At 55.0% G+C, this 230,686-nt stretch carries 206 protein-coding genes, 2 tRNA genes, 1 other RNA gene, 7 pseudogenes, 1 riboswitch and 1 other annotated feature (2 of these 218 running past the window's edge); of the genes and pseudogenes, 92 read left to right on the forward strand and 124 right to left on the reverse strand.

Annotated elements, in window-relative coordinates:
* A protein-coding gene (locus tag AAIE02_RS07835) for a YdbH family protein (RefSeq protein WP_498532322.1) crosses the window boundary here: on the reverse strand, nt 1-1,681 show its 5' portion. 965 nt of this gene lie to the left of the window's left edge; only the first 1,681 of its 2,646 coding nucleotides appear in the window; it begins with the start codon at nt 1,679-1,681; the stop codon falls past the left edge of the window.
* 212 nt (nt 1,682-1,893) lie between these two features.
* Here AAIE02_RS07835 and AAIE02_RS07840 point away from each other — a divergent pair, with 212 nt between their 5' ends.
* Nucleotides 1,894-2,883 (forward strand): 2-hydroxyacid dehydrogenase, encoded by a 990-nt coding sequence (locus AAIE02_RS07840; protein WP_008461388.1) that lies wholly within the window; start codon nt 1,894-1,896, stop codon nt 2,881-2,883.
* Nucleotides 2,884-3,003: 120 nt separating this feature from the next.
* Complete coding sequence (hslJ, locus tag AAIE02_RS07845) at nt 3,004-3,441, forward strand: heat shock protein HslJ (RefSeq protein ID WP_498532323.1); 438 nt, start codon at nt 3,004-3,006, stop codon at nt 3,439-3,441.
* Here hslJ and AAIE02_RS07850 read toward each other — a convergent pair whose 3' ends face one another.
* Entirely contained in the window at nt 3,442-3,708 is a 267-nt protein-coding gene (locus AAIE02_RS07850) for a putative hemolysin (protein WP_008461385.1), read from the reverse strand.
* 335 nt (nt 3,709-4,043) lie between these two features.
* Between AAIE02_RS07850 and nifJ the strand changes: the two genes are divergently transcribed.
* On the forward strand, nt 4,044-7,571 hold the full coding sequence (gene nifJ, locus AAIE02_RS07855; protein WP_498532324.1) for a pyruvate:ferredoxin (flavodoxin) oxidoreductase: 3,528 nt from the start codon (nt 4,044-4,046) through the stop codon (nt 7,569-7,571).
* Between the two features lie 235 nt (nt 7,572-7,806).
* Here the strand turns inward: nifJ and dbpA are convergent, their stop codons facing one another.
* Nucleotides 7,807-9,180: an ATP-dependent RNA helicase DbpA gene (gene dbpA / locus AAIE02_RS07860; protein ID WP_008461381.1), complete on the reverse strand. Its 1,374-nt coding sequence runs from the start codon at nt 9,178-9,180 to the stop codon at nt 7,807-7,809.
* A gap of 152 nt (nt 9,181-9,332) precedes the next feature.
* Nucleotides 9,333-9,836: a DUF1543 domain-containing protein gene (locus tag AAIE02_RS07865; RefSeq protein WP_008461379.1), complete on the reverse strand. Its 504-nt coding sequence runs from the start codon at nt 9,834-9,836 to the stop codon at nt 9,333-9,335.
* A 184-nt stretch (nt 9,837-10,020) separates the two neighbouring features.
* On the opposite strand from AAIE02_RS07865, the gene AAIE02_RS07870 reads away from it, so the two are divergent.
* Nucleotides 10,021-10,440 (forward strand): DUF2000 family protein, encoded by a 420-nt coding sequence (locus AAIE02_RS07870; RefSeq protein WP_008461378.1) that lies wholly within the window; start codon nt 10,021-10,023, stop codon nt 10,438-10,440.
* 39 nt (nt 10,441-10,479) lie between these two features.
* On the opposite strand, the gene AAIE02_RS07875 is transcribed toward AAIE02_RS07870, so the two are convergent.
* Nucleotides 10,480-10,623 carry a hypothetical protein gene (locus AAIE02_RS07875; protein ID WP_156107034.1) on the reverse strand — a complete coding sequence of 48 codons (144 nt, stop codon included), beginning with the start codon at nt 10,621-10,623 and terminating at the stop codon, nt 10,480-10,482.
* Between the two features lie 167 nt (nt 10,624-10,790).
* On the opposite strand from AAIE02_RS07875, the gene AAIE02_RS07880 reads away from it, so the two are divergent.
* Complete coding sequence (locus AAIE02_RS07880; protein ID WP_008461375.1) at nt 10,791-11,321, forward strand: RES family NAD+ phosphorylase; 531 nt, start codon at nt 10,791-10,793, stop codon at nt 11,319-11,321.
* Nucleotides 11,322-11,332: 11 nt separating this feature from the next.
* Here AAIE02_RS07880 and umuC read toward each other — a convergent pair whose 3' ends face one another.
* On the reverse strand, nt 11,333-12,604 hold the full coding sequence (gene umuC, locus AAIE02_RS07885; RefSeq protein ID WP_498532325.1) for a translesion error-prone DNA polymerase V subunit UmuC: 1,272 nt from the start codon (nt 12,602-12,604) through the stop codon (nt 11,333-11,335).
* 2 nt (nt 12,605-12,606) lie between these two features.
* Nucleotides 12,607-13,026 (reverse strand): translesion error-prone DNA polymerase V autoproteolytic subunit, encoded by a 420-nt coding sequence (gene umuD, locus AAIE02_RS07890; protein WP_039293957.1) that lies wholly within the window; start codon nt 13,024-13,026, stop codon nt 12,607-12,609.
* A 211-nt stretch (nt 13,027-13,237) separates the two neighbouring features.
* Here umuD and AAIE02_RS07895 point away from each other — a divergent pair, with 211 nt between their 5' ends.
* Together AAIE02_RS07895 and AAIE02_RS07900 are read left to right on the forward strand one after the other, a co-directional pair.
* Entirely contained in the window at nt 13,238-15,274 is a 2,037-nt protein-coding gene (locus AAIE02_RS07895) for a prolyl oligopeptidase family serine peptidase (RefSeq protein WP_498532326.1), read from the forward strand.
* 131 nt (nt 15,275-15,405) lie between these two features.
* On the forward strand, nt 15,406-15,804 hold the full coding sequence (locus AAIE02_RS07900; RefSeq protein WP_336982299.1) for an ACT domain-containing protein: 399 nt from the start codon (nt 15,406-15,408) through the stop codon (nt 15,802-15,804).
* A gap of 51 nt (nt 15,805-15,855) precedes the next feature.
* Here the strand turns inward: AAIE02_RS07900 and AAIE02_RS07905 are convergent, their stop codons facing one another.
* Nucleotides 15,856-16,692: an alpha/beta fold hydrolase gene (locus tag AAIE02_RS07905; protein WP_008461370.1), complete on the reverse strand. Its 837-nt coding sequence runs from the start codon at nt 16,690-16,692 to the stop codon at nt 15,856-15,858.
* Between the two features lie 281 nt (nt 16,693-16,973).
* Between AAIE02_RS07905 and AAIE02_RS07910 the strand changes: the two are divergent.
* A pseudogene (locus AAIE02_RS07910) lies at nt 16,974-17,237 on the forward strand (tyrosine-type recombinase/integrase); the annotation flags it as partial.
* 48 nt (nt 17,238-17,285) lie between these two features.
* Nucleotides 17,286-18,221: a tRNA 2-thiocytidine(32) synthetase TtcA gene (gene ttcA / locus AAIE02_RS07915; protein WP_008461368.1), complete on the forward strand. Its 936-nt coding sequence runs from the start codon at nt 17,286-17,288 to the stop codon at nt 18,219-18,221.
* A gap of 34 nt (nt 18,222-18,255) precedes the next feature.
* Here ttcA and ynaL read toward each other — a convergent pair whose 3' ends face one another.
* From ynaL to AAIE02_RS07935, 4 genes are all read right to left on the reverse strand, one after another.
* A complete protein-coding gene (gene ynaL, locus AAIE02_RS07920) occupies nt 18,256-18,414 on the reverse strand; it encodes a proline-rich small protein YnaL (RefSeq protein ID WP_269320697.1) in 159 nt (52 codons plus the stop codon).
* Nucleotides 18,415-18,681: 267 nt separating this feature from the next.
* Complete coding sequence (gene zntB, locus AAIE02_RS07925; RefSeq protein WP_008461367.1) at nt 18,682-19,665, reverse strand: zinc transporter ZntB; 984 nt, start codon at nt 19,663-19,665, stop codon at nt 18,682-18,684.
* A gap of 159 nt (nt 19,666-19,824) precedes the next feature.
* On the reverse strand, nt 19,825-20,091 hold the full coding sequence (locus AAIE02_RS07930) for a DksA/TraR family C4-type zinc finger protein (RefSeq protein WP_166873458.1): 267 nt from the start codon (nt 20,089-20,091) through the stop codon (nt 19,825-19,827).
* Between the two features lie 72 nt (nt 20,092-20,163).
* Entirely contained in the window at nt 20,164-21,783 is a 1,620-nt protein-coding gene (locus tag AAIE02_RS07935; RefSeq protein ID WP_166992131.1) for an ABC transporter substrate-binding protein, read from the reverse strand.
* A gap of 168 nt (nt 21,784-21,951) precedes the next feature.
* On the opposite strand from AAIE02_RS07935, the gene mpaA reads away from it, so the two are divergent.
* A complete protein-coding gene (gene mpaA, locus AAIE02_RS07940; RefSeq protein WP_008461364.1) occupies nt 21,952-22,659 on the forward strand; it encodes a murein tripeptide amidase MpaA in 708 nt (235 codons plus the stop codon).
* Nucleotides 22,660-22,662: 3 nt separating this feature from the next.
* Here mpaA and ycjG read toward each other — a convergent pair whose 3' ends face one another.
* Entirely contained in the window at nt 22,663-23,628 is a 966-nt protein-coding gene (gene ycjG, locus AAIE02_RS07945; protein WP_166992956.1) for an L-Ala-D/L-Glu epimerase, read from the reverse strand.
* Nucleotides 23,629-23,766: 138 nt separating this feature from the next.
* Between ycjG and tpx the strand changes: the two genes are divergently transcribed.
* Nucleotides 23,767-24,273: a thiol peroxidase gene (gene tpx, locus AAIE02_RS07950; protein ID WP_008461361.1), complete on the forward strand. Its 507-nt coding sequence runs from the start codon at nt 23,767-23,769 to the stop codon at nt 24,271-24,273.
* Nucleotides 24,274-24,324: 51 nt separating this feature from the next.
* On the opposite strand, the gene tyrR is transcribed toward tpx, so the two are convergent.
* The 7 genes from tyrR to pspA form a co-directional block, all read right to left on the reverse strand.
* Nucleotides 24,325-25,887: a transcriptional regulator TyrR gene (tyrR, locus tag AAIE02_RS07955; protein WP_008461360.1), complete on the reverse strand. Its 1,563-nt coding sequence runs from the start codon at nt 25,885-25,887 to the stop codon at nt 24,325-24,327.
* A gap of 226 nt (nt 25,888-26,113) precedes the next feature.
* A complete protein-coding gene (locus tag AAIE02_RS07960; protein WP_498532327.1) occupies nt 26,114-27,181 on the reverse strand; it encodes a TIGR01620 family protein in 1,068 nt (355 codons plus the stop codon).
* Nucleotides 27,178-28,575 (reverse strand): YcjX family GTP-binding protein, encoded by a 1,398-nt coding sequence (locus AAIE02_RS07965; RefSeq protein WP_008461358.1) that lies wholly within the window; start codon nt 28,573-28,575, stop codon nt 27,178-27,180. The genes AAIE02_RS07960 and AAIE02_RS07965 overlap by 4 nt, the downstream gene beginning before the upstream one ends.
* A gap of 112 nt (nt 28,576-28,687) precedes the next feature.
* The gene (pspD, locus tag AAIE02_RS07970; RefSeq protein WP_008461357.1) at nt 28,688-28,918 is read right to left on the reverse strand and encodes a phage shock protein PspD; all 231 of its coding nucleotides are present in this window, start codon (nt 28,916-28,918) and stop codon (nt 28,688-28,690) included.
* A gap of 127 nt (nt 28,919-29,045) precedes the next feature.
* Nucleotides 29,046-29,405, reverse strand: coding sequence for an envelope stress response membrane protein PspC (pspC, locus tag AAIE02_RS07975; protein WP_039303566.1), 360 nt, complete (start codon nt 29,403-29,405; stop codon nt 29,046-29,048).
* Complete coding sequence (gene pspB, locus AAIE02_RS07980; RefSeq protein WP_008461355.1) at nt 29,405-29,629, reverse strand: envelope stress response membrane protein PspB; 225 nt, start codon at nt 29,627-29,629, stop codon at nt 29,405-29,407. The genes pspC and pspB overlap by 1 nt, the downstream gene beginning before the upstream one ends.
* 61 nt (nt 29,630-29,690) lie before the next feature.
* Nucleotides 29,691-30,359 (reverse strand): phage shock protein PspA, encoded by a 669-nt coding sequence (pspA, locus tag AAIE02_RS07985; RefSeq protein WP_498532328.1) that lies wholly within the window; start codon nt 30,357-30,359, stop codon nt 29,691-29,693.
* A gap of 172 nt (nt 30,360-30,531) precedes the next feature.
* Between pspA and pspF the strand changes: the two genes are divergently transcribed.
* From pspF to pdeR, 10 genes are all read left to right on the forward strand, one after another.
* Nucleotides 30,532-31,530: a phage shock protein operon transcriptional activator gene (gene pspF, locus AAIE02_RS07990; protein ID WP_336707278.1), complete on the forward strand. Its 999-nt coding sequence runs from the start codon at nt 30,532-30,534 to the stop codon at nt 31,528-31,530.
* A gap of 114 nt (nt 31,531-31,644) precedes the next feature.
* The gene (sapA, locus tag AAIE02_RS07995) at nt 31,645-33,282 is read left to right on the forward strand and encodes an ABC transporter substrate-binding protein SapA (protein WP_498532329.1); all 1,638 of its coding nucleotides are present in this window, start codon (nt 31,645-31,647) and stop codon (nt 33,280-33,282) included.
* Nucleotides 33,282-34,247, forward strand: a complete 966-nt coding sequence (gene sapB, locus AAIE02_RS08000) for a putrescine export ABC transporter permease SapB (RefSeq protein WP_166992116.1) — start codon at nt 33,282-33,284, stop codon at nt 34,245-34,247. The genes sapA and sapB overlap by 1 nt, the downstream gene beginning before the upstream one ends.
* The gene (gene sapC / locus AAIE02_RS08005) at nt 34,234-35,124 is read left to right on the forward strand and encodes a putrescine export ABC transporter permease SapC (RefSeq protein ID WP_008461347.1); all 891 of its coding nucleotides are present in this window, start codon (nt 34,234-34,236) and stop codon (nt 35,122-35,124) included. The genes sapB and sapC overlap by 14 nt, the downstream gene beginning before the upstream one ends.
* On the forward strand, nt 35,124-36,116 hold the full coding sequence (sapD, locus tag AAIE02_RS08010; protein WP_008461346.1) for a putrescine export ABC transporter ATP-binding protein SapD: 993 nt from the start codon (nt 35,124-35,126) through the stop codon (nt 36,114-36,116). Before sapC ends, sapD begins: the two co-directional genes overlap by 1 nt.
* Entirely contained in the window at nt 36,116-36,922 is an 807-nt protein-coding gene (sapF, locus tag AAIE02_RS08015; RefSeq protein ID WP_008461344.1) for a putrescine export ABC transporter ATP-binding protein SapF, read from the forward strand. The genes sapD and sapF overlap by 1 nt, the downstream gene beginning before the upstream one ends.
* Before the next feature lie 276 nt (nt 36,923-37,198).
* Complete coding sequence (fabI, locus tag AAIE02_RS08020; protein WP_039294025.1) at nt 37,199-37,990, forward strand: enoyl-ACP reductase FabI; 792 nt, start codon at nt 37,199-37,201, stop codon at nt 37,988-37,990.
* A 210-nt stretch (nt 37,991-38,200) separates the two neighbouring features.
* Nucleotides 38,201-39,376: a CMD domain-containing protein gene (locus AAIE02_RS08025; RefSeq protein WP_498532330.1), complete on the forward strand. Its 1,176-nt coding sequence runs from the start codon at nt 38,201-38,203 to the stop codon at nt 39,374-39,376.
* Nucleotides 39,377-39,461: 85 nt separating this feature from the next.
* Nucleotides 39,462-41,396 carry an exoribonuclease II gene (locus tag AAIE02_RS08030; RefSeq protein ID WP_498532331.1) on the forward strand — a complete coding sequence of 645 codons (1,935 nt, stop codon included), beginning with the start codon at nt 39,462-39,464 and terminating at the stop codon, nt 41,394-41,396.
* 195 nt (nt 41,397-41,591) lie between these two features.
* Entirely contained in the window at nt 41,592-43,583 is a 1,992-nt protein-coding gene (gene pdeR / locus AAIE02_RS08035; RefSeq protein WP_166873431.1) for a cyclic di-GMP phosphodiesterase, read from the forward strand.
* Here pdeR and AAIE02_RS08040 read toward each other — a convergent pair.
* The gene (locus AAIE02_RS08040; RefSeq protein ID WP_008461339.1) at nt 43,580-44,449 is read right to left on the reverse strand and encodes a crotonase/enoyl-CoA hydratase family protein; all 870 of its coding nucleotides are present in this window, start codon (nt 44,447-44,449) and stop codon (nt 43,580-43,582) included. The two genes, pdeR and AAIE02_RS08040, sit on opposite strands and share 4 nt — an antisense overlap.
* Before the next feature lie 222 nt (nt 44,450-44,671).
* Between AAIE02_RS08040 and yciZ the strand changes: the two genes are divergently transcribed.
* Complete coding sequence (yciZ, locus tag AAIE02_RS08045; RefSeq protein WP_008461338.1) at nt 44,672-44,854, forward strand: protein YciZ/DeoL; 183 nt, start codon at nt 44,672-44,674, stop codon at nt 44,852-44,854.
* A gap of 44 nt (nt 44,855-44,898) precedes the next feature.
* Here the strand turns inward: yciZ and fsa are convergent, their stop codons facing one another.
* Entirely contained in the window at nt 44,899-45,561 is a 663-nt protein-coding gene (gene fsa / locus AAIE02_RS08050; RefSeq protein WP_498532332.1) for a fructose-6-phosphate aldolase, read from the reverse strand.
* Between the two features lie 136 nt (nt 45,562-45,697).
* Between fsa and AAIE02_RS08055 the strand changes: the two genes are divergently transcribed.
* The 4 genes from AAIE02_RS08055 to osmB all read left to right on the forward strand — a co-directional run bounded on the left by AAIE02_RS08055 (nt 45,698) and on the right by osmB (nt 50,314).
* Entirely contained in the window at nt 45,698-46,597 is a 900-nt protein-coding gene (locus AAIE02_RS08055) for a glycyl-radical enzyme activating protein (RefSeq protein WP_498532333.1), read from the forward strand.
* A gap of 5 nt (nt 46,598-46,602) precedes the next feature.
* Nucleotides 46,603-49,035: a formate C-acetyltransferase/glycerol dehydratase family glycyl radical enzyme gene (locus tag AAIE02_RS08060; protein WP_498532334.1), complete on the forward strand. Its 2,433-nt coding sequence runs from the start codon at nt 46,603-46,605 to the stop codon at nt 49,033-49,035.
* A gap of 42 nt (nt 49,036-49,077) precedes the next feature.
* A complete protein-coding gene (gene yciT / locus AAIE02_RS08065) occupies nt 49,078-49,836 on the forward strand; it encodes a DNA-binding transcriptional regulator YciT (RefSeq protein WP_166992097.1) in 759 nt (252 codons plus the stop codon).
* A 259-nt stretch (nt 49,837-50,095) separates the two neighbouring features.
* Nucleotides 50,096-50,314, forward strand: a complete 219-nt coding sequence (gene osmB, locus AAIE02_RS08070) for an osmotically-inducible lipoprotein OsmB (RefSeq protein WP_008461331.1) — start codon at nt 50,096-50,098, stop codon at nt 50,312-50,314.
* Between the two features lie 130 nt (nt 50,315-50,444).
* Here osmB and yciH read toward each other — a convergent pair whose 3' ends face one another.
* The 5 genes from yciH to pgpB form a co-directional block, all read right to left on the reverse strand.
* Nucleotides 50,445-50,771 carry a stress response translation initiation inhibitor YciH gene (gene yciH / locus AAIE02_RS08075; protein ID WP_166873417.1) on the reverse strand — a complete coding sequence of 109 codons (327 nt, stop codon included), beginning with the start codon at nt 50,769-50,771 and terminating at the stop codon, nt 50,445-50,447.
* Entirely contained in the window at nt 50,771-51,508 is a 738-nt protein-coding gene (gene pyrF / locus AAIE02_RS08080) for an orotidine-5'-phosphate decarboxylase (protein ID WP_498532335.1), read from the reverse strand. Before pyrF ends, yciH begins: the two co-directional genes overlap by 1 nt.
* Nucleotides 51,509-51,701: 193 nt before the next feature.
* Nucleotides 51,702-52,871 carry a lipopolysaccharide assembly protein LapB gene (gene lapB, locus AAIE02_RS08085; protein WP_008461326.1) on the reverse strand — a complete coding sequence of 390 codons (1,170 nt, stop codon included), beginning with the start codon at nt 52,869-52,871 and terminating at the stop codon, nt 51,702-51,704.
* Nucleotides 52,872-52,877: 6 nt separating this feature from the next.
* Nucleotides 52,878-53,183 carry a LapA family protein gene (locus tag AAIE02_RS08090; RefSeq protein ID WP_008461324.1) on the reverse strand — a complete coding sequence of 102 codons (306 nt, stop codon included), beginning with the start codon at nt 53,181-53,183 and terminating at the stop codon, nt 52,878-52,880.
* 140 nt (nt 53,184-53,323) lie between these two features.
* A complete protein-coding gene (gene pgpB, locus AAIE02_RS08095; protein ID WP_008461323.1) occupies nt 53,324-54,088 on the reverse strand; it encodes a phosphatidylglycerophosphatase B in 765 nt (254 codons plus the stop codon).
* A 206-nt stretch (nt 54,089-54,294) separates the two neighbouring features.
* Here pgpB and ribA point away from each other — a divergent pair, with 206 nt between their 5' ends.
* A complete protein-coding gene (gene ribA / locus AAIE02_RS08100; protein WP_008461322.1) occupies nt 54,295-54,885 on the forward strand; it encodes a GTP cyclohydrolase II in 591 nt (196 codons plus the stop codon).
* 48 nt (nt 54,886-54,933) lie between these two features.
* Here ribA and acnA read toward each other — a convergent pair whose 3' ends face one another.
* The 6 genes from acnA to topA form a co-directional block, all read right to left on the reverse strand.
* Complete coding sequence (acnA, locus tag AAIE02_RS08105; protein WP_498532336.1) at nt 54,934-57,609, reverse strand: aconitate hydratase AcnA; 2,676 nt, start codon at nt 57,607-57,609, stop codon at nt 54,934-54,936.
* 228 nt (nt 57,610-57,837) lie between these two features.
* Nucleotides 57,838-57,936 carry a small membrane protein YmiC gene (gene ymiC, locus AAIE02_RS08110; protein WP_273969969.1) on the reverse strand — a complete coding sequence of 33 codons (99 nt, stop codon included), beginning with the start codon at nt 57,934-57,936 and terminating at the stop codon, nt 57,838-57,840.
* Nucleotides 57,937-58,094: 158 nt separating this feature from the next.
* Entirely contained in the window at nt 58,095-58,265 is a 171-nt protein-coding gene (locus AAIE02_RS08115) for a YciX family protein (RefSeq protein WP_157141453.1), read from the reverse strand.
* A gap of 2 nt (nt 58,266-58,267) precedes the next feature.
* Complete coding sequence (locus AAIE02_RS08120; RefSeq protein WP_498532337.1) at nt 58,268-58,408, reverse strand: YmiA family putative membrane protein; 141 nt, start codon at nt 58,406-58,408, stop codon at nt 58,268-58,270.
* A gap of 332 nt (nt 58,409-58,740) precedes the next feature.
* Nucleotides 58,741-59,715: an HTH-type transcriptional regulator CysB gene (cysB, locus tag AAIE02_RS08125; RefSeq protein ID WP_008461319.1), complete on the reverse strand. Its 975-nt coding sequence runs from the start codon at nt 59,713-59,715 to the stop codon at nt 58,741-58,743.
* Between the two features lie 198 nt (nt 59,716-59,913).
* Complete coding sequence (gene topA, locus AAIE02_RS08130) at nt 59,914-62,511, reverse strand: type I DNA topoisomerase (protein WP_498532338.1); 2,598 nt, start codon at nt 62,509-62,511, stop codon at nt 59,914-59,916.
* A gap of 400 nt (nt 62,512-62,911) precedes the next feature.
* Here topA and AAIE02_RS08135 point away from each other — a divergent pair, with 400 nt between their 5' ends.
* Nucleotides 62,912-63,163 (forward strand): YciN family protein, encoded by a 252-nt coding sequence (locus AAIE02_RS08135; protein WP_008461316.1) that lies wholly within the window; start codon nt 62,912-62,914, stop codon nt 63,161-63,163.
* A 36-nt stretch (nt 63,164-63,199) separates the two neighbouring features.
* Here the strand turns inward: AAIE02_RS08135 and sohB are convergent, their stop codons facing one another.
* A complete protein-coding gene (gene sohB, locus AAIE02_RS08140; RefSeq protein WP_008461314.1) occupies nt 63,200-64,249 on the reverse strand; it encodes a protease SohB in 1,050 nt (349 codons plus the stop codon).
* A 256-nt stretch (nt 64,250-64,505) separates the two neighbouring features.
* On the opposite strand from sohB, the gene AAIE02_RS08145 reads away from it, so the two are divergent.
* Both AAIE02_RS08145 and cobO read left to right on the forward strand, forming a co-directional pair.
* Nucleotides 64,506-65,267: a YciK family oxidoreductase gene (locus AAIE02_RS08145; RefSeq protein WP_498532339.1), complete on the forward strand. Its 762-nt coding sequence runs from the start codon at nt 64,506-64,508 to the stop codon at nt 65,265-65,267.
* Nucleotides 65,264-65,854, forward strand: a complete 591-nt coding sequence (cobO, locus tag AAIE02_RS08150; RefSeq protein WP_498532340.1) for a cob(I)yrinic acid a,c-diamide adenosyltransferase — start codon at nt 65,264-65,266, stop codon at nt 65,852-65,854. The genes AAIE02_RS08145 and cobO overlap by 4 nt, the downstream gene beginning before the upstream one ends.
* Nucleotides 65,855-65,885: 31 nt before the next feature.
* Here the strand turns inward: cobO and rluB are convergent, their stop codons facing one another.
* From rluB to rnm, 4 genes are all read right to left on the reverse strand, one after another.
* On the reverse strand, nt 65,886-66,773 hold the full coding sequence (gene rluB, locus AAIE02_RS08155; protein WP_008461308.1) for a 23S rRNA pseudouridine(2605) synthase RluB: 888 nt from the start codon (nt 66,771-66,773) through the stop codon (nt 65,886-65,888).
* Between the two features lie 190 nt (nt 66,774-66,963).
* Entirely contained in the window at nt 66,964-67,785 is an 822-nt protein-coding gene (locus AAIE02_RS08160) for a MerR family transcriptional regulator (RefSeq protein ID WP_008461307.1), read from the reverse strand.
* A 10-nt stretch (nt 67,786-67,795) separates the two neighbouring features.
* Nucleotides 67,796-68,416, reverse strand: a complete 621-nt coding sequence (locus AAIE02_RS08165; protein WP_008461305.1) for an L-threonylcarbamoyladenylate synthase — start codon at nt 68,414-68,416, stop codon at nt 67,796-67,798.
* Complete coding sequence (gene rnm, locus AAIE02_RS08170) at nt 68,413-69,312, reverse strand: RNase RNM (protein ID WP_442892758.1); 900 nt, start codon at nt 69,310-69,312, stop codon at nt 68,413-68,415. The genes AAIE02_RS08165 and rnm overlap by 4 nt, the downstream gene beginning before the upstream one ends.
* 138 nt (nt 69,313-69,450) lie before the next feature.
* Nucleotides 69,451-69,548, forward strand: a sequence feature (Trp leader region).
* A 21-nt stretch (nt 69,549-69,569) separates the two neighbouring features.
* On the opposite strand from rnm, the gene AAIE02_RS08175 reads away from it, so the two are divergent.
* From AAIE02_RS08175 to AAIE02_RS08200, 6 genes are all read left to right on the forward strand, one after another.
* Nucleotides 69,570-71,132 carry an anthranilate synthase component 1 gene (locus AAIE02_RS08175; protein WP_498532341.1) on the forward strand — a complete coding sequence of 521 codons (1,563 nt, stop codon included), beginning with the start codon at nt 69,570-69,572 and terminating at the stop codon, nt 71,130-71,132.
* Nucleotides 71,132-72,727 carry a bifunctional anthranilate synthase glutamate amidotransferase component TrpG/anthranilate phosphoribosyltransferase TrpD gene (gene trpD, locus AAIE02_RS08180; protein WP_166992071.1) on the forward strand — a complete coding sequence of 532 codons (1,596 nt, stop codon included), beginning with the start codon at nt 71,132-71,134 and terminating at the stop codon, nt 72,725-72,727. The genes AAIE02_RS08175 and trpD overlap by 1 nt, the downstream gene beginning before the upstream one ends.
* A gap of 4 nt (nt 72,728-72,731) precedes the next feature.
* Complete coding sequence (gene trpCF / locus AAIE02_RS08185) at nt 72,732-74,093, forward strand: bifunctional indole-3-glycerol-phosphate synthase TrpC/phosphoribosylanthranilate isomerase TrpF (RefSeq protein ID WP_336707317.1); 1,362 nt, start codon at nt 72,732-72,734, stop codon at nt 74,091-74,093.
* 12 nt (nt 74,094-74,105) lie between these two features.
* Complete coding sequence (gene trpB, locus AAIE02_RS08190) at nt 74,106-75,296, forward strand: tryptophan synthase subunit beta (protein WP_008454293.1); 1,191 nt, start codon at nt 74,106-74,108, stop codon at nt 75,294-75,296.
* Complete coding sequence (gene trpA, locus AAIE02_RS08195) at nt 75,296-76,102, forward strand: tryptophan synthase subunit alpha (protein ID WP_039294104.1); 807 nt, start codon at nt 75,296-75,298, stop codon at nt 76,100-76,102. Before trpB ends, trpA begins: the two co-directional genes overlap by 1 nt.
* Before the next feature lie 368 nt (nt 76,103-76,470).
* Entirely contained in the window at nt 76,471-77,532 is a 1,062-nt protein-coding gene (locus AAIE02_RS08200; protein ID WP_498532342.1) for a hypothetical protein, read from the forward strand.
* A 73-nt stretch (nt 77,533-77,605) separates the two neighbouring features.
* On the opposite strand, the gene ompW is transcribed toward AAIE02_RS08200, so the two are convergent.
* The gene (gene ompW / locus AAIE02_RS08205) at nt 77,606-78,238 is read right to left on the reverse strand and encodes an outer membrane protein OmpW (protein WP_008454288.1); all 633 of its coding nucleotides are present in this window, start codon (nt 78,236-78,238) and stop codon (nt 77,606-77,608) included.
* 285 nt (nt 78,239-78,523) lie between these two features.
* Here ompW and AAIE02_RS08210 point away from each other — a divergent pair, with 285 nt between their 5' ends.
* The 4 genes from AAIE02_RS08210 to yciA are packed head-to-tail and all read left to right on the forward strand — an operon-like array spanning nt 78,524 to nt 80,697.
* Entirely contained in the window at nt 78,524-78,934 is a 411-nt protein-coding gene (locus AAIE02_RS08210) for a YkgJ family cysteine cluster protein (RefSeq protein WP_336707320.1), read from the forward strand.
* A 28-nt stretch (nt 78,935-78,962) separates the two neighbouring features.
* A complete protein-coding gene (locus AAIE02_RS08215) occupies nt 78,963-79,706 on the forward strand; it encodes a YciC family protein (RefSeq protein ID WP_166992054.1) in 744 nt (247 codons plus the stop codon).
* Between the two features lie 59 nt (nt 79,707-79,765).
* On the forward strand, nt 79,766-80,302 hold the full coding sequence (locus AAIE02_RS08220; RefSeq protein ID WP_166873360.1) for a septation protein A: 537 nt from the start codon (nt 79,766-79,768) through the stop codon (nt 80,300-80,302).
* On the forward strand, nt 80,302-80,697 hold the full coding sequence (yciA, locus tag AAIE02_RS08225; protein WP_008454281.1) for an acyl-CoA thioester hydrolase YciA: 396 nt from the start codon (nt 80,302-80,304) through the stop codon (nt 80,695-80,697). Before AAIE02_RS08220 ends, yciA begins: the two co-directional genes overlap by 1 nt.
* Before the next feature lie 38 nt (nt 80,698-80,735).
* Here the strand turns inward: yciA and AAIE02_RS08230 are convergent, their stop codons facing one another.
* On the reverse strand, nt 80,736-81,662 hold the full coding sequence (locus tag AAIE02_RS08230) for a LysR family transcriptional regulator (protein WP_498532343.1): 927 nt from the start codon (nt 81,660-81,662) through the stop codon (nt 80,736-80,738).
* Between the two features lie 75 nt (nt 81,663-81,737).
* Between AAIE02_RS08230 and AAIE02_RS08235 the strand changes: the two genes are divergently transcribed.
* Entirely contained in the window at nt 81,738-82,394 is a 657-nt protein-coding gene (locus tag AAIE02_RS08235) for an SDR family oxidoreductase (protein ID WP_498532344.1), read from the forward strand.
* A gap of 773 nt (nt 82,395-83,167) precedes the next feature.
* On the opposite strand, the gene AAIE02_RS08240 is transcribed toward AAIE02_RS08235, so the two are convergent.
* Nucleotides 83,168-83,410, reverse strand: a complete 243-nt coding sequence (locus AAIE02_RS08240; RefSeq protein WP_336982321.1) for a hypothetical protein — start codon at nt 83,408-83,410, stop codon at nt 83,168-83,170.
* Nucleotides 83,397-84,938 (reverse strand): annotated as a pseudogene (locus tag AAIE02_RS08245) (VENN motif pre-toxin domain-containing protein); the annotation flags it as partial. The pseudogene AAIE02_RS08245 and the gene AAIE02_RS08240, both read right to left, overlap by 14 nt.
* 49 nt (nt 84,939-84,987) lie before the next feature.
* Here AAIE02_RS08245 and AAIE02_RS08250 point away from each other — a divergent pair.
* A pseudogene (locus tag AAIE02_RS08250) lies at nt 84,988-85,104 on the forward strand (acyl-CoA thioester hydrolase YciA); the annotation flags it as partial.
* A gap of 147 nt (nt 85,105-85,251) precedes the next feature.
* Nucleotides 85,252-85,803 carry an RNA 2'-phosphotransferase gene (locus tag AAIE02_RS08255; RefSeq protein ID WP_498532679.1) on the forward strand — a complete coding sequence of 184 codons (552 nt, stop codon included), beginning with the start codon at nt 85,252-85,254 and terminating at the stop codon, nt 85,801-85,803.
* On the opposite strand, the gene AAIE02_RS08260 is transcribed toward AAIE02_RS08255, so the two are convergent.
* Complete coding sequence (locus AAIE02_RS08260; RefSeq protein WP_498532345.1) at nt 85,800-86,192, reverse strand: SMI1/KNR4 family protein; 393 nt, start codon at nt 86,190-86,192, stop codon at nt 85,800-85,802. The two genes, AAIE02_RS08255 and AAIE02_RS08260, sit on opposite strands and share 4 nt — an antisense overlap.
* Complete coding sequence (locus AAIE02_RS08265; RefSeq protein ID WP_498532346.1) at nt 86,189-86,977, reverse strand: hypothetical protein; 789 nt, start codon at nt 86,975-86,977, stop codon at nt 86,189-86,191. Before AAIE02_RS08265 ends, AAIE02_RS08260 begins: the two co-directional genes overlap by 4 nt.
* Before the next feature lie 9 nt (nt 86,978-86,986).
* Here AAIE02_RS08265 and AAIE02_RS08270 point away from each other — a divergent pair, with 9 nt between their 5' ends.
* Entirely contained in the window at nt 86,987-87,178 is a 192-nt protein-coding gene (locus tag AAIE02_RS08270; RefSeq protein WP_498532347.1) for a SymE family type I addiction module toxin, read from the forward strand.
* Between the two features lie 57 nt (nt 87,179-87,235).
* On the opposite strand, the gene AAIE02_RS08275 is transcribed toward AAIE02_RS08270, so the two are convergent.
* Together AAIE02_RS08275 and AAIE02_RS08280 are read right to left on the reverse strand one after the other, a co-directional pair.
* A complete protein-coding gene (locus AAIE02_RS08275; RefSeq protein WP_498532348.1) occupies nt 87,236-87,562 on the reverse strand; it encodes a hypothetical protein in 327 nt (108 codons plus the stop codon).
* Complete coding sequence (locus AAIE02_RS08280; RefSeq protein WP_498532349.1) at nt 87,562-88,914, reverse strand: VENN motif pre-toxin domain-containing protein; 1,353 nt, start codon at nt 88,912-88,914, stop codon at nt 87,562-87,564. The genes AAIE02_RS08275 and AAIE02_RS08280 overlap by 1 nt, the downstream gene beginning before the upstream one ends.
* Before the next feature lie 46 nt (nt 88,915-88,960).
* Between AAIE02_RS08280 and AAIE02_RS08285 the strand changes: the two are divergent.
* Together AAIE02_RS08285 and AAIE02_RS08290 are read left to right on the forward strand one after the other, a co-directional pair.
* Nucleotides 88,961-89,077: pseudogene (locus AAIE02_RS08285) on the forward strand (acyl-CoA thioester hydrolase YciA); the annotation flags it as partial.
* A gap of 147 nt (nt 89,078-89,224) precedes the next feature.
* Nucleotides 89,225-89,776, forward strand: a complete 552-nt coding sequence (locus AAIE02_RS08290) for an RNA 2'-phosphotransferase (protein ID WP_498532679.1) — start codon at nt 89,225-89,227, stop codon at nt 89,774-89,776.
* Here AAIE02_RS08290 and AAIE02_RS08295 read toward each other — a convergent pair.
* Both AAIE02_RS08295 and AAIE02_RS08300 read right to left on the reverse strand, forming a co-directional pair.
* Entirely contained in the window at nt 89,773-90,165 is a 393-nt protein-coding gene (locus AAIE02_RS08295) for an SMI1/KNR4 family protein (RefSeq protein WP_498532345.1), read from the reverse strand. The two genes, AAIE02_RS08290 and AAIE02_RS08295, sit on opposite strands and share 4 nt — an antisense overlap.
* Entirely contained in the window at nt 90,162-90,950 is a 789-nt protein-coding gene (locus tag AAIE02_RS08300) for a hypothetical protein (RefSeq protein WP_498532346.1), read from the reverse strand. The genes AAIE02_RS08295 and AAIE02_RS08300 overlap by 4 nt, the downstream gene beginning before the upstream one ends.
* Nucleotides 90,951-90,959: 9 nt before the next feature.
* On the opposite strand from AAIE02_RS08300, the gene AAIE02_RS08305 reads away from it, so the two are divergent.
* Nucleotides 90,960-91,151, forward strand: coding sequence for a SymE family type I addiction module toxin (locus tag AAIE02_RS08305; RefSeq protein WP_498532347.1), 192 nt, complete (start codon nt 90,960-90,962; stop codon nt 91,149-91,151).
* 57 nt (nt 91,152-91,208) lie between these two features.
* On the opposite strand, the gene AAIE02_RS08310 is transcribed toward AAIE02_RS08305, so the two are convergent.
* The 4 genes from AAIE02_RS08310 to tonB form a co-directional block, all read right to left on the reverse strand.
* On the reverse strand, nt 91,209-91,535 hold the full coding sequence (locus AAIE02_RS08310) for a hypothetical protein (RefSeq protein WP_498532348.1): 327 nt from the start codon (nt 91,533-91,535) through the stop codon (nt 91,209-91,211).
* Entirely contained in the window at nt 91,535-105,532 is a 13,998-nt protein-coding gene (locus tag AAIE02_RS08315; RefSeq protein ID WP_498532350.1) for a hemagglutinin repeat-containing protein, read from the reverse strand. The genes AAIE02_RS08310 and AAIE02_RS08315 overlap by 1 nt, the downstream gene beginning before the upstream one ends.
* Nucleotides 105,533-105,541: 9 nt before the next feature.
* Nucleotides 105,542-107,203 carry a ShlB/FhaC/HecB family hemolysin secretion/activation protein gene (locus AAIE02_RS08320; RefSeq protein WP_498532680.1) on the reverse strand — a complete coding sequence of 554 codons (1,662 nt, stop codon included), beginning with the start codon at nt 107,201-107,203 and terminating at the stop codon, nt 105,542-105,544.
* Between the two features lie 285 nt (nt 107,204-107,488).
* Entirely contained in the window at nt 107,489-108,223 is a 735-nt protein-coding gene (gene tonB, locus AAIE02_RS08325) for a TonB system transport protein TonB (RefSeq protein WP_498532351.1), read from the reverse strand.
* A 215-nt stretch (nt 108,224-108,438) separates the two neighbouring features.
* Between tonB and AAIE02_RS08330 the strand changes: the two genes are divergently transcribed.
* Nucleotides 108,439-108,735, forward strand: coding sequence for a YciI family protein (locus AAIE02_RS08330; protein WP_008454262.1), 297 nt, complete (start codon nt 108,439-108,441; stop codon nt 108,733-108,735).
* A 43-nt stretch (nt 108,736-108,778) separates the two neighbouring features.
* Here AAIE02_RS08330 and AAIE02_RS08335 read toward each other — a convergent pair whose 3' ends face one another.
* The 3 genes from AAIE02_RS08335 to AAIE02_RS08345 all read right to left on the reverse strand — a co-directional run bounded on the left by AAIE02_RS08335 (nt 108,779) and on the right by AAIE02_RS08345 (nt 111,455).
* Nucleotides 108,779-109,540 (reverse strand): EAL domain-containing protein, encoded by a 762-nt coding sequence (locus AAIE02_RS08335; RefSeq protein WP_498532352.1) that lies wholly within the window; start codon nt 109,538-109,540, stop codon nt 108,779-108,781.
* A gap of 26 nt (nt 109,541-109,566) precedes the next feature.
* Nucleotides 109,567-111,096 carry a sensor domain-containing diguanylate cyclase gene (locus AAIE02_RS08340; RefSeq protein ID WP_336709738.1) on the reverse strand — a complete coding sequence of 510 codons (1,530 nt, stop codon included), beginning with the start codon at nt 111,094-111,096 and terminating at the stop codon, nt 109,567-109,569.
* A 179-nt stretch (nt 111,097-111,275) separates the two neighbouring features.
* A complete protein-coding gene (locus AAIE02_RS08345; RefSeq protein ID WP_008454259.1) occupies nt 111,276-111,455 on the reverse strand; it encodes a YciY family protein in 180 nt (59 codons plus the stop codon).
* A 146-nt stretch (nt 111,456-111,601) separates the two neighbouring features.
* Here AAIE02_RS08345 and cls point away from each other — a divergent pair, with 146 nt between their 5' ends.
* Nucleotides 111,602-113,062 carry a cardiolipin synthase gene (gene cls, locus AAIE02_RS08350; RefSeq protein WP_008454258.1) on the forward strand — a complete coding sequence of 487 codons (1,461 nt, stop codon included), beginning with the start codon at nt 111,602-111,604 and terminating at the stop codon, nt 113,060-113,062.
* Between the two features lie 37 nt (nt 113,063-113,099).
* A complete protein-coding gene (locus AAIE02_RS08355) occupies nt 113,100-113,429 on the forward strand; it encodes an HI1450 family dsDNA-mimic protein (RefSeq protein ID WP_008454257.1) in 330 nt (109 codons plus the stop codon).
* 33 nt (nt 113,430-113,462) lie between these two features.
* On the opposite strand, the gene AAIE02_RS08360 is transcribed toward AAIE02_RS08355, so the two are convergent.
* The 7 genes from AAIE02_RS08360 to AAIE02_RS08390 all read right to left on the reverse strand — a co-directional run bounded on the left by AAIE02_RS08360 (nt 113,463) and on the right by AAIE02_RS08390 (nt 121,418).
* Nucleotides 113,463-114,308, reverse strand: a complete 846-nt coding sequence (locus AAIE02_RS08360; RefSeq protein WP_008454256.1) for an ion transporter — start codon at nt 114,306-114,308, stop codon at nt 113,463-113,465.
* 51 nt (nt 114,309-114,359) lie between these two features.
* Nucleotides 114,360-115,364: a murein tripeptide/oligopeptide ABC transporter ATP binding protein OppF gene (oppF, locus tag AAIE02_RS08365; protein ID WP_166992036.1), complete on the reverse strand. Its 1,005-nt coding sequence runs from the start codon at nt 115,362-115,364 to the stop codon at nt 114,360-114,362.
* Nucleotides 115,361-116,374 (reverse strand): ABC transporter ATP-binding protein, encoded by a 1,014-nt coding sequence (locus AAIE02_RS08370; protein WP_039303721.1) that lies wholly within the window; start codon nt 116,372-116,374, stop codon nt 115,361-115,363. The genes oppF and AAIE02_RS08370 overlap by 4 nt, the downstream gene beginning before the upstream one ends.
* 11 nt (nt 116,375-116,385) lie before the next feature.
* Nucleotides 116,386-117,294, reverse strand: coding sequence for an oligopeptide ABC transporter permease OppC (gene oppC, locus AAIE02_RS08375; protein ID WP_034807489.1), 909 nt, complete (start codon nt 117,292-117,294; stop codon nt 116,386-116,388).
* Nucleotides 117,295-117,306: 12 nt separating this feature from the next.
* A complete protein-coding gene (oppB, locus tag AAIE02_RS08380; RefSeq protein WP_008454251.1) occupies nt 117,307-118,227 on the reverse strand; it encodes an oligopeptide ABC transporter permease OppB in 921 nt (306 codons plus the stop codon).
* A 108-nt stretch (nt 118,228-118,335) separates the two neighbouring features.
* Entirely contained in the window at nt 118,336-119,967 is a 1,632-nt protein-coding gene (gene oppA, locus AAIE02_RS08385; RefSeq protein WP_498532353.1) for an oligopeptide ABC transporter substrate-binding protein OppA, read from the reverse strand.
* Between the two features lie 803 nt (nt 119,968-120,770).
* Complete coding sequence (locus AAIE02_RS08390; RefSeq protein ID WP_008454247.1) at nt 120,771-121,418, reverse strand: YchE family NAAT transporter; 648 nt, start codon at nt 121,416-121,418, stop codon at nt 120,771-120,773.
* A gap of 476 nt (nt 121,419-121,894) precedes the next feature.
* Between AAIE02_RS08390 and adhE the strand changes: the two genes are divergently transcribed.
* A complete protein-coding gene (gene adhE, locus AAIE02_RS08395) occupies nt 121,895-124,567 on the forward strand; it encodes a bifunctional acetaldehyde-CoA/alcohol dehydrogenase (protein WP_166992030.1) in 2,673 nt (890 codons plus the stop codon).
* Nucleotides 124,568-124,687: 120 nt separating this feature from the next.
* Here the strand turns inward: adhE and tdk are convergent, their stop codons facing one another.
* Nucleotides 124,688-125,293 carry a thymidine kinase gene (gene tdk / locus AAIE02_RS08400; RefSeq protein WP_039303730.1) on the reverse strand — a complete coding sequence of 202 codons (606 nt, stop codon included), beginning with the start codon at nt 125,291-125,293 and terminating at the stop codon, nt 124,688-124,690.
* A 554-nt stretch (nt 125,294-125,847) separates the two neighbouring features.
* Between tdk and hns the strand changes: the two genes are divergently transcribed.
* Nucleotides 125,848-126,255 carry a histone-like nucleoid-structuring protein H-NS gene (hns, locus tag AAIE02_RS08405; protein WP_008454242.1) on the forward strand — a complete coding sequence of 136 codons (408 nt, stop codon included), beginning with the start codon at nt 125,848-125,850 and terminating at the stop codon, nt 126,253-126,255.
* A 756-nt stretch (nt 126,256-127,011) separates the two neighbouring features.
* Here the strand turns inward: hns and AAIE02_RS08410 are convergent.
* From AAIE02_RS08410 to rssA, 4 genes are all read right to left on the reverse strand, one after another.
* Nucleotides 127,012-128,352 (reverse strand): UDP-glucose dehydrogenase family protein, encoded by a 1,341-nt coding sequence (locus tag AAIE02_RS08410; RefSeq protein ID WP_166873320.1) that lies wholly within the window; start codon nt 128,350-128,352, stop codon nt 127,012-127,014.
* Between the two features lie 24 nt (nt 128,353-128,376).
* Complete coding sequence (gene galU / locus AAIE02_RS08415; protein ID WP_336982325.1) at nt 128,377-129,285, reverse strand: UTP--glucose-1-phosphate uridylyltransferase GalU; 909 nt, start codon at nt 129,283-129,285, stop codon at nt 128,377-128,379.
* 202 nt (nt 129,286-129,487) lie between these two features.
* Nucleotides 129,488-130,501, reverse strand: a complete 1,014-nt coding sequence (gene rssB / locus AAIE02_RS08420) for a two-component system response regulator RssB (RefSeq protein ID WP_008454235.1) — start codon at nt 130,499-130,501, stop codon at nt 129,488-129,490.
* 81 nt (nt 130,502-130,582) lie between these two features.
* On the reverse strand, nt 130,583-131,491 hold the full coding sequence (gene rssA / locus AAIE02_RS08425) for a patatin-like phospholipase RssA (protein ID WP_498532354.1): 909 nt from the start codon (nt 131,489-131,491) through the stop codon (nt 130,583-130,585).
* A gap of 114 nt (nt 131,492-131,605) precedes the next feature.
* Between rssA and AAIE02_RS08430 the strand changes: the two genes are divergently transcribed.
* From AAIE02_RS08430 to AAIE02_RS08450, 5 genes are all read left to right on the forward strand, one after another.
* A complete protein-coding gene (locus tag AAIE02_RS08430; RefSeq protein ID WP_166992025.1) occupies nt 131,606-132,061 on the forward strand; it encodes a YchJ family metal-binding protein in 456 nt (151 codons plus the stop codon).
* Between the two features lie 63 nt (nt 132,062-132,124).
* Complete coding sequence (gene purU, locus AAIE02_RS08435) at nt 132,125-132,967, forward strand: formyltetrahydrofolate deformylase (protein WP_008454230.1); 843 nt, start codon at nt 132,125-132,127, stop codon at nt 132,965-132,967.
* A gap of 157 nt (nt 132,968-133,124) precedes the next feature.
* Nucleotides 133,125-133,209 (forward strand) — tRNA-Tyr (locus AAIE02_RS08440).
* Nucleotides 133,210-133,252: 43 nt separating this feature from the next.
* Nucleotides 133,253-133,383: non-coding RNA, RtT sRNA (locus AAIE02_RS08445), on the forward strand.
* Nucleotides 133,384-133,409: 26 nt separating this feature from the next.
* Nucleotides 133,410-133,494, forward strand: a tRNA-Tyr gene (locus tag AAIE02_RS08450).
* A 649-nt stretch (nt 133,495-134,143) separates the two neighbouring features.
* Here AAIE02_RS08450 and crcB read toward each other — a convergent pair.
* From crcB to AAIE02_RS08505, 11 genes and pseudogenes are all read right to left on the reverse strand, one after another.
* Entirely contained in the window at nt 134,144-134,521 is a 378-nt protein-coding gene (gene crcB / locus AAIE02_RS08455; protein WP_008454228.1) for a fluoride efflux transporter CrcB, read from the reverse strand.
* A gap of 54 nt (nt 134,522-134,575) precedes the next feature.
* The gene (eno, locus tag AAIE02_RS08460) at nt 134,576-135,865 is read right to left on the reverse strand and encodes a phosphopyruvate hydratase (protein ID WP_498532355.1); all 1,290 of its coding nucleotides are present in this window, start codon (nt 135,863-135,865) and stop codon (nt 134,576-134,578) included.
* Nucleotides 135,866-135,875: 10 nt separating this feature from the next.
* Entirely contained in the window at nt 135,876-136,307 is a 432-nt protein-coding gene (locus tag AAIE02_RS08465; protein WP_498532356.1) for a universal stress protein, read from the reverse strand.
* A complete protein-coding gene (locus tag AAIE02_RS08470; protein ID WP_498532357.1) occupies nt 136,304-137,215 on the reverse strand; it encodes a DHH family phosphoesterase in 912 nt (303 codons plus the stop codon). The genes AAIE02_RS08465 and AAIE02_RS08470 overlap by 4 nt, the downstream gene beginning before the upstream one ends.
* Before the next feature lie 80 nt (nt 137,216-137,295).
* A riboswitch (Fluoride riboswitch) is annotated at nt 137,296-137,366 on the reverse strand.
* Between the two features lie 36 nt (nt 137,367-137,402).
* Nucleotides 137,403-137,681 (reverse strand): annotated as a pseudogene (locus tag AAIE02_RS08475) (ArsC/Spx/MgsR family protein); the annotation flags it as partial.
* Between the two features lie 96 nt (nt 137,682-137,777).
* Complete coding sequence (locus AAIE02_RS08480; RefSeq protein ID WP_166992013.1) at nt 137,778-138,119, reverse strand: metalloregulator ArsR/SmtB family transcription factor; 342 nt, start codon at nt 138,117-138,119, stop codon at nt 137,778-137,780.
* 133 nt (nt 138,120-138,252) lie between these two features.
* Nucleotides 138,253-138,930, reverse strand: coding sequence for a respiratory nitrate reductase subunit gamma (narI, locus tag AAIE02_RS08485; RefSeq protein WP_008454218.1), 678 nt, complete (start codon nt 138,928-138,930; stop codon nt 138,253-138,255).
* Nucleotides 138,930-139,634: a nitrate reductase molybdenum cofactor assembly chaperone gene (gene narJ, locus AAIE02_RS08490; protein WP_008454216.1), complete on the reverse strand. Its 705-nt coding sequence runs from the start codon at nt 139,632-139,634 to the stop codon at nt 138,930-138,932. The genes narI and narJ overlap by 1 nt, the downstream gene beginning before the upstream one ends.
* Nucleotides 139,631-141,169: a nitrate reductase subunit beta gene (narH, locus tag AAIE02_RS08495; protein WP_008454215.1), complete on the reverse strand. Its 1,539-nt coding sequence runs from the start codon at nt 141,167-141,169 to the stop codon at nt 139,631-139,633. The genes narJ and narH overlap by 4 nt, the downstream gene beginning before the upstream one ends.
* Nucleotides 141,166-144,912, reverse strand: coding sequence for a nitrate reductase subunit alpha (locus AAIE02_RS08500; RefSeq protein ID WP_498532358.1), 3,747 nt, complete (start codon nt 144,910-144,912; stop codon nt 141,166-141,168). The genes narH and AAIE02_RS08500 overlap by 4 nt, the downstream gene beginning before the upstream one ends.
* A gap of 347 nt (nt 144,913-145,259) precedes the next feature.
* Nucleotides 145,260-146,651, reverse strand: a complete 1,392-nt coding sequence (locus tag AAIE02_RS08505; RefSeq protein ID WP_166992007.1) for a NarK family nitrate/nitrite MFS transporter — start codon at nt 146,649-146,651, stop codon at nt 145,260-145,262.
* 307 nt (nt 146,652-146,958) lie between these two features.
* On the opposite strand from AAIE02_RS08505, the gene narX reads away from it, so the two are divergent.
* Nucleotides 146,959-148,752: a nitrate/nitrite two-component system sensor histidine kinase NarX gene (gene narX / locus AAIE02_RS08510; protein WP_498532359.1), complete on the forward strand. Its 1,794-nt coding sequence runs from the start codon at nt 146,959-146,961 to the stop codon at nt 148,750-148,752.
* Nucleotides 148,749-149,399 carry a two-component system response regulator NarL gene (narL, locus tag AAIE02_RS08515; protein ID WP_008454210.1) on the forward strand — a complete coding sequence of 217 codons (651 nt, stop codon included), beginning with the start codon at nt 148,749-148,751 and terminating at the stop codon, nt 149,397-149,399. Before narX ends, narL begins: the two co-directional genes overlap by 4 nt.
* A gap of 6 nt (nt 149,400-149,405) precedes the next feature.
* Here the strand turns inward: narL and AAIE02_RS08520 are convergent, their stop codons facing one another.
* On the reverse strand, nt 149,406-150,806 hold the full coding sequence (locus tag AAIE02_RS08520; protein ID WP_498532360.1) for a YchO/YchP family invasin: 1,401 nt from the start codon (nt 150,804-150,806) through the stop codon (nt 149,406-149,408).
* Nucleotides 150,807-150,967: 161 nt separating this feature from the next.
* Between AAIE02_RS08520 and AAIE02_RS08525 the strand changes: the two genes are divergently transcribed.
* The 3 genes from AAIE02_RS08525 (at nt 150,968) to AAIE02_RS08535 (ending at nt 153,687) form a co-directional block, all read left to right on the forward strand.
* Nucleotides 150,968-151,321 carry a DsrE/DsrF/TusD sulfur relay family protein gene (locus AAIE02_RS08525; RefSeq protein ID WP_008454206.1) on the forward strand — a complete coding sequence of 118 codons (354 nt, stop codon included), beginning with the start codon at nt 150,968-150,970 and terminating at the stop codon, nt 151,319-151,321.
* 110 nt (nt 151,322-151,431) lie between these two features.
* Entirely contained in the window at nt 151,432-153,219 is a 1,788-nt protein-coding gene (locus AAIE02_RS08530) for a methyl-accepting chemotaxis protein (RefSeq protein ID WP_498532361.1), read from the forward strand.
* Nucleotides 153,220-153,441: 222 nt separating this feature from the next.
* Entirely contained in the window at nt 153,442-153,687 is a 246-nt protein-coding gene (locus AAIE02_RS08535; protein ID WP_008454200.1) for a DUF1883 domain-containing protein, read from the forward strand.
* Between the two features lie 35 nt (nt 153,688-153,722).
* Here AAIE02_RS08535 and AAIE02_RS08540 read toward each other — a convergent pair whose 3' ends face one another.
* Nucleotides 153,723-154,418 (reverse strand): gamma-glutamylcyclotransferase, encoded by a 696-nt coding sequence (locus tag AAIE02_RS08540; RefSeq protein WP_166991989.1) that lies wholly within the window; start codon nt 154,416-154,418, stop codon nt 153,723-153,725.
* Nucleotides 154,419-154,990: 572 nt separating this feature from the next.
* Between AAIE02_RS08540 and chaA the strand changes: the two genes are divergently transcribed.
* Nucleotides 154,991-156,094: a sodium-potassium/proton antiporter ChaA gene (gene chaA, locus AAIE02_RS08545; RefSeq protein ID WP_166873271.1), complete on the forward strand. Its 1,104-nt coding sequence runs from the start codon at nt 154,991-154,993 to the stop codon at nt 156,092-156,094.
* Nucleotides 156,095-156,254: 160 nt separating this feature from the next.
* Here chaA and kdsA read toward each other — a convergent pair whose 3' ends face one another.
* Genes kdsA through hemA form a run of 6 tightly spaced genes read right to left on the reverse strand, consistent with a single transcriptional unit; the run spans nt 156,255 to nt 161,561 of the window.
* Nucleotides 156,255-157,109 carry a 3-deoxy-8-phosphooctulonate synthase gene (kdsA, locus tag AAIE02_RS08550; protein ID WP_008454194.1) on the reverse strand — a complete coding sequence of 285 codons (855 nt, stop codon included), beginning with the start codon at nt 157,107-157,109 and terminating at the stop codon, nt 156,255-156,257.
* A 24-nt stretch (nt 157,110-157,133) separates the two neighbouring features.
* Nucleotides 157,134-157,943: an invasion regulator SirB1 gene (gene sirB1 / locus AAIE02_RS08555; protein WP_008454192.1), complete on the reverse strand. Its 810-nt coding sequence runs from the start codon at nt 157,941-157,943 to the stop codon at nt 157,134-157,136.
* A 2-nt stretch (nt 157,944-157,945) separates the two neighbouring features.
* A complete protein-coding gene (locus tag AAIE02_RS08560) occupies nt 157,946-158,335 on the reverse strand; it encodes a SirB2 family protein (protein ID WP_008454190.1) in 390 nt (129 codons plus the stop codon).
* 20 nt (nt 158,336-158,355) lie between these two features.
* Nucleotides 158,356-159,186 (reverse strand): peptide chain release factor N(5)-glutamine methyltransferase, encoded by an 831-nt coding sequence (prmC, locus tag AAIE02_RS08565; RefSeq protein WP_336982336.1) that lies wholly within the window; start codon nt 159,184-159,186, stop codon nt 158,356-158,358.
* On the reverse strand, nt 159,186-160,268 hold the full coding sequence (prfA, locus tag AAIE02_RS08570) for a peptide chain release factor 1 (RefSeq protein ID WP_008454187.1): 1,083 nt from the start codon (nt 160,266-160,268) through the stop codon (nt 159,186-159,188). Before prfA ends, prmC begins: the two co-directional genes overlap by 1 nt.
* 36 nt (nt 160,269-160,304) lie before the next feature.
* On the reverse strand, nt 160,305-161,561 hold the full coding sequence (hemA, locus tag AAIE02_RS08575) for a glutamyl-tRNA reductase (RefSeq protein ID WP_008454185.1): 1,257 nt from the start codon (nt 161,559-161,561) through the stop codon (nt 160,305-160,307).
* Nucleotides 161,562-161,763: 202 nt separating this feature from the next.
* Between hemA and lolB the strand changes: the two genes are divergently transcribed.
* The 4 genes from lolB (at nt 161,764) to dauA (ending at nt 166,128) form a co-directional block, all read left to right on the forward strand.
* Nucleotides 161,764-162,387 carry a lipoprotein insertase outer membrane protein LolB gene (gene lolB / locus AAIE02_RS08580; protein WP_008454183.1) on the forward strand — a complete coding sequence of 208 codons (624 nt, stop codon included), beginning with the start codon at nt 161,764-161,766 and terminating at the stop codon, nt 162,385-162,387.
* Between the two features lie 2 nt (nt 162,388-162,389).
* Complete coding sequence (ispE, locus tag AAIE02_RS08585) at nt 162,390-163,256, forward strand: 4-(cytidine 5'-diphospho)-2-C-methyl-D-erythritol kinase (protein ID WP_166992944.1); 867 nt, start codon at nt 162,390-162,392, stop codon at nt 163,254-163,256.
* Nucleotides 163,257-163,381: 125 nt separating this feature from the next.
* Nucleotides 163,382-164,329: a ribose-phosphate diphosphokinase gene (prs, locus tag AAIE02_RS08590; RefSeq protein ID WP_008454180.1), complete on the forward strand. Its 948-nt coding sequence runs from the start codon at nt 163,382-163,384 to the stop codon at nt 164,327-164,329.
* 104 nt (nt 164,330-164,433) lie between these two features.
* Nucleotides 164,434-166,128, forward strand: coding sequence for a C4-dicarboxylic acid transporter DauA (gene dauA, locus AAIE02_RS08595; RefSeq protein WP_498532362.1), 1,695 nt, complete (start codon nt 164,434-164,436; stop codon nt 166,126-166,128).
* Between the two features lie 15 nt (nt 166,129-166,143).
* On the opposite strand, the gene AAIE02_RS08600 is transcribed toward dauA, so the two are convergent.
* Both AAIE02_RS08600 and AAIE02_RS08605 read right to left on the reverse strand, forming a co-directional pair.
* The gene (locus tag AAIE02_RS08600) at nt 166,144-166,356 is read right to left on the reverse strand and encodes a tautomerase family protein (RefSeq protein WP_498532363.1); all 213 of its coding nucleotides are present in this window, start codon (nt 166,354-166,356) and stop codon (nt 166,144-166,146) included.
* 13 nt (nt 166,357-166,369) lie between these two features.
* Complete coding sequence (locus tag AAIE02_RS08605; protein ID WP_498532364.1) at nt 166,370-167,110, reverse strand: SDR family NAD(P)-dependent oxidoreductase; 741 nt, start codon at nt 167,108-167,110, stop codon at nt 166,370-166,372.
* A 117-nt stretch (nt 167,111-167,227) separates the two neighbouring features.
* Here AAIE02_RS08605 and AAIE02_RS08610 point away from each other — a divergent pair, with 117 nt between their 5' ends.
* Entirely contained in the window at nt 167,228-168,139 is a 912-nt protein-coding gene (locus AAIE02_RS08610; RefSeq protein ID WP_166991977.1) for a LysR substrate-binding domain-containing protein, read from the forward strand.
* On the opposite strand, the gene AAIE02_RS08615 is transcribed toward AAIE02_RS08610, so the two are convergent.
* Nucleotides 168,096-169,148, reverse strand: a complete 1,053-nt coding sequence (locus AAIE02_RS08615) for a MerR family transcriptional regulator (RefSeq protein ID WP_498532365.1) — start codon at nt 169,146-169,148, stop codon at nt 168,096-168,098. The two genes, AAIE02_RS08610 and AAIE02_RS08615, sit on opposite strands and share 44 nt — an antisense overlap.
* A gap of 122 nt (nt 169,149-169,270) precedes the next feature.
* Nucleotides 169,271-169,549, reverse strand: coding sequence for a stress-induced protein YchH (ychH, locus tag AAIE02_RS08620; protein WP_008454166.1), 279 nt, complete (start codon nt 169,547-169,549; stop codon nt 169,271-169,273).
* A gap of 274 nt (nt 169,550-169,823) precedes the next feature.
* On the opposite strand from ychH, the gene pth reads away from it, so the two are divergent.
* Nucleotides 169,824-170,408, forward strand: a complete 585-nt coding sequence (gene pth, locus AAIE02_RS08625) for an aminoacyl-tRNA hydrolase (RefSeq protein ID WP_008454164.1) — start codon at nt 169,824-169,826, stop codon at nt 170,406-170,408.
* A gap of 139 nt (nt 170,409-170,547) precedes the next feature.
* Nucleotides 170,548-171,642: a redox-regulated ATPase YchF gene (gene ychF, locus AAIE02_RS08630; RefSeq protein WP_008454161.1), complete on the forward strand. Its 1,095-nt coding sequence runs from the start codon at nt 170,548-170,550 to the stop codon at nt 171,640-171,642.
* Nucleotides 171,643-171,866: 224 nt separating this feature from the next.
* Here the strand turns inward: ychF and AAIE02_RS08635 are convergent, their stop codons facing one another.
* The 11 genes from AAIE02_RS08635 to AAIE02_RS08685 all read right to left on the reverse strand — a co-directional run bounded on the left by AAIE02_RS08635 (nt 171,867) and on the right by AAIE02_RS08685 (nt 184,000).
* The gene (locus AAIE02_RS08635; protein ID WP_498532366.1) at nt 171,867-172,133 is read right to left on the reverse strand and encodes a YkgJ family cysteine cluster protein; all 267 of its coding nucleotides are present in this window, start codon (nt 172,131-172,133) and stop codon (nt 171,867-171,869) included.
* Nucleotides 172,130-173,701 carry a cobalamin adenosyltransferase gene (locus AAIE02_RS08640; protein WP_498532367.1) on the reverse strand — a complete coding sequence of 524 codons (1,572 nt, stop codon included), beginning with the start codon at nt 173,699-173,701 and terminating at the stop codon, nt 172,130-172,132. Before AAIE02_RS08640 ends, AAIE02_RS08635 begins: the two co-directional genes overlap by 4 nt.
* 47 nt (nt 173,702-173,748) lie before the next feature.
* Nucleotides 173,749-174,846, reverse strand: coding sequence for a chemotaxis protein (locus tag AAIE02_RS08645; protein ID WP_498532368.1), 1,098 nt, complete (start codon nt 174,844-174,846; stop codon nt 173,749-173,751).
* 38 nt (nt 174,847-174,884) lie between these two features.
* Entirely contained in the window at nt 174,885-175,805 is a 921-nt protein-coding gene (locus AAIE02_RS08650) for a helix-turn-helix transcriptional regulator (protein WP_498532369.1), read from the reverse strand.
* A 326-nt stretch (nt 175,806-176,131) separates the two neighbouring features.
* Nucleotides 176,132-177,568 (reverse strand): purine-cytosine permease family protein, encoded by a 1,437-nt coding sequence (locus tag AAIE02_RS08655; RefSeq protein WP_498532370.1) that lies wholly within the window; start codon nt 177,566-177,568, stop codon nt 176,132-176,134.
* Nucleotides 177,569-177,899: 331 nt separating this feature from the next.
* The gene (locus tag AAIE02_RS08660; protein ID WP_498532371.1) at nt 177,900-178,301 is read right to left on the reverse strand and encodes a DUF6515 family protein; all 402 of its coding nucleotides are present in this window, start codon (nt 178,299-178,301) and stop codon (nt 177,900-177,902) included.
* 205 nt (nt 178,302-178,506) lie between these two features.
* Nucleotides 178,507-179,142, reverse strand: a complete 636-nt coding sequence (locus AAIE02_RS08665) for a carbonic anhydrase (RefSeq protein WP_008454155.1) — start codon at nt 179,140-179,142, stop codon at nt 178,507-178,509.
* A 156-nt stretch (nt 179,143-179,298) separates the two neighbouring features.
* Entirely contained in the window at nt 179,299-180,177 is an 879-nt protein-coding gene (locus AAIE02_RS08670) for a cycle-inhibiting factor (RefSeq protein ID WP_498532372.1), read from the reverse strand.
* Nucleotides 180,178-180,281: 104 nt separating this feature from the next.
* Nucleotides 180,282-181,745: a hypothetical protein gene (locus tag AAIE02_RS08675; RefSeq protein WP_498532373.1), complete on the reverse strand. Its 1,464-nt coding sequence runs from the start codon at nt 181,743-181,745 to the stop codon at nt 180,282-180,284.
* Between the two features lie 87 nt (nt 181,746-181,832).
* Entirely contained in the window at nt 181,833-182,540 is a 708-nt protein-coding gene (locus AAIE02_RS08680) for an SDR family oxidoreductase (protein WP_336818155.1), read from the reverse strand.
* Nucleotides 182,541-182,632: 92 nt separating this feature from the next.
* Entirely contained in the window at nt 182,633-184,000 is a 1,368-nt protein-coding gene (locus tag AAIE02_RS08685; protein ID WP_498532374.1) for a formimidoylglutamate deiminase, read from the reverse strand.
* Between the two features lie 107 nt (nt 184,001-184,107).
* Here AAIE02_RS08685 and hutC point away from each other — a divergent pair, with 107 nt between their 5' ends.
* Nucleotides 184,108-184,869 carry a histidine utilization transcriptional repressor HutC gene (gene hutC, locus AAIE02_RS08690; protein ID WP_008454147.1) on the forward strand — a complete coding sequence of 254 codons (762 nt, stop codon included), beginning with the start codon at nt 184,108-184,110 and terminating at the stop codon, nt 184,867-184,869.
* Complete coding sequence (locus tag AAIE02_RS08695) at nt 184,866-185,420, forward strand: HutD/Ves family protein (protein ID WP_498532375.1); 555 nt, start codon at nt 184,866-184,868, stop codon at nt 185,418-185,420. The genes hutC and AAIE02_RS08695 overlap by 4 nt, the downstream gene beginning before the upstream one ends.
* Nucleotides 185,421-185,462: 42 nt before the next feature.
* Here the strand turns inward: AAIE02_RS08695 and AAIE02_RS08700 are convergent, their stop codons facing one another.
* From AAIE02_RS08700 to AAIE02_RS08735, 8 genes are read right to left on the reverse strand one after another with little or no spacing between them, the layout of a single operon-like run.
* Entirely contained in the window at nt 185,463-186,224 is a 762-nt protein-coding gene (locus tag AAIE02_RS08700) for an enoyl-CoA hydratase-related protein (RefSeq protein ID WP_498532376.1), read from the reverse strand.
* On the reverse strand, nt 186,217-187,110 hold the full coding sequence (locus AAIE02_RS08705; RefSeq protein ID WP_498532377.1) for a 3-hydroxyacyl-CoA dehydrogenase family protein: 894 nt from the start codon (nt 187,108-187,110) through the stop codon (nt 186,217-186,219). Before AAIE02_RS08705 ends, AAIE02_RS08700 begins: the two co-directional genes overlap by 8 nt.
* Before the next feature lie 16 nt (nt 187,111-187,126).
* Nucleotides 187,127-188,323, reverse strand: coding sequence for a CaiB/BaiF CoA transferase family protein (locus tag AAIE02_RS08710; protein WP_498532378.1), 1,197 nt, complete (start codon nt 188,321-188,323; stop codon nt 187,127-187,129).
* A complete protein-coding gene (locus tag AAIE02_RS08715) occupies nt 188,316-189,875 on the reverse strand; it encodes an HAL/PAL/TAL family ammonia-lyase (RefSeq protein ID WP_166873211.1) in 1,560 nt (519 codons plus the stop codon). Before AAIE02_RS08715 ends, AAIE02_RS08710 begins: the two co-directional genes overlap by 8 nt.
* Before the next feature lie 9 nt (nt 189,876-189,884).
* Nucleotides 189,885-190,769: an ABC transporter substrate-binding protein gene (locus AAIE02_RS08720; RefSeq protein ID WP_008454135.1), complete on the reverse strand. Its 885-nt coding sequence runs from the start codon at nt 190,767-190,769 to the stop codon at nt 189,885-189,887.
* 33 nt (nt 190,770-190,802) lie between these two features.
* A complete protein-coding gene (locus AAIE02_RS08725) occupies nt 190,803-191,483 on the reverse strand; it encodes an ABC transporter permease (RefSeq protein ID WP_498532379.1) in 681 nt (226 codons plus the stop codon).
* A gap of 3 nt (nt 191,484-191,486) precedes the next feature.
* Nucleotides 191,487-192,131: an ABC transporter permease gene (locus AAIE02_RS08730; protein WP_008454132.1), complete on the reverse strand. Its 645-nt coding sequence runs from the start codon at nt 192,129-192,131 to the stop codon at nt 191,487-191,489.
* Complete coding sequence (locus AAIE02_RS08735) at nt 192,128-193,225, reverse strand: ABC transporter ATP-binding protein (protein ID WP_498532380.1); 1,098 nt, start codon at nt 193,223-193,225, stop codon at nt 192,128-192,130. The genes AAIE02_RS08730 and AAIE02_RS08735 overlap by 4 nt, the downstream gene beginning before the upstream one ends.
* A gap of 495 nt (nt 193,226-193,720) precedes the next feature.
* On the opposite strand from AAIE02_RS08735, the gene hutU reads away from it, so the two are divergent.
* The 5 genes from hutU (at nt 193,721) to gap (ending at nt 199,557) form a co-directional block, all read left to right on the forward strand.
* Nucleotides 193,721-195,397 carry a urocanate hydratase gene (gene hutU, locus AAIE02_RS08740; protein WP_008454128.1) on the forward strand — a complete coding sequence of 559 codons (1,677 nt, stop codon included), beginning with the start codon at nt 193,721-193,723 and terminating at the stop codon, nt 195,395-195,397.
* 51 nt (nt 195,398-195,448) lie between these two features.
* The gene (gene hutI / locus AAIE02_RS08745) at nt 195,449-196,657 is read left to right on the forward strand and encodes an imidazolonepropionase (RefSeq protein ID WP_166991939.1); all 1,209 of its coding nucleotides are present in this window, start codon (nt 195,449-195,451) and stop codon (nt 196,655-196,657) included.
* On the forward strand, nt 196,650-197,447 hold the full coding sequence (gene hutG / locus AAIE02_RS08750; protein ID WP_498532381.1) for an N-formylglutamate deformylase: 798 nt from the start codon (nt 196,650-196,652) through the stop codon (nt 197,445-197,447). The genes hutI and hutG overlap by 8 nt, the downstream gene beginning before the upstream one ends.
* 40 nt (nt 197,448-197,487) lie before the next feature.
* Nucleotides 197,488-198,468, forward strand: coding sequence for a GlxA family transcriptional regulator (locus tag AAIE02_RS08755; protein WP_008454121.1), 981 nt, complete (start codon nt 197,488-197,490; stop codon nt 198,466-198,468).
* 78 nt (nt 198,469-198,546) lie between these two features.
* A complete protein-coding gene (gene gap / locus AAIE02_RS08760) occupies nt 198,547-199,557 on the forward strand; it encodes a type I glyceraldehyde-3-phosphate dehydrogenase (protein WP_498532382.1) in 1,011 nt (336 codons plus the stop codon).
* A gap of 86 nt (nt 199,558-199,643) precedes the next feature.
* On the opposite strand, the gene mqo is transcribed toward gap, so the two are convergent.
* Together mqo and AAIE02_RS08770 are read right to left on the reverse strand one after the other, a co-directional pair.
* Complete coding sequence (mqo, locus tag AAIE02_RS08765; protein WP_336708150.1) at nt 199,644-201,302, reverse strand: malate dehydrogenase (quinone); 1,659 nt, start codon at nt 201,300-201,302, stop codon at nt 199,644-199,646.
* A gap of 301 nt (nt 201,303-201,603) precedes the next feature.
* Entirely contained in the window at nt 201,604-202,164 is a 561-nt protein-coding gene (locus AAIE02_RS08770) for an NADPH-dependent FMN reductase (protein WP_166991927.1), read from the reverse strand.
* A gap of 97 nt (nt 202,165-202,261) precedes the next feature.
* On the opposite strand from AAIE02_RS08770, the gene AAIE02_RS08775 reads away from it, so the two are divergent.
* A complete protein-coding gene (locus tag AAIE02_RS08775) occupies nt 202,262-203,032 on the forward strand; it encodes a helix-turn-helix domain-containing protein (protein WP_166873171.1) in 771 nt (256 codons plus the stop codon).
* Here the strand turns inward: AAIE02_RS08775 and AAIE02_RS08780 are convergent.
* Nucleotides 202,996-204,417, reverse strand: coding sequence for an MFS transporter (locus AAIE02_RS08780; RefSeq protein WP_008454112.1), 1,422 nt, complete (start codon nt 204,415-204,417; stop codon nt 202,996-202,998). The two genes, AAIE02_RS08775 and AAIE02_RS08780, sit on opposite strands and share 37 nt — an antisense overlap.
* Before the next feature lie 111 nt (nt 204,418-204,528).
* Between AAIE02_RS08780 and AAIE02_RS08785 the strand changes: the two genes are divergently transcribed.
* The 6 genes from AAIE02_RS08785 to AAIE02_RS08810 all read left to right on the forward strand — a co-directional run bounded on the left by AAIE02_RS08785 (nt 204,529) and on the right by AAIE02_RS08810 (nt 213,235).
* Nucleotides 204,529-205,404: a helix-turn-helix transcriptional regulator gene (locus AAIE02_RS08785; protein ID WP_008454110.1), complete on the forward strand. Its 876-nt coding sequence runs from the start codon at nt 204,529-204,531 to the stop codon at nt 205,402-205,404.
* Between the two features lie 485 nt (nt 205,405-205,889).
* On the forward strand, nt 205,890-206,384 hold the full coding sequence (locus AAIE02_RS08790; protein ID WP_166991918.1) for an SH3 domain-containing protein: 495 nt from the start codon (nt 205,890-205,892) through the stop codon (nt 206,382-206,384).
* Between the two features lie 120 nt (nt 206,385-206,504).
* Nucleotides 206,505-207,464, forward strand: a complete 960-nt coding sequence (locus AAIE02_RS08795; protein WP_498532383.1) for a hypothetical protein — start codon at nt 206,505-206,507, stop codon at nt 207,462-207,464.
* A 38-nt stretch (nt 207,465-207,502) separates the two neighbouring features.
* The gene (locus AAIE02_RS08800; protein ID WP_498532384.1) at nt 207,503-208,885 is read left to right on the forward strand and encodes a serine/threonine protein kinase; all 1,383 of its coding nucleotides are present in this window, start codon (nt 207,503-207,505) and stop codon (nt 208,883-208,885) included.
* A gap of 174 nt (nt 208,886-209,059) precedes the next feature.
* A complete protein-coding gene (gene treA / locus AAIE02_RS08805; RefSeq protein ID WP_498532681.1) occupies nt 209,060-210,817 on the forward strand; it encodes an alpha,alpha-trehalase TreA in 1,758 nt (585 codons plus the stop codon).
* Between the two features lie 240 nt (nt 210,818-211,057).
* Complete coding sequence (locus tag AAIE02_RS08810) at nt 211,058-213,235, forward strand: TonB-dependent siderophore receptor (RefSeq protein WP_498532385.1); 2,178 nt, start codon at nt 211,058-211,060, stop codon at nt 213,233-213,235.
* 65 nt (nt 213,236-213,300) lie between these two features.
* On the opposite strand, the gene AAIE02_RS08815 is transcribed toward AAIE02_RS08810, so the two are convergent.
* The gene (locus AAIE02_RS08815; protein ID WP_008454104.1) at nt 213,301-213,552 is read right to left on the reverse strand and encodes a GlsB/YeaQ/YmgE family stress response membrane protein; all 252 of its coding nucleotides are present in this window, start codon (nt 213,550-213,552) and stop codon (nt 213,301-213,303) included.
* A 236-nt stretch (nt 213,553-213,788) separates the two neighbouring features.
* Here AAIE02_RS08815 and ycgR point away from each other — a divergent pair, with 236 nt between their 5' ends.
* Nucleotides 213,789-214,520 (forward strand): flagellar brake protein YcgR, encoded by a 732-nt coding sequence (gene ycgR, locus AAIE02_RS08820; RefSeq protein WP_008454103.1) that lies wholly within the window; start codon nt 213,789-213,791, stop codon nt 214,518-214,520.
* Between the two features lies 1 nt (nt 214,521).
* Here ycgR and emtA read toward each other — a convergent pair whose 3' ends face one another.
* Entirely contained in the window at nt 214,522-215,133 is a 612-nt protein-coding gene (gene emtA, locus AAIE02_RS08825; RefSeq protein WP_008454102.1) for a membrane-bound lytic murein transglycosylase EmtA, read from the reverse strand.
* A 95-nt stretch (nt 215,134-215,228) separates the two neighbouring features.
* On the opposite strand from emtA, the gene ldcA reads away from it, so the two are divergent.
* A complete protein-coding gene (gene ldcA, locus AAIE02_RS08830) occupies nt 215,229-216,140 on the forward strand; it encodes a muramoyltetrapeptide carboxypeptidase (RefSeq protein ID WP_498532386.1) in 912 nt (303 codons plus the stop codon).
* Between the two features lie 83 nt (nt 216,141-216,223).
* A pseudogene (locus AAIE02_RS08835) lies at nt 216,224-217,942 on the forward strand (potassium/proton antiporter); the annotation flags it as partial.
* Here the strand turns inward: AAIE02_RS08835 and AAIE02_RS08840 are convergent.
* From AAIE02_RS08840 to AAIE02_RS08850, 3 genes and pseudogenes are all read right to left on the reverse strand, one after another.
* Nucleotides 217,892-218,026, reverse strand: a pseudogene (locus AAIE02_RS08840) (hypothetical protein); the annotation flags it as partial. The pseudogenes AAIE02_RS08835 and AAIE02_RS08840 overlap by 51 nt on opposite strands.
* A gap of 40 nt (nt 218,027-218,066) precedes the next feature.
* On the reverse strand, nt 218,067-219,137 hold the full coding sequence (dadX, locus tag AAIE02_RS08845; protein ID WP_498532387.1) for a catabolic alanine racemase DadX: 1,071 nt from the start codon (nt 219,135-219,137) through the stop codon (nt 218,067-218,069).
* An 11-nt stretch (nt 219,138-219,148) separates the two neighbouring features.
* Nucleotides 219,149-220,447, reverse strand: a complete 1,299-nt coding sequence (locus tag AAIE02_RS08850) for a D-amino acid dehydrogenase (protein ID WP_498532388.1) — start codon at nt 220,445-220,447, stop codon at nt 219,149-219,151.
* Nucleotides 220,448-220,772: 325 nt separating this feature from the next.
* On the opposite strand from AAIE02_RS08850, the gene AAIE02_RS08855 reads away from it, so the two are divergent.
* Nucleotides 220,773-222,305 (forward strand): SpoVR family protein, encoded by a 1,533-nt coding sequence (locus AAIE02_RS08855; protein WP_273969071.1) that lies wholly within the window; start codon nt 220,773-220,775, stop codon nt 222,303-222,305.
* A gap of 208 nt (nt 222,306-222,513) precedes the next feature.
* Here AAIE02_RS08855 and fadR read toward each other — a convergent pair whose 3' ends face one another.
* Nucleotides 222,514-223,233, reverse strand: coding sequence for a fatty acid metabolism transcriptional regulator FadR (gene fadR / locus AAIE02_RS08860; protein ID WP_008454089.1), 720 nt, complete (start codon nt 223,231-223,233; stop codon nt 222,514-222,516).
* A gap of 228 nt (nt 223,234-223,461) precedes the next feature.
* Between fadR and nhaB the strand changes: the two genes are divergently transcribed.
* Together nhaB and dsbB are read left to right on the forward strand one after the other, a co-directional pair.
* Nucleotides 223,462-225,027 (forward strand): sodium/proton antiporter NhaB, encoded by a 1,566-nt coding sequence (gene nhaB / locus AAIE02_RS08865; RefSeq protein ID WP_498532389.1) that lies wholly within the window; start codon nt 223,462-223,464, stop codon nt 225,025-225,027.
* Between the two features lie 145 nt (nt 225,028-225,172).
* Nucleotides 225,173-225,703 carry a disulfide bond formation protein DsbB gene (gene dsbB / locus AAIE02_RS08870; protein WP_008454083.1) on the forward strand — a complete coding sequence of 177 codons (531 nt, stop codon included), beginning with the start codon at nt 225,173-225,175 and terminating at the stop codon, nt 225,701-225,703.
* Between the two features lie 50 nt (nt 225,704-225,753).
* Here the strand turns inward: dsbB and AAIE02_RS08875 are convergent, their stop codons facing one another.
* The 6 genes from AAIE02_RS08875 to AAIE02_RS08900 all read right to left on the reverse strand — a co-directional run bounded on the left by AAIE02_RS08875 (nt 225,754) and on the right by AAIE02_RS08900 (nt 229,024).
* Complete coding sequence (locus tag AAIE02_RS08875; protein WP_008454082.1) at nt 225,754-225,993, reverse strand: putative hemolysin; 240 nt, start codon at nt 225,991-225,993, stop codon at nt 225,754-225,756.
* A 24-nt stretch (nt 225,994-226,017) separates the two neighbouring features.
* The gene (gene ymcF, locus AAIE02_RS08880; protein WP_498532682.1) at nt 226,018-226,230 is read right to left on the reverse strand and encodes a cold shock small protein YmcF; all 213 of its coding nucleotides are present in this window, start codon (nt 226,228-226,230) and stop codon (nt 226,018-226,020) included.
* 95 nt (nt 226,231-226,325) lie between these two features.
* Complete coding sequence (gene ycgN / locus AAIE02_RS08885) at nt 226,326-226,772, reverse strand: cysteine cluster protein YcgN (RefSeq protein WP_336982361.1); 447 nt, start codon at nt 226,770-226,772, stop codon at nt 226,326-226,328.
* 89 nt (nt 226,773-226,861) lie between these two features.
* The gene (locus tag AAIE02_RS08890) at nt 226,862-227,521 is read right to left on the reverse strand and encodes a fumarylacetoacetate hydrolase family protein (RefSeq protein ID WP_498532390.1); all 660 of its coding nucleotides are present in this window, start codon (nt 227,519-227,521) and stop codon (nt 226,862-226,864) included.
* Nucleotides 227,522-227,611: 90 nt separating this feature from the next.
* The gene (locus tag AAIE02_RS08895) at nt 227,612-228,673 is read right to left on the reverse strand and encodes a lytic murein transglycosylase (RefSeq protein ID WP_498532683.1); all 1,062 of its coding nucleotides are present in this window, start codon (nt 228,671-228,673) and stop codon (nt 227,612-227,614) included.
* A gap of 75 nt (nt 228,674-228,748) precedes the next feature.
* Nucleotides 228,749-229,024, reverse strand: coding sequence for a YcgL domain-containing protein (locus tag AAIE02_RS08900; RefSeq protein ID WP_008454073.1), 276 nt, complete (start codon nt 229,022-229,024; stop codon nt 228,749-228,751).
* A gap of 126 nt (nt 229,025-229,150) precedes the next feature.
* Here AAIE02_RS08900 and minC point away from each other — a divergent pair, with 126 nt between their 5' ends.
* Both minC and minD read left to right on the forward strand, forming a co-directional pair.
* Entirely contained in the window at nt 229,151-229,861 is a 711-nt protein-coding gene (gene minC, locus AAIE02_RS08905) for a septum site-determining protein MinC (protein WP_008454072.1), read from the forward strand.
* Between the two features lie 24 nt (nt 229,862-229,885).
* Nucleotides 229,886-230,686: the 5' portion of a septum site-determining protein MinD gene (minD, locus tag AAIE02_RS08910; RefSeq protein ID WP_008454070.1), read on the forward strand. It continues 12 nt past the right edge of the window; the window shows 801 of its 813 coding nt (coding positions 1-801); it begins with the start codon at nt 229,886-229,888; the stop codon falls past the right edge of the window.

A 230,686-nucleotide genomic window follows, 5' to 3' on the forward strand; every position in this document is an offset into this window, starting at 1 on the left:
AGCGTCCGACCACACGCACCGGGCCAATTTTCCCGGCGTGTAAATTGCCTTTGAACAGGAAAGCAGTCGGGTTTTGCCCGTCCACGCTGAATTTAAGCGTCGATGGCGGCAAGGTGCTGCCGCCGCTAAAGGTGGTCGCCCCCGCGTCCAGAGAGAAATCGCCGGTGAAGATCTCTTTTTCTTCGTTCCGTTCCCAGCGCAGCGGGTTGTCCAGGCTAAGACGAGGCTTCGACATCAGCATTGAGCCGTACTGCAGCTTGTCGAAACCGGTGGACAGCGAACTCAGTTCAATGGCGCTGTCACGCCATTCGCCCACGCCGCGAACGTCCCATTTTGCCTGCATCGGCGTAAAGCTGCCTTTGCCCCAATAGCGCCATTGCCACAGCCCGGCGTCCGGCAGGAAGTCATTGGCTTTCCCGTCCAGATGCAGTTCCACGGCGCCCATTTCATTGTCATGGGCGCGTAAGATAGCCTGTAGCCTGCCGTCGATGCCTTTACTGGAGACTCGCACGCCCGCCAGCGGCCAGCGCACATCGTCAATATTCAGCGTTTCAATCAGGCGGCCACGGGAACGCAGCAAGGCGCCCGGATGGAACAGCAGCGACGGGTCGGTCAATGCGCCCGTCAGTTCACCGGGCAACGCGGCATAGAAAATCAGCTGGTCCTGCTTCGCCTCTCCGGTGAGCTGCAGCGGCAAAGCGCTGTCGGTCAGGCTGAGTTTTCCTGGGCCGAAGTTAAGCACGGCGTTGCCCTTCCCGGCGTCGCCCTGAGACAGCACATTCAACCGCCCGGTGAAAATGGCGTTATCCAGCCCGGCCTGCCAGTTATCCACCTTCAGCGACACTCCGCCGCCCAGCGGGAAACCTTCATAAGGCCAGCGCCACTGCCCGGCGTTAATCTCAAGGGCGTTTTCGCTCAGGCGCCAGGGAATGCTCAGCAGCGGGGCCTCGTCGCCTGATAATTTTTTCACCGTCAGGTTGCCGGCGTTAGTGTGCCAGTTCAGGGCCACGTGCAGCCTGTCCGGCTCCTGCGGAATTTGCACCTGCGTGGCCACTTGCCCATCCGTCGGCAGGCCATCCGGCACCAGCGGGAGCGTTAAGTCACCTACCAGCTCAAGCGGCGGAAGCCCTTCGAATGCCCCGACTTTTAGATCGCTAATTTTCAGGTTTTGCCCTTTAAGCGTGGCGGAAAGCGTGAGCAATTTCCCCTGATAATCCAGCTGTTGCTGCTGCGGGGTCAAAGAGAGATGCAGCGCCCCCGCATACTGCAGCCACGGCGTGACGTTAAGCTGGTCGATAGTCAGCCAGGTGTTCGGCAGCATTTTCTGCCATTCTTCAAGGGTGCGCGGTGCGGCGGGAGCCACATCATCGGCGGGGATCTTGCTGATGCAGTCTGGATTGAGATTCAGCTCCGCGAGGTGAAGCCGCCAGCGGCTCGGATGGCTGAGGCTTGCATCTTTGAGGCTGGCAAGCTCGCACTCCCCGGCCAGATAACGAAGATCGGGGATAATAATCGCCCCGTTGTGCAGGCGTGGGCTGGCCTCCAGCGCAATACGGGTGCCCTGTGGTAGCCAGATCCCGGCGAGCGTCGGCAGCCAGTACGCCACCGTGAGCAGCAGCGACAGCGGCAGCAGAATCAATGCAAGTATCAGCGCAAGCGCGGCTTTATATTTACCCTTCATGGGTGGTTAATATCCTGATTCAGCGACAATTTAAGCCGAAATATGTCATTATTCTGGCACGATTCAGGCCGGGCGTGAAGGCGGCGGCAATAGTAAGCATAGTCTGCCCGGGAAGTGAAATAGTCACCTGCCGTTAAAATTTCAGTTTATAAATTGTATGATTATTTTAAGCATGATAGTTTTGGAACCAACCCTTTCTGGAGATAAGTCTTATGAAACTTGCGGTTTATAGCACAAAACAGTACGACAAAAAGTATCTGGAGCAGGTTAACCAGGAATATGGCTTTGATCTTGAATTTTTTGACTTCCTGTTGAGCGAAAAAACCGCCAAAACGGCCAACGGCTGCGACGGCGTGTGTATTTTCGTTAATGATGATGGTAGTCGCCCGGTGCTGGAAGAGCTAAAAAAACACGGCGTTAAGTTTATCGCGCTGCGCTGTGCCGGCTTTAACAACGTCGATTTAGACGCGGCGAAAGAGCTTGGTATGCCCGTGGTTCGCGTCCCTGCCTACTCGCCGGAAGCCGTGGCTGAACACGCTATCGGGATGATGATGTGCCTTAATCGTCGCATTCATCGCGCCTACCAGCGCACACGTGACGCCAACTTTTCGCTCGAAGGCTTAACCGGTTTTACCATGCACGGCAAAACGGCAGGCGTGATCGGCACCGGGAAAATCGGCGTTGCCGCGCTGCGTATCCTGAAAGGGTTTGGCCTGCGCCTGCTGGCGTTTGATCCTTATCCGAGCGCAGCGGCGCTGGATTTAGGCGTGGAATATGTCGATCTCGAAACGCTGTTTGCGCAGTCCGACATTATTTCCCTGCACTGCCCGTTGACGCCGGAAAACTATCACCTGCTCAACCACTCCGCCTTTGATCAAATGAAAGACGGCGTGATGGTGATAAACACCAGCCGCGGCGGGCTGATTGATTCCCAGGCCGCCATCGACGCGCTCAAGCACCAGAAAATCGGCGCGCTGGGCATGGATGTGTACGAGAACGAACGCGATCTGTTCTTTGAAGATAAGTCTAACGACGTGATTCAGGACGACGTGTTCCGCCGCCTTTCCGCCTGCCACAACGTGTTGTTTACTGGCCACCAGGCATTTTTGACGGCGGAGGCGCTGACCAGCATTTCCGAAACGACGCTTGAAAACCTGCGTCAGCTGGAAAAAGGCGAGCCTTGCCCGAACCAGTTGAATTGATTTTCCGCCCGCCTCTCGCAGGAGGCGGTTAATTTTAAGAGTATCCTTACTGATTCATGCGCCACATCCTGCGAAAGTGGCGCGCTTTCATTGATGACTGATAAAACTTAGGGAGAAGAAATGAAAAAGTTCGCTTCACTGATGCTGGCAAGCGTAGTGCTGGCAGGTTGCGCCCAGCCGTCGGATTCAGATAAAAGTGCCGTGACCGCACAAGATTTGCAGCACCATCGCTTTGTGCTGGAGAGCGTAGACGGTAAGCCTCTGGACGTGAAAAACAGCAAACGCGCGCCTGAGCTTAGCTTTGGTGAAAACATGCAGATTTATGGTCAGATGTGTAACCGCTTTATGGGCCAGGCAACCCTGGAACACAACACGCTGAAGGCGAAAGGCGTGGGCATGACGATGATGCTTTGCAGCGACCCGCTGTTGAACGACCTGGATCACCGTATCAATGACATGCTGACCAGCGGGGCCAAAGTTTCTCTGGCTAACCAGCAGCTGGTGCTGAAGAGCGGCCAGCATACGCTGACGTACAAACTGGCCGATCTCGTTAATTAATCAGTAGCTTCCACAGGTGCCAGCGGCAAGCGAGTTTTCGTTACAGCGCTTGCCGTTCGGCATGGCACACATGCCAATCGCGCTGCCGTCCAGCTGACGCGCAACGCTCATCGTACCGCCAATCATCGCACAGTTCGCTTCGCCCTGGCTGGACATTGCCGCCCTGAGGCCAGGAGGAACGTGGGCCGCAGTGGCCTGTTGAGGGGGTTCATTACTGCATGCCGATAATAACAGTGCGGCACAACCGGCTAAAAACGCAGCGCGCATGGCTTTTCTCTCCCGTCTGAATATGCAAAACTTTTGCATAATGGCGCATGGTTCCCGCTGCGTCGAGAGCATAAGGCAATAAAATGTGTTGATTTTTGTGGCACAGATCACCTTTCAAGCCAAAACATCAGAGTTTTCTGAGCATCCTTCATTCCTTTTATGATTCAGCGCAGTACGTCCCCAGGTTATTTCACTGTTAATCGTGGATCAATTTGTGCACTCGGCAGGCCCATAACTTCTAATGGCCAGGGTGGACACACTATAATTGAGGAATTACAACGGGGCTCCAGGCTTTCAGGCGAGTCCCTTTATTTTGCGCAATGTAAGGGTGTCTTATGATCACTATCGACGGCAACGGCGCAGTCGCCTCCGTGGCGTTTCGTGCCAGCGAAGTAATTGCCATCTACCCGATTACTCCCAGCTCGACAATGGCGGAACAGGCGGATGCCTGGTCGGGTGACGGCAGGAAGAACGTGTGGGGCGATGTCCCTCGCGTAGTCGAGATGCAGTCTGAAGCAGGCGCAATTGGCGCGGTGCACGGGGCGCTGCAAACCGGGGCGCTTTCCACTTCGTTTACGTCATCGCAAGGCTTACTGCTGATGATCCCGACGCTGTACAAACTTGCGGGCCAGCTGACGCCATTTGTTCTCCACGTTGCCGCGCGCACCGTGGCCACCCACGCGCTTTCCATTTTTGGCGATCATTCTGACGTGATGGCCGTGCGCCAGACCGGCTGCGCCATGCTGTGCGCCAGCAGCGTCCAGGAAGCACAGGACTTCGCACTGATTTCCCATATTGCGACCCTGAAAAGCCGCGTGCCGTTTATTCACTTCTTCGACGGCTTCCGCACCTCGCACGAAATCAACAAAATTGTGCCGCTGGCGGACGATACCCTTCGCGGCCTGCTGCCGCAAAAAGAGATCGATGAACATCGCGCCCGCGCCCTGAACCCGGAGCATCCGGTGATTCGCGGGACGTCGGCCAACCCGGATACGTACTTCCAGTCCCGCGAAGCGACCAACCCGTGGTACAACGCGGTTTACGCGCACGTTGAACAGGCGATGAACGACTTTGCCGCCACCACCGGCCGTAGCTATCGTCCGTTTGAGTATTACGGCCATCCGGAAGCGGAGCGCGTGATTATCGTGATGGGCTCCGCCGTCGGCACCTGTGAAGAAGTTGTCGATGAATTGCTGACCAGGGGCGAAAAAGTCGGCGTGCTGAAAGTGCGCCTGTACCGCCCCTTCTCCGCCGAACATTTGCTGGAAGTTCTGCCGCAAACCGCGCGTCAGGTGGCGGTGCTTGACCGTACTAAAGAGCCGGGGGCCCTTGCTGAGCCGCTGTATCTCGACGTGATGACCGCGCTTGCCGAGGCGGTAAGCCGTGGCGAGCGCGAAACGCTGCCTAGCGTGATTGGGGGCCGCTACGGGTTGTCATCCAAAGAGTTCGGTCCGGAATGCGTCCTGGCTATTTTCAATGAACTTCGCGAAGCCAAACCGCGCCCGCGCTTTACCGTGGGCATTTACGACGATGTGACCAACCTGTCGCTGCCGTTGCCGGAAAATACCCTGCCGAACCGCGCTAAACTCGAAGCGCTGTTTTATGGCCTGGGCAGCGACGGCAGCGTGTCTGCCACCAAAAACAATATCAAAATTATCGGTAACTCCACGCCGTGGTTTACCCAGGGTTATTTCGTTTATGACTCCAAAAAGGCCGGAGGGCTGACGGTTTCTCATCTGCGCGTGAGCGAGCAGCCGATCAACTCCACCTACCTGATTGAGAAAGCCGATTTCGTTGGCTGCCACCAGCTGCAGTTTATCGACAAGTACCAGATGGCCGAGCGCCTGAAGCCCGGCGGTATTTTCCTGCTGAACACGCCTTACGCCGCCGACGAGGTGTGGAGTCGCCTGCCGCAGGAAGTTCAGGCGGTGCTCAATCAGAAGCAGGCTCGCCTGTACGTCATTAACGCGGCGAAGATCGCCCGCGAGTGTCATCTTGGTGCCCGTATCAACACCGTAATGCAGATGGCATTCTTCCACCTGACGCAGATCCTGCCTGGCGACACCGCGCTGGCAGAGCTGCAGGGCGCGATTGCCAAAAGCTACAGCAGTAAAGGGACGGAAATCGTCGAGCGTAACTGGCAGGCGCTGGCGCTGGCTCGTGACTCCCTCGCCGAAGTGCCTCTGCAGGACGTTAACCCGGCAAGCGCGATGCGTCCGCCGGTCGTCTCCGATGCCGCACCTGATTTTGTGAAAACCGTTACCGCCGCGATGCTCGCCGGTCTCGGCGATGCCCTGCCGGTTTCCGCCCTGCCGCCGGACGGGACCTGGCCGATGGGCACGACCCGCTGGGAAAAACGCAACATCGCCGAAGAGATTCCTATCTGGAAGCCGGATATTTGTACCCAGTGCAACCACTGCGTCGCCGCCTGCCCGCATTCGGCTATTCGTGCCAAAGTGGTTCAGCCTGAGGCAATGGAAGGCGCCCCGGAAGCCCTGCAGTCGCTGGACGTGAAGTCCCGGGATATGCGCGGCCAGAAATACGTGCTGCAGGTAGCGCCGGAAGATTGCACCGGCTGTAACCTTTGCGTAGAAGTTTGCCCGGCCAAAGATCGCCAGAACCCGGAAATCAAGGCGATTAATATGCTGTCTCGCCTTGAACACGTTGAAGAAGAGAAAGAGAACTATGACTTCTTCCTCGCGCTGCCGGAAATCGATCGCACCAGCCTGGAGCGTATCGATATCCGTACCTCGCAGCTGCTAACGCCGCTGTTTGAATACTCCGGAGCCTGCTCAGGCTGCGGCGAAACGCCGTATATTAAAATTCTGACCCAGCTGTTCGGCGACCGAATGCTGATCGCTAACGCCACCGGCTGTTCGTCTATTTACGGCGGTAACCTGCCATCCACGCCGTACACCACCGACGCAAACGGCCGCGGGCCAGCCTGGGCTAACTCGCTGTTTGAGGATAACGCCGAATTTGGGCTGGGCTTCCGCCTGACGGTGGATCAGCACCGCGCCCGCGTCATGCGTTTACTGGGACAGTTTGCCGATAAACTTCCGGCCGAGCTTAATGAGCAGCTTCACGCGGAAGCGACATCGGAAGTCCGCCGTGAACAGGTCGCCGAGCTGCGTAAACATCTGGCGAACATTGACGATGCTGATGCCCGTCAGCTGGTCACCGATGCCGACGCGCTGGTGGAGAAATCTATCTGGCTGATTGGCGGTGACGGCTGGGCCTATGACATCGGTTTCGGTGGCCTCGACCACGTGCTGAGCCTGACCGAAAACGTCAACATTCTGGTGCTGGATACGCAGTGTTACTCCAACACCGGCGGCCAGGCGTCTAAAGCCACGCCGCTGGGCGCCGTCACCAAGTTTGGCGAGCACGGCAAGCGTAAAGCACGTAAAGATCTGGGCGTCAGCATGATGATGTACGGCCATGTGTACGTCGCGCAGATTTCGCTGGGGGCACAGCTGAACCAGACGATGAAGGCCATTCAGGAGGCGGAGGCTTATCCTGGTCCATCGCTGATCATCGCCTACAGCCCTTGCGAAGAGCACGGCTACGATCTGGCACTGAGCCACGATCAGATGCGCCAGCTGACCGCCACCGGCTTCTGGCCGCTTTATCGCTTCGACCCGCGTAGGGCTGATGAAGGCAAGGTGCCGCTGGCGCTGGATTCCCGTCCACCGTCCGATGCGCTGGCCGATACGTTAATGAAGGAGCAGCGTTTCCGCCGCCTGAACGCCCAGCAGCCGGAAGTCGCCGAGCAGCTGTGGAAAGATGCCGCCGCCGATTTGCAGAAGCGATACGACTTCCTGGCGCAGCTGGCGGGTAAAGCGGAGAAGGTTAGCGAGTAATCGGGGGAATGCCCCTCACCCCGGCCCTCTCCCTGGAAGGGAGAGGGGGAAAACATAGATTGGCGTTCTTTTTAATCCCGTCGCTCTGGAAGAGAGAATGGGAAAACGTAGATTGGCGTTCTTTTATCCCCTCTCCCCCATGGGGAGAGGGTTAGGGTGAGGGGAAAACACGCCCCCCCCGTTTCAGATACCTTCGCCCCTGGGGGGAGAAGGTCAGGCGGAGGAGAAAACGCGTTTACTTCAGCAGGCGAACCTTCACTGATTTACCTTTGATTTTGCCCTGCTGCAGCTGTTTCCACGCGTGACGCGCCACGGACTGGCGCACCGCAACGTAAACATGGATTGGGTGGACGTCGATTTTGCCGATGTCCGCACCTTCCAGCCCCATATCGCCGGTTAACGCCCCCAAAATATCGCCCGGACGCATTTTGGCTTTCTTGCCGCCGTCAATGCACAGCGTCGCCATTTCCGCTTCCAGCGGCTTCACGGAAACGCCGGACGGCACCTGCTGCCATTTCAGCGAAAGATTCAGCATTTCAGCCAGCACGCTCGCGCGCTGCGCTTCTTCCGGGGCGCAGAAGCTGATAGCCAGCCCGCTTTGCCCGGCTCGCGCGGTACGGCCAATGCGGTGAACGTGCACTTCCGGGTCCCACGACAGCTCGTAGTTAATGACCATTTCCAGCGCTTTGATATCCAGCCCACGCGCCGCAACGTCTGTTGCCACCAGCACGCGGCTACTGCCGTTGGCAAAACGCACCAGCGTCTGGTCGCGGTCGCGCTGTTCCATGTCGCCGTGCAGCGCTAACGCACTTTGATGTCGCTCGTTCAGCGCATCGCACACGGCCTGGCAATCTTTTTTGGTGTTGCAGAACACCACGCAGGACGCCGGCTGATGCTTGCTGAGCAGCGCCAGCAGCAGGCCGATTTTGCCCCCGCGGGAGATTTCATAGAACTGCTGTTCAACGGACGGCAGCTCATCAACGGTATCAATTTCGATAGTCTGCGGGTCGCGCTGAATTCGCCCGCTGATAGCGGCAATGGCGGCAGGCCAGGTGGCGGAGAAAAGCAGCGTCTGGCGTTTGGCCGGCGCATGGGCAATAACTTCATCGATGGCGTCGGCGAAGCCCATGTCCAGCATACGGTCGGCTTCGTCCAGCACCAGCGTTTGCAGAGCCTCCAGCTTCACCGTTTCTTTTTTCAGGTGATCTAACAGGCGGCCCGGCGTGGCCACGATAATGTGCGGCGCATGCTGTAACGAGTCTCGCTGTACGCCAAACGGCTGGCCACCACACAGGGTTAAAATTTTAATATTTGGCATGTAGCGCGCCAGGCGACGCAGCTCTTTAGCGACCTGGTCGGCCAGTTCGCGGGTTGGGCACAGCACCAGCGACTGGGTTAAAAACTGGCTGGCATCAATGTGCTGCAGCAGGCCAAGGCCAAAAGCTGCGGTTTTGCCGCTGCCGGTTTTGGCCTGAGCACGGACGTCTTTTCCGGCCAGAATGGCGGGCAAGGCCGCTTCCTGAACGGGCGTCATTTCGTGATACCCCAGTTCGCTAAGGTTGGCGAGTTGTGCTTCAGGTAAAGCGTTCAGTACGGAAAAAGCGGTCACAATGGTCATCTCTTAATAATAACGGGCAGGCGCGTATGCTAGCAGATTCGCGTGGTTCAGGCGTGAGTTTATCAATTTTGCTGCGTTAGCGAGTGAAACAGTAAAAACGGTGCCTTTCGCTAAGGCACCGTTTTTCATTGGGAATAATAGCGCTATTCGCTAATCGGCAAATAGCCCTGCCATTCTGGCCTGAAGCGTTCGCCCTGCTCCGCTTTTTCCAGATGGATAAAATAATCCCCCACGCTTTCTAACAGCAGGCAGTCATCGACATCTTTCAGGTTGTCTTTGTGCTGCTGGTAGCTTTCGACCAGCAGGTTCGCAATCGCCTTCTCTTTTGCCTGGGCCGGATTTTCAGCCACGAAGAAATCAAAGTCATGCAGCTCCGCCAGCGTTTTCGGGCTGTAGCCGCCGACGTTCACAAAAAAGAGCTTTGGCGTTTGCTCAACGGGTTTATCGGAAAGACTAATGCGGTAGCCGTCGGCCCAGCGCAGCTTGCCGTACCCGTCGATATGGATTTTATCTTTGTCACCAAACCAGGCCGCCCGCAGCGCAGGCCACGCGTCCTCTGGCTTCTCTGCAGCCACAAACTGGACGTCATGCACTTCGATATTGGATTTTCCGGCATTGCCGCCCACATAAAAGACGTAAAGTTCCATTTGTTCTCCTTATTAATCGCTATATAAAATAATATATAACGATTGATATTTGAATGACTTTCATGTGGTGGGAAGATTGATCGCAAGCAGGAAGACGGATAAAAAAACGATTACTATGCTTGAGCTTTTCGCCCTAAGCTAAATCAGCAGCCAAAGCAGAAGCTTAAACAGACAAGGAGCCAGAATGTTCGAAGATAATGACTATAAGCTGTATGTCATCGTGAACCGCACTGCCGACGTCAGCGTGCAAATGAATGCCGTGGGCCACCTCTGCGGCGGTATTATGCTTAAAGTCGAGGAGCCTGTATTTCATGACTATCCCAACCAGGATAGCGGCTTAAGCGCCTGGATGAACCATTATCCGGTGGTTGTACTTCAGTCTAAAAACAGCAGCCAGTTGGGGACGACGCTGGAGAAATGCAGGGAAGAAGGCGTGCTGTATAACTTCTTTACCACCACCATGCTGTCGCACTCTTCTGAGCAGCAGATCAAAGATACGCGCGACACGCCTTTCGCTGAGCTCGATTTTGTTGGCATCGCGCTGTACGGCGAAACGGAAAAACTCAAACCGCTGACCAAAAAGTTTTCCGTCTTTAAAGGTTAAACATTCCGGGTAATGATGCCTCGCGCAGTTACCCACCCCTTACCCTTCGTCTCCGGCGTAAAAATTGATGATGTCATCTTCAAACCAGCAGCCCACTTTGTAATACATCGCACAGCCAATCAGAAAACTGGCAATGAGTATTAATGCTGTCAACAATCCTTTCACTTCGAAACGCTCTCCCATGATGCTTGCTGTGATATTGACAGGCCGGTTGAAAAAAAGTTCAGCGGCGAAACTATTCTGGCCATAGCACGATCATCACAGACGCTTCGGTCTTTGCGATGGCAATTCTGTCACAACGTTCTGGTTAAACTAGGGTTGCTAATTTTCTGAGCAAACCAGGTGCCATTGTGTCCGATAACCACCTTCATTTCAAAAACGTCAGCGGTTTCTTTTTTCGCGCCGTTCCGGCGGAGTTCCTCAGTAGCGTGCTGTCGCGCACCCGGCCCGATTCCCCAGGGCGTTACCATCGGCCAGGGCAAACAATTCTTTATATGAGCCCGGTACCTGAGTGGGCAAGGCTGGCGGTTGCCGCCCATATGCAAAAAGACGGCAAGCCGCGGCTTCTCGTCCCACTGTATGTCGAAGACGCGCGGGTGCTGGACCAGCGAGATGAATATTCATGCCTGGCTTTAGGCATCAACCGCGATCTGTCTAATCACTGCTGGCTCAGCGCTCTGCAGCAAAATGTCGACCCGCCTTCCTGGCAAAACGCTGACCGGGCTCGCTTCTCCAATGCCGATGGCATTATCGACCGTTCCCGAAGTATTCCCGATGGCTGGCACCTGAATTTATTCCGCTGGAACGAACTTGGCGGCCCACGCGTCACGGTGTGCGGGGAACCGATCGCTGTTCCGCTTCCCGAAAATGTGAATGTGTAACGGCAGCACATTCAGCACACCCACGCCTGCGGTAGATCGGCATAGCGAGTGGTATAGCGCGGCGACAGCATGTCGCGCTTCATCGCCCACGGCTGCTGTATGCCCTGCCCGGCAAAATAGAGCGTGCCTTTGCCCTGCTTTTTATTCAGGAAGTCCAGCACGGTCATCAGTTTTTCGCCGTTAGGACGTGGAATATGGTTGTCGAATAAATCGAATTGCGCCACGCCCTGACTAAAAAAATCCCCCAGCATCACGCCGGCTTTCTGGTAGCGATGCCCCGCCTGCCAGATAGCGTCCAGGCTCTGCAACGCGGCCTGGATAATATCCCGGCTGTCCTGTGTGGGGATGAGCAGCGAGACGGACGAGCAGTTGCCGTAATAGGGTTCGTTCACGGCAAACGGACTGCTTTTCACAAAGGCAGAGATCACCCGGCAATATTGGTGCTCAGCCCGCAGCTTTTCCGCCGCCCGGCTGGCGTAGCTGCCGATCGCCTGGCGCATAGCCTCATACTCGGTAATGCGTTCTCCGAACGAGCGGCTGCAGATGATCTCCTGTTTGGCGGCGGAGAACTCATCCATTTCAAGGCATGATTCCCCGCGCAATTCGCGCACGGTTCTTTCCAGCACTACGCTGAAATGCCGTCGAATAAAACGAATATCCGCGTCGGCAAGCTGTAAAACCGTTCTGATGCCCATGTCGTCGAGTTTTTTCGACAGCCGCCGCCCCACGCCCCAGACTTCGCCCACGGGCAGCTGTGCCATAAGCCAGCGCTGGTGCTTCGGGCGGGATAAATCAACCACGCCGCCGGTTCGTTCTTGCCACGTTTTTGCCGCCAGGTTTGCCAGTTTAGCCAGCGTTTTTGTCGGCGCGATGCCCACGCCCACCGTCAGGCGGGTGCGCTGGCGAATAGTCGAGCGGATCGTCTGGCCAAAGGCCTTCAGGTTGTAGCAATTGCTCACGCCCGTTAAGTCACAAAATGCCTCGTCAATGGAGTAAATCTCGACCCTGGGCAGCAGCTCTTCAAGCACGCCCATCACCCGCTCGCTCATGTCGGCATACAGCTCGTAGTTGCTGCTAAACGTCAGCACGCCATGCCGCCTGAGCGCCTCTTTCTGTTTAAAAAAAGGCGCCCCCATTTTGACAAAGGGCCGGGCTTCCGCAGAGCGGGCGATGACGCAGCCGTCATTATTGGATAAAACCACCACCGGCTTTCCGGCTAAATCCGGGCGGAATGCCGTTTCGCAGGAGGCGTAGAAGCTGTTGACGTCCACCAGCGCAAACATGTTTAGCCCGCCGCTTTGATGATAAAAGTGACGATGCCAAAAATATCGAGTTCGGCCTCATCGGTGACGGGAATCGGTGCCCAGGCGCTGTTCATCGGCAGTAGCATCACCGTGGGGCGAAGCTGCAGGCGCTTCACGGTGAACGCCCCGTCAATCGCCGCAATCACAATATCGCCCTGTGACGCGGTTCTTGAGCTGTCCACAATCAGCAAGTCCCCTTCGCCAATTCCCCCTTCTACCATCGAATCCCCCGCCGCCTTTACAAAATAGGTCGCGCCGGGATTGCGCACCAGCAGCTTATTGAGATCGATACGTTGCTCAACATAGTCCTGAGCCGGTGACGGAAAGCCGCATTGCACCAGGTCAGCAAAGAGAGGAAAGGAAGCGTCCGGGCAACAGGCCGCAGGTTTGAGAAGATTCATGATACCGCCAATACAAATACTGTTTAAATATACAGTATCAGGTAAAAAAGACACTTCAAGTAAGAAAACACGTACTTTTGCTAAGCCCTTCGTTTTGCAAACGAAAAAATTCGAGCATGCTGGCAGAAACCACAAAAGCCTTCAGGTGTAATGGGCATAAGCATAATGATATGGTCGATTGCAGGCCCGTTACCCAACAAAAGGACGCGTGATGACACAGCCAGTGAGTCAGGATTTGCTTAGCCAGCTCGAAACCCCGGAAGATGCCGCGGCGCTAAGCTGGGTGGAAAAACAAAATAAGCGCACCACGGACAGGTTTGCCACGGGAGAGCGCTTCCAGCAGATGCGGGGCGCGATCCTGCTGTCGCTGGACGATAAAACCAACATTCCCTGGGGGAACCACTACCGCAACGAGGTGTATAACTTCTGGCAGGATGACGAACACCCTCGCGGCATCTGGCGCCGCACCACCGAAAGATCTTACTTTACCGCTGCACCAGAATGGGAAACGGTGCTGGATGTCGATCGCCTGAACGAAGAGGAAGGCGCGAACTGGAGCTATCACGGCGCCGATCTTCTCCACCCGGACTATTCCCGGGCGCTGATCTTTTTATCCAGCGGCGGCGATGCCTGTGAAATTCGTGAATTTGATCTGGTAAATAAAACGTTTATCCCCGAGGGCTTTTTCCTGCCGGAAAGCAAAAGTTCGGTCAGTTGGCTGGATGAAAACACGCTGCTGCTGGCGCTCGATGCAGGGGATGATACGCTCACCACCTCCGGCTATCCACGCCGTGTCTATCGCTGGACTCGAGGGACATCACCGCAGGATGCACCGCTGATCTACGCAGGTGAAGCAACGGATATGGCCGTTTCCGCCTGGCATGATGATACCCCCGATTTTGAGCGGGATGTGGTGCACTGCAGCAAAGACTTTTACCACGGGCAAACCTGGCTTTTGACCGGCCAGAATACCCTGACGCTTATCGCCATTCCGGAAGATGCCTCCTGCGGATTTTTCAAAGACTGGCTGCTGGTGACGCTTAATTCCGACTGGACAATCGCTGAGACAACCTGGCCTGCAGGCGCTCTGCTGGCTATTGATTTAGCTGATTTTCAGCGAGGTGAGCGCAATTTCATTTCGCTCTTCACGCCAAATTCGCGCACGACGCTGCAAGGCTACAGCTCAACCCGCGATTACCTTCTGCTGAACCTGAGCCAGGACGCCGTTGAGAAGGTCGAAGTTGTGAAAATCGACGGCGGCCAGCGGCACTGCATAAAAACGCTTGAGCAGCCCGATTTCACCAACGTTTCCGCCGGCGGCATCGACGATGAAAGTAACCGCTACCGGCTGGTCAGCCACGGTTTCCTGCAGCCCCACAGCCTCAGCTATGGCGATCTGGACGACGACACGCTAAGCCTCGTGAAACAGGATCCAACCTGCTTTGACGCGGGAGAATTTAGCGTGACCCAGCACTTTGCCCTTTCACTGGATGGCACCCGCGTCCCCTACTTCCAGGTGGCCGCCAAAGCACTGGCGCTGTCCGGTGATAATCCGACGCTGCTGTACGGTTACGGTGGATTTGAGGTTTCTTTAACGCCGCATTATCTCGGTGCCAAAGGGGCGACATGGCTGCAAAAAGGCGGAGTTTACGTCGTCGCTAATATTCGCGGCGGCGGTGAATATGGCCCTGCATGGCACCAGGCTGCGCTCAAACAGCATCGTCATCGTGCCTGGGAAGATTTTACCGCTGTCGCAAGCGATCTGGCGGCGCGGAAAGTGACCTGTGCCGCGAAGCTTGCCGCTCAGGGTGGGAGCAACGGCGGCCTGTTGATCGGTAATATGCTCACCGACTACCCAGAATTATTTGGCGCGCTGGTGTGCGAAGTCCCGCTGCTGGATATGCTGAATTATCCCCGCTGGCTCGCGGGAGCCTCCTGGATTGCCGAGTATGGCGACCCGGACATTGCCGAAGAACGAGAGTGGCTGCAGCGTTATTCTCCGTTCGACAAAGTGTCCGCCGATGTGGATTATCCCCCCACGCTGTTCACCACCGGCACCCAGGATGACAGGGTTAGCCCGGCCCACGCGCGTCGGATGGTGGCGCGGATGCAGCAACAAGGGCACGAGAACGTCTGGCTGTATGAGGAAACGGATGCCGGCCACGGCAGCGCGCCGGAAAATAGCCAGACGGCGGCCCACCAGGCCATGATCGAAGAGTTTCTCTGGCAGATGCTGACCGGGAAATAAGCGCGGGCGGTGCGTCAAAGGCGCGCCGCCTCATCATTAGCGCACCTAATGCAACAGCATATTTTTTAATTTTTATTTATCACTCAAACGCTATTTAATTCGTCCTCACTCAATGAAAAGGAGACGGATAAATGGCTGGCGAGAATAACCTGGCAATACTACTGAGTAATGCTGCCCCGGAGCTTAACCCGGGTAAATATGTTTTTTGCACTTTAGCCTCATTTTCTGCGGAATTAAAAGATGCCGCCATTGTGACCGTCCGCGAGGCTGAAGGCTTCACGCTGGTCCTGCCTCAGGATCTGGCGGATAAACATGCCGTAAGCTATGACTACGTCGCCAGTTGGATCACCCTGAAGATTCACTCATCCCTCGCCGCCGTTGGCCTTACCGCCGCATTTTCACGCGCGCTGGCGAAAAAAGGTATCAGCTGTAACGTGGTGGCTGGGTATTATCACGACCATATTTTCGTGGCCCATAAAGATACCGAGTCGGCGATGGCGGCCTTGTCATCTTTGGCATCCGAGGCATAAGCGGGGAAATAAGAAGGGGAAGCTTTCGGCCTCCCCCTGATAACAGCGCTATCAGCTGCGGATAAATTTCAGGATATCCGCATTGATGGTATCGGCATGCGTGGTATGCATCCCGTGAGGATAGCCGGGGTAGATGTGCAGCGTGCTATTGCTGAGCAGTTTATCCTGCAGAATAGCCGCATTTTTGTACGGCACAACCTGGTCGTCATCGCCCTGCAGAACCAGAACCGGCACGGTGATGGCTTTCAGATCGTCGGTCTGGTCGGTTTCTGAAAACGCTTTGATCCCTTCATAGTGGGCCTTCGCGCTGCCGGCCATGCCCTGCCGCCACCAGTTCCGAACACTCCCCTCAGAAACATCGGCGCCCTGGCGGTTAAAGCCGTAGAATGGGCCTGAGGCAACATCAAGGTAAAACTGCGCACGATTTGCCGCCAGCGCCTTACGGAAGCCGTCAAACACCTCGAGCGGCGTTCCGCCCGGATTACTCGCCGTTTTCACCATCAGCGGCGGCACGGCACTGACTAAAACGGCTTTCGCAACGCGCCCCTGAGGCTGCCCGTATTGGGCGACATAGCGAGCCACTTGCCCACCGCCGGTTGAGTGGCCGACGTGCACGGCATTTTTAAGATCCAGATGTTCCACCACCGCCGAGGCATCTGCCGCATAATGATCCATATCGTGCCCATCGCTGACCTGGTCAGAACGGCCATGCCCGCGTCTGTCGAACGCGATAACCCGGAAGCCTTCGCCTAAGAAAAACAGCATCTGGTTATCCCAGTCATCGGCGCTGAGCGGCCAGCCGTGATGAAAAACAATCGGTTGTGCCGTTTTCGGCCCCCAGTCTTTATAAAAGATATTGACGCCATCTTTCGTCTTTACGAATGTCATAAACCTCACTCCTTGTTGCTATGAATGTTCGGTAACCTGGTAAAGCATAGTCGATGGACGTGGCGTGACCGTAAATCCTGCTGGCATTCGCCGCCGCAATCCGTACCCTACGCGCCGGCATGACACGCCGTGCGTGTTGGATTCAGAGCCAGAGACTTTCATGGCCACTCAAAAAGAACAATACAACCTGATTTAGCACTGCATTGATTTTGGGCCAGGGTCAAAAACCCGGAAATCTCAAAAAGTGCGTGGAACTAAAACGGGTGTACTTACATAAAGACGAACAAAAACCGTATGACAACGTGTCGAGCATTGGTGACCGTCGGGGCGCAGCTGTAAAACGTGCTGGAATTCGCCGCCGGAATCCGTACCATACACGCCACACTTACGCATGCTGGCTGTTATCTGCAGGTGCGAACCCCTCATTTATTGCAAATCAGATGGGGCATGAAAACGCGCAGATGGTTTATGAAGTCTATGCTGCATGGATTGAAGAACTGAGCGGCAACCAGGTGAATAGGCTTCACAGTAAGCTGGCGCTTTGAAAAAGTTTGCCCCTTATATGCCCCTTTTGGTTTCAGAGACAGTAAATAATGCAATTGAATCAAGAAGCTACAAAAAAAGAACAGTACAACCTGAACAAGTTACAAAAACGCCTGCGCCGTAACGTGGGTGAAGCGATTGCCGATTACAACATGATTGAAGACGGCGACCGCATTATGGTTTGCCTGTCCGGCGGCAAAGACAGCTACACCATGCTGGAAATCCTGCGTAACCTGCAGCAAAGCGCGCCAATCAGCTTTAGTCTCGTGGCGGTAAATCTCGACCAGAAACAGCCGGGGTTCCCTGAGCACGTGCTGCCTGCCTACCTGGAAAGCATCGGCGTTGAATACAAGATTGTGGAAGAGAACACCTACGGCATCGTGAAAGAAAAGATCCCGGAAGGCAAAACCACCTGTTCTCTGTGTTCGCGCCTGCGTCGCGGCATTCTTTACCGCACCGCCACCGAGCTGGGCTGTACCAAAATCGCCCTGGGTCACCATCGCGACGATATTCTGCAAACGCTGTTCCTGAACATGTTCTATGGCGGCAAGATGAAGGGCATGCCACCGAAGCTGATGAGCGACGACGGAAAACATATTGTTATCCGCCCGCTGGCCTACTGCCGCGAGAAAGACATTGAGCGTTTTGCCATCGCCCGCGAATACCCAATTATTCCGTGCAACCTGTGCGGCTCGCAGCCAAACCTGCAGCGCCAGGTGATTGCCGACATGCTGCGCGACTGGGATAAACGCTATCCGGGCCGCATTGAGACGATGTTCAGCGCGATGCAGAACGTGGTGCCATCACATCTCTGCGATACCGAGCTGTTTGATTTTGCAGGCATTACCCACGGTGCAGAAGTGGTGAACGGGGGCGACCTGGCGTTCGATCGCGAAGAGATCCCTATGCAGCCCGTCGGCTGGCAGCCGGAAGAAGACAGCGCTGACGCCCCGCTGCAGCGCCTGGATATTCTGGAAATTAAATAATCCCCATTCCCTCTCCGCCCGGAGAGGGAAAACTTCAATGGTGTGTCGGTGGGTCGATTATCGGCCTTGGATCCGGGTCGGTCGGCGGATCGGGTATGGGCTGTGGCCGCGGAAGCGGGTCGGGTACCGGCACGGGTTCGGTGGGGAAAGCCGGGTCGCTCATCATCAGGCTGTTGCGATACAGCATCGTCATCTCCTGGGTGGGTGAATCGCCCTTTAAAGCATAGTCCACAAATTGCAGGCAAAAAAAAGCCGACTTTGAAAGTCGGCATGGTATGAATCAATTGTGCTATGCAGTAATTCTAAAAAAGGAAGTAAGACAATATGGAGCGCAACGCCCATCGCTTGACGTTGCATTCACCTGCAAGAGAGAGTTTGCCGCGGCAAGGCTTTCGGTTTCTTGATTTTGCTCAATAACAGCGCCGTTTTCGCCCACAAACTCGTTCCAAATCCCGCAACTTTACAGCCATTTACTGCGATGTAACCACCAGGCAACACCACCAATCATAACCACCAACATGATGCAGAACAGCGCAAAGCCGAAGGCCCAGCCTCCGCCGGGAATACCGCCGAGGTTCACGCCAAACAGCCCGGTTAAAAACGTGCTGGGTAAAAATACCATCGCCATCAGCGACATGGTGTAGGTTCTGCGGTTTAAGGATTCCTGCATAACCTGGGAGATTTCATCGGTCATCACGCCGGTGCGGGCGATGCAGGCGTCGATTTCATCCAGCCCCCTGCCCAGCCTGTCGGCAATATCCTGCATGCGGCGGCGCTGGTCGTCGTTCATCCAGCTTAGCCGCTCGCTGGCGAGGCGCGCATAGACGTCACGCTGCGGAGACATATAGCGCCGCATGACAATCAGCTGTTTACGCAACAACGCCAACGCCCCACGAGGCGGCACCTGCTGGTCGAGCAAATTGTCTTCAAGGTCGATGATTTTATCGTGCATTTGCTCGATAAATTCGCTGGCATGGTCGGTCAGCGCATCGCAGGCATCCACCAGCCAGCTGCCGCAGTCGGTTGGGCCGGTGCCTTCATTCAGGTCGTTCACCACATCATCCAGCGCAAGAACCTGCCGCCTGCGGGTTGAGACAATCAGCCGTTCGTCAATGTAGAGCCGCACGGCTACCAGTTGGTCCGGGCGTTCATCGGTATTGCCGTTGATGCAACGCAGAGTGATTAGCGTGCCGTCACCCACGCGAGAAACGCGGGGACGCATGCTTTCACCGGCTAACGCCTCCCTGACATAGTTCGGCAACAGCGGCGTGTTGGCCAGCCAGTCGGCGCTGTCGGCGTTGGTGTAATTCAGGTGTAGCCAGCAGGGATGCTCGCTGTCGATAATTTCATTGTTGTCGAGAGGCCTGACGCCGCCCCTGCCATCCAGTTGCCAGGCAAACACCGCGTCCGGCACGTGCAGCTCGCTGCCTTTAATTACATCCACTGCGCAATCCTCAAGCTGAATCAGTTCTTTCTGTCAGTCTAGCCATCTCTGAAACGAAGGCAACCACCTGAGGTTATCAAACGCGCTGAATTTGCAGAGAAAAGAGTAAATAAAGCTTAACCGGAGACATAAAAAAACCGGGCGATGGCCCGGTTCTTACTAGCGTAACTGGCTGTCTTTCGAGCCACGGCGGTTATAGCCTGAGAATGTGGCCCGGCGCGCATCTTCCGCCTGCTGGCAGCGAATACACAGCCGCACGCCCTGAATCGCTTTGCGCCGTGCTTCCGGAATGCGTTCGCCGCATTCTTCGCAGTATTCGAGGCTTTCGCCCTTCGGTAGCTCGCTACGCGCTCTGGCCACGGCGTCGTCCACGGTACTGTCGATTTGCTCCTGAACGGCGCCGTCATTGGCCCAACCTGATGCCATCTCGTCACCTCCGCAATCGCTATGCCTGAGGTGACGATCATAGCACTTTTTCTGGCTAAACTTTAGCCATACTTAGTGTTTGATAATATACATCGTGCGGCTGTAGGCCACGTCTTCCGGGTTGTTGATCGGGTAGCCCTTCAGCCACGGTTTGATCAGGCGACCGTTGGTGTACTGGTAGATTGGCGCGATAGGCGCTTTTTCCTGAATGATTTTTTCGGCGGCGTTGTAATCCGCATTCCGCGCTTTGTCGGTAGTTTCCTGCGCGGCCTGGGACAGCAGCTTGTCGTATTCCGGGGAATTGAAGCGTGAAATATTCCCGCTGTGGGTGGACGTTAGCAGCGACAGGAAAGTAGAAGGTTCATTGTAATCCCCGACCCATGACGCACGAATGACGTCGAAATTGCCGGTGTTGCGGCTATCGATGTAGGTTTTCCACTCCTGATTTTGCAGCTTCACGTCAACGCCCAGATTTTTCTTCCACATCGACGCAACGGCAATCGCTATCTTCTGGTGGTTTTCAGAAGTGTTGTACAGCAGCGTCAGTTTAAGCGGTTTGGCATCGCCATAGCCGGCGGCACGCAGCAGCATTTTCGCCTGGGCGTTCAGCTCCTGCTGGCTCATGTCTTCGAACGGAGAGCGGTCTGGCTTAAAGCCCGCGGTAACGTCAGGCGTAAAGCGCCAGGCCGGTTTCTCTCCCGTGCCCAACACTTTTTCAGCCATCAGGCGGCGGTCGATGGTCATACTCAGGGCGAGACGAACGCGAGCATCCGCCGTCGGTCCTTTTTGCGTGTTAAACGCATAATAATAAGTGCCAAGCTGCGGCGGCGTGTAAACCTGCCCCGGAATGTCCTTCAGCAGTTTCTGATAGAGATTTTTCGGGAAAGATTCGGTGATGTCGATATCGCCGGCCAGGTAACGCTTGGTGGCCGCCGACTCCTGGTTAATAGGAATAAAGGTCACTTTGGTCAGCACCGTTTTCCCGTTGTCCCAGTAATTTTTATTCGGCACAACAACCAGCTTCTCGTTCACTACGCGGTCCTGCAGCGTAAATGCGCCGTTGCCCACGAGATTGCCGGGTTTCGTCCATTCATTACCCAATTTTTCAACAACCGCTTTAGGCGTGGGATAGAAGGCAAAGTTTGCCGCCAGGCTTGGGAAGAACGGTACGGGTTTATCAAGCTGTACGCGAAGCGTTTTAGCATCTACGGCGGTAACGCCGAGCTTATCAGCCGGCATTTTCCCGTCGATAATGGCCTGGGCGTTGGTGATACCCGCCAGCGCGGCAAACCAGGCAAACGAAGAGGTATTTTTAGGGTCAACCAGCCGCTGCCAACTGTAAACAAAATCCTGCGCGGTGACAGGCGTTCCATCGGACCAGCGGGCGTTGTCGCGAAGCGTAAACGTCCAGATGCGGTTGTCGTTGCTTTGCCATTTGGTGGCAACACCTGGCACCAGTTCACCCTTTTCGTTTTGGTTAACCAGGCCTTCAAATAAATCGCGAATAACCTGAATTTCCGGCAGACCAACCGCTTTGATTGGGTCCAGGCTCGCAGGTTCATCTTTAATATGTCTGACTAACTCCTGACTGCTCGCCAGCTTCGTTCCCGCAGGAACATCCGCCGCCCAGGCGCTTTGCAGCATGGCGGCCACGGCCAACGCACAACAGCTAAAACTGAGGCTTTTTTTCATCGCTTTCCTTCCGTGTTTTTGCATTCAGGAGATTGGTGTAAGTTACTGTAGCGTAATTTATTCTTTTGATTCCAGGAAAAAGCTCACATCTGCGGATTAAGGTGAGTTTTCCCTAAAACATTGCTATTAATGACGTTAATAGCCGCTTTATTCAGTGAGAGGAATATCATGCCCACGACCCGCCCTCGCCCCCAGCGCGGCCACCTGCCGCCGGGCTGTGAACGCTACGGCAAATCGGTACTAGGTGCGCCGTTGCTCTATTTCCCCGCCACTCAAACGGAAGAACGCAGCGGGCTTATCATTGCCGGTACTCACGGGGATGAAAACGCCGCGATGGTGGCGCTTTCCTGCGCCTTAAGAACGCTTGAGCCGCAGTTCAGGCGGCACCACGTGGTGCTGGCGGTTAACCCGGACGGCTGCCAGCTTGGCCTGCGCGCCAACGCGCACGGCGTCGATTTGAACCGCAACTTCCCGGCGGCCAACTGGAAAGCTGGCGATACCGTTTACCGTTGGAACAGTAGCGCGGACAAGCGTGACGTGGTGCTTTCTACCGGGCAAACGCCGGGCTCCGAACCAGAAACCACCGCGTTGTGCCAGCTTATTCATCAGCTGCAGCCCGCCTGGGTAGTCTCTTTTCACGATCCGCTGGGCTGTATTGAAGATCCGCACAGCTCGGCGCTGGGGCACTGGCTGGCTGAAGCCTTTGCGCTCCCGCTGGTGACCAGCGTTGGCTACGAAACGCCGGGGTCGTTCGGCAGTTGGTGTGCCGATTTAGGCCTGCCGTGCATTACGGCTGAATTCCCACCGATTTCAGCCGATGAGGCCAGCGAGCGCTACCTGCGGGCGATGACTGACCTTTTGCACTGGCACAGGTAAGCATTAGGGATAAAGTTTTCCCGTTTCAAAATGCAGCGAGGGCTCCACGTCGACGGCAAGCCAGGTGGGGCCATCGAGATCGGCAAAGCGCACCTTAGCCGCCAGCGGTAAAGCGGCGGCAATGGCGCGAGATGTGCAGAGCATACAGCCGAGCATGACATCAAAACCCTGTTCTCGCGCGGCCTGAGCCAGCAATAATGCCTCAGTTAAGCCCCCGGTTTTATCGAGCTTAACGTTCACCATGTCGTAGCGCCCGGCAAGCGCTGGCAGGCTACTACGGGTGTGGCAGCTTTCGTCGGCGCAAATCGGCAATGGGTGAATGAAATTCGCCAGCGCATCATCATCCCCCGCCGGCAGCGGCTGTTCCAGCATCGCCACGTTGAGATCGGCCAGCAGCTGGCAGCGGGCGGCCAGGCCATCACTCCGCCAGGACTCGTTGGCATCCACAATCAAAATGGCTTCCGGCACCGCCGCCCTGATAGCCACCATCCGTTCGGTGATGAGGCGATCGTCCAGTTTCACCTTGAGCAGTCGGGCGCCCTTCTGCCAAAGCAAAGCCGCTGAGGCAGCCATTTGTTCCGGGGCGGCAATCGTAACGGTTTGCGCCGTGGTCACCATTTCCGGCAATTCGACGGCGTTCAGGGCCGATATCGTGGTGTGTTTCTGGCGGGCTTCCAGGTCCCAAAGCGCGCTGTCAATGGCGTTCCGCGCCGCCCCTGGCGGAAGAGCCTGCTGTAATTCAGCGCGCGTCATGCCGCGCTCAAGCTGTGAAAGTACCGTGGTGACCTGGGCCAGCACCGAAGCATCGCTTTCGCCATAGCGTGGATACGGCGTGCATTCGCCGACGCCTTTTATGCCGCCTTGTTCGATTTCCACCACCACAACAACCGCCTCGCTGCGGGTTCCACGCGAGATTACAAATGGCGTATGGAGCGGCCAGGCTTCCTGGTAAACTTTCACTGTTCTCATCATCAGTCTCCCTTGGGGTTATCGCCTGAGTATAGCGAGCCCGCGCTTTTGCATGTACTTTCAGTTTTTTATGTTCATCACGGATTTCCTGGAATACACTGTTCCCGGCGTTAATTTTATGTAAAAGGAAGATTAAACATGTCACAAACCGTTCATTTCCAGGGCAACCCGGTCAAGGTTGCAGGTCAGATCCCACAGAAAGGCAGCAAAGCCGCCGCCTTCTCTCTGGTCGCGAAAGATCTTTCTGACGTTGCGCTGAGCCAGTTTGCCGGCAAACGTAAAGTGCTGAATATTTTCCCAAGCATCGACACCGGCGTGTGTGCCGCGTCCGTGCGCAAATTCAACCAGCTGGCTACCGAGCTGGATAACACCGTTGTGCTGTGTATTTCTGCCGACCTGCCGTTCGCTCAGTCCCGTTTCTGCGGCGCTGAAGGCCTGAACAACGTTGTCACCCTTTCCACCCTGCGTAACCCTGAGTTCCAGCAGACTTACGGCGTCAGCATTGCCGAAGGCGCGCTGAAAGGCCTGACCGCACGTGCGGTAGTGGTTATCAATGAAAACGATGAAGTGATCTTCAGCGAGCTGGTGAATGAAATCACCACCGAGCCGGATTACGCTGCGGCACTGGACGTGCTGAAGGCTTAAGCCTCAGACCTGTATGAAAAGAAAACCCCGGGTTTCCGGGGTTTTTTGTTTTTACTCTTCGCCCTTCTTCTGGCTCAGTCCGTACTCACGCAGCTTGTTGGCGATCGCGGTATGGGAAACACCCAGCCGTTTTGCCAGCTTACGCGTACTTGGATAACTGCGGTACAGCTGTGTTAACACGGAACGCTCAAAACGGCTGGTAATATCGTCCAGCGAGCCTTCCATCGCCTCTTCCCCCACGGCCAAGCTGGCCGAGTCGAAGTCCGGCAACAGGATGTCCTGAGGGCGCAGCTCGTAGCCTTCCAACTGAGTCAGCGCGCGGTAAATGGCGTTTTTCAGCTGACGCACGTTACCCGGCCAGCCGTAGCGGGTCAGCACGCTGCTTAAATCGTGAGACAGCTTAGGCCGCGGTACGCCCTGCTCGTCGGCAAAGCGCGCCACAAACAGCTCCGTCAGCGGCATGATGTCCTGCGGGCGATCGCGCAGCGGCGGCAGGTTCAGGGTCAGGACGTTGAGGCGATAATAGAGATCCTCGCGGAACTCGCCTTTCTGCACCAGCTCCACCAGATTTTTTTGTGTCGCGCAAATCACGCGGACATCAACATGCACCTCATGCTCTTCGCCGACGCGACGGAACGTGCCGTCGTTCAGGAAGCGCAGCAGTTTGGTCTGCATACGCGGCGACATTTCACCGATTTCGTCCAGCAGCACAGAGCCACCGTTGGCCTGCTCAAAGAAGCCTTTTTTCCCTTCGACGGCGTTGGCATAAGCCCCGGCCGCGTGACCAAACAGTTCGCTTTCGATCACGTCGTCAGGAATAGAGCCGCAGTTCAGCGCCAGATAAGGTTTTTGCGCTCGCGGGCTGCTCAGGTGGCAGGCATTGGCCAGAAGATCTTTGCCCGTACCGGTATCGCCCACAATCAGCAACGGGGCATTCAACAGCGACAGTTTGCGCGCCTGCTCAACCACATGACGCATTTTCTGGCTGACGGCGACAATCTGGTCAAAGGCGCTGAAATCGCTGCTGGAGAGGTTTTGCAGCTGGCGCCCCATGCGCACGGTAGAGCGCAGCATCACCACCGCGCCCACCAGCAGCGGCTGATTATCTTCGCCATCGAGATGAACCGGGGTGATCTCCAGCAGGAAGTTTTGCCCGTGGATCACAACATGTTCGGTGTGGGAGTCGTGTGGTTCGCTCTCCAGCCAGCGGGTAAAGTTAAACCCGCTGATCAACGTGCCCGCATTATGGTTACGCAGACGATCTTCGCTCTGCCCGAACAGCGCGCAGCTTGCCGGGTTGGCCAGTTCAACTTTGCTGCGCATATCCAGCGACAGCACCGGCTCCGGCAGCGCCTCAAGTAGCGCACTCAGGGCGCGATGTTCACGCTCGGAAGGCATCCACGGTACTTTACGCACGTCGGTAACGTCTGGGATGCGGCGAATTTCCGCCATCAGGCTGCTGAAAGATTCAAAATCAAGGGAGGAAAAATTGAGGTAAATACGCCCGATCGGGTCAATTTCGATACCGCGCAAATCAATACCGCGCAGCACTAACAGATCGAGCAGTTCACGAGTGAGACCAAGGCGGTCCTGACAAAAGACTTCCAGACGCATGCAGGTGACCTTATGTTACGGAAAACGGCCTATACGACCTTCAGCCGGGCTGAAGGACCTCATAGAGTTGCAGGGATAATAACGCAGTTAGCCGTTGGCAAGAAGATGCCTGTCATGAAATGTTGACACTAAAAGACAAACCACTGGTCAACAAGCACGAAATTTATACGTGTGCTGTAAACAACAAAGGGCAGCCGAAGCTGCCCTCCAGGTCAATGATACAAATTCAGTTGGTAGGTTTGTTTTTCCCGGAGGCCAGCGTCTCTTTCAGCTGAACCAGAAGCTGTTTGCGGAAATCCCCCAGCCGGGGCTTGTCATCCTCCAGCCACGGCAGCGGGCGGCAGAGCTCCATCGCCTTAATGCCCAGGCGGGCAGTTAACAGCCCGGCCCCAATCCCCTGCGCTGCGCGAGCCGAAAGTCTGGCGGCAATGTCCTGCGACATCCAGTCCATGCCGACTTCACGCACCAGCTCGCTCGCCCCGGCGAAAGCAATATTCAGCAGCACCAGGCGGAACAGGCGAATACGGCTGAAATAGCCCAGTTCGATACCGTACAGCGTGGCGATGCGGTTGATCAGGCGCAGGTTACGCCAGGCAATAAAAGCCATATCCACCAGCGCCAGCGGGCTGACGGCGATCATCAGCGTGGATTCGGCAGCAGAACGGCTGATTTCACGCCGGGCCTGAGCGTCCAGTACCGGCTGAACAAGCTGGGCATAAAGCGCCACGACTTCCCGGTCGTTGTGGGTTTCATGGATCGAGGCATACCAGCGCTGCAGCGCCGGATGGCCTTTATCCAGCCCGGCCTGGCTGGCCAGTTTTTCGCAGAACGCCCGCCCTCTGCCCGTGCTGTGACTGGCGAGCAGTTCTCGCGCCTCGTCACGCTCTTCGGCACGCTGGCGCAAACGCCACAACCTCCGCCATTCGCTGGCAATCGAGCCGACGCCAGCCGCGACGATAAGCCCCCCGGCAACGCCGCCGCCAAGCGCGATCCAGTCCTGAGTCACAAAAGCGTTGTGGGTCCACTGTACGCCCTGGGCCACAACGCTGACGCCAAACAGCGCCAGTCCGGCTGTCACCATTTTGCGCCACAGGCTGCGTTTCGGTCTTAAAGCAGCTTCAATAACAGCCTCGGCCTGCCCTTCTTCGTCGGCAAGCGTTTCAACGCTGGTGGTGACCGGGGTAAACTTTTGCGCTTCCGGTTCACTAAACGCGTGTGCCGCTTTCCAGTCCTGCTCTTTTTCCGCCTCCAGCGGCTGCGCAAAATCGATGCGCGGTTTAATAGGATCGCTCATCGCAATTTATCTCCAATTAAGAATTCCAGCGCCGCGTCCAGCCTGATGTGCGGCAGCGGACGGTCAACGTCCATCACCTGCGGCCGGAACTGTTCGAACTGAAAGCCCTGATTTTGCCAGAAAGCATTGCCGGGCAGGCGCGAAGGCACCTCCCCCGGATACACCGTCAGCGGCGCACCGTCGTTCAGGCGATTGCCGCGCAGCGCCGGGATTTGCTCCCCCTGCACGTCTACGATGCCGCTTTGCGTTGCCTGCACGGAGGCCAGCCCCATGCAGTCCATGCTGATGCCTTCGAAAGCCGCGTTTTGCCAGGCGTCCTGCACCAGCTGTTGCAGGAGAGAAACCATGTTAGCGTGCTGGTCTACCGTGACATGGTCGGCTTTGGTGGCGGCAAACAGCAGCTTATCGATCACCGGGGAAAACAGGCGACGGAACAGCGTGCGCTGCCCGTAGTGGAAGCTTTGCATCAGCTGGGTTAACGCCAGGCGCATATCGTTGAACGCCTGGGGCCCGCTGTTGAGCGGCTGCAGGCAATCCACCAGCACAATCTGTCTGTCGAAGCGCAGGAAGTGATTCTTATAGAACCCTTTCACCACCTTTTCACAGTAGTAATCAAAACGCGCGCGCAGCATGCCGATGTTGCTGCCCTTATCCGCCTGGGCCAGCTTCGACTCACCAAAAGCATCCACATCCGGCCATGGGAAAAACTGCAGCGCGGGCGCGCCCGCCATATCTCCGGGCAGGACAAAGCGCCCCGGCTGAATAAAATGCAGCCCTTCTTTCTTGCAGCGCAGCAGGTAGTCAGTCCACGCTTCGGCAACCGCCGCCAGGCGGTTTTCATCGGCGGGAGCGAGAGGATCTAAACCCTCGCAAAGGTGACGCCATTCCGCCGACCACTCGGCACGCTGGCCCTGCAGCAGGCCTGTCATCTGGCGCGACCAGCTCAGGTAATCCTGCGCCAGCATGGGCAGGTCAAGCAGCCACTCCCCCGGATAATCAACAATCTCCAGGTAAAGCGTGGACGTGTCTTTGAAGTGGCGCAGCAGCGAATCGTTGGAGCGGTAGCGTAACGCAAGGCGCATTTCGCTTACGCCACGAGTCGGCGTCGGCCAGGCCGGTGGCGTGCCGAAAAGCTGCGCCATGCCTTCATCATAGGTGAAACGCTGAATGCCCAGATCGCGCTGCGGCACGCGCTTAACGCCGAGCAAACGCTCTTCACGAGCGGCGCTAAGCATTGGCAGCCGTGCGCCGGTGTGAATGCCCAGCAACTGGTTGACCATCGCGGTGATAAATGCGGTTTTACCGCTGCGGCTCAGCCCGGTTACCGCGAGGCGTAAATGACGATCAACGCCCCGGTTTACCAGGGCGTTAAATTCGTTTTTGAGTCGGTTCATAAGCGTCCTGATTGCCTTCCGCTGCAGAAAATACCTTTATTGATAATATCAAATGGGGCTGATTACCAAGAATCAAAACGTTAAGCGGAAGATTTCGCCGCCGCGAGGAGGGTTATTTTGCCATGCGGCGATCGTAACGGTCAGAGACGTTGCGCAGGATGCGGGTCAGTAACGGCTCCAGCACCACGGCCAGTATCATTTTCAGCGGGCGGCGGGCTACCGATTTGATCGCCCACGCCGCAAAACCCGCCGGGCCGAACCGCAGCGCGGCAAGTAAAGCAAGCTTCCCGGCAAGTTTCAGGCCTGGTTTAGCTTTCTGGCTGACGGAATGGAATGTAGTCATTGTCTCTCCAAAAGCGGTTAATTGCGGTGGGTGGTTAGCATTGAGCCTGGGCGCCATCACCCCGGGCCTCTCCCCCAGGAGAGGGAGAAAACCTGTTTATTCCCTCTCCCTCAGGGAGAGGGTTGTTTTACAGCTGGCGAAAACGGCTGCGCAGCGTGAAAGTGTCAGACGTAATGTAACGCTCCATCGAGCGTAAACGTTGCTCACCGGCGGCCAGTTCCGCATCCACCGCGTTCAGCAGATCGCGGTTGGTCGGTTGCGTATCTTTTTCATCTGCGCCGTAGGGCATCGGGTCCAGCACAAATGTCATCACGATGTAGGCCACCAGCACAAAGAACGACAGGCCAAAGAATATCGATAAAATTGCAATGGCGCGGACCAGTTTGACCGGCACATCAAGGTATTGCGCAATACCCGCGCAAACTCCTTTTACCATCCCCTTCTCAGGGATACGCCACAGCTTACGACCGGAAAATGAATTCACCATTAGTTGTTTCTCCAGTTCGGGTGTTCGGCATCAAGGATCTGTTCCAGAGACTGAATGCGCTCCCGCATCTGTCGCGCCTCATCGGTCAACTGGGCAAGCCGCTGCTGCTCACTCTGTGAAAGCTGCCCTGCATCAGGACGATTGCTGTAGTGAAGCCACAGCCAAATCGGCGCCACGAACAGCACAAAAATGGTCAGCGGGATAGCAAGAAAAAGCGCAGTCATGTGTACTCCTTACGGGTCAGGCTTGAGTCGCGATGCGCCGGGCGCATCGCGGCCTGGATTATTATTGACGATCCTGGTTCATTTTTGCTTTCAGCGCAGCTATCTGGGCGCTGATTTCATCATCGGCTTTTAGCTCGGCAAACTGCGCGTCCAGAGACTTCTGTTTGCCAAAGGCGTGGCTTTCCGCCTCGGATTCCATCTGGTCGATGCGGCGCTCGAAAGATTCGAACCGGGCCATCGCTTCATCCAGTTTACCGCTATCCAACTGGCGGCGAACATCGCGTGAAGAAGAAGCAGCCTGATGACGCAGGGTCAGCGCCTGCTGGCGAGCGCGAGTTTCGCTCAGCTTATTTTCCAGCTCGCCGATTTCTTTCTTCATGCGCGCCAGAGTTTCATCCACGTGCACAACTTCATTTTCCAGCGTGACGATCAGGTCGGTCAGCTTCTGTTTTTCAATCAGCGCGGCACGCGCCAGATCTTCTTTCTCTTTACGCAGCGCCAGCTCGGCTTTTTCCTGCCATTCGGCCTGCTGCACGGTAGCTTGTTCCACACGGCGGCTCAGCTGTTTCTTTTCGGCCAGCGCGCGGGCTGAAGTGGAACGCACTTCTACCAGCGTGTCTTCCATTTCCTGAATCATCAGGCGCACCAGCTTCTGCGGATCTTCCGCTTTCTCCAGCAGGGAGTTGATGTTCGCATTCACGATGTCGGCAAAACGAGAAAAAATACCCATAATTCAATCCTCTTAGTCATTATCTCAGGTGCCAGGCACTCTGCTCTGACAGGATATTGCAGCATCCGTGCCAACTTTTTACTTCATTGATTAATAAGAATTAATGTAAATTTGACGATCCCATGAAAGCCGCTATAGTGGTTAAATTAACTAACTATTAGGGAATTTAACCATGCCTGAAAACAAGGACAGCCTCATTGGAGAAGCTAATAGCTTTCTGGAGGTCATGGAACAAGTTTCCCGCCTGGCCCCGCTGAATAAACCGGTGCTGGTCATCGGCGAACGCGGCACCGGGAAGGAACTCATCGCCAACCGCCTGCATTTCCTCTCCCAGCGCTGGCAGGGGCCTTTTATCTCCCTCAACTGTGCGGCACTGAACGAAAACCTGCTCGACAGCGAGCTGTTTGGCCACGAAGCCGGCGCGTTTACCGGCGCGCAGAAGCGCCATCAGGGTCGTTTTGAACGAGCTGAAGGCGGCACGCTGTTTCTTGATGAGCTGGCCACGGCCCCAATGCTGGTGCAGGAGAAGCTGTTGCGGGTGGTGGAATACGGCGAACTTGAGCGCGTGGGCGGCAGCCAGCCGCTACAGGTGAATACTCGCCTGGTCTGCGCCACCAATGCCGATTTGCCGGAGCTGGCCGAACAAGGGAAATTCCGTGCCGATTTGCTCGACAGGCTAGCGTTTGACGTGGTGATGCTCCCGCCCCTGCGCGAGCGGCGATCGGATATCCTGCTGCTGGCCGATCACTTTGCGATTCAAATGTGCCGGGAACTTAATTTGCCGCTGTTCCCCGGTTTTACCGAAAGGGCCTGCGAGACGCTGCTTAACTATGGCTGGCCGGGCAATATCCGCGAGCTGAAAAACGTGGTCGAGCGTTCGGTGTACCGCCACGGCTCAAGCGATGAAGCGCTGGACAACATTATCCTTAACCCTTTCACTCATAAACCTGCCCCGCTCCATCAGGCCAGACAAGAGGCTCCGGCGCACCTGCCCGGCCTGCCGCTCGATCTGCGAAGCTGGCAAAACGAACAGGAGAAAAATCTGCTGGAACAAAGCCTGAAGCAGGCAACTTTTAACCAGCGCCGGGCTGCAGAACTGCTGGGCGTGAGTTATCATCAGCTACGAGCGATGCTGAAAAAACACCAATTAAGCAGCCTGACGCCGGACTGAGCGGCGTTTTTTTCATCGTCCTGCGCAGAAAATTGCCGATCGTCACCAGTAATTTTGGGGAGAAGGCAAGAGTGCGATACACTTTGCCCATCACTTGAGATAACTCAAAAACTTATGCGCGGAATGCTCTCCTCCCTGTTACTGGGTTTATGCTGCCTGAGCGGCGCGGCGCGTGCCGCTGCGCCCGCTGAAAAACCGGCAGATATTCGCCGCAGTGGCTTTGTTTATTGCGTCAACGGGCAGGTCAACACCTTTAACCCGCAAATGACCAGCGGCGGCCTGACCGTCGACACGCTGGCGGCGCAGCTTTATGACCGCCTGCTGGACGTTGACCCTTATACCTATCGCCTGGTGCCTGAACTGGCGGAAAGCTGGGAAGTGCTGGATAACGGCGCGACTTACCGTTTCCACCTGCGCCACAATGTCCAGTTCCAGACTACCGCCTGGTTTAACCCCACCCGCGCGCTAAACGCCGATGATGTGGTGTTTACCTTTGAGCGTATCTTCGACCGCAACCATCCGTGGCATAACGTTAACGGCGGCAGCTACCCCTATTTCGACAGTCTCCAGTTCCCGGAAACGGTGAAAAGCGTTCGCAAGCTGGATGACAATACCGTTGAATTCCGCCTCAATAAGCCGGACGCCTCCTTCCTCTGGCATTTAGCTACGCATTACGCGTCGGTGATGTCCGCCGAATACGCCGCGCAGTTGACCAAAGCTGACCACCAGGAATTGATGGACAGGCAGCCGGTCGGCACCGGACCTTTCCTGCTCAGCGAATACCGCGCCGGGCAGTACATTCGCCTGGCGCGCAACCAGCACTTCTGGCGCGGCGTACCGCTGATGCCGCAGGTGGTGGTCGATCTGGGTTCCGGCGGCACCGGCCGTCTTTCAAAACTGCTCACCGGCGAATGCGACGTGCTGGCCTGGCCTGCGGCAAGTCAGTTGACTATTCTGCGTGACGATCCGCGTCTGCGCCTGACGCTGCGCCCGGGCATGAATATCGCGTACCTGGCGTTTAACACCAACAAACCGCCGCTGAATAACCCGGCCGTTCGCCACGCGCTGTCCCTTGCCATTAATAATCAGCGCCTGATGCAGTCTATTTATTACGGCACGGCAGAAACGGCCGCATCCATTTTGCCTCGCGCCTCCTGGGCCTACGATAACGACGCAAAAATTACCGAATACAACCCGGCGAAAGCCCGTGAGCAGTTACAGGCCCTGGGCGTGGATAAACTGGAACTCCGCCTGTGGGTGCCGACCAGCTCCCAGGCCTGGAACCCAAGCCCACTCAAAACCGCCGAGCTGATTCAGGCGGATATGGCACAGATTGGCGTGAAGGTGATTATCGTGCCGATGGAGGGCCGCTTCCAGGAAGCCAGACTGATGGACATGAACCACGATCTGACGCTTGCCGGCTGGGCAACGGACAGTAACGACCCGGACAGCTTCTTCCGCCCGATGCTGAGCTGCGCGGCCATCGGCTCGCAAACTAACTATGCCCGCTGGTGTAACCCGCATTTCGACAGCGTGCTGCAAAAAGCGCTCTCTTCCCAGCAGCTTTCCGCCCGTATTGAAGCCTACAACGAAGCGCAGGATATTCTTTCCGCAGAGCTGCCGGTGCTGCCGCTGGCCTCTTCGTTAAGGCTGCAGGCCTACCGCTACGACATGAAAGGCCTGGTGCTCAGCCCCTTCGGCAACGCCTCGTTTGCAGGCGTGTCCAGGGAAAATGAAGAGGCGAAAAAATAATGATCATTTTCACGCTAAGGCGATTATTGCTGCTGCTGATCACTCTGCTGTTTCTGGCAGTGGTCGGCTTTAGCCTCAACTATTTTACGCCCCACGCACCGCTGCAGGGGGCTTCGCTGTGGAACGCCTGGGTGTTCTGGTTTGAGAGCCTGCTGCACTGGGATTTTGGCGTTTCCAGCATCAACGGCCAGTCGATTAACGAGCAATTACGCGACGTGTTCCCGGCCACCATGGAACTGTGCATTCTGGCCTTCGGCCTGGCGCTGCTGATTGGTATTCCGGTGGGGATGCTGGCGGGCATCATGCGCAATAAGTGGCAGGACAGGCTAATCAGCGCCCTGGCGCTGGTCGGTTTTTCGATTCCGGTGTTCTGGCTGGCGCTGCTGCTGACGCTGTTCTTCTCGCTGACGCTGGGCTGGTTCCCGGTTTCAGGGCGTTTTGACCTGCTTTATGAGGTTAAGTCCGTCACCGGCTTTGCGCTGGTGGATGCGTGGCTCTCGGACTCGCCTTATCGCAGCGAAATGATCGTCAGCGCCCTGCGCCACATGGTGCTGCCGGTCGCCGCCCTGGCCGTCGCCCCGACCACCGAAGTGATTCGCCTGATGCGCATCAGTACCATCGAGGTGTTCGATCAGAACTACGTCAAAGCCGCCGCCACGCGCGGGCTTTCCCGCTTCACTATTTTGCATCGCCACGTGCTGCACAACGCGCTGCCGCCGGTGATCCCTCGCCTGGGCCTGCAGTTTTCAACCATGCTGACGCTGGCGATGATCACCGAAGTGGTCTTTAGCTGGCCCGGCCTGGGCCGCTGGCTGATTAACGCCATTCGCCAGCAGGATTACATGGCGATTTCCGCCGGGGTGATGGTGATTGGCTCGCTGGTGATTGTTGTTAACGTGATTTCCGATATTTTGGGCGCTATGGCCAACCCACTGAAGCATAAGGAATGGTATGCCTTACGATAGCGTCTACCGCGAAAAGCGACCGCCAAGCACGCTGCGTCTGACGTGGCGTAAATTCTATGGCGATACCACGGCGATGATTGGCCTCTACGGCTGCGGCGGCCTGGCTATTCTGTGCCTGTTTGGCGGTCTTTTTGCCCCGTATCAAATTGACCAACAGTTTCTGGGCTATCAGCTTTTGCCGCCGTCATGGTCCCGCTATGGGGAAGTTTCGTTCTTCCTCGGTACCGACGATCTTGGCCGTGACGTGCTAAGCCGCCTGCTGAGCGGCGCAGCTCCGACGGTGGGCGGCGCATTTGTCGTCACGCTTGCGGCAACAATCTGCGGCATCGTGCTCGGCGTGATAGCGGGGTCGACCCACGGTCTGCGCTCCGCGGTGCTGAACCACATTCTCGATACACTGCTATCGATTCCTTCCCTGCTGCTGGCGATTATTGTAGTCGCCTTTGCTGGCCCCCATCTCAGCCATGCGATGTTTGCCGTCTGGCTGGCGCTGCTGCCGCGAATGGTACGTTCGGTCTACAGCGCGGTGCACGATGAACTGGAGAAAGAATACGTGGTCGCCGCCCGTCTGGATGGCGCTTCCACGCTAAATATTCTCTGGTTTGCCGTCATGCCCAATATCACCGCCACGCTGGTAACAGAAATCACACGAGCGCTGTCTATGGCGATTCTGGACATTGCCGCACTCGGTTTTCTCGATCTTGGCGCGCAGCTCCCTTCCCCGGAATGGGGTGCAATGCTCGGTGATGCGCTGGAGCTGATTTACGTTGCGCCCTGGACGGTGATGCTGCCGGGGGCGGCCATCATGATAAGCGTCCTGCTGGTTAACCTGCTTGGCGACGGCCTGCGCCGCGCGATTAACGCGGGGGTGCAATAATGCCGTTACTTGATATCCGCAATCTGACCATCGAATTTATGACCTCCGAAGGTTGGGTAAAAGCCGTCGATCGCGTGAGCATGACGCTGGGCGAAGGGGAAATTCGCGGCCTGGTCGGCGAATCCGGCTCAGGGAAAAGTCTCATCGCGAAAGCTATCTGTGGCGTCACCAAAGATAACTGGCGGGTTACCGCCGACCGTATGCGCTTTGACGATATCGACCTGCTGCGGCTCTCGCCGCGTGAGCGCCGCCGCCTGGTGGGACACAACGTGTCGATGATTTTCCAGGAGCCACAGTCCTGCCTGGATCCGTCGGAAAGAATTGGCCGTCAGTTGACCCAAAATATTCCCGGCTGGACTTATAAAGGCCGCTGGTGGCAACGCTTTGGCTGGCGCAAGCGCCGCGCCATCGAACTGCTGCACCGCGTGGGGATTAAAGATCACAGAGACGCCATGAGCAGCTATCCGTACGAGCTGACTGAAGGCGAATGCCAGAAGGTGATGATCGCCATCGCGCTGGCAAACCAGCCTCGCCTGCTGATTGCGGATGAGCCCACCAACGCCATGGAGCCGACCACGCAGTCGCAGATCTTCCGTCTGTTAACGCGGCTCAATCAGAACAACAACACCACCATTCTGCTGATTAGTCACGACCTGCAGATGCTGAGCCAGTGGGCGGATAAAATTAACGTGATGTACTGCGGGCAAACCGTGGAAAGCGCGACGAGCGAAGAGTTGGTTGCCACGCCACACCACCCGTATACTCAGGCGCTGATCCGCGCGATCCCTGACTTTGGTAGCCCGATGCCGCACAAGAGCCGGTTAAACACCATGCCGGGCGCGATTCCGCTGCTGGAGCAATTGCCGCTGGGCTGCCGTCTGGGGCCACGCTGCCCTTATGCCCAGCGCAAATGCATTGAAGCACCAAGGCTTGAAGGGGCGAAAAATCACCTTTACGCCTGTCATTTCCCGCTGAATATGGAGAGTCAGTAATGGTCGAAACGCTGCTGGAAGTCCGCAATTTAAGTAAGACGTTTCGCTACCGTACAGGTTTGTTTCACCGCCAGCACGTCGAAGCGGTGAAGCCGCTCAACTTTACGCTGCGCGAGAAGCAGACGCTGGCGATTATCGGGGAGAATGGCTCGGGTAAATCTACGCTGGCAAAAATGCTGGCGGGGATGATTGAGCCGACCACCGGCGAGTTAGTGATTGACGATCACCCTCTCCACTTCGGCGATTACTCCTGGCGCAGCCAGCGGATCCGCATGATATTCCAGGATCCCAGTACTTCCCTGAACCCACGCCAGCGCATCTCGCAGATTCTGGACTTCCCGCTGCGGTTGAATACCGAGCTGGAGCCAGAGCTGCGGCAAAAACGCATTCTGGACACCTTACGCATGGTCGGTCTGCTGCCGGACCACGCCAGCTATTACCCGCATATGCTGGCTCCGGGGCAAAAACAGCGTCTGGGCCTGGCCCGCGCGTTGATCCTCCGGCCCAAGGTCATTATCGCCGATGAAGCGCTGGCCTCGCTGGATATGTCCATGCGCTCGCAGCTGATTAACCTGATGCTTGAACTGCAGGAAAAACAAGGCATTTCTTATATTTACGTGACCCAGCACATTGGCATGATGAAGCACATCAGCGACCAGGTGATGGTGATGCACGAAGGCGAAGTGGTGGAGCGCGGCAGCACGGCCGACGTGCTCGCCTCCCCGCTGCATGAATTGACTAAACGGCTGATTAACAGCCACTTCGGCGAGGCCTTAACCGCTGACGCCTGGCGTAGGGATCGTTAATTTAGACTACTTCGCCACGATCATTCTACCCCAACTTCCACTAGATAATTTGAGTTGCGGGTAGGCGGCAAGGGAGCAGTTTTCAGGAGCTTACTGAAGTAAGTGGCTGAGAAATGGGCGTGCAGCCAACATCCCTGCGGCTCAAATTATGACGTGGAAAAGTGGTCGGATTAACGCTTACGCGGGAGTCATGTTAGAATCGCCCGGTCTTAACGTCGGCCTGCCTGTTTTTTCACCTGCTGGCCGCAACAACAATGACTATTAAGGATTAAAGCTATGGGTTTTCTTACCGGTAAACGCATTCTGATCACTGGCGTCGCCAGTAAACTCTCCATTGCCTACGGTATTGCACAGGCGATGCACCGCGAAGGCGCCGAGCTGGCATTCACCTACCAGAACGAGAAGCTGAAAGGCCGTGTGGAAGGTTTTGCTGCCGAGCTGGGTTCAAGCATCGTGCTGCCTTGCGATGTGGCTGAAGATGAGAGCATCGAAGCGCTGTTTACCGAACTGGCGAAAAGCTGGCCGAAATTTGACGGTTTCGTTCACTCCATCGGCTTCGCCCCTGGCGATCAGCTGGATGGCGACTACGTGAACGCCGTTACCCGTGAAGGCTTTAAAATTGCCCACGACATCAGCGCATACAGCTTCGTTGCCATGGCGAAAGTTTGCCGTGAAATGCTGAACCCAGGTTCCGCCCTGCTGACCCTGTCCTACCTGGGCGCAGAGCGTGCAATCCCTAACTACAACGTTATGGGCCTGGCCAAAGCGTCTCTGGAAGCTAACGTTCGCTACATGGCTAATGCCATGGGTCCAGAAGGCGTGCGCGTGAACGCCATCTCCGCTGGCCCAATCCGTACTCTGGCCGCTTCCGGCATCAAAGACTTCCGTAAAATGCTGGCCCACTGTGAAGCCGTTACCCCGATTCGTCGCACCGTAACCATTGAAGACGTGGGTAACTCCGCAGCCTTCCTGTGTTCTGACCTGTCTGCCGGTATCTCCGGGGAAGTGGTTCACGTTGACGGCGGCTTCAGCATCGCAGCCATGAACGAGCTGGAACTGAAAGACTAATTTCTGTTCCTGAGCGAAGCGGGCTGCGGCCCGTTTCGCTATTTCCCCCTGTATTTCTGCCTGAATCCGAATTAGTTATACCTTTCCGATATTTATTATCACCGATCATTCTTTTGTCACCTCCCGAGCTTGCGCCAGGATAAAACAGCGAACCAGGCCCGGCTTCCACGTTGTATCCGGGTCTGCAAACTTTTCGACCAAGGAACGACCATGGAACAACGCCGCTTTTCTGGTAAAAGCCACTGGTATCATGAAACCCAGTCCAGTCTGTGTCCGGCGGATGTACTGCCTTTAGTTCCCGAAGCAGCGCAGGTTGAAGACCGCTTTCTGCTTGATATAGCCCCTTCTGAAGCACAATTGATTGTTGAAGCCCCGTGGCTTGATGCCGCCCGAGCGGTAGCCGATGTACTGCTACCGGAAAGGATTAACGTGACGCGTTTACACACCCTGAGTAGCTACGATCGCCTGAGCACGGCGCTGACCGTTGCGCAGGTCTACGGGGTCCAACGCCTGTGTAACCACTATGCCGCTCGCCTTGCTCCCCAGCCCGGCCCCGACTCATCCCGCGAAAGCAACCGTCGCCTGACTCAGATCACCCAGTTTGCCCGCCAGCTTGCCAGCCAGCCGACGCTTATCGACGATAGCGCCTTAGCGCAGTTGGATGAATGCGGCCTCTCGGTGGACGATATTGTCTCCTTTACCCAGATTATCGGCTTCGTGGGCTTCCAGGCGCGCGCTATTGCCGTCTGGCAAGCGCTGCAGGGGCTGCCCGTTCGCTGGCTGCCGGGGCTGGACGGGCAACAGGACGCGGAACCTGCGTTGTTTACGCCGTACCCGGTCAACTGGCTTCCGGGGCTGGCGCCCGTTGAAATGCGTTATGCCCGGGCGGAACAGCTGGAAGTCTTGAGCATCAGCCAGCCGCTGCGCACGCTGCGTGATATTGCCTGGCTGCTTGCTCACGATGAGCGGGCACTGTCTTACCTCAGCCAGCTTACCCGCCTGTTCTGGCAGACCACCGCGCAGCAACCAGACGATGCGCTGCTGGTGGTGATGCTGACGTCACGGATTAACGGCAGCGCCGCCTGCTTTAGCGATGCCGCGGCGGCCTGGCAGGGAGATGCTGGATTACCGGACGCGATGCGCAACGGGGAACGGGCGCTTAACGCCTGGAGTCACAATCACCCTCGTGAAAAAGCGATTATTCATGCCGTGCAGCTGTTAACCCGCGCCCCGGACAGATTTAGCGCCGCGCAGATTCAACCTTTGTATGAGCAAGGTTTTAGCGAGCAGCAGGTGCTGAAACTACTGGTTAGTGCCGGGCTGGCCGGGTGGATAAACCGCCTGAAAATTGGCCTGGGAAATACCGCTCAAGCGCTGAATCCATAAGCCTTCACGGCAATCAGCGCTTGCCGCAAGGTACGGTTTCGCGTAAAACTGTCAGCCGCTCTTTTGGCCACGAAAACGAAACGATATGCTTCAGGATAACCCGCTGCTCGCGCAGCTAAAACAGCAACTGCATTCTCAGACTCCACGCGCTGAAGGCGTGGTGAAAGGCACGGAAAAAGGGTTCGGCTTCCTCGAAGTCGATGCGAATAAAAGCTACTTTATTCCGCCGCCGCAGATGAAAAAAGTGATGCACGGCGACCGTATCAGCGCCGTCATCCACACCGATAAAGACCGGGAGTCCGCCGAGCCGGAAACGCTTATCGAACCTTTCCTGACGCGTTTTGTTGGCCGCGTTCAGAAAAAAGACGACCGCCTGTCAATTGTGCCAGATCATCCGCTGCTGAGAGATGCCATTCAGTGCCGCGCAGCTCGCGACGTGACCCATGACTTCCAGAACGGTGACTGGGCGGTAGCTGAAATGCGCCGTCACCCGCTAAAGGGCGACCGTGGCTTCTATGCCGAGTTAACGCAATTCATCACCTTCGGCGACGATCATCTTGCGCCGTGGTGGGTGACACTGTCACGTCACAATCTTGAACGCGAAGCGCCGGACGGCGTCGCCACCGAGGTGCTTGACGACGGCCTGGTGCGCGAAGACTTAACGTCGCTGGATTTTGTCACCATCGACAGCGCCAGCACCGAAGATATGGACGATGCGCTGTACGTTGAAGAACTTGCCGACGGCAAACTGCAGCTGACCGTGGCCATCGCTGACCCAACGGCGTGGATCGCAGAAGGCAGCAAACTCGACGGCATCGCCAAAATTCGTGCCTTTACCAACTATCTGCCTGGCTTCAACATTCCAATGCTGCCGCGCGAGCTGTCAGACGATCTCTGCTCCCTGCGTGCCAACGTTGTCCGCCCTGTCCTCGCCTGCCGCATGACCATTGAGCAGGACGGCGCTATCGCCAGCGACATTCATTTCTTCGCCGCCAATATCGAGTCCAAAGCCAAGCTGGTTTATGACGAAGTCTCTGACTGGCTGGAAGAGAAAGGTGGCTGGCAGCCGCAGAGCGACGCCATTGCACAGCAAATTCGCCTGCTGCATCGCGTTTGTCTGACCCGCAGCGAATGGCGCCAGACCCACGCTCTGGTCTTTAAAGATCGCCCTGACTACCGCTTTGTCTTGGGCGAGAAAGGCGAAGTGCTGGATATCGTGGCCGAGCCGCGTCGTATCGCAAACCGTATCGTTGAAGAGTCGATGATTGCGGCTAATGTTTGTGCGGCCATCGTGCTGCGCGAGAAACTGGGCTTCGGGATTTATAACGTTCATACCGGTTTCGATCCGGCCAATACTGAACAGCTGGCAACCATGCTGCAAACCCACGGCATCACCGTGGACGCGCAGGAAGTCCTTACGCTGGAAGGTTTCTGCAAACTGCGCCGCGAACTGGACGCCCAGCCTACCGGGTTCCTGGACAGCCGCATTCGCCGTTACCAGTCGTTCGCCGAGATCAGCACCGAACCTGGCCCGCACTTCGGCCTTGGCCTCGAAGCCTATGCCACATGGACTTCCCCAATCCGTAAATTCGGCGATATGGTTAACCACCGTTTGCTGAAAGCGATTATTAAAGGCGAAGCGGCGACGCGTCCAGCGGAAGAAACCACCGTCCAGATGGCGGAACGTCGCCGTCTGAACCGGATGGCCGAGCGTGACGTGGGCGACTGGCTGTACGCTCGCTTCCTGAGCCCGAAAGCCGGCACCGATACTCGCTTCGCAGCAGAAATTATCGATGTTAGCCGCGGCGGGATGCGCGTACGCCTGGTGGACAACGGGGCCGTGGCGTTTATCCCTGCACCGTTCATCCACGCGGTACGTGATGAGCTGGTTTGCAGCCAGGAAAACGGCACCGTGCAGATCAAGGGCGAAGTCGTTTATAAAGTGACCGACGTTATCGACGTGACCATCGCGGAAGTTCGCATGGAAACGCGCAGCGTTATCGCTCGCCCTGCGGCCTGATCCTGATTTTCACCCTATAAAGCCGGGCGCTCTGCCCGGCTTTTTCATTTCTGTCATCTCAATGTGCCGATATATTGCACATCCTCTGCAAAAACAAGATCTTTTCCTCTTTACCGGGGCTTTAACATCGGCCGTCTGTTGCTACTATAAATAATAGATTTAGGTGATATTTTCCCCTGAGGCTCAGGAGCACGAATGAAAGACGATTTGGAGCAGAACCTGCTTTATCGTTACCTGGGGACGACCAGCCCCTACTGGCGTCTACCGGCGGACAGCAACGCCCTTCAGCTGGCGGCCAGTGAAGATTCAGACACCGGCCAGGTGGTGGCGCTGGACATGATACAGGCCGACGAAATTCGTCAGATGACGGTGATTACCTCCAGCCTGACCATGACGCTGTCGCTGTTCGGCATAGAAGTCCCGGTGCATATGGTCGGCCGCAAAGTGTCTAAACGCGAGTGGGCGGGCACCGCCTCGGCCTGGCACGACACCCATTCGGTGGCTCGCGACCTGGTCCAGGGCCTCTCTTTTGCCGAGCAGGTTGTCTCTGAAGCGAATTCAGTCATTGTCATTCTTGATAAACAGGGAAATATCCAGCGCTTCAATCGGTTAAGTGAAGAATACACCGGGATGAAAGAGCATGAGGTCATCGGTCAGAATGTCTTCAAGCTGTTTATGAGCCGCAGCGAAGCCGCCGCCTCAAAGCGCAATATCAGCGGATTTTTTCGCAATGGCAGCTCCTATGAAGTTGAACGTTGGGTCAAAACCCGTAAAGGCCAGCGGCTGTTTTTGTTCCGCAACAAGTTTGTCCACAGCGGCAGCGGCAAAAACGAAATCTACCTGATTTGTTCCGGCACCGACATTACCGAAGAGCGCCGCGCACAGGAGCGACTGCGGGTGCTGGCCAATACCGATACCATCACCGGACTGCCTAACCGCAACGCCATTTACGACCTGATCACCGAGGCCATCGCCAAACGGGGCGACACGCAGGTCGGCATCGTTTATCTGGATCTCGATAACTTTAAAAAAGTGAACGATGCCTACGGCCACATGTTTGGCGATCAGCTATTGCAGGCCGTGTCGCTGGCGATTTTAAGCTGCCTCGAAGAAGGCCAGGTGCTGGCGCGCCTCGGAGGCGATGAATTTATTGTGCTGGCAACAAACACCTCTCAGGGCTCGCTGGAAGCGATGTCTTCCCGCATTCTGACCCGCCTGAAGCAGCCCTTCAGGATCGGCCTGATTGAGGTCTATAGCGGCTGTTCGCTGGGTATCTCTCTCGCCCCGCAGCACGGGGATGAACGAGAGAATCTGATTCGTAACGCCGACACCGCCATGTACACCGCCAAAGAGAGCGGCCGCGGGAAGTTTTGCGTGTTCTCTCCCGAGATGAACCAGCGGGTATTTGAGTATTTGTGGCTGGATACCAATCTGCGTAAAGCGCTGGATAACGATCAACTGGTGATCCATTACCAGCCCAAGATGACCTGGCGCGGCGAAGTCCGTAGCCTGGAAGCGCTGGTGCGCTGGCAGTCTCCCGAACGGGGTCTGATTCCTCCTCATGGCTTTATTTCCTATGCCGAGGAGTCTGGCCTGATTGTGCCGCTAGGGCGCTGGGTGATGGTTAGCGTTGTGCAGCAGGTGGCGAAGTGGCGGGACAAAGGCATTAATCTCCGCGTGGCGGTCAACGTGTCCGCCCGCCAGCTCGCCGATCAGACTATTTTTAGCGATCTCAAGCAAGCGCTGAAGGATCTGAATTTTGAATACTGCCCGATTGACGTTGAGCTGACCGAGAGCTGTCTTATCGAAAACGAAGAGCTGGCGCTGTCGGTTATCAAGCAATTCAGTCAACTGGGAGCGCAGGTGCATCTGGACGACTTCGGCACGGGGTACTCGTCCTTATCGCAGCTGGCGCGCTTCCCTATCGACGCTATTAAGCTCGATCAGTCTTTTGTGCGCGACGTGCATAAACATTCCGTGTCTCAGTCGCTGGTGAGAGCCATCGTGGCAGTGGCACAGGCGCTGAATTTACAGGTGATCGCCGAGGGCGTGGAAAACCAAAAAGAAGACGCCTTTCTTACCAAGAACGGCGTCAACGAACGGCAGGGGTTCTTATTTGCCAAACCAATGCCCGCTGCCGTGTTTGAGCGTTGGTTTAAGCGCTATCAGGCCAGAACAAAGCGCTAGCCCGCTTTACGCAGAGCCGTCGACGTATGACGATTTTGCAGCATGACCAGCCGTTCCATATAGGCAATGTCCTTGTCCTCCAGGCAGAATGCGGCATCCACCCAGTCTTCGGTGATGTCCATCAGCTCTGAGCGCGGCAGCTGTAACACGCGCTGTCGCGCGCGCAGCATGGCCTTCACGCCGTTAAGTTTAGGCTGGAGGGTATCGATGAAGGTGCGCGTGGCCAGGTATCCCTGCCCCGGCTCAAACAGCTGATCCACCAGCCCATACTGCTGGTACCATTCCGCCGTGTGGGACTCGCCCTTATAGATCAACTCTTCAGCAAGTTTCATGCCCGAACGGCGAGCAACCAAAGAGTACGCCCCCATCCCGGGAAACAGGTTGAAGGCAATTTCCGGGAATCCCAGCCTGGCATCGCGCTGTGCCAGCAGGAAATGGTGCGCGAGCGCCGCCTCAAATCCGCCGCCAAGCGCACTGCCCTCGACCATCGCCAGGCTGATCGCCCCCGTATCAAAACCGCGAGACGCAGCGTGCACGCAGTCCACGCAGGCGCGGGCATAAGCGCGGAGTGCTTCCCGACGCCCATTACGAATAGTTTCCACAAAAAAGCCTAAATCTCCGCCGGTATTGTACATTCCGGGGACCAGCGAGCCGGTAACCCAGAAATCGACTTTAAATCCGGCCTTCTGGACGATATATCCCAGGTTCATTATTTCCTCGATAAGTCCGTGATTGAAGCAGGGACGCGGGCGGGCACGAAGCATCATCCAGACTGTACGGCGTTCTTCTTCGTAATATCCAGACAGTTGAGTAAAACGTGCAGTGTCAGTAAAGAGTTTGCAGGTTGGTTGGTTGATAACTGTCATAGCCAGATCCTCATTAAATGAATGTGCGGTCATCGCAGGATCAGACTAATCCACGGCTGTAGTTTGATGAATGCAGCGTAAGGATTAATAATTAATGCTTATATGTTGTGCGATAATTTATTGAAGAATAAGGCTAAGAATTCGCCGAGTGCCCTTCTCTTTATCGGCTATTTTTTGCATTATGGGCGCATGATTCATTCCCTAACACAGACAGGATTAACAATGCCAACACTGGATCCGCAGCAGCTTGCCAAACGTATTGATACCGTGCTGGATATTCTGGTTGCCAAAGATTATGCCTCCGCGATAAACAACCTTGAGATCCTTAAAGCGGAATTGCTGAGCATAAATAACGATGAAAACAAGCAGGACGGCGAGCAAAAAAAATCGCCCTGGGAAATTTAATTCTTTGGGAAATATAGGCCACCGCGAACGGTGGCCATAAATGATTAGAGCGTTAACGAGCCGAAAGCCCCCTGCCAGTCTTTTTCAAACCCGTCTATCGCCGCCGTCACCGCAGGCGTGACCAGCATCTGTTCAACCACATCAATCGGCAGCGTGATCGCTTCGCAGCCGGCCAGAAGGCATGACATCGCCTGGTGCGGCGTGCGGAAGCTGGCCGCCAGCACTTTCGCGTCAGGGGCATGCAGCGTCAGAAGCTGCTGGAGATCCTGTACCATCTGAATCCCGTCCCCGCCCTGAGCATCCAGTCGGTTCACATAAGGCGCAACGTATTCAGCGCCCGCCAGCGCGGCCAGTAGCCCCTGCGTCGCGCCATAAACTGCCGTACCCAGCGTTGGGATCCCGAGGACTTTAAGCTGTTTAAGTGCCGCCAGGCCTTCCGGCGTAGTGGGAACCTTAACAACCAGCCCCGGTACCCGCGTGGTTAGCAGCTGTGCCTCTTTCACCATTTCATCAGCCTGGTTCGCAATCACCTGAGCAAACAGCTGACCTTCGCCCCCCAGCGCGTCATGCAGTGCAGGCAGCACTTCCCACAGGGATATTCCCGCTTTGGCAACGATGGAAGGGTTGGTGGTTACGCCCTGCAGCGGCAGAACACGGGCAAGACGCTTAACGGCGGCAACATCTGCGGTATCTAAATACAGTTCCATTACGCTCTCCAGAATTAGAGTCATCTCTCATTGACCGCATCATAACCCGACTGTCGATTGCTTAGCTGATCAATATCAATATAACTTTCATTCGAAAGTAATTTAATTTACGAAAGAAACAATGAGAGAGAATGCCATGCTGTTCAATATTCAGCGCTACTCCACGCACGATGGCCCAGGGATCCGCACGGTGGTCTTCCTGAAAGGATGCTCGCTGGGCTGCCGCTGGTGCCAGAATCCCGAAAGCCGTAGTCGTGAATGCGACGTTCTGCTGGACCGCCGTTTGTGCATCGCCGGCTGCGAACTTTGCCAGCAGGCCGTACCGGACGTGATTTCCCGTGTAGACAGCGAATTGGTTATTGCCCGTGGCAAACTCAACCCCAATGCTATCAATGCGCTGAGAGAGTGTTGCCCTACCCAGGCGTTGACCGTCTGCGGTGAAGTAAAAACGGCGGATTCTATTATGGCCACAGTGCTGCGCGATAAACCTTTTTATGCTCGCAGCGGAGGGGGGATTACGCTTTCCGGCGGGGAGCCTTTTATGCAGCCGGAGCTGGCGCGGGAACTGCTACAGCGCAGTAAAGAGGCCGACCTGCATACTGCCGTGGAATCCTGCCTGCACGTGCCCTGGAAATACATTGCGCCTTCATTACCTTTTTTGGATTTGCTGTTGGCAGATCTTAAGCACGTAGACAAAGCGCGCTTTCAGCAGTGGACCGACGGCAACGCCGAACGCGTGATGGATAACTTTCGCAAGCTGACCGCCCGCGGCGTAGAGATGACCATCCGCGTGCCGTTGATTCCCGATTTTAACGCCGATGAACGTTCCATCCGCGCCATCAGCGATTTCGCCGCCGACGAAATTGGCGCGAAATCTATCCATTTTCTGCCTTATCACACCTTAGGGATAAACAAATATACCCTGTTGGAGCAGCCCTACCTGGCCGCCAGCAGGCCGCTTGATGCACCAGACCTTCTTCACTTCGCCGAACAGTACGCCAGCCAAAAAGGCATGACAGCCTGGATTAGAGGATAATCATCATGACCGAACTGAACCTGAATTTTCTCAGCCCACGTATAAAGGCGCACAAAGAAGCGCTGATACATATCGTGAAGCCGCCGGTCTGCACCGAGCGTGCCTGCCACTACACTGCTGTTTACCAGCGGCATCAGGATAAACCGCTGCCGGTTCGCCGCGCGATGGCGCTGGCCCATCATCTGGCGGAGCGAACCATCTGGATCAAACATGACGAGCTGATCGTCGGCAACCAGGCAAGCCATGTGCGCGGGGCGCCGTTCTTCCCGGAATACACCGTGGGTTGGATTGAGAGCGAAATCGACGAGCTTGGCGACCGTCCGGGTGCCGGCTTTTCAATTTCCGACGCGGATAAAGCGGTCATGCATGAAGTTTGCCCCTGGTGGCGCGGACAAACGGTGCAGGATCGCTGTTATGGCATGTTTACCGACGAGCAAAAGGCACTGCTTGCGACCGGGATCATAAAAGCCGAAGGCAATATGACTTCCGGCGACGCTCACCTGGCTGTGAATTTCCCGCTGCTGCTTGAGCTGGGTATTAGTGGGTTGCGTGACAAAGTCGCCGAGCGACGCGGGCGTTTGCAACTTACCGACTGGGACGACCTGCACAAAGAGCAGTTCCTGAAAGCCATTGATATGACTTTTGTTGCCCTGAGCGACCATATATTACGCTACGCAGAATTGGCGAAGAAAATGGCCTCCGACGAAAAACGAGAGGCACGCCGGGATGAACTGTTGGCGATCGCTGAAAACTGCGAACATATCGCCAGCAATCCGCCGGTCACTTTCTGGCAGGCTTTACAGCTCAGCTATTTCGTACAGCTTGTACTGCAAATTGAATCCAACGGGCACTCCGTCTCCTTTGGTCGGCTCGATCAGTACCTTTATCCGTGGTACCGCCGGGATGTAGAATTACAGCAAACCACCAGCCGGGAACAGGCCATTGAACTGCTGCAAAGCTGCTGGCTGAAGCTGCTTGAGGTGAATAAAATTCGCTCCGGCTCGCATTCAAAAGCCTCCGCCGGCAGCCCGCTTTACCAAAACGTCACCATCGGAGGACAAACGCTGGTGCACGGCGTCGCGGTGGATGCCGTTAACCCGCTCTCCTACGCCATTCTTGAGTCCTGCGGCCGCCTGCGCTCAACGCAGCCTAACCTCAGCGTTCGCTATCACGCCGGGATGAGCAGCGACTTCCTTGATGCCTGTGTGCAGGTGATTCGCTGCGGATTCGGCATGCCGGCGTTTAACAATGATGAAATTGTTATCGAGGCATTCATCAAGCTTGGCGTCAGCCGGGAAGATGCTTATGACTATGCGGCTATCGGCTGCATTGAAACCGCCGTCGGCGGAAAATGGGGCTACCGTTGCACCGGCATGAGCTTCATCAACTTTGCCCGCGTGATGCTGGCAAGCCTTGAACATGGCCGGGATGCCACCAGCGGAAGCATTTTCCTCCCACAGCAAAAGGCGCTGTCTGAAGGCAATTTCACTTCGTTTGACGAAGTCCTCGACGCCTGGGACCAGCAAATTCGTTATTACACGCAGAAATCGATCGAGATCGAATGCGTGGTAGATACCGTGTTGGAAGAAAACGCGCACGATATTCTTTGTTCGGCGCTGGTGGATGATTGCATTGAACGAGGCAAAAGTATCAAGCAAGGTGGCGCCAAATACGACTGGGTTTCAGGACTTCAGGTCGGGATTGCCAATCTTGGGAATAGCCTTTCAGCCGTAAAAAAACTGGTCTTTGAACAGGGCATCATCGGGCAGCAACAGCTGGCGGATGCCCTGGCCAACGATTTTGTCGGGCTGAGCGGCGAGCAGCTTCGCCAGCGACTAATCAACGGCGCGCCAAAATACGGCAACGACGATGACGAAGTCGATATGCTGCTCGCCCGCGCCTATCAAACCTACATTGATGAACTTAAGCGCTATCACAACACGCGCTTTGGCCGCGGCCCTGTTGGCGGAACATACTACGCGGGAACCTCTTCTATTTCAGCAAACGTGCCGTTTGGCTCAGCCACGATGGCCACACCGGATGGCCGGAGAGCACATACACCTTTGGCAGAAGGCGCCAGCCCCGCGTCCGGGACCGATCATCTTGGCCCTACGGCGGTCATCAGTTCCGTGGGCAAACTGCCGACCAATAAAATCCTCGGCGGTGTTTTATTGAACCAAAAACTGAATCCTTCAACGTTAGATAATCCACGCGATCGTGAAAAATTAATGTTTATGCTGCGCACCTTCTTCGAATCACACAAGGGCTGGCACGTTCAGTACAACATTGTCTCCCGCGAAACACTGCTTGATGCCAAACAAAATCCTGATAAATATCGAGATTTGGTGGTAAGGGTTGCAGGATACTCGGCCTTCTTTACGGCCTTATCTCCTGACGCGCAGGATGATATTATAGCCCGCACGGAACATACTCTTTGACGAGAAGGCGGGGTTAATCCCCCCGCCTGACTACTGGCTGACATGAACTCAAGACAACAAATTATCCTGCAGATGGTTATCGATCAAGGCCGGGTTAGCGTCGCCTCTCTGGCGAAAACAACCGGCGTTTCAGAAGTCACCATCCGCCAGGATTTAAACCTGCTGGAAAAAAATAATTACCTTCGTCGCACGCATGGCTTTGCCGTCCCGCTGGATAGCGATGATGTTGAAACTCGCATGATGAACAACTACACCCTCAAGCTGCAGCTTGCGCAGTATGCCGCCTCGCTGGTGAGTGATGGTGAAACCGTGTTTATCGAAAACGGCAGCAGCAACGCGCTTCTCGCCCGTACTCTGGCGGAGCAAAAAAAGGTCACGCTGATCACCGTCAGCAGCTACATCGCCCATTTGCTGAAAGACACCGATTGTGAAGTCATTCTGGTCGGCGGGATCTATCAGAAGAAAAGCGAAAGCATGGTCGGGCCGCTTACCCGCCAGTTTATCCAGCAGCTGCATTTCAGTAAGGCTTTTATCGGCATCGACGGTTTCTTGCCGGAAACCGGTTTTACCGGACGCGATATGCTGCGTACCGACGTGGTGAATTCTGTGCTGGAGAAAGGTAGCGAGGCCATTGTGCTGACGGACAGCAGCAAGTTTGGCAACGTGCATCCGTATACTTTGGGCCCGATTTCACGCTTCAACCGCGTTATCACCGACGCCGCAATTAGCCAGGAGACGCTGGAGCAACTGAAAGCAGTCCACCTGCAGGTGGATATTGTTGACCCCTACGCCGCCGTCTAAGACTCTGCTGCCCGCGCCGCGCGTGGGCTTCTTCTCTCTCAGAATATTCCCACGCTGGAATTAAGAGTTTTTACCTGTGTTAATCATACGGAAAAAATAGAATAGAATTTAGCGATATAACAGGGAGTAATAAACGCACCTGCCCTTTTTTAAGCTTATATCGCGACATCGTTTCACGAACCGCCCGGTAAAGTGGTGAATTCTTACTATACTTACCTGAGACTGGCTTCCGTGAATCAATTATTCTGGAGAAAGTATGATGACCTTAAATAACAAAAAAGTGGCCGCTGCAATGCTGGCTATTACCCTCGCAATGTCCCTGAGTGCATGTTCTAACTGGTCTAAGCGTGACCGCAACACGGCAATCGGCGCAGGTGCCGGTGCGCTGGGTGGCGCAGTACTGACCGACGGCAGCACGCTGGGTACGCTTGGCGGTGCGGCAGTAGGCGGTATTATCGGTCACCAGGTGGGTAAATAAGGCAGGACGCCAGCAAAAGCTAACTCGCTTTGACGAATTCATTACGTGTTAATTTTCAGGTCTGACTAACAGCAGTAAAAATAAAAGGCCACGGTATTTGCCGTGGCCCAATAATTAATATTATTCCGAATTACCCGCCCGCGAGTTTCACTTTCATGCCTTTCGCTTCAAGCAATGATTTTATCAAATCGCGCTTATCGCCCTGGATTTCAATCACGCCGTCTTTGACCGCACCACCGCAGCCACATTTCTTTTTCAGCTCCGCAGCAATGGCTGCCAGCGTCGCATCGTCGGCATCAATACCAGAAATCAGGCATACGCCCTTCCCTTTGCGGCCGCTGGTCTGCTTTTGAATGCGCACAATGCCGTCGCCTTTTGGGCGCTGAACTTCAACTTTAGGTTCGTCTATACGCCCGGTTTCCGTGGAGTAAACCAGCCGGCTGTTATTGTCTTTCATCAAGCCCCCTGCACCAGCGAGGCGCGAATATCGCGCAAAGTCTGCGCCGGGTCAGCAGATTGGGTGATCGGACGCCCAATGACCATAAAGTCTACTCCGGCTTGCAGAGCCTGCTGCGGTGTCATGATGCGGCGCTGATCGCCGGCATCACTGCCCATCGGGCGAATGCCTGGGGTAATAAGCTTGAATTCTCGGCCTAACGCCGCCTTAAAACGTACCGCCTCTTGCGCAGAGCACACTACGCCGTCCAGGCCACACTCTTTGGTCAGCGTCGCCAGACGCTCGGCATAGTCTGCCGGGCTGGCGGTAATGCCCAGATCGGCCAGGTCGCTGGCTTCCATGCTGGTCAAAACGGTAACGGCGATCAGCAACGGCGCATCTTTCCCAAATGGGTCAAGTGCTTCTTTTGCGGCGCGCATCATTCGGGCTCCACCCGTAGCATGAACGTTGACCATCCACACGCCCATTTCTGCAGCAGCCGCGACGGCCCGCGCGGTGGTGTTCGGGATATCGTGGAATTTCAGATCGAGGAAGACATCAAACCCGCGCTGTTGCAGGTCGCCCACCAGCTGTGGACCAAACAGGGTAAACATCTCCTTCCCAACTTTCAGACGGCAGTCGCGCGGGTCGATACGGTCGACAAAGGCCAGGGCGCTATCGCGATTATCATAATCAAGAGCAACGACTATCGGCGATTCAGTGGCAACACGGGAGGAGGATGACGCAGTTGAATTCATGGCAAAACCTTCTGACTGTTGGGCACCAGCGCGGCGCAAAAAAGTTAAACGGCAGCATTCTACTCGTCAGCCAGGTAAATTTACAGCCGCGATTGCCCCCTGCTAAGCGAAAGTTGCACGATGCTGAAGCTGGGGGCGATGAAGCATTTATTAGTATGTTGTAACTAAAGTATGATTTTTTAAAAAACGCGGGCTATTGCCCATCCAGCCCGCGAATTGGTTTCACCGTTGACCAGGCGCGGCAGGACGGGCAATGCCAGTACATGGTGTAGGCAGTAAAGCCGCATTTTTGACAGCGATAGCGGGGCTTGGTGCGAATTTGCTCGCCCACCATATCCCTCAGTACCATCAAGCTTTCTTTCGCTCGCCCTTCCTCCGCCTCATGCAGGTGGTAATCCATCAGACGATGGAATACCCGCATTGTTGGATGCCGTTGCAGTTGACGGTTGATATACATCTGAGCCGTTTCAGCGCCTTCGCGCTGCTCGAGAATGCTCGCCAGCATAAGCTCTGCCACTGCCCCGCTGTTTTCTTCCACGCAACGCTTGAGGAAAGTTTCCCACTCGTCAGGTTTGCCTAGCTGTTGATAGCACACCTGCAGCATCTCCAGCGTTTCGCTGACCAGTTCGCTATCTTGCTCAATTACGCGTTTTAACGAATCTACCGCTTTGGCATATTCGCCTTTTTCCATGAAAATACGCCCCATCATGATGGAGACCCGGGCGCAATTTTTATCTGCAGCCGCCCCTTTTTTAAGCAGGGACATGGCCTTGTCCGTGTCGTCATTGCCAATGTTTTGCAGCGCAAGTTCACAGTAGAAGTGCGCGATTTCCACACGCTGTTTGTCTTTGCCGAGCTTAACCAGCCGTTCGGCCACGTCGATGGCTTTCTGCCAGTCGCTTGTTGCCTGGTGAATTTGCAGCAGCTGCTGCAGCGCGCTGATGCGGAAGTCGGTTTCGTCGATAAGCTGGCTGAACATATCTTCGGCGCGGTCATAAAGCCCGGCGGCCATGTAGTCTTTGCCGAGTTGCTGCACGGCAAGCAGACGCTGGTCGTAGTTCAACGACGCGCTTTCCATCAGCGACTGGTGGATACGGATAGCCCGATCAACCTCGCCACGCTGGCGGAAGAGATTCCCTAACGTAAGGTGAGCTTCAACGGTGCCGGTGTCCTCTTTAAGCATGTCGAGGAACAGATCAACCGCTTTGTCCTGCTGGTTAGCCAACAGGAAGTTCACCCCGGCGACATAGTCGCGAGAAAGGCGACTGGCCTCCTGCTGTTTGTCTTGCAGCGCACTTCTGCGCCCCATATACCAGCCATAAGCGGCTGCAATGGGTAACAGCAGAAACAGCAGTTCCAACATAAAAGATTATTCCTTCACGGCCGGCACAACGGGCGCCGAAACATCAGTAGTAGGGGTAACCTGTTGCTCAAGACGTTTAATTTTTCGCTCAGCACGGGCCAGGGACACACGGACGCGCAGCCAGAACAGACCGCAAATCAGCCATCCAAGAATAAACCCTGCCGCAAACAGCGTCGCCAGCAAAGTAGACACCCGGTACTCACCTTGCGCTAACAGGTAATTAAAGTTCACAACCTGATCGTTTTGCGCCCCTAAAGTGATAGACACCACAAAGATGGCAAGTACCAGTAAGAAAATGAGTAAATATTTCACATGACATCCCGTTATGTGGTCACAGCTGGCTTAGCTATGCCAAAAATGAGTCCCGGAGGTATAAACTACCATTTCAGGCGAAACCGGGGAATCCATTAACCTCCCCGAATGCATAAGAAATGGGGGTTAAAACACTATTCTCAACTTTTTTCATGCCGTTCGGCTATTTCCTGGTCTTCTTCTGCAGGCGGAGTCAGCGGCCCACACCAGCGCTGCGCCAGCCAGGTCGCCAGAATAACTAACAAACCAGAGATAATCGTGGCGACAACCAGGTCACGTGGCCAATGCATGCCCAGCCACAGTCGGCTTCCCATTACGCCCGTTGCCCATAACAACAATACCACCAGCGTAAACGTCCGCCTGCGCGGCCAAAGTAATCCTACGCCCAACAGCGCCCAACTGGCAGCAAACATCGTGTGACCAGAAGGAAAAGCGAAGCCGGTTTCGAACTGCCAGTGTTTACGTAACCACCCGGGAATTTCATCCTGCCCTTCCAGCTGCGCTTTCACCAGTTCCGCACGCTGAGTACGCTTTAAAGTGTAGAACTGGTCGGTAGTGATATGGTGAGTTTTTTCAAGCCAGACGACGAATGGCCGGGGTTCCTGCACTTTGTTCTTGATAACGGACTTAATGCCCTGACCTATAAGGATAGCGGCAGCGAGGATAGCAAATAACATCAGCGCAGGCTTAAGGCGATAACGCAGGCACCACAGAAACCAGGCACAAAGCACAACATGCGTAATGACTCCCCAGGGCTGCGTCACGGTCTCAGTGACCCAATAAAGCATTTTTAACACGCTTTCATCGCCCCCAGGGGCCCATTCCCAGCCGCTGAACCAGACGATTAACGGCATGATTAACAGAAGCGTTGTGCCTGCGGTGATGCGTTTTGCTATTGCCTGCATGAAAACCTCATGATAATGAAAGCCTTTAAAGAATAACCGAAAAATGCCCAGGAAGGTTAAACCGCGATGCCGTCATTGGCAAAAATGGCTTTTTAATCTGTCAATGAAGCGAACGACCGCGCGTTATGGCAAAATATCTGACATTAACGTACAGGCCAGACTTCTGGCAGACACCACGGTGTCAAAATAAGTACCTGGAGAATCACATGCAGCTTAAACGTGTGGCAGAAGCCAAACTGCCAACCCCCTGGGGCGATTTCCTGATGGTGGGTTTTGAAGAAGTGGCAACGGGGCAGGATCATGTTGCCCTGGTTTTCGGGGATATTAGCGGTGAAGAGCCCGTGCTCGCGCGCGTCCACTCCGAATGTCTGACCGGTGATGCGCTGTTCAGCCTGCGCTGTGACTGCGGCTTCCAGCTTGAAGCCGCGTTAACCCACATAGCTGAACAAGGCCGTGGCGTGCTGCTTTACCATCGCCAGGAAGGCCGTAATATCGGGCTGCTGAATAAAATCCGAGCCTATGCGCTGCAGGATAAAGGCTACGACACGGTAGAGGCTAATCACCAGCTCGGCTTTGCCGCCGACGAACGTGACTTTACGCTGTGCGCCGACATGTTCAAGCTGCTGGGCGTGGATGCCGTGCGTTTACTCACCAACAACCCGAAAAAAGTCGAAATTTTGACTGAAGCCGGGATCAACATTGTTGAGCGCGTACCGCTCATCGTCGGCCGTAACCCGAAAAATGCGCATTATCTCGACACCAAAGCAGCCAAAATGGGCCATCTGCTGTCTGAGTAAAGACGCTCATCTCGTAAAAAAGCCCCTTTTCAGGGGCTTTGTCGTTTCTTACTTCAGCATATTCCTGATCACATAATGCAGGATGCCGTCGTGACGGAAATAGGTCAGCTCATTGCCGGTATCAATGCGGCAGCGGCATTCAATGACCTGTTGGCGCCCGTCGGCAAAGGTCAGCGTAACCGGCACGCTGGCGCCAGGTTTCAGTTGGTTTAACCCGCTAATATCCAGCTTTTCCTCCCCCGTCAGCCCCAGCGTTTTTCGCGTGACGCCCTGAGGGAACTCCAGCGGTAAAATGCCCATGCCGATAAGGTTCGAGCGGTGAATACGTTCGAACGATTCGGCAATGACCACCCGGACGCCCAGCAAGCGAGGGCCTTTGGCCGCCCAGTCGCGGCTTGAACCGGAGCCATACTCTTTCCCGGCGATCACCGCCAGCGGAATGCCCCGCTCTTTGTAACGCATTGCAGCGTCATAAATAGACAGAACTTCTTCACCCGGCAGTAACCGCGTCATGCCGCCTTCAACGCCTGGCACCATCTCGTTGCGAATACGAATGTTGGCAAACGTCCCGCGCATCATGACTTCATGGTTACCACGACGCGAACCGTAGGAGTTAAAGTCTCTGCGCTCTACGCCATGCCCCTGCAGGTAGCGCCCCGCCGGGCTGTCAGGTTTAATGCTCCCCGCCGGGGAAATATGGTCGGTAGTGACTGAATCCCCCAGCATCGCCAGCACGTTAGCCCCGTGAATATCTTCCACTGGTTTTGGCTCGGCGCCCATCTCGTCAAAGAACGGCGACAGTCGGATATAGGTTGAGTCGTCCTGCCAGCCGTAGGTGGCCGACCGCGCCACCTCAATGCTGCGCCACTCTTCGGTACCTTCAAACACTTCAGCATATTCTTTGTGGAACATCTCGGTAGTCACCTGCGCGACAGCCGCAGCAATTTCCTGGCTGCCCGGCCAGATGTCTTTCAGGTAGACGTCAGCGCCATTTTTGTCCTGCCCTAATGGCTCTTTAGTCAGGTCGATGTTCATGTTTCCAGCCAGCGCGTAGGCGACGACAAGCGGCGGTGAGGCCAGCCAGTTCGTTTTCACCAGCGGGTGAATACGGCCTTCGAAGTTGCGGTTGCCGGAAAGCACCGCGCCCACGGTAAGATCGCCTTTTTTAATCGCCTGCTCGATAGGATCGGGCAGCGGACCAGAGTTGCCTATGCAGGTAGTACAGCCGTAACCCACCAGGTTAAAGCCCAGCTCATCAAGGTATGGGGTTAATTTGGCTTTCGCCAGATAATCCGAGACCACCTTAGATCCCGGCGCAAGCGAGGCCTTCACCCAGGGCTGCGGCTTCAGCCCCAGACTGACGGCTTTTTTAGCCAGCAACCCTGCAGCCATAAGCACGCTGGGGTTTGACGTGTTGGTACAGGAGGTGATAGCGGCAATCACCACGGCGCCATCCGGCAATTGATGCTCTTCGCCCGCCAGCGTGTAGCTGACCGGATGACGATCTTTGTGGGAAGCGTTGACTTCAAGCTCGTTGCTGGCGGCAAACGCTTTTGGCACTCCGCCGAGCGGGACACGATCCTGCGGGCGTTTTGGCCCGGCCAGGCTTGCCTCAACGTCATGCATGTTTAGAGAGAGCGTGCTGGTAAACACGGGTTCATCTCCCGTATTGCGCCACATGCCCTGCGCCTTAGCGTAAGCTTCAACCAGAGCCACCTGCTCTTCGCTACGCCCGCTGAGGCGCATATATTCCAGCGTTACGCCGTCGATCGGGAAGAAACCGCAGGTCGCACCGTATTCTGGAGACATGTTGGCGATCGTTGCCCGGTCGGCGAGCGGCAACGAATCAAGCCCGTCGCCGTAAAACTCAACAAATTTGCCCACTACGCCGTGTTTACGCAGCATCTGGGTGACGGTCAGCACAAGGTCCGTCGCGGTGATCCCTTCCCGCAGTTTGCCCTCAAGCTTAAAGCCGACCACATCGGGGATCAGCATAGATACCGGCTGGCCCAGCATCGCCGCTTCAGCTTCGATACCGCCCACTCCCCAGCCCAGCACGCCAAGGCCATTAATCATCGTGGTATGCGAGTCGGTGCCAACCAGCGTGTCAGGGTAAGCGACAAGTTCGCCGTTCTGTTCTTCACTCCAGACGGCTTTGCCCAGGTACTCAAGGTTCACCTGGTGGCAAATGCCGGTACCGGGCGGCACAACGCTGAAACGGCTAAAGGCCTGTTGGCCCCAGCGTAGAAAAACATAGCGCTCGTGGTTGCGCTCCATTTCAAGACGAACGTTTTCCTCGAAGGCATCGTTGTCACCGAAATGGTCGACGGTCACCGAGTGGTCAATCACCAAATCGACCGGGGAAAGCGGGTTAACTTTCGCCACATCACCGCCGAGGCGCTTAACGGCCTCACGCATTGCGGCAAGATCGACCACCGCCGGTACGCCAGTGAAGTCCTGCATCAGTACCCTGGCAGGACGATAGGCAATTTCGCGGTCGGCGTGGGCCTGTTTCAGCCAGCCGGCCAGGGCATGAATATCTTCGCGGGTGACGGAGTCTTCATCCTGCCAGCGCAGCAGGTTCTCCAGTAAAACTTTTAGCGACTTAGGTAACCGGCTGATATCCCCCAGCTCTTTTGCGGCCAGCGGCAAGCTGTAGTAATGCCAGGTTTTATTTAGCGCCCGTAGAGTGTCCTTACTGGCTTCGCGTAGGGTTAACGACATAGCTCCTCCTTTATGACAGGGATAGCGAGTGCCCTGATTATTCGCAGGGTCACTATTAAAGATAACACAAACCTGCCGTAACGATTTGATAACAACCCAAATTGATAAATGAGGCGAAGGGAATAAACCGTGAATAAACAAACGCCCCAACGGAATGTCGGGGCGAGAGGCGAATCGGGAGGATTATTCGAAGCAGTAAGACAGCGGCGCTCAGCCACTCAACGAAGATTAATTCGCGAAGACACGCAGCACTTCTACCCAAAACAAGGCAGACAGCGTGAAAGCACCGATCCATGACCAATATTTCACGGCATTGTGATTATTCATAGAGTTAACTTAATGTGACTATATGCAACAAGACTGCTTAATTAAGCAATCACCAGAATGTATTGCTGTGTGTAATTATTAGTGAATAACAGGTTGCCCTGCGGCAAATAAAAAGCACGTTTAATTCCGCAGAAAAAATAAACAATTCAATAACGATTTTATTGTTTTTTGCTATCGTCTTCAGAAAACAAATCAATAAAGGCCTGCTGCTGTTTCGTCAGCGTCCAGCCTTCAGGTGGCGTGCTTCCCTCTTTCTTAACGTCTTTTCGTGGTTTGCCGCTGTTGCGGGCCACAACTTTAGGTGCAGGACCCCTATCCCGAGTAGACATAGCTACCCCCAAAAATGCCAGGCAACCAGCGCCACAACCAGCCAGAACAAGGCTGACACCAAAAACACCGCCATCCATGCCTTACGTTTCAGGGATGGATCCTGCTGCGATTCCTCACTGCCTGATGACATTGATAGCCTCATACAATCGACACCACTTATCGTAACGTTTCTAAACAATCGGTATAACTAATCGCCAGTTGGGATTAATCCTAAAGAAACTCTAGCTCAAAAGCCAGAAAAATTGCGCAATAAGCAGCAGAAAAGATTTAATCTTTTGACCTGAAATAAATAATCGAAACGCCAGGTTTGCGCAACCACGAATTATTTACTAGCTGTGTCTCTTAATTGCGACACAATAACCATTAGCAGGATGTGGCTTATTTACGGGGATGGGAATAGACGAAGAAATGCGTTTAATTCTTGTTTAATAATGACTCGGGTATCTTCGGATGTGCCGAAGATACCCTGGGGAATTATTTGGCGGGTAATTTTATATCTTTAAACATCGCTTCAATATCTTCGTTCGAGCGTAATGCCACGGCGGTATCCACCACGTCACGGGTTAAATGTGGCGCAAAACGCTGAATAAAATCATACATATAACTGCGCAGGAAAGTGCTGCGACGGAAACCTATTTTCGTCGTGCTGTGGCTAAATACGCCCTGGGCTTCGATACGGACTAAATCCGGGTCTGAAATCGGATCTACCGCCATGCTAGCAATGACCCCTACTCCGAGTCCCAGGCGAACATAGGTTTTAATCACATCGGCATCGGTGGCGGTAAAGACGATTCGCGGCGTTAACCCTGCGCGGTTAAAAGCAGTGTCCAACTCGGAACGGCCGGTAAAACCAAAGGTGTAGGTGACCAGCGGATACTGCGCCAACTCTTCGATGCTAACCGACTCTTTCGAAGCCAATGGGTGATCGGGCGTAACCACAATGGAGCGGTTCCAGTGGTAGCAAGGCAGCATCACCAGGTCATCGTAAAGATGAAGCGCTTCGGTGGCGATAGCAAAATCGGCATTGCCTTTGGAAACCGCCTCTGCAATCTGCGTCGGCGAGCCCTGATGCATATGCAGTGAAACCCGAGGATAACGCTCAATAAAGCCTTTAATCACGCCAGGCAGCGCATAACGGGCCTGTGTGTGGGTTGTCGCCACATAGAGCGAGCCTTTGTCAGGCCAGGTGTGTTCTCCGGCAACGGATTTGATGGCGTCGACTTTCGACAGCACTTCACGGGCGATACGGATAATTTCCTGCCCCGCTGGCGTAACCTGGGTCAGGTGTTTTCCGCTTCGGGCAAATATTTGTATTCCCAGTTCGTCTTCCAGCATACGAACTTGCTTACTGATCCCCGGCTGAGAGGTATAGAGCCCTTCCGCCGTAGAAGAGACATTAAGATTGTGGTTTACGACTTCAACGATATAACGCAGCTGCTGTAATTTCATAGCTTACCGTCCAGGGTCAAAGGCCCCGGCGCAATGGGCGGGGTTAAGACGCAGAAAAAACGAAAATTGACATTGCTTTACTCACTATATCAGTTATAGCTACTTTGTATAGATGGGATAAAAAGATAATAAACGAGTTATATAAGGCGCCATAAAAAAACCGGAGACAGGCTCCGGTTTTCACAGGTTCAGGCAGAATTATTTCTTACCAACGACCCATTTGCCGTCAACGAAGAAAGCTGACCAGCCGGTCGCTTTACCGTCTTTATCAGAAGCCACGTACTGCTGCTTCGTTTTACGACTAAAGCGAACGAACGCTTTATTCCCCTCTGGATCTTCCTGAGGAGCGTCGGCCAGATAGCGCAGCTTCTCCGGCAGGCGATCGCGGAAGCGATGCAGCTCTTCAACCAGCGGGGCGCGCGTTTCACGAGATTTCGGGAACGTGTTCGCGGCCAGGAAGACGCCAGCGGCGCCATCACGCAGCACGAAATACGCGTCAGACTTCTCACACGGCAACTCTGGCAGCGGCACCGGATCTTCCTTCGGTGGCGCTACTTCGCCGTTACGCAGGATCTTACGGGTATTTTTACACTCGTCATTAGTACAAGCCATGTACTTGCCAAAACGCCCCATTTTCAGGTGCATTTCGGAGCCACATTTCTCACACTCAACGATTGGGCCGTCATACCCCTTGATGCGGAATTCACCCTCTTCGATTTCGTAGCCGTCACAGGTCGGGTTATTGCCACACACGTGCAGCTTACGCTTCGGATCGATAAGGTAGCTGTCCATCGCCGTGCCGCACTTCTGGCAGCGACGCTTGGCACGCAGGGCGTTAGTTTCCGCATCGTCACCTTCCAGCACGTTAAGAACTTCGTTCTCCGGCACCAGGTTGATGGTGGTTTTGCAGCGCTCTTTCGGCGGTAACGCATAGCCAGAACAGCCGAGGAACACGCCGGTACTCGCGGTACGGATCCCCATTTTACGGCCGCAGGTTGGGCAGTCGATGCTGGTCAGAACCATCTGGTTCGGACGCATACCGCCTTCTTCCGGATCCTGCTCCGCTTTCTCAAGCTGGCCGCTAAAATCAGTGAAGAAGTTGTCCAGCACGCCTTTCCACTCGGCCTGGTTATTGGCCACCTGGTCAAGACTGTTTTCCATTTGCGCCGTGAAGTCGTAATTCATCAGCTCGCGGAAGTTCTCTTCCAGACGATCGGTAACAATTTCACCCATTTTTTCGGCGTAGAAACGGCGGTTCTCAACGCGCACGTAGCCACGATCCTGAATGGTTGAAATGATAGAGGCATAGGTAGACGGGCGGCCAATTCCGCGTTTTTCCAGCTCTTTCACCAGCGACGCTTCGCTGAAACGCGCAGGCGGCTTGGTAAAGTGCTGGGCTGGAAGCAGTTCAACCAGCGTCAAAGATTCGCCCGGATTCACCGCCGGTAAGGTGCGATCTTCATCCCCCTTGCGCAGCGCAGGCATCACTTTCGTCCAGCCATCAAAGCGCAGCGTGCGGCCACGCGCCTTCAGACGGTACTCACCGGCTTCCACCGTCAGCGTGGTGGAGTCGTATTTCGCTGGCGTCATCTGGCAGGCGACGAACTGGCGCCAGATCAGCTGATAAAGCTTCTGGGCATCCGCCTCCATGTCTTTTAAGGCTTCCGCCTGCACGGCCACGTCAGAAGGACGAATCGCTTCGTGCGCTTCCTGAGAGTTATCCTTGCTGGCGTATTGATTGGCATCCGCCGGCAGGTATTTCTTACCGAAGTTTTCTTCGATGTAGCCGCGTACCATTCTCACCGCGTCCTGGCTCAGGTTAGTAGAGTCAGTACGCATATAGGTAATGTGACCCGCTTCGTAAAGACGCTGCGCCATCATCATGGTTTTCTTCACGCCGAAGCCAAGGCGGGTGCTGGCAGCCTGCTGCAGTGTGGAAGTGATGAACGGCGCCCCCGGTTTGCTGCTGGTCGGCTTGTCTTCACGATCCAGAACGGTGTAACGCGCTTTTTCAAGCAGGCTAACGGCCGCCATGGTCTGCTCGCGGTTAACCGGACGGAACGGTTTGTCTTTATGGTGACTCACCTGTACCGGCAGCGCATCGCCCTTCGGCGTCGACAGGTTGGCATCGATTTCCCAATACTCTTCCGGGACGAACGCTTTAATTTCGCGTTCACGCTCAACCACCAGGCGAACGGCCACGGACTGAACGCGCCCGGCAGACAGGCCACGCGCAATTTTTTTCCACAGCAGCGGAGACACCATATAGCCCACAACGCGGTCCATAAAACGGCGCGCCTGCTGGGCATTCACACGGTCAATATTCAGTTCACCGGGCTTTTCAAACGCCTGACGAATCGCATTCTTGGTGATTTCATTAAACACCACGCGGCTGTAGCGGGTGTCGTCGCCACCGATAACTTCCCGCAGGTGCCAGGCAATGGCTTCCCCTTCGCGGTCAAGGTCGGTTGCGAGATAGATGTGGTCTGCTTTTTCTGCCAGTGATTTCAGCTCGGAGACCACTTTCTCCTTGCCAGGCAGCACTTCGTAATGAGCATCCCAGTCATGCCAGGGATCGACACCCATACGGTTGACGAGCGCTCCGCGTTCATCCTTTTTGACCTTTTTGGCCCCTTTGGCGGCGGTAGAGTCAGCGCTCTTCTTGGTGGTTGATCCACTGGTCGGCAAATCACGGATATGACCGACGCTGGACTTCACCACGTAGTCGTTTCCGAGATATTTGTTGATCGTTTTGGCTTTTGCCGGGGACTCAACGATAACGAGAGCTTTACCCATTTTCACCTTTACCTATTTAATTCTTCCAGGAATACGTCGCAAATTTTCACCTTCCACTGGCGACGCGCTTTTTTATATTGCGGCAGCGTAGAAGGAGATCAACTCTTTTTTTCAATAACCTGCAACACCCACGGCTCACTCGTCGGGTATTGAAGGCCTAAAGTCTCAAACAAGTGGCATAGCACGACGGAAGTTTGGTCGAATGTCAAGCAATTCTGTTGCCAGATTTGCGAAAGCGTCACACTCTACCTGATAAAATATGTTACGCAACTTTATTAGCATGCAATACCGGATCCCGCCAGCACGGTTAACTTTTTTAAGGCCACAGGGTTTACAGGGAAAATTTGCCCTTTTCCCTCAAGCGGACGTAAACTAGCGCCAGTTTTTTAAGGAGAACATCATGCAAGAGACAACTCAGCCTATTGACCGCGAATCCCTCCTCGCAGAGGCGAACAAAATCATTCGTGAACATGAGGATTTCCTGCACGGAATGGAAGCCACCGGCGTGGAGCAAAAAAACGGCGTGCTGGTCTTTAGTGGAGAATACTTCCTGGACGAACAAGGTTTGCCCACGCCGAAGAGTACGGCGGTGTTTAATATGTTTAAACACCTGGCCCACGTCCTGTCAGAAAAGTATACGCTGCAGGGCTAAACGAAAAGCGAGGCTTAAACGCCTCGCTTTTTTGCTTTACAGCAGTGGTTTTTCACCACGCTGCCACCAGCGCAACAGCAGGCGATCTAAGCTATTCGCCGCGCTACCGGTGAAGCGGTCCATCATTTTTTTACGCTGCAAATAACGTACATTAATAGCGTCAAAATCTTTCATCATCCCCAGCAGCAGATCGTCGCTGGTCGCCACGTCATCAACCAGACCTTTTTCTTTCGCCTGGGTACCGTACCAGTGCTCGCCCGTAGCCACTGATTCAATATCAAGGCCCGGACGCATGCTGCTGACAAACTGTTTGAACAGGTGATGCGTTTCGTTGAGATCTTCCCTGAACTTCTCACGCCCCTGCTCAGTGTTCTCACCCAGCAGGGTCAGCGTGCGCTTGTACTGCCCCGCGGTGTGCAGCTCCACGTCGATGTCATTGCGCTTAAGCAGGCGATGGAAGTTAGGGATTTGCGCGACAACGCCAATCGAGCCGATGATCGAGAAGGGCGCGGCCACAATGCGCTGGGCCACACACGCCATCATATAGCCGCCGCTGGCCGCCACTTTATCCACCGCAATGGTTAAAGGCACGGCTTTGTCCCGCAAGCGCTGGAGCTGTGATGCCGCTAGCCCGTAGCCATGAACCACTCCGCCAGGGCTTTCCAGGCGCAGCAAAACTTCATCCTTGGGTTTAACTACCGATAGCACGGCGGTAATTTCTTCACGGAGCGAGCTGACCTCGTGGGCATCCATGCTGCCTTTAAAGTCGAGGACGTAAAGCGTCGGCTTGCCTGAACTGGCCTTTTCGCCACGTTTAGCCCGCGCCTTTGCCTGCTTCGCTTCGAGCTTAAGCTTTTTCTTTTCTTCTTTAAGCCACAGCTTCTGCTGATGCGGGTCGAGCATAGCGACCTGCATCTCCTGCTGTACATCCTGATACTGCTCGCTCAGATTCGTCAGCCTTAGTTCACCCCGGCCCTGTTTCTTACGTTGCGCAACGTTCACCAGGATAAGTGCAATGGCACCAATTGCCACCACGATGGTCACCGCTTTAGCCAAAAAAAGTCCATAGTCAGCAATCAGATCCACATTTACCGCCTTTATCACCAAGCATTGTTAATCTCAGCAGTGTACCCGAGCAGGCACACGTTCGTCTGTAAGTAACTATAAAGGCAGCATGAGGGCATCCTTAAAAGATTTGGCTCGGGGAAATTTTTGCAAAATGTTAATCCTTAGCATTGTCTCCGGCTGACTGATTGAAATACGCCCGTCTTTAAGGCATAAAGCCAGGTAACTTAACGAGAAATAAGACGTGAGCATATTGCATCACGCGAGGAGTAAAGCCGTGCACTATCAGCCGCAAGATAATTTACTGAAAAATCGCATTATTTTAGTGACCGGTGCCAGCGATGGCATCGGCCGTGTCGCCGCACTCACCTACGCTCGCTTTGGTGCCTCGGTCATTTTACTGGGGCGCAATGAGCAAAAGCTCCGCGCCGTCGCCGGTGAGATCCAGTCTCACGGTTTGCTCCCCGCGCACTGGTTCACGCTCGACCTGGCTACCGCCACCTCTGCAGATTGCCATGCGCTGGCAAACAAGCTCGCCACACTGGTCCCTCGCCTGGATGGCGTTCTGCATAATGCCGGTATTCTTGGCGATGTCGTGTCGATGGACAAGCAGGATCCCAACACCTGGCAGGCCGTCATGCAGGTGAACGTCAATGCGACCTTTTTCCTGACTCAGGCTTTGCTTCCTTTATTACTTAAATCCGAATCTGGCTCTCTGGTGTTCACCACCTCAAGCGTGGGTCGCCAGGGCCGCGCTGGCTGGGGCGCTTACGCCGCCTCGAAGTTTGCGACGGAAGGCATGATGCAGGTGCTGGCGGAGGAGTATAAGCAGCACAACCTGCGCGTAAACTGCATCAACCCAGGCGGTACTCGCACCGCAATGCGCGCCAGCGCCTTCCCCACGGAAGATCCGGCTAAACTGAAAACGCCCCGGGATTTAATGCCGCTTTATCTCTGGCTGATGGGCGACGACAGCCGCCGTAAGACCGGCATGAGTTTTGATGCCCAGCCTAACCGTAAACCGGGGATTTCAGAATGAGCGAAGAGCTTTATCAGCAGCGCCAACAGCGCCAGAAAGAAAAGGTTGATGCGCGCATTGCAGAAGCCCAGCAGGAGCGCGGGATCCTGATAGTCTTCACCGGCAACGGGAAAGGTAAAACAACCGCCGCATTCGGCACCGCTACCCGCGCCGTAGGCCACGGCAAAAAAGTCGGCGTCATTCAGTTTATCAAGGGCCAGTGGCCGAACGGCGAACGTAATCTGCTGGAGCCACACGGGGTTGAGTTTCAGGTGATGGCGACAGGCTTTACCTGGGAAACGCAAAACCGGGAAACGGATACCGCCGCCTGTCTTGCGGTGTGGGAGCACGGCAAACGGATGCTGGCAGACGCCAGGCTGGATATGGTGATCCTCGACGAGCTGACCTACATGGTGGCCTATGATTATCTGCCGCTGGAAGACATCTTAATCGCGCTGGCTAACCGCCCGGCGAATCAGACAGTGATTGTGACTGGCCGCGGGTGCCACCGCGATATTCTGGACATGGCCGACACGGTGAGCGAACTCCGCCCGGTTAAGCATGCGTTTGACGCCGGGGTGAAGGCGCAGATGGGTATTGATTACTAATAAAAAAACCCCTCAAAAGAGGGGTTAAGATTTAGCTGCCGCTGCCGTTATTACGGCTGCTGCTGGCGCGGCGGTTGCCGCCGGTCACTTGGGTGTGACGCTTCACGGCACGACGAATCTGGTTCGCTTTCATGCGGCGGCGATCTTTTTCTACCGCCACTTTACTGCTGGTTTCTTCCGGCAGTTCCACCAGCGTACGCAGGTAGTTTGTCTGCGCCAGGTCAAGCTCGGTATAGCCCCCGCGCGGAAGGCCTTTCGGTAGCTTAATGTCACCGTAACGCACGCGAATAAGGCGGCTCACCTGAACACCGACAGCTTCCCACAGGCGACGAACCTCACGGTTACGGCCTTCGGTCAGGGTCACGTTATACCACTGGTTAATGCCTTCCCCGCCGGTGAACTTGATGGTTTTGAACGCCGCCGGGCCATCTTCAAGCTGTACGCCACGAGACAGTTGTCTTACTTTGTCGTCATCCACCTGGCCAAACACGCGTACGGAGTATTCACGCTCCACTTCACGGCTTGGGTGCATCAGGCGATTTGCCAGCTCCCCGTCGGTGGTGAACAGCAGTAAACCACAGGTATTCACGTCCAGACGCCCAACGGCAATCCAACGTGCACCGCGCAGCTTTGGTAAACGGTCAAAAACGGTTGGGCGCCCTTCCGGGTCGCTGCGGGTACAGAGCTCACCTTCCGGCTTGTAATAGGCCAGCACGCGGCAGATCTGTTCCGCTGATTCACGGATGGAGATCAAATGACCATCGATGCGGATTTTAAGCGACTGGGTAATTTCAACGCGATCGCCCAGCGTGGCAATTTTACCGTCAACGCTTACGCGGCCTGCAGAGATAATGGTTTCAATCTCACGACGGGAACCATGGCCAGCGCGAGCCAGCACTTTTTGTAACTTTTCGCTCATTGAGCTTCCTCGGGTGTCGCCTTCACAGGCGTCTCAGATACTTTGAAATCAAAAGGCATGGGCCTGATGAAGTATAAATACGAATTTGAATGGCTGCCCGGCAATGCAGGAAAACCGCTGACAGCATCGTGGCCGCACATACTACACGAATTTTAACGTAAATGGAGTGAAAACCCGTTTCCAGATTTGCTCACCGCTGGCTCTGAGTATCCAGCAGTGCAGCTTGCTCGCCGGAAGCACAATTGCGCGGAGTAGCCACATTTTTATTTCCTCTGGCGGCCTCACTGCCTCCCAGAAAAACAGGAATTCCGCTCTTCAGCCAGCGGTGATACTGTGCCTGTTGGTTAGCATCCAGCGCCTTATCGGCCCAAATCATAATGTGGTCCGCATGAATACGGCTAAGATCCGGGCAGGGAATGCCGCGGTCAAGGACCTCAACGCAAAAACCGTCGCTGGCAAAACGGATCCCTTCCAGCCAAAGCTCGACGGGATCTTTTAGCGAAAGTGCCAGAATAAACAGACTGCCGCCGGGCCGCTTGCGCCCGCTGGCCAGGACGAACGTCGCATATTCAATCAGCGCCGTATCAAGCAATGCGCTATTCATCGCCTGTTCCTGCTGTGCATCAGCGTTAAGCCATAGTCTCAGCGGGCGGATAACCTCATCAATAAAAATAGCGGGCGGGACTTCGCGGCCATAGCGCCAGATAAGCGCCCTCAACTTCGCCGGCTGCATCGCCTCACACTGCGCCAGCAGGGCTTCCTGAACGTCGAGCCATCTGAAAGGCGGAGACATTTTCTCGCCTTTCAGCAGCGCCAGCATATCCGACAGAGCCACCCCTTTCTCAAGCCAGCCGACAATCGCGGCGACCTGCGAACAGTGGGTAAAATCAAAAAAACGGTGCCCGTTCTCATCCACCTGCGGCTTGATCAACCCATAACGCTGCCAGCTACGAATATTGGCGGGCGTCACGCCGCATTGAGAAGCCAGAACATCAATGTTAAATCGGGCCATAGCGATTTCCTTACAGGAAAGGTTTAACGTCCCCGACGCCCTCGCGCATAACAACCGGCGCGTCTTCAGTCAGATCGATAACCGTGGTGGGCTGCTGCCCCAGATAGCCGCCGTGGATAACCAGATCCACCACTTTCTCGAGGCGATCTTTGATCTCTTCAGGATCGGACTCGGTAAACTCGCTACCCGGTAGCATCAGCGAAGTCGACAGCATCGGCTCATTCAGCACTTCAAGGAGCGCCAGCGCAATCGGATTTGACGGCACGCGCAAACCGATAGTTTTACGTTTTTCCTGCAGCAGGCGACGGGGAACCTCTTTGGTGCCCTTCAGGATAAAGGTGTAATTCCCCGGCGTGTTGTTTTTAATCAGACGGAATGCCACGTTGTCGACGAAGGCGTATGTCGACAGCTCCGACAGATCCCGACACATCAGGGTAAAGTTGTGGCCGTCAGGGAGCTGACGAATGCGGCAAATGCGCTCCATGGCGCCCTTATCTTCAATCTTGCAGCCCAGCGCATAGCCGGAATCGGTAGGGTAAACAATGACCCCGCCTTTACGAATAATATCGACGGCCTGATTAATCAGGCGCGGCTGCGGGTTATCCGGGTGGATATAAAAAAACTGACTCATACTGCCCTCTCTTTAGCGATGCGGCTCTGCTCCCAGTGCTGCCAGACGGGCTCAACGCCCGCCGGTAGCCACAGCTTACGGCCCAGTTCAATCCACGCGCAGGGTAGATGAAAATCAGACCCCTGCGACGCCAGCAGATTAAACTGCTTAGCGTAGCTCGCAAGCTGTGTACGTTCGTTGGGAGCCTGCTGGCACTGCGCAACTTCCATGGCATCGCCACCGTGTTCGGCAAAGTGCGCCAGCAGTCGTTTTAGCCATTTTGCGGTCAGGCCGTAGCGCCCTGGATGCGCCAGCACCGCCTGCCCGCCAGAATGATGAATCACATCAATAGCTTGTTCTATTGTACACCACTGGGGCGGAACGTATCCGGTTTTCCCCTTAGCCAGATACTTTTTGAAAACATCGCCCATATTGCTGGCTTTGCCCTGCTCGACCAGAAAACGAGCGAAATGCCCGCGGGTAATTGCCCCGCTGCCTGCGTGACGCATTGCCCCTTCCAGCGCACCGGGAATACGCGCTTTATCCAGACGTTCGGCAATCATTACGGCGCGCTGGCTGCGGCGTTCACTTTGCTGTTCAAGAAAAAGCTTCAGCGCCGGGTGCTGTTCATCAATACCCAGGCCAACGATATGGATTTCGTGATTTTCCCAGACGGTGGAGATTTCAACGCCGCTAATTAACTGTAGCGGTAAATTCAGGCGCTGGATTTCAGCCCTTGCGGCAGGCAGACCCGCCACGGTGTCATGATCGGTAATGGCAAGTACCGTGACGCGCATATCTACGGCGCGATTAACCAAAGCTTCAGGAGACAACAGGCCGTCCGAGGCGGTAGTGTGGCTGTGTAAATCGTGGATCGTGGCCAGGGTGGGCTCGCTCAAAATGGCTCCAGAATGGATAAACAGAAATTTAGCGGCCCATGATAACGATAATCGGCTATTTTAAAAAATCAGTATTGACAATACAGCCGCGAACCAGTTTACTAGTACGCAAGTTCACATGACGAGGTATCTGAAATGAAAGCGATGAATTCCCTGCACGGTTGGTGGCGTACTCCCTGAACTCGGGCGGTGCGATCGCGTACGCTGTTTAACAGCACAGATACCAGGCCCGCCAACGATGCGGGCTTTTTTTTGAACAAAATTTGAGAACTAAAATGAAAACACAAAAACCGGCACTTGAACTCCTGAGCAGCGAAGCTGCCTACCGTGAAAACCCAACGGCCCTTTTCCACCAGCTGTGCGGTCCGCGCCCTGCGACGCTGCTGCTGGAGTCCGCAGACATCGACAGCAAAGACGACTTAAAAAGCCTGCTGCTGGTCGATAGCGCCATGCGCATTACGGCCTTAGGTGACACCGTCACCTTACAGGCCTTGTCTGCTAACGGCGCTTCCCTGCTGCCTCTGCTGGATGCCGCCCTGCCGGCTGGTGTCGAAAACGAGCACTTCCCGGATGGCCGCACCCTTCGCTTCCCAACGGTCAGCACGTTATTAGATGAAGACGCGCGCCTGTGCTCGCTGTCGGTCTTTGACGCATTCCGCATTATGCAGGAACTGGTGAGCGTGCCCGCAGATGAACGCCATGCGATGTTCTTCGGCGGTCTGTTTGCCTACGACCTGGTGGCCGGTTTTGAGGACCTGCCGCAGCTTAAACAGGACAACCGCTGCCCGGACTACTGCTTCTACCTGGCCGAAACCTTATTGACCATCGATCATCAGAAAAAACAAACCCGCATTCAGGCCAGCCTCTTTACGCCTTCCGTGAGCGAAAAACAGCGTCTGCATAAACGCACCGAACAGCTGCGCCAGCAAATCAGTGAAGAGCCTGCAGCCCTGCCGGTGCAGAAAGTTGAGCACATGAGCTGCGATGTCAATCAGAGCGACGAAGAGTTCGGGGCGGTTGTTCGCCAGATGCAAAAAGCCATTCGCATCGGTGAAATTTTCCAGGTTGTGCCGTCCCGCCGCTTCTCGCTGCCTTGCCCGTCACCGCTGGCGGCTTATCAGACGCTGAAGAAGAGCAACCCTAGCCCGTACATGTTCTTTATGCAGGACAACGATTTCACACTGTTCGGCGCTTCCCCGGAAAGCTCGCTCAAATACGATGCGACGAATCGCCAGATTGAGATCTACCCGATTGCCGGCACCCGCCCTCGTGGCCGCCGCGCCGACGGATCGCTGGATCGAGACCTGGACAGCCGCATCGAGCTGGAAATGCGTACCGACCATAAAGAACTCTCAGAACACCTGATGCTGGTTGACCTGGCGCGGAACGATCTTGCCCGCATTTGTACGCCGGGCAGCCGCTACGTGGCGGATTTAACCAAAGTCGACCGCTACTCCTTCGTGATGCATCTGGTTTCCCGTGTTGTCGGCGAGCTGCGTCACGACCTGGACGTGCTGCACGCCTACCGCGCCTGTATGAATATGGGCACCCTGAGCGGCGCGCCGAAAGTACGTGCGATGCAGCTGATTGCCGGGGCCGAAGGCGTTCGTCGCGGCAGCTACGGCGGCGCGGTGGGTTACTTCACCGCCCACGGCGACCTCGATACCTGCATCGTCATCCGCTCAGCCTACGTCGAAGACGGCATAGCCACCGTGCAGGCCGGCGCTGGCGTTGTCCTTGATTCAGACCCGCAGTCCGAAGCCGACGAAACCCGCAACAAAGCCCGCGCTGTTTTGCGCGCCATTGCTACCGCGCATCACGCCCAGGAGATTTTCTAATGGCTGACATTCTGCTGCTCGATAATATCGACTCATTCACCTATAACCTGGCGGACCAGCTGCGCGCGAACGGCCACAACGTGGTGATTTACCGTAACCACGTCCCGGCACAAACGCTGATCGAACGCCTGGCCACCATGGATAACCCGGTGCTGATGCTGTCCCCTGGGCCAGGTGCCCCAAGCGAAGCGGGCTGCATGCCGGAATTACTGACACGAATGCGCGGTAAACTGCCAATTATTGGCATTTGCCTCGGCCACCAGGCCATTGTGGAGGCTTACGGCGGCTACGTCGGCCAGGCGGGCGAAATCCTGCACGGCAAAGCCTCCTCTATCTCCCATGACGGCGAAGCGATGTTTGCCGGGCTGCCTAACCCGCTGCCGGTGGCGCGCTATCACTCCCTGGTGGGCAGCAACATCCCTGCCGGCCTGACCATCAACGCGCATTTCGACGGCATGGTGATGGCGGTTCGCCACGAGGCTGACCGGGTTGTGGGCTTCCAGTTCCACCCGGAATCCATTCTCACCAGCCACGGCGCTCGCCTGCTGGAGCAGACCCTCGACTGGGCGCTGCAGAAGCTGAAGCAGGCCAATACGCTGCAGCCGATCCTCGACAAGCTTTATCAGGCGCAAACCCTGAGCCGCGAAGAGAGCCACCAGCTGTTTTCCGCCATCGTTCGCGGTGAGCTGAAGCCAGAACAGCTGGCGGCCGCGCTGGTCAGCATGAAGGTGCGCGGTGAACACCCGAACGAAATTGCCGGCGCCGCATCTGCCCTGCTTGAGCACGCCGCGCCGTTCCCAAGCCCGAGCTACGAGTTTGCCGATATCGTCGGCACCGGCGGCGACGGCAGCAACAGCATTAACATCTCCACCGCCAGCGCCTTTGTTGCCGCCGCGGTCGGGCTAAAGGTCGCCAAACACGGCAACCGCAGCGTTTCCAGCCGTTCGGGTTCCTCCGATCTGCTGGCAGCGTTTGGCATCAACCTGGAAATGAACGCGGATGCTTCCCGTAAAGCGCTGGACGAGCTGGGCGTTTGCTTCCTGTTTGCGCCTAAGTACCACACCGGTTTCCGCCACGCGATGCCGGTTCGCCAGCAGTTGAAAACGCGCACCCTGTTCAATGTTTTGGGGCCACTGATTAACCCGGCGCATCCGCCGCTGGCGCTGATCGGCGTCTACAGCCCGGAACTGGTGCTGCCGATTGCTGAAACCCTGCGCGTCCTCGGCTATAAACGCGCAGCTGTGGTTCACAGCGGCGGCATGGATGAAGTGTCGCTCCATGCGCCGACGCTGGTCGCCGAACTGAATCAGGGTGAAATCAAAAGCTACCAGCTGACCGCCGCCGATTTCGACCTTCCGGCCTATCACCAGGAAGCACTGGCGGGCGGCACGCCGGAAGAAAACCGTGACATTCTGACTCGCCTGCTACAAGGTAAAGGTGAGACCGCGCACGAGTCTGCCGTCGCGGCTAACGTTGCGATGCTGATGCGATTGCACGGCCATGAAGACTTGAAGGCTAACGCCAAAAAAGTGCTGGATGTATTGCGCAGCGGGGCCGCATATGACCGCGTCACCGCGCTCGCAGGAAGAGGATAAGGGAATGCAGGAGACCGTTTTAAACCGTATCGTGGCTGACAAAGCGCTGTGGGTCGAAGCCCGCAAACAGCAGCAGCCACTGGCGAGCTTCCAGAATGAGATTGTGCCCGCCACGCGGAACTTCTATGACGCGCTGCAGGGGGCCCGCACCGTCTTTATTCTTGAATGCAAAAAGGCATCCCCGTCCAAAGGGACGATCCGCGATGACTTCGACCCGGCTCATATCGCCGGTGTTTATAAGCATTATGCCTCTGCCGTGTCGGTGCTGACCGACGAGAAATACTTCCAGGGCAGCTTCGATTTTCTGCCGATCGTCAGCGGCATTGTCAGCCAGCCGGTGCTGTGCAAAGACTTTATTATCGACGCCTACCAGATTCATCTGGCGCGCTTTTACCAGGCGGACGCCTGCCTGCTGATGCTCTCGGTGCTGGACGATGAACAGTATCGCCAACTGGCCGCCGTGGCCCACAGCCTGAACATGGGCGTGCTGACCGAAGTTAGCAACGAAGAAGAGCTGGAGCGCGCCATCGCGCTCGGGGCCAAAGTGGTCGGCATCAACAACCGCGACCTGCGCGATCTGTCCATTGACCTGGACCGCACTCGCCAGCTGGCCCCGCGTCTGACCCACGGCGTCACGGTAATTAGCGAATCGGGCATTAATCATTACGCTCAGGTTCGTGAACTCAGCCACTTCGCCAACGGATTCCTGATTGGCTCCGCGCTGATGAGCGAGGATGACCTGAACGCCGCGGTACGCCGCGTGTTGCTGGGTGAAAACAAAGTTTGCGGCCTGACGCGGGGGGAAGATGCTCGTGCGGCTCAGGAAGCCGGAGCTATTTACGGTGGCCTGATCTTCGTCCCGACTTCGCCGCGTTTTGTCAGCGATGAGAAAGCCGCTGCAGTCATTGCCTCCGCCCCGCTTCGTTACGTGGGTGTATTCAGAAATACGCCGATAACAGAAGTTGTGCAGAAAGTAGAGACGTTCTCACTGAGCGCAGTTCAGCTTCACGGCGCTGAAACCCAGGCATACATTACTGAGCTGCGAGCGCTGCTGCCGGAGAAAACACAAATCTGGAAAGCGTTGAGCGTAGCCGACACGCTTCCTGAGCGGAATCTGCAGCACGTTGACAAATACGTGTTCGATAACGGCCAGGGCGGCACCGGGCAAAGCTTTGACTGGCGACTGTTAGCCGGACAAAAGCTGGACAACGTGATTCTGGCGGGCGGCCTCGGAGCGGATAACTGCGTGGAAGCGGCTAAAGCCGGCTGCGCGGGACTGGATTTCAACTCTGGCGTGGAAAGTGCGCCAGGAATAAAAGATGCTAACAAGCTGGCTGCGGTCTTCCGGACCCTGCGGGCTTACTAAGGAAGAGATACCATGACTTTACTGAACCCTTATTTTGGTGAATTTGGCGGGATGTACGTGCCGCAGATCCTGATGCCTGCTTTGCGCCAGCTCGAAGAAGCTTTTGTGGCGGCGCAAAGTGACGCTGAGTTTCAGGCGGAGTTTACCGATCTGCTGAAGAACTACGCGGGCCGTCCAACGGCGCTGACTAAATGCAAAAATCTTACCGCAGGCACCAACACCACGCTGTACCTCAAGCGTGAAGATCTGCTTCACGGCGGCGCGCACAAAACTAACCAGGTGCTGGGCCAGGCGCTGCTTGCCAAGCGTATGGGCAAAACCGAAATCATCGCCGAAACCGGCGCGGGTCAGCACGGCGTAGCTTCTGCCCTCGCCAGCGCCCTGCTCGGCCTGAAATGCCGTATTTATATGGGAGCCAAAGACGTCGAGCGCCAGTCGCCAAACGTCTTCCGTATGCGCCTGATGGGGGCCGAAGTCATTCCGGTGCACAGCGGCTCATCCACCCTGAAAGATGCCTGTAACGAGGCGCTGCGCGACTGGTCTGCAAGCTATGAAACCGCGCACTACATGCTCGGCACCGCCGCAGGTCCGCACCCGTTCCCGACCATCGTGCGTGAATTCCAGCGCATGATCGGCGAAGAAACCAAAGCGCAGATTCTGGAAAAAGAAGGTCGCCTGCCTGACGCGGTAATCGCCTGCGTGGGCGGTGGTTCCAACGCCATCGGCATGTTTGCGGACTTTATCGATGAAACCAGCGTGGGCCTGATTGGCGTTGAGCCAGCCGGGCACGGGATCGAAACCGGCGAACACGGGGCGCCGCTGAAACATGGCCGCGTGGGGATCTACTTCGGTATGAAGTCGCCAATGATGCAAACCGACGAAGGGCAAATCGAAGAGTCTTACTCTATTTCTGCCGGGCTGGACTTCCCATCCGTAGGGCCGCAGCACGCGTACCTGAACAGCACCGGCCGCGCCGATTACGTCTCCATTACCGATGACGAAGCGCTGGATGCCTTTAAAGCACTGTGCCGCAGCGAAGGGATTATTCCTGCGCTGGAGTCCTCCCACGCCCTCGCCCATGCGTTGAAAATGATGCGCGAGAACCCTGAAAAAGAGCAGCTGTTGGTAGTGAACCTCTCTGGCCGCGGCGACAAAGACATCTTCACCGTCCACGATATTCTGAAAGCACGAGGGGAAATGTAATGGAACGTTATCATCATCTGTTTGAACAGCTGCAGGCCCGCAAGGAAGGCGCATTCGTTCCCTTTGTGACGCTGGGCGACCCGAACCCTGAGCTTTCGCTGAAAATTATTGATGCACTGGTTGAAGGCGGCGCGGACGCGCTCGAGCTGGGCATTCCGTTCTCCGATCCGCTGGCGGATGGCCCAACCATCCAGGGCGCGGCGCTGCGGGCTTTCGCCTCTGACGTGACGCCAACCCAGTGCTTTGAAATGCTGGCGACGATCCGCCAAAAATACCCGGAGATCCCGATTGGTCTGCTGATGTATGCCAACCTGGTCTTTAACCGTGGCATCGACGAATTTTATGCGCTGTGCGCCAAAGTGGGCGTGGATTCTGTGTTGGTTGCCGACGTGCCGGTGGAAGAGTCCGCTGAATTCCGCCATGCCGCAATGCGCCACAACGTCGCGCCTATTTTCATCTGCCCGCCAAACGCCGACGAAACGCTGCTGCGCGAAATTTCGGCTCATGGCCGGGGTTACACTTACCTGCTTTCCCGTGCAGGCGTTACCGGCACCGAAACGCGCGCTCAGCTTCCGCTGCATCATTTAATTGAGAAACTGGGTGAGTATCAGGCCGCGCCGCCTCTGCAAGGCTTTGGTATTTCCGAACCGTCTCAGGTACGCGATGCCATTGCCGCCGGTGCTGCAGGCGCGATTTCAGGCTCTGCGGTGGTGAAAATCATCGAAAAGAACCTGGCACAGCCTGAAGTAATGCTCAGCGAACTGAAACAGTTCGTGCAGAACATGAAAGCCGCCACGCGCGGGTAAGTAGAATGTAAGGGGTACGCCAGAAGTATCTTAAATATCAGGCATAGTGGTTTTATATAATTATTGATTACTCATTATTTTCAATATGATGGCCGCTATGCCTGCGCCTTTCTCCAGACCATTTTCATCCTCCCCGCCTTCTTTTAGCGGCTGACAGCAAAAACCGCATGCATTGCGACTTTACTCTTTGTATTTTATCGCCTCTGGGAAACGAGGATCGCAGGAAGACGACCCTAAAGCAGTCACCCCTCTTTTGTCGGGTTGGCACTCACACCAAAAAATTTGGAGCGGAAAGCACGTTCTGACGCTGGCGACAGTCAGCGATAAGAATAAAAACATTTTGCTATGCATACACAGGATCGCACATCGTGCCTGACACCACTCTTTTCTCGCAGATTTCCAGAACCACAACCGGCTTTGCTTTCGTATTATTCTCTTTCACGCTCGGCTTACCTAAGGCATTTGCCCAGGCACTCCCCCGCATAGTCGTGCCCGTTCATGCCAAACTGATGGCCAACGATGGCCTGCGTTATAGCGTGACGCTGACCATTGGCGGTAAACCGGTGGAAACCATGCTCGATACCGGTTCGGTCGGCCTCCGCGTGATGCCGGGCGTACTCAACGTCGACAATGTAGAGCGGCTCAACAAGCCTGAACACGTGCAATATTCCAGCGGCGTGCAGCTGGATGGTGAGCTTGTCAGGACGCAGGTCGGGTTTGAGGGCGTGAACATACCAACCGTCATTCAGCTGGTTGAATCCGCCCAGTGCAATGCCATCCGGCCACATTGCATTGCCTCCAAAGCGACTATCGATCAATTTCGTATGGGCGGCGACCCCGTTAGCGCTGGCTACAAAGCTATTCTTGGGATCGGCATGACCCGTAACAATGCGCCTAATCCCCTGTTAGCACTGGGTGAGCGCTGGATAGTGATTCTCCCTCGCCCGCACGACAGCGAGCCCGGTAAGCTGATTATTAACCCGCTGAATGCCGAAACCAGCGGGTTCAGACAAATCGCATTATCGGCTCAGCCGCCAAAACCGGGGGATACACATCACTACTGGAAAGATAGCGAGATCGATGGCTGCCTGGAACGGCTTGATACCGGGGAAAAAGTCTGCGGGAAAAACATCATTGATAGCGGCTCCGAAGGCTTTATTTACTTCAGCGCCGATCCGCAGGCACAGGACAAATGGCCAGAGGGCACGCCCGTGCATTACACGCTCAGGCTGGCCGATGGCAGCCTGTTTGGCCAGCACTTTAAGGTCACTAACGACGGCGGACGCTACATCCATCACATCGTCAATCTGACCAAACACAGCCTGAACACCATCAACGGCGGGATTATCACCTATTTTGATAACTCTGTTTTATACGATCAAACTGCCGGAACGATTGGATTAAAGGCACGGCATTGGTACCGGGAGTGATAGCCATTAATCCCTTCCGGGAGGAATAAACCTCACCGGGCTGGCCCGTTGAAGGCCAGCCCGATCACAGCCTTTAGAAGCGGTAGCCCGCAGAGAACATAAACACCCACGGGTCGATGCGCGTCTTGATGCTCTGCTGGTCTTCCCCGGCTTTAAATTTCACCGTGGTGTCGATGTCCATATACCAGACGGACATGTTCAGCAGCCAGTCTTCGTTCACCAGATAATCCAGCCCGACCTGACCCGCAGCGCCCCACGAATCTTTCACTTTCAGATCGCTCAGGCCCGCGCTTTTGCCGGTGTCGTTGAAGCTTGCATCAAAGAAAGTGGTGTAGTTTACCCCGACGCCCACGTAAGGCCGCACTTTGCTACCCGCATCGCCAAAGTACCACTGCGCCATCAGCGTAGGTGGCAGCTGGTGCACGGTGGCAAGATCACCGGTTGGCCCAAGCCCGACCTTGTGACGAAACGGCGTCGCCGCCAGCAGCTCAATCCCGATGTTATCGGTGACCATATAGTCGAAGGTCAGCCCCAGCTGCGTATTGTTATCAACTTTAAAGCCGCCCATTTTGAGCACGTCATCCGAGCCCGCGGTGGGTCGAACCGTCGCGGTCCCCGCGCGCATAAAGAATTCTCCCGCCTGATGCGCCGACGCCGCACCGGACAGACATCCCATCGCCAGTAATGCCAGTGTGAGTTTTTTCATAGCCCTTCCCTTGTTATGGTTTTTAACAGCGGGCTGAATATACTCAGAAAGAAGTACAAAGTGATCTAACACCGATCACACTTTATCCTCTAATTTAACATTCAATGATCTGGATTAATTTTTGGTAGCGCAGTGAAAAACAACAAACCTAAACCAGATCAACTTTGTTAATAATCACATCCTGAAAATTCTTCCCCATCCACCCCTTGTAAAAACCCCTGACCTGGCTAATTTGGGTGTTCTCCTCAACCGTTGAAACGTGAAATCAGAAGTTGCAGGTGCAAGATGAGCGATAACCCTTGTATGACTTGTGGTGCCTGTTGTGCTTACTTTCGTGTCTCTTTCTACTGGGCTGAAGCCGACGACGCCGGCGGCCTGGTCCCTTCGCATTTAACCGAGCCGGTTACCCCTTTTCTGCGCTGCATGAGCGGCACTAACCAGCGCAACAGCCGCTGCGTAGCGCTGGAGGGCGAGCCAGGTCAGCGGGTCAGATGCAGCATTTATGAAAATCGTCCTTCGCCGTGCCGCGAGTTTGCGATGTCCGGGGAAGACGGCGTCACCAACGATGCCTGCAACCGGGCACGAGCCCGCTACGGCCTGGTGCCCCTGTACGGAACTGACGCTATTCAACCGCTTATAGAAAGTCTTTGTGGTGCCACGGCAGCTTCATCCAGGGTACAATTGCCCCCAGATTGATAACCGCTAGCAACATCAAGGAGAGTGCATGTCTATCACGGCAGGTTCCGTATACCGTGACACGGGGAATTTTTTGCGTAATCAGTTTGTTACCATATTGCTGATTGCGTTACTTTGCGCCTTAATTTCGGTGATTATTGGCCGCGCGTTCTCGCCCAGCGAAGAACAAATGGCGATTCTGAGTGAGGGAGATAACCTGGCGGGCAGCGTCGGGCTGTTTGATTTAGTGCAGAATATGTCGCTGGAACAGCAGCAAGTGTTACTGAAAGCGTCTGCGGCCTCCACGTTTTCGGGCCTGATTGGCAACGCTATTCTGGCGGCCAGCATGATGGTGCTGATGCAAATCGTTTCTGCAGGCCAGCGCGTAAGCGCCCTGCGCGCGATTGGTGCCTCTGCGCCCGTGCTGCCAAAAATGTTCATTCTGATCTTCCTGACCACGTTGCTGGTGCAAATCGGGATCATGCTTGTGGTTGTGCCCGGCGTGCTGCTGGCTATCCTGCTTTCGCTTGCGCCAGTGATGCTGGTACAGGATAAAATCGGGATTTTCCGCTCTATGCGCAGCAGCCTGCGCCTGGTGTGGGCCAACATGCGCCTTGTTGCCCCTGCGGTCGTCGGCTGGCTGGCGGCCAAAACGGCGTTACTGCTGCTGGCATCCAGCTTTGCCGCGCTGTCGCCGGAAGCCGGGGCCGTGATTGCGAATACCATAAGCAACCTGATTTCAGCCGTGCTGCTGATCTACTTATTCCGCCTGTACATGTTGATACGTCAATAACCTTCCCCGACTCCTGACCGCGCGTTATAGTCAGGAGTCACCTCTTTACGGAACAGATTATGAAGCAGTTTCTCGACTTCCTGCCCCTGATTGTCTTCTTTGCTTTTTATAAGATGTACGACATTTTTGTCGGCACCTGGGCGCTGATCATCGCCACCGCCCTCGCCCTGGTTTATAGCTGGGTCAAGTACCGCAAGGTGGAAAAGACCACGCTGGTCACCTTCGTGATGGTTGCCGTCTTTGGCGGCCTGACCATTTACTTCCACAACGCGGAATTCATTAAGTGGAAAGTCACGCTGATTTACGGCCTGTTCGCGGCGGCGCTGCTGGTGATGCAGTTCGGCATGAACAAGCTGCTGATTCAGAGCATGCTGGGCAAAGAAATCACTTTACCAACCGAGGTGTGGACTCGCCTGAATATCGCCTGGGCGCTGTTCTTCATCGCCTGTGGTTTATTGAATATTTACGTGGCGTTCTGGCTCCCGGAAAGCATCTGGATTAACTTTAAAGTGTTCGGGCTGACCGCCATCACGCTGGTCTTTACCCTGCTGAGCGGCGTCTACATCTACCGTCATATGCCAAAGGAAGAGCAGTAATGCCGAACGAATTACCGCAAGGTGAATTAGTGCTGCGCACCCTGGCGATGCCAGCGGACACCAACGCCAACGGCGATATTTTTGGCGGCTGGCTGATGTCGCAGATGGACATGGGCGGCGCCATTCAGGCCAAAGAAATTGCTCATGGCCGGGTTGTGACCGTGCGCGTGGACGGCATGACCTTCCTGAAGCCAGTGGCAGTGGGCGATGTAGTGTGCTGCTACGCCCGCTGCGTTAAGCGCGGGACAACGTCCATTACCATCAATGTGGAAGTCTGGGTGAAAAAGGTTTCTTCCGAGCCAATCGGCCAGCGCTACAAGGCCACCGAGGCGATATTTATCTATGTTGCCGTGGATAAAGAAGGCAAGCCTCGCGCGATACCTCAAGCCGAGTAACTCTCCTGCCCGGTTACGCCGGGCAGTTTATTTTCCCCTCACGCGACCGACCGGTTTTCCCCCATTTCCTGCAGAAGATAATCAATAAACAGGCGCGTTTTGGCCGGAATCAATCTACCCGGCGGCATAATGCCGTAGACACCGCCCCGATCCTGGCCTTTCCAGGCCGGCAACACCCGAACCAGTTGTCCGCAAGCAAGCTCAGTCGTGATAAGCCACTCGGGCACCAGGGCAATCCCCACCCCATCCACCGCCGCCTGCAACAGGGCTTCTGAATTGTCCGTCTGCAGCGGGCCCTTAATTCGCACGGTGGCTTTGCTGTCACCGTTCACCAGAAGCCAGTCTGGCCAGCTGGCATGACTCACCAGCCCCAGGCAATGATGCTCGCTGAGGTCCGCGGGGGAAGCGATCTCGCGCTGTCCCAGCCAGGCCGGGGAAGCGACAAGCTGGTATTCAAACTGCCCCAGCCTGCGGGCAATCAACGCGCTGTCGGTCAGACGCCCGACGCGGATGGCCACATCGTAGCCCTCGGCCACCAGATCCACCAGCCTGTCGGTAAACCTGACGTCCAGGTGAATGCCGGGATACTCGGCTAAAAAGGCCGACAGTTTGGGGATAATCCAGCGTCGGCCAAAGGTCAGCGGCAGAGAGATTTTAAGGTTTCCAACCGGGGCAGCCGTGAATTCACTGACTTCCAGCTGAGCATTGCGTAACTCATCCAGGATGCCCCGCACGCGGCGGTAAAAAAGCTCCCCGGCCTCGGTCAGCACAACATGACGCGTGGAACGAGCCAACAGCCGGGTGCCCAACCGGGATTCAAGATGCTGAATTCTTCTGGATATCACGGTAGCGTTACGGTCCAGCACGCGCGCGGCTCCGGCAAAACCGTTGTTTTCCACCACCGCGGCAAAGGCAGCCAGCTCGTCAATTTTAAGATGCTCGCTGAATTCCTGCGTATTTTGCATTAAGCAATTGCTCCAGTGAGTGATTATCTACATTTATGCAGATGATACAGTGCTCGCGAACTTATTGGGGAGTAAATGATGAAGACTTTTCTTAGCATTGGGGCCGGGCCGGGGATCGGCTATACCACGGCGGAACGCTTCGCCCGTGAAGGTTTTGTGGTGATTTTAGCCGCAAGGAATGCATCGAAACTTGGCGAACTTGCGGCGCGCCTCGCCAGCAAAGGCTTCCAGGCGCACGCTAAGGTTGTCGATGCCGCCGATGCCAATGCCGTTGCAGCTTTAATACAGGAGACTGAGACCGAATTCGGCACCCTCGACGTGGTGCACTACAACGCGGCGCATCTGCACCCGGGGTCAGTGCTCGACCAGCAGATCGCCACCTTTAACACCGACCTAGCGGTCAATATCGGCGGAGCGCTGGCCGCCTCCCAGGCCGCATTGAAAACCATGTTTGCCCGCGGACGCGGCGCCCTGTTGTTCACTGGCGGCGGCTGGGGAGTGCACCCCAACCCGGAATACATCTCGATCAGCATTGGCAAAGCAGGCGTTCGCGCCCTGACGCTGGGGCTTTTCCCGTATGCCAGAGCGCATGGCGTGCACGTGGGGTCCGTCACGGTAGCGGCGCTGATTGAGCCGGACTCCGCCGAGGCCACCGGCGTGGCCGATACGTTCTGGGCGCTGTACCAGCAGCCCGAAGCCGAATGGGTGGCAGAGATGACGTTTAGCGGATGAAGTTTTAGCCGGGTTTCACATCCACGAAGCGATTTTTATCTGCGTGGATGTGAATAGCTTCGCCCGTTATCTTAAAGGGATTAATGCCAGAGAAGCCCCCGGCTAGCGGGTTTTCTCTGTCGGCCTGAGCGTATGTTACCCATTCAACTCTCACAGCCACAGCTTGCCCGTATGGCCTGTTGTTTCAGCGTATTAATTCAACTTTCCATATCATCATTGCTGATGGGCTCGCCTTCATCAACATCATAACGATTGAACGCCTGGACTATTTTTGAGTGTTAAATTTATCTATCAAATTGAAAACTATTGTAGCCGATGTAATCGCTATCCCTGCGATGAATCCAAAAACAATAGCTCTCTTTATCTGTCCATCAGGAATCAGAAAGTATCCATTCTTAATGTATATAAGGAACGATGTTCCAGCCCCTAAAAGAAAGCAAAAAAGTATACAAAAAATGCAAGAATAAATTAACAATTTGATATACGGAATCATTTTTCACGCTCTTTTTCTTTTTCAGGTTTTTTGCACTGCCGGTTTGTAAGCATCCCGGCAAAACGGACCATTCATATTTAGAGATCTTCCGGCATACTGATTATGTCCCCGGCTGACGTTCACGCTTGCCGACACGTTGCTCCCGCGCCGCTAGAGCTATAATCTATACCAACCGCCCACGCTACCGCAGTGGCTGCTGTTGTTGCCACTGATCGTTTCGGTGTTCGACGCCGAAAACAGCAGAATAAGGAACAATGAGTTCTGGTTTACTCAATTAAATCTATTTATCTTTTCGTTCTTGTAAATAAGACCTAATCCAAAGCCCAACACCCAAAATAAGACCACCAATATATCCAGATTCAAAAAATGATGAAAAAACACCTCTCCAGTTGAATAAAAAATAATCTTTTTTGGCATAAACAATTAATGATGCAAGCAGTACTGACACAGCATCAGCAACTAAGAATAAAACTAAGCAACCCAATATCAATTTAAATAATCTGATAAAGCTATTTTTTAGCATTGGCATCATCCTTTTTATCAAGAGTGTCTTTTACAGCACTTCCTGCTTTCTCACTGATGTATCCCCCGATAACTGTACCTGTTAAATCAGATACGCTATCTTTTCCAAGTTTTGAAGCGACACCTTTGATTATTTCACCTCCAACTCCACCTACAATATTACCCACCCCAGCACCAATCGAAGAGTTAGTCGGATTTTCACCCTTAATACTACTCCCAATAGCAGCACCGCCCATATTAATAGGTGTCGAGACTACAATACCTTTCCCTGTAGTCACGGCAGCAGTTATACCCGCAATAATTGCATCCACATAACTGAAAGGATCTTTCCCACTAAGCTGAACACCAGTATTAACCGCTGTACCTATTTCCACATTAGCCGCCATACCTTTCACCGTAATACCCAGTACGCTACTTCCAAACATCAGCGGTGCATCGCCAATACTGGCATTCGATTTATGGTAACCCCAGGTATTCATTATTTTTTGAGCACTGGCCATTGCCTCGGAATCAGGGCTACGCTTCATATAATTCTGACCGGACAATAGGCCTGTAACCAGTTGCTGTGCAATTGCTGACCCGTACGCCTTCTCCATTTCACTGGCATAGACGCGCAGGTAGCCCGCCAGTTCCGCCCGCTCGTTACTGTCCATTTGCGAAGGATCTTTGGTGAATTTGGATACAAGCGCATCACTGCGGCTATTCGCATTTTCCAGCATAATCAGTTCATTCGCGGTAGCTAATGTTTTATCACCGTTCTTAATTCTCTCAACTGCCTTGTCTAGTTTGTCGGATGAGGTAGCACCCAGGAGATTATTCTCAACCGCATTCTTCCCGGCCTGCGCGCCCGTGGTCGCCGCTGCGGTGCTGTTCCCCACCACGCCGCCGGCGATCCCTGCCGCCATGGTGCCCAGCAGGCTAACGAGCTGTTTCTGGTCCTGATTCAAATCTCCAGGTTTTGTATTCGGGAACATCTCTGCGGCAATATGCCTTGCCGCCAGTTCGCCGCTGAATGCACCCGCCGCGCCTGCCGCCGCATTGCCGCCTGAGAGCTGCGCCGCCAGAGCGCCCCAGACCGCATGCGCCATCAGGTTAGCAGGTTCATTAACTTCGTCACCCCTGGTAGTTGCCCCTTTAATCACCTGCGCCATCACAGGGTTCAGACCACCCGCCAGAGCTTTATTGAAATCGCCCCCGGCGGCGCCCGCCAGAATGCCGCTTACCGACTGCGCCACCATCTGGTATTTACCGCCGATGCCGTAGTCGCCAAAGGCTTTTTGGTAGTCCTCCGTATTACGCAGTTCTGCAGCGCTCATGCTGGCGTATTTGCTATCTTTGGCACGCACGGCATCCAGCGCCTGCAGATCGCCATAGGTGGCCACCACGCCGGTCATCTGGCCGCCGATTTCACCCACCAGCTGCGCCGTCTGCAGGCGTTTTTGCTCTTCCTCTTTGTTAAAGATCTGCCCGATACTGCCGTTGGCATGGTCGGTGTCGCGGCTCAGCGTGGCAACGTCCTGCTGCTGATTCACGTGCTACGTTATGCTTAATAACGTCTACTTTCATCAATATGGACGTTTAAAAAAGGTTTCTTCCCGGCCTAACGGCCAGCGCTATAAAGCCACCGAGGCAATATTTATCTATGTCGCCGTGGATAAAGAAGGCAAGCCTCGCGCGATACCTCAGACAGATTAATGCTTAAGAGAAACCCGGTAATGCCGGGTTTTTTATTCCCTATTATTCATCAGTCAGGTACCATCACTCGATGTTGAAATTATGAACGACTCTTACTCTGGAGAACTGCATGCAGTTCTCCGGGAAAAGATACTGAAGAGAAAAATAATGAGCGCTAAAAGCACAGATATCAGTAAATTTTTAAGTTATATATTACGTCATGAACCCGAGTCAGTTGGCTTAACTCTGAATGCTGAAGGTTGGGCAGCTATAGACGATATTATTTCTTGTTCAGCTAAAGAAGGTTTATTTCTGGATCGTGAAATTATTAAAAATATCGTTAATACAAGTGACAAAAAGCGTTTTACAATTTCAAATAATGGATTGTGCATTCGGGCCTCCCAGGGACATTCGACCCCGCAGGTAAACATCAATTATAAAGAAAAAATACCGCCATCCCTTTTATACCATGGAACGGCAACACACTTTGTGCCTGAAATAAGAGAACATGGATTAGTTCCCATGTCACGCCAGTATGTACATCTTTCTCTTGATGAGGAAACTGCGATTCAGGTTGGACAACGCCATGGGAAGCATGTGGTTCTTCAAGTAAAATCTATCAACATGCATGCACTAGGCTATAGATTTTTCCAGGCTGACAATGGCGTCTGGCTTACTGAGTCAGTTCCATACCAATTTATTCGGGAGTATTACTCTTAGTCTTCTGCCCGCTCAGATTTATAGCGGGCGGATTCAAAACGAGCCACTTTCAACCATTCCTCAAAGTTATTTTCATATCCTCTGTCCTCCCAGCCAACTGAGGCAAATGCATGAACATAATAAACTTTTGGTTCTCCAGATGTATCCGCACCATCAAAGCAAACGATATCATCTGAGTATCGCCAATTAGCAAAAGGTATTAACTTTCTTTCAGGATAAAGCTCTCTTACTTTTTTACACCAAAATTCAACATAATTTGCAGAACTGCAAAAGAACCACCATGGAGCAAGATCCTCTAACTCTATTTTGGAGACACTAGAGATAAAGCTATCAGGGAAGCAAAAGCCTGAATATAAAAAATCCTGGTATGCTATTGTTCTATCAATCATTTATCTTTTCCTGTTATTCTTGGTGCATCAGATGAGCCATAGGGATTGTTTTTACTAAAGCCACCACTCTGGTTATTAATCCTCCCAGTAATAGCCTCTCCCCAAGTTGTAGCAGAACCGAAACGTCCAGAATCAATCATATCTTTTGGCAATGGATCATTATAGCTTCTAACATTAGCTTCAACTTTAATACCAGCATCTCTAGACGCACTTATCCTAGTATTATCTATACTTGTCATTTTTCCATCAGGCATTTTAACAACATCAACAGATTCACCTTTCCAACCATTTTTTTTCATACTAGAAACAAGGTCATCGTAAGTATATTTCATTCCTGCCTTTCGCTCGTCATTCGCAGTGCCTTGTTCGGTTTTATTGTACGATACAGTATTTTGAGAGAAACGAATTTCGTTAGCATCAAATGAAGATGGGCCTGATACAGGTTTAACCTGTTCCTGTTCCCTTATACCTTTTTTCCACACTCCAGGAGCCATACCCGCTGTACTGACACTGACTACCTGAGCCAATGAGTTAACAGCAAGTTTTTTGGCTTCCGCTGAATCACCAGACATCAATGCATTGTGAATAGCAGCAGTTCTGTCTGCTTCAAGTTGAATACTCGTTATTTGAAGAATAGACAACTCATCCTGTTCGGCGGGTGTCAGGCTACCATTAACGCGTGCTTTTTCCAGTAATTCATTAACTTTATTTGCATAATCAGACTGCAGTTTGCCAACTTCATTGGCCTTATCAACGCAGTTCTGAGCTCCCTTACACTCAAGCACACTCTTGCGTTGTTCCGCATTGATTTTCTTGTACTTATCAAGATGCCCGGTTGCCTGGTGCTCACCGCTCAGGAGCCGCCCCCGGCACCGCCGCCCGAGCCGGAGATTATGCAGACCCTGAAGAAGGTCTGTAAGTTCTCCGCCCGCAGGCAAAAACAGGTCACGGAGCTTATCGAGGTGATCGGCAAGCCTCAGCGGTAAGTCGATAACTCACTGGCATATAAAGTAAAATCCCAACCGCAAGGGTTGGGATTTATATCAGTGAGCGAACTCTTCTTGGATAAACGGCTCAGGCCAAGTACTTTCAAACGCTACAGCCTCTATTTCCAGTGTTGAACCTTCAGTCTGAGTTATCATAAAGCAACCACCGTAAGGCATTTTTTTATGCTCAAAACTACGTTCCCAGTATTGTTCGATAGAACTACCAGCAGAAAATGGCTTGCTCAATACCACAGTTGTAAAAAAACCAACACCCGTGTAATTTCTTTCTGATACAAAAGCATCGTCAAGCAGAGGTTTGAGAGACTCAGCCTGTACATCTAAAGTAAAGAGTAACGCAAAGCGCTCTTCATCTGACAATTTCATTAAAATGGTCTCATAGTTGCTGTAGATATCCGGAATTCTCCATTAATAACTATGCCCTTAACACTCACATTACTATTCCCTACTCTTACTGTTACCCAGCTACCAGTTTGATATGAGCCAGGATTTTTCGCGAGAGGTTGTGCCGCATTATGCATTTCTTTTAGTGCTGCTTCTTGTGAACCAAATTCTTTTATAAGGCTACTCATCTGATGTTTATCAGCAAAGATGTGTGACACTTTATTAGTATCGTAACCTAACCTTTCAACTTCTTTTTTTGCCACATCTGCGGACTCATGAGCCCGCCCTTTTTCCTCATCCTGAGGCCCCCAGCCACCCGGTGTTCCTGAGCCAGTCCCGCCAAGTTCAGCTTTTTCTTTATCCGTCGCCTTTGCAATGTCTTTACCGATATTAGGCTGGCTGTTCTCTTCCGAATCATCGCCACTATTCATCATCGCACTGATGGCTAACAGCGCCGTCGCCACTACTCCCGGACAGGCTCCCCCTGACAGACACTGCTTCACCTGCTGCTCACCAAACTCTTTCACCGCAGCATCCAGTTTCCGGGCGATGACTGCGTTTGCTTCGCTCTGTGGCGTTGTCTGCCCTGCCACTGGCGGAGGCGGTGTCATCAGAGCGAGTAAAGTATTATTCTCAACCGCATTCTTCCCGGCCTGCGCGCCCGTGGTCGCCGCTGCGGTGCTTTTCCCCACCACGCCGCCGGCGATCCCTGCCGCCATGGTGCCCAGCAGGCTAACGAGCTGTTTCTGGTCCTGATTCAAATCTCCAGGTTTTGTATTCGGGAACATCTCTGCGGCAATATGCCTTGCCGCCAGTTCGCCGCTGAATGCACCCGCCGCGCCTGCCGCCGCATTGCCGCCTGAGAGCTGCGCCGCCAGAGCGCCCCAGACCGCATGCGCCATCAGATTGGCAGGTTCATTGCCTTCAGTGGTGCCCTTAATAGCCTGCGCCATCACCGGATTCAGGCCACCCGCCAGGGCTTTATTGAAATCGCCCCCGGCGGCGCCCGCCAGAATGCCGCTCACCGACTGCGCCACCATCTGGTATTTACCGCCGATGCCGTAGTCGCCAAAGGCTTTCTGGTAGTCCTCCGTATTACGCAGTTCTGCAGCGCTCATGCTGGCGTATTTGCTATCTTTGGCACGCACGGCATCCAGCGCCTGCAGATCGCCATAGGTGGCCACCACGCCGGTCATCTGGCCGCCGATCTCACCCACCAGCTGCGCCGTCTGCAGGCGTTTTTGCTCTTCCTCTTTGTTAAAGATCTGCCCGATACTGCCGTTGGCATGGTCGGTGTCGCGGCTCAGCGTGGCAACGTCCTGCTGCTGATTCACGTGCTACGTTATGCTTAATAACGTCTACTTTCATCAATATGGACGTTTAAAAAAGGTTTCTTCCCGGCCTAACGGCCAGCGCTATAAAGCCACCGAGGCAATATTTATCTATGTCGCCGTGGATAAAGAAGGCAAGCCTCGCGCGATACCTCAGACAGATTAATGCTTAAGAGAAACCCGGTAATGCCGGGTTTTTTATTCCCTATTATTCATCAGTCAGGTACCATCACTCGATGTTGAAATTATGAACGACTCTTACTCTGGAGAACTGCATGCAGTTCTCCGGGAAAAGATACTGAAGAGAAAAATAATGAGCGCTAAAAGCACAGATATCAGTAAATTTTTAAGTTATATATTACGTCATGAACCCGAGTCAGTTGGCTTAACTCTGAATGCTGAAGGTTGGGCAGCTATAGACGATATTATTTCTTGTTCAGCTAAAGAAGGTTTATTTCTGGATCGTGAAATTATTAAAAATATCGTTAATACAAGTGACAAAAAGCGTTTTACAATTTCAAATAATGGATTGTGCATTCGGGCCTCCCAGGGACATTCGACCCCGCAGGTAAACATCAATTATAAAGAAAAAATACCGCCATCCCTTTTATACCATGGAACGGCAACACACTTTGTGCCTGAAATAAGAGAACATGGATTAGTTCCCATGTCACGCCAGTATGTACATCTTTCTCTTGATGAGGAAACTGCGATTCAGGTTGGACAACGCCATGGGAAGCATGTGGTTCTTCAAGTAAAATCTATCAACATGCATGCACTAGGCTATAGATTTTTCCAGGCTGACAATGGCGTCTGGCTTACTGAGTCAGTTCCATACCAATTTATTCGGGAGTATTACTCTTAGTCTTCTGCCCGCTCAGATTTATAGCGGGCGGATTCAAAACGAGCCACTTTCAACCATTCCTCAAAGTTATTTTCATATCCTCTGTCCTCCCAGCCAACTGAGGCAAATGCATGAACATAATAAACTTTTGGTTCTCCAGATGTATCCGCACCATCAAAGCAAACGATATCATCTGAGTATCGCCAATTAGCAAAAGGTATTAACTTTCTTTCAGGATAAAGCTCTCTTACTTTTTTACACCAAAATTCAACATAATTTGCAGAACTGCAAAAGAACCACCATGGAGCAAGATCCTCTAACTCTATTTTGGAGACACTAGAGATAAAGCTATCAGGGAAGCAAAAGCCTGAATATAAAAAATCCTGGTATGCTATTGTTCTATCAATCATTTATCTTTTCCTGTTATTCTTGGTGCATCAGATGAGCCATAGGGATTGTTTTTACTAAAGCCACCACTCTGGTTATTAATCCTCCCAGTAATAGCCTCTCCCCAAGTTGTAGCAGAACCGAAACGTCCAGAATCAATCATATCTTTTGGCAATGGATCATTATAGCTTCTAACATTAGCTTCAACTTTAATACCAGCATCTCTAGACGCACTTATCCTAGTATTATCTATACTTGTCATTTTTCCATCAGGCATTTTAACAACATCAACAGATTCACCTTTCCAACCATTTTTTTTCATACTAGAAACAAGGTCATCGTAAGTATATTTCATTCCTGCCTTTCGCTCGTCATTCGCAGTGCCTTGTTCGGTTTTATTGTACGATACAGTATTTTGAGAGAAACGAATTTCGTTAGCATCAAATGAAGATGGGCCTGATACAGGTTTAACCTGTTCCTGTTCCCTTATACCTTTTTTCCACACTCCAGGAGCCATACCCGCTGTACTGACACTGACTACCTGAGCCAATGAGTTAACAGCAAGTTTTTTGGCTTCCGCTGAATCACCAGACATCAATGCATTGTGAATAGCAGCAGTTCTGTCTGCTTCAAGTTGAATACTCGTTATTTGAAGAATAGACAACTCATCCTGTTCGGCGGGTGTCAGGCTACCATTAACGCGTGCTTTTTCCAGTAATTCATTAACTTTATTTGCATAATCAGACTGCAGTTTGCCAACTTCATTGGCCTTATCAACGCAGTTCTGAGCTCCCTTACACTCAAGCACACTCTTGCGTTGTTCCGCATTGATTTTCTTGTACTTATCAAGATGCCCGGTTGCCTGGTGCTCACCGCTCAGGAGCCGCCCCCGGCACCGCCGCCCGAGCCGGAGATTATGCAGACCCTGAAGAAGGTCTGTAAGTTCTCCGCCCGCAGGCAAAAACAGGTCACGGAGCTTATCGAGGTGATCGGCAAGCCTCAGCGGTAAGTCGATAACTCACTGGCATATAAAGTAAAATCCCAACCGCAAGGGTTGGGATTTATATCAGTGAGCGAACTCTTCTTGGATAAACGGCTCAGGCCAAGTACTTTCAAACGCTACAGCCTCTATTTCCAGTGTTGAACCTTCAGTCTGAGTTATCATAAAGCAACCACCGTAAGGCATTTTTTTATGCTCAAAACTACGTTCCCAGTATTGTTCGATAGAACTACCAGCAGAAAATGGCTTGCTCAATACCACAGTTGTAAAAAAACCAACACCCGTGTAATTTCTTTCTGATACAAAAGCATCGTCAAGCAGAGGTTTGAGAGACTCAGCCTGTACATCTAAAGTAAAGAGTAACGCAAAGCGCTCTTCATCTGACAATTTCATTAAAATGGTCTCATAGTTGCTGTAGATATCCGGAATTCTCCATTAATAACTATGCCCTTAACACTCACATTACTATTCCCTACTCTTACTGTTACCCAGCTACCAGTTTGATATGAGCCAGGATTTTTCGCGAGAGGTTGTGCCGCATTATGCATTTCTTTTAGTGCTGCTTCTTGTGAACCAAATTCTTTTATAAGGCTACTCATCTGATGTTTATCAGCAAAGATGTGTGACACTTTATTAGTATCGTAACCTAACCTTTCAACTTCTTTTTTTGCCACATCTGCGGACTCATGAGCCCGCCCTTTTTCCTCATCCTGAGGCCCCCAGCCACCCGGTGTTCCTGAGCCAGTCCCGCCAAGTTCAGCTTTTTCTTTATCCGTCGCCTTTGCAATGTCTTTACCGATATTAGGCTGGCTGTTCTCTTCCGAATCATCGCCACTATTCATCATCGCACTGATGGCTAACAGCGCCGTCGCCACTACTCCCGGACAGGCTCCCCCTGACAGACACTGCTTCACCTGCTGCTCACCAAACTCTTTCACCGCAGCATCCAGTTTCCGGGCGATGACTGCGTTTGCTTCGCTCTGTGGCGTTGTCTGCCCTGCCACTGGCGGAGGCGGTGTCATCAGAGCGAGTAAAGTATTATTCTCAACCGCATTCTTCCCGGCCTGCGCGCCCGTGGTCGCCGCTGCGGTGCTTTTCCCCACCACGCCGCCGGCGATCCCTGCCGCCATGGTGCCCAGCAGGCTAACGAGCTGTTTCTGGTCCTGATTCAAATCTCCAGGTTTTGTATTCGGGAACATCTCTGCGGCAATATGCCTTGCCGCCAGTTCGCCGCTGAATGCACCCGCCGCGCCTGCCGCCGCATTGCCGCCTGAGAGCTGCGCCGCCAGAGCGCCCCAGACCGCATGCGCCATCAGATTGGCAGGTTCATTGCCTTCAGTGGTGCCCTTAATAGCCTGCGCCATCACCGGATTCAGGCCACCCGCCAGGGCTTTATTGAAATCGCCCCCGGCGGCGCCCGCCAGAATGCCGCTCACCGACTGCGCCACCATCTGGTATTTACCGCCGATGCCGTAGTCGCCAAAGGCTTTCTGGTAGTCCTCCGTATTACGCAGTTCTGCAGCGCTCATGCTGGCGTATTTGCTATCTTTGGCACGCACGGCATCCAGCGCCTGCAGATCGCCATAGGTGGCCACCACGCCGGTCATCTGGCCGCCGATCTCACCCACCAGCTGCGCCGTCTGCAGGCGTTTTTGCTCTTCCTCTTTGTTAAAGATCTGCCCGATACTGCCGTTGGCATGGTCGGTGTCGCGGCTCAGCGTGGCAACGTCCTGCTGCTGATTCGCCTTGTCACGCACGGTGATACTACCATCTGCCACGGCGGATTGCGTGGTGCCTTCGGCGTGGCCTTTCCCGTTCATCCCGGCCAGCAGCGTACCAACGTTCGCGAGGCCGTTAGCGGCCAGCATTGATCCGGCAGATATATTAGTCCCGCCGGACAGGCTCACTCCGCTATGGCTGACGCTGTAGTCGGCTTTATTGCTGATATCAGTGAAGCCCAGCGTCCCGGTATCGAGGCTGTTTTTATCCGCCCCGGCCCGGCTGGCTATCACCGCCCCGTTAAGCTGGGTATGGTTGCCCACGGTAATGTCAAAGCCGCCGTTTCCGGCAAAAATACCGCTTTGCTCCAGCACCGAGTCATAGGTGCTCTTCATCTTGTCCTGGCTGAGACTGACAGAACCGGATGCGCCCGGGTTGGTGCCCCAGGTGTAGCTGCCCCCTGCGGCCATGCTGGTTTGCTTGCTGTCGTAGTTGTTCGAGTCCTGCTGGCTGCCGATCAGCAGGTCCCGGCCAATGTCGGCGACAACTTTATCGCCGTTGACCTGGGCCCCGTTCAGAATGGCGTCCCGGCCGCTGGTGAGCGACACCGCGCCGCCGCTGTCGAGCGTGGTTTCCGTCCAGCTGGTGCCGTTCCCTTTGTCCTTACCGTTGGCGGCGTTGACGTTGGCAAAGACGCTGAGCCCCGCCGAACCGCTGTTCACGCCGAAACCAACGCCAATCCCGCCGCCGCTGCTGCTGTTTTTGCCGGTCGTCAGCTGCGTATTGGCCGCCCCGCCCAGGACAATATCCTGGCTCGCAGAAAGCGATGTATCGCCGCCCGCTTTAAGCTGGCTGCCGCCAATCAGGATATTGCCGCTGTCCGCACTGTTTCCTTTTCCGGTGGCGGTGATGCTCAGATCATTCCCGGCCGTCAGGGTCGAGCCTTTCACTACGTCCGACTCGGCGTGCTGCTCAGATTTCGATTTTTGCGTGGTCAGGGAGACGCTTACCCGAATGCCGTTGTCAGGATCTTTGTCTGCCCCCGCTTTCTGGTCGTTCAGATATGCCTGGCCCCCGGCCAGCGCCGTTTTCGTGGCCTGCAGGGTAGCCAGTCTGCCGTCACTTTCATTTTTGGTTGTTTGCGCGGTCTCTACCGCGCTGTTGACCGCGTCTCCCACCGCCCCGGACAGCGCCACGGTCAGCCCGGTGCTCTTCTGCTCAAATTTCTCATCGCGGGTACGTTTGTCGTGCCCCGGCTCAATGAGCACGCTATCGCCAGCGACTGACAGATCCTTACTTGCGACCAGGTCGGCGCCGCCAATATGCGCCGTTCCACCTGCATTGACGCTGACGTTGCCGCCGGTAGATCCTACTGTGCTGACGCTTTGGCTTTGCGTGGTCCCCTGCTCGCGCAGGTCGTGGGTGCTTTTACTGCTGCCGATGGTAAAACCAATCCCGCCGGTGCCCATCAGGCCGCTCTTTTTGGTCTCCTTGTAGTGCCAGGCCGTGTCAGTTTCCGTCGCGGCCACGATATCGACGTTATTGCCCGCGTTCAGCGCCACATTGCCGTCGCCCACCACGGAGGAGCCTTTCACCAGTAGATCGTTGCCGGCTTTAAGCGTCACGTTGTCGCCGCTCAGCAGCGTTCCGGCCTCGTGGGTCGAGCTGGTTTCATTGATGGTGTGCGTGGTTTTGCTGCTGAGGAAACCTTTTTTGGTTTTGGTTTCTTCGTCGTAGTGGTAGTCGCTCTCGGTGGCCGTGGCCAGGTTGATATCCCTCCCTGCGCCCACGCCGATATCCCCGTGGGCCGTCACCTGCGCGGCCTCGGTGTTAACATCGCGCCCGGCAATAATTGTGGTGTTCCCGCCGCTGGCGATCTCCGTGCCCTGCTGGCGCACGGACTCGTTGATATCCACCTTTTTCTTCGCGGTGTATTGGTCGCGGTGGGTAGATTCCGCCGCCTCTAAGTTAACGTCCCGCCCGGCCTGTAAGCCGACGTTGTTTTCGGCAGCCAGCGCCGCACCAATGCTGTTCAGATCGCGCCCGGCAGCCAGGGTGAGATCTTTCCCGGCGCTAACGGCAGTCCGGGTATTACTGGTATCGAGGGTGTCCATGTTGCTGGTCTGGCTATGGCGGCTGTTCTTCGCCACGTCCAGCGTCAGATCGTTCCCCGCCCACAGCGCGGCGCTGCCCCCTGCATTGAGGTTGCTGCCGGTAACGGACAGATCGCGCCCGGCCTGCAGGCTCAGATTCCCCCCGCTGTTGACGCTGCTGCCCTGGCTGGTGATGGATTCATTGATGTTGCGGCCACGCTGGTCTCGCTCCACAAGCTGGTTGCCGGTGAGAGAAATGTTATCCAGCGCCTTGAGCAGCATATCGCCGCCGGCGCTGAGGTTAGCCCCGGTATTGAGGATGTCTTTGCCGGCGCTGAGGCTCAGGCCATCGGCGGCGGTAATGGAAGCGAGTGGGCCCAGGTCAGTTTGAGTGAAGGCCACATCCATCCCATTCCAGCCGCCGGTTTTGCCGGAGGCATTCCATTGGCTGGTCAGCGTCTGGTTAATGATGCTGCCGCCCACGCTCTCAAGGCTGACTTTCTGGCCGGCGATGGTGGAGCCAATGTTGTTGATATCCCCCAGGGCGCTGAGCTGCAGGCTGCCGCCCGAGTTAATGGCCCCGCCGTTAATATTGCTGATGGCGTTCTGGCTGCTGGCGCTCAGCAGCGCTTTGCCCTGCAGCGTGCTTCCATCGTTGGTGATATTACCTGCGTTGAGGATCACCTGATTCCCGGCGATGACGCTGCCGTTATTCACCGCAACGTCCTTCGGCGAGATATACAGTTTAGGCACGAGGACATTTTGCCCGTCGATCACCGTGTTCTCCCACCACAGGATGCTGGAGTCCAGGGCCGCGACCTGATCGGCAGACAGGCTGACGCCCAGTTTAAGACCCAGTTTGTCACGAGCCTGAGCGGCATGGTCAATCAGGTACTGCATCTGCTCCAGATCGGAGCCGACGCCGTTCACGTAGCGACTGCCGGTCTGATTCAGGATCTGATTACTGACATAGCGGGTATCAAAGGCCGCATCTCCGAGGAAGCGGTAGTCATAGTCCGGGCGCAGGTTCAGTCGAGCCAGGAAATAATCCGAGCCGAGGAATTTATTGGTATCGGTATAAGTGGCGCGCGTTTCCTGCGGTGCGGTTGGTCCGGCCATCCCGGCAAGCTTATAGATATCGTTAAACAGGCTGTTGTCCAGCTGTCCAAGACTATCCAGCTTGGGATTGGTGACGATCAGATACGGGCTTTTCGGATCTTTATTCGCGACAAAATAGCCGTTATCGCTGGCAGGCAGCGGATAATCGCTGAGCTTAACTGGCGACCCGCTGGCCGTCAGCTTCGAGGTAATATCCGAGATGTTCGTCAGTTCAATGGGGCGATAATCATACCCTGGCGGCGGCGGTGTTTTCCCCCCGCTGGATTGCGCTATCACCTGAGCGGCAGCGGCGGCAATATCATCATTTTTATGACGAGAGGGCTCGCCCGATTGCTGTTTGGTCAGCTCAACGGTCTCACCGTTTACAGGCGTTAGATTGCCACCATTCGCCTTCGAATCCGCCAGTCCCGTCGCGTTGCCCGCTAAATCAATATCAGGCCCGCCCTGCTGGCCTAGGTTGACATCGGCGATCTTACCGCCGGCCTGACTATAGTCCGCGCCATTCTGCGGCCGACTATTCACGGCGGCTAATCCGCCGCTTCCGATTGGGTTTTCGATGTTACCAATCCCGGTTCCAGACAAATTGATCGTTGCCTGCGGTGCGGTCACAGTATTATTGGTGCCCGTCTTTAGATCGGTGGCCTGCGCGCCGCCAGTTACACCAGGACCACCGGCTAAATTAAGCCCCGGAGCACTTCGTCTTGGGGTATAGCCAGGGGTATTGGCTGAGACAGAGGTATTGCTGATATTGTTGCTAAAGTTGGCGACGACTGCGCCTCCGGCCTGAATGACCGAACGATAAATTTCACCCGGCTCATACTGAGTATCATGCCCAGTGAGGTTAAATTGCGCACCATTACCCTTTATTTCGGCGCCAAGCGGAGCCTCTTTAATATTCGCAAATCGAGGCTTACGCGTACCAGGATCGGCGTATTGGTAAACTAAAAAGTCGTAGTTTGTGCCTGCCTGCCAGCTTTGGTTATTTAACTGTGTTCCGGTGAATATAATATTGCTACCCGCAAGAATATTACTCGCCTGGTTTTCGAGATTATCAACACTACCGTTAATGCTACCCGCAGCAGCAATCCTGCCGCTTCCACCATTTGTAGCAACAGTTATATTTGTTTGTGAAACTGCGAATTTTTGCGTAGCAAAATCTTTGAAGGGGGCATAATGGTAATATGTGTGGTGCACGTAATTACACGCCCCGTGGCCATTACATGAACCAACTTGAACAACCTCATCAGTAGTAAAATACCCCATTGCGCCGCCAGGTAATTGCTCTGGTTTAACAAAAATGGAAGCACTCCCAATACCCGCCACAGTCGAATTATTTGTTGTAGTTTGCTGAATACTAAGGCCATCGCGGGTATTCAATAAATGCAAGGTACGAATAGAAATATCACCATTCTGCGTTTCAATACTTCCGGAGGTGTTCACCACTTCGGCGTTGGCATTGCCCGCCGCATCACGCTGCATCCACAGGCTGTTGCCCGCCAGAATATCGCCGCGATAGTTGCGAATGCTGTTGGCAAACAGACTCATGTTATTGCCCGCATACAGCAGGGCGCTGTTGAGCAGCGTCCCGCCCGCGCTGGCAATTAAATCACCGGCGGTGCCGACGAAGCCCGCGTTGTTGATGCCGTTCTGGCTGGTCAGGCGCAGCGTCCCACCCGCCTGCACGCTACCTGCGCCGTTCAGATTCAGCTGCCCGGCATTGAGGTGGCTTTCGCCGTAGCCCGCCCGGACCTGCCCGTTATTATTCAACGTGCCTGCGGCAGAGAGCTGCACGCCCTGGCCCTGTAGCAGGCCATTGACGTTAATATCGCCCTGACTGCTGACCGCCAGCGTATTGCCGGCCGCCAGCGTGGTCAGCTGGTTGTAGCTGCCCTGGCTGTTGAGCGACAGGTTGCCCAGCGCCGCGACCTGCCCCTGCAGGCTGGTATTCCCGACGTTGATCCCCATATTGCCCTGGCTAAGCAGCCGCGCCCCGGCAGCGCTGTTAACCTGGCTGGCCGTGATGCCCAGGTTCTGTGTGGCATACACGGTGCCGTTGTTGTCCAGTTGTCCTGGATTAACGGTTAAACTGCCCCCCTGTAACATGCCGTTATTCAGGATATAGCTGCCGCCGATCGTCCCCTGCTGCTGTGCCAGCACCGTCCCGCTGTTGCTGAGCGAGCCCGCATTCAGCGTAAGTGCGAAGCCCTGCACCCAGCCGCCGTTGGTAAACCCAGGCGCGTTGAGCGTAAGCAGACCGCCGCTCAGGAGCTGGCCCTGGTTGCTGCCGCGCTCACGCAGGTCGAGCCGGGTATTGCCGTTTCCCTGAACGGTGCCGGTGTTGGTTAGCTGCTCCGCCCCAAGATCCAGGCTGCCCTGGCTGAGCAAGACCGCATTCTGTCCGTTATCCAGGCTGCCGCTCAGCGTGCCGGTGAGGGCAGAATTCGCTTCTATACGTCCCTGATTGTTCAGTGCGGCCGCGTTGAGCGTCACCGCGTTGCCCTGAACGTGGCCGAGATTGGTGATGATATTGGCCCCAACGGTCAGCAAGCCATTGGTCAGCAGTTTCGCGCCGCTTTGCACATCCAGGTTACCGCCCAGCGAGATCCCCAGGCCTTCAACGCCGCTGATATTGCCGCTGTTATTGAGCGAGCTGCCGCTGAGAGCAAGATTTTTAGCCTGTATTTGCCCCTGGTTTGTTATTCCCGGAGCCGTAACGGTGGCCGCGTTATTGGCCGTTATGGCACCGGTATTCGTCAGGCCGGATGCCAGCGCCAGATCGAGGTTGCCGGTGCTTTGCAGCGTGCCGTTATTTTGCAGTTGCAGAGCGTTCAGCTTCAGGTACTGCGCCTGCCACAGGCCGCCGTTGGTGACGTTCTGCCCGGACACCAGCATGGCGCCCTGGGTTTGCATGGCGCCGCCCAGCCGGTTGTTGATGTCCTGCTGAGGCTGCAGGGTCAGCGATTTCAGGCCAATTACCGAACCCGCGTTGTCTATCGCCCCGTTGTTGGCCGTGAGATTGCTGCCCTGAATATTGCCGCGGTTCAGCAGCGCGCCGCCGCTGAGGGTTAAGTCCCCCTCGCTCAACACTGCGCCGGTGTTGGTTAACGTTCCGGCGGTTATCTGGCTCACGCCCTGGCTGAGCAAACGCCCACCGTTGATGAGTTCGTTATCAACCTGAGCCGTCAGCCCGTTGAGGCCGAGCGCGCTGCCGCTATTGTCCCAGTTAGTCGCTTTCACGCCCAGGGTCTGGCCCTGCATAATGCCGGCATTGGCGATCTGTTGGCCATTAAGCGCCAGCTGCCCCCCCGTGAGCATTCTGCCGCCGGATAAGTTATTCACCGTGGAAGCGTTAACCGTCAGATCTTGCCCCTGCATCGTGCCCTGGTTGTCCACGGTATCGGCATGGACGGTCATTCCCTGCTGAGCCAGCAGGGTTCCCTGATTGGCGAGCGTCGACAGGTTAAGCGCCAGCGTCCCGCCGGTCAGTATTCTCCCGTTATTCTGGTTCGTGACTGTCAGCGTGGATGGCGTATCCGAGGCCAGCGTCAGCGCCGTATTGCCCTGCAGCAAGCCTGCGTTGTTCAGGGTATTGGTCGTTATCTCTGCGGTGTCACCTGCCAGCGTGCCCTGATTGTTAAGATTGGCCGTTTGCAGAGACAGACCTTTCTCTGCCAGCAGTTTGGCCGCGTTGCGGTTGAGGATGTTGTCGGTAAAGTTCAGCGCCAGGCTGCCGCCCTGCAGCATGCCCTGGTTATCCAGGCTCGCGCCTGACAGCGTAAGCGCCTCCTTCACGGAGATCAGGGCCAGGTTGACCATCTGCGGAATGGTCAGGTTCAGCGAGCTGCCGCTCACGATCTGCCCGTCGGCCAGATTGTTGAGCTGCGGAGTATTCAGCGCCAGCGCAGTGTCGCCCTGGAGCACGCCCTGGTTATCGATGCGGTTGCTGCCGAGTTCGAGCTTGCCTGCGGCAATCACGCCGCCGTTAGCCAGGGTTTCGCTCAGGCCTTGCAGCGCATCTGCCGCCAGTAATTTGCCGCCGCTTTGGTTATTCAACTGTCCGGTGATATCCAGCGCTAAACTGCCCGCCGAAAGTGTACCCTGATTATTCAGGCTTCCTGCGGTGAAGGTCAGATTGTCGCGGGCCTGAACGGTGCCAGCGTTGCTCACATCATTAGCGGCAATGTCGAGCTGGCCGCCGCTCAGCAGCTTCCCGCCCCTCAGGTTATTCAGGACACGAACGGCCGGAGGTGGCGCTGCGGCAAAACTTCTCAGCAGCATGGTCTGAGGGTGGTTTGCCCCTGCACCGGACAGCGACAGGCCATTATTGCCCTGCACCAGCCCACCATTATTGAAAATGTTTACCGCCAGGCGCGCGTTATCCGCTGCCACCGCACCGCTATTGCTCAGCGACTCTCCACTGAAATCAAGCGTGCCGGTTGCCAGCAGTTTCCCTGTCGCCTGGTTGCTTAGCCCGTTTTGCAAGGCAAGAGTGAGCGTGTCCCCCTGAACGATACCGCCGTTGTCGAGGCTGGTTCCGGTGATATTCAGCCCCTGCTTAGCCAGCAGCGTGCCGCTGTTTGTCACAACGGCACTGTGGAGATCCAACCCGCTGTTGCTCTGCAACGTTCCCCGGTTATTAAGCGTGTCGGCCCGAACACCGACCTTTGTCGCGGCCAGCACGCCATTATTATCCAGCTGGCCGGTGGAAAGCTGCAGCTCTCCCTGACTCAGCATCTGCCCGTCGTTAGTGACCGATTTATCGGTGTTAATCGACAGCCTGTCTTTGCCGGACAGCGACCCGATGTTACTCAGATCGCCGCCTTGTAGCGTCAGGGTTTGCCCCTGAAGCAGCCCGTTGTTGTTCCACTGGCCGCCGCGAAGATCAAGCCAGCCTCCGGTCAGCACTTTGCCTGCCGCGCCGTTGCCAAACTGAGTGGCGTTGAGCTTCAAACTGCTGTCGCCCTGCAGCAGGCCATCGTTTTGCCCCTGCAGAACAGAGAACGTGACGTTGTCACCGATAACTTGCCCGGCGTTAGTCCAGCCGTGAGCGGTCATTGCCAGCCGGTTGTCCGCCACTAGTGAGGCTCCAGCCAGGTTGTTTAACTGCCCGCTCAGACTCAGATCCACGCTTTGTGCGTCGAGGGTACCGAGGTTATTTAAACTTTCCCCGTCGATCTGAAGATGTTTGCCGGCAGAAAGACTGCCCGCGTTGTTGAGTTCGGGCAGCGTCAGGGTGACGTCATCCCCGCCAGCCACCGTGGCCCCTTTCTCATTTCGCAGGGCGGCAGCGGTAAGCTGCAGTTTGCCGTCGGCCTGAATCAAGCCACTATTGTTTGCCTGGGCTGACCCGGCATCAATGTCCAAAGTAGAGGCTGCAATAATGCCGGCATTGCTGAGTGGCCCGGTCGTCAGGCCGAGAGTGTTCTGGCTAATCAGCCGGCCGCCGTTGTTGAACGCCCCGCCGAATAAAATATTCAGCGCGTCGCGGCCAAGAATCTGCCCTGTATTTTCACCGCCGTTTTGCCCGCCGGTGAGCGTAATATTTCTCCCCTGCAGTCGGCCGGCGTTATCCAGACGCGCAGCATTCACGGCAATGTTTCCGTCACTTAATAGCTGGCCTGGACCACCGTTAGTCAGCGTCTTGCCCCGGGAGCTAATGGCCTGGTTACCCTGGAGCAATCCGTTATTGGTCAGGTCATCAACCGTCAGGGTTGTATTGTTGGCAATCAGTTTCCCGGCGTTACTGCCTTTGGCCGTTGTCACCGAGAGCGTGTTGTCGGCGAGAAGCACGCCGCTGGCCTGGTTATCCAGCCCTTGCGTCAGCCCCAGGTTCAGATCGCTGGCTTCAATGTTCCCGCTGTTGCTGAGATTGACCCCGTCAATCGTCAGCCCTTGCGCTACCGAAATCAGCCCGGCGTTGTTCAGCTCAGGAATAGACAACGACAACCCGCTGCCGCTGATAATTTTCCCCTGCGCGAGGTTGTTCAGCACCGTGGCACCCAGACGCAGCGATTTTTCGCCCTGCAACAGGCCGCCGTTGACGTTACGCTGGCTGTCGGCGCTGAGATCAGACGCCGCCAGCGTGCCCTGGTTTTCGAGGCTGCCGCTGGTCAGTAGGAGTTTGTCTTTGCCGAGAATTTTACCGGTATTGGCCAGGTTATCAGTCGCGGTCAGGTTGAGGATGGACAAGCCAAGCAGCTTGCCGCTGTTGGTCATCTGGCCGGCATTGAGCGTCGCGCTGTCGGCCTGAATCTCTCCCGCATTGGTCATCTGGCGAGCGGCAAGCGTCAGCTCCCTTTCAGCCAGCACGGTGCCCCCCGTGGCATTGTTGAAGGTGTCGCCCGTGGCTTTGAGCGCGGAATCCCCTTGCAGCAAGCCCGTGTTAGCGACGTTTTGCACATCCAGAACGGTACTGTCGGCAATTAACTGGCCGGCGTTATCTAACTCAGGAGCAGAAAGCTGCAGGTTGCGTTTTGCCACCAGCACGGCGCCAGCAAAGTTATTCACTTTGTCACGCAGTTTTAGCTGAAGATCCTGCGCTTCAATGCGGCCCCGGTTATCGAGCGTCAGCCCTTCGAGGGTTGCGCCCTGGTTAGCGGAAATCACCCCCGCGTTCACCAGGGCCTGAACGGTCACGTTCGCCCCGCCGCCGCTTTGCAGCCAGCCTTCGTTGGTCACGCTCCCGGCGTTGAGATTAAACTGACCGCCGGCGATGACGCCCAGAGCATCCGGCTGGCCGACGATGATTTTCCCTTGTGGGCCGTTATTCAGCTCCCCGCTAACGCTGGCCGTTAAGCTCTCGCTTCCGCGGGTCAGTCCGCTGTTATTCCATTGCCCCGCGCCGATGGCGAGATTTTTTCCCTGCAGACTCCCGGCGTTATTGAAGCTGCCAGCCGAGAGCGAGAGCGCATCTTTCGCCAGCAGTGCGCCACTGACCTGGTTGTCTACCTGCTGGCCCGCTTTCAGCGTCATCGCCTGAGATTCAATATTACCGCTGTTAACCAGCATCTGGCTATCAATGGCCAGTCCCTGCTGAACGGAAATCAGGCCTGCATTGGTGAGCTGCGGGATGCTGAGCGCCAGGCCGCTGCCGCTGATGATTTTGCCGCCGCTTCGGTTAGCCAGGTCCGCGGCCGTTAACGTGAGATGCTGACCGCCCTGAATCAGGCCGCCGTTGTCTAGCGTGGTGCCATGCAGCGCGAGAGAGGCCGCCTCAAGCTGGCCGGTGTTTTTTAGCTGCGCCGCCGTTGCATTCAGGTTTTTCTCAGCCAGCAGGCTGCCGGTGTTGGTCAGGGCGGTCTGCGCAGTGACGTCAAGCGCGGAGGCCGCTACCTGCCCAGCGTTGTTAAAGCTATCGGAGGTACTGTTCAGGCCATTGCGTGCGGTGATTTTGCCGCTTGTCTGGTTGTCGATATTCCCGACGATGGCCAGCGTCAGCGCATCGCTGTCCAGAGAACCCCGGTTGGTAAAGTTCAGGGCATTAAGCTGTATGTTTTTCTGCGCCAGCAGGGCGCCACCGGCCTGTTGCACAATATTGTCGGCAGTGAGCAACATTGCGCCATCGGCCTGAATATTTCCGCTAGTATCGAGCTGGCTGGCTCCAAGCGTAACAGTATTGCCTTTTGTACTTCCGCTGTGCGTCAGTGTGCCGGTGTTAATCACGAGCGCACCTTTTGCGGCCTGCGTGCCGCTCAGCGTGACGCTATTATTGGCCTGCAGCAGCATGTTGCCTTCAGATTGCAATTGCCCGCCGGCCAGGGTTTCAAATCGCTCACCCTTGAACGTCAGATCTTTTTGCGAGGTGATTTGCCCGGCGCTTTGTAGCTGCTGAGCAAGCAGCTCAAGGTTGCCCCCGCTTGCCAGCGAGCTTCCCTGTTGGCCGTAAAACTGCTGGCTGCTTAACGTCACCTCCTGCTTGCCGTTAACCGTCCCCGCATTACTGAACGTTCCGGACTGAAGCGCAAGATTGCTGCTGCCCAGAAGTTGACCATTTCGGCCAATGTTGAAGGTGTTGCGACTGGTCCACGCCTGGTCGGTTCCGCTGCTCAACATGCCGTCTATCCAGGCATCCCCGGTCGTGGCCGTGAGTCCTGCCCCGGCCAGCATCTGGCCGCTGTGCGTGAACGAACCGAGGTCGAGCTGGATATTGCGCTGTGCCTGTACGTTCCCGCTGTTGTTGAGGCTGCCGGCTCTGGCGTTCAGGTCCCCGTTGGCCGTAATCTGGCCGCTGTTGCTTACCTGGTCAGCGGATAAAGCAATGTCTCGCCCCGCCGTTAGCTTCCCGGCATTGCCCATGCCTGCCGCCGCGCTGGCCCGAATCGCGCCGCCCGCGTTGGCCTCGCTGGCCGCGTCCATACTTACCCCCCCGGCATTGAGAGCAATGTCATTGCCTGCGGTGAGCTGGCTGTTGTTCAGGGCCAGTTTTCCGCTGCCGTTCAGCGTGATGTCCCTATCGCTGGCTAACTTACCGTTGGCGACGGTGATGTCAGAGCGGCTATTAACCTGCGTTGCGCCCCCACTTTTATGCTCGCCGCTCAGCACGACGCTATCCGCCTGAGCCGAGAGACTCCCGCTTGCAAGGCTGTTATTCACCACCAGCTTGCCGCTGGTATCCAGGGTGATGTCGCCCTGACGCGCGTTCAGGTTCCCGAGGTTGACGCCCACGCCTTTGTCATTGGAAACAAGGTGAATACGGTTGGCATACATGCCGCCCAGCGCGCCGGTATCCACGGCAACCACGGGCGCGGCACCTTCTCCGGCTATCGGCGTGACTGCGCCCGTGGATGAAACGCGGTTGGCGCCCACTGTCACCTTAAGATCTTTGGCGTGAATACCGGCGTTGACTTCCGTTGCCCGGGCAATGATCGACAGCGCGTCGGTTTTGCTGGCATCGAGGCCCTGGCCTTCAACCGTGATGGTGCCTTTGCTGACATCCAGCGCCAGCAGGTTACCTGCCGCATCAAACTGAGGTTTGCCCGTGGTCAACGTGGCATTGGGGGTATTGATAAATCCACAGCCGTTACAGGTAATGCCGTAGGGGTTCGCGACCATTACGTTGGCCGCCTTGCCCGCCACTTCGGTATACCCCTGCAGCTGTGAGCGATTGCCGCCGATGACTTCATTGATGATGCCGGTCGCTTCCTGCCCGGCCCGAAGGTTAGGGTTGTTCTGAATAAGCCCCCCGAGCTGAGTTTGCGTCAGCTGCCCGGTGGCATTGTTAAGGATCAGCCCCTCTTTTCCGACGTTATAGTCCTGGAACTGGTTATGGGAGATCCCCGCCTGGTTTGGCGTGGCGATGTTAACGACCGGGACACCGTTTCCGGCCTGATCCATCTGCGTACCCGGCGTGACCGGGTTGATGGTCGCCGCCACCGCCGGAAAGACCGGCTGCCCGGCAATCAGGCAGATGATGAGGTAACTTAACAGGCGCTGCGCTAATCCAACCGGGTGCTTATCCATATTTTTACCTTAAATCGCCAGGCCCAGGCGGTAATAAATCACGAGATGATCCGGTGCCAGATAGCCCGGATAGTGAAGTGGCGTGCCAACGGTGAACTGGCTGGAGCAGTAGCGCCCGGCGACAGTGAGGCCAGCGGAGGCACCCCAAAGCGTGCCGGATGCCTGCCTGTCTTCGTTGTCATTCCGCAGCCAACCGCCATCTACGGCAGCGTTCAGGCTGACTTCGCCCAGATAAGGGAGGCTGAACAGGGCATAGTTCAGTTCGTTGCGAAGATAGCCCCCGTTATCGCCGGAAAGGTATTGCTCTTTAAAGCCGCGCACGGAGCTTTCACCGCCTATCGTTAAGCGCTCGCTGCCGTAAAGCCGATCGGGCGACCATTGGCCGTAGACGCTGGTTAACCACCAAATTTTTTGCGTCAGCGGACGCTGAAAACTGCCGTTCAGGCTCCATTTTTTGAATTCGGCTTTTGGCACGTCGCCCCGCTTGCCGTTATCGTTTTCGGCCCCAAACCACGGCACGCCGTGGCTGAATGTCGGGTTCAGGGTTGCCACGCCGCCTGCAATTTTCTGCGTGTGGTTAAGGCCGAACTGCAGGCTGGTGAGCTTCCGGCTGCTGCTAAGCAACGGCGCATCGTTCAGGTAGTTGCGGCTAATACGGTGAGTCAGGCCGATGGAGGCGGCGGTTTTTAAGTCACCGTTTCGATAAAGCACGCGGGAGAAGTTCAGGCGATGCGTTTCGGCTCGCCCGGTCGAACGCCACAGATAACCTTTGTTATCGAGGGTGGTGAGGTAGTCGCTCCAGCTGTAGCTGTAATCAACAAGGCTATAACCCCAGGGCACGTTGACCCCGGCCTGAAAGCTTTGGGCATCATGGTCGCTGGCAAAATCGCTGCTGCGCCCGCCGCTGATAAACCATTTATCAGCCAGCCCCAGCGGATTATTGGCGGTCAGCGAGGCGGTGAGCTGCCCTGTGCCGGTGCTTTTTTGCCCGCTGTTATCAAACCCGACGGCTGCGGAAAATGGAAATTCAGGCGTGGCCGTGAGATTGACAATTGATTCCCCGGCCTTCTCGCCCGGTAATATTTCAATTTGTACCGGCGTGGTGCGTAACCGGTTTATTTGCTCCATCCCCTGCTCAATATCGCGCAGGTTAAGTATTTTCCCTTCCAGTCCCGGAAACGCCATTTTTAGCTGGCGTGAAGGAGCCCCTTCAATACGAATAGCCTGCAGCCTGCCCTCCAGCACGGCAATATGCAGCGTTCCCCCCGAAAGATCCTGCTCGGTCAAAAATGCCCGGCTGGTGATATATCCGCGGCTAATATACCAGTCAGATATATCCCGGGTTAGCTGATTGATCTTCGCCATGCCGAGGCAGCGATCAATATAGGGCGTAATTAGGCGATTCCGGGCCGGGTCGGAAAGCAGCGTGGCATTTTCAATATCAATATGGCGAATGGTGAAGCAGGGTCCCTGGTCAGGTTGGGCCACAGGGCTTGCCAGTCGGGGCTGGAGGCTACGCTGGATCTCCTCTCGCTGCTGCCTGTTCTGCAACAGCAAATCCTGCTGCTGCTGGAGAATAGTGTCCCGGTCGGCAGGCGTCAGCGGCGCAGCATAGTTTAAGTCGGAGTAAAAAAGCACGCACAAAAAGGCGGCCTTATAATAATGGCGCATAAAGGAAGAGTCTATTTTTGTCATTTCCTTTTAGTATGCCAGCGCAGCAATAAACAAGAAAAGTCTTAAATAAACACCCTATTAATATTAGTAGTTAATTTACCTTAAGTTTGATTATTGAATTTAGGATAAGGAATGAAATAACTCATTTATTATTTTTCTGGAATCGTTTAACCGATGAATATTTAAACAATGATTGTCCTGCAACATTAGGCAAAACAGGTCACGAAATAAAAAAGCCACGTATTCTCATACGTGGCTTTTTTAAAAGGTGGGTGATGATTATTAATCCATGCTTGCGCCGCCGCTAATGCGGAATTTAATGTTGACGGTAATGCCCTGCCCTGGCTTCCCGCTCTCATAGCGCCACTTCTTCATCGCCTGCTTAACTTCACGTTCAAACATGTTTGCAGGCTGGGCGGAGAGGATCTCAACGTTATTCACCCGGCCATCGGCATCGACATCAAACTTCACGCGAACGTTGCCGTCCATGCGCAATGCAAAAGCTCGCGTAGGGTACTGCGGCCTGTCGCGGCTGATCGCTCGCGGCCCGGTGTTCACCGATGGTGCAGGCGATGCAGGAGCTGGTTTCGCCGCTGCCGTTGGCGCAGGCTGCACGGGCGCATTGTTTTCAAACGGAGAAGCCTGACGAGGCTCAACCGGCTTAACGTCTCGCTTCGGCTGCTCAACCTTTTTCACCGGTTTAGGCTTCGGTTTTGGCTTAGGCTCAGGCTTGTGAATAACAACGGGCGCCTCTTTCGGCGGCTCGGGTATCGGCTCTGGCTCCGGTTCGGGTTCCGCGACCGGCTGTGGCGGAGGCTGAACAACCTGAGGCTGAGGAGGCTCAAGATCAGCAGGCGCAACCATCGTGACGCTGATCGGCTGCGAAGGTGCTGGGGACTCAATAACCTGATGTACCGAGGTGTAGAGCAACCCGGCCACAACGGCACCATGAATCCCGACGGAGAGAAGAGTCGGCCACGGAAAGCGGCGAGGTAATTCCAGGGTCATTGACGTCATAATGGTTTCAGTGTCTTTCAAGAGACGACAATTTTAAATGCAAATAACAATCATATTCAACAACGCATTGCCCAAAGGCGCACTTTTTCCTGCTGTCTGCGCGAGTTTCCCGCTATTTTCTCAAGGATTTAACATCCTGTTTATCTTTCAATTGCAGTCTGCCCGAGGTTCACTTACCGTGGTTTACAACCCAACATCAAGAAGGAAGTGTGCCCGTGCTGTACGTCATTTATGCCCAAGATATTGCCGATTCACTGGAAAAGCGCCTGTCCGTTCGCCCTGCCCACCTAGCTCGCCTTCAGGTGCTGCGTGACGAAGGTCGTCTGCTGACCGCAGGCCCGATGCCGGCGGTTGACAGCAACGATCCTGGCAGCGCCGGCTTTACCGGTTCCACGGTGATTGCCGAGTTTGCGTCTCTGGAAGAGGCGAAAGCCTGGGCTGATGCAGACCCGTATATCGCCGCAGGCGTGTACGCTAAAGTTGAAGTAAAACCATACAAGAAAGTATTCTGATTTGCCTTCAGACGAGCCTGCAGGCTGCAGGCTCATTAGCGTGTTACTCTGTCAGCTGTAAATGCTTCTGGCGAAAACTGTCCTGATTCAGGGGCCGTGAGAAAAGATAACCTTGCGCCAGCCTGACATTGCTATTGAACAGCACTTGCATCTGCGAAAAGGTTTCTACCCCTTCCGCAATAACATCCACCTCTTTCTCCTGAGCACCGCGTATAATATTGAGCGTTTCTTCGCCGGATGTGGCCCTGAAGCAGGCACGGTCTAGCTTTATGAAGTCTGTTTCTAGCTGAGCCAGTCGGCTTTGAAGCTGTTCAACGCTGTGAATATCATCCCACGCAAGTAAAAAACCGGCGTCACGAAGGCGAGTGGCGTTTTCGCGCCCGGTATCATCTAGCAGAATGTTGTTGTCGGTTATCTCAAAGACAATGCGTTGCACTGGCACAGGGCGCTGAGCCACCAGCTCGACTATCCGATCGGCAAAACCAGCATCATTCAATTGAACTGGCGAAAGATTGAGGTGCAATAAATAACTCTCGTTATGCGGCACGATGACGTCCGTCATATAGCTAAATGCCGAGGAGATAACATGTTCGCCCAGCGACACAATCCCTCCGTTTTCTTCCAGTCGATTAATAAACACGTCTGGGGAGACGAGTGCCCGCCGATGCACGCCTCTAATGAGCATCTCGGCGCCGACACAGGTAAAACCTGATGTGTCGAAAATCGGCTGCAGTAACGACTCAAAAGCCATGCCGAAGTTATTCTTCATCACCCGATTAACGATGAACTCAACGCTTTTCTCCATGTAACTACTCCTTTTGGCAGGCTTCCTTAGCTGGTCGAGATCACGACTTTATTTTTTCCGCTGGATTTCGCCTTGTAGAGCAACCTGTCGGCTTTCTCAATCAGCGCTTCATAATCCTCACCTCGCCATGGGCAAACACCGCCGCTAAAGGTGACGACTAATCCTTGTTCACGCCAGAGTTTACTTTCGACCGCTTTACGCCAGCCTTCCATAATTTCCATAGCTTTAACCTGATTGTCGGAAAAATAAATAAAGGCAATTTCCTCTCCACCGTAGCGATAAAGCTTGGCGCGATCGTCCAGTAAACCCATGCCCATATCGGCAATGACCTTTAGCACCGTGTCACCGACCAGATGCCCGTAGTGATCGTTTATTTTTTTAAAGTTATCAATATCAATGATGCCAAGACTAAAAGGTGCTTCCCGGGCTAATATGTAATTAATGTCATTATCAAAGCTACGGCGATTAAGCAACCCTGTTAGACCATCCGTTAGCGAAGCATTTTTTGCACTTTTTATTTGCTGACTGCTTGCGTTTATTTCATTCATAATTTGTTTATCGACGCCGCCTTTCATATCCAGACGGCCAAAACGCATCATCGAAATAATATCAATCACCATCGACTTTATCGATTGATGCATAAAGAACCATAATAATAGATAAATTGTCAGGCAAAAAACAAATCCGCCCAAAATGATCCAGATATAATATAAAACGGCATCATCAATGATTCTGTCTTTTACAGCATAAACAACAAACCAGTCCGGGTTTGAAAAGGAGTAGTAGTAATACTGCCTGTGACTTGCTTTATCGTGAAATGACCCCAGGCCATTTGTCATACATTGCACCACCGCCGGCGAGACAACCTCCGTGCCGATAGCATCGCTGTCTGCATCAAGCACCGCTCTTCCCTGACGGTCAACAATCGAGAAGTGCCCTGGATTCGGACTCTCCAACTGTCGTAGCGGATAGCTCATATTGATCAAATTCAGATCCATGGCGAACATCCCGTACCGCTCGCCTTTATCGTCGTGCAGCAGTTTGGCAATGGTCACTACCGGTGATTTATCAACTGCATTAGCATAAATATTCGAATAGTTCACAAAAGAACTTTTTACGCTGAGGCTTTCGTACCAGTTTCGTCCTGACAGGTCCAGGCGATTATCAACATAGGAATTTGGTATGCTATTATACTTTCCATCACGTGTGGCAATGATATAACCTGAAATAGCTGGCAACACCGCAATAGATGTTGTGAGCTGTTTCTCCAAAACTTCATTTTCAGCATTAACCAGAGCATCAACGTTTTTATTATTTAATAGGGTAGCGCTTTGCCACAATGCATTCTCTAAAGTTTTCAGCTGCTGCTCGATATAGAACATCGCAATATTATGAACAAAACCTTCGCTTTCATCATCCAACGTGTTTTTTTGATGATTATAGTTTATCCAGGCCAGCACCGAGCTAAACATCACCAGCACGGCAAGAATAATGACAAACAGAAAATTTATTCTCCTGGTATAAGAAAAATCCTTTTTAATTAAATCGCTAATCACTTATTGCGGCACCCTGTCAAGGTAAGAAAATTCCGTGAATTATGCCGTCTATTTTAATTAAAATGATGATCGCGATCATTTTAAAAACAAACTTCCGCCCTTTGGAAATATAAATTCAGGGTAAAGGGAAGGTTTATTTCCTAATGGATTTAATGGGCACCGCACGCGGTGCCCGGATCTTATGCCCAGCGATCGTGGATGGCAAACAGCAATGAATTACGCTGCTGGTTAACCAGGCACTTACGAATAGCATGAATGCGCATATTGCGCCGTGACTGGCTTTCCAGCCAACGCGCCCTGCGCTTCTGCGTTTGACGCTGCATACGCCAACGCCCAACTTCCGTTCTGCTACGTCTCATGTCTACGACTCAATTTCCTAAAAAAGACGCGCCATTATAGAACCTTCTGCCGGGCAAACCATCCGTTTTGCGTATACTTTTAGTGTTAAGCAGTGAAAGTTCTGCGTACACTCTCAACTCTTCGGTTTCAAAAGGATTTTTAAGGCATGACAACCTTCTATACCGTGGTGAGCTGGCTGGTCATTCTCGGCTACTGGCTGCTTATCGCCGGCGTTACGCTGCGTATATTGATGAAACGCCGCGCCGTCCCTTCGGCAATGGCCTGGCTATTGATCATCTATATTCTGCCGCTGGTCGGGATTATTGCCTATCTCTCCGTGGGAGAACTGCATCTCGGTAAACGCCGGGCAGAGCGCGCGCGCGCCATGTGGCCTTCTACCGCTAAGTGGCTTAAAGAGCTGAAAAACTGTAAGCATATTTTTGCCTCAGAAACCAGCGAGGTCGCCAGCTCGCTGTTCCAGCTTTGCGAGCGCCGCCAGGGGATTGCCGGCGTGAAGGGCAATCAGCTCCAGCTGCTAACCAGTTCGGATGACACCATGCAGGCGCTGATCCGCGATATCCAACTGGCACGCCATAACATCGAGATGGTGTTTTATATCTGGCAACCCGGCGGCATGGCCGACCAGGTGGCAGAATCATTGATGGCGGCAGCGCGACGCGGCATTCATTGCCGTTTGATGCTCGACTCCGCGGGTAGCGTCGCCTTCTTCCGCAGCCCGTGGGCCAATATGATGCGTAACGCGGGCATCGAAGTAGTCGAAGCGCTGAAGGTTAACCTGATGCGTGTTTTCCTGCGTCGAATGGACCTGCGCCAGCACCGTAAGATGGTGATGATCGATAACTATATTGCCTATACCGGTAGCATGAATATGGTTGACCCCCGTTTCTTCAAGCAGGATGCGAATGTGGGTCAGTGGGTCGATTTGATGGCGCGTATGGAAGGCCCGGTCGCCACCGCAATGGGCATCGTATACTCCTGCGACTGGGAGATAGAGACCGGGAAACGTATTCTTCCGCCGCCGCCGGATGAGAATATCATGCCGTTCGAAGAGGCCAGCGGCCACACCATTCATACTATCGCTTCAGGGCCAGGGTTCCCGGAAGATCTGATTCATCAGGCGTTGCTGACCTCCGTTTATGCCGCACGTGAATACCTGATCATGACGACCCCCTACTTCGTACCGAGCGATGATTTGCTCCACGCCATTTGCACGGCAGCGCAGCGCGGCGTGGACGTGAGTATCATCGTGCCGCGTAAAAACGATTCTTTACTGGTGGGCTGGGCAAGCCGCGCGTTCTTCACTGAACTGCTTGCCGCTGGCGTGAAAATTTACCAGTTTGAAGGCGGGCTGCTGCACACCAAAAGCGTGCTGGTCGATGGGCAACTCAGCCTGGTCGGCACGGTTAACCTGGACATGCGCAGCCTGTGGCTGAATTTTGAGATTACGCTGGTCATCGATGATGAAGGTTTTGCCGGTGATTTAGCTGCGGTGCAGGACGACTATATCTCCCGCTCGCGGCTGCTGGACGCGCATTTATGGTTAAAACGCCCGCTCTGGCAGCGAATGACCGAGCGACTGTTTTACTTCTTTAGTCCGTTGCTGTAAAACGTGGCGCATCAGCACTCGATAAGTGGATGTAGAGATGGAAATGGATCTGAATAACCGCCTGACCGAAGACGAGACTTTAGAACAGGCGTACGATATTTTTCTCGAGCTGGCGGGCGATAATCTCGATCCTGCTGACATTATTCTTTTCAATCTGCAGTTCGAGGAGCGCGGCGGTGCGGAGCTGTTTGACCCGGCCGAAGACTGGCAGGAGCACGTCGATTTCGACCTGAACCCTGACTTCTTTGCAGAAGTCGTTATCGGGCTGGCGGATACCGACGGCGGCGAGCTGAACGATATCTTCGCTCGCGTCCTGCTGTGCCGCGAGAAAGACCACAAGCTTTGCCACATCCTGTGGCGTGAGTAATCCTCCCTGCGCGGCCCTCAGGCCGCGCTGTGACTACTTCTCATTGGGCGGGAGATGCTCCCCGCAGGTTTTGCAGTAATGCGCGTTGCTGGCATGATCCTGCTGATGACAGCGCGTACATTCCCTTACTGACCGCCTTCTTTGCATATCCTGCGACATTTGCGCCGTTAAAATCCCGGTGGGGATGGCTATCACCGAATAACCAATCAGGATCAGCAGCGAGGCCACGAAACGCCCCAGTGCAGTATGCGGCACAATGTCGCCATAGCCGACAGTGGTGACCGTTACAACCGCCCAGTAAACCGCTACGCCAAGGCTGGTAAAGCCGTTGGCCTTCCCTTCTATGCCGTACATCAGCGCTCCCGCCGCGACCATTACGATGGCAATAAACGAATAGAACAGGATCAGCTGATTGCTGGCGTTAATCAGGCTGCGCCACAGACTTTTGAGCGCGGGCATGTAGCGCAGCAGTTTGAGGATACGCAGCACGCGAATGGCGCGCATTGCCCGCCAGGCAAAATAGTAGTGAATAGCAAACTCAGGCCAAAGCCACAGGACATACAGCGGCAGCATGGTCGCCAGGTCAATAATGCCCCAGAAGCTAAACACGTAGCGGATGGGCTGCGGCCACGTTAGCACTCGCAGCAGATATTCGCAGGTGAACAGCAGCGTGAAGATGATTTCCAGCCAGATAAACAGCTGCCATTCGCCGTAGGTTAGCCGGGGATCGCTCCCGACGCTGGATTCGGTAAAAACAACGGCCACGCTGAGCAGCGCCAGCAGGCCGCAAAACGCCTCGAACCGGCGCCCTGAGCGGGTATTTTGATCGAACAGAAAGCGGTAAAGCAGCGCACGAAGTGATGAAATGTTGCCTGGCACGGTGATCCTCGCAAAAAGAAAGGGCCAGCGCGGTGCTGGCCCCAGGCGAGATTATAGCGGGTCAATCTTCAGACAGGAAACCGCATGGCGGAAACTGCCTTCCAGCACCGGACGCGTTTTGGCGCATTCCGGGCCGGCAATCGGGCAGCGGGTGCGGAACACGCAGCCTGATGGCGGATTGATGGGCGACGGCAGCTCCCCTTCCAGCAGCTGGATAGTTTTGTTCTTCTCCAGATCCGGATCGGGGATCGGCACCGCCGACATCAGCGCTTTGGTATAAGGGTGCAGCGGATTGTGGTACACCTCATCGTAGGTGCCCAGCTCCACCGCATGGCCCAGATACATGACCAGCACGCGATCGGAGATGTGCTTCACCACCGCGAGATCGTGGGCGATGAAGATTAACGACAGCCCCATTTCGCGCTGCAGTTTCTGTAGCAGGTTAACCACCTGCGCCTGAATGGACACGTCCAGCGCGGAGACCGGCTCATCACAGATGATGAGTTTTGGCTCAAGAATCAGCGCGCGTGCGATACCGATACGCTGGCACTGGCCGCCGGAGAACTCATGCGGGTAGCGGTTGACCAGGTTTGGCAGCAGGCCGACCTTCATCATCATCGCCTTCACGCGGTCGCGAACTTCCTGCTTAGGCATTTTTGGATGATAGGTCAGCAGCGGCTCGGCGATGATATCGCCGATGTTCATCCGCGGGTTCAGCGATGCCAGAGGATCCTGGAAAATCATCTGAATATCGCTGCGCACATCGCGCCACTCTTCCTGTTTCATGCCCAGAAGATCTTTCCCCAGCCACGCTACTCGGCCATCGGTCGCTTTCACCAGGCCAATGATGGCGCGGGCAAAGGTCGATTTACCGCAGCCGGACTCGCCCACCACGCCGAGGGTTTCCCCTTCGTACAGGCGCAGCGTCACGCCATCCACGGCTTTCAGGGTTTTGGAAGGCTGCCAGAACCACTGTTTGCCATCTTTGATGTCAAAATGCACCTTCAGGTCAGCGATTTCTAACAGAACTTTTCTCTCTTCTGCAACGGTGCTCATGCTAATTCCTCCACCGGTCTAAAGCAGGCACGCAGGCGGCCATCACCAAACTGCTCCAGTGGCGGAGCACTATTACACGCTTCCATCGCAAACTGACAGCGAGGCTGGAACGGGCACCCCTGCGGCAGGCGCAGCAGGTTCGGCGGGTTGCCTGGAATGGTCAGCAGAGATTCACCTTCCGCATCCAGACGCGGTACCGCGTTCAACAGGCCGATTGAGTACGGGTGTACCGGCTTGTAGAAGACGTCGCGCGCGTTGCCGTATTCCATCGTACGCCCGGCGTACATCACCAGCACTTTGTCGCAGATCCCGGCCACAACACCCAGGTCGTGGGTGATCATGATGATCGCCGTGTTGAACTCACGCTTCAGCTCGTTCAGCAGCGTCATGATCTGCGCCTGAACGGTAACGTCCAGTGCGGTAGTCGGTTCGTCAGCAATCAGCAGTTTTGGCCGACACAGCAGCGCCATGGCAATCATCACGCGCTGGCGCATCCCGCCGGAGAACTCGTGCGGGAACATGCGCATACGCTTCCGCGCTTCAGGCATTTTTACCGCATCCAGCATCCGCACAGACTCTTCAAACGCTTCCGCCTTACCGAGTTTTTTGTGCAGCATCAGCACTTCCATCAGCTGATCGCCCACACGCATGTACGGGTTCAGCGAGGTCATCGGATCCTGGAAAATCATCGAGATTTGCTCGGCGCGCAGGCGGTTAAGCTGCGACTCCGGCAGGTTCAGGATCTCTTTGCCGTTGAATTTCGCAGAGCCGCCGATACGACCATTGGCCGCCAGCAGGCCCATCAGCGCGAAGGCCGTTTGGGATTTGCCCGAGCCGGACTCACCGACAATGCCGAGGGTTTCACCGGCACGCAGGCTAAAGTTGAGGTCGTTTACTGCCGTGACGTCGCCGTCGGGTGTGCCAAAGGTCACTCGCAGGTCTTTAACGTCCAGCAAGACCTCAGATTTGTTCAGTGGAGCGGCCACCGGAGAGGTTTCAATAGTACTCATGGAGGGACTCCTTAACGATCTTTCGGGTCGAGGGCATCACGCAGGCCATCGCCGATAAAGTTAAAACAGAACAGCGTAACCACCAGGAAGCCTGCCGGGAACAGCAGAAGCCACGGTGATACCTCCATGGAGTTTGCACCGTCGCTTAACAGCGCTCCCCAGCTGCTCAGAGGCTCCTGCGTGCCGAGGCCCAGGAAACTCAGGAAAGATTCGAACAGGATCATGCTAGGTACCAGCAGTGAGGCGTAAACCACCACCACGCCCAACACGTTCGGCACAATATGACGCAGAACGATGTTAATGGTCGAAACACCGCCTACGTGTGCCGCTTCGATGAACTCTTTGCGTTTCAGGCTCAGGGTCTGGCCGCGCACGATACGCGCCATGTCCAGCCAGGACACCATGCCGATAGCCACGAAGATCAGCAGGATGTTTTGCCCGAAGAAGGTCACCAGCAGGATCACGAAGAACATGAACGGGAAGGAGTTCAGGATCTCCAGCAGACGCATCATCACGGAGTCGATTTTGCCGCCGAGATAGCCGGCCAGGCAGCCGTACAGCGTCCCGACAATAACCGCCACCAGCGCAGCAGAAATACCCACCATAAGGGAGATACGTCCCCCAATGGCAACACGCACCAGCAGATCGCGACCGGACGAATCGGTCCCGAAATAGTGACCGGATGCCATATCAGGGGCCGCCGACATCATGCCCCAGTCGGTATCAAAGTAGGTAAACTGCGACAGAACTGGCGCAAAAGCCACGAACAGCGCAATCAGAGCCAGGACAAACAGGCTGGTGATCGCCGCGCGGTTATGGATAAAACGGCGACGCGCATCCTGCCACAGGCTGCGACCTTCAACTTCCAGTTTTTCACTGAAGTTTTCCAGCGCCTCGCTGTTTTTCTTAGTCAACATTATGGCCACTCCAGCTTAGTAACGGATTTTCGGGTCGATAACGGCATACAGCACGTCAACTACCGCGTTGAACAGAATCGTCAGCGCGCCGACCAGAATGGTCAGGCTGAGAACCAGTGAGTAGTCACGGTTCAGCGCCCCGTTAACAAACAGCTGACCGATGCCCGGCAAGCCATAAATTGTTTCAATCACCATGGAGCCCGTGATGATGCCCACAAACGCTGGTCCGAGGTATGACAGGACCGGCAGCAGCGCAGGTTTCAGGGCATGGCGCAGCACGATACGACGCATCGGCAGGCCTTTGGCACGTGCGGTGCGGATAAAGTTAGAGTGCAGGACTTCAATCATTGAGCCGCGGGTAATACGCGCGATGCTCGCGATGTACGCCAAAGACAGGGCTATCATCGGCAGTATCATGTACTTCGGCGCCCCCCCGTTCCACCCGCCACCGGGCAGCCATTTAAGGGTGATAGCGAAGATCAGTACCAGCAACGGCGCCACCACGAAGCTGGGGATAACCACCCCCGTCATGGCAAAGCCCATTACCGTGTAATCCCATTTGGTGTTTTGATTCAGCGCCGCAACCACGCCCGCCGTCACACCCAGCACAATGGCAAAGATGAAAGCCGCTGCACCTAATTTTGCGGATACCGGGAAGCTGGAGGCCACCAGGTCATTGACCGAATAGTCTTTGTATTTAAATGACGGCCCAAAATCCCCATGCGCCAGCTGTTTTAAATAGCTGAAATACTGCGTGGTGATCGGATCGTTAAGGTGATACTTCGCTTCGATGTTCGCCATGACTTCTGGCGGCAGCGTACGTTCGCCGGTAAAAGGACTCCCCGGTGCGAGACGCATCATAAAGAAGGAAATAGTGATAAGAATAAAGAGTGTCGGAATTGCTTCCAGACAACGACGTAGAATAAATTTCAACATTGCCCGTACCTTCTGGCCTGTGCCTTTGCAGTGCGATGTAAATAAGACACGATGGGGCAGAATCTATCCACCGGCCGAAACCGGTGGGTCCTGCCCCACGAATTGCCATTAATGTTTGATAATGTACAAGTCTCTTACGTAGACATTATCCATCGGGTCTTTACCGGTGTAACCACCCACCCACGGCTTAACCAGACGGGCGTTAACGTAGTAGTAAACCGGGACGATGGCTGAGTCTTTATCAAGCTGCTGCTCAGCTTTCTCATACAGCGCGGTACGCTGGGCTTCGTCGGTCACTTTCAGGGTGTCGGCAATAATCTTGTCGAACGCCGGGCTCTTATAGTGCGCGGTGTTGTTAGAGCTGTCGGACAGCATGGTGTTCAGGAAGGAAGTCGGTTCGTTATAGTCCGCACACCAGCCCGCACGCGCCACGTCGAAGGTCCCCTGATGACGGGTATCCAGGAAGGTTTTCCACTCCTGGTTCTCCAGCTTGACGTTCACGCCTAGGTTTTTCTGCCAGATAGACGCCACGGCGATAGCCAGCTTCTTGTGCAGATCGGAGGTGTTGTACAGCAGGTTGAAGGTCAGCGGCTTGTCTTTGGTGTAACCTGCTTCAGCCAGCAGTTTTTTGGCTTCTTCGTTACGCTTGTCCTGAGACCAGGTGAACCACTCTGGCGGGGTCAGTTTCGCGCCATCAGTATACGGCGGGGTATAACCATAAGCCGGCAGATCGCCCTGGTTTTTCACTTTGTTCACGATGATGTCGCGATCCAGGCCCAGTTTCAGCGCCGCACGAACGCGAGGATCGGTAAATGGTGCTTTCTGGTTGTTGATCTCGTAGTAATAAGTACACAGGAACGGATCGGCGTGAACTTCAGTTGGAATTTCTTTTTTCAGTTTCTGGAACAGCTCAATCGGCAGGTTGTTATACGTCATGTCGATTTCACCGCTGCGGTAGCGGTTAACGTCTGTTACTTCAGAAGAGATTGGCAGGTAGGTCACCTGGTTAATCACGGTTTTCCCGTTATTCCAGTAGTTGGTGTTACGCACCAGAACGATACGCTCGTTCACCACCCAATCTTTTAATTTGTAAGCACCGTTGGTCACGATGTTGGCAGGCTGGGTCCACTTGTCGCCGAATTTCTCAACGGTCGCTTTCGGTACCGGAGAAACGGATGGGTGAACCAGCAGCTTGTAGAAGTACGGCACCGGCTCGCTCAGGGTGACTTCCAGAGTGTGGTCATCGATGGCTTTCACGCCCAGATCGCTGGTCGGCTTTTTACCGGCAATGATATCGTCGATATTGGTCAGGTGACCGTATTGCAGGTAGCTGGAATAAGGAGAGGCGGTTTTCGGGTCAGCCAGGCGCTGCCAGCTGTAAACAAAGTCCTGCGCGGTGACAGGTTCGCCGTTGGACCATTTCGCGTCTTTACGCAGGTGGAAAGTCCAGACTTTAAAATCTTTATTGTCCCAGGACTCTGCGACACCCGGAGACGGGTGGCCCTGCAGATCGCTTACCAGCAGACCTTCGAACAGGTCACGGCTGATATTGGACTCTGGCACGCCTTCGATTTTGTGCGGATCAAGAGATTGAGGTTCTGAGCCGTTGTTACGAACCAGATCTTGTTTCTCTGCCAATTGCACACCCGCCGGAACATCTGCCGCCATCGCGACATTGCCAGCAATCAGCGCAGTTAAAATGCCCGCTGCAATCAGGCTTTTTTTAGTGATATTTGTCATTGTGTTGGTACTCCACTCATTATAATTACCGACCCGAAAGTCGGCCTCTTCCCCTCAGGGGTCCCTTACAGCGCAGGAGCGTTAAACGTCCGTACGGGATACTGCTTTCCTTACTACTTCGCTATCACCGACTTTATTTTCGGGCCGCTCGATTCGGCGACCTCATTACGTCGATTCTTTCTGCCGCCGATTGCGTGGTCGACGGGCATGATTTAGTGGTTCGCAGGACATGATTACGCTGCGAAATCATTCTCATCTAGAAAAGAAACATTTTTCAGCGAATTGTTTTGCCCGGAAAGTATCAAAAGCTTCAGATACCCGCCAATACAATTTGCAAATTTGTTAACCATTTCTCTTTTATGGAGAGATTGTGGGGAGCGTCATGCAGGAAGGATGTTTATAAAAACCCAATCATAATCTTTATTATCATGGGGTTAGTATACTATCACTGCATTAGAGAGGAGGTCGGTTTATCGCCTGCTTCATCACTCACAAAAAATTAACAATTGATTATTTTTTAGCACATTCCTCTGCGGGAAGGCATGAATTACTAATATCATCTCAATAAACCCGCAGCAAGCCTGATTGCATAACGGATGCTAAATATCATTTCGATCGCCACTTTTCTGTACAGCTTGTTACAACGTCAACCTCTAATACACGGTTTTCCAAAGCATTTTCTTATGAAAGATTCGCATTTACTTTTGCAATAATGGGGATAGCGGGCAGGTAAAATTTTCTTCTACGGAAAGAAAAAAAGCAGAATAGAGATTCTGCTTTTTCATTTGAAAGCGGCAGCGAAATTAACTTGTCAGGCCCGGGAAGATAGCCCTGACCCCGGTGACAATAAATTCGATCCCCAGAGACATCAGAAGCAGGCCCATAATACGGGTAATCACGTTGATCCCGGTTTGCCCCAGTATGCGCACCAGCCACGGTGCAATGCGGAACAGCAGCCAACAGCAAAATGCAAACAGCGCAATGGCCAGGGAGAATCCCAGCAGGTGCCCCCAGCTGTGATAGCGACTTCCCCAGACAATCGTTGAACTGATGGCACCCGGCCCCGCCATCAACGGCAATGCCAGGGGAACAACCCCCACGCTTTCGCGTATCGCGCTCTCCGATTTCTCTTGCTTATTCTGTTTATCTTCACCCAGCTTGCCGCTGATCATTGACATAGCAATGGTCACCACAAGAATGCCGCCGGCAATGCGGAATGAATCAATTGAAATACCAAAAACTTGCAAAATACCGTCACCCAAAAAAAGTGAGGTCCAGAGAATAATCGCCACCGAGAGGTTGGCCGTGAGGTTGGTTTTATTTCTTGCTGCGGCACTCTGGTAACTGGTCATACTAATAAATACGGGAATGATCCCTACCGGGTTGACCAGAGCAAACATCCCGATAAAAAACTTAATATAGGTTGGCAGGTCGAAAAAGGATTGAGCCACACAAAACTCCGCAAATGAACAAAGCAAAAGCAGGCGTAATGTAATGGAAAAACACCCCTGCCGCTACGCTATTTCCCTGCTTAATCGATGCCTGCAACAACTTATTTTAGCATCATGACGAACTGTTACCCGAATGTTGAATTTGTGATACTTTGTTTTGACATTGCTGTGACTAAATTTTTAAAGATTTATCAATCACCTGGATAGCGTCTGCTGAATGGTGTCAGCATCGATTAGTTGTGATTTAGATCACGAAAAACCTACTCAGAAGTGAGTACTCTTGGACACATCTGAAAAGCAGGTTTCTCCACTGACACGGCTTATTCAGATGAGGCTCTTTTAGTAAATCAGCGCATGAATCCAGGTCATTTTTATGACAGTTTTTTGTCTTAAACACGCATTCGGTGGCTGCTGGCTATACTGTCGACTCGCGCAGCTTATTTACTAAAAGAGTTTAACATTATCAGGAGAGCATTATGGCTGTAACTAATGTCGCGGAACTGAACGCCCTCGTAGAGCGCGTAAAGAAAGCCCAGCGTGAATATGCCAACTTTACTCAAGAGCAAGTCGATAAGATTTTCCGTGCTGCCGCCCTGGCCGCTGCCGACGCTCGAATCCCCCTGGCTAAATTAGCCGTCGCTGAATCCGGTATGGGTATCGTCGAAGATAAAGTGATTAAAAACCACTTCGCTTCTGAATATATCTATAACGCTTATAAAGATGAGAAAACCTGCGGTGTGCTGTCTGAAGACGACACCTTCGGTACCATCACGATTGCCGAACCTGTCGGTATCATCTGCGGTATCGTGCCAACCACTAACCCAACTTCAACCGCCATTTTCAAATCGCTGATCAGCCTGAAAACCCGTAACGCGATCATCTTCTCCCCGCACCCACGCGCTAAAGATGCAACCAACAAAGCAGCAGACATTGTTCTGCAGGCTGCAATCGCGGCGGGCGCACCAAAAGATCTGATCGGCTGGATTGATCAACCTTCCGTCGAGCTGTCTAACGCCCTGATGCACCACCCGGACATCAACATGATTCTGGCGACCGGTGGCCCTGGCATGGTTAAAGCGGCTTACAGCTCCGGTAAACCGGCTATCGGCGTAGGCGCAGGTAACACACCTGTAGTGGTAGACGAAACTGCCGACGTTAAACGTGCTGTAGCGTCTATTTTGATGTCAAAAACCTTCGACAACGGCGTTATCTGTGCGTCTGAACAGTCCGTCATCGTTGTTGATTCTGTATACAACGCCGTTCGCGAACGTTTCGCCAGCCACGGCGGTTACCTGCTGCAGGGCAAAGAGCTGAAAGCCGTTCAGGACATCATCCTGAAGAATGGCGCGCTTAACGCCGCGATTGTGGGCCAGCCGGCAGCCAAAATTGCAGAACTGGCAGGCTTCACCGTACCAGCAGACACCAAAATCCTGATCGGTGAAGTGTCCGTAGTCGATGAGTCCGAGCCGTTTGCTCATGAAAAACTGTCCCCTACCCTTGCCATGTACCGCGCTAAAAACTTTGAAGACGCGGTAGTAAAAGCAGAAAAACTGGTTGAGATGGGCGGTATCGGCCATACCTCTTGCCTTTATACCGACCAGGACAACCAGCCTGCGCGCGTTAAGTTCTTCGGCGACAAAATGAAGACCGCACGTATCCTGATTAACACTCCGGCTTCTCAGGGGGGTATCGGTGACCTGTATAACTTCAAACTTGCGCCGTCTCTGACGCTGGGTTGTGGTTCATGGGGCGGTAACTCCATCTCCGAAAACGTGGGTCCTAAGCACCTGATCAACAAGAAAACCGTTGCTAAGCGAGCTGAGAACATGCTGTGGCATAAACTTCCGAAATCTATCTACTTCCGCCGTGGCTCTCTGCCAATTGCGCTGGATGAAGTGATTACTGATGGCCACAAACGTGCGCTGATTGTGACCGACCGTTTCCTGTTCAATAATGGCTATGCCGATCAAATCACCTCCGTGCTGAAAGCCGCTGGCGTAGAAACCGAGGTCTTCTTCGAAGTTGAAGCTGACCCTACGCTGACCGTTGTTCGCAAGGGTGCTGAACTGGCAAACTCCTTCAAACCAGACGTGATCATTGCGCTGGGCGGCGGCTCCCCAATGGATGCAGCCAAAATCATGTGGGTCATGTACGAACACCCAGAAACCCACTTCGAAGAACTGGCGCTGCGCTTTATGGATATCCGTAAACGTATCTACAAGTTCCCGAAAATGGGCGTGAAAGCGAAGATGATTGCGGTCACTACCACGTCCGGTACCGGTTCTGAAGTTACACCGTTTGCGGTTGTTACCGACGATGCAACCGGCCAGAAATACCCGCTGGCTGACTACGCGCTGACCCCGGACATGGCAATTGTTGATGCTAACCTGGTGATGGATATGCCTAAGTCGCTCTGCGCCTTTGGTGGTCTGGATGCCGTGACCCACGCGCTAGAAGCTTACGTTTCCGTGCTGGCAAGCGAATTCTCTGACGGCCAGGCTCTGCAGGCACTCAAACTGCTGAAAGAAAACCTGCCAGCTTCCTATAATGAAGGGTCTAAAAATCCGGTTGCACGTGAACGTGTTCACAACGCAGCGACTATCGCCGGTATCGCGTTTGCTAACGCCTTCCTGGGCGTGTGCCACTCCATGGCTCACAAACTGGGTTCTCAGTTCCACATTCCTCACGGTCTGGCGAACGCCCTGCTGATCTCCAACGTTATTCGCTATAACGCGAACGACAACCCAACCAAGCAGACGGCTTTCAGCCAGTACGACCGCCCACAGGCTCGTCGCCGCTACGCTGAAATCGCCGACCATCTGGGTCTGACCGCAGCGGGCGACCGTACCGCGGCTAAGATTGAGAAACTGCTGGCATGGCTGGAATCAATCAAGGCTGAACTGGGTATTCCTAAGTCCATCCGCGAAGCAGGCGTGCAGGAAGCAGACTTCCTGGCCCACGTGGATAAACTGTCCGAAGATGCCTTTGATGACCAGTGCACCGGCGCTAACCCACGCTATCCGCTGATTTCTGAACTGAAACAGATTCTGCTGGATACCTACTACGGCCGTCCGTTTGTTGAAGGTGCTGCGGCTAAAGAAGCTGCACCAGCGGCAAAAGCTGACAAAAAAGCCAAGAAAACGGCTTAATCGGTAGCCCTTAAAATGCAAAACCCGCCTTTTGGCGGGTTTTTTTCTGTCTGAATACGTCACTCAGGCCTGCACAGCATGTTTAATGTAGAAGCGTTACAGGAAGTTATGGTCGGTGAATCAGTTGCCCTGAATGGCCTGTAGAGAGCCTTTAAGCAACGCTTCTTTGTAATGCTTACGGCAGACCGAAACATAGCGTTCATTCCCGCCTATCACCACCTGTTCACCCTCATTATAAGGCCGACCTTCCTGATCGAGACGCAGTACCATACTGGCTTTACGGCCACAGAAACAAATCGTTTTCAGCTCAACCAATTTGTCTGACAGCGCCAGCAGGTACTGACTGCCGCTGAATAACTCCCCGCGAAAATCCGTTCGCAGCCCGTAGCATAAAACAGGAATATCCAGCTCATCGACAACATCAGATAAAGCATAAACCTGCTCTTTAGATAAAAATTGGCTCTCGTCCACCAGAACGCAGTGTATCGGGGCAGATTGCTGTTCGGCGCGGATGTCGGCCAGCAGGTCCGTTGTCGGATTATAAAGCCGGGCCGGGGAAGACAGACCAATACGCGAACTGACCTTACCCACACCAAAGCGATTATCAATTTCGGCGGTGTAGACCAGCGTACGCATCCCTCTTTCCTGGTAATTCCAGGATGACTGAAGTAGCGCCGTCGATTTTCCCGCATTCATTGCTGAGTAGTAAAAATAGAGTTGAGCCATTGCACCCGTTGCCTGAATCAAAAGTGTAAATTATGTTTCGGCGGATTGTACCACACTGTAACGTGCGGTGGATGGCGGATTACCTCGCTAAACATCAAGGTTAATTGTATCCGATATATTAATAAATCACGCTTATACATTGAGTAATAGCGGTACGCCGGATACATGAAACAGCTATGACGGATCGCCGATCCAGACGGGTTATCGCCTCTAATGAAATGCTTCACCTGCTCAATTATTATAAATTGTAAACGACCGCTATCCATCCTATGCCTAAATACCCGCGCTTGATATTTGATGATTAATGCGAAATTTTTATCTTTCCCTCATCATGACAAACCCTTTTGATGGCAGGGTTGTTGTCTAAAAATTGAGTCTTGAAGTGCCATTTCACGTGGTTTAGCGGCCAGGAATTAAGTTAACAGTATTTAAACTGCCACTTATATATCAGCAAATTTTGAATTACTTACATTCACGGCTATTGCAGAACCTAATATAACGCTCTATTATTAGCTCAAACGTCACCCCCCAATAATAAGTTTGAGATTACTACAATGAGCGAAGCACTTAAAATTCTGAACAACATCCGTACTCTTCGTGCCCAGGCAAGAGAATGCACCCTGGAAACTCTGGAAGAGATGCTGGAGAAATTAGAAGTTGTCGTTAACGAACGTCGTGAAGAAGAAAACGCGGCGGCGGCTGAAGTTGAAGAGCGCACTCGTAAACTGCAGCAATACCGTGAAATGCTGATTGCTGACGGCATCGACCCTAACGAACTGCTGAACAGCATTGCTGCTGTTAAATCTGCAGGTAAAGCGAAACGCGCTGCGCGTCCTGCTAAATACCAGTACATCGACGAAAACGGCGAAACTAAAACCTGGACTGGCCAGGGCCGTACGCCAGCAGTTATCAAGAAAGCAATGGATGAGCAAGGTAAGAAACTGGAAGACTTCCTGCTGTAATCCCCTCAGTGCTGCTTATTAAGATCCCGCTCCGGCGGGATTTTTTATTTGTGACGCACTTCATTTTAATGCCCCTGCCATGAACCACTTTAGTAAAACAATCCTATAACAGCTTACGTTTCTTTATTAATGAATCGTATTTAATATCTTTAGATACAATACCTGTCCTTTAGTACAGTTAATTTCTCCCGCTAATCATCAGGTTAAGCCTGACGCAGATTTATCTGGCGTTAAGGTAATCCATTTCTCGGGTTGATATACTCCATAAGCGTTATCAACTAAAAATGTGGCGTTACTACATAGAGTTGAATCCTTGCCTGAACAAAGTGGGGAATCCTGCCTGAAGATCTCATGCCGAGAGATTATTGAGTATCCCATACGTTGCATTTATCTCGCTGACGCCGAGACTGGTTCGCCCCACATACGCGCCGTGAAGTATATTACTGCCACTTTTATCGCTCATATTTACACGGCCCATTGTTATCAGCGTTTAGTCGCTCGCTTATCTTTCTGCTTCAAATGCACCCTGATGTTCAAATAACGAACACAACCCTTTACCTTACCCCCTATAAAGGTTTTGTCCGTCGAGCACGGCAGAATATTGCAGGAACACGGCTGAAAAGCCCTGTAGGAGCCTAATAGCGGGGATTTAAAATCTTAGGAGTGGTGCGAAGAAGGAGAACGTGACCGGCAGCGTACAGGCTCTCTGGTGCGCTGTCGTGCCGGTCACGATAAATAACAACAGACGGGCGTTATTTAAACAATATTAATGGAAGCACCGCGGCCGATTGCGTAATAAACAAAACCACGCTTATTCAGTCTCTCTGGATCATACAGATTACGACCATCGAAGATGACCGGCTGCTTCAGGGATTTCTTCATCAGATCGAAATCCGGAGCCTTAAAGCTCTGCCACTCGGTACAAACCACAAGCGCATCAGCGCCCTGCAGGGCCGCTTCTTTGGTTCCCATCAGCCTTAAATCACTGCGGTGGCCGTAAATACGCTGAGTTTCATCCATGGCTTCTGGATCGAAAGCCTGAATCTCTGCGCCTCGTTCCCACAGTGCCTCAATCAGCACCCGGCTGGAGGCTTCACGCATATCGTCTGTATTAGGCTTGAAAGACAGTCCCCAAAGCGCAAAGGTTTTGCCTTTCAGATCCTGGCCAAAGTGGCGGGTCACGAATTCAGGCAGCTTTTGCTTCTGAGCATAGTTAACCTCTTCGACCGCCTGCAGAATTTTTGGCGTGTAGCCAATCTGCTCTGCGGTGCGAATCAGCGCCTGAACATCTTTCGGGAAGCAGGAGCCACCGTAGCCGCAGCCTGGATAGATGAAACTGTAGCCAATCCGGGAATCAGACCCGATACCCATTCGCACTTTCTCGATGTCAGCCCCGAGACGTTCGGCCAGGTTAGCAATCTCGTTCATGAAGCTGATTTTGGTCGCCAGCATGCAGTTAGCGGCGTATTTGGTCAGCTCGGCGCTGCGGATATCCATCAGAATCATGCGATCGTGATTACGGTTGAACGGCTCGTACAGCTCACGAAGCAGGTCAATAACCTCTTCGTTATCCGTCCCGATGACGATACGCTCAGGGCGCATGCAGTCGGCAACCGCGGCACCTTCTTTCAGGAACTCGGGGTTAGAAACCACATCAAAGTTAATCTCCAGACCGCGAGATTTCAGGGTTTCTTCCATCACCGCACGGACTTTGTCTGCCGTGCCAACGGGTACCGTTGACTTGTCGATGACGACTTTATGTGAATCCATGTACTGCGCAATGGTACGCGCAACGGAAGTCACGTATTTCAGGTCAGCGGAACCGTCTTCATCCGGCGGAGTCCCCACGGCGATATAGTGCATTTCGCCATGGTTGACGCCCTCTTCAGCATTGGTGCTGAACTGCAGGCGCCCTTCTTCATAATTTTTCTTCACCAACGGCGCAAGGCCTGGCTCAAAGATAGGGATTTCACCTTTTTTCAGGTTTTCCACTTTCTTTGCGTCTACGTCGATGCACATGACGTCATGCCCAACATCAGCGAGCACGGCGGCCTGGACTAAACCAACGTAGCCAATACCAAATACGGTAACTTTCATCTTACCATCCTGCGTTGAATTAACTTATTTCTTCGCGCCAACGGTGGCTTCAAGCCAGGTTTTAAAGTCTGCACCCAGCGTGTTATGACGAATACCGTACTCAACAAACGCCTGCATATAGCCCAGCTTGTTGCCGCAGTCGTGGCTCACGCCTTTCATGTGGTAGGCTTCAACGGTCTCTTTTTCCATCAGCATGGCGATAGAATCGGTGAGCTGAATTTCATCCCCGGCACCTGGAGGGGTTTTCGCCAGCAGCGGCCAGATATCCGCGCTCAGCACATAGCGTCCGACAACGGCCAGATTGGATGGCGCAACGTCAGCTTTAGGTTTCTCAACAATCCCGACCATTGGCACGCTGTCGCCCGCAAAAAGCGCAGCACCTTTGCAGTCAACCACGCCATAAGCGGTTACATCCGCAACAGGTTCAACCATGATTTGGCTGTGTCCGGTTTCGTCAAAGCGGCGGATCATTTCGGCCAGGTTGTCCTGAGAAAGGTCGGATTCGAACTCATCCAGAATCACGTCCGGCAGGATCACCGCAACCGGCTCATCACCGACGACAGGATGCGCACACATCACGGCGTGGCCCAGCCCTTTCGCCAGCCCCTGACGCACCTGCATAATGGTGACGTGAGGCGGGCAAATAGACTGCACTTCTTCCAGAAGCTGACGCTTAACGCGCTTCTCAAGCATGGCTTCCAGTTCAAAACTGGTGTCGAAGTGGTTCTCGATGGAATTTTTAGAAGAGTGGGTAACCAGCACAATCTCGGTAATACCGGCAGCGATACACTCATTAACGACATACTGAATCAGCGGTTTATCAACCAGCGGCAGCATCTCTTTTGGAATTGCCTTTGTTGCCGGCAACATACGCGTTCCCAACCCCGCAACCGGGATAACAGCTTTTCTTACTTTAGAATTAATGGCAGCCATTGAAAAAACCTCCAGGACTGTTCAAGTTTCACACTTGTCGTCAATTTAAAAACGCGGTTGAGTATATCAGCTTAAAAACGAAAACCGCCCCCCGTTTACTCCGGCAGCGGCTAATTTAAGACAAATACGATTAGGTTGGTCGCGATATTACCACCGCCCGGGTTCCAGGAAAAAAGCTAAATGTAATCAGTTGTTCCGTTGTTTATTCTGCAGACAACATCAGCCGTAAACGCCCACCGGAGCCCCACACCTGGCATTGCCAGGCTTCGCACCGCTGGCTGATTTGATTGAGGTAGGCATTGCCCAGCGTCCCCAACGGCACGCCGTTGCTGACCTGGATTTGGTGCTCGCCGGTATTTAATGTGGCATTAAGCCCGGCGGAGACCAGAATGAGGTTTTTTAATCCGCTGTGATAATAACCCACAATGAGCGGAAATTGTCCGTTCAGGTTTGCCTGACGCAATAGTTGATTGACCTGTTTTAGTAAATTACCCAGTTCAGGTAAACGCTGGCCCTGATGCGAAAGTTGTTCCTGTAATAATCCGTTGAATAACGCTCTGAGCAACAGCGCGGCTAATACACCGTTATCGCCAGCACGGGTAACGTCTAAACAATAAAAAGCCAGATCATTATCTGAAAGTGGCGCAATATCGAGCACCAGACCAGGCTGATCGACGGCAATTAACTGGCGATAATTTATTCGGCAGCGCGACATAACCTGCTGGACCGGCGGCTGCAGTTCTTGCAGCAGCTTGGATGCAGCCTGAGGATCCCGTGCCAGCGCATCCCAATCCTGAAACAGCCGCTCTTCCTCTTCTACCCGGGAATTAAACATTGTGGGGTAGATACAGGACAATACGGTCTCTTTTAATCGATTAAGATCTTTAATGGGTTTCAGCAACACATCCTGCACACCGAGCCGTAAAGCCTGGGCTATGTCAGACATATTTTCCGTCGCTGAAATAACTAAAATGGGCGTTTGATTACCTTCGTTACGGATATGTTCCACCAGTTCAAGACCATTCATTCGTGGCATCGCCAGGTCACAAATCAGCAGATCCGGCGTAAATTGCCCCAGCTTCTCAAGCGCATCCATGCCGTCCCAGGCAAGCAGCGTGCCCGCGCCAAGCGACGTCAAATAGCTGTCCAGCAGAGAGCGGAAAACGGGCTCGTCTTCAACAATGAGGATCTGCTTTCCTTCCAGCGGGTAACTCATGCGCTTTCCTCTGCCTGGCAATATTTCAATAGTGGCACGGTATCGCAACGAGCGCCTGTCAGAAACGGGTTAAGTATTAACTTAATCATGAGTACGAACCAGCGGCAGTAGCTCATCCATTTTTTTCTCAACCGCAAGGTAGCCTGCCGCGATAGCTTCGGACGCGCGATGAAAGTCGAGGGTGGAAATTTGCGGGCAAAAGGGCTGCAGAAGAATATCGGGAGGATCGCCCGCCATGCGGTTACGCTTGAGGCGGTTTTCCAGCACCTGAATCGAGGTCGTCATAATTTCCATCGCCGTCGGCGTAACAGTGGCCCGGCGGTGGGTCATTTTTCCCAAACGCTCCCGTAAACGACTGCGCCAGGACGCAGGCTGCGCCAGATTCTCCTCCCCGGCAGGCGTTATATTCACCGACAGCAGATCCTGCTGCATCAGGTGCGCATCGTGCTGCAAGTCCACCGCAATGACGATATCCGCCCCCAGCGCACGAGTGAGCGAGATCGGCACCGGATTGACAATTGCGCCATCCACCAGCCAGTAACCGTTGTGTGCAACGGGAGACAGCAGCCCCGGCATGCTGCAGGAAGCGCGAATAGCCTGATGGAGGTCGCCGTCGGTAAACCACAGCTCTCGCCCGGTACTCAGGTTGGTGGCCACGGCACCAAATCTCATGCCACAGCCCTCAATAGCGGTTTCTGGAATGATTTTGCGAATATTGTTAAACACGCGTTCACCGCGGAGCAGCCCGCCGCGACGCCAGGAAAGATCCATCAGACGCAGGACATCCCAGTAGCTGAATGATCGCACCCATCGCTCCATCACCGGCAACCGCTGGCTGGCACAGGCGGCACCGACCAGCGCGCCGACGGAACACCCTGCCACGATATCAATCTGAATCCCTGCTTTTTTTAACGCATTGATAACGCCAATGTGCGCCCATCCTTTGGCCGCACCCGACCCTAATGCCAGGCCGATCTTTACCTGTCTCATCACGCCTCGGTCAATCTTCCCCGGTAATCACTCCGTGACGCCAACGCCACCGCTCAGTTAACATAAGTGCTGCCGTCGTATTATTGGCGTCGTTTATTTTTTCCTGGAGATATTATGTTGCAACTTTGTCCCTGTGGCAGCGGTTTGGAGTATAGCTTATGTTGCCAGCCTTACCTAAGCGCGGCCCAGCATCCGCAACGCCCGTCACAGCTTATGCGCTCTCGTTACACCGCTTTTGTGAAGCAGGATGCGGATTATCTTGTTGCAAGCTGGCATGAGAGCTGCCGCCGTCCGTCGTTAAAATCAGAAATATCCAGCGGCTTCGGCGACACGGAATGGCTCGGCCTGACGATATATGAAGAAGCCGAAGGCAAAGATGTCAACGAAGGATTTGTCAGCTTTGTGGCCCGTTTTCAGGAAAACGGCAAGCAAAGCGCGATAATCGAACGCTCTCGTTTCGTCAGGGAAAGCGGTCAATGGTACTATATCGACGGCCTCCGCCCGCAGTTCGGTCGTAATGACCCCTGCCCTTGCGGTTCTGGAAAAAAATATAAAAAATGCTGCGGATGATAGCCTTCGCCGCATAACAGCATTATTGTTTCGCAAACACCGTTCAACAGGATTTATCTCTTCATGCAGGCATTACAACGTAAAGTTCTCCGCACAATCTGCCCCGATCAGAAGGGTCTCATCGCGCGAATCACTAACATTTGCTACAAACACGAACTCAATATTGTTCAGAACAACGAATTTGTCGATCATCGTACCGGCCGCTTCTTTATGCGTACCGAGCTTGAAGGCATTTTTAACGACACTACGCTGATGGCCGACCTGGACAGCGCGCTGCCGGAAGGCTCAATTCGTGAATTGACGCCTGCGGGCCGCCGTCGCATTGTTATTCTGGTCACCAAAGAAGCCCATTGCCTCGGCGATTTGCTGATGAAATCCACCTATGGCGGCCTGGACGTAGAAATCGCTGCCGTCATTGGCAATCACGAAACCCTACGTACCTTAGTGGAGCGTTTCGACATTCCGTTCCAGTTAGTCAGCCACGAAGGGATGACGCGCGAAGAGCACGACATGCAAATGGCCGATGCTATCGAAGCACATAAACCAGACTACGTCGTGCTGGCCAAATACATGCGCGTATTGACGCCTGAGTTTGTCGCCCGCTTCCCGAACCAGATAATCAACATCCATCACTCGTTCCTGCCGGCGTTTATCGGCGCACGCCCTTACCACCAGGCCTACGAACGCGGCGTGAAGATTATCGGCGCCACCGCGCATTATGTTAATGATAATCTGGATGAAGGCCCGATCATCATGCAGGACGTGATCCACGTCGATCACACTTACACCGCCGACGATATGATGCGTGCCGGGCGTGACGTAGAGAAAAATGTGCTAAGCCGGGCGCTCTACGAAGTGCTGGCCCAGCGAGTCTTCGTTTACGGCAACCGTACGATTATTCTCTAATCACTCAGAAAATGAATTGGTTAGCTTTGCGGCGCTCAGCGTAAAAAAGCGGCAAACGATTCATTTTCCTCAAGTGAATGCTTTACAGCGGCGCTTCATTTGATATGATGCGCCCCGCTTCCACAGCGAAGCAGGCCAGTAACAAGCATTACCCCGTGGTGGGGTTCCCGAGCGGCCAAAGGGAGCAGACTGTAAATCTGCCGTCATCGACTTCGAAGGTTCGAATCCTTCCCCCACCACCATTATTCACCACAGTGATGTGGTAATACCGATGAGATGAGACAAAGTTTTCGCTTATCGGGAAGGGTGAGAACCTTCGACCAAGGTTCGAATCGAGCGAAAGCGAGATAACGCTGCTAAAGCAGCGGCCCGAAGGGTGAGGAGTGAAGCGACGAATAATCCTTCCCCCACCACCATCTCAAAATTCAAAGCATTAACCCCTGGCGGGGTTCCCGAGCGGCCAAAGGGAGCAGACTGTAAATCTGCCGTCATCGACTTCGAAGGTTCGAATCCTTCCCCCGCCACCATCTTCCAGAACAAATCCCAACTTATGAACTTGCACAATCATCCAGATTCTCGTTGGGGAAGGACGAGAAGCTTCGATTAAGGTTCGACTCACGTCAGTGAGAACGCGCTTGCGCGGTCATCCTTCCCCCGCCACCATCTTCCAGAACAAACCCCAACTTAAGAACTTGCACAATCATCCAGATTCCCGTTGGGGAAGGACGAGAAGCTTCGATTAAGGTTCGACTCACGTCAGTGAGAACGCACTTGCGCGGTCATCCTTCCCCCGCCACCATCTTCCAGAACAAATCCCAACTTCAGAACTCGCACAATCATCCAGATTCCCGTTGGGGAAGGACGAGAAGCTTCGATTAAGGTTCGACTCACGCCAGTGAGAACGCGCTTGCGCGGTCATCCTTCCCCCGCCACCATCTTCCAGAACAAATCCCAACTTCAGAACTTGCACAATCATCCAGATTCCCGTTGGGGAAAGACGAGAAGCTTCGATTAAGGTTCGACTCACGGCAGTGAGAACGCGCTTGCGCGGTCATCCTTCCCCCGCCTCCCTTTTCCTGGCACTCGGGCTAATACTCTTATAAAACGCCTTTCGCTGTTGTTCTCTAAGAATAAAAAAGGCGAGCCAAACTCAGGCCCGCCGGTTGCACAGCCCTATTACATCACTGCATTTATGACAAAGAAACCGACCGCAGTCATTAACAGTGAACCCAGTACGTGAGCGAAAACGGACGCCATCGCCCAGGCATAATTCCCCCCCTGCAGCAGCGAAAACAGCTCAACAGAGAACGTTGAAAAAGTACTCATGCCGCCGCACAGGCCGGTGGTAATCAACAACTTCCAGCCGGGATCGAGCTGCGGCTGACGCAGAAAGAAAGCCATTGCGCCACCGATAATCAACCCAGCCAACAGGTTGACCGCCAGCGTACCGAGGGGCAAATGAGGGAAAAGGCCATTCAGACGTAACGCAAGGAGCCAGCGAATAACACACCCAGCCGAGCCGCCAACAATAACTGCAAACAGTGGTTTAACCATATTTCCCTCAAAAAGATCTAAACGATACGGTGTTGTTAAATAAGAACTTTGCTTTTAGCTTTTATGAATAAAAGCGCTACGTCCGGCAAAATGTGCATCTGCGCCTAGCGCCTGTTCAATTCGCATCAACTGATTATATTTTTCTACCCTTTCGCCCCGACAAGGCGCGCCGGTTTTCAGGTGCCCCGCACGCAGGGCAACCGTCATGTCCGCAATAAAGCTGTCCGTCGTTTCACCGCTGCGGTGCGAAATAAACGTTCCCCAGCCGTGCTGCTGGCAAAGTGCCACCGCGTCGAAGGTTTCGCTCAGGGTGCCTATCTGGTTCAGCTTGATCAGCGCCGCGTTAGCCAGGTTCTCTTCTATGCCACGTCGGATGTATTTCACGTTAGTCACGAAGAGATCGTCGCCCACCAGCTCGACCCTGTTGCCCAATTTTTGGTTCAGGTGCTTCCAGCCTGCCCAGTCATTCTCGGCCAGCCCATCTTCAAGCAGCACAATAGGAAACTGGCCCAGCAGATCGGCATAATAGCCCGTCATCTCTTCGGCGCTAAGCGTGCTTTTTTCCGTTCTTAGGTGGTATTTACCCTCGGTATAGAATTCGCTGGAAGCGGGATCGATACAGATGCTGATATCTTCCCCTGGCCGGTAGCCCGCTTTCTCAATCGCCTGCACGATAAACTGCAAAGGTTGTTTATTAGAGGACACCGCCGGGGCAAATCCGCCTTCATCACCCACGGCTGTAGAAAGATTGTTATCCAGCAGGATCTGGCGAAGCGCCTGGTAGACTTCGCTCCCCTGGCGCACGGCTTCGGTCAGGCTGGCCGCACCATGTGGCGCAATCATAAACTCCTGAAAATCCGCTCCCTGCCCCCGGGCATGCACCCCGCCGTTAACAATATTCATGCAGGGAACCGGCAGCAGGTTCGCCCTCAGCCCACCGAGATAGCGAAACAGCGGCTGGCCGGTTACCTTAGCTGCAAGCCGCGCGACGGCCAAAGAAACACCGAGAATGGCGTTAGCCCCCAACCGTGCCTTGTTTTCCGTGCCGTCCAGCGCCAGCAGAATATCATCCACCCGCCTCTGTTCACGGCCATCAACGCCCACAAGTGCCTGATGAATCTCGGTATTGATCGAATGCACTGCGTTCTGCACCCCCTTACCGTTGTAGCGCTGTTTATCGCCATCCCGTCGCTCTATGGCCTCCCTTGAACCCGTGCTGGCACCGGACGGAACCGAGGCCCGGGCCATAACCCCCTCAGTGGTATAAGCATCAACTTCAACGGTTGGGTTCCCACGAGAATCCAAAATTTCACGAGCAACTATTTTATCCAGCGTAAAATTCATGGTGATTACCTCATTGTTTGCCATCGATATGTTTAATCAGCACGTCAACATTCAGATGATTAACGTATTCCATCGAGTCAGAAGCGATCTGCCCCAGCCAGCGGTTGCGGTGCCCGGCCAGCACCAGGTCCACATCCAGTGAAGAAATGCATTTTTCAACGTCTTCAAAGCGGTTCAACGTCACCAGCTCCCGCGTTTTTACCGGCACGTTGACCGAGCGCACCAGCTCGCTAAACAACGCTTTCGCCTGAATCAGGTCGGCAGAAACGTTGTCATCCATTCGCGCATCGGAGACGTAATTCATCTCCCGGTAGTCTTCGCTGATGTGGACGAGGGTGATTTGGACGGGCAGCGCCCCGACAAGGCGAGCGGCATGTTGAATCAGCACCTGTCCGTCGGTCTTGCCCTGAATAAGTACGAGAACGTGGGAGTAGAGGTTCATAGCGGGCTCCTGGCGGGATTGAGCTGGCTTTGCAGCCAGGGGAGAAGCTGTTTTTTGCGACTCATCATGCCCGGCATCACGCGGGGCTGCGCCCCAGGCATCAATGAAGAGGTGGAGAAATAGAGTTCAGATGCACAAGCATTAATATCGGTCACCATCAACACGACAAGATCCACATCGGCGTCGGCCGCATGCAGATTCATTTCTTCCAGCAGAGCATCCAGTTGAGGAGCAAGTTGCGTTAGAGAGTAGAGTTCCAGTTGCGCAATTTTCAGCCGAACACCGTTGATGTCAAAACGCTTGAGATCTTTGTGCAGCAGCTCCCTCGCGCTCAGCCCGGCCACAGAGGTCTTAGCCGTGAGCAGGTCGGCAATAAACTCTTCATAATCGATACCGATGCGCCCGGCCAGCTCATCCGCCGCCAGCCTATCCTCAGGTGTGGTCGTGGGCGAACGTAGCGCGACGGTGTCACTGAGCAGCGCGCCCAGGAGCAAAATAGCCTCGCTGGCAGAGATCCCGGCCCGAAGTCGGGCGTCCATAAGCTGCCAGATCACCGTGGCCGTGCTGCCTACGGGTTTGATGCACACCTCCGGCGGCAACCGGGTAATCAGCCCGCCCAAACGGTGATGATCGATGATCCCAACAATATTGCCGGTGATAAGCGAGTCTGGCCCTTGCCCCGGCTCGTTAAAATCCACCAGCCAGATGTCTTTGTTGCTCAGAGAAGACGAGAGAAGCCCGGGCAGAGGAAGAGCGGCACGGGAGAAAATCAGTTCAGTTTCACGGTTAACCTCGCCGCAGCGCCACGCCTGTGCCGTGCGGCCCCGCAGCGTTAACCAGCGAGCAACCATCACGGCGCTGCAAACGGCATCGCTGTCGGGATGAAGGTGACCAATAACATGTATCATGGCTCGAGCCCCGTTAAGGGAAGCATGCAGAGCCGGTGGGTAAACGTTGACCAGCCTGACATGCCTCTTGGATTAAAAGAGTCATACCAGGCGTCATCAGCCTCTGAACGAGGCGGTTGGGGGAAGGTGGAACGCCATCACCTTGCGAAGTATTGTGAACCCTTCCCCTCAGGGTTTCAAGCGGGTTTTACGGTTTCAAGCGCTGGCCCTGCTCATCCACAACCGGCTCGCCGTCCTCTTTACTGAACGCACCCTGCTGCCCTTCAGGCAGGATATCCAGCACGCGTTCCGAAGGGCGGCAAAATCTCGTCCCCCGCTCAGTCACCACAATCGGGCGGTTAATTAACAGCGGGTACTGCACCATCAACTCAATGAGTCGCTCCTCGCTGAATTGCCCTTTCTCCAGCCCTAAAACTTCATAAGGCTCAACGTTTTTGCGCAGCAGTTCACGGGCGCCGATTGCCATGAAGAAATAGCGTTCCTGCTAAAAACATGTTCACTCCCACTTCAGTAAAACAACGCCATCATATCTGAAAAAAAGAATGTGTTAAGTTAAATTTTTTTACTGGCAAAGCGCCATAGCCCCACTCGCCTCGATGCGTTTCAAGCGCTCCAGCACTTCATGGCCCTGGCTTTGCCAGGCCTGCTCAATGACCGCCGCCGCCCACGCGGGCATGTGGGGTGAAAGGCGATAATAAACCCATTTCCCCTCTCTTCTGTCCTGCAGCAAACCGCCCTCGCGCAGCATCGCCAAATGCCGGGAGACCTTAGGCTGCGGCAGATCCAGCACAGCAGTTAGTTCGCAGACGCAAAGCTCGCTTTTCGCTCTTAGCAGCAGAGTGATAGCCAGCCGGGTTTCTTCCGACAAATGTTTAAAAAGCTGTAAAGGCGCCAGGGCAGTCATGGTGAGATCTCTTGAATAAACGCTGCCATAGTAAAGCTCTCGGCGTTAAAGTCAACGTTCACATCCGAAAAAACGAATTTGTTTATTGTGTAAAAAGCCCGGCATATACCGGGCTTGTGATCGTTCATGCAGACTAGCGGCGAGCGCGAACAATCTGGTATTTGCGTGTCAGGTATTCCACCGGCGCGCTCCAGATATGCACGAGGCGCGAGAACGGGAACAGCAGGAACAGCGTCATGCCCAGCACCAGATGAACGCGGAAAATAAACGCCACGCCGTCGAGGTAGTCAGATGCGCCACCGCGGAAGGTGACCACGTGTTGCGCCCAGTTCACCAGCTTCATCATTTCGCTGCCGTCCATATGCTGGGCGGAGAACGGAATAGTGCCGAGGCCCAGCGCACACTGGAGCATCAGCAGGCTAAGGATCAGGATATCGGCCCCAGTGGTGGTGGCGCGCACGCGTGGGCTGAACAGGCGACGCTTCAGCAGCAGCAGGCCGCCCACCAGCGTCATCACGCCGCTGGCTCCCCCGGCAAACATGGCCATTTTCTGTTTAATTTCTAGCGGCAAAAACGCCTCGTACATCCAGTGCGGCGTCAGCATGCCAAGGAAGTGTCCGGCAAAGATCCCAAGAATACCGAAATGAAACAGGTTTGAGGCCAGGTTCATGCCCTTGCGATCCAGCATCTGGCTGGACGCTGCACGCCAGGTGTACTGCCCGTAGTCATAGCGCAGCCAGCTGCCAATCAGGAACACGGCACCGCAAAGGTACGGGTAGATATCAAAGAAGAAGACGTTGAGAAAATGCATTATTTCCCTCCTGCTATATTCAGGTACTGCGGAGCCACCGCCCCGGCAAAACGGCGCTGGTGTGCGGTAATGTCGGTCTCTCCGCAGCTGTCATCGGCCATGAATTTCACCTGCTCCTCCTCCCACACCGCATCCAGCGCCTGAGGCGTGTCGTCGCGCGCTTCGTTGGCAATTTGCTGGCGGACCGTTTCGACGCTGACGTCGCTTTCAGCCAGAGCAATCAGCAGGTCGAAGAGGAGCGCATAGTCGCTTTCACGCTGTTTCAGACGCGCGCTGAGCAAAGCCAGGATCGGCGCGATGTCCTGCAGCCCGCCCTGCGCTTCTGCCCGCGTGCGCTGGGACAGGTATTCCAGATAAAGCGGCAGATGGTCCGGCAGCTCGCGGCTGTCAATTTCCAGCCCGGCCTGCTGATACTGGTTCATCAGGTTAACCATCGCCTGGCCCCGATCGCGCGATTCACCGTGAACGTGCTCGAAGAGCAACAGCGAAGTGGCTCTGCCCCGGTCGAATAGCTCGCTGTAGCTGGATTGCGCGTCCAGCAGCTCCCGCTGGCAGAGTGAGTCGATAAACCCATCCAGACTGGCGCGCTGCATTTTCGTCAATGTCTCGCTTTGGGCCAGCGCCTCATGCAGCTCCTGATGATGCTGCCACAGGGCAGCATCCGGGTACTCCAGCAGGCGGGAGATAATCAGTAGTTCAATCATGGATGCGGCTCCGTTTTGCTCGAGACGTCGATAGCGTCAATCCGACGGCTGTTGAACAGATTGAATTTGGTGTCGCTGCCGTGACAGCCGTCGCCAAAGCTAAAGCCGCAGCCGCTGTGCTCAGGGAAAGAGTTCTCGGCCAGTTCGCGGTGGCTGGTCGGCACCACAAAACGATCTTCGTAGTTAGCGATAGCCAGGTAGCGGTACATCTCCTGCGCCTGAGCTTCGGTTAGCCCCACCTCTTCCAGCGCGCGCGTGTCGATCACGCCTTCAACAGTTTCAGCACGTTTGTAGTGACGCATCGCCATCATGCGCTTCAGCGCCCGCAGCACCGGCGCGGTGTCCCCGGCGGTCAGCAGGTTGGCCAGGTACTCCACCGGAATACGCAGGCTTTCGACATCAGGCAGAATACCGGTGTGCGGCAGCTGGCCCGCATCGCTCGCGGACTGAATCGGCGACAGCGGCGGCACGTACCAGACCATCGGCAGCGTGCGATATTCCGGGTGCAGCGGCAGAGCCAGCTTCCAGTCCATCGCCATTTTGTACACCGGCGACTGCTGAGCCGCCGTAATCACTCCCTGCGGGATACCGTCTTTCAGCGCTTGCGCAATGACCGCCGGATCGTTCGGATCCAGGAATACGTCCAGCTGACGCTGATACAGATCTTTCTCGTTTTCCGTGCTGGCCGCCTGCTCAATCGCATCGGCGTCATACAGCAGCACGCCGAGGTAGCGAATACGTCCGACGCAGGTTTCTGAGCAAACCGTCGGCATCCCCGCTTCAATGCGCGGGTAGCAGAAGATGCACTTCTCGGACTTGCCACTTTTCCAGTTGAAGTAGATTTTTTTGTACGGGCAGCCGGTGATGCACATCCGCCAGCCGCGGCATTTATCCTGATCAATCAGCACAATGCCGTCTTCTTCGCGCTTGTAGATGGCCCCGCTCGGACAGGTGGCGACGCAGGCCGGGTTCAGGCAGTGCTCGCACAGGCGCGGCAGGTACATCATGAAGGTGTTTTCGAACTGGCCGTACATCGCCTTTTGCATATTGACGAAGTTCTGGTCCTGCGCGCGTTTTTCAAATTCGCCGCCAAGCAGCTCTTCCCAGTTCGGGCCAGCTTCGATTTTGTTCATCCGCTGGCCGGTAATCAGCGAGCGAGGCCGGGCCACGGGCTGCGCTTTGCTGCCCTCCGGCGCGGTGTGCAGGTTCTGGTAGTCGTAGTCAAACGGCTCGTAATAATCATCGATCCCCGGTAAATGCGGGTTAGCGAATATTTTACCCAGCAGCATCGCGCGGTTGCCCATGCGGGGCTGCAGCTTGCCGTTGATTTTGCGGATCCAGCCCCCCTTCCATTTGTCCTGGTTTTCCCAGTCGTTTGGGTAGCCCAGGCCAGGCTTGGTTTCCACGTTGTTAAACCACGCGTATTCCGTTCCTTCGCGGCTGGTCCAGACGTTTTTGCAGGTCACCGAGCAGGTATGGCAGCCGATGCATTTGTCCAGATTCAGCACCATGCCAATTTGTGAACGAATTTTCATTTTACGCTCTCCTGTACCTGGTCATTGCCTTCGCCGTCTAACCAGTTAATCTCTTTCATTTTGCGAACCACCACGAACTCATCGCGGTTAGAGCCGACCGTGCCGTAATAGTTAAAGCTGTAGGCCAGCTGGGCGTAGCCGCCAATCATGTGGGTTGGCTTCAGCGTGATGCGGGTCACCGAGTTATGAATGCCGCCGCGCTGGCCGGTGATTTCAGAACCCGGCAGGTTCATGATGCGTTCCTGCGCGTGGTACATCATCGTCATCCCGGCCGGAACGCGCTGGCTCACTACCGCGCGCGCCGTCAGCGCCCCGTTTTTGTTAAACACTTCAACCCAGTCGTTATCGGCGATGCCGATTTCTTTGGCGTCTGCTTCACACAGCCAGATAATTGGCCCCCCGCGCCCCAGCGTCAGCATCAACAGGTTGTCGCTGTAGGTGGAGTGGATGCCCCACTTCTGATGCGGGGTCAGGAAGTTAAGCGCTTTTTCCGGGTTGCCGTTAGACTTGTGGCCCATCATGCCGTCCACGGAACGGGTATCAATCGGCGGACGGTACACCACGAGGCTCTCGCCAAAGTCGCGCATCCACTGGTGATCCTGATAAAGCTGCTGGCGGCCAGACAGGGTGCGCCACGGGATCAGCTCGTGCACGTTGGTATAGCCCGCGTTATAAGAGACATGTTCGTCCTCCAGGCCGGACCAGGTCGGGCTGGAGATGATTTTGCGCGGCTGAACCTGAATGTCGCGGAAGCGAATCTTCTCTTCTTCTTTCGGCAATGCGAGGTGCGTGTGATCGCGACCGGTAAATTCACCGAGCGCGGCCCAGGCTTTCACCGCCACCTGGCCGTTGGTTTCCGGCGCCAGGCTGAGCACAACCTCGGCGGCATCAATGGCCGTGTTGATCATAGGCTGACCTTTCGCCGGGCCGTCGGTCTTCACGTAGTTGAGCTTGCGCAGGAACTCGACTTCTTTTTCGGTATTCCAGCTAATGCCTTTCCCGCCGTTGCCCATTTTCTCCAACAGCGGTCCGACGGAGGTAAAGCGTTCGTACGTCGCCGGATAGTCGCGTTCAACGGCAATAATGTGCGGCGCGGTTTTGCCTGGGATCAGGTCACATTCGCCTTTCTTCCAGTCCATGACGCCATACGGCTGAGCCAGTTCGGCGGCCGAGTCGTGCTGAATCGGCAGCGTCACAACATCGGTCTCTTTACCGAGGTGGCCAACGCAAACTTCGGAGAACTTCTTCGCGATGCTTTTGTAGATTTCCCAGTCGCTTTTCGATTCCCAGCAAGGATCCACGGCGGCGGAGAACGGGTGAATAAACGGATGCATATCCGAAGTGTTCAGATCTTCTTTCTCATACCAGGTGGCGGTCGGCAGCACAATATCGGAATACAGGCAGGTGCTCGACAGGCGGAAGTCCAGGGTGACCACCAGATCCAGCTTGCCGTCCAGGCCGTTATCGACCCATTCCACCTCCTCCGGCATCAGCCCGCCTTCCCGGCCGAGATCTTTCCCCTGAATGCCGTGCTCGGTGCCCAGCAGGTATTTGAGCATAAATTCATGCCCCTTCCCGGAAGAGCCCAGCAGGTTCGAACGCCAGATAAACATGTTGCGCGGGTGGTTATAGCCGGAGTCCGGCTGCTCCGCCGCGAAGCGGATGCCGCCGGATTTAAGTTGTTCAACGGTGTAATCCACCGGCGACATTCCGGCCTCTTTCGCCCGGTCAGCAATGCGCAGCGGGTTAGTGCCAAGCTGCGGTGCAGACGGCAGCCAGCCCATGCGTTCGGCGCGCACGTTGAAATCGATCAGGTGGCCGGTGTAGCGGGACTTGTCCGCCAGCGGCGACAGGAACTCATCCGCCGTCACCGTCTCATAGCGCCACTGGCTGGAGTGGTTATAGAAGTAGGAGGTGCTGTTCATGTGGCGCGGCGGGCGCTGCCAGTCGAGGGCAAACGCCAGCGGCATCCAGCCGGTCTGCGGACGCAGTTTTTCCTGACCGACGTAGTGGCCCCAGCCGCCGCCGCTCTGCCCGATGCTGCCGCAGAAGATCAGCATATTGATCAGCCCACGGTAGGCCATATCCATATGGAACCAGTGGTTCACGCCTGCACCAACGATAATCATCGAGCGGCCGTGGGTTTTGTCCGCGTTATCCGCGAACTCACGGGCAATGCGCACGATATCCTGGCGAGGCACACCGGTGATCTGCTCGGCCCAGGCTGGTGTATAAGCCTTCATTTCATCGTAGCTGCTGGCGCAGTTATCATCGTTCAGGCCGCGATCCAGACCGTAGTTAGCCAGGGTGAGATCGTAGACCGTTGCCACCAGCACGCTTGAGCCGTCCGCCAGCTGCAGGCGTTTAACCGGCAGCTTATGCAGCAGTACGTCTTTCAGTTTGACGTTGTCGAAATGCTCGGTGCTCTCACCGCCAAAGTACGGGAAGCCCACCTCGGCAACTTCATCATGGCTGCCCAGCAGGCTCAGGCGCAGCGCGGTTTCTTCCCCGGTGCTGCCGTCATGCTGCTCGAGGTTCCACTTGCCTTTTTCACCCCAGCGGAAGCCAATGGATCCGTTAGGTGCAACCAGCTCGCCGGACTGATCAGCCAGCGCCACGGTTTTCCACTGCGGATTATTTTCCTGGCCGAGACTGTCGACCAGGTCTGCCGCACGCAGCAAATTCGCCGGGGCATAGAAGCCGTCACGGGCTTCCAGCGTGACCAGCATAGGCATATCGGTGTAGCGACGAACGTAGTCGGTGAAGTACTGGCTTGGTTTGTCGAGATGGAATTCCCGCAGCATAACGTGGCCCATTGCCATCGCCATCGCGGCATCCGTCCCCTGCTTCGGCGCCAGCCACTGGTCGCACAGCTTGGAGATTTCCGCATAGTCCGGCGTTACCGCTACTGTTTTGGTGCCTTTGTAACGAACTTCGGTGAAGAAGTGGGCATCCGGGGTACGCGTCTGCGGGACGTTTGAGCCCCAGGCGATGATGTAACCGGCGTTGTACCAGTCCGCGGACTCAGGCACGTCAGTCTGCTCGCCCCAGGTTTGCGGAGACGCTGGCGGCAGGTCGCAGTACCAGTCGTAGAAGCTCATGCAGGTGCCGCCGATAAGCGACAGATAGCGGGTGCCTGCGGCGTAAGAAACCATCGACATGGCCGGGATCGGCGAGAAGCCGGTGATGCGGTCCGGGCCGTAGGTTTTTGCGGTATAGACGTTCGCCGCCGCGATCAGCTCGTTAACCTCTTCCCAGGTCGAACGAACAAATCCCCCGCGGCCACGCGCCTGTTTGTAACTTTTGGCTTTGTCGGGATCGTTAATGATCGATGCCCAGGCTTCAACCGGATCGTTATACTGCGTTTTCGCTTCGCGCCACAGCTTGATCAGACGTTTACGCATCTGAGGGTACTTCAAACGGTTGGCGCTGTAGAGATACCATGAGTAGCTTGCCCCGCGCGGGCAGCCGCGAGGTTCGTGGTTCGGCATATCCGGGCGGGTACGAGGGTAGTCCGTTTGCTGGGTTTCCCAGGTCACCAGGCCGCTTTTGACATAAATCTTCCAGCTGCAGGAGCCGGTACAGTTCACGCCGTGCGTGGAGCGCACCACTTTGTCATGCTGCCAGCGCTGGCGATACCCTTCTTCCCAGTCGCGATTGGTATCGAGTAGCTGGCCGTGTCCATTGGCGAAGGTTTCTCCCTTCTGCCTGAAATAACGAAACCGGTCGAGGAACTTGCTCATCGGGATACTCCTGATGTGGAGCCTGGTGGCTCTTCTGGTGAAATCGACATTGCTTGATGCCCGAGACGGTAACGCCTCGAAAGCTGGGGATTTTTGATAACGATCAACTGCTTCTGGTGTGGTTTTTGGGCGCCCGGCGGACACTACCACCAAAGTGTAAGGTCTTAAGAATCACTAACCAACTGAATATAAATACAAAAAAATCAAAACCTATCGGGGAAGGGGTAGCTGCAAGCCGGGTTTGGGTATTAAGGGGTAGGCGGCGAATTAACCAGTGCTGAAAACGTAATGGGCAAAAAAAAGCGCGGACGAAGCCGCGCAAAGGGATAACCAAAAAGGTCAATGCATTAGCGAGAGGATTTCCGGCCATAAACGGCCCAGGTAATAACCACACACACAATGTAAAAGACGAGGAACAGCTTCATCGCTCCGGCAGGCGAGCCGGTCAACGCCAGGGAAGTGCCGAAGGCTTTAGGGATAAAGAACCCCCCGATGGCGCCAATGGCCGAAATAAAGCCCAGCGCTGCGGCGGTATCCGTGGCGGCCTCGCGCAGGGCGACTTCATCGCTGCCACCGGCGGCTTTTACTCTGTCCATTGTCAGCTTACGGAAAATCACGGAAATCATCTGGAAGGTCGAGCCACTGCCCAGCCCCGCCGTCAGGAACAGCATCAGGAACACCCCGAAGAAGGCGATGAAGTTCCCGCCCTGTCCGTTCGTTGGCAGCGTGGTGAACAGCAGCGCGCTGAAAATGGCCATCAGCATGAAGTTATACAGCGAAACTCGGGTGCCGCCCCAGCGGTCGGAAATCGCCCCACCTGCAGAACGTGCCAGGGCGCCAAACAGCGGGCCAAAGAAGGCAAAATGCAGAATGTTGACGTCCGGGAACTGGGTTTTAGACAGCATCGCAAACCCGGCAGAAAAGCCGATGAACGAGCCAAATGTCGCCAGGTAGAGCAGCCCCAGAATCCAGAGATGGCCGCGCTTAAGCACCGGCAGCTGCTCACGCAGGGAGGCTTTCGACGCCGAGAGATCGTTCATTCCGAACCAGGCCGCTAAGGTGAATACCGCCAGAAACGGCACCCAGATCCATGCGGCATTTTCCAGGAACAGCATCGTGCCGTCGCCCTGTGCCACGCCTTTGCCGCCAAAAATGGCAAACATCGACAGGGAGATAGCCAGCGGGGCCACCAGCTGCATCACGCTCACGCCCATATTCCCCAGCCCGCCGTTAATCCCCAGCGCACCACCCTGCTTTGCCTTCGGGAAGAAGAAGCTGATGTTTGCCATGCTGGAGGCAAAGTTCGCCCCGGCAAAGCCGCACAGCAGAGAGATACAGATGAAGGTGTTAAACGAGGTGCTGGTATCCTGCACGGCAAAGCCCAGCCAGACGCATGGAATAATCAAGATCCCCGTGCTGAACGCCGTCCAGCGGCGGCCGCCAAAGACCGGCACCATGAACGAATACGGGACGCGCAGCAGCGCGCCGGAAACGGAAGGTAACGCCGTGAGCATAAACAGCTGATCGGTGGTGAAGGTAAAGCCGACCTTATTCAAATTCACCGCCACCGCGCTGAACAGCATCCAGACGCAGAAGGCCAGCAGCAGGCTTGGGACGGAAATCCACAGGTTGCGGCTGGCGATCCGATGACCTTTTTGCTGCCAGAACTGCGGATCTTCCGGCCGCCAGTCGGTAATCAGTGCGCCCGACGGCTTCTCGGGAACGGGAGACTGTGACATAAACACCTCATTTCGTGTGAGTAAATGCCGCAACCTTAGGGTTCCTGTGTCGAGATTAGTTGATGTAAATCAAGGGATAATCTATCTCTCCGGCGGGCAAAAAAGCCCCCTCATTCTTTGTGAGTAATCTTCTGGCAAAAAAATAACGTGATTTATCACACCCCTGCGGGACTTGCTGCTGACCGCTCCCATTGCCCTGCCACCTCTGGCAATTTGGGGGTAATCCTTTGGAGGTATGGGTATACTCCAGCTGTTGACTGAAAATAGCGCCACTCGTCACCTTTCCCACTCAGGAGCCCGTTTGCCAATGCTAAAACGCCTGTTTTCTCCCCTTTCGCTGGTCAATCAGCTCGCGCTGGTTGTCATGCTGCTGGCGATGTTAAGCGTGGTGGGAATGGCGATGGCCGGCTGGCTGGCCCAGGGGATTTCGGGCAATGCCCACGCGATCAACAAAACGGGCTCCATGCGCATGCAGAGCTACCGCCTGCTGGCAGCCATTCCGCTGACGGAGCAGGACAAGATGCTGCTGCGAGAAATGGAGCAAACCACATGGAGCGACGATCTCCGCCTTGCCGCCGAGCGCGACGGGCAGCAGGCCAGGCTTCAACAGCTACAAGATTACTGGCGCAGCACGCTTGAACCCGCGCTGATTGCCGCCCAAACGCCGCAGCAGGTAAAACCCGCCGTCGCCCATTTTGTCGCCAGCATTGATGAACTGGTCAGCTCCTTCGACCGCACCACCGAGATGCGTCTGCATCACGTGATTTTGCTGCAGCAGGGTATGGCGGTGTTACTCGGGCTGTTGATCGTCTTTACCCTGATTTGGTTACGCAAAAGATTACTCCGCCCGTGGCGTCAGCTACTGGCGATGGCCACCGCCATTGGTCAGCGAGACTTCACCCAACGGGTGAATTTTCGCGGCCGCGACGAAATGGCCACGCTTGGGAGCGCGCTAAACAGCATGTCCAGCGAACTGGCGCAAAGCTACGCCGTGCTCGAGCGGCGGGTCCGGGAGAAAACCGCCGGGCTTGAGCAAAAAAACCAGATGCTCACCTTCCTCTACGAGGCTAACCGCCGCCTGCACGCGCAGGCTCCGCTGTGCCAGCGTATTTCCCCTGTACTGAGCGAACTCCAGATTTTAACCCCGCTGCTGGGCATCGTGCTCCGGGTGTACGAGTACGAAGATGAAGAGAATTATCAGGAATACACGTTCCAGCCGGACGCGCACTGCGATGCCCGGGGCTGCCAGCTGTGCCCGGATGCCGGGGCAGCACTGCCGCAGGACACCACCACGCTGAAATGGCGCCTCACCGATAACCATCTTCATTACGGTCTGGTGCTGGCCCAGCTTCCGTTGGGCAAAACGCTGACCGAAGACCAGCTGCAGCTTATTGCCACGCTAATGGAGCAGCTCACCGCCACGCTCGCCATGGAGCGTCAGTATGAACACCAGCAGCAGTTAGTGGTGATGGAGGAGCGATCTGCCATTGCCAGGGAATTGCATGACTCCATCGCCCAGTCACTTTCCTGTATGAAGATGCAGGTCAGCTGCCTGCAAATGCAGGGCAAAACGCTGCCGGAGGAGAGCCGTACGCTGCTGGAGCAAATACGCGGCGAGTTGAACACCTCCTGGCGGCAGTTGAGAGAATTGCTGACCACCTTCCGCCTTAAGCTCACCGAGCCTGGTTTGCGCCCGGCGCTTGAGGCCAGTTGCCAGGAGTTCAGCGACAAACTTGGCTTCCCGGTGGTGCTGGACTACCAGCTCCCGCCGCGCTTAGTGCCTTCTCATCAGGCCATTCATTTGGTGCAGATTGCGCGTGAGGCGCTGAACAACAGCCTGAAACACGCGGAAGCCAGCGCCTGCGGTATCAGCGTTACCCGCCACGGAAATCAGGTACGCCTTGCGGTGTGGGACAACGGGCGCGGTATTTCCGGCAGCGGCGAGCGCAGCAACCATTACGGCCTTATTATCATGCGCGACCGCGCCCAAACCTTGCAGGGTGACTGCCAGGTTCGCCCCCGTCCCTGTGGCGGCACCGAAGTGGTCGTCAATTTTATCCCCGAAGCACCGCTTTCTTCCGTAATAAGGAGCGAAGAATGAGTCATCAGGAAGCAGCAACCATTTTGCTGATAGACGATCATCCCATGATGCGTACCGGCGTTAAGCAGCTGATCAGCATGGCGCCAGAGCTGGCCGTCGTCGGAGAGGCCGGCAGCGGCGAACAGGGCGTGCAGCTTGCCGAAGCGCTCGATCCAGACCTGATCCTGCTAGACCTGAACATGCCGGGCATGAACGGGCTGGAAACGCTCGACTGCCTGCGTGAAAAAGCACTGTCAGGACGCATTGTGGTGTTTACCGTTTCGAACCATGAAGAAGATGTGGTCACCGCCCTTAAGCGCGGTGCGGATGGCTATTTGCTGAAAGACATGGAGCCGGAAGATTTGCTCAAAGCCCTGCAGCAGGCCGCAGCGGGAGAAATGGTACTTAGCGAAGCGCTGACCCCGGTGCTGGCGGCCAGCCTGCGGGCCAACCGTGCAACCTCAGACCGTGACGTCAATCAGCTTACTCCGCGGGAACGCGATATCCTGAAGCTGATAGCCCAGGGGCTGCCGAACAAGATGATCGCCCGTCGCCTGGACATCACCGAAAGTACGGTGAAAGTGCACGTCAAACATCTGCTGAAGAAAATGAAGCTCAAGTCCCGAGTGGAAGCGGCCGTTTGGGTTCACCAGGATCGTATTTTTTAGCGCCGGTTACTCCTCCGGCAGCAAGGAGTAACGCGGGTCACTTTCGGGGGCAATCAGCAGCGGTGCGGCAGGCTGGAGCACAATCTCATTCGACGAGACGCGCTGCCCCTTTTCGTCTTCCACGGTGACCAACAGGTGATATTCATTTGCGGCACCTGCCTGCCACGCAGGCAAAATAATGCTCCAGCCGTCGGTGCTGAGCGGCCGTGCCGGCGGCGTCAGGCTGAGCACCTGGGTATCTCCCTGCCATACCAGCCGCCGGATGCCATGCGTCGCTTTCACCTGCAGCTTAAGCAAAACCGTTTCTCCCGGCTGCAGCTGCCACGGCGGCGTGGCCAGGAATACTGACAACGTTTTACGCTGACGGAACTGCATCACCGGGGCGGACTCGCGCTCAACGCTATCGTAGCGGCTGCCGCGCAGGGAGCTGGTCGCGGCCACTTCGTCCGCCGAGAGCTGCTTCTGCAGCGGCACCCCGAAACGATAATTCAGCTTGAGCCCCAGATTTTCCTGCGCGACGCCGCTTTCACCCTGCTTGTGCTGGGCCGTGAGCGTGATCAGCGGCACGGGCGTATAGTTAATGCCCATCGTCACCGCGACTGGGTTTCGGTATCCGCTATCGCTGTCGAAGAGCGTGACGTTGTCACCAAAGTATTGTTCGAAGCTAAGACTGGTCGCAATATGCCGATAAAACGGCAGCCAGGCCTGCGCCGTGACGTCATAGCCCCGGGCCAGGCGCTGCTCAAGCGTGTCGGTTTGCCCGCGCCAGCCGTTCAGCGGCTGGTAATAATTGGCCGAAAGCCGCAGGTATTCGCCCCAGGCTTCGGCGCCAAATCCCGCCCGCTGTAGCTGCGTAGTCAGCTGATTATCGTAGAACGAGTTGTAGCCCAGTAGCCAGCTTCCGGCGACCCAGCGCTGCCCCAGCCCGAGGTTACCGGTGGTGCCGTATTTTTGCTGGCTAAAGCCGAGCTGGCTCCAGGTCAGATAGCGGCTGTTGTCCTGCCAGGGCGTGAAAAGCGAACCATTGCTGCCCTTCCAGCTCCCGTGTTCATCCACCCGCAAATTGACGCTGGCTTTGCCCCAGGGCGAAAGCAAAGCCTGGGTTTCATCGGTCACTTTGTCGGCCAGTAAATCTCTCAGGCTGGTAAAAGCGAACAGTCGCGCCTGCTCGCCGGTATCCAGCCCGTTGTCCACCATGCTGTCTTCGCCAAACTTCTTCGCCATTGCGGCAATCCTGCGCGCGGCAGCATCGGTTTCAGGCGCGAGGCCCATGTTCGGCAGGTCATCAGCGGGAGAAGAGAAAGGGTTTTGGGCCGCGGGAACAACGTTGTTTGAGGTACTCATTGCCCCTCCCGGACGAGGGAGCAAACAACACAAGGTTAAAAGCGGAACGGCAAATCTACGCATTGATTAATGATAACACACTGGTTTTGCTCTTAACCCACCGGGGAGACATGCATGCACGACTCCAGGATTAATCCTGTTTTCCCGGGCACAAATCATACCCAGCGATAACTCAGGGCGATACACTGCTTCTCAGGCTCAACGTTATCATCAAGGAGAAACCCATGCAGAAGATAGTCATTATTGCCAACGGGGCGGCGTACGGCAGCGAATCGCTTTTTAACAGTTTGCGGCTGGCCATCGCCCTGCGCGACCAGGAGCCGCAGCCAGAAGTAAAACTGTTCCTGATGTCCGATGCGGTGACCGCTGGCCTGCGCGGCCAGAAGCCCGCCGAGGGATACAACATTCAGCAGATGCTCGAGATTCTCACCGCGCAAGGTGTGCCGGTGAAGCTCTGTAAAACCTGTACCGACGGGCGCGGGATCACCAGCCTGCCGCTCATTGAAGGCGTTGCCATCGGCACGCTCGTTGAACTTGCCGAATGGACGTTAGCGTCGGACAAAATCCTCACTTTCTAATTATTTCAGCGCGGGAATATTATTTGCTTATACCCTCTCCCGCGCCATCAAGTTACCTGCATTTGTTGCCGATATTTTGCTTAGGACAACACAGCAGCAGGATAATAATTATGGTTAAATCTCTTCGTACACGTCTTCTTTTAGTCACGGCAATTTGCCTGGTCTCAGCTCTATGTCTCAACACCTTCATTAATTACGCCGTCACCAGCCGCGATAACCAACGTGCCATCACCGACACACTAACCAGCACCAGCCTGAGCCATTCCGTCGCTATCGGCGACTGGGTCAGCGGTAAAATGGCGATCGTTAGCTCCCTGGAAAACACCGCGCTGAGCGAAGATCCCATCCCGGTCTTCACTCAACTGGCCAAAGCCGGCGGCTTCACCAATATCTACGTCGGTTATGCGAATAAAACCGCAAAATTTTCTGACCCAACGGGGGTACCGGCCGACTTCGACCCCACCGGGCGCCCGTGGTATCAACAGGTGGTGAAAGACGACGCTCCCGTCGTCACCGCTCCTTACGTGGATGCCGGTACCGGTAAGCTGGTCGTGACTTTTGCCGTGCCCATTAAGCAAAATGGCAGCCTTAAAGCCGTCGTAGCGGGGGATGTGGCGATGGACAGCGTGGTGGCGAACGTGCGCAGCATTCACCCAACGCCCGCCAGCAGCGGGCTGCTAATCAACAGCGATGGGACATTGATTGCCGCTCAGGATCCGACCCTGACGCTGAAAGCCTTTTCTGATGCCGTTAAACAGGCTGATTTACCTCAGCTACTCGGCGATACACATCGCGCCGTCGGCATAATCAGCGGGCAAAGTAAACAGCTGATGGCTACGCCGATTAGCGGCACGCATTGGTATCTGGTCGTGGCCCTCGACGAGCATGATGCCACCTCCGGTATGCGCGCTTTGCTGAAGGCTTCCGCCATCGCCCTGCTGGTGTTGGTGCTGATTTCTGGTGCAATTGTGCATCTGCTGATCGGTAAGGTGATGAGCCGCCTCGGGACAATTCGCGACGGGATGCGCGCCATCAGCAACGGCACAAATGATCTATCTCAGCGGTTGCCGGAAACGGGTCACGATGAAGTGACGGAAATCGCCCACGCCTTTAACGCCTTCAGCGACAAGTTGGGCGTAGTCATGACCCAGCTCAGGGATTCAAGCGCCTCGGTGAAAGTCGCCGCCAACGAAATTGCTGCAGGCAACCAGGAGCTTTCTGCCCGCACCGAGCGGGCCGCCTCCAGCCTGCGAGAAACAGCCAGCGCCGTAGAGCAGATCACCGCCTCTGTCGCAAATTCTACCGCTTCTGCCGCTCAGGCCAACGCTCAAGCCCACAGCGCCGGTGAAGCCGCTGAACGCGGGGGTGAAGTGGTCTCGAAGGTTATTACCACCATGCAGGCCATTGAGCTGGCCTCCGGCAAGATTGGCGATATTACCGGCGTCATTGACAGCATCGCTTTCCAGACCAACATCCTGGCGCTAAATGCCGCCGTTGAGGCTGCCCGCGCCGGTGAACAAGGCCGGGGATTTGCCGTGGTCGCTGGCGAAGTGCGCAACCTCGCCAGCCGCAGCGCACAGGCGGCGAAGGAGATCAAAAGCCTGATCGACTCCACCACCGCAAGCGTTGCAGATGGCTCGCTTTACGTGCGCCAGGCCGGTGAGGCGATGGACAAAATAGAACAAAGCGTCGGTAGCGTTTTGGTCATCATGCGCGAGATAACCCTCTCAACCGACGAACAGATGAAAGGGATTCAGGAGATTAATCACGCGGTGACCCATCTGGACAATATGGTACAGCAGAATGCTGAACTGGTAGTGGAATCCGCGGCGGCGGCGGGTGCATTGCAAAGTCAGGCTGGAGAGTTAGCGGAAACCGCGGGGCATTTCCGTATTTAATGATGCGCGGGCGGACGTTTGCCAACGAAACGCCCGCCAGCTGAAAGGTTTCAGGCACAATATGATTATTGTTTAATCGTTGCGGCATTTTTTGATCAATATCAGCATTTACCCCTCTCGGCTCTGGTGTGATGCCACGAGTGATTTGTGAACAACATCACGAACCAGGACAGCACCTTTGGGGGCCAGCAGGCCATGTTTGATGCGGAAGTGGAGTGAAAAATGCCAGTAGTAAAAGCCAGTCTAAAACTTTTTGGTGGCGATACCGTGGTGGTTCGCTGTTCGAATAACTGTCATATCCATTTGATGTGCGACTCAGACAGGCGCGGTAGCGCGGAGGCCGACGTGCTAAGCGTACAAAATCGCCAGTCGGCCTATATCGCCGTGCCCTATAGCGGGACCTGGAAGGTGCTGATCGACAGTCATACCCAGTCGCTGGAGCACTCCATCAGTTTTGTTCCGGCATAAAACACTGAGGCCACCTTTCGGTGGCCTTTTTCTAACTATGCAAAACCAGGCAGCAGCCCGCTGTTATCCTCATGCCCGCTCAGCCAGGCCCGCACCTGGTTTGCCAGTTCGGACATACAATCATCCTTCATCCCGTGCTTTTTCATTTCCTGCTCGAGCGAAAAAAGATACTGAGCATTGGTGCCCAGCGGCCCGCTGGCAGAAGCGATCAGCGGCGCGATGGTTTCTGCCCGGGTATCCGCCTCATAAAGCGGGTGACGCGGGTCCATAATGAACACCAGCGCGTTGACCATTCGCCCATCGTCCAACTCGAGTTTGCACCAGGTTGGCAAATAGCAGCCGGTAATCATCTCCCGCTTCCAGACCAGCGTCAGTTCGTCTTCCAGGCCAGCCTCCGGCAACCGGTAAGCCAGCCCGGTCGTTCTGCCGCCCTCTTTAAGCGCGAGCATACGTCCAGGGCGGCAGGCGGTTCCACGCCCCGCCGTCAACCGCAGGCAAAATGCACGATGCCAGCCCACCAGCATGCCGGGGGCTGACTCTTCAAATTCAAAAGCCGGGTTCCACATCAGTGAACCGTAACCAAAGAGCCATACCGGACTTTGGTCTGGGCGACAAGCGAGCGTGGCGGCAAGAGACGCCGAACGCTGCTCAGGGGACCACAGTAACGATTCCTCAATGGCACCAAAAGCCGTCTTACAATCCGCTTTCATTAAGAAATCACGCGTTAACACGATATACCTCCGCCACTGCTTGCTTCCGTGCGACTGCACACGCTGCGCCTTCCCGGCATTTATTGACAACTTTTGCCTACTAATAGAGCAATATATCAAGACCATAAGCAATTCACCGCGCGCTGGCAAGCATGATAGCGATCACAAAACAGATAAATTGTCATTTTTTCTTGCCAGACTGATGTGTGTTACCCTGTCGCCAATAAATTAGTCACACATAATGGAGGGTTAATTTTCATAATACTTCTTTTTGTAAACAATGCACTCGCCCGATACTCTATCGCTAACATACTGATTTCGCGCCCAGGTTGTGATTTTCATGCCAATACCCGGGACTAAAACCGTCAAAAACAGCGGTTATTTGACTGAATGCAATTCATATCAATATGTTTTATTTAAATTAAATAAAGAATACACGCCATTTCGGTGCACCAGACTTAAATTCAAATAAATGCCGTAAAAATAAGTAAATTTTTAACTAAAAGTAACGGTTTTTTGCTAGTTTATATGACTTCAAAAACCTGACTATAATGATCAAAACAGGTTATCGCCTGCAGAGATGGAGAAGTTGAATGACAAAAACACAACATGAGGCGGTAAAAACCCGCCACAAGGAGAGTTCTCTCATTTTCCCGGTACTGGCACTGGCGGTACTGGCGATGTGGGGGTCAAGCCAGTCCCTGCCGGTGGTTGTCGGCATCAATATTTTGGCGCTGGTCGCCATTCTGGGCAGTGCCTTTAGCGTTGTTCGCCACGCGGACGTGCTGGCGCACCGTCTGGGTGAACCCTACGGCTCACTGATTCTGAGCCTGTCGGTCGTTATTCTTGAAGTTAGTCTGATTTCCGCGCTGATGGCCACCGGCGATGCAGCCCCAACGCTGATGCGCGACACGCTCTATTCCATCATCATGATTGTGACCGGCGGCCTTGTGGGCTTCTCCCTGTTGATGGGCGGCCGCAAATTTGCCACGCAGTACATGAACCTGTTTGGTATTAAACAGTACCTGATCGCGCTCTTCCCGCTGGCGGTGATCGTGCTGGTGTTCCCGATGGCGCTTCCGGGCGGCAATTTCTCGCTGGGTCAGTCCCTGCTTGTAGCGCTGATCTCTGCCGCCATGTACGGCGTATTCCTGCTGATTCAGACGAAAACGCACCAGAGCCTGTTTGTTTACGAGCATGAAGATGAAGGCGACAGCGACGACCCGCACCACGGCAAGCCATCCGCGCACAGCTCCGCGTGGCACACGGCCTGGCTTATCGTCCACCTGATTGCAGTGATTGCCGTGACCAAGATGAACGCCAACCCGCTGGAGCATCTTCTGGACGCGATGGATGCCCCGGCCCAGTTCACCGGCTTCCTGGTCGCCTTGCTGATTCTGTCTCCGGAAGGGTTGGGCGCGTTAAAAGCGGTGCTGAGTAACCAGGTACAGCGCGCCATGAACCTGTTCTTCGGTTCCGTGCTCGCCACCATTTCTCTTACTGTACCGACGGTGACGCTGATTGCCTGGTTCACCGGCAACGACCTGGTTTTCGCCCTCGGCATGCCGCAGATGGTGGTGATGATGGCGGCGCTGGTCCTGTGCCAGATTTCGTTCTCCACCGGACGCACCAACGTGCTTAACGGCACCGCGCACCTGGCGCTGTTTGCCGCCTACCTGATGACAATCTTTGCCTAAGTAAACAGCAAGACCGCCTGTAAAGGCGGTCTTTAATATTTGCTCCCCCTCCCACGGGGAGAGAGCATCAGGCCACTACGGACTCATTTCGCTGTCTCCCTCAAGAGAGGGAGCCAAACATAAAAAAACCCGCCGAAGCGGGTTTTATTTTTTGCAGCAATTACTTGCTGGTGTCCAGCGGCTCGAAGTTCTTCACCAGATCGTCAATCGCTTTAATCTGGGTCAGGAAAGCTTCCAGCTTCGCCAGCGGCAGCGCAGATGGGCCATCGCAGCGGGCGTTATCCGGGTCCGGGTGCGCTTCAATAAACAGACCCGCCAGACCAGTAGCCATCCCGGCGCGAGCCAGTTCAGTCACCTGCGCACGACGACCGCTTGACGCCGCACCAAACGGGTCACGGCATTGCAGCGCGTGGGTGACATCGAAAATCACCGGCGCGCCGTTAGAGACCTGCTTCATCACGCTGAAGCCCAGCATGTCGACAACCAGGTTGTCGTAGCCGAATTGCGTGCCGCGATCGCACAGGATGATTTTGTCGTTGCCGCCTTCGGCGAATTTATCCACGATGTTGCCCATCTGACCAGGGCTGACAAACTGCGGCTTCTTCACGTTGATGACGGCGCCGGTTTTGGCCATCGCTTCAACCAGGTCGGTCTGGCGAGCCAGGAAAGCTGGCAGTTGAATCACATCAACCACGTCAGCCACAGGCTGTGCCTGGTGAGCTTCATGCACGTCGGTAATGATTTTCACGCCGAAGGTCTGCTTCAGCTCCTGGAAAATCTTCATGCCCTCTTCCAGGCCCGGGCCACGGTAGGAATGAATGGATGAACGGTTAGCTTTATCAAAAGAGGCTTTGAACACGTACGGGATACCCAGCTTTTGGGTCACGGTCACGTAGTGTTCGCAGATGCGCATCGCCAGGTCGCGGGACTCCAGCACGTTCATGCCGCCAAACAGCACAAACGGCAGGTCGTTTGCGACGTTGATATCGCCAATGTTAACCACTTTTTGTTTCATATGTTCGCCTTATCAGGTGTGAACTTAATGCAGGGTAATCTGCTTGTGCGCAATCGAATTGATTTGCGCCTTAATCATTTCGCTAATTGGATCTTCCGGGCACTGCTCAACAAAATAGCTCAAGTCGTTGAGCGCCACGTGCTCGCAGTCCAGCTGCGCATAAATCAGGCCGCGGTCGCGAATTTCGTACGGATCTTCCGGATTAAACTGCAGCAGTACTTCGCTGGCGCGCAGCGCCATCTCCATCTGCCGCTCCTCCATCAGCGCGGACTTGAGCGTATCCAGCAGCTTGCGGATCACCTCCGCGTTGTCGGACTCGTCAAGATCTTCGTCGAACAGCTCCGCCGTCGGGTTAATATTGCCCTTGATCCACACTTCCAGCGTGTGCTCATCCAGCGTATCGCCGTTAAACGGATTGATAAGCCACATTTCGCCGTCCATCCAGTCGGCACGCAGAATAAGCTGCGTCGGGAAAATCACCGGCATCAGCGGAATATCAAGCTGCTCGGCAAGCCACAGCAAAATTGCCCCAAGGGAAACCGCGCTCCCCTGACGACTTTTTAAAACGTTGTCCAGCCACAGGGCGTCGGACAGGCGATACACGCCGCCTGAGTCCTTAAAGCCCCATTCGCCGTAAAAGAGTTCCAGCAGTTTTTCCAGCTGCAGGTCGGGATGTGTCCCCAGGCAAATCTCTTCTTTTGCCAGCTTCACCAGTTCCCCGAGCTGTGCTTTCACTTCTGCGGTCGGGAAATCATCCCGAATCAGCTGCGAGACCAAAATCATGCCCTCGCAGAGCGGTGCCTGATTAAATTCGAAATCGGCTAACGACTTCATACTTACCCCAATATCGGTATTTTAGTGGTGGCGAGTTTTATGATGATGTAAAGCACCACCAGCCCCAGCAGAAAAGCAAACCAACGAACCTGCTGGCTGCGCGGACGTTTTCCCAGCGCGATAAAACCTAAAGCGATATAGATAATAACGCCAAACAGCTTTTCAGTCAGCCACGTTCCCTGCGGCGTAAAAGGATAGAAATGCGTAACCATAACCAGCGCAAAACCGCTGATCAATAACAGCGTATCATTAACGTGCGGTACGATGCGCACCCAGCGCTTGCCGGACATCACAGACCCGCGATATTGCCACCAGTAGCGTAAAACAAACAGGCTGATTGAAATAACGACGGTGAAAATATGCAGATATTTAAGTGAAAAATAAGTCGCCAAAATGTCTGTTCCTTAATAAGTCAAAGATAGCGTCCTGACGTCAGGCGATCGTTATCGCCATAATCTTTGTAGGTTGCAACCTCGGTGAAACCGGCATCCCGTAGCAAACGCTGCACGCTTTCGCCCTGCGTCCAGCCGTGCTCCAGCACCAGCCAGCCGCCGGGTTCAAGAAAACGGCGTGAATCGTTAACCAGGGTTTCTAAATCGGCCAGACCATGATTCTCCGCTACCAGCGCGCTTTTCGGTTCAAAGCGAACGTCACCTTCACTGAGGTGCGGATCGGCTTCGTCGATATACGGCGGATTACTGACAATCAGCGCAAAGCGCTGGGCATCAAGGGCGTTAAACCAGTGGCTTTGCAACACCCTGACGTTGGTTATGCCCAGGTTTTCTGCGTTCGTTTTCGCCAGCGCCACGGCTTCCGGCACCACGTCCAGCGCGGTGACGTCGCAGTCAGGACGTTCGCTGGCCAGCGCCAGAGCGATAGCGCCCGTCCCGGTGCCAAGATCTAACATTGCGCACGGGGTTTTCGGCAGCTTAGTTAACGCATGTTCGACGAGGCATTCGGTATCAGGACGAGGAATCAGCGTCACCGGAGAAACGCGCAGCGGCAGCGACCAGAACTCACGTTCGCCCACAAGGTGTGCAATCGGTTCACCGCGCTCCCGGCGAGCCAGAAGCCCATCAAGCTCGGCTTGCTGGGCTGGCGTCAGCGAGATTTCACCAAAAGCGAGAATAAACGTGCGGGATTTGCCGGTGACAAATCCCAATAAAATCTCCGCATCTCGCTTTGGGCTTTCGCTTTGCGCCAGGCGCTGAACGGCCTGGCGAAGCCATGACTGAAACTCCATTAATCCTGCTCGGACAGCGCCGCGAGCTGATCGGCCTGGAACTCCTGCACAATCGGCTCGATCAGGGCGTCGATTTTCCCTTCCATCACTTCATCCAGACGGTAAAGCGTCAGGTTGATGCGGTGATCGGTCACGCGCCCCTGCGGGAAGTTGTAGGTACGGTTGCGGTCAGAGCGGTCGCCGGAGCCGAGCAGGTTACGGCGAGTGGAAGCCTCTTCCTGCTGACGTTTGGCGACTTCGGCGGCGCGAATTCGCGCCCCCAGCACGGAAAGCGCTTTAGCTTTGTTTTTATGCTGGGAACGTTCGTCCTGGCACTCCACCACAATGCCGGTTGGCAAGTGAGTAATACGGATTGCGGAGTCGGTGGTGTTAACGTGCTGCCCGCCCGCCCCAGAGGAACGGAAGGTATCGATGCGCAGGTCCGCCGGGTTAATGTCCGGCAGTTCCGCCTCTGGAATTTCCGGCATCACCGCCACGGTACACGCGGAAGTATGAATACGCCCCTGGGATTCCGTGGCCGGAACACGCTGCACGCGGTGGCCGCCGGATTCAAATTTCAGGCGGCCATAGACACCCTCGCCGCTGATTTTTGCGATCACTTCTTTGAAGCCGCCGTGCTCGCCTTCGTTGGCGCTGATGATTTCAATCCGCCAGCGGCGGGCTTCGGCATAGCGGCTGTACATGCGGAACAGATCGCCGGCAAACAGCGCAGCTTCGTCCCCGCCGGTGCCGGCACGAACTTCGACAAACGCATTGCGCTCATCGTCGGGATCTTTTGGCAGCAGCAGAACCTGAAGCTGCTGCTCCAGCTCTTCGCTGCTGGCTTTGGCTTCGGCCAGCTCTTCCTGCGCCATTTCGCGCATTTCCGGATCGCCGAGCATACTTTCTGCGGTCTCAATGTCTTCCTGTACCTGACGCCATTGCAGGAAACAGCGCGATACATCGCTTAACTGGGCATACTCACGAGACAGGGCGCGGAAACGGTCCTGATCGGCAATGGTCGAGGCATCGCCTAGCAGGGCCTGAACTTCTTCATGGCGCTCCTGCAAGGCTTCCAGTTTGGCAACAATAGAAGGCTTCATGGGCGGTGGTTCACCTTGTAATAAGAGTTGTGTGTGCTAATCCAGCCCGAGGCTGTTACGCAGGATTTGCAGGCGTTCGTCGTCCCCGTCACGGGCAGCCTGCGTGAGCGATTTGGTTGGGGCATGAATCAGGCGATTGGTCAGTTTCCAGGCCAGATCCTGCAGTACGGATTCCGCGTCGCCGCCCTGTTGTAGGGCAGCCAGCGCTTTGGCAGCCAGGTCGTCTCTCACCTGCTCTGCCTGACTACGGTATTCACGAATGGTCTCGGAGGCGCTTTGCGCGCGCAGCCAGGCCATAAATTCACTGCATTCCTGCGCCACGATAGTTTCAGCCTCAACCGCCGCCGCTTTGCGCTGCGCAAGGTTGCTCTGAATAATGGCCTGCAGGTCGTCCACGCTGTAAAGGTAGGCGTTCGCCAGCTTACCGACTTCGGGTTCGACGTCACGCGGTACGGCGATGTCTACCAGCAGCATCGGCTGGTTACGACGGGCTTTAAGCGCGCGTTCCATCATCCCCTTGCCGATGATAGGCAGCGGGCTGGCGGTAGAACTGATGATGATATCGGCATCCGCCAGACGTTCGTCAATTTCACTCAGGCTAATCACTTCCGCGCCGACCTCATCGGCCAGCACCTGAGCGCGTTCTCGGGTACGGTTGGCGATAATCATCTTCTCAACTTTATGCTCGCGCAGATGGCGGGCAACCAGTTCGATAGTCTCCCCGGCACCGACCAGCAGGACCGTTACCGAGGAGAGCGATTCAAAGATTTGCCGTGCCAGGGTGCAGGCGGCAAACGCGACGGAAACGGCGCTGGCGCCAATGTCGGTTTCGGTGCGCACGCGCTTGGCAACGGAGAAGGACTTCTGGAACATGCGCTCCAGCTCGCTGGAAAGCGAATGGCCTTTTTGGGAGTCGGCAAAGGCTTTTTTTACCTGCCCGAGGATCTGCGGTTCGCCCAGCACCAGTGAATCCAGGCCACTGGCCACGCGCATCAGATGGCTGACGGCGTCGTTATCGTGGTGCCAGTAAAGGCTTTTACGCACTTCCTCTTCGTTGAGGTTGTGGTAATCACACAGCCAGCGCACCAGCCCTTCGTGCAGGTTTTCCTGTTGCTCAACGCTCAGATATAACTCGGTTCTGTTGCAGGTCGACAGCACCACTCCGCCCTGAACCATAGGCTGTTCCAGCAAACTGCCCAACGCCTGGTCGAGCGTGTCTGGCGAAAACGTTACACGTTCTCGCAGCGATACCGGCGCGGTTTTGTGGTTAATTCCTAACGCTAACAGGGTCATGGAGCGGTCTGAGTAATACCGATGTTGATAAGGATTTCTGGTCGCATCATACAGGATGAGCCGAATCAATAAAAGAGAGCTTCCCCTTGTGGAGTAAGTGGATGATTTATGATTTAAGACAACATGACCGTAGACGCCCTGCCGCCCGCCCGCTAGCATGAACGGTTGACCACAAAAATGAATTTAAGGATTTGCTGCCGCCATGTTGATGCCAAAAGCCCGCCTGATGCGCCTTCTGCCCCTTGCCAGCCTCGTGCTGGCCGCCTGTTCAGTCACCCAACCGAGCGGCCCGGGCAAAAGTCCTGACTCGCCGCAGTGGTTAGAACACCAGCAACAAGTGCAAAAAATCACCCAATATCAGACGCGTGGCGCTTTTGCTTATCTCTCCGATAGCCAAAAGGTATATGCCCGCTTTAACTGGCAGCAAACTGCCCCTGACCGTTACCGCCTGCTGCTGACCAACCCGCTCGGCAGTACCGAGCTTGAGCTTAATGCTCAGCCGGATCGGGTTCAGTTAACCGACCGCGACGGCAAGCGCTACACCGCCACAGATGCGGAAGAGATGATCGGCAAGCTGACCGGGATGCCTATTCCGCTGAACAGCCTGCGCCAGTGGATGCTCGGCCTGCCGGGCGACTCCACGGACTACAAGCTGGACGACCAGTACCGCCTGCGCGAAGTAAACTACACCCAGGGCGGCAAAACCTGGAAAGTGGTGTACAGCGATTACGACAGCAAAACCCAACCTTCTCTGCCGTCCAACATGGAATTGCGCGAAGGCGACCAGCGTATCAAGCTGAAAATGGACAGCTGGACGGTGAAATAATGATTTCCCGCTGGCCTGCCCCTGCAAAACTGAACCTGTTTCTGTACATCACCGGCCGCCGTGCCGACGGTTATCACAACCTGCAGACCCTGTTTCAGTTTCTTGATTATGGCGATACGCTCACCATCGAACCGCGTTCCGACGGCGTCATTCGGCTGGTAACGCCGATTGACGCCGTGCCTGATGAAGAAAACCTGATTGTGCGCGCCGCCCGTATGCTGATGGAATTCGCGGCAGAAAAAGGCACCCTGCCCGCGGGCGCAGGCGCCGATCTCGGCGTTGAGAAGCAGCTTCCAATGGGCGGCGGGCTGGGCGGCGGCTCCTCCAACGCGGCTACCGTACTGGTGGCACTGAACCAGCTCTGGAAAACCGGCTGCAGCGAAGACGAACTGGCCGCGCTGGGCATTCGCCTTGGTGCCGACGTGCCGGTATTTGTCAGGGGCCACGCCGCCTTTGCTGAAGGCGTCGGTGAAATCCTGACGCCGGTCGAACCTGAAGAAAAATGGTACCTGGTTGCTCATCCGGGCGTCAGTATTCCAACGCCGATCATTTTTGGCGATCCTGACCTCCCGCGCGAAACCCCGGTCAGGTCAATTACGACGTTGCTAAAATGTGAATTTGTCAACGATTGTGAGGTTATCGCAAGAAAACGTTTTCGCGAGGTTGATGCCGCGCTTTCCTGGCTGTTAGAATACGCGCCGTCGCGCCTGACCGGCACCGGCGCTTGTGTGTTTGCTGAATTTAACACCGAGCACGCCGCCCGGCAGGTGCTTGAGCAAGCCCCGGAATGGCTGCATGGGTTTGTTGCGCGAGGCGTTAATAGATCTCCGCTGCATCAGGCCATATCCGGGCAAGCTGGGCATTGGTGACAACGTCACCTCGTTTCAGACGTTGCATCGTGCTCTTTAATACACCGCCTGGATGGGGGCTACCCCGCCCGCACATTATGCGGTAGCAACCATCCGCCACTGGACGCATGCCTGAGGTTCTTCTCGTGCCTGATATGAAGCTTTTTGCTGGTAACGCCACCCCGGAACTAGCACAACGTATTGCCAACCGCCTGTACACCTCCCTTGGTGACGCCGCCGTCGGTCGCTTTAGCGACGGTGAAGTAAGCGTACAAATCAACGAAAATGTACGCGGTGGTGATATTTTCATCATCCAGTCCACCTGTGCCCCAACGAACGACAACCTGATGGAATTGGTTGTTATGGTTGATGCCCTGCGCCGCGCTTCTGCAGGTCGTATCACCGCTGTTATCCCTTACTTTGGCTACGCTCGTCAGGACCGCCGTGTGCGCTCCGCTCGTGTACCCATCACTGCGAAAGTCGTTGCTGACTTCCTCTCAAGCGTAGGGGTTGACCGTGTTCTCACCGTGGACCTGCACGCTGAACAAATCCAGGGCTTCTTTGACGTCCCGGTAGACAACGTCTTCGGTAGCCCAATTCTGCTGGAAGATATGCTGCAAATCGGCCTGGAAAACCCAATCGTGGTTTCCCCGGACATCGGCGGCGTGGTACGTGCCCGTGCTATCGCTAAGCTGCTGAACGACACCGATATGGCTATCATCGACAAGCGCCGTCCGCGCGCTAACGTTTCCCAGGTTATGCATATCATCGGTGACGTGTCCGGCCGTGATTGCGTACTGGTTGACGACATGATTGATACTGGCGGCACCCTGTGTAAAGCAGCTGAAGCGCTGAAAGAACGCGGCGCTAAACGCGTATTCGCCTATGCCACTCACCCTATCTTCTCCGGTAACGCGGTTCACAACCTGCGCAACTCGGTGATCGACGAAGTGATTGTCTGCGATACCATCCCGCTGTCTGACGAAATCAAAGCTCTGCCAAACGTCCGTACCCTGACCCTGTCCGGTATGCTGGCAGAAGCCATTCGTCGTATCAGTAACGAAGAATCTATCTCTGCGATGTTCGAGCACTGATAGACGTTGCTTTTAAAACCCGCTGCGGCGGGTTTTTTCGTTTTTGAACTACTCTTTTTCAATGCCTCCTTCACCTGCCTGAACGACAGATGATGCGCTCACGGATGGAATCACAAGTGAAAACCGTATCTTCTTCTCACGTTATGCCATTCCGCGCCCTGATTGATGCCTGCTGGCGCGAAAAGTACACCCTGTCCCGCTTTAGCCGGGACGCCATCGCCGGTGTGACCGTCGGGATCATCGCTATTCCTCTGGCTATGGCGCTGGCCATCGGCAGCGGCGTTGCGCCGCAGTACGGTTTGTATACTGCCGCCGTGGCCGGGATTGTCATCGCCCTTAGCGGCGGCTCGCGCTTCAGCGTCTCCGGCCCGACAGCGGCTTTCGTGGTGATCCTCTACCCCGTCGCGCAACAATTCGGGCTTGCTGGCCTGCTGGTTGCCACGCTGATGTCCGGGATATTCCTGATCCTGTTTGGGCTGGCACGCTTTGGGCGGCTTATCGAATACATTCCGCTGTCGGTGACGTTGGGCTTTACCTCCGGGATAGGCATCACCATTGCGACGATGCAGGTGAAAGACTTTTTCGGCCTTACGCTGGAGCACGTGCCGGAACACTACCTGAATAAAGTGGCCGCGCTGGCGATGGCGCTGCCCACGCTGAATATGGGCGACGCTGCGATCGGCATCGTGACGCTGGCGGTGCTGATTCTCTGGCCGCGCCTGGGGCTTCGCCTGCCGGGGCATCTGCCTGCGCTGCTGGCGGGCTGCGCCGTGATGGCGATGGTGACTTTGCTTGGTGGTGAAGTTGCGACGATTGGCTCCCGGTTCCACTACGTGCTTGCCGACGGCACCCAGGGCAACGGCATTCCCCAACTGCTGCCTCAGCTAACGCTCCCGTGGGCGATGCCAAATTCGGACTTTACGCTTAGCTGGGACTCACTCAGTGCCCTGCTACCTGCGGCGTTCTCTATGGCCATGCTGGGTGCCATCGAATCCCTGCTTTGTGCAGTGGTGCTGGACGGCATGACCGGCACCAAACATAACGCCAATAGCGAGCTGGTCGGCCAGGGGCTGGGAAATATTATTGCCCCGTTCTTCGGCGGAATTACCGCCACCGCGGCCATTGCTCGCTCAGCCGCCAACGTGCGTGCCGGGGCAACTTCGCCTGTGGCCGCCATTATTCACTCGCTGCTGGTGATCCTGGCCCTGCTGGCGCTCGCCCCTCTGCTTTCCTGGCTGCCTCTCTCGGCGATGGCGGCCCTGCTGCTGATGGTGGCGTGGAACATGAGCGAGGCGCATAAAGTCGTCAACCTGCTGCGCCGGGCGCCAAAAGACGACATCATCGTGATGCTGATCTGCATGTCGCTGACCGTGCTGTTTGACATGGTGATTGCCATCAGCGTCGGCATTGTGCTGGCGTCGCTGCTTTTCATGCGACGCGTGGCTCGAATGACCCGCCTCGCGCCGCTTAGCAATGTGAATGTGCCTGAGGATGTGCTGGCGCTGCGCGTCACGGGGCCGCTGTTCTTTGCCGCTGCCGAAGGATTGTTCATTCAGCTGGCCCAGCAGGTGCCGGGGCATCGGGTGGTTATTCTGCAATGGGATGCGGTTCCGGTGCTGGACGCAGGGGGTCTGGATGCCTTCCAGCGCTTTGTAGAGAAAATGCCGGAAGGCTGCGAACTACGGGTGACGAACCTTGAATTCCAGCCGCTGCGCACGCTCGCGCGGGCTGGCGTGAAACCGATTCCCGGCCGCCTTGCGTTCTTCCAGGACGTTCAGGCCGCACTGGCCGCCAATTAGCGGCCAGGTTCACTCCTACTCCTGCCCGGCTTCGCGTCGCCGCCGGGCGCTCACGCTTTCACGGTTCACGCCCCAATTGTCGGTTTCAACCTCGTCGATAACCACAAAGGTGTCGGCGGGCTTTTTGTTTAATACCTGCTCCAGCAGGTCGGTGACGCCCTCAATCAGCGCCAGCTTTTGCTCTGCGCTGCCCCCTTCCCGGGTGACGCGAATATTAACGTATGGCATAGCGGCTCTCCTGTTACCAAACCCCGGCGGTGCTGCCGCCGTCCACGGCCATGACCGTGCCGCTGACGAACTGTGAATCCGTCAGATACAGCACGGCGTTTACCACATCTTGCACGGTGCCTGTCTTCCCGCTCGGCGACAGCGTGCTGAGAAAACCTATTGAGCCTGAATAGTCCGCGTGCAGTGGCGTTTCGATAATGCCAGGCGCAACGGCGTTAACCCGCACATTATCCGCCGCCAGCTCTAAAGCCAGCGCCCTGGTCGCCTGATTCAGACCGCCCTTCACCATCACCGGCAACAAGGCAGGCACCTTGACGTTAGGCTGCATGGCCACGCTCGCCGTGATGTTCACAATGTGCCCCGACTTGTTTTTGCTCATATGGCTGGCGGCCTGCTGGGACGGGAACAGAAACCCTTTCAGGTTGGTGTTAATCAACGCGTCGATATCCTGCTCGCTGTAGTCGCTCGCCGGTTTCGGGATAAAGATCCCGGCGTTATTGATCAGAATATCCACACGGCCAAAAGCGGCGATAGCCTGCTTAAACAGTGTTTCTGCAGTGGTCTTCAGCGCAATATCTCCGGCCACCAGCAGGAAATTCGCCGGGTTACCGAGGCTTGCCGCCGCCGTTTCTAAGCGCTTCAGCGTTCGGCCATTGCCGACAACATTGTAGCCGCGAGCCAGGTAAGCCTGCGCGATAGCCAGGCCGATGCCGCTTGAGGCGCCGGTCACAATAACGGTTGGGGTTGAGTTCATGATTTGCTCCTGTGGGTGAATGTGGAGCTCACTATACTTATGACACAATGACCGATAAATTAGCCATCCGTAACATGACAAGATACCTCATGTAATAAATAGAAAGAGAACATCGGAATGAAACGCCACTTCGAAGAGATGCAGATCGGCACGCTGGAGCTGTTTTGCCAGGCCGCGGAACAGCTGAGCTTCAGCGCGGCGGCCAATTTTATGGGGATCACGCCCGCGGCGGTCAGCCGCTCTATCGCCCGCCTGGAAGAGCGCTTAGGCGTGCGCCTGTTCGTGCGTACAACCCGCCAGATCAGGCTGACAGAAAGCGGGGAGCGCTATTTCCGCCAGTGCCAGCAGGCGCTGCAGCAGCTCAGAGAGGCGGAGCGGGAAGTCACCGGCGCACAGAGAGAACCCGCTGGCGTGCTGCGAATTAGCCTCCCTACCCCGTATGCGCATCATCGAGTGCTGCCGCTGCTGCCGGAATTCAGGCAGCTTTACCCCCGCGTCTCGGTGCAGGTTCACATCAGCAACCGCAACATCGACTTTGCCGATGAAAGTTACGACATTGCCATTCGCGGCCGCTCACCTCAGGACTCATCGCTTATTGCCCGCAAGCTCGAAGACGCGGAGCTTATCACCGTGGCTTCTCCGGTCTATTTAGCCCGGGCGGGAATACCCCAAACGCTGGGCGACTTAAATCACCACGAGTGCATCCAGTTTGAGCTGCCGAGCACCGGGCGAAAAGTCCCCTGGACGTTCAGCGTCGACGGCAAAGATACCGACATTTTTACCCGCGGCGGCTTTACCTGCGCGGAAGATGTGTTGGGAATAGTGGCGCTTGCCAGAAGCGGAGCGGGCCTGATTCAGACCTACCGGTTTATTCTGGAGCAGGATGTGGCCGACGGAACGCTGGTTGAGGTGCTGCCGGAGTACGGCGGCACCTCACGACCGTTTATTTTACTTTACCCTCACGCTCGCCATCTCTCTTTACGCGTCAGGAGCCTGGTTGATTTCTTAGTCCAGCGGCTTGGAACATAGCGCCAATCGCCCTCTGCAGCCAGGCCAGCACCTCCGGCGTCATCCAGGTACCTTTGGCAAGCTCTGGCTCGTTCGCCATCGCGGTGCGGAATTTTTGCTGCGTCTGCACAGACGGCCCGGCAAACGACTGAAACAGTTCCAGCCAGCGACGTGCGAGCTGCTGCGCCTGCTCTGATTCAGCCTGCACGCCTTCCGCATTGGCCTTACGCACCGCGGCCACCAGCTGCGGCCACTCCTGCATACGGTCGAAATAGTGGCGGCTGGTGAAAGCAAACTCCTCATCGTTGAGGTAGCGCCGGTAAATGTTCAGCTTGCTGTGGCCGAATGCGTGCGTTACGTATTCGGTGAGCGCCGGCGAAATCCCGGTCTGGCGGGCCATGTCCGGCTCAGCCTGATGCATTTTGTTCAGGCGAACCAGAAAATCCGGCTCACCTGCCGTGTCACGCTCCAGGATTTCCATCCAGTGCGCCGCCAGCCGCTGGGCGCGCTCATCCGCCGGTGGAACGCCCTGGGCATGAAGCCCGGCCACCTCGTCGACCAGTTGTTTCCATTCCTCGTCACGGCGGCTATCAGCCTGCGCAAAAGGCAGGCGCTCTAACTCTTCTTTTGAAAAATAGCGATCGTACATCGTCATTAACTCCAGCGTAGTCAGCCATTCCTCGAGGTCAGGTTCTGCGCCGCTGCGCAGAGTTTCACGCAGCGTAACCAGCCGCTGGCGCAGCACGGCGATTTCAGCCAGCTGGCCATCCAGCACGGAGATCTGCGAATCCAGGATCTCCTGGAGCGACAGCGCCTGACGCTCGAGACAGTCGCGCACCTCACCCAGGCTCATTCCCATCCGGCTCAACGCCTGAATATGATGCAGCCGGGCGATATCCAGCCGGTTATACAGCCGATAACCCGCGGCGGTGCGGGCAGAAGGCAGCAACAGGCCTATAGCTTCATAGTGGTGTAGCGTCCGTACCGTGATCCCGGCACGCTTTGCCAGTTCACCTACTTTGAACAACATGTCCTGCTCCTTTTGGCTTCTGCTGAGAGGGAGTGTGCAGCCTCACGTAACGTGAGGGTCAATCCGTTAAGCATAAAAAAACGGCCCCTGAAAAGGAGCCGTTTCTCAAAATCTGCTAAATATTAGCTGTGGCGATGATGTTCATCCCGGCGGCAGCGTTTATCGTAGTGGCGAACCCACCAGTAACGGTCGCAGACCTGTTCACGTCCGCCAATACGCGCCCCGGCAAGCCAAAGTACGGCCCCAACGAAGATGCTCAGCACGGCACCGTGGGCGAAAAACTGCGGCAGGTTTAGCTGCGGGAGCTGGTTCAGAATTGAATAGCCCACGCCGACCACCATCACAACCAGTCCCAATCCCATGAGGACATTACCGAGTAACGAAGCGTTTCTGCGTTTCATATGTCACCTCCGCACTATTACGGGTCGGTGGGGAACATCCCCTATCCTTGTGACTAAAGTATAGACAATGCCCCTAAAGAGCGTGTGCGTGAGCGATCACAATTACGAATGAAAGACCTACAAAAGTTTACAAATAAGCGTCTGAGTTACTTGAAATTCTAATGGTTCAGATCCTCAACTATTCAAGAATGTGTCGGCGGGGGGATTGCGCTTTGTCAACGTCGCCCTCGCGCAGTAAACTACGCGGCTGTGAACGGTTTTCAGGAATTTAAACGTGAGCATTAAATTAATTGTCGGCCTGGCCAACCCAGGCGCTGAATATGCAGCGACCCGCCATAATGCCGGGGCCTGGTATGTGGATTTACTGGCCGAGCGCCACAATCAGTCGCTGAAAGAAGAAGCGAAATTCTTTGGCTATACCGCCCGCATTAATCTGGGTGGAGAAGACGTTCGCCTGCTGGTTCCGACCACGTTTATGAACCTCAGCGGGAAAGCGGTTGCCGCCATGGCCACCTTCTTCCGCATCGCCCCGGACGAAATTCTGGTGGCGCACGATGAACTGGATCTCCCTCCGGGCGTGGCGAAATTCAAGCTGGGTGGCGGCCACGGCGGGCACAACGGCCTGAAGGACATTATCAGTAAACTCGGCAATAACCCGAACTTTCACCGGTTACGCGTGGGGATTGGCCATCCGGGCGATAAAAACAAAGTTGTCGGCTTTGTGCTCGGCAAACCGCCGGTCAGCGAACAGAAGCTTATCGACGACGCAGTAGACGAAGCGGCGCGCTGCACCGAAGTCTGGCTGAAAGAGGGTCTGACTAAGGCAACTAATCGTCTGCACGCCTTTAAAGCACAATAAACCGGCCTTCCCCGCACCGGGAAAGGATTTCCACGCCCGCTGGCGGTGGTTTCAGTGTATAATGCGCAAAGTTATCTACATTTTTTCAATGAAAACAGTTAAATTCATTGATAATCAAGCAATTAAGGTGATTTAAACCATGGGATTCAAATGCGGTATCGTCGGCTTGCCGAACGTGGGCAAATCCACGCTGTTCAACGCCCTGACCAAAGCAGGTATCGAAGCGGCTAACTTCCCGTTCTGTACCATTGAGCCGAACACGGGTGTGGTGCCAATGCCGGACCCGCGTCTGGACAAGCTGGCCGAAATCGTTAAACCCCAGCGTATTCTGCCGACCACCATGGAATTCGTGGACATCGCAGGCCTGGTGAAAGGCGCATCTAAAGGTGAAGGCCTGGGCAACCAGTTCCTGACCAACATCCGTGAAACCGAAGCTATCGGCCACGTGGTGCGCTGCTTTGAAAACGACAACATCATCCACGTAAACAATAAAGTGGATCCGGCTGACGACATTGAAGTTATCAATACCGAGCTGGCGCTGTCTGACCTGGACACCTGCGAGCGCGCTATTCACCGCGTGCAGAAGAAAGCCAAAGGCGGCGACAAAGACGCTAAAGCCGAGCTGGCGGCGCTGGAAAAATGCCTGCCACAGCTGGAAAACGCCGGTATGTTGCGCGCGCTGAAAAATCTGACCGAAGAAGATAAGGCGGCGATCAAATACCTGAGCTTCCTGACCCTGAAGCCAACCATGTACATCGCCAACGTTAACGAAGACGGTTTTGAAAACAACCCGTACCTCGATAAAGTCCGCGAAATTGCCGCTGGTGAAGGTTCCGTCGTGGTTGCCGTCTGCGCCGCGGTTGAATCCGACATCGCCGAGCTGGACGATGCCGACCGCGAAGAGTTCATGGCCGAGCTGGGTCTGGAAGAGCCGGGCCTGAACCGCGTGATCCGCGCAGGCTACGAGCTGCTGAGCCTGCAGACTTATTTCACCGCTGGCGTGAAAGAAGTGCGCGCGTGGACCATCCCTGTCGGCGCGACTGCTCCACAGGCGGCGGGTAAAATCCACACCGACTTCGAAAAAGGCTTCATCCGCGCGCAAACCATCGCCTATGAAGACTTTATCACTTACAAAGGCGAGCAAGGCGCAAAAGAAGCCGGCAAAATGCGCGCCGAAGGTAAAGACTACATCGTGAAAGACGGCGACGTGATGAACTTCCTGTTCAACGTCTAACCCCTTCCCTTCGGGCATAAAAAATCCACGCTCAGGCGTGGATTTTTTATCCGTAAGGCCAAAGGCATGGTTCCTGGTGTAGAACTTATGCGCAACCATACTATTCCTCGGCAGGCTCACCACACTAGATCTGGTCACCATGGTGACTGGCAAGATCATTTCCGGTGTCCTGCACAACACATCACCTAAATCCATGCTTTAAAACAAGCAGCGCTCCTTTACGACTAAAGCTTTTCAAGAATTAAGCAAGCCTCACGATTAAGCGTAACGAACTCCTGCCAGCTATATTGCTGCTGGTAGTTAAGCTGATATTGCTTCTCGACCTGGCAAATCAACGGGCGCGTTTCATAAATCGAGCACAGCTTTGTTTCCATCTGATAGTGCTGACAAATACCATCCCCGCGATCGAGAAATTGTGTTTCACTCGCGCGATCGACGTGACGACAACAAGCGCCGCACTGGTTGCAAGGAAAAGCTGGATTTAACATCATAGCTTGCTTAACCAACTGCGCACGGAACCGGTGTTCCCTGCCTCAAAAGGTAGTTCAATATTGCGCCTCTCAACCTCGGCCCGCAGCAGTAGACCGCGCTCAATTTCGCTATTCACTGCGCTAAGATGACGCGCAAAGTCTGACAATGCAGGCCCATCAATAACAAACTCTAACGCCGAAAGCTCGAGTAAATAGCGATCAAGCTCAGCATTAACCTGCTGATAATATTCCAGTGCTTTCTTGTACTTATCTCTAAACGTATCCAGGAACGCCCAAACCTTTTTCATCAACGCGCTATGTTCCAGAAAATAGTTCATCACCAGCGTCAAAATACCGGTCGCCAACGCGCCGCAGAAAGCTGCCAGTTCCGGACCAAAGGGAACGACGAGCATCTTGGCTAAGGCTTCGTTAACCACCACGCCTGAAGCCACAGCAACGCCAGCTGCCACCAGTTTGCTCACCGCCTTTGCTAATTGACCTGGGGCTAACCCTTCAGGGTTAAAGACCATGACTTTGAAGGCCTGTACAAGGTTATTCCACATTTCACGAATCAGGCGCACCATCATCTTCTGGGTCGTAAAGAAGATATTAAATAGCGTCGTCGTGATGCTGGAAAGCACCCCACCGATCGCGCCGTCTTTAAAGGAGGTCAGGAAGGTTTTGAATTTGCTCTGTACTCTATTCCAGACCGCGCGTAATGCTTCGGCCGCATCATGCAGAAAATCTTCAGCATCGAACGCATGACGATGTTTCTCAAGCATAAGGGGAATACGTTCACGGAATTCAAACCAAGTCTCAGCCAGAACGAGCCCCAGCATCTGCCGCGTTCCCATGCGAAAAGCATTGTTCAGCGTCGCGCTCGCAACATTCTTCGCAAATTTGCTACTGGTGTAATATTCCTGGTTGATCGTGCCGTTGTATTTTGCGCGCGCCTTTTTATCAGCCACTTTCATTCGTTCAAAATCAGCCGCGGCTTTATTTTCCAGTTTATTCAGCTGCTTTTCCTCTTGCTCGGAAAGTACAGGCTGGCTGCGTAAACGGGCAATTTCCTGCGTCGTCACGGCATGCTGTCCTTGCAGCGTTTGCAAGAAGGCATCCATCGTTTTAGCCTTCTTCGCTTTATTCAGCGACTCATTAGTGAAGGTGAGATTCGATGAGTCATTAGCCAGGTTGGCGCCATCACACTCGGCAAGGATACGCCCTCGATCATTGTGTACTTCATGGGCGGCAATAATATGGTCGAGATTCTTTTTATCATTAGCTGAAAATGTTTTGCCGGTATAAGTATCGATTAACGTACCTGCTTCATGGGCTTTTTTCCCCACCCGGTTGGTCGCAATATAGTTTTCATGGCGATGGTAGTGATGTGAATCATATTCTTCACGCTGGTCGTAGCGTTGACGCTCGGCTTCAGTGGCATACACATCCTTACGCACGTTGTGAATAGTATTCACATCGCCGCCGTGCTTATCTTCAAGCAAGAGAAAATCTAATCCAAACGAAGTGGTCAGGCTCTTAACCACCGTTTGATGTAACTCTTCACCCCAGTCAAACCTGGCCGTGTTCATTATTCGCTTCCCATAGCAATGCCGGGATGATTCGCCCGGCGAGTCGATTAAATACGAGAGGAAAACTTGTCGAAATCAGAGGCAGACACTGCCAGTTTTTCGTCCAGAACCTCTTTGTTCAGCAAGTTCATGCCATTATTGTCGGTCTGGAGTTGGATCACGCCATCTTCAATAACGGCTTCACCATTTTCCTGCGTCACTGGTTTAAACAGCGGCGTAGTAATCACGTCGGTCATGATGGCGGCTAATGCATAACCATGGTCAATAATTGCCATGATCTCTTCGGATTCAGAAATCTCAGTGGTGATATTTCTCTCATGACGTTCGACAATCATGGCATGCATCTTTTTCAGCGGTTCAAAGTAATGCTGAACAAAGACAGTGTGCATTCGGACTATCGATGCATAAATGCTGTTAACATATTGCTGCACCTTCACGAGCTGTGCTTCAGCCGCATTCATTTTCTCTACCGCTGCGTTCACTTCACGAGAGCTCTCATGAGCATTATTGAGCGCTTTTTCCGCATGACTATCGTAGGCCCAGCCCGCGATAGCAATCAGCGGAGCAACGACTGCGCCGCCAAGCACCATCGCACCACCCGCCATGCCCCAACCACCTGCGGCCAGCGAGCCGCCGCCAATCGCCGCCATAGTGGCATTATAAGCCGCTGCCCCAGATAACATGGCAATAGGCGTCCCGGTAGAAGCGGCGGCAAAAGCCATCACGCCGCTGTAAACGGCGAAACCCGCCGCTGCGCCAGACACTCCAGCACCAACGACCGTAGTCAGGTACTCCGTGGCGGAAATAGCCAGGCTCTGGATCTTATTAAGGCTGTGTTTTGGTACAGTCAGTTCAAGATCCTTATGCCCATCCTTTGCCATACGAGCAAGAAGCTCAATGGCAATAGTATTGAATTCATTGAAATCTTTACCGACCTGCAGCTCTTTTTCTCCTAGCTCAGCCAGTTTTTTAGACGTTTTTTCATTCGCCTTATCAAAGTTCTCTTTATGATTATTAAAACGACGCTGCGCACGATCTAAAACGTCTTCGGCTTCTGATTTTTTCTGGTAGCCATCATAAGCTTTTTTACCACCAAATGCCGTTGCCGCTGCCGCGACGCCCAGGATAATGAAAGGTAATGCCATAAATAATAATCTCCGTTGTAATAAGTCGTTGTTACCCACTACGCATCATATTTCAGCGCAGGAGCTGAATCACGCGCTCCTACTGTGTAGTTATGCAGCATATTGATGAACGTTGTTTTTAACCAAACTGGCGCCAGAATTTCTATATTTGGTAACCAGAATAATATTAATGGCATAATTTGATTCTGATGTGCGGCCCTGCAAAGCAGGGTCACACCATCATCCTCTTCACTCAACAATTCTTGCTGCGGAAGCAAATCACGCCGCCTAAAGTAGCCCACAATGCTGTGGTTAATGCGTACACGAACCTCAAAAGTCTCTACACTCACCCAAGGATCACAATGCTTATCAATTAATAACAGCGTGGGCGGATCAACCACAAAATGCTCTTTTCTGATATCCAGCCAATGAATTTTACTTACCGAAAAAGACTTTAGCTTCCCATCCTCAGTTGCCTGCAGATACCAGATGTTCTTCTGGTTAACTAACTTATAAGGATGAACAATACGCGTTTTGTTTTTATATAAAATATGGCAAACACTGCTTTTCTGAATTGCCCTCTCTAATAAGTTAAAGTACTTTCGCAAGTCATTTTTGGCCGAGTGTTCAGGGTGACCAAGCTGGACAATAACATGTTTTTCTTCCGCGCGCTTTTCCAGACCATTCCAAAAGGCCTCATCTCTGTCTGGAAAAACAGCATCAGCATCAAGCAGTTTAGCCAAAAACTCATGCAGGGAATCGTAGCTATTATTCTGAGTTCGAGTAGAAATTAAGCGATACTCCCCGTTGCCACAGCCTTCAATAAATGAGGAAAGCGAGTTAAGATCACGGTAGACAGTTCGTTCAGTGACATTAAATCTCTTCATCAACTGATAGCGATTCACAACGCCATAAGTTTGTAGCTCTATCAGAATTTCGACTAAACGCTCTGCTGAGCAACGCCTTGTTGAATCAGCCATAAGCACCTGTTTTCTGTTTTCCTGGCATGAATTATATATAAAATGCTGACAAATCTTGTCAGTGTATCGGCACGCTTCCCGTTTTTTTTAGGGGAACCGATAATTTATTTTCCCGTTAGTAACATTATGTTATTATTACAAACAGAAATGGCATGATGGATCAGCTAATCGCGTGTAAATACCAGGTAGTCCCCCTGAGCTTCCAGTTCAGTTTCAACCAGCGCTTATCGCTTCAATAGTTCGAATCTTCAAAATATGGTCGACCATGTATTAACAAAAATAAAAAATCCACGCTCAGGCGTGGATTTTTTTTAAACACAGAAAAATCAGCGAGCAGCGCTATTCGGGTAAACCGTCGCCGCTGGCAGAACGCGTTTATCGAGGCGATGCAGGCCATAATAGAGAATCGCCGTACCAAACCAGCCAATGATCCACGACACATCGTTGCCGTCGAATAGCCACGTCAGCGAGCCGTGGAAAAGCGGGTTCTCAATAAACGGCAGCTGAATCAGCACCCCGATGATATAAACCCCTATGCCAAACAGGTTCCAGCGGCCATAGCGCTTATCGGCATCAAACAGCGCGGGAATATCTACGGCTCGGGACGAAATAAAGAAGTAATCGGTCAGGCTAATGGCGCTCCACGGCACAAAGAAGGCCAGCAAGAACAGCAGGAAATGAGTGAAGTGTTTCAGGAATGCGGGTTCACTCAGCAGCGCAATGATGCATGAAGCCGCCACCATCAGCACCACAAACAGAATGCGGTTCTTCTGGCTCAGGGTCACCTGCTTGCGGAACCCTGACACAATGGTGGTCAGCGACATAAAGCTGCCGTAGGCATTCAGCGTGGTAAAAGTAATTTTGCCGAAGCAGATAGCAAAATAAATCAGCATCGCCATGGTTTCGGTTTTGCCCAGCCCCACAATGTAGCCGACTTCGTGTCCGGAAAAAGCGCTCCCGGCAATCGCAGCGGTGATAACGCCCAGCGTCATTGAAGCCTGAGTCCCCAGCACGGTGCCGCTGAACACCGAGAAAAACACCTTCGGACCAGACACGTCTCGCGGCAGGTAGCGCGAGTAATCGGAAACATAGGGGCAAAAGGCAATTTGCCAGGAAGAGGACAGCGACACCGCCAGCAAAAACATCGGCATGGAGAAATGGTTATTTTGCACAATGCCCGCGAGATCGGTGTTGAACAGCAGCGACCCAAACAGCCAGGCAAAAGCCAGCACGCCAACAACACTGGCGACCTTGCCAAGCTTATGGATCACGCGATACCCGAGCACGGCAATGACGATAATAATGGCGCTGAACAGGATCATCCCGCTGACATCGCTGATTGACAGCAAATGCGCCATTGCCTGCCCCGCCAGCACGGTGCCGCTGGCGGAAAAGCCGATATACATAATGCACACCAGCACCAGCGGAATCACCGCCCCGTAAACGCCAAACTGCGCCCGGGAGATGATCATCTGCGGCAGGCCAAGACGCGGCCCCTGCAAAGCGTGGAAGGACATGATCGATGCCCCCAGAACCTGCCCCACGAACAGCCCCACCAGCGACCAGACGACGTCGCCGCCCAGCACCACGGCCAGCGCGCCGGTGACAATCGCGGTGATCTGCAAATTGCCGCCGAACCAAAGAGTAAACTGGCTAAAAGGATGCCCGTGACGTTCCCCGTCAGGAATGTAATCAATAGATCGGCTCTCGCTTAGACATGAGCTCTTTTTGGACTGTTCTTCTGTGGATGAAAAGGAAGACATAACGACCTCGCTGAACCTGATTAAACGCCGGAAAACTCATCGCACATCAAATGATCACTCATGTATATACAAGCAATGCGCGCAAACCACACCCTGCTGATAATGAATTTGCGAACTAAGTTGTAGATTTTATGTAACCAAATTGATGTGTAGATGTACCAATATGAAAAACTGATGGTGAGCAGGCGTGGAAGACCGGCCCAAGGGTTGACGGGAGGGCGAACGTTGAGAAAAGAGGGAAACTAAGGCGTCAGTTAATGCCAAAAGAAACCCACGCTGACGGTGGGTTTCCTACATTACCGCCTGCCACACAGGCTGAACAAAATGGGGATTACAGTCCGGCGGGGCGCGGCACTTCGAAATAGTTACCGTTAATATCCTTCTGGTAATAGCTGCCGTTACGCACGTAATAGCGTTTGCCGTTGTAATCCAGCACGCTGATGCCAGAATTGATGCTGGACGGCGTCTCCACGCGAATGTATTCCGCTCCCTGACGCTGGTAATAAATCCCGTTGACCACGTAATAGGTCAGGCCGCCTACGATTATGGCCGTGGCAAGCCCTGGCAAAACGGTCAAACGCGGTCCGCCATAGAAATAATGCGGCCCCGGATAATAGCGCGGGCCAGACCAGAATCCAGGACCATGACCAAACCAGGGGCCAGGACGCGCCTGCGCCAGGGACGGCACAACAATCAGCGCAGACATAGCCAACACATACAGATACTTTTTCATCTTAAACTCTCCTGACCTGCGGCTGAGCGCGAGCATTCGCCCGCTTTATGTCGATTATAATCCCGCCGCCTCAGGCTTTTCCGTATAGGGAAAGTAAATCCGTGAAATCTCCACAATCCTGCTTCTGGCGTCTTTATTTATCCATAGATGTAAAAAATCCACGCAAAGCGTGGATTTTTTTATCTGCAAGAGCGCTGACGTGAATTTATTCGAAACAAACGTCAGGGTTATCCGCCAGGGAAACAAAGGATTTGCTGTTTTTATCCAGCGTGCGAATTTCACCGCTTTCGATATCGTAAACCCAGCCGTGCAGGCGCAGGCCGTTGTTACGCAGCCCTACCGCGACGGAAGGATGCGTTTTAATGTTGTTCAGCTGGGCGATAACGTTTTCTTCTACCATGGCGTTGACCTTATCGGTCTCGTTGTTCCAGGTTTTCTTTTCCACAACCGCTTTTGCCGCATCGGCATAGTGCAGCCAGTGCGCAACGGCCGGCATCGGATCCAGGCACTGGCAGGAGGCGATAGCTTTCATCGCACCGCAGTTAGAGTGCCCGCAAATCACAATATCGGTTACGCCAAGGGCAACAACCGCGTACTCGATGGTTGCCGAAACGCCGCCCGGCTCCGGACCGAAAGAAGGCACGATATTGCCGGCATTACGAATAACGAAGAGCTGCCCAGGTTCCTGCTGTGTTACCAGCTCCGGCACCAGTCGGCTGTCGGAACAGGAAATAAAAAGCGCTTTAGGATTTTGGCTGGACGCCAGGCTGCGAAAGAGCTCTTTGCGCTGCGGGAAAATCTCTTTCTGGAAGTTAAGAAAGCCTTCGATGATATGTTGCATAGCACGTTCTCTTGTTCTGTAGTGACCCCGACATGATAGAGATCACATTGAGTTAGTCCAGCCCCGACTCGCCAAAAGGCCGCTTTTTCTCTGGCGACAAAGCGGAATAAATCCACATTAAACGTGAATTTATTCCCTGCTACCGGCGGCAAATACTTAGCCGCATCGGGCTTTAATCGCCGAGACGTTTTTCTCCAGATTCGCCGGGTCGTATTCCGCCAGCTGAAAATTAAAACCTTGATTCCTTTGTAGATCCAGGCGCTCCTGGCGCAGCATATTCGGGTTACTGTCGACGTCGAACAGCTTAGCAATATGCCCCGGATCGATTCGCCCGTGCGCCATGTTCATAAAATGCGTATTGATATCGTTCAGCGAAACCGGCTGTGCAGCTTTCTTGCTCATCCAGTCGTCAAGACGCAGCGGGCGAGTCGCCCCTTCCCCTAAATCCGACTGATACAGAAACGCATCGCGCCTTGGTTTTGTGCTGGCCGGGAGATCAATCACGTAAGCATGGCCCATGCCTGCGTCATTCACGCGCAAAATAAAGTGTTTGTGGGCGGGTAAATTGGCAAGCTGTTGCTGAAGCTGGGGTAACGACATTGTTCGCCCGTGTTCAAAAGCGTAGCTGAAATGGTCGGTGTCGAGGAAAAGCTTCATCACGTTATTCGCCGTAACGCCGCAAACAGGCTCGTTAATGCGCTTGCTGCTGCCCAGCATCGCCTCAACTTCATGCTTAGGCATCCCCCACTCTCTGGCCGTATTTGAAATATTATCGTCTATCGCTTTCAGCAGCGCCGACGGGCTTTTATGGTGAATAGGTACCGAATTATCATCGCTGTTAAGCAGCACGTTGGCCCTCAGGTTTTTGCCGCTTAGCTTCGCGAAATCCTGCACCAACCGTGTGGACGGGTTATTCACGTTGCGGGACGACGATGCTGTGGCCGACGTTCTGGCGGTGCGGCTTGAATGGCCGCTTTGCGCCTGCAGGCGAGGATCGGACTGTGTAGGACGGAAAGTATTAAGGATGTTTCTCATCGGAGGGTATTCCACTCGTTGGGCAATTGAGGCTGAGTGGTAACGCCGGCGAGCCGGTTCCCCGACAGAGGTAAAAAACCCACGCCGCAGCGTGGGTAGCAGGATTATTTCAGATTCAATGGATTGGTTGATTTCAGATTGACATTATCCGCCAGGAGATTGACCTTCTTCGTCTCTTCCTTATCAAACGGGGTGCGTTTCTCATCGGTCAAACGCGCCGCAACGTAAGTCTGAACATATTCGGCGTTATGGGTCGCGCGGCTGGTTTCCACGCTCGCCAGATTGCCCTTTTTGAACGCCAGCGTTGTTTGGGTCGACGTTTCTTCACTAATCACATGATAAGTATAATTTTGTGAGGATTTCAGTCCCGTGAGGTCCAATTTTCCGCCCGAGACCAGCGACTCATGATAGCTGGCCTTGAGGCTCGCCTTTGTGCTCTGAGCCAGCTTGCTCAGGTCACCCCGGGTATCGGTGCTGCCCTGAGTGGTCTGGCTAAAGTCATAGGAAAAACTGTCTTTTTCCTCGGACTTGTAAGGGTTTGAGGCGACGTCCGACTGTTTAAAGGACGCGGTAAAATCAGCCAGCCCGCTCAAGTAAGAGCGTGCTTTATCTTCTGCAGAAACAGTGATGCTTTGCTGTATCCCACTGGTTTTCGATTCGTTAGAGCCATAATCGCTGTTCAGCGCGTGGAAGGCGCTTTTAAACAGGGCAAGCTGGGCTTTGTTCGCATGGCCGCGGGATCCGGCTCCGTCGAGCTGTTTCTCATAGGCGGAAAGCGCCTGGACCTGCTGACTTTTGCTGCCCAATGTCCCCGCGTTACTGAGGTCGGTCGTCAGGTTAAACGTGGCGTCGCCGTCTTTATAACTGAGCGTGCGCCGAGCGCTGTCGCTCTGGAAACTCAGAGACTGAATTGAGCTGCCGGCCTGGCTGACATCGGTGTTCAGCTCCACGGACTTGAACAGCCTGCTATCAACGTTGAGCAGTCCGCCAATTTTTATCGCCGGTGGCTGCTGCGACAGGCCATCAAGCACGTTCTGGAAGCCATCCGCCAGGCCCGAGATCGCCGCCACGTCATCGTCGGTCAGATCGCCGCCGCTGGTCTGAACTTGCGCGACCAGGCCTTCAGACTGGCGGGATAACGAAATGCTGACCTTTACGCCGCTCTTTGTCTCGATATTCAGCGCGACAGCGCTGTCTTTGTCCTGCACAACGTCGCCCTCTACGGCGGCGGCCGCAGGCGAGGCAACCGCCAGAGAGAAACCTTTCGGATTATCTTTCAGCGCCAGCAGAAGCTCTTTACCCAGCCCCTGAAACGAGACAGAACCCGGCTGCGAAAGGGTTGCCCCCATCAGCGCGGATAAACTGCTGTTGCCTGCGGGCGTATTCGCCCGAAGCTTTTGGGCACCGAACGAATAAACGGCGCTGATGCTGTCGCTCGCTCCGCTGAGGGTAACGCGCGTTGAGGCCTGGATCGCCGGGGCGGGGACCACCGGAGCTTTAACCTTTGCCGCAATATTTGCCCCCATCGAGGGAACAGAAACGCCAATGCTGCCAATCGGACCTGTCATTTAATTCATCCCATATTGTTGGTCTGCAAAAAATATCGGCCCGGGCGGGGCTAACTTGAGTGCGAAAGCACCCACGGACAAACGTGCCTACCGCAGCGTATAGCCGCCATCGCAATAAATTGTACTGCCTGTAATGTTATGATTATCCAGTAGAAAAAGTGCCGTTGCGGCCTGTTCATCTACGTGTCCTGGGCGACCATTTAACGCCAGACTGTTCCAATATTGGTAGGTAGATTCACGCACTTCGGCCGGTCGGCTACGCCAAAGTTCGCTGTCGGTGGTACCCGGCGACAGGCAGTTGACCCGCACCGGCTTCAGCTCCACCGCCAGGCCCCGGGCCAGTCCCTCAAGCGCCGCGTTACAGGCGGCATAGGCGGGCGCACCAATGGGGCGGGCAGAAGCGGCACCGGACATCAGCACCACGGCAGAGGAAGTATGCAGATTAGGAAGCGCCTCATAGACGGCCCAATACTGTGACCAGAATTTGGCCTGAAACAGCGCTTCGGACGTGGCGGCATCGCCATCGCGAAAATCGCCAGTTTGATAAGAGGCCGCCGGAGTAAACAACCCAGCCAGCGGCCCGGCATCCGAAAAGAATGCCCGGAGAGACAGGCGGTCGGTCACGTCCACCGTTTTACCTGCGGCATTTTGGCCAAGCTCAGCTAATGCCGCCTGCAGTTTTTCCCCCGATCGTCCGCCGATAAGGACGCTGTCTCCGCGAGACGTCAGCTTTCGGGCAAGCGCCAGCCCGATACCAGAGCTGCCGCCCAAAATAGCATAACGTGCATTGGCCATGATTTTCTCCTCGTGAACTTGCAGGCCAGCATTAAAACCTGAAAGCCCGGAGGCGGATAGCTCAATAGCGGATATGCATTTTCATCGGGTAACTAACGCGTTAGCTGCTTCAACACCTGCGCGAAGTCCGCTTTGATCTCTGCGTCTTTCTCATGCCGCCCTTCTCGTATTACCCATTTCCCGCCGGTCACAACGTCTTTGATTGGGTTAGAAGAGCAGGCAAAAATCCAGCGGTTCAACAGCTCGCTATCTTTCGCTGTCGCCAGGAACGGATCGTCCCCGTCCAGCACCAGCCAGTCGGCCCGCGCCCCTACGGCCAGCTCGCCAATGTTTTGCCCCAGCCCCATGCGCCCGCCGTGTAGCGCCCCCTGGTAGAGCACGTTGCCGACATAAGGCTCCGTTTCAAGGTGCAACAAATTGCGGCGGCGGTTATTCAGCCGCTGGCCGTATTCAAACCAGCGTAAATCCTCGCTAACGCTGACGCTGATATGGCTGTCGGAGCCAATGCCCCAGTTGCCGCCCTGCTGCAAAAACGCCTGCCCGGGGAAAATGCCGTCCCCGAGATTCGCTTCGGTGGTCAAACACAACCCGGCAACTGCGCCGGAATCAGCCATAAGTCGCGTTTCGCTTTCGGTGATGTGGGTGGCGTGAATCAGGCACCAGCGATCATCGACGGGCATATTGTCATACAGCCACTCGACGGGACGCAGCCCGGACCAGGCGAGGCAGTCCGCCACCTCTTTCTGCTGCTCGGAAATATGAATATGCACCGGCTGAGGCTGCGGCTGGCTGGACAGCACCAGATGCATTTGTTCCGGCGTCACGGCACGCAGCGAATGGAAGCACAACCCAGCGCGCTGCATCGGCTCCGGGGCAAGCGCTGTGGCAATGCTGTCATACAGCTTCAGGTAGCTGTCGGTGTCGTTAATAAAGCGACGCTGTCCCGACGATGCGGGCTGCCCCCCGAAACCGGAATACGTATATAGCACCGGGAGCAGCGTCAGGCCAATGCCGACGTTTTTTGCAGCCTGAGCCACGCGCAGCGCCAGTTCCGCAGGCTGCGCGTAGGCTTTGCCGTCCACATCGTGATGCAGATAGTGAAACTCGGCCACCGAGGTATAGCCGGCTTTTAACATTTCGATATACAGATAGCTGGCGATGGTCTCCAGTTGTTCCGGGGTGATTTTGCCCACCAGGCGATACATTAGATCGCGCCACGTCCAGAAGCTGTCTGCCGGGTCGCCAACGACTTCCGTCAGCCCCGCCATCGCCCGCTGAAAAGCGTGCGAATGCAGGTTCGGCATCCCCGGCACAACAACGCCGTCCAGGCGAATATCGCCTTCATCCGGCACGCTGTCAGCGACCACGGACTGAATGACGCCCTCGGGCGAAACGCCCACTCTGACATTTTCCGCCCAGCCCTGCGGCAGAAGCGCTTTTGCCGCGAAATATACCGCCATATCAGCACCCCGGTTCGATGTTAATCAATTGTATATACATGCATGTATATATACATCCAAATAGGGGTAGAGTAAACTTTAAAGGATACCCGGGCGAGGAATGATGAATGGCACAAAACGACGTTTTTAAAGCAGCGGCAGAGACCGACAATCTGGACCAGCCGGCCCCCTATTATGAAAGGGTCAAAATCATTATTAAGACCAATATTCATAGTGGATTATGGCCAGTAAACTACCGGGTTCCCTCCGAAAGTGAACTGGTGAATCAGTTTGGCTACAGCCGCATGACCATCAACCGCGCCCTGCGTGAACTGACCGCCGAAGGTCTGCTGGTGCGTATGCAGGGCATCGGGACTTTCGTCGCCGAAGTGCGCGGGCAGTCCGCGCTGCTCGAAATCAATAATATTGCCGACGAAATTGCCAGCCGCGGCCACCGTCATCACGCCCGCGTGCTGGAGCTAACCCAGGTGTATGCCGACGCGCAGCAGGCCATGGCCTTCAATTTACCCAAGGGCAGCCGCCTGTTCCATTCGCTGATTTGCCACTACGAAAACGGCGTGCCGGTGATGCTGGAAGACCGCCTGGTGAACTCGCTGATCGTGCCGGATTACTTCCAGCAGGATTTCACCCGTATCACGCCCAACGCCTATCTCTCGTCCATCGCGCCCATCGTTGAAGGTGAGCATATTATTGAGGCGGTAAACGTGCCTCGCGAAGAGTGCGCGTATCTGGAAATCGACGAGCACACGCCTTGCCTGCAGGTCAATCGTCGCACCTGGACCGGCCGCCAGAACAAAAAAATCGTCACCAGCGTGCGCCTGGTTTACCCGGGTTCACGCTACCGCCTCGAAGGAAGCATGCACAAATGATCCAGCTTCTGCCCTACGAGCAGTGCCCGGAAATGCTCTGGAAAAACGGCCAGGGCGTGACGCGGGAAATTTATCGTTTCCCGGCGACGGATAACTACGCCTGGCGCATTTCGGTGGCGACCATCCGCCAGGACGGCCCCTTCTCTCTTTTTTCAGGCTATCTGCGCAATATCAGCGTGCTGGAAGGCGAAGGTATGTATCTCACCGTCGACGGCGAACAAAGCCCGCTGATTCCACCGTTCCAGGCCACGGATTTTAGCGGCGACAGCGAAGTCAGCTGTGCGATTGTCGGCGGGCCGCTGCTGGACTTTAACGTCATCTATAAAGCAGAGAGCACGCGAGCCACGGTAAGCTGGCTGCGGGAAGGCACCTGGAAACACCAGCAGGGTACACAGCTGCTATTTAATGCCGGTGACGTTCTGGAGGTTGAGGTCAACGGTGAACGCCAGGTATTACAACACTACGACAGCCTGTTGATGAGCGCCCCGGCCACGGTCAGCGTGGTTTCTGCGGCCTCTTCCCTTTTCGCTCGCGTCACCCTTTCGGCATAAAAAAACCGGCAGACTGGCTGCCGGTTTCAGCGTTATCTCACTTCATCGCCCCTTAAACTCGGGCGATTGCTTATTTTTAAACGCCGCCAGCCCCGCCGCCCGGTCTTCGCTGTCGGCAATTAACGCAGAGAGCGATCGCTCGTAGGCCACGCCCGCACTCAGCGGCATTTCGTAGCTGGCCGCCACGGCTTTTTTGATCATCATCGCGGCAAGCGGCGCGGCTTTTGCCACCTGAGTCGCCAGCGCTAAAGCCTGCTCTTCCAGCGAGTCCGTCACGCGGCTGACAAGCCCGGCACGCAGCGCTTCCTGCGCGTCAATTCTTCTGCCGCTTAACAGCATGTCCATCGCCAGCGATTTGCCCACGGCACGCACCAGCCGCTGCGTCCCGCCCGCCCCGGGGATAATCCCGATGTGGCTTTCCGGCAGGCCAAAGACGGCGCTTGAATCGGCGATAATAATGTCGCACAGCAGCGCCAGCTCCAGGCCACCGCCGAGGGCGTAGCCAGACACGGCGGCAATCAGCGGCGTTTCAATGCTCACCACCTGGTCCCACTTCTCGCTGAATCCGCTGCGCCATAATGTTGTCGCCGAAGCAGACGCCAGCGTGCCGGTATCCGCCCCGGCAGAAAACGCTTTGGGAGAGCCAAGCAAAACGATCGCCCTGACGTCCGGTCGCCCGTCCAGCTCGGTTAAGACGCCGAGCAGCTCATCAAGCATTTCAGCCGTGAGCGCATTGTATTTCTGTGGCCGATTGAGCGTCACCACCGCAACCGCGCCATCAACGTGAGAAAGGATATCACTCATGCTTCTCTCCCCCGGTTAGCTGCCTGACGATTTCATCCCGGTGGCGCATTCCAGCTGCGGCGGTCTCTGCGGTCCACGCATAGAAGCCCTCCCCGCTTTTCACGCCGAGCTTACCGTCGGCCACTTTGGCTTTCAGCCACACCGGGAGTTCAGCGCTGTTATCCAATTCGGGCAGTAAAATACCGGCCACTTTCTCTACCGTATCCAGCCCGGCAAAATCCATTAGCTTCATCGGCCCCATCGCCGCCCAGCGGGGCGCCAGCGTGCGCTGCACCGCGCGGTCAACATCCTCTACGGAGCCGATTCCGGCATCCACCAGGTAAAGCGCCTCGCGCAGCATCGCGTACTGCAGCCGGTTGATAATAAAACCCGGAATATCCCGGTTGACGACGATAGTCTCTTTCCTCAGGTGCTGGCAGATGTCCCGCACGCGCTGGCAGATGTCATCCCCGGTCTGTGCCCCGCGCACAATCTCGATCATCGGCATGGTATCCGCCGGGTTAAACCAGTGCATACCGATCAGCCGCTGCGGCTGGCTCAAGGCCGAGGCCAGCAGCGTAATAGACACGCTTGAAGTGTTCGTCGTGATAACGCAATGCTCACTCACCAGGCGCTCGACATCCCTCAGCACGCGCTGTTTGAGCGCCACGTCTTCGGCAACGTTCTCGGACACCAGGTCGGCGTCGCTCAGGCAAGTCTCAAAGGAGGTGGTGAACTCTACGGCTTCACCAGCGCCGAGCGATGCCACAATAGTCCGCGCTTTATCGAGCGTCGGCTCAGAGCGCGACCACAGGCTAACGCGGTAGCCCGCTCGCGCCATCACCACGGCGATGCGCGCGCCCATCGTTCCGGCCCCGACCACCGCCACTTTATTTATTTGCACCATTTTCGTTCTCCGCCGGTTAAATGACGCCCTGCGCCTTGAGCTGCGCCAGCGTTGCCTCGTCGATAGCCAGTAATTCTCGCAGCACGCTGGCCGTATGCTCACCCAGCCCAGGCGGCACCAGCGCGGGCTCGGCCTGCATGGCGCTCATTTTCACCGGCTGCGGAACAATAGAGATGGTGCCTGCCGTCGGGTGCGTCACCTGCTTAACGAGTTCACGTTCCTTCGCATAGTCGCTGGTCAGAATCTGGTCGAGACGCAGCACGGCAGAAGCAGGGACGCCCGCATGGTCCAGAATGGCCTGAGCATCGTTCACCGTTTTATCCGCCAGCCAGCGCTCAATTTCTTCCCGCAGTGGCCGCTGGTTCGCCAGGCGTAGCGGATCGGTGAGATACAGTGGATCGCTTGTCAGTTCGGGCTTATTCATCGCCGAGCAAAGCTGGCGGAAAAGTTTATCGTTGGCGACGGCAATGACAATGTGGCCATCCTGCGCCGGATAGCTGTCCATCGGGGCGCTAATCGGGTGCGCGTTGCCCAGCCGCCCGGCGGAAGGCTGCCCGCCGATCCACTGGGTCAGGGAAACCATTTGCATCGTCACCATCGTGTCGAGCATCGACACATCAAGATGCTGCCCTTTGCCGCTGATCCCGCGCTGCAGCAACGCCGCGAGCACAGCCCAACTGCCGTACAACCCGGCCACAACATCCCCAATGGCATCGCCGACGCGTGTTGGCTCTCCTTCCGCCCAGCCGGTGACCTGCATAATGCCGCCGTAGGCCTGCACGATATGGTCGTAGGCAGCTTTGTGTGCCATCGCCCCGTGCTGCCCAAACCCGGAAATGCTGGCGTAAACCAGCCGTGGGTTGATTTCCTGCAGCGTCGCGTAGTCGATGCCGAGGCGTTTGGTTACGCCCGGACGGAAGTTCTCCACCAGCACATCGGCCTGCGCCACCAGTTGCTTAAGAATGGCTAACCCCTCCGGTGCCTTTAAATCCAGAGTGACGCTTTTCTTGCCGTGGTTAAGCTGCATGAAGTAGCTGCTTTCCCCGCCGATGTGCGGGGTGAAGCTACGGGAGTCATCCCCGCTGCCCGGCATCTCAATCTTGATGACTTCCGCCCCGAGATCGTTCAGCAGCGAGGCGCACCACGGGCCGGCCAGCACACGGGATAAATCAAGCACTCTGACGCCTTTCAGCGGTTGCAAAGCTTCACTCATGTTCGGACTCCTCAACCAGGGCGAGCAGCCGTTGGCTCAGCTCACCCTCAGCAATCAAATCGCGCACGGCGTGCATATCCGGGTAAAGCGCCGTGTCTGTCTCACGGAATGGCACACGGGCGCGCACCATGCTCAGCGTTAACTCCGCGCCAACCGAGGCGCGAAGCGGGCGGTGAAACTCCAGCGCCTGGCTGGCGCACAGCAGCTCGATGGCAACGATATCCACCGCGTTGCTCACCGCCAGCATGGCTTTTCGCGCCGAAGAAACGCCCATGCTGATATGGTCTTCCTGCCCGGCGCAGGTGGTGACGGTATGCACGCTCGACGGCGCGGCCAGGCTGCGGTTATCCCCCGCCAGCGCGGCGGCCACGTAAGGCGGGATCATCATCCCGGAGTTCGCGCCGCTTCTGCCCACCAGAAAGGCAGGCAGGCCGCTCAGGTGCACGTTGGTAATACGATCCGACCGCGCCTGGGACGCCGTGCTGACCTGGGCAATGGCAACGGCCAGAGAATCCAGCGCCAGCGCCAGCGGCGCACCGTGCCCGTTGCCACCGGGCAGAATAACCAGCGCATCTTCTTCGATAAGGAAGACCGGGTTATCGGTCACCGAATTGAGTTCGATAGTCACAATCTGACGGCAATGGGCGAGCTGGTCGCGCACCGCGCCGTGAATTTGCGGAATGCAGCGCAGGCTGAGCGCATCCTGCACCCGATGGTCGCGGTAGCGGGCAAAGATCTCGCTGCCGCTCAGTAACCGGCGAAGAATCGCGGCGGTTTTCTGCTGCCCATCGTGCGGACGCAGGGCGTGCAGACGGGCATCATAGCCACGAGTATTGCCCTTCAGCGCCTCAAGGCACATACCGCCGGCCATGTCCGCCACCGGCAGCAGCCGCTCAAAATCATGCACGGCAAGGCACGCCAGGCCGGTGATTTCGTAGGTGCCGCTGATCAGCGCATGGCCTTCGCGCGGGCCAGGCACTCGGGGAGCAATCCCCGCTTTTGCCAAAGCTTCGGCGGACGGCAGAAGCTCGCCCTGATACCAGCACTGCCCCTCGCCAAACAGAGACAGTCCGATATGCGCCGTCGCAATTAAATAGCCGACCGAGCCGCTGGCCGGTGACCATGGCGTCACCTGCCGGTTAAGCATTTCGGCCATGCGTGTCGCCAGCTCGGCGCTGACGCCGCTATACCCCTGCAGCAGCGACTTCAGCATTACCGCCATCATGGCGCGCACTTCACGCACGGACAAATCTGGCCCCATCCCGCAGGCGTGGCTGCGCAGCATATTGAGCTGCACGCTGGCGATTTGGTCGGCGGAAAGGCGCTCCGTCACCAGGTCGCCTACCCCGGTGGTCAGGCCGTAGATCACCTGCCCCTCATCTATTGCCCGTCGAATATAGCCGCTGACGTGGTTCATATTCGCCAGGGCTTCGGGGGCCAGTTCGACCGGCGCCCCGTCGGCAATGCGTACCAGCTCGTCAATGGTGGTTTGCGCCCTGCCTAAGGTGACGGTTTCATGGGAACGTGCGGTGGAGCCAGTTTGTCTTGTCATCGTTCGCCCTTACTTGCTCAGACCATGTTTAACCAGCCACTGATGCGCCACGTCATCAATGCTGGCAAATTCCGCAAGCTGCCCGTTCATGGCGATCAGATCCGCGGTGGTCAACTGAGCCGAGACTTTATTCAGCGTGCCCTCAATCGTCGGATTCAGCGTAGTAGTGGCCACAATCGGGACGATATTTTGCGCCGCAAACAGGTTTTTCGGATCGGCCAGCGCCACCAGATGGTCTTTCTGAATTTCCGGCGTGGTTGAGGTTAAATCCGCCGCCTGAATTTGGTTGTTCTTCAGCGCGGTCAGCGTCAGCGGGCCAGCCACGTCCAGCACTTTGAAGCTCTTGAAGTTCAGGCCATACACTTCTTTCAGCCCCGGCACGCCTTCGTGACGCGTTTTCCATTCGGCCGGGCCGCCCAGAATCAGCTCCGCCGCGTGAGGCTTCAGGTCTTCAATGGTTTTGAGGTTGTATTTATCCGCCGTTTTTTTGGTGACGGCGATAACGTCGCTGTTTTGCGCCACGGAGGTATTCAGCATTTTCACTTTGGCCGGCAGCTTCGCCGCCAGCGCGGTCGCCACTTCGTCAGAACTGTGCGCCGTATTCTTGGCATCCAGGTAGCTCAGCAGCGCGCCGCTGTACTCCGGGATAACATTAATGGAGCCGTCCAGCAGGGCCGGAATGTAAACTTCGCGGCTGCCGATGTTGAGCTTCTTCTCCACCGGGATGTTCTGTGCTTCCAGCGCCCCGGCGTAAATCGTCGCCAGCAGCTGGTTTTCCGGGAAGTCAGCCGAGCCAATAATTACCTTCTGCCCCGCATCTGCCGCCCACGCGGAGGAAACAACGGACAGCATCGCGGCACTCAACAGCGTCAAACAACGTTTCTTCATATTCATCGCTTTCACCTTGTGTAATTAACGGGCTCAACATCACTTGGTTTTGATACGTCGGGAAATGCCGTGGGACACCACGTACTTCACCGAAAGGGAAAAGAACACATCTACGAGCAGCGCCAGAATGGCAACGAGCACCGCGCCAGCGGTCATCTGAGCAAAATCGTTCGCCGCACGGCCATCGATAATCAACCGCCCCAGGCCGCCAAGGGAGACGTAGGCCGCGATGGTAGCAGTAGAGATAATCTGCAGCGTGGCGCTGCGAATGCCGGACAGAATCAACGGCGTGGCGCAGGGTAACTCCACCTGAGTCAGCACCTGGAACGGCGTCAGACCGATGCCTTTGGCGGCGTCGTGCACGCTGGGGTCAACGGAGCGAATCCCCGCATGCACGCCCAGCGCTATCGGCGGCAGGGCTAATACCACCAGCACGATGATGCATGGCAGAATAAAGGCCATGTCGGACTCGAAGTAGCCTGCCATCAGAATAACCAGCAGGATAATCAGGCCAAACGACGGCAGGGAGCGCAGCGCGTTGGTGGTGCCAATCAGCAGCGCCTCCCCTTTGCCGGTATGGCCGGTGTAACAGCCCACCGGAAACGCAATGGCTATCGCTATCGCCAGTGCCACCGCGCTGTAGCCGATATGCTGCGCCAGCAGCGGAAGAATACCGTCATCGCCATACCAGTGGCTGAGCGTAAAGAACCAGTCAGACATACTTTATCCCCTTGTTGGCTGCCAGCGGCTTAATGAGCGGGTGACGGCCACAACCACGCAGTCGAGCACGAAAGCCAGCACGATACACAGCACGATGCCGGCAATAATCGGTGTCAGAAACTGCAGCTGAAACCCCTGGGTAAACAGCGACCCGAGCTGCGGGGCACCGATCAGCGCGGCGACGGAAACGATGCTGACGTTAGACACCACGGCAACCCGCATCCCGGAGCCAATCACCGGCACCGCCAGCGGCAAATCAACCTGGAAAAACTGGTGCACCGGTTTGTAGCCGAGGGCAAAGGCGGACTGCCGGGTGTCGGTGGGTACTGAATCCAGCCCGTCGCACACGGTTCTGACCAGCAGCGCAAAGCTATAAATTGTCAGCGCCACCACCACGTTGATCGGGTCGAGGATCTGCGTGCCGAGCAGCGGCGGCAGCAGCACAAACAGCGCCAGAGACGGGATGGTGTACAGCAGCCCGAACAGGTTAAGAATGACGCCCTTCACGCGCGGCATACTGCTCACCAGCCAGCCAGCCGGAATGGCCAGCAGCAGACCAATCAGGATCGGCGTCACCGAAAGGTAGAGATGCCACAGCAGCAAATGGAAAATTTTGTCGCTCTGCGCCCACAGCCAGTCAAATCTCATACCGCCTCCCGCGCCATCGACTTGCAGGCATCCAGGACGTGATCCAGCCCCAGCGTCCCCAGCACTTCTGCCCGCTCGCCAATCACCACCGCCCGGTGGCACGGCGAGCTGAGCGCAGAGTCAAGCATCTGGCGCAGCGTGCCGGTTTGCGGGAAGAAGGTGGCGCCCAGATTAATGTGCTCCGGCACCACGGCCTCAACCTGCTGATGCGTATCAAACCAGCCGCAGGCTTTGCCTTCGCGGGTGACCAGCAGCCAGCGCTGCACCGCAATGTTGCGAGCCATATCAATAGGCGTACCAACTTCGGCGGTAGGCTCCGTTTGCATTGAGGCCAGCGGCCCGGAATTGTAGAAACTCAGCTTGCGATAGCCGCGGTCGCGGCCAATAAAGTCGGCGACAAAATCACTCTGCGGGGCGTTAAGCAGTTCACCCGGGGATGCCATCTGCCCCAGCTTGCCGCCGGGCTTCAGGACCGCGACCAGATCGCCCAGCTTCATCGCCTCATCAATATCGTGAGTCACCATAATGATGGTTTTACTCACTTCCTTTTGAATGCGGAGAAACGCCTCCTGCAACTGGTCACGCACCACCGGGTCCACGGCGCTAAAGGGTTCATCCATCAGCATGAACTCCGGGTCAGCGGCCAACGCTCGGGCAACCCCGACACGCTGCTGCTGGCCGCCGGAAAGCTGCCACGGATAGCGTTTGGCCAGCTGCGGGGCCAGGCCGACGACTTCCAGCAGTTCCCCCGCTCGCGCACGGGCTTTAGCCTTAGGCATGCCGTTGAGGATCGCGGTGGTAGCAATGTTGTCGATGATGTTTCGATGCGGGAACAGGCCCGCATTCTGAATAACGTAGCCAATACGGCGGCGCAGCTGCACCACGTCCATGGCGGAGGTGGATTCGCCGTTAAGCAGAATGTCGCCGGAAGACGGCTCAATCAGCCGATTAATCATGCGCAGTGACGTTGTTTTCCCACAACCGGAAGGGCCTACCAGCACGGTGATCTTGCCGCCGGGTGCGGTGAGATTCAGTCCATCCACCACGACCGTGCCGTCGTCATAAAACTTGGTCACATTGTTGAAAGTAATCATCGCTACGCCTCATGGTCATCTGGCTGCCGAAGAAATGAACGGCTGCGTAAAAAAGCTATGTATAGCATTGTATGTACAATGTGCAAAGCCTGTGCCATAACAAATACGCAACATTAAAAACAATCAAATTTATTGTTTAAAAACAAATAAATAATGAATTTATTAAATTTTAAGTGTGATCAATCCGTGATTTTTATCAGGATTAAACGGTGCCTTCCGGGGGATTTGCCAGCTATCTGAACTGCTATTTTTGCCCCAAAAAGGATCAATCTCTTTGTAAAGAGCGCCAAAATGGTGCGCAAGAGGTCGAAAAAGAAACAATATATGATGTAACTACTTATCATTGATTATTTAATATGTTGATTTAAAAGAACAATAAAATGTTTTTCGTGCCTGGCACCAAATGTGCTAATCATGTATATACAAGCAAACGAAAAGATGACATGGTATTTTTCGTGAGCACTTTCCCCGTTATCTCAAAACAAGGTGAACCCCATGAAGAGTGAGTTTTCTCGTTATCGTGATGTTGAAATCAGGGCGCCACGCGGCACGAAGCTGAATGCCAAAAGCTGGCTGACGGAAGCCCCGCTGCGCATGCTGATGAATAACCTCGATCCGGATGTGGCTGAAAACCCGAAAGAACTGGTGGTTTACGGCGGCATTGGCCGGGCGGCGAGAAACTGGGAGTGCTACGACAAAATGGTCGAAGCGCTTAAAGCCCTGAATGACGATGAAACCCTGCTAGTGCAGTCCGGCAAGCCGGTTGGCGTCTTTAAAACCCACGCCAACGCCCCTCGCGTACTGATTGCCAACTCTAACCTGGTGCCGCACTGGGCCAACTGGGAACACTTCAATGAGCTGGACGCCAAAGGCCTGGCGATGTACGGCCAGATGACCGCCGGGTCGTGGATCTACATCGGCAGCCAGGGCATTGTGCAGGGCACCTATGAAACTTTCGTGGAAGCAGGCCGCCAGCACTACAACGGCTCGCTAACCGGGCGCTGGGTGCTCACCGCGGGTCTCGGCGGCATGGGCGGCGCGCAGCCGCTGGCCGCTACCCTTGCCGGTGCCTGTTCACTGAACATTGAATGCCAGCAGTCGCGCATCGACTTCCGCCTGCGCACCGGGTATGTCGACGAGCAGGCTAAAGATCTGGACGACGCCCTCAACCGCCTCAAACGCTACACCGGCGAAGGGAAAGCTGTTTCTATTGCCCTGCACGGTAATGCGGCAGAAATTCTGCCTGAACTGGTGAAGCGCGGCGTGCGCCCGGACATGGTTACCGATCAGACCAGCGCCCACGACCCGCTCAACGGCTACCTGCCCGTTGGCTGGAGCTGGGAAGAGTATCGCGAGCGCGCAGCCGTCGAGCCTGCGGTGGTCACTCAGGCAGCGAAAGCGTCCATGGCGGAGCACGTGAAAGCGATGCTCGCCTTCCAGCAGCAGGGCATCCCTACCTTTGATTACGGCAACAACATCCGACAGATGGCCAAAGAGATGGGCGTCAGCAACGCCTTTGATTTCCCGGGCTTTGTGCCGGCCTATATTCGCCCGCTGTTCTGCCGTGGGATCGGGCCTTTCCGCTGGGCCGCACTCTCCGGCAACCCGGAAGATATCTACCGTACCGATGCCAAAGTCAAAGAGCTGATCCCGGACGACAAGCACCTGCACCGCTGGCTGGACATGGCCAAAGAGCGCATTAGCTTCCAGGGCCTGCCGGCGCGTATCTGCTGGGTCGGCCTCGGCCAGCGCGCAAAACTGGGCCTGGCGTTTAACGAAATGGTCAGAAGCGGCGAGCTGTCCGCCCCTATCGTCATTGGCCGCGATCACCTTGATTCCGGCTCGGTGGCAAGCCCCAACCGCGAAACCGAATCGATGCAGGATGGCTCCGATGCCGTGTCCGACTGGCCACTGCTGAACGCCCTGCTGAACACGGCCAGCGGCGCGACCTGGGTTTCCCTGCACCACGGCGGCGGCGTCGGCATGGGCTTCTCACAGCACTCCGGCATGGTTATCGTCTGCGACGGTACCGACGAAGCGGCGGAGCGTATTGCTCGCGTGTTGAACAACGACCCGGCCACCGGCGTGATGCGCCACGCGGATGCGGGCTATGATATTGCTATTGAGTGCGCCAGAGAACACGGCCTGAACCTGCCAATGCTGGCGAAGTAGTTCCCCTGGGGCGCGGCTTTCGTCGTGCCCCGTCCTGATGAGAGAGATCTTATGCGGATTTTATGGCGTAACTGCCGCATCACCACCATGGTCAGCGGCAAGTACAATATTATCGAAGATGCGGCGCTGCTGACCGAAGGCGAGAAAATTGCCTGGGTTGGCCCCGAAAGCCAGCGTCCCAACCAGCCCCACGACGAAGAACGCGACCTTCAGGGTAAATTCGTCACCCCCGGCCTTATCGACTGCCACACCCACAGCGTGTTCGGCGGCAACCGCAGCCAGGAATTTGAGATGCGCCTGAACGGGGCCACCTACGCGGATATTGCCGCAGCCGGCGGCGGGATAGCCAGCACGGTGAAGGCCACGCGTCAGGCCAGCGAAGCCGAGCTGCTGGCAAGCGCCAGTCGCCGTATCAATGCGCTGCGTAAAGACGGCGTGACGACTCTGGAAGTGAAATCGGGCTACGGCCTCAGCTTTGACGACGAGCGCAAAATGCTGCGCGTTGTCCGCCAGCTGGCACAAAGTCTGCCGCTGACGATTTACAGTACCTGCCTGGCTGCACACGCCCTGCCCCCGGAATACAAAGACCGCAGCGACGATTTTATCACCGACGTTTGCGAACGTTGGTTACCGGAATTGCATCGCGAAGGGCTGGTTGACGCCGTCGATGCCTTCTGTGAACACCTGGCCTTTTCCGTGCCGCAGGTTGAGCGCGTCTTTGTGAAAGCCCATGAGCTGGGCCTGCCGGTTAAGCTTCATGCCGAACAGCTTTCGCTGCTGCATGGCGCGGGGCTCGCAGCCCGCCACAATGCGCTTTCCGCCGACCATCTGGAATATCTCTGCGAGGACGATATTACGCTGATGGCAAAACACGGTACAACCGCCGTGCTGCTGCCCGGCGCATTTTACTTCCTGCGCGAAACGCAGAAGCCGCCGGTGGCGCTGCTGCGTAAACATCATGTGCCAATAGCCATTTCCAGCGATCTGAACCCGGGCACCTCCCCGGTGCAATCCCTGCGTCTGATGATGAATATGGCCTGCACGCTGTTTGGCCTGACGCCGGAAGAAGCGCTTGCTGGCGTGACGCTGAATGCGGCGCGCGCACTCGGGATCGGTGAGAAAACGGGCACTCTTGAAGCCGGGAAAGAAGCCAGCTTTGTTGCCTGGGAAATAGACCATCCCGCCGAGCTGAGCTACTGGCTGGGCGGCACGCTCTCCAAACAGGTTATCTATCAAGGTAAAGAGGTGTGGAATGATTAAGGGCTTTGAGCTTTATCAGGGCAAGCTGCCGCTGCTGATCAGCATGCCGCATCCCGGTACACAGTTAACGCCGGAAGTGGCAAACGGGCTGACGGCGCGGGCCAAAAAACTGGAAGATACCGACTGGCATATTCCCAAACTTTATCAGCCGATACGCGAGATGGGTGCCAGCATACTCAGCGCCAACTACTCCCGCTACGTGGTGGATTTGAACCGCCCGTCGGATGATAAGCCGCTGTACACCACCGCCACTACCGGGCTTTACCCGGACATTTTTTTCGACGGTGAACCGCTGTTCGAGGCGGGAAAATCCCCCGATGTGCAGGCCAGAGCAGATATCCTGACCAACATCTGGCAGCCCTATCATCAGGCGCTGGCCCAGGAACTGGCAAGGCTGAAAGAAACCTTTGGCTATGCGCTGCTGTGGGATGCGCATTCCATCAAATCCGTGGTACCTCGCCTGTTCGAAGGCCGCCTGCCGGATCTTAACTTCGGCACCGCAGACGGCACCAGCTGCGATCCGGTACTCAGCACTGAACTGTTAAAAACCAGCGAGCATTTCAACGGCTACAGCAAAGTGCTGAACGGGCGCTTCAAGGGCGGGTACATCACGCGCCATTACGGTGCGCCACAGCAAAATATCCATGCGGTACAGCTGGAAGTGGCGCAGTGTTGCTACATGGATGAAGAGAGTTTTGCCTGGTCAGACGATAAGGGCGCGCAATTCCAGCAGGTGCTAGCCCGACTGATTGAAACCGCCCTGGCCTGGGGACAGCGGCATTACGGCTAGCCCACTTGACTTAATTTGTTGAAAGCGTACTTTTCAGGACATGAAAACGATCCTGATAATTGTTCCTGACGGCGGCATGCTGTTCGAAGCCGCCGGTATCGCCGATATTCTGATGCAGGCTAACCGACTGCATGCGGACGCCTTGACCGAGCCTCGCTACCGCATCAGTATCGCCACCACTCAACCTCATCACGTCGTGCACGGCATGTCCGGCCTGAACCTGCTGGCTGACCACAGGCTGGCCGACCTTGACCCCAATGAGCCCCGCGACACCATCATGATCACCGGCAAAGGCCAGAGCGAACCTGAAGGCAGCGCGGTGGTCGACTGGTTATGCCGCGCCGCGCCAAATACTCAGCGCATTGCCTCCGTGTGCGGCGGTGCGATGCTGCTGGCCCGCGCCGGGCTGCTGGATGGCCGCCGGGCAACCACCCACTGGCGAATGCTGGAAGAGATGCAGGCCAGGTGGCCGCAAATCAAAGTGGAAGGCGGCCCTCTGTATATTCAGGACGGCCCGGTGTGGACCTCCGGCGGCGTGAGTTCCGGCTTTGACCTTACGCTGGCGTTAGTTGAGGCGGATTACGGCTTTACCCTCGCGCGGGATGTGGCCCAGGATCTGGTGATGTACCTCCATCGCCCCGGCGGTCAGCTACAGTTTAGCCGCTATCATCTGCGCCAGGCGGCCAATACCGGGCCGATAAGTCAGCTCCAGGACTGGCTGCTGGATAACCTGGCGGAGGATTTATCGGTGGAAAAACTGGCGGAACGGGTCGCCATGAGTCCGCGTAATTTTACCCGCGTCTTTACCCGTGAAACCGGCGTCACGCCCGCCCGCTATGTGGAAGAAGCCCGGCTGGCCGCCGCCCGCCATCATCTTGAGCAGTCGAACGACACCCTGGAGCGGGTCGCCTGCGCCTCGGGCTTTGGCACCGCCATTAACCTGCGCCGCGTCTTTGAGCGCCAGCTTCACCTCACGCCGGGGGAATACCGCGAGCGCTTCCACTGCCGGAAGTTGGCATGAATTGATCCTTTTTTGTCATTTACGCCATTTCACTCTGCGCCTACTCTGACCTCAGACATTCAAGAGAAGGAGTGAATCATGGTTAAGGTCGGGATTAATGGTTTTGGCCGAATCGGACGTAACGTGCTGCGCGCTGCCCTGGGTAACCCCAATATTGAGATCGTGGCCATCAACGATCTGACGGACAGCAAAACCCTTGCGCACCTGTTAAAACACGACTCGCTGATGGGTAAACTGCCTGCGCCAGTGGCAGCCTCCGAAGGGCTGCTCCACGTTGACGGCAAGCCGGTTCGCGTTTTCAGCGAAAGAGACCCGGCGCAGATCCCATGGCGTGAGGTCGGCGTAGATGTCGTTATCGAGGCCACCGGCTTCTTCACCAGCCGCGAAAAAGCTGAAGTTCACATCACCCACGGCGGCGCAAAACGCGTGATCATTTCTGCCCCAGGCAAAGACGACGATCTGACTATCGTGCTGGGCGTGAACCACGAAAGTTACGATCCGCAGAAACACTTTGTGGTCAGCAACGGCAGCTGTACCACCAACGGCCTGGCCCCTGCCGCGCAGGTACTGCATCAGGCATTCGGCATTGAACACGGCCTGATGAACACGACTCACGCCTACACCAACAGCCAGGCGCTGCACGACCAGCCGGAAAAAGATTTGCGCGGCGCACGTGCGGCAGCGCTATCGATTGTGCCATATTCCAGCGGCGCGGCTAAAGCCCTCGGCAGGGTTATCCCCGAGCTTGACGGTCGCCTGACAGGCTACTCTTTGCGCGTGCCTGTACCAGTGGTGTCTATCGTTGATTTAACCGTGACGCTCAAACGCGATGTCACGGCGGAAGAAGTGAATGCCGCGTTCCGCAAAGCCGCTGAAGCTGGCCCGCTGAAAGACATTCTGGGCTACAGCGATGAGCCGCTGGTTTCCAGCGACTATCAGGGTGACCCGCGATCTTCGATTATTGACGGGCTTTCGACCCTGGTGATTGGCGGTAACCTGGTGAAAATCCTGGCCTGGTACGACAACGAATGGGGCTTCTCTAACCGCCTGGTTGACCTTGCCCTGCTGATGGATAAACGCGGGCTGTAACGGCAGCTGAAAGAGAAAAGCCAGCCTTGCGGCTGGCTTTTTTTATCATTGCCTCTGTCGTAACAGCGGCTGGCTGAGGCGTTAACTTACAGCGCCATGTCGTGCTGGGTAGCCGCGTCCGCTTTCGCTTCTGCTGGTTTTGCTACCGGGGTTGCGCTCTGGTCGTTCATTTGAATGACCGGCGGTTTGGTCAGCTGCAGCGTGGCCGCGGTGTCATCCCACACTTTCTGCGTCAGCGCCGCGTTGCCGTTCATCTCCTGGCCGTAGCTTGGCACAACAGCGCGGATCTTACTCTGCCACTCAGGCGAGTTGAACTGCTGCGGGAACATCTGCTTCAGCACGTTCAGCGTGATAGGTGCCGCGGTAGACGCGCCTGGGGATGCGCCCAGCAGAGCAGAAATGGTTTTCTGCTGGTCAACAACCACTTCGGTACCGAGCTTCAGGACGCCGCCTTTGTTTTCATCTTTTTTGATGATCTGCACGCGTTGGCCAGCCTGAATCAGTTTCCAGTCTTCTTTACGCGCCTGCGGGTAGTACTCTTTCAGCGCTTCAAAGCGATCTTCATCACTCAGCATCACCTGACCAATCAGGTATTTCACCAGGTCAAAGTTATCCAGACCTACGTCGGTCATCGGCATAAAGTTGCTGGTGGTGGTGGTGCTCAGCAGATCAAAGAAAGAGCCGTTTTTCAGGAATTTGGTAGAGAAGGTCGCGAACGGCCCGAACAGCACCACGCGCTTGCCGTCGATAAAGCGGGCATCAATGTGTGGCACGGACATCGGCGGTGCGCCCACGGAGGCCTGACCATACACTTTTTCAAGATGCTGGCTGGTTACCGCCGGGTTTTCGGTCATCAGGAAGGAGCCACCCACCGGGAAACCGGCATAGTTTTTCGATTCCGGAATACCGGTTTCCTGCAGCAGTTTCAGTGCACCGCCGCCAGCCCCGATAAAGACATATTTCGCGTCGATGGCGTGCTCTTTGCCGCTGGTGACGTCTTTGATGGTGACGTGCCAGGAATTATCGCCGTTGCGTTTGAAGTCGGTGACTTCAGAAGAGGTCTGCAGGGAGAAATTCGGGCTTTTTTTCAGGCTGCCGATCAGCTGGCGGGTAATTTCACCGTAGTTAACGTCGGTCCCTACTGGCGTCCAGGTCGCCGCCACTTTTTGATTTGGGTCGCGCCCTTCCATCACCAGCGGAGCCCACTGTTTAATTTGCTCGTGGTTGGTGGAGAATTTCATCCCCTGGAACAGCGTGGTTTTCTGCAGCGCGGCATAGCGCTTGGTCAGATACTCAACGTTTTTATCGCCCCAGACAAAACTCATGTGCGGTGTGGAATTAATAAACGAATGCGGGTCGTTCAAAATACCGCGCTGAATTTGTGCGGACCAGAACTGGCGGGAAATCATAAACTGTTCGTTAATTTCCAGCGCTTTGCTGACATCAATAGAACCGTCCGGGCGCTCCGGCGTATAGTTCAGTTCCATATTTGCCGAGTGCCCGGTACCGGCATTATTCCAGCCGTTCGAGGACTCAAGCGCCACGCCGTCAAGCTTCTCAACCATGACCTGTTTCCAGTCCGGCTGCAACTCCTGGAGCCACGTCCCGAGAGAGGCGCTCATAATACCGCCGCCAATCAGCAGGAAGTCGGTTTTTTGCGTGGAATCCGCGTTAGCGTAGCTAGCAGAGCTGACGAATAACGCCAGTGTTGTCAGAGAAATAATTGTCTTTTTCATTGCAGGCATAATAATTCTATTGCATCGCAGGTGAATGAAGTAAATCTATGTTAACCCACTTTCACGATATTTTAAAATCTCATTCACATCCTGATTAATCCATACAATTAATGCCAATAATTTTTTTAATTAAAAAAACCAAATAAAATCAAATATTATAAAAATAACACCGCCGAATAATACATCCTGTATTTCGGGTATTATTAGCGGTAATTCGCTTAGTTATCGGGATGTTATTGGCAAAAAAAATCCACACACATGTATGGATTTTATCCTTATTTTGTTGCCATATAAGGCGATAAATCCGTCGTTAACGGTTTGTGCTATTCTGCTCTACCGCCTTAATAAAGACGGCAAGCTGGGTACGAATAGACGCCGCCGTGGCTGAATCAATTAAACGCCCGTTCTCTAATTTCTGATTCGCGAAGCTGACCGCCAGCTCCGGCAGCGGCACCATATTGCACAGCATTGAAGCCAGCGTTTCCCGCAGCTGGTATTGCGCCCTGACGCCGCCAAGCGCGCCGGTCGACTGCGAAACGAAAAAGACATATTTTCCCAGCATACAGCTGGCTCTGACCGGCCGAGACAGCCAGTCGAGCGCATTCTTGAGTACGCCGGGCATGCCGTGATTGTATTCCGGTACCGTAATGATCACCGCATCGGCCTCAGCCACTAACCGGCGGGCGCTTACCACCGGCTCCGGTAATTCCCCCTTTTCCAGATCCTGGCAGTAATGTTCCATGGCGCCAATATCAAGCACGCTAAAATGACTCTGCTCAGGCAACATTTCACCAATGCTGTTGAGCAATGCACGGGAAGCGGAATCTACCCGCAAACTACCGGCGATACCTACGAAGCGTAATGTTTTCATCTTGTTCTCCTCTAATTTTCTCGATGCATGCATTATCAGAAAAAGAATGAGATAATTCTTTCGCTAATCCGCCAAAACACTTCGCAGGAGTGCCAACATGCCAGATGCCCTATCCGTGGCTATCGCTGCTTCCGACATGGCCCATCACCGGGGTGACGATGTGACGTTTCACCGCCATATACACGGCCAGTTAAGCGTGACGCTGGAAGGCACTCTTCGTCTGCAAAACGAAACAGGTTGGTGGCTGGCTACGCCTGGTAACGGCATTTGGGTGCCGCCTGGCCTGCTACACCGGGCGCTTTACACCGAGCGTTCGCGGCTGATCAATTTGCGTTTCAGGCAAGGATTTGAGCTGCAATTGCCGGAAAATAGCTCGCTTATCGTCGCCTCTAACCTGCTAACGGAACTGGCCAAAGAAGCCTTAGCGATTCAACACCACGTCGATTCGGGCGCGCAACTTGAGCTCATTGCGCAACTGCTGCACTTCCAGTTGCGCAAGCAAGTTTTGAAAACCGATCTGTTTGTGCCTGAGGGTAAAGATAAGCGGCTGAGGCTAATCACCAGCCTGCTGCGGGAAGATCCGGCCTGCAATAAAACGCTGGTGCAGCTGGCCGCCGTTGCCTTCATCAGCCCCAGAACATTAGGCCGCCTCTTCGAAAGCGAAGTCGGGATGAGTTTTACCCGCTGGCGGGAAAGAATGCGGATTATCAGTTCGGTGGAGAAATTGGTTAACGGCGAGCCGATAACTCAGGTGGCCTATGATATGGGCTATCAAAGCGCCAGCAGCTTTACCACTGCCTTTACCCGAATTATCGGCCAGCCGCCGGGGCGTTATCTTAAAGAGACTTTCACCCCAGATAAAAGCTGACGGCGGGTGACGGCGGCAACCGCCAGCGCCAGCATCATCACGATTTCAGCCGCCAGGAAACCGATCATCGCCACGGAGTAATCCCCGCTTTGGTGCTGCAGATGCAGGAACAATGCTCCGAGGACCGCAGGGCCAAGCCCCAGCGCAGACTGCTGCAGGGTGCTTAATATGGCGCTTGCTGCCCCGGCATCGTTCAGGTCGATATCGCGCATCCCGATGCGGTAGAAGCTGTTCACAATCAGCGCCTGGCCGTAGCCCACCACCAGCGTCGCCGGGGCAATAGCCAGCGGGCCTGCGTGGGTGCCAAAGTGCCAGAGCGTAAATATCAGCCCCAACAGGCCAACCACCTGGATAGCAATCCCACTCAGCAGAATCGTGCTTAGCGAGTGGCGCACGATAAGCCTCGGCGCAAACCACGCTGAGACAAAATACGAAATGCCCATGGCAATAAAGCTGTTCCCGGACTGCCACGGCGCCATTCCCATGCCCGACTGGAGCGTCAGCGCCATGCAGAACATAAAGCCCGACCAACAGGTAAAGAACAACAGCGCGATCAGCAGGCCAAACCTTATGCTGCCCAGCTTAAGCAGTCTTGGTGGCAACAGCGGCTGTAGCCCCCGCTGCTGTTGGTTAAGCGCCCCAACGCGCATCAGATAACCGAGCGGCAATGTCGCCACCAGCATCAGCTGCATCGGCCATGGCCAGTGCAGCTCGGGGCCAAGCGCCATCGGGAACAGCAGGCAACACAGCACCAGCGCGAGCGTGACGGTGCCCTGCCAGTCAATACGCGAGTGGCTTTCGCTGCGCGTTTCAGGAATATAAAACCGGCTCAGCACCAGCACCAACAGGCAGATGGGTACGTTAATAAAGAATGCGTTTCGCCAGCCCAGCCCGGCAATATCCGCCGACACCAGCCAGCCGCCGCCCATCTGGCCGATAATAAAAGCGATCCCACCAATACCGCCGTACAGACTGATGGCGCGGGCGTGAGCGGTACCCTTGAGCGTCACGTGCAGCGTGGCAAGGATCTGCGGCACGATTAGCGCCGCCCCGACGCCTTGCAGGGTCCGGGCCGCCAGCAGCTCAGTGACCGAGCCGGAGATCCCGCACAGGAAAGAAGCAATACCGAACAGGGCCACGCCCCAGAGCAACGTTCTGCGTCGGCCGTGGTTATCCCCCAGCTTGCTGCCCACCGCCAGGCTGACGGCAAAGGCAACGCCGTAAAGTGCCACAATAAGTTCAAGCTGGGTTGGCGTGGTGCCGAGGGACTGGGTGATCGAGTCCAGCGCCACGTTGGTGATAGAGGTGTCGATTAACGGCAACATCTGGCCCGTCAACAGCAGCACCAGGCCTGCGCGACCGGGTGAAACAGGCGAATTATTCATCAGGGACTCCATTGCATAGTTCAGGATACCGACGTAGGATCCCTGAACATTTAACCGGGTACCAGTTCTTACTTATACTGGTACTGGCACTACTATTCTGGAGTATTTGTGATGCTCATCACTCAGCCTGAGCTGCGGCATGGCCCGCTGGACGACAGCCGTAAAATGCTGGCGCTGTTTTTACGCACCCGGCGTGAAAGTCTGGACCCGCAGCGGCTGGGGCTACCGCGCAGCGGGCGTCGGCGCACGCCCGGCCTTCGCCGTGAAGAAGTGGCGCTGCTGGCTGACATCGGCGTAACCTGGTATACCTGGCTGGAACAGGGCCGAGAAGTGAATCCATCCTCAAGCGCCATGGCGGCGATCGCCAGCGCGCTGCAGTGCTCCCCGGCGGAAACCCGTCATTTGTTTATTCTGGCCGGACTGCCTCCGTCCGAAGCGCCCGCCGCCGCGCAGTGCGAGGGGCTCAGCCCCGCCGCCCGCCGGATGCTGGACGCCCTGATGCCCAACCCCGCCAGTATCCAGAAGCCGAACTTCGACATCCTCGGCTACAATTCACATTTTTGCCAGCTAATGGGGGTCGATCTCGACAATGAACCGCCGGAGCATCGCAACTGCATTTATCAATATCTGACCAATGAGACCTGGCGCAGCCGGGTGGACTGTAACGAAGATGTGCTGCCCAAGTTTGTCGGCTGGTTCCGCGCCGGGATCACCGAGCACCGCGGCGACCCGCGCTGGGAAGCGCTGCTGGAGTCGTTTTTCACCGCCTCTCCCGCGTTTAAAACGCTCTGGGAGCAGCGCTATGAAATCCGCAATATCGAAAACCATATCAAACAGTATACGCATCCGCAGATCGGCACCTTCGGTATGCAACAGGTCAACTGGTACTCTGCCCCGCGAGACGGTTCAAGGCTGCTGGTTTACCTGCCGATAGATGAAACAGGTGAGCGAGCTTTGCGGTTATTTTCTCAATCGAGCGGAGCCTGAACCTCTGCCTTCTCATAGGGCATCCTGAAGACGGCCCGATGTTTTTTTATTGTTTTAAGAATAACCTCAGGGAAACCCCAAAAGACGATTTGCATTGACCACAGAATAAAAATAACACCACAACGAAAAGTCTGAATTTATCAAATAAATTCAAAAAATTACCGTCATCTCCCTGCTTTTCATTCCTTTTAAGTGGCGAGCCGATTACATTTACCTCAGCCCAATTTTTTACTGCGCTAACCCGGCATCAAACCTTCATGTACGTAATAGGTTATTCCACTGTTATAACACCATTGAATTGTTAACCGGGCTATGTAAAATCACGCTACTATGCTGAAACCACGCGAATTCCTTGCGCCGGCGAGATACTCAAGCCGCCGCACCGTTTTGCGTGGGCGTATCTCACGTCGTGGATAATTTTCCTGTGCGGCGCTCCTTGCTCCCGCGGCGGTTGAGTTTTAACCTTTTTCTCAGGGAACGTCTCAATGAAATTGCGAAGCCTGTTAGTCCTCCTTGTTGTCACTACGGTTGTCGGCTGTAAAGCGCCGCCGCCGAAGATGACCGACGACACCATTGTGACCAGCACGGTAAACGGCGTCACCCTGACTCACCGCTATGTCGTTGAAGTACCAAAAGAGTTTACGCCTGTTGACGCCGAGTATCGGGCGCTTTATCCGGGCTCCATCATGAGCAAACCCGATTTTGGTGGCAAAGTGCTGGCCCAGCTTGAAAACGGCCAAAGCTACACGGTGCTGGGCGAGGTAGAAAATCACTGGTTTGCTATCGCCGAGCAGGATAAACAAGAGCTGCTGGGCTATGTGCCGCTCAGGGCGCTGGTCAAAAGCGAGCTGTATACCCAGACGCTGAAAAAAGACCGGCCTCGCCCTCGCCGCGCGGCCAAAAAATCCACCTGCGTTGCGGTAGATAATAAAAGCAAAGCCTGCCAGAACGCCGACAACGGAACGTGGATCATTAATTAAACTTCCCCTTCGGGGGTTTTCTAACCAAAGATTTTGGTATGAGAGTAGCAACGAAACGCCCGGCAACCTGTATGGGCGTTAACGTAGCCCCTCTTTACACACAGGCTAACAAGGATTTTTATGAAACTCTGGCTTTCGGGTATGGCGTTGCTGCTGGCATCCACTACCGTCTGGGCAGGGAACTACCGCATCGTTCAATCGCCGTCCCAAAAGCTGGACGTGTGGATAGACAACATCAAAAGCAATGCCCCGCAAAGCTGGTGCGGAAGCGATCTTCCGGTTCGAATTGTGGCAAACGGGGATAAAAACCCCCTTATTCTGAAAACGTTCATGCCTCGCCTCGGCGCGCTTCTGGAAAATCAGTGCAGCGAGATTGAGCGCGTCAACTGGCAGCTTGAAGATCCCGAGGGGGCTTCCCTTGCTCGCGGGTCTGCCACCAAAACCAGCGACTGGGGAGTGACTATCGAGTCCCCGCTTTCTTCGGTTGCGACCCGTAATGAGCGCCCGGAAGATCTTTCCACGCCTCTCGACCGCACGCCATGGCTGGAATTTACCCTACAGGATGGCTGCCACTTGCGCACATTCTGGCAGGGCGATGCCTCCAGCAGTTCCCTGTTTATTCCGGGTAAAGAGAATGGCAAATGTGAAAAAGGCGGCTGGCTGAACGGCACCAGCGAAGTGGTGCAGCGCGGCGTCGGCGGCGAAAAGCGCATTATGATGACGTTTGTCCACGGTTTCCCGGTCAGCGGACTGAACCCCTCAGCGGACGCCGACAGTCTGCTTATCACCAGCGTGAACAATGAGCGCATGGTCGTCAGCAATGAACAGGCACCGCAAAGCTGGCTTATTTTGCCTTACCACCCTGAAATTAACGGCTGGAAAGCCAGCGGCACCGTTGCCGTGGAAGTGTCTCGCGACATGGCATTGGATGAACAGCGTCTCCAGACGCGGCTCAACGAGGTGCGCAAGCTCTGGTCCGGCTGGGTGACGCCGGGGACGGCCATTACGTTGTTGCTGGTCGAGTCCCTGCACCCGCAGCTGCGCGACCCTGCCGCGGGTGCCTGGCGAGCCCAAAAATAAATACGCCGCATGTTGCATGACTACGCGCAGAGAACATCATGATAGATAACGATTTTATTCCAAAAGTGCCCAATGCTCTGCCGCCTGGCTACCGCTTTGACGAATTTGAAATTCAGGAAGCCATCGACGCCAGCATGATCAGTATTCTTTACCGGGCGTGGGATCATCAGCTCGAACGTCTGGTGGCTATCCGTGAATACATGCCTAAAGCTTACGTCATGCGCAATGACGTGATGGAGCTGGTGCTGCACAGCGAGCGCGACCACCTGGTCTACACCACCGGTCTGAACGGTTTTATGCAGGAAGCGCGTCAGCTGGCGCACTTTAATCACCCGAATCTGCCTCAGGTGCTGCGCATCTGGAGCGACAATAATACCGCTTACGTCGTGACGCTGTTTTATAGCGGCATTACGCTGGATGAACTGCAAAAGCAGCAGCCGTCGCTGATCGATGAAACGTGGATACGCCGGATGCTGCCCATGCTTTGCGGCGCGCTGGCAACGCTTCACGCGGCCGAACATCTGCACCGCAACCTGTCGCTGAAAAGCATTCAAATTCAGGATAACGGGCTGCCCATCCTGCTCAATACCGGCGCGCCACGCCGGGGACAAGGCTCGCTGGATGAAGGCAATACCCTGCTTCACCCCGGATTTGCACCGCTGGAGCAGTACACCGGAGATCTGGCAAGCCAGCTGGGGCCGTGGACAGATATTTACGCCGTCGGAGCCGTGCTTTATACGCTGATTACCGGCAATGCACCGCCTGCCAGCGTCGCCCGCAGTATTCAGGACAGCTGCATCCAGCTCGCGGAAAACCAGCCCGAGGGCTATTCCCTGAATTTACTGCAGGCGGTTGATAAAGCGCTGTCGCTGAAGCCGGAAGATCGCCCCCAATCCATTGACGCTTTTGCGGCCCTGCTGAATATCCAGCCAGACGACGTGCGTGAACTGATCGGTAATAAAAAAACGGGTACCGCGCTGGTGCCGGTAGAAGATCCAGAGAATACGGCGACGCGTCCGCTCTGGAAGCGCTATCAACCTGCCCTGCAAATTGGTGCGGGCGCCGTCGCGGGTCTGATTGTTGGCGCGGTACTTTTTGGCCGGGGAAGCCCTTCAGTAAGCTCGCCGGAACCTGCTCCCGCGCCGCTTGCAGCGAATCAAAGCCCGGCGCAGGCAAGCGCGCCCCCTGTAGCCGTCGCGGCTGAAAGCACGCTCGCGAGAGTGTATGTTCGAATGAACGACGGCGAACAGCTGGCGGTCAACGGCAAAGCGCAAAAGCTGACGCCCGCCGCCAACGGTTTTGCGTCGCTTCAGCTCCCTGCCGGGAAATATTTGTTGACGCTGAGCGGCGGTGAAACGCCCCGCAAACAAACTATTGTGGTAACGAATTCCGGCACGTGGCTGGTAAACCCGCAGGGGTGATTACAGACTTAACGAATACTTCAGCCCCGCTCTGCGGGGCTTTTTTATGGGGTAAATAATCCGGTTTTTCTCTTTTTATCTTCAACGGCGCTCGAAATTCGGAAAATTCAACTAAGGTTTTCAGGGAGTTGATCGCAACGTAGCGTGTTGCGTCCCGTCGATGGAGAATGAATGATGATAAAACCCGTTTTGCGCCGGCCTTATGCGCTTTGCTTTGCGGCCCAAATGGCCGCTGCCGGTGCCGTATTTGGCCTTACGCCGCTTGCTTCGTTTGCAGCCCAGGAAACCGAATCCCCACGCCCGCCCGAGCCTCAATCGCCTGACGAGCTTTTTGGGCCTTTGTTTATTGATGTCCAGACCGCGAAGCTGTTCCCCGACCAGAAAACCTTTGCGGATGCCGTGCCCAAGGGCGATCCGCTGATGATCCTTGCTGATTATCGTATGCAGCGCCGGCTCTCGGGGTTCGACTTACGCCATTTTGTTGATGTGAACTTTATCCTGCCAAAGGAAGAAAAAAAGTCTGTGCCGCCGGAAGGAGAAAGCCTGCGGGAGCATATCAACGGGCTCTGGCCAGAACTGACCCGTTCCGCGAACAGCGACAACAAATGGGACTCGCTTCTCCCGCTACCAAAACCTTACGTTGTGCCCGGCGGACGCTTCCACGAGCTTTACTATTGGGACAGTTACTTCACCCTGCTGGGGCTGGCGGAGAGTGGGCGCTGGGATGACGTGCAAAATATGGTGGACAACTTCGCCCACGAAATCGATACCTGGGGCTACATTCCCAACGGGAACCGCAGCTACTACCTGGGCCGTTCACAGCCGCCGTTTTTCGCCATGATGGTGGAACTGCTGGCGCAGAATAAAGGGGATAGCGTTTACACAACCTATCTGCCACAGCTGAAGCAGGAGTACAGCTGGTGGATGGAGGGCAGCGACGCCCTCAAACCGGGCGAAGCCCATGCCCGCGTGGTGAAACTCAAAAATGGTGCCCTGCTCAACCGTTACTGGGATGAGAAAGACACGCCGCGAACAGAGTCTTACCTGGACGACGTCACCACTGCGAAAAATACGCCGTCGCGTGCGGCCACGGATATTTATCGTGACCTGCGAGCTGCCGCCGCTTCCGGCTGGGACTTCAGCTCCCGCTGGATGGATAATCCAGCCCAACTGGGCACCATCCGTACCACAAGCATTGTGCCCGTGGACCTTAATGCGCTGCTCTACCAGCTTGAAAAAACGTTGACTCACGCCAGCGAGCTGGCAAAAGATAGCGACGCAGCACAGCGCTATAAGCAGGCCGCGGACGATCGACAGAAAGCAATTGAACAAAACCTGTGGAACGCCAAAGAAGGCTGGTACGCGGATTACGATCTGAAAAGCCACACGGTTCGAAACCAGCTAACCGCCGCCGCCCTGTTCCCACTGTACGTTCATGCGGCGGCGCAGGACAGAGCGGACAAGATGGCGAAAGCCACCCGTCAGCACCTGCTCAGCGCGGGCGGACTTGCCACGACCAGCGTAAAAACCAGCCAGCAATGGGATGCCCCCAACGGCTGGGCGCCGCTGCAGTGGGTGGCCACCGAAGGTCTGCAAAATTACGGGCATAAAGATCTCGCGCTGGAAGTCAGCTTCCGCTTCCTGAGTACGGTGCAGAGCCTCTACAACAAAGAGCAAAAGCTGGTTGAAAAATACGATGTCACAGCCGGAGGTGCGGGCGGTGGAGGCGGTGAATATCCGCTTCAGGATGGCTTCGGCTGGACCAACGGCGTCGCGCTGAAAATGCTGGATATGCTCTGTGCAAAAGAAAAACCCTGCGACAATGCGCCGGATAAGCTGCCTTCGGCCACGCCCGGCCCGGTAACGGAAGCGGCCAAACCTGCCGCAGATAAAACGGGGATCTCACCAGCCTCGAGCAAGCCAGCGCCGTAACCTGACCATACTGACCACGGCGTGATTGCCGCTTAATCATTTCATTTAAAACAATAAGCCCATGAAATCATCATTGATTTCATGGGCTTTTATGCATTAAAAATCATCGCACGCCTTGCACTTGATAATAATAACGATAACAATTCTCATTCGAAACCGCATTTAAAAACCGCGTTTTCCCGTCGCATGCCGGCGGAGGACTTCCATCAGGATGATGATCTCAATACTTCCGGACAAAAAATGATAAAGGACCTTACCGTAAAGCGCTCCGCTTTACTCTGCACGCTGGCGCTCATCGCCCCTTTTTCTTCATCGGCTGAAGAAACACTGGTTGTGACCGCCAAACCTGCTGACACCGCAACCTCTCCAACAATAGGTTATACCGCCACCACAACCCGTGGCGCGACCAAAACCGACGAGCCGCTGATTACCACCGGGCAAAGCATTTCCGTCGTGACCCGTCAGCAAATGGAAGACCAGGGCGCGCAAACCATTAATAGCGCGCTGCACTATACCCCGGGCGTGTTTACCGGATTCTCCGGCGGTGCAACCCGTTACGATACCGTCGCATTACGGGGTTTCCACGGCGGCGACGTGAATAACATCTTCCTTGATGGCCTCCGCCTGATGAGCGACGCGGGCAGCTTTAACGTGGTCCAGGTCGATCCCTGGTTCCTGGAACGCCTTGACGTCATCAAAGGCCCGTCTTCCGCACTTTACGGCCAGACTGTTCCGGGTGGCCTGGTGATGGAAACGTCTAAACGTCCGCAGTTTGTCGAAGAAGGCCACGTGCGGGCGATATACGGCAACCACAACACCAACGGCACGGCGTTTGATTACACCAACGCGATTAATGACCAGTGGGCCTTCCGTATCACCGGCCTGACTAAAAATAGTGATACACAGTATGACAACACGCGTGATGAACGTTACGCTATTTCGCCGTCCCTGCTTTGGCAGCCGGATGATGCAACGTCTCTGGTACTAAGAGCCTACCTGGAAAAAGATCCGTCCGGGGGCTACCACGGTTCTGTTCCGGGCGACGGCAGCCTTTACACCACCACGGGACGCAAGCTGGATACTGGCTTTTCTGACGTACAGCCGGGCGATGACGCCTTTAAGCGCCACCAGCAGATCTACAGCTACGAGTTTGCTCACGCCTTCGATGAGGTCTGGTCTTTCCGCTCAAACGCCAGCTATACCCACTCAAACGTAGCGCTACGCCAGGCCTATCAAATTGGCTGGGCAGATACCGCGCATAACGAACTGTCGCGCTACTACAGCCGTGAAAACTCCTCGCTGGATGCCTGGGCCATCGACAATCAGTTAGAAGCCGACTTCGCGACCGGCGATCTGCAGCATAAAGTGGTGCTCGGCGGGGAATATCACCGGTTCACCAACGATCTGACCGACGGGACGGGCTACACTACCAACCTGAATCCGTGGACCGGCGTTTCTGGTGGCGTTGGCGGTTACTATTATTACGATCCACGTGACCCAAGCTACGTGACAATTAATCAGGGGCTTTTGGTGAAATCAGGCCGCCGCCAGTATGAGCAAACCGGGGCTTATCTGCAGGATGAGATGAAGTGGGACCGCTGGCATATGACGCTGTCTGGCCGCTACGATCATCTGGTGACTAAAAGCCATCTGGTGGCGACGGCGATCGACAGTGACGTGACGGACAACCGCAGCGACAACCACTTTAGCGGCCGCGCATCTCTGCTGTACGCCTTTGATAACGGTATTTCGCCGTATGTGAGCTACAGTCAGGCCGTCACACCGCAGGTACTTTCCGATGCCGAAGGCAAACTGCTGAAACCCACAACTGCCGAACAGTACGAAGCTGGCGTAAAATACCAGCCTGTGGGAACCAGCGATCTGTATAGCGCCGCCGTTTACGATTTGACCCAAAAAGATGTGGGGAACCGTAACGTGCAGGGGGGATATTTTGAACCGGCAGGCAAAGTGCATTCACAAGGACTTGAGCTGGAAGCCCGCACTCAATTGACACCACGCCTGTCAACCATCGCCAGCTATACCCTTAACCGGGTGCGCTATAAAGATGCCATCGACGGTAATGACGGCAACACGCCGTACGTCACGCCAAATCAAATGGCGAGCCTGTGGAGCACGTTCAAAGCCGATTATGGCCTGAGCCTGGGCGCAGGGATTCGCTACATCGGCAAACAATGGGCCGACAACGAAAATACCCTGCGTGTTCCTTCCGTAACGCTGCTGGATGCCATGGTTCGGGCAGACATGGGCGCATGGACACCGTCGCTGAAAGGCGCGTTTGTGCAGCTTAATGCCACCAACCTCACGGGCCGTGACTATGTGGCGGGCTGCTACGGGACGGGCTATTGCTATTGGGGCGCGGAACGTTCGATCATTGCGACCGTGGGCTACGATTTCTAAACTTATATAGAAAGCTAAACGTAAAAACGGCCCTGAAGGGCCGTTTTTTTGTAATGAATGACTGTCTACCGTCGTACCATCCTGAAAATAGCCAGCACAATAATGGCGCCAATCACCGCCACAAAGAAACTTGGCCAGTTAAAACCGGTTACCGGTCCGCCAAGGTGCAATGCCGTCGCCACCCAACCGCCGACAACCGCGCCCACGATCCCCAGAATACAGGTGAGGATAATACCGCCGCCGTCTTTGCCAGGCATAATCCACTTAGCTACCACACCCGCGATAAGACCAAAAATAATCCAGGCCAGGATACCCATTTTAGAACGTCCTCTTCTATATTGTGAGCTTTAGCAGGCTCGCCCGAGGCTGTCTGCGCCCCGGCCAGCGACCTGCTGTCAAAAAGAGTATAGTTCGGCTGCAAAAAAACGTGATGAATCTCACCTGGTTATGCGCATTTTCAGGAAAAAATAGTCAAAAATTTGTATTAAGTTTTGTGCGGTTTTGCCGATAAGCTTCGTTACCACAACCTGAAAACACAACAAGGACTTGAGCCTTGAGTCACTATAACGATCAGTTCCTGAAGCAGTCCCCTCTGGCAGTATTAGGTGTGTTACGTGATTTACACAGACAGCAGGTTCCCGTCAGGCTGGAATGGTCTAACGGGCAGTTCATCAGCAAAATTCTCGATGTCTCGGCGGAGCGTTTAGTGCTGGACTTTGGCAGCCAGGCGCGGGAAAACCTTTCCGTGCAGAAGGCCAACGATATTGATTTCATCGCTGAAACGCAGGGGGCAAAAGTCGAATTCTCCCTGCCCGGCCTTAAAGCGACGGAATATCAAAATCTCCCGGCGTTTACCACGCCGCTGCCGCCATCGCTGTGGTTCGTTCAGCGCCGGGAATATTTCCGCATTACCGCGCCTACGCAGCCCCAGTATTATTGCCGCACCGAACTTGCCGACGGTTCTCAGTTTGCCTTCCGGCTCTGCGACCTGTCTCTTGGTGGAATGGGCGCCCTGGTGGACGGCACGTTACCGCCGGGCCTTGCACCCGGGCTGCGTTTTGGCCGCGTAGAGATGGATCTCGTAGAATGGGGCAAGTTTTACTTTGATATGCAGCTGGTGATGGTTTCAGAGCGAAAAGTCGTGGACAGTAAAAACGAGACCATTTCTACTCCGCGCCTGAGTTTTCGTTTCTTAAACGTCAACCCGGCGGTCGAGCGCGAACTGCAAAAGATTATTTTCTCGCTGGAGCGGTCGGCCCGGGAAAAGGCCAACCGCGTGAAATAGCTTAAATGGCGTTCATGGCCCGCGTGACCTTATACAGGTAGCGCGGTGCCTGCGGCGCAGGATGGTTGGTCGCTACATGCTGATAAAATTCATCCGGGCTCAGGCGGTTAATTTTGTCGATTGCGGTCTGCCTGTCGGAATCAAAGGTTCTTAGTAGCGCCCCCGCCCCGTTCACGTAAGAAACAATCAGCGCGTACTGCATCACCTGCGGGTCGTTGATTCCCCGCAAAATGCCGTGTTCCAGAATACTCAGATAAGCCGTACCGATGTCGATATTACGCGCCGGCTCTCTCAGTTCACTGTCCGAGGGCTGCCCTCTGAAGCCCTGATTGCGATACACCTCTTTGCCCGCCGTGGAGCCTTTGATCTGCATCAGGCCGATGGCATTAGAGGCGCTAACCAGTTGCGGATTGCCGCCCGACTCTACCGCAATAATTGCCGTTATCAGTCTCGGACTAACGCCCCATTGCTGGCCGGAGAGTTCGGTCAGCGGCATCCAGTTCAGCGCCCGCTGGGTGGGGATCGTCGGATCCCACGGTGCCTGCTGCTGCGGAGAATGGCTGGAGCAACCGGCCAAAAAAAGCACCAGAATGATAAACCCTCTTAATTTCACGCCTCTATCCTTATTGATGTGGCCGGCCATAACGGCGATGACAAGCGCTCTCGATAGCGGCATGATAACCAATTCATATTCAGCAAGGAAATGCCATGTCTCTGATTCATTTAATCGCCCCGTCCGGCTACTGCATTAATCAACAGGCCGCCGCCAGGGGCATTCGTCAGCTGGAAGAGAATGGGCATCAGGTCGTCAATCAGCAGGCAGTGACCCGGCGTTTTCAGCGTTTTGCCGGCACGGACAGTGAACGACTGGCTGAACTTAATCAGCTGGCGGCGCTGCCGCCGGAAACGGACATCGTGCTGGCCGTGCGCGGGGGTTACGGTATGAGCCGCCTGCTTGAGCACATTGATTTTTCACGTCTTGGGGCTTCGCTTCGTGCCCGGCCACAAATTATTTGCGGTCACAGCGACTTCACCGCTTTCCAGATGGCCCTGCTGGCACAGTGCGGAGCCATCACCTTCAGTGGCCCGATGCTGGCCGGAAATTTTGGTGCCGAGGAGATGGATGAATATACCTGGCGCCACTTCTGGCAGGCGCTCAGCGAACCGACGTTCACGCTAAGTTGGGAAAACGATGCGCCCGCGATACAGGCCAGCGGCACGGTTTGGGGCGGCAATCTCGCAATGCTAATCTCTCTGGTCGGCACGCCGTTTTTGCCGCCAATAGACGGCGGTATTTTGGTTGTGGAAGACATCAACGAACATCCCTTCCGCGTTGAGCGCATGCTGCTGCAGCTTTACCATGCGGGCATTCTGTCACGCCAGAAAGCGATTATTTTAGGAAGTTTTAACGGGACAACCGCAACGGATTACGATGCAGGATATACTTTTGAAGTAATGCGTAAAACGCTGCAACAGCGCCTGAACGTGCCTGTCCTTTCCGGCCTGCCTTTTGGACATGAACCACAAACCGTGACGCTGCCGCTCGGCGCGTTTGGCGAGCTGGCCCACGACGGCGTTACCTCCCGACTGACGTTAAGTGGACACCCGGTACTTCGCTAAAGAAGCCCGGTTTAAGCGCCCTTTTTGAGCGTTTGCGTAACAGATGACATGTTACAATTCGACAACATAGACAAAGGAGACGAATGATTTTGGACGCAGGGGCGATTGTCAGTCTGTTTATTTTGGGTTCCGTTCTGGTAACTTGCAGTATCTTATTAAGTTCTTTCTCCTCTCGTCTGGGCATTCCCATTCTGGTTATCTTTCTGGCTATCGGCATGCTGGCCGGGATCGATGGCCTTGGCGGTATCCCGTTTGATAATTATCCCTTTGCCTACCTGATCAGTAACCTGGCGCTGGCGGTGATCCTGCTTGACGGCGGGATGCGAACCCAGGCGAGTTCGTTTCGCGTTGCGCTGGGCCCCGCGCTCTCGCTGGCAACCGTTGGGGTATTAATTACCTCCGGGCTGACCGGGATTGCCGCCGCCTGGCTGTTCAACCTGAACCTGATTGACGGCCTGCTTATCGGCGCCATTGTCGGCTCCACCGACGCCGCCGCGGTCTTTTCCCTGCTCGGTGGGAAAGGCCTGAACGAACGCGTAGGCGCGACGCTTGAAATTGAATCGGGCAGCAATGACCCGATGGCGGTGTTTCTCACCATCACGCTGATTGAGATGATCCAGCAGCACCAGACCGGCCTGAGCTGGCTGTTCCTCGTGCACATCATTCAGCAATTTGGCCTGGGGATTGTGCTTGGCCTCGGCGGCGGCTATCTGCTGCTGCAAATGATTAACCGGATAACCTTACCCCACGGGCTTTACCCGATGCTGGCCCTTAGCGGCGGGATTATGGTATTTGGCGTCACGACGGCGCTGGACGGCAGCGGTATTCTGGCGGTTTATCTGTGTGGCTTTGTGATGGGCAACCGCCCGATTCGCAACCGTTTCGGGATCCTGCAAACCTTCGACGGCCTGGCCTGGATGGCGCAAATCGGCATGTTCCTGGTGCTGGGTTTACTGGTGAACCCGTCCGATCTGCTGCCGATTGCAGTCCCTGCTCTCCTGCTTTCCGCGTGGATGATCTTCTTTGCTCGTCCGCTGTCGATTTTTGCCGGTCTGCTGCCATTCCGCGGTTTTAATCTGCGCGAACGCGTATTTATCAGCTGGGTTGGGCTTCGAGGCGCAGTGCCGATCATCCTGGCGGTGTTCCCCATGATGGCCGGGCTGGATAACGCCCGCCTGTTCTTCAACGTGGCCTTCTTTGTGGTGCTGGTGTCTCTGCTGCTCCAGGGCACGTCGCTGGGCTGGGCCGCCAAAAAAGCCAAAGTCGTCGTGCCGCCAGTAGGCTGGCCCGTTTCGCGCGTGGGTCTGGATATTCATCCTGACAATCCGTGGGAACAGTTTGTCTACCAGCTAAGCGAAGAGAAATGGTGCGTGGGTGCCGCCCTGCGTGACCTGCATATGCCAGAAGAAACGCGTATTGCCGCGCTGTTCCGCAATAACGTACTGCTTCACCCAACGGGCAGCACCCGCCTGCGAGAAGGCGATGTGCTTTGCGTTATTGGCCGGGAACGCGATCTTCCCGCGCTGGGGAAACTGTTTAGCCAGTCGCCGCCGGTGGACTTGGATCAGCGTTTCTTTGGCGACTTTATTCTGGAAGCCAGCGCCCAGTTCTCCGACGTGGCGACCATTTACGGCCTGACGCTGGATGAAGAAGTGGATCCTCAGCAATCGTTAGGTGATTTTGTGCTGGGGATGCTCGGCGGCGCGCCGGTGGTTGGCGACCAGGTGGAGTTTGCCGGAATGATTTGGACGGTGGCCGAGAAAGAGGACAATCTGGTGCGTAAGATTGGTGTCCGGGTGGCTGAGGAAGAAGAGGAGTAGTCTCCCCTCACCCCGGCCCTCTCCCAGAGGGAGAGGGGGAAAACAAATGGCGTTAACATGGCTTATCCCCTCTCCCTTCCCGGAGGGGGGATAAGAAGCATAAACGTTAACTCATCACCACCGGCACTCTCGGCGCTAACGCACACATCAGCTCATAGCCAACCGTACCCGCGGCGCTGGCGACATCGTCAATTTTGACGTTTTTGCCCCACAGCTCAACCGGGCTGCCGATACCCGCCTGCGGGCAAGGCGTCAGGTCTACAGCGATCATATCCATCGACACTTTGCCCACCAGGCGGGTCATGACGCCATCCACCATGACCGGCGTGCCATCCGCCGCAATACGTGGGTAGCCGTCCGCATAGCCACCAGCCACAATCCCGATTCGCTGCTCGCCGCTGGCGGTGTAGCGGCTGCCGTAGCCCACGGTATCGCCAGCCTTCAGGTTCTGAATGCCGATAATTTCGCTGCTCAACGTCATTACCGGCTGAAGGCCGCTGGTGGCGATATCCTGCCATTGCCCGCTCGGAGAGGCGCCATAAAGGATTATCCCCGGGCGAACCCAGTCAAAATGCGCCTCAGGGTGCCACAGCGTAGCCGCCGAGTTTGACAGCGAGCGTGGGGCGTCAATTCCCTCCGCCGCCCGTTCAATGCGCTTCATCGGCTCAGTAATGCCTTCTGGCTGCTCGGCATCGGCAAAATGCGCCATCAGGGTCAGCTCGCCCACATTCGGGATAGAACGGAGTTTTTGCCAGATGCCGTGTACGCGGTCGGGCGTAAACCCGAGACGATTCATCCCGCTATTGATTTTGAGATAAACATCCAGCGGCGCGCTCAGCTTCGCGTTGGCTATCGCCTTCACCTGCCAGTTGCTGTGCAGGCTGGTGGTCAGCCGGTATTTGTCGAACAGCGCCAGCTCATCGGCATGGAAGAACCCTTCCAGCATCAGGATCGGCCCTTTCCAGCCGCGCTCACGCAGCAAAATGGCCTCTTCGAGATTCAGCATGGCAAAACCATCGGTCGTGCCTAACGCCGACCAGATACGGTCGAGACCGTGGCCATATGCGTTGGCCTTAACGACCGACCAGACACGCGAACGCGGGGCGGCTCTGCGCACCACTTCAAGATTATTGCGCAGCGCGCTGAGATCCAGCGTCGCTACCACAGGACGGGACATGACGGCTCCTTTTAGTTATGTGCGCCGTGAAGGTGGCGGGCGCTCAGTGGCGTAAAGCCAGGCGCGTAGCGTGCGATGCCTAAATCCTCGCTTGGGATAGCCGGAGTATGCCCGGAGATCAGGTCGCTCAGCATCTGGCCCGAACCGCATGCCATTGTCCAGCCTAGCGTGCCGTGTCCGGTATTAAGCCAGAGATTCTTGAACGGCGTACGCCCTACAATTGGCGTCCCGTCCGGCGTCATCGGACGCAGCCCGGTCCAGAACGTTGCCTGCTCGACGTGCCCACCGCGCGGATAGAGATCCCTGACGACCATTTCCAGCGTTTCACGGCGTGGCTGCAGCAGTTCAGTGTTAAAACCGACGATTTCTGCCATGCCTCCCACGCGGATGCGGTTGTCAAAGCGAGTAATAGCGATCTTGTAGGTCTCATCCAGAATGGTTGAAACCGGCGCGCCCTGTTCGTCGGCAATAGGAATTGTCAGGGAGTAACCTTTCAAAGGATAGACAGGAATATCGGCGATGCCCTTGAGCAGACCAGTGGAATAGGACCCGAATGCCACGACGTAGGCATCCCCCTTCACCACTTCCTGGCCGCACTGTACGCCGCTGATTTGCTGGTTGTCGTAAAGCAGACGATCAACCGGCGTATTGAAGCGAAACTCAACGCCGGCTTCCGCCGCCATCCGCGCCAGGTTTTGGGTAAACAGCTGGCAGTCACCGGTTTCATCGTTCGGTAAACGCAGGCCGCCGGTCAGCTTGTGGGCTACGTCCGCCAGCGCGGGTTCAACGCGGTTAAGCTGGCTGGCTTCCAGCAGCTCATACGGCACGCCTGCGTCTTTCAAGACGGCGATGTCTTTGGCCGCGCTTTCATACTGCTGCTCGGTGCGAAACAGCTGCAGCGTCCCGCCCTGTCGGCCTTCATACTGGATGCCTGTGGCGTGGCGCAATTCTTTCAGGCAATCACGGCTGTACTCCGCCAGGCGTACCATGCGGCCTTTATTTTCCATGTAATGGCGGGTATCGCAGTTGCGCAGCATCTGCCACATCCACTTCAGCTGGAACTGGGTTCCGTCGAGGCTGATGGCCAGCGGCGCGTGGCGCTGGAACATCCACTTAATGGCTTTTAACGGGACGCCCGGAGCCGCCCACGGAGCAGCATAGCCCGGAGAGATCTGCCCGGCGTTGGCCGCGCTAGTTTCCTGCGCCGGCCCTGATTCGCGATCGATGACAGTGACTTCATGCCCGGCCTGACGTAAATACCAGGCGCTCGCCACGCCGACGACACCACTTCCCAGCACCACAACACGCATATCTGCTCCGCAATTAGCTAAAAGAATAATCTTCTGATTACATATTGATAACTCAGTTGAATATGTTATTCAACATATGGCTTTATTATGGTGACTAAACTCACAAACCTGCCCGCCAGCGCTGGAGCGGGATAATTAGCATCTCCTGTACGGGAAAACATTTTCGTCAAAATAAAATGCTGAGTGACGCGCTAAAAGCCCGCTATTGAGATCAATAAATCGCGAAGAAAAAATTTTACTTGTCGGCGCTATCTTTCAGGAGTTGTCTATTCTTGAGAGTGAGGCTTTCCATCCAGAGAAAGTCGAAAACAATGAGGGCGCGCTGATGGCTAACGTAACTGATTTCGCCACAAAGGATCCCACCCGTCTGAGTGACGGCCCCGACTGGACGTTTGAGCTACTGGACATTTACCTGGCCGAGATTGACCGGGTAGCAAAGCTCTACCGCCTGGACACCTATCCCCACCAGATTGAGGTCATTACCTCCGAGCAGATGATGGACGCGTATTCCAGCGTCGGGATGCCGATTAACTACCCGCACTGGTCTTTTGGCAAAAAATTCATCGAAACCGAGCGCCTGTACAAGCACGGGCAGCAAGGGCTGGCGTATGAGATCGTCATCAACTCTAACCCCTGCATTGCCTATTTGATGGAAGAGAACACCATCACCATGCAGGCGTTGGTGATTGCGCATGCCTGTTACGGGCACAACTCTTTCTTTAAAAACAACTACCTGTTCCGCAGCTGGACGGATGCCAGCTCGATAATCGACTACCTGATTTTCGCCAAAAATTACATTACGCAGTGTGAAGAGCGCTACGGGGTTGATGAGGTGGAGCGTCTGCTGGACTCCTGCCACGCGCTGATGAATTACGGCGTGGACCGCTATAAACGCCCGCAGAAGATATCCCTGCAGGAGGAGAAAGCGCGCCAGAAAAGCCGGGAAGAGTATCTGCAAAGCCAGGTGAATACGCTCTGGCGCACGCTACCGCGTAAGGAAGAGGAAAAAGCCGCGGAATCCGCCCACCGCTTCCCTTCGGAGCCGCAGGAGAATCTGCTGTATTTTATGGAGAAGAATGCCCCGCTGCTGGAGCCGTGGCAGCGTGAGATCCTGCGTATTGTGCGCAAGGTGAGCCAGTATTTTTATCCGCAAAAACAGACCCAGGTCATGAACGAGGGCTGGGCCACCTTCTGGCACTACACCATTCTCAATCATCTGTATGACGAGGGCAAAGTCAGTGACCGCTTTATGCTGGAGTTTTTGCACAGCCATACCAATGTGGTGTTCCAGCCGCCCTATAACAGCCCGTGGTACAACGGCATTAACCCCTACGCGCTGGGGTTCGCCATGTTCCAGGATATCAAACGTATTTGCCAGTCGCCGACCGAAGAAGACCGCTACTGGTTCCCGGATATTGCCGGCAAAGACTGGCTGGAAACGCTGCATTTCGCCATGCGTGACTTCAAGGACGAAAGCTTTATCAGCCAGTTCCTGTCGCCTAAGCTGATGCGCGACTTCCGCCTGTTCACCGTGCTGGACGATGACCGCAATAATTACCTGGAAATTTCGGCCATCCACAATGAAGAGGGATACAGGGAAATACGTTCCCAGCTGTCGGCCCAGTACAACCTGAGCAACCTCGAGCCGAATATTCAGGTTTGGGATGTAGATTTGCGTGGGGATCGTTCGCTAACGCTGCGCTACATCCCGCACAACCGCGCCCCACTGGATAAAGGGCGCAGAGAAGTGCTCAAGCATGTGCATCGCCTGTGGGGCTTTGATGTCGTGCTGGAGCAGCAAAATGCGGATGGTAGCGTGGAACTGCTGGAGCGCTGCCCGCAGCGAAACCCGCTGTAAGAGTGAAAAAAAACGCTTCCCGAGGGAAGCGTTTAAAGTTGCTGACAAAGAGGGAAAAAGCGTGATTTTTCCCTCTTTGTGGTTATTAGCCGAAAATCAATGAATTGATTTTCCTGTTTTTTTAACGAGCCCTCTGTTATTTCTTATATCACCAGAGGTTTGTCAACAGTCTGTAGCGCTTCCCGCGGGAAGCGTTTTTTATGCTGGCCTAGCGACTGTGCATCGCCAAATCGCCAGGCAGGTTTTTCTGCATACGGTGCCAAATCTCGCCGCTCTCGCGACCGTAGTTACGCACGGTATCAAAGACCTGCTCGTGTAGCCCCTGCTGGCAGATTTCTGCCAGGCGGTGGTAAAAGCCCAGCGCCAGGCTACGGGCTTCAGGATTGGAGAAGTAGTGACGCCCGATGCGGGTGTACAGCCCTTTCATCCCGTTCAGGATCAGCCCATAAATTGGGTTACCTGATGCAAACGCCAGGCCGCGGAAAATGTTGTAATCCAGCTCGGCAAACGCGTCCGCGTGGTCTTCAACTTTGCTAGCCGTGGCCAGCACTTCCTGCGCTTTATCTGGATACTGACGAATCGCCGTACGAATAAATATCGTGGAAATATTGGTTCGCACCGAAAGCAGATTATCAATCAGCTGCGGCACGCTGTCGTGATCGAGACGAGCCAGCGTTTCCAGAATGTTTAAGCCCGAGGTTTCCCAGAAATTGTTCACCCGCGTTGGCTTCCCGTGCTGAATTGTCAGCCAGCCGTCGCGTGCAAGACGCTGAAGCACTTCACGTAAAGTGGTACGGGTAACGCCAATCAGTTCTGAAAGTTCACGCTCTGCCGGCAGAATAGAACCCGGCGGAAAACGGCTGTTCCAGATACTTTCTATAATATACTCTTCCGCGAAACCCGCTGGGCTCTGCGCCTTAATGACCATAGTAAGATTTCCATTACTCAGGTTTTGCAAATTGGACTCATCATACCAGATGCCATGCGCGCCAGATAGCGGGGGCGACGCGCAAATGCGGGATCGGCGTTGAATTTTGACGATAAACGCCTTAACTCAGGATTTCCTTCGGCTTGATCGCGTGCGCCATAAACGAGTACCCTGAAGCGTTATCTTTTTAGACATCAACATAATACAACGGATAATGGTAACTATACGATGGAAATGTCCTTTGGGCGGGCGTTGTACCGCAATTTTCTGGGTCAATCATCTGACTGGTACAAACTGACGCTGCTTCTCTTTTTAGTGCTTAATCCGCTAGTCTTTTGGTTTGTCAGCCCGTTTATCGCGGGATGGATGCTGGTGGTGGAGTTTATTTTTGCCCTGGCGATGGCGCTGAAATGCTACCCGCTGCTGCCGGGTGGCCTGCTGGCCATTGAGGCCGCGCTGGTCGGTATGACCAGCCCCGATCACGTTCGTGCTGAAATTGCTTCAAACCTCGAAGTGCTGCTGCTGCTGATGTTTATGGTGGCCGGGATTTATTTCATGAAGCAGCTCCTGTTGCTGCTCTTCACCCGCCTGCTGTTGGGGATCCGGTCTAAAGTTGCGCTGTCGCTGGCCTTTTGCGTCGCCGCCGCGTTTCTTTCCGCCTTCCTTGATGCCTTGACGGTCGTGGCCGTTGTCATTAGCGTCGCCGTGGGCTTCTACAGCATCTATCACCGCGTAGCATCTGAAGCACAGGATGACAGCAACGTTCAGGACGACAGCCAAATTCGGAGCGACAGCCGCGAAGTGCTTGAGCAATTCCGCGCTTTCCTGCGCAGCCTGATGATGCACGCTGGCGTCGGTACCGCGCTGGGCGGCGTAATGACCATGGTTGGCGAGCCGCAAAACCTGATCATTGCTAAAAACGCTGGCTGGCACTTCGGCGATTTCTTCCTGCGCATGATGCCGGTGACCGTGCCTGTGCTGATTTGTGGCCTGCTCACCTGCATCCTGCTGGAGCGTTTTAAAGTGTTCGGCTACGGACAAACGCTGCCGGAAAAAGTGCGTGGGATCCTGTATGACTTTGATGCTCAGAGCACCAGGAAGCGAACAAAGCAGGACAAGATGAAGCTGCTGATCCAGGCGCTGATTGGCGTCTGGCTGATTATCGCTCTGGCCTTCCATCTGGCAGAAGTCGGCCTGATTGGCCTGTCGGTGATTATTCTGGCGACATCGCTGTGCGGGGTTACCGACGAGCATGCTATCGGCAAAGCCTTTACCGAAGCGCTGCCGTTTACCGCCCTGTTGACCGTTTTCTTCACTATCGTGGCGGTTATCATCGACCAGCATCTGTTCAGCCCGATAATTCAGTACGTGCTCGATGCCTCTCCGCACGCCCAGCTGTCGCTGTTTTATATCTTTAACGGCCTGCTATCCTCGATTTCCGACAACGTCTTTGTCGGCACCGTTTATATCAACGAGGCGAAAACTGCGCTGCAGAATGGTGCCATCAATATGCAGCAGTTCGAACTGCTGGCGGTGGCTATCAATACCGGCACAAACCTGCCCTCGGTGGCAACGCCAAACGGCCAGGCGGCGTTCCTGTTCCTGCTGACATCCGCGCTGGCGCCGCTGATTCGCCTCTCTTACGGCCGCATGGTTGTGATGGCGCTGCCCTACACGCTGGTTCTGACCCTTGTGGGCCTGCTATGTGTGGAATATACCCTGACGCCTGCTACACAATGGATGCTGGACAGTGGCTGGCTAATGACGCCTGATACGCTGCTTGCACCGCACTAAGGCAATTTGACGGGAAGTCCGCTTCCCGTTACAAATTTTTTCCTTATAAACATCCGATTACTGCGTTATTTTCATCTGCGCTACTGGCGCAAAAAGGGAATTGGTTTACACTGCCGATTCTACGCATGCTGCAGGGAAACTGATTATGTTGCGATATTTAAACCAATGCTCTCTTGGACGCACCGCCTGGCTGCTTTTAGCCTTTACGGCATTTGCGCTTGAGATGGTGGCATTGTGGTTCCAGCACGTTATGGGGCTGAAACCTTGTGTGATGTGTATTTATGAACGTTGCGCGCTGTTTGGCGTGATGGGGGCAGGCATCGTGGGCGCGATAGCGCCTAAAAGCCCGCTTCGCTATGGCGCCCTGGCCATCTGGCTCTACAGCGCAGGGAAAGGCGTTCAGCTGGCATGGGAGCACACCATGCTGCAGCTTCACCCGTCCCCATTTGTGACCTGTGATTTCTTCGCTCGCTTCCCAAGCTGGCTGCCGCTGGATAAATGGCTGCCGCAGGTCTTTGTTGCCAACGGTGACTGCTCCGTTCGTCAGTGGGAATTCCTGTCGCTGGATATGGTGCAGTGGCTGCTCGGGATCTTCGCCGTGTTCCTGGTAATCGCGGTTCTGGTGCTGATTGCCCAGTTCTTCAAACCTAAGCGTCGCGATCTGTTTGGCCGCTAAGTTAATAAACACGTTAGACAAATAACCCACCTTTCGGTGGGTTATTTTTTTCAGGAATGATCGCGCCGGTACAAAGCCCATTCATCAATTCTTTCCCCGCCTGGCAGCAGGCAGTCACTTCTTTCGCCCTCAGGCGTTTTCACCATCACAGATTTCCCGCCTTTGGCCTGGCAGTAAACCGAAGCCGGGTTCGCCATGCCTATGCTGTGCGGAGGCTTCGGTGCCTCACGCTCTGCCGTCGCACAGCCGCTGAGCAACAATAGGCTCATGATGGTTGTTAGTTTTTTCATTTTTCCTCCTTTGAGGACGGAATCTTAACAGCGCGGCTGGAAAGAAGCCAAAGACTGTTGCCCCAGCGGGCTAAAACCGGAGAAGGTCGCATTTAATGGACGATGAGCGGACGCCTGCATTGCGGATTTGCAAAAGATACAGACTGCGCCATGGGGATTTGATTCTCGGACATCGTAGGGGGAGGTGCGATACTGCGATCCGCCACATGACGGACACTGGAATGTTAAATTCAGGATAAAAACTCTCTTATTTTGGTTATTGAAAGTCTATCCTATCACAAGATTGGTTATATAAAGGATCTATTTTCATTCCCGACCAGCATCGAAATGCGCTAGTCAGCCCACTCGGGCTTGTTGAGGATATGATCCTGCCAGTCGCGAACCTCTGACTCTTTCACCGCGATATGACGCACGGAAATGCGCTCACCGTGCATGGCGGCTTTTGAGCCAGTGATTAGCGGGTGCCATTCCGGCAGCGGTTTGCCTTCGGCCAGCAGGCGGTAAGCGCAGGTGTGCGGCAGCCACTCAAAAGTCGGCAAATTGTCGCGAGTGAGTTTGATGCAGTCCGGCTCGTATTCGAAGCGACGGGCGTAGTTCCTGCACTGACAGGTTTTAATATTGAGCTGCTTACAGGCGACGTTGGTAAAATAAATCTCGTCGGTGTCTTCGTCCATCAGCTTATGCAGGCAGCACTGGCCGCAGCCGTCGCACAGGGATTCCCACTCGGCGTCGCTCATTTCGTCGAGAGTTTTACTTTGCCAAAAAGGAGTGGGTGTCATAGCGGTTCCTGCATTTAAAAATTAAGCTGCACCTTATAAACAGTCTGACACCCGGATGCAAGTTTTGCCGCCCTGAAGCGGCAAATTGTTTATAAAACGCGCGTCGTCAGGCTGTGACCTGCAAAGCTCACTTCCAGCTCATCGCCGCTAAGCAGCGGGCCTACGCCTTCCGGTGTACCGGTCAGGATCACATCCCCCGCACGCAGGGTGAAGAACTTGCTCATATAGGCAATCAGCGGCACGATCTTGTGGATCATGTCTTCGGTATTGCCCTGCTGGCGAATTTCACCGTTGACCTTCAGCTCCAGCGGGGTATTTTGCGGATCGTGAGTGAACTGTGCCGCAGGGATAAACCCGGAGATTGGGCAAGAGTTATCGAAGCCCTTGGCTTTTTCCCACGGCTGGCCTGCTTTTTTCAGTTTGGCCTGCAGATCGCGCAGCGTAAGGTCCAGCGCAACACCATAGCCGGCGATGGCTTTTTGCACGTGCTCTTCACTTGCCTGCTTAAGGGTTGAGCCGATCAGAATGGCCAGCTCTACCTCATGATGCACGGAGCCGAATTCCTGTGGTAACGCCAGCGGCTGGCGAATATCGCACAGGGCACTTTCAGGCTTAATAAACACCACCGGCTCGTCCGGCGTCGCACTGCCCATCTCTTTAATATGTTTGGCATAGTTGCTGCCAACACAGACTACTTTGTTTACCGGAAAATCAAGCAGCGCACCCTGCCAGTTATGATGTTGATACATGCCTTTCCTCTGTGTCGTGTGTGTTAACTGCCTTTGATACTAGATAAAAAAATGCCTGCTGAATACCGGGGAAGTGTTTCTAAGCGTGCCTTATTTATCTGCGATGGCATCCGCCATTTTGCCGATGCTAATGGCAAAGTAGTAAGAACGGTTCCAGTGCATCAGGGTGCGGAAGTTGTTATAGACCAGGAACGAACGATCCAAACCATCGTCTGGCTTCACCAGCCAGGCTTTCTTTGACGACGCTTGAAGATGGGAGCCTTTTGGCAGCGTCACGCCTAGTTTTTTCCACTGGGCCACGGACTTGCCCTGCCCCTGGCTTGTGCCCAGCAGCGAAGTATTAAAGCCCGTGGGCAGTTTCACTTCATAGCCCCACGCCCCACCACGCTGCCAGCCCTCTACCGCCAGGTAGTTTGCCGTGGAAGCGAAAACGTCTCGGGTGTTATTCCAGATATCAATTTTGCCGTCGCCATCGCCGTCTTTGCCGTAGCGCAGCAGCGAACTCGGCATAAACTGGTTCTGCCCCATCGCCCCGGCCCATGAGCCTTTCATCTGCGTCGCGCTGACATCACCTCGCTGGATGATTTTCAGCGCCGCCATCAGCTCGTTGGTGAAAAAGGCTTCACGACGGCCCTCAAATGCGAGCGTCGCTAAAGCAGAAATGACATCTTCTTTGCCCTGCAGCTTGCCGAAGTTACTTTCCATTGCCCACAGCGCGACGATGTAGCGACTCTGCACGCCACTTTTGGCGCTGACTTTTTCCAGCTCTGCCCGGTGCTGGCGGGCCAGGCTACGCGCCTGTTTGATTTTGGCGGGAGTAATAACGCGGTTTAAATAGTCATCCAGCGTTATTTTCTTTTCCAGCTGATTGCGATCGGATTGAATGACCCGATCGACAAAATGAATATTGGCAAAGGCTTTTGCCAGCGTCGCATTGCTGATGCCCTTTGCTCTGGCTTGTTGTTTTAATTTTTCGACATAAGCCGGAAATTCAGCGGGATTTCGCCCTTGCTCAGCGAGCGTGGCAGTTTGACGCGGGCTAGTTTGAGGAACTGAGGCGGCTGTGGGAGTCGCCTCAGCAGCGGGAAGATAACCGGCCCCGCTGGAAAGAATTAAGGCGCTGAAGGTATAACGCAAAACTGCATTTTTCATCATCATTTCTTCAATAATGTGTTTCACACATTCTCCGTGTGAAAGCATGGAAAAGATTTACCTTCAGTCCGAAATTTATTTTTTAGGACTCTTTTCCAGGTGCATAGTCAGCAAACTTTCTACCGGAGGTGGGATCTGTAAATAATAGCCCTCAGTTTCCAGCGCCTGTTTCACTTTATCCAAATCGGCATTGGCCAGTTTTTTACTGCCGTCCAGCGGCAACAGCATCGACAGGACCGGTTTGCCAAAGCCTTTCATCAGCTCTTCCGGCACTCGGGAGAAATCGTCTTTTTTTTCGACATAAAGATATGTCTGGTCACGTTTAGTACTTCGGTAGATCACACAAAACATTTTTTTTACTCTATTTTCGCCAGCGAGTGGCTTGCCTGAATATAAGCTGGACTATAACATGCCTGGTGTACTTCGGAATATCGTCCCACAATAGTGGGGATTGAAACTGAATTGAGTAAGGCCAGGATGTCAAACACGCCAATCGAGTTAAAGGGCAGCAGTTTTACCTTATCTGTGGTTCATTTGCATGATGCACAACCTGAGGTTATTCGCCAGGCTCTGGAAGATAAAATCGCCCAGGCTCCCGCATTCTTAAAGAATGCCCCGGTGGTCGTTAACGTCGCCAGTCTCGATGGTTCCGTCAACTGGAAGAAAGTACAACAGGCCGTTACCGCAACCGGCCTGCGCGTGGTGGGTATCAGCGGCTGTAAAGATGAAGCTTTAAAGGCTGAAATTGAGCGTGCTGGCCTGCCCTTGCTGACCGAAGGGAAAGAAAAGGCCGCAAGAACGCCAAAAGCCGCACCTGCTGAGCCCGTGGTGGTCACCGCGCCGGATGTTACACCGATCACAAAAACGCGTTTAATTGATACTCCGGTCCGTTCCGGGCAGCGCATTTATGCGCCAAACTGTGACTTGATTGTGACCAATCACGTCAGCGCCGGTGCAGAACTGATAGCAGATGGTAATATTCATATTTACGGCATGATGCGTGGCCGTGCGCTGGCTGGTGCAAGCGGCGATCGTGATGCACAAATATTTTGTACTAACCTGGTAGCAGAGCTTGTCTCTATTGCGGGCGAGTACTGGCTGAGCGAGCAGATCCCAGCCGATTATTATGGAAAAGCGGCTCGCCTGAATCTGGCGAGTGGTGCGCTCTCCGTTCAATCTTTGAATTAAGCCCTTTTAACAAGGAAATCCTTTATGGCACGCATTATTGTTGTTACATCGGGTAAAGGGGGCGTCGGTAAGACCACGTCCAGCGCGGCCATCGCTACGGGGCTGGCCCAAAAGGGAAGAAAAACCGTCGTTATTGATTTCGACATTGGTCTGCGTAACCTTGACCTGATCATGGGCTGCGAACGCCGCGTTGTGTACGATTTCGTTAACGTGATTCAGGGCGATGCCACGCTGAATCAGGCGCTTATCCGCGATAAACGCACTGAACAGCTCTATATCCTGCCTGCTTCACAAACCCGCGATAAAGACGCTCTGACCCGCGAAGGCGTGGCCAAGGTGCTGGAAGACCTGAAAAACATGGACTTCGAGTTTATCGTTTGTGACTCCCCGGCAGGTATCGAAACCGGCGCGCTGATGGCGCTGTACTTCGCGGATGAAGCGGTCATTACCACCAACCCGGAAGTCTCCTCGGTGCGTGACTCAGACCGAATCCTCGGCATTCTGTCGTCCAAATCCCGCCGCGCTGAAAACGGTGAAGAGCCGATTAAAGAGCATTTATTGCTGACCCGCTACAACCCAGGTCGCGTCAATAAAGGCGATATGCTGAGCATGGAAGATGTGCTCGAAATTCTGCGCATTCCGCTGGTTGGCGTTATCCCTGAAGACCAGTCAGTGCTGCGTGCGTCCAACCAGGGCGAGCCGGTGATTCTTGACGGTGAATCGGATGCAGGCAAAGCCTACGCCGATACCGTGGAACGCCTGCTCGGCGAAGAACGCCCTTTCCGCTTCATTGAAGAAGAGAAGAAGGGTTTCCTGAAACGCCTG

The organism is Cedecea sp. Ae19-4, from assembly GCF_059801165.1.

Coding starts and splice junctions, on each gene's coding strand:
- AAIE02_RS07840 (WP_008461388.1), top strand. CDS start 1,894: ATGAAACTTGCGGTTTATAGCACAAAACAGTACGACAAAAAGTATCTG.
- hslJ (WP_498532323.1), top strand. CDS start 3,004: ATGAAAAAGTTCGCTTCACTGATGCTGGCAAGCGTAGTGCTGGCAGGT.
- AAIE02_RS07850 (WP_008461385.1), bottom strand. CDS start 3,708: ATGCGCGCTGCGTTTTTAGCCGGTTGTGCCGCACTGTTATTATCGGCA.
- nifJ (WP_498532324.1), top strand. CDS start 4,044: ATGATCACTATCGACGGCAACGGCGCAGTCGCCTCCGTGGCGTTTCGT.
- AAIE02_RS07865 (WP_008461379.1), bottom strand. CDS start 9,836: ATGGAACTTTACGTCTTTTATGTGGGCGGCAATGCCGGAAAATCCAAT.
- AAIE02_RS07870 (WP_008461378.1), top strand. CDS start 10,021: ATGTTCGAAGATAATGACTATAAGCTGTATGTCATCGTGAACCGCACT.
- AAIE02_RS07875 (WP_156107034.1), bottom strand. CDS start 10,623: ATGGGAGAGCGTTTCGAAGTGAAAGGATTGTTGACAGCATTAATACTC.
- umuC (WP_498532325.1), bottom strand. CDS start 12,604: ATGTTTGCGCTGGTGGACGTCAACAGCTTCTACGCCTCCTGCGAAACG.
- umuD (WP_039293957.1), bottom strand. CDS start 13,026: ATGAATCTTCTCAAACCTGCGGCCTGTTGCCCGGACGCTTCCTTTCCT.
- AAIE02_RS07895 (WP_498532326.1), top strand. CDS start 13,238: ATGACACAGCCAGTGAGTCAGGATTTGCTTAGCCAGCTCGAAACCCCG.
- AAIE02_RS07900 (WP_336982299.1), top strand. CDS start 15,406: ATGGCTGGCGAGAATAACCTGGCAATACTACTGAGTAATGCTGCCCCG.
- AAIE02_RS07905 (WP_008461370.1), bottom strand. CDS start 16,692: ATGACATTCGTAAAGACGAAAGATGGCGTCAATATCTTTTATAAAGAC.
- ttcA (WP_008461368.1), top strand. CDS start 17,286: ATGCAATTGAATCAAGAAGCTACAAAAAAAGAACAGTACAACCTGAAC.
- ynaL (WP_269320697.1), bottom strand. CDS start 18,414: ATGACGATGCTGTATCGCAACAGCCTGATGATGAGCGACCCGGCTTTC.
- AAIE02_RS07930 (WP_166873458.1), bottom strand. CDS start 20,091: ATGGCATCAGGTTGGGCCAATGACGGCGCCGTTCAGGAGCAAATCGAC.
- AAIE02_RS07935 (WP_166992131.1), bottom strand. CDS start 21,783: ATGAAAAAAAGCCTCAGTTTTAGCTGTTGTGCGTTGGCCGTGGCCGCC.
- mpaA (WP_008461364.1), top strand. CDS start 21,952: ATGCCCACGACCCGCCCTCGCCCCCAGCGCGGCCACCTGCCGCCGGGC.
- ycjG (WP_166992956.1), bottom strand. CDS start 23,628: ATGAGAACAGTGAAAGTTTACCAGGAAGCCTGGCCGCTCCATACGCCA.
- tpx (WP_008461361.1), top strand. CDS start 23,767: ATGTCACAAACCGTTCATTTCCAGGGCAACCCGGTCAAGGTTGCAGGT.
- tyrR (WP_008461360.1), bottom strand. CDS start 25,887: ATGCGTCTGGAAGTCTTTTGTCAGGACCGCCTTGGTCTCACTCGTGAA.
- AAIE02_RS07960 (WP_498532327.1), bottom strand. CDS start 27,181: ATGAGCGATCCTATTAAACCGCGCATCGATTTTGCGCAGCCGCTGGAG.
- AAIE02_RS07965 (WP_008461358.1), bottom strand. CDS start 28,575: ATGAACCGACTCAAAAACGAATTTAACGCCCTGGTAAACCGGGGCGTT.
- pspD (WP_008461357.1), bottom strand. CDS start 28,918: ATGACTACATTCCATTCCGTCAGCCAGAAAGCTAAACCAGGCCTGAAA.
- pspC (WP_039303566.1), bottom strand. CDS start 29,405: ATGGTGAATTCATTTTCCGGTCGTAAGCTGTGGCGTATCCCTGAGAAG.
- pspB (WP_008461355.1), bottom strand. CDS start 29,629: ATGACTGCGCTTTTTCTTGCTATCCCGCTGACCATTTTTGTGCTGTTC.
- pspA (WP_498532328.1), bottom strand. CDS start 30,359: ATGGGTATTTTTTCTCGTTTTGCCGACATCGTGAATGCGAACATCAAC.
- pspF (WP_336707278.1), top strand. CDS start 30,532: ATGCCTGAAAACAAGGACAGCCTCATTGGAGAAGCTAATAGCTTTCTG.
- sapA (WP_498532329.1), top strand. CDS start 31,645: ATGCGCGGAATGCTCTCCTCCCTGTTACTGGGTTTATGCTGCCTGAGC.
- sapB (WP_166992116.1), top strand. CDS start 33,282: ATGATCATTTTCACGCTAAGGCGATTATTGCTGCTGCTGATCACTCTG.
- sapC (WP_008461347.1), top strand. CDS start 34,234: ATGCCTTACGATAGCGTCTACCGCGAAAAGCGACCGCCAAGCACGCTG.
- sapD (WP_008461346.1), top strand. CDS start 35,124: ATGCCGTTACTTGATATCCGCAATCTGACCATCGAATTTATGACCTCC.
- sapF (WP_008461344.1), top strand. CDS start 36,116: ATGGTCGAAACGCTGCTGGAAGTCCGCAATTTAAGTAAGACGTTTCGC.
- fabI (WP_039294025.1), top strand. CDS start 37,199: ATGGGTTTTCTTACCGGTAAACGCATTCTGATCACTGGCGTCGCCAGT.
- AAIE02_RS08025 (WP_498532330.1), top strand. CDS start 38,201: ATGGAACAACGCCGCTTTTCTGGTAAAAGCCACTGGTATCATGAAACC.
- AAIE02_RS08030 (WP_498532331.1), top strand. CDS start 39,462: ATGCTTCAGGATAACCCGCTGCTCGCGCAGCTAAAACAGCAACTGCAT.
- pdeR (WP_166873431.1), top strand. CDS start 41,592: ATGAAAGACGATTTGGAGCAGAACCTGCTTTATCGTTACCTGGGGACG.
- AAIE02_RS08040 (WP_008461339.1), bottom strand. CDS start 44,449: ATGACAGTTATCAACCAACCAACCTGCAAACTCTTTACTGACACTGCA.
- yciZ (WP_008461338.1), top strand. CDS start 44,672: ATGCCAACACTGGATCCGCAGCAGCTTGCCAAACGTATTGATACCGTG.
- fsa (WP_498532332.1), bottom strand. CDS start 45,561: ATGGAACTGTATTTAGATACCGCAGATGTTGCCGCCGTTAAGCGTCTT.
- AAIE02_RS08055 (WP_498532333.1), top strand. CDS start 45,698: ATGCTGTTCAATATTCAGCGCTACTCCACGCACGATGGCCCAGGGATC.
- AAIE02_RS08060 (WP_498532334.1), top strand. CDS start 46,603: ATGACCGAACTGAACCTGAATTTTCTCAGCCCACGTATAAAGGCGCAC.
- yciT (WP_166992097.1), top strand. CDS start 49,078: ATGAACTCAAGACAACAAATTATCCTGCAGATGGTTATCGATCAAGGC.
- osmB (WP_008461331.1), top strand. CDS start 50,096: ATGACCTTAAATAACAAAAAAGTGGCCGCTGCAATGCTGGCTATTACC.
- yciH (WP_166873417.1), bottom strand. CDS start 50,771: ATGAAAGACAATAACAGCCGGCTGGTTTACTCCACGGAAACCGGGCGT.
- pyrF (WP_498532335.1), bottom strand. CDS start 51,508: ATGAATTCAACTGCGTCATCCTCCTCCCGTGTTGCCACTGAATCGCCG.
- lapB (WP_008461326.1), bottom strand. CDS start 52,871: ATGTTGGAACTGCTGTTTCTGCTGTTACCCATTGCAGCCGCTTATGGC.
- pgpB (WP_008461323.1), bottom strand. CDS start 54,088: ATGCAGGCAATAGCAAAACGCATCACCGCAGGCACAACGCTTCTGTTA.
- ribA (WP_008461322.1), top strand. CDS start 54,295: ATGCAGCTTAAACGTGTGGCAGAAGCCAAACTGCCAACCCCCTGGGGC.
- acnA (WP_498532336.1), bottom strand. CDS start 57,609: ATGTCGTTAACCCTACGCGAAGCCAGTAAGGACACTCTACGGGCGCTA.
- ymiC (WP_273969969.1), bottom strand. CDS start 57,936: ATGAATAATCACAATGCCGTGAAATATTGGTCATGGATCGGTGCTTTC.
- AAIE02_RS08115 (WP_157141453.1), bottom strand. CDS start 58,265: ATGTCTACTCGGGATAGGGGTCCTGCACCTAAAGTTGTGGCCCGCAAC.
- AAIE02_RS08120 (WP_498532337.1), bottom strand. CDS start 58,408: ATGAGGCTATCAATGTCATCAGGCAGTGAGGAATCGCAGCAGGATCCA.
- cysB (WP_008461319.1), bottom strand. CDS start 59,715: ATGAAATTACAGCAGCTGCGTTATATCGTTGAAGTCGTAAACCACAAT.
- topA (WP_498532338.1), bottom strand. CDS start 62,511: ATGGGTAAAGCTCTCGTTATCGTTGAGTCCCCGGCAAAAGCCAAAACG.
- AAIE02_RS08135 (WP_008461316.1), top strand. CDS start 62,912: ATGCAAGAGACAACTCAGCCTATTGACCGCGAATCCCTCCTCGCAGAG.
- cobO (WP_498532340.1), top strand. CDS start 65,264: ATGAGCGAAGAGCTTTATCAGCAGCGCCAACAGCGCCAGAAAGAAAAG.
- rluB (WP_008461308.1), bottom strand. CDS start 66,773: ATGAGCGAAAAGTTACAAAAAGTGCTGGCTCGCGCTGGCCATGGTTCC.
- AAIE02_RS08160 (WP_008461307.1), bottom strand. CDS start 67,785: ATGGCCCGATTTAACATTGATGTTCTGGCTTCTCAATGCGGCGTGACG.
- AAIE02_RS08165 (WP_008461305.1), bottom strand. CDS start 68,416: ATGAGTCAGTTTTTTTATATCCACCCGGATAACCCGCAGCCGCGCCTG.
- AAIE02_RS08175 (WP_498532341.1), top strand. CDS start 69,570: ATGAAAACACAAAAACCGGCACTTGAACTCCTGAGCAGCGAAGCTGCC.
- trpD (WP_166992071.1), top strand. CDS start 71,132: ATGGCTGACATTCTGCTGCTCGATAATATCGACTCATTCACCTATAAC.
- trpCF (WP_336707317.1), top strand. CDS start 72,732: ATGCAGGAGACCGTTTTAAACCGTATCGTGGCTGACAAAGCGCTGTGG.
- trpB (WP_008454293.1), top strand. CDS start 74,106: ATGACTTTACTGAACCCTTATTTTGGTGAATTTGGCGGGATGTACGTG.
- trpA (WP_039294104.1), top strand. CDS start 75,296: ATGGAACGTTATCATCATCTGTTTGAACAGCTGCAGGCCCGCAAGGAA.
- ompW (WP_008454288.1), bottom strand. CDS start 78,238: ATGAAAAAACTCACACTGGCATTACTGGCGATGGGATGTCTGTCCGGT.
- AAIE02_RS08210 (WP_336707320.1), top strand. CDS start 78,524: ATGAGCGATAACCCTTGTATGACTTGTGGTGCCTGTTGTGCTTACTTT.
- AAIE02_RS08215 (WP_166992054.1), top strand. CDS start 78,963: ATGTCTATCACGGCAGGTTCCGTATACCGTGACACGGGGAATTTTTTG.
- AAIE02_RS08220 (WP_166873360.1), top strand. CDS start 79,766: ATGAAGCAGTTTCTCGACTTCCTGCCCCTGATTGTCTTCTTTGCTTTT.
- yciA (WP_008454281.1), top strand. CDS start 80,302: ATGCCGAACGAATTACCGCAAGGTGAATTAGTGCTGCGCACCCTGGCG.
- AAIE02_RS08230 (WP_498532343.1), bottom strand. CDS start 81,662: ATGCAAAATACGCAGGAATTCAGCGAGCATCTTAAAATTGACGAGCTG.
- AAIE02_RS08235 (WP_498532344.1), top strand. CDS start 81,738: ATGATGAAGACTTTTCTTAGCATTGGGGCCGGGCCGGGGATCGGCTAT.
- AAIE02_RS08240 (WP_336982321.1), bottom strand. CDS start 83,410: ATGCTAAAAAATAGCTTTATCAGATTATTTAAATTGATATTGGGTTGC.
- AAIE02_RS08255 (WP_498532679.1), top strand. CDS start 85,252: ATGAGCGCTAAAAGCACAGATATCAGTAAATTTTTAAGTTATATATTA.
- AAIE02_RS08260 (WP_498532345.1), bottom strand. CDS start 86,192: ATGATTGATAGAACAATAGCATACCAGGATTTTTTATATTCAGGCTTT.
- AAIE02_RS08275 (WP_498532348.1), bottom strand. CDS start 87,562: ATGAAATTGTCAGATGAAGAGCGCTTTGCGTTACTCTTTACTTTAGAT.
- AAIE02_RS08290 (WP_498532679.1), top strand. CDS start 89,225: ATGAGCGCTAAAAGCACAGATATCAGTAAATTTTTAAGTTATATATTA.
- AAIE02_RS08295 (WP_498532345.1), bottom strand. CDS start 90,165: ATGATTGATAGAACAATAGCATACCAGGATTTTTTATATTCAGGCTTT.
- AAIE02_RS08310 (WP_498532348.1), bottom strand. CDS start 91,535: ATGAAATTGTCAGATGAAGAGCGCTTTGCGTTACTCTTTACTTTAGAT.
- AAIE02_RS08315 (WP_498532350.1), bottom strand. CDS start 105,532: ATGGATAAGCACCCGGTTGGATTAGCGCAGCGCCTGTTAAGTTACCTC.
- AAIE02_RS08320 (WP_498532680.1), bottom strand. CDS start 107,203: ATGCGCCATTATTATAAGGCCGCCTTTTTGTGCGTGCTTTTTTACTCC.
- tonB (WP_498532351.1), bottom strand. CDS start 108,223: ATGACGTCAATGACCCTGGAATTACCTCGCCGCTTTCCGTGGCCGACT.
- AAIE02_RS08335 (WP_498532352.1), bottom strand. CDS start 109,540: ATGGAGAAAAGCGTTGAGTTCATCGTTAATCGGGTGATGAAGAATAAC.
- AAIE02_RS08345 (WP_008454259.1), bottom strand. CDS start 111,455: ATGAGACGTAGCAGAACGGAAGTTGGGCGTTGGCGTATGCAGCGTCAA.
- cls (WP_008454258.1), top strand. CDS start 111,602: ATGACAACCTTCTATACCGTGGTGAGCTGGCTGGTCATTCTCGGCTAC.
- AAIE02_RS08355 (WP_008454257.1), top strand. CDS start 113,100: ATGGAAATGGATCTGAATAACCGCCTGACCGAAGACGAGACTTTAGAA.
- oppF (WP_166992036.1), bottom strand. CDS start 115,364: ATGAGCACCGTTGCAGAAGAGAGAAAAGTTCTGTTAGAAATCGCTGAC.
- AAIE02_RS08370 (WP_039303721.1), bottom strand. CDS start 116,374: ATGAGTACTATTGAAACCTCTCCGGTGGCCGCTCCACTGAACAAATCT.
- oppB (WP_008454251.1), bottom strand. CDS start 118,227: ATGTTGAAATTTATTCTACGTCGTTGTCTGGAAGCAATTCCGACACTC.
- oppA (WP_498532353.1), bottom strand. CDS start 119,967: ATGACAAATATCACTAAAAAAAGCCTGATTGCAGCGGGCATTTTAACT.
- adhE (WP_166992030.1), top strand. CDS start 121,895: ATGGCTGTAACTAATGTCGCGGAACTGAACGCCCTCGTAGAGCGCGTA.
- tdk (WP_039303730.1), bottom strand. CDS start 125,293: ATGGCTCAACTCTATTTTTACTACTCAGCAATGAATGCGGGAAAATCG.
- hns (WP_008454242.1), top strand. CDS start 125,848: ATGAGCGAAGCACTTAAAATTCTGAACAACATCCGTACTCTTCGTGCC.
- AAIE02_RS08410 (WP_166873320.1), bottom strand. CDS start 128,352: ATGAAAGTTACCGTATTTGGTATTGGCTACGTTGGTTTAGTCCAGGCC.
- galU (WP_336982325.1), bottom strand. CDS start 129,285: ATGGCTGCCATTAATTCTAAAGTAAGAAAAGCTGTTATCCCGGTTGCG.
- rssB (WP_008454235.1), bottom strand. CDS start 130,501: ATGAGTTACCCGCTGGAAGGAAAGCAGATCCTCATTGTTGAAGACGAG.
- rssA (WP_498532354.1), bottom strand. CDS start 131,491: ATGAGACAGGTAAAGATCGGCCTGGCATTAGGGTCGGGTGCGGCCAAA.
- AAIE02_RS08430 (WP_166992025.1), top strand. CDS start 131,606: ATGTTGCAACTTTGTCCCTGTGGCAGCGGTTTGGAGTATAGCTTATGT.
- purU (WP_008454230.1), top strand. CDS start 132,125: ATGCAGGCATTACAACGTAAAGTTCTCCGCACAATCTGCCCCGATCAG.
- crcB (WP_008454228.1), bottom strand. CDS start 134,521: ATGGTTAAACCACTGTTTGCAGTTATTGTTGGCGGCTCGGCTGGGTGT.
- eno (WP_498532355.1), bottom strand. CDS start 135,865: ATGAATTTTACGCTGGATAAAATAGTTGCTCGTGAAATTTTGGATTCT.
- AAIE02_RS08465 (WP_498532356.1), bottom strand. CDS start 136,307: ATGAACCTCTACTCCCACGTTCTCGTACTTATTCAGGGCAAGACCGAC.
- AAIE02_RS08470 (WP_498532357.1), bottom strand. CDS start 137,215: ATGATACATGTTATTGGTCACCTTCATCCCGACAGCGATGCCGTTTGC.
- AAIE02_RS08480 (WP_166992013.1), bottom strand. CDS start 138,119: ATGACTGCCCTGGCGCCTTTACAGCTTTTTAAACATTTGTCGGAAGAA.
- narI (WP_008454218.1), bottom strand. CDS start 138,930: ATGCATTTTCTCAACGTCTTCTTCTTTGATATCTACCCGTACCTTTGC.
- narJ (WP_008454216.1), bottom strand. CDS start 139,634: ATGATTGAACTACTGATTATCTCCCGCCTGCTGGAGTACCCGGATGCT.
- narH (WP_008454215.1), bottom strand. CDS start 141,169: ATGAAAATTCGTTCACAAATTGGCATGGTGCTGAATCTGGACAAATGC.
- AAIE02_RS08500 (WP_498532358.1), bottom strand. CDS start 144,912: ATGAGCAAGTTCCTCGACCGGTTTCGTTATTTCAGGCAGAAGGGAGAA.
- AAIE02_RS08505 (WP_166992007.1), bottom strand. CDS start 146,651: ATGTCACAGTCTCCCGTTCCCGAGAAGCCGTCGGGCGCACTGATTACC.
- narX (WP_498532359.1), top strand. CDS start 146,959: ATGCTAAAACGCCTGTTTTCTCCCCTTTCGCTGGTCAATCAGCTCGCG.
- narL (WP_008454210.1), top strand. CDS start 148,749: ATGAGTCATCAGGAAGCAGCAACCATTTTGCTGATAGACGATCATCCC.
- AAIE02_RS08520 (WP_498532360.1), bottom strand. CDS start 150,806: ATGCGTAGATTTGCCGTTCCGCTTTTAACCTTGTGTTGTTTGCTCCCT.
- AAIE02_RS08525 (WP_008454206.1), top strand. CDS start 150,968: ATGCAGAAGATAGTCATTATTGCCAACGGGGCGGCGTACGGCAGCGAA.
- AAIE02_RS08530 (WP_498532361.1), top strand. CDS start 151,432: ATGGTTAAATCTCTTCGTACACGTCTTCTTTTAGTCACGGCAATTTGC.
- AAIE02_RS08535 (WP_008454200.1), top strand. CDS start 153,442: ATGCCAGTAGTAAAAGCCAGTCTAAAACTTTTTGGTGGCGATACCGTG.
- chaA (WP_166873271.1), top strand. CDS start 154,991: ATGACAAAAACACAACATGAGGCGGTAAAAACCCGCCACAAGGAGAGT.
- kdsA (WP_008454194.1), bottom strand. CDS start 157,109: ATGAAACAAAAAGTGGTTAACATTGGCGATATCAACGTCGCAAACGAC.
- sirB1 (WP_008454192.1), bottom strand. CDS start 157,943: ATGAAGTCGTTAGCCGATTTCGAATTTAATCAGGCACCGCTCTGCGAG.
- prmC (WP_336982336.1), bottom strand. CDS start 159,186: ATGGAGTTTCAGTCATGGCTTCGCCAGGCCGTTCAGCGCCTGGCGCAA.
- prfA (WP_008454187.1), bottom strand. CDS start 160,268: ATGAAGCCTTCTATTGTTGCCAAACTGGAAGCCTTGCAGGAGCGCCAT.
- hemA (WP_008454185.1), bottom strand. CDS start 161,561: ATGACCCTGTTAGCGTTAGGAATTAACCACAAAACCGCGCCGGTATCG.
- lolB (WP_008454183.1), top strand. CDS start 161,764: ATGTTGATGCCAAAAGCCCGCCTGATGCGCCTTCTGCCCCTTGCCAGC.
- dauA (WP_498532362.1), top strand. CDS start 164,434: ATGGAATCACAAGTGAAAACCGTATCTTCTTCTCACGTTATGCCATTC.
- AAIE02_RS08600 (WP_498532363.1), bottom strand. CDS start 166,356: ATGCCATACGTTAATATTCGCGTCACCCGGGAAGGGGGCAGCGCAGAG.
- AAIE02_RS08605 (WP_498532364.1), bottom strand. CDS start 167,110: ATGAACTCAACCCCAACCGTTATTGTGACCGGCGCCTCAAGCGGCATC.
- AAIE02_RS08610 (WP_166991977.1), top strand. CDS start 167,228: ATGAAACGCCACTTCGAAGAGATGCAGATCGGCACGCTGGAGCTGTTT.
- AAIE02_RS08615 (WP_498532365.1), bottom strand. CDS start 169,148: ATGTTGTTCAAAGTAGGTGAACTGGCAAAGCGTGCCGGGATCACGGTA.
- ychH (WP_008454166.1), bottom strand. CDS start 169,549: ATGAAACGCAGAAACGCTTCGTTACTCGGTAATGTCCTCATGGGATTG.
- ychF (WP_008454161.1), top strand. CDS start 170,548: ATGGGATTCAAATGCGGTATCGTCGGCTTGCCGAACGTGGGCAAATCC.
- AAIE02_RS08635 (WP_498532366.1), bottom strand. CDS start 172,133: ATGATGTTAAATCCAGCTTTTCCTTGCAACCAGTGCGGCGCTTGTTGT.
- AAIE02_RS08640 (WP_498532367.1), bottom strand. CDS start 173,701: ATGAACACGGCCAGGTTTGACTGGGGTGAAGAGTTACATCAAACGGTG.
- AAIE02_RS08645 (WP_498532368.1), bottom strand. CDS start 174,846: ATGGCATTACCTTTCATTATCCTGGGCGTCGCGGCAGCGGCAACGGCA.
- AAIE02_RS08650 (WP_498532369.1), bottom strand. CDS start 175,805: ATGGCTGATTCAACAAGGCGTTGCTCAGCAGAGCGTTTAGTCGAAATT.
- AAIE02_RS08655 (WP_498532370.1), bottom strand. CDS start 177,568: ATGTCTTCCTTTTCATCCACAGAAGAACAGTCCAAAAAGAGCTCATGT.
- AAIE02_RS08660 (WP_498532371.1), bottom strand. CDS start 178,301: ATGAAAAAGTATCTGTATGTGTTGGCTATGTCTGCGCTGATTGTTGTG.
- AAIE02_RS08665 (WP_008454155.1), bottom strand. CDS start 179,142: ATGCAACATATCATCGAAGGCTTTCTTAACTTCCAGAAAGAGATTTTC.
- AAIE02_RS08670 (WP_498532372.1), bottom strand. CDS start 180,177: ATGAGAAACATCCTTAATACTTTCCGTCCTACACAGTCCGATCCTCGC.
- AAIE02_RS08675 (WP_498532373.1), bottom strand. CDS start 181,745: ATGACAGGTCCGATTGGCAGCATTGGCGTTTCTGTTCCCTCGATGGGG.
- AAIE02_RS08680 (WP_336818155.1), bottom strand. CDS start 182,540: ATGGCCAATGCACGTTATGCTATTTTGGGCGGCAGCTCTGGTATCGGG.
- AAIE02_RS08685 (WP_498532374.1), bottom strand. CDS start 184,000: ATGGCGGTATATTTCGCGGCAAAAGCGCTTCTGCCGCAGGGCTGGGCG.
- hutC (WP_008454147.1), top strand. CDS start 184,108: ATGGCACAAAACGACGTTTTTAAAGCAGCGGCAGAGACCGACAATCTG.
- AAIE02_RS08695 (WP_498532375.1), top strand. CDS start 184,866: ATGATCCAGCTTCTGCCCTACGAGCAGTGCCCGGAAATGCTCTGGAAA.
- AAIE02_RS08700 (WP_498532376.1), bottom strand. CDS start 186,224: ATGAGTGATATCCTTTCTCACGTTGATGGCGCGGTTGCGGTGGTGACG.
- AAIE02_RS08705 (WP_498532377.1), bottom strand. CDS start 187,110: ATGGTGCAAATAAATAAAGTGGCGGTGGTCGGGGCCGGAACGATGGGC.
- AAIE02_RS08710 (WP_498532378.1), bottom strand. CDS start 188,323: ATGAGTGAAGCTTTGCAACCGCTGAAAGGCGTCAGAGTGCTTGATTTA.
- AAIE02_RS08715 (WP_166873211.1), bottom strand. CDS start 189,875: ATGACAAGACAAACTGGCTCCACCGCACGTTCCCATGAAACCGTCACC.
- AAIE02_RS08720 (WP_008454135.1), bottom strand. CDS start 190,769: ATGAATATGAAGAAACGTTGTTTGACGCTGTTGAGTGCCGCGATGCTG.
- AAIE02_RS08725 (WP_498532379.1), bottom strand. CDS start 191,483: ATGTCTGACTGGTTCTTTACGCTCAGCCACTGGTATGGCGATGACGGT.
- AAIE02_RS08730 (WP_008454132.1), bottom strand. CDS start 192,131: ATGAGATTTGACTGGCTGTGGGCGCAGAGCGACAAAATTTTCCATTTG.
- AAIE02_RS08735 (WP_498532380.1), bottom strand. CDS start 193,225: ATGATTACTTTCAACAATGTGACCAAGTTTTATGACGACGGCACGGTC.
- hutU (WP_008454128.1), top strand. CDS start 193,721: ATGAAGAGTGAGTTTTCTCGTTATCGTGATGTTGAAATCAGGGCGCCA.
- hutI (WP_166991939.1), top strand. CDS start 195,449: ATGCGGATTTTATGGCGTAACTGCCGCATCACCACCATGGTCAGCGGC.
- hutG (WP_498532381.1), top strand. CDS start 196,650: ATGATTAAGGGCTTTGAGCTTTATCAGGGCAAGCTGCCGCTGCTGATC.
- AAIE02_RS08755 (WP_008454121.1), top strand. CDS start 197,488: ATGAAAACGATCCTGATAATTGTTCCTGACGGCGGCATGCTGTTCGAA.
- gap (WP_498532382.1), top strand. CDS start 198,547: ATGGTTAAGGTCGGGATTAATGGTTTTGGCCGAATCGGACGTAACGTG.
- mqo (WP_336708150.1), bottom strand. CDS start 201,302: ATGCCTGCAATGAAAAAGACAATTATTTCTCTGACAACACTGGCGTTA.
- AAIE02_RS08770 (WP_166991927.1), bottom strand. CDS start 202,164: ATGAAAACATTACGCTTCGTAGGTATCGCCGGTAGTTTGCGGGTAGAT.
- AAIE02_RS08775 (WP_166873171.1), top strand. CDS start 202,262: ATGCCAGATGCCCTATCCGTGGCTATCGCTGCTTCCGACATGGCCCAT.
- AAIE02_RS08780 (WP_008454112.1), bottom strand. CDS start 204,417: ATGAATAATTCGCCTGTTTCACCCGGTCGCGCAGGCCTGGTGCTGCTG.
- AAIE02_RS08785 (WP_008454110.1), top strand. CDS start 204,529: ATGCTCATCACTCAGCCTGAGCTGCGGCATGGCCCGCTGGACGACAGC.
- AAIE02_RS08790 (WP_166991918.1), top strand. CDS start 205,890: ATGAAATTGCGAAGCCTGTTAGTCCTCCTTGTTGTCACTACGGTTGTC.
- AAIE02_RS08795 (WP_498532383.1), top strand. CDS start 206,505: ATGAAACTCTGGCTTTCGGGTATGGCGTTGCTGCTGGCATCCACTACC.
- AAIE02_RS08800 (WP_498532384.1), top strand. CDS start 207,503: ATGATAGATAACGATTTTATTCCAAAAGTGCCCAATGCTCTGCCGCCT.
- treA (WP_498532681.1), top strand. CDS start 209,060: ATGATAAAACCCGTTTTGCGCCGGCCTTATGCGCTTTGCTTTGCGGCC.
- AAIE02_RS08810 (WP_498532385.1), top strand. CDS start 211,058: ATGATAAAGGACCTTACCGTAAAGCGCTCCGCTTTACTCTGCACGCTG.
- AAIE02_RS08815 (WP_008454104.1), bottom strand. CDS start 213,552: ATGGGTATCCTGGCCTGGATTATTTTTGGTCTTATCGCGGGTGTGGTA.
- ldcA (WP_498532386.1), top strand. CDS start 215,229: ATGTCTCTGATTCATTTAATCGCCCCGTCCGGCTACTGCATTAATCAA.
- dadX (WP_498532387.1), bottom strand. CDS start 219,137: ATGTCCCGTCCTGTGGTAGCGACGCTGGATCTCAGCGCGCTGCGCAAT.
- AAIE02_RS08850 (WP_498532388.1), bottom strand. CDS start 220,447: ATGCGTGTTGTGGTGCTGGGAAGTGGTGTCGTCGGCGTGGCGAGCGCC.
- AAIE02_RS08855 (WP_273969071.1), top strand. CDS start 220,773: ATGGCTAACGTAACTGATTTCGCCACAAAGGATCCCACCCGTCTGAGT.
- fadR (WP_008454089.1), bottom strand. CDS start 223,233: ATGGTCATTAAGGCGCAGAGCCCAGCGGGTTTCGCGGAAGAGTATATT.
- nhaB (WP_498532389.1), top strand. CDS start 223,462: ATGGAAATGTCCTTTGGGCGGGCGTTGTACCGCAATTTTCTGGGTCAA.
- dsbB (WP_008454083.1), top strand. CDS start 225,173: ATGTTGCGATATTTAAACCAATGCTCTCTTGGACGCACCGCCTGGCTG.
- AAIE02_RS08875 (WP_008454082.1), bottom strand. CDS start 225,993: ATGAAAAAACTAACAACCATCATGAGCCTATTGTTGCTCAGCGGCTGT.
- ycgN (WP_336982361.1), bottom strand. CDS start 226,772: ATGACACCCACTCCTTTTTGGCAAAGTAAAACTCTCGACGAAATGAGC.
- AAIE02_RS08890 (WP_498532390.1), bottom strand. CDS start 227,521: ATGTATCAACATCATAACTGGCAGGGTGCGCTGCTTGATTTTCCGGTA.
- AAIE02_RS08895 (WP_498532683.1), bottom strand. CDS start 228,673: ATGAAAAATGCAGTTTTGCGTTATACCTTCAGCGCCTTAATTCTTTCC.
- AAIE02_RS08900 (WP_008454073.1), bottom strand. CDS start 229,024: ATGTTTTGTGTGATCTACCGAAGTACTAAACGTGACCAGACATATCTT.
- minC (WP_008454072.1), top strand. CDS start 229,151: ATGTCAAACACGCCAATCGAGTTAAAGGGCAGCAGTTTTACCTTATCT.